At 52.5% G+C, this 230,686-nt stretch carries 174 protein-coding genes, 1 tRNA gene, 3 rRNA genes, 1 other RNA gene, 5 pseudogenes and 1 other annotated feature (1 of these 185 only partly in view); of the genes and pseudogenes, 76 read left to right on the top strand and 108 right to left on the bottom strand.

The window, feature by feature from the left end; translation table 11 throughout:
* A protein-coding gene (ppk1, locus tag SK39_RS17930; RefSeq protein WP_003037917.1) for a polyphosphate kinase 1 crosses the window boundary here: on the top strand, nt 1-401 show its 3' portion. The gene continues 1,666 nt to the left of window position 1, outside the view; 401 of the gene's 2,067 nt are visible here — the last part of the coding sequence; its start codon lies beyond the left edge, outside the window; it ends in the stop codon at nt 399-401.
* Between the two features lie 4 nt (nt 402-405).
* Complete coding sequence (gene ppx / locus SK39_RS17925; protein WP_003037914.1) at nt 406-1,947, top strand: exopolyphosphatase; 1,542 nt, start codon at nt 406-408, stop codon at nt 1,945-1,947.
* Here the strand turns inward: ppx and SK39_RS17920 are convergent.
* Nucleotides 1,927-4,197 (bottom strand): sensor domain-containing phosphodiesterase, encoded by a 2,271-nt coding sequence (locus tag SK39_RS17920; protein ID WP_048217276.1) that lies wholly within the window; start codon nt 4,195-4,197, stop codon nt 1,927-1,929. The genes ppx and SK39_RS17920 overlap by 21 nt on opposite strands.
* Nucleotides 4,198-4,547: 350 nt before the next feature.
* Here SK39_RS17920 and SK39_RS26175 point away from each other — a divergent pair, with 350 nt between their 5' ends.
* Nucleotides 4,548-4,751: a YfgG family protein gene (locus tag SK39_RS26175; protein WP_071524479.1), complete on the top strand. Its 204-nt coding sequence runs from the start codon at nt 4,548-4,550 to the stop codon at nt 4,749-4,751.
* 364 nt (nt 4,752-5,115) lie between these two features.
* Entirely contained in the window at nt 5,116-5,994 is an 879-nt protein-coding gene (gene mscS, locus SK39_RS17910; protein WP_003838477.1) for a small-conductance mechanosensitive channel MscS, read from the top strand.
* A 99-nt stretch (nt 5,995-6,093) separates the two neighbouring features.
* On the opposite strand, the gene guaA is transcribed toward mscS, so the two are convergent.
* A complete protein-coding gene (gene guaA / locus SK39_RS17905) occupies nt 6,094-7,671 on the bottom strand; it encodes a glutamine-hydrolyzing GMP synthase (protein ID WP_003037760.1) in 1,578 nt (525 codons plus the stop codon).
* Nucleotides 7,672-7,734: 63 nt separating this feature from the next.
* Nucleotides 7,735-9,201, bottom strand: coding sequence for an IMP dehydrogenase (guaB, locus tag SK39_RS17900; RefSeq protein ID WP_048217275.1), 1,467 nt, complete (start codon nt 9,199-9,201; stop codon nt 7,735-7,737).
* 160 nt (nt 9,202-9,361) lie between these two features.
* Between guaB and xseA the strand changes: the two genes are divergently transcribed.
* Nucleotides 9,362-10,729, top strand: coding sequence for an exodeoxyribonuclease VII large subunit (gene xseA / locus SK39_RS17895; protein WP_048217274.1), 1,368 nt, complete (start codon nt 9,362-9,364; stop codon nt 10,727-10,729).
* 31 nt (nt 10,730-10,760) lie between these two features.
* Here xseA and SK39_RS17890 read toward each other — a convergent pair whose 3' ends face one another.
* From SK39_RS17890 to SK39_RS17815, 16 genes are all read right to left on the bottom strand, one after another.
* Entirely contained in the window at nt 10,761-17,111 is a 6,351-nt protein-coding gene (locus SK39_RS17890) for an adhesion domain-containing protein (RefSeq protein ID WP_048217425.1), read from the bottom strand.
* A 133-nt stretch (nt 17,112-17,244) separates the two neighbouring features.
* Complete coding sequence (locus SK39_RS17885; protein ID WP_003838469.1) at nt 17,245-18,201, bottom strand: SinI family autotransporter-associated protein; 957 nt, start codon at nt 18,199-18,201, stop codon at nt 17,245-17,247.
* Nucleotides 18,202-18,259: 58 nt separating this feature from the next.
* Nucleotides 18,260-20,458 (bottom strand): intimin-like inverse autotransporter SinH, encoded by a 2,199-nt coding sequence (gene sinH / locus SK39_RS17880; protein WP_048217273.1) that lies wholly within the window; start codon nt 20,456-20,458, stop codon nt 18,260-18,262.
* A 205-nt stretch (nt 20,459-20,663) separates the two neighbouring features.
* A complete protein-coding gene (locus SK39_RS17875) occupies nt 20,664-20,882 on the bottom strand; it encodes a zinc ribbon domain-containing protein (RefSeq protein WP_003838464.1) in 219 nt (72 codons plus the stop codon).
* Nucleotides 20,883-20,935: 53 nt separating this feature from the next.
* Entirely contained in the window at nt 20,936-21,970 is a 1,035-nt protein-coding gene (locus SK39_RS17870) for a Gfo/Idh/MocA family oxidoreductase (RefSeq protein ID WP_016150754.1), read from the bottom strand.
* 63 nt (nt 21,971-22,033) lie between these two features.
* Complete coding sequence (locus SK39_RS17865) at nt 22,034-23,575, bottom strand: peptide MFS transporter (RefSeq protein WP_003037736.1); 1,542 nt, start codon at nt 23,573-23,575, stop codon at nt 22,034-22,036.
* A gap of 300 nt (nt 23,576-23,875) precedes the next feature.
* Nucleotides 23,876-25,348 carry a ribosome biogenesis GTPase Der gene (gene der / locus SK39_RS17860; protein WP_003037733.1) on the bottom strand — a complete coding sequence of 491 codons (1,473 nt, stop codon included), beginning with the start codon at nt 25,346-25,348 and terminating at the stop codon, nt 23,876-23,878.
* A gap of 117 nt (nt 25,349-25,465) precedes the next feature.
* Nucleotides 25,466-26,644 carry an outer membrane protein assembly factor BamB gene (gene bamB, locus SK39_RS17855; RefSeq protein ID WP_003037730.1) on the bottom strand — a complete coding sequence of 393 codons (1,179 nt, stop codon included), beginning with the start codon at nt 26,642-26,644 and terminating at the stop codon, nt 25,466-25,468.
* Between the two features lie 10 nt (nt 26,645-26,654).
* Nucleotides 26,655-27,275: a YfgM family protein gene (locus SK39_RS17850; RefSeq protein ID WP_003037727.1), complete on the bottom strand. Its 621-nt coding sequence runs from the start codon at nt 27,273-27,275 to the stop codon at nt 26,655-26,657.
* 13 nt (nt 27,276-27,288) lie between these two features.
* Nucleotides 27,289-28,563 carry a histidine--tRNA ligase gene (gene hisS / locus SK39_RS17845; protein ID WP_003835173.1) on the bottom strand — a complete coding sequence of 425 codons (1,275 nt, stop codon included), beginning with the start codon at nt 28,561-28,563 and terminating at the stop codon, nt 27,289-27,291.
* A 110-nt stretch (nt 28,564-28,673) separates the two neighbouring features.
* Nucleotides 28,674-29,792 (bottom strand): flavodoxin-dependent (E)-4-hydroxy-3-methylbut-2-enyl-diphosphate synthase, encoded by a 1,119-nt coding sequence (ispG, locus tag SK39_RS17840; protein WP_003838451.1) that lies wholly within the window; start codon nt 29,790-29,792, stop codon nt 28,674-28,676.
* Nucleotides 29,793-29,818: 26 nt separating this feature from the next.
* Nucleotides 29,819-30,811 carry a cytoskeleton protein RodZ gene (rodZ, locus tag SK39_RS17835; RefSeq protein WP_003847106.1) on the bottom strand — a complete coding sequence of 331 codons (993 nt, stop codon included), beginning with the start codon at nt 30,809-30,811 and terminating at the stop codon, nt 29,819-29,821.
* Between the two features lie 284 nt (nt 30,812-31,095).
* The gene (gene rlmN / locus SK39_RS17830; RefSeq protein WP_003037713.1) at nt 31,096-32,262 is read right to left on the bottom strand and encodes a dual-specificity RNA methyltransferase RlmN; all 1,167 of its coding nucleotides are present in this window, start codon (nt 32,260-32,262) and stop codon (nt 31,096-31,098) included.
* Nucleotides 32,263-32,552: 290 nt separating this feature from the next.
* Entirely contained in the window at nt 32,553-32,984 is a 432-nt protein-coding gene (gene ndk, locus SK39_RS17825; RefSeq protein ID WP_003037710.1) for a nucleoside-diphosphate kinase, read from the bottom strand.
* A 148-nt stretch (nt 32,985-33,132) separates the two neighbouring features.
* Nucleotides 33,133-35,445, bottom strand: a complete 2,313-nt coding sequence (pbpC, locus tag SK39_RS17820; RefSeq protein ID WP_048217272.1) for a peptidoglycan glycosyltransferase PbpC — start codon at nt 35,443-35,445, stop codon at nt 33,133-33,135.
* On the bottom strand, nt 35,446-40,380 hold the full coding sequence (locus SK39_RS17815; RefSeq protein WP_048217271.1) for an alpha-2-macroglobulin family protein: 4,935 nt from the start codon (nt 40,378-40,380) through the stop codon (nt 35,446-35,448). It lies immediately after the preceding gene.
* Between the two features lie 206 nt (nt 40,381-40,586).
* Here SK39_RS17815 and sseA point away from each other — a divergent pair, with 206 nt between their 5' ends.
* On the top strand, nt 40,587-41,432 hold the full coding sequence (sseA, locus tag SK39_RS17810) for a 3-mercaptopyruvate sulfurtransferase (RefSeq protein ID WP_032937887.1): 846 nt from the start codon (nt 40,587-40,589) through the stop codon (nt 41,430-41,432).
* 43 nt (nt 41,433-41,475) lie between these two features.
* Here the strand turns inward: sseA and sseB are convergent, their stop codons facing one another.
* The 11 genes from sseB to trmJ all read right to left on the bottom strand — a co-directional run bounded on the left by sseB (nt 41,476) and on the right by trmJ (nt 50,225).
* On the bottom strand, nt 41,476-42,252 hold the full coding sequence (gene sseB, locus SK39_RS17805) for an enhanced serine sensitivity protein SseB (protein ID WP_048217270.1): 777 nt from the start codon (nt 42,250-42,252) through the stop codon (nt 41,476-41,478).
* A 109-nt stretch (nt 42,253-42,361) separates the two neighbouring features.
* On the bottom strand, nt 42,362-43,645 hold the full coding sequence (gene pepB / locus SK39_RS17800; RefSeq protein ID WP_048217269.1) for an aminopeptidase PepB: 1,284 nt from the start codon (nt 43,643-43,645) through the stop codon (nt 42,362-42,364).
* 61 nt (nt 43,646-43,706) lie between these two features.
* The gene (iscX, locus tag SK39_RS17795; RefSeq protein ID WP_003037694.1) at nt 43,707-43,907 is read right to left on the bottom strand and encodes a Fe-S cluster assembly protein IscX; all 201 of its coding nucleotides are present in this window, start codon (nt 43,905-43,907) and stop codon (nt 43,707-43,709) included.
* An 11-nt stretch (nt 43,908-43,918) separates the two neighbouring features.
* Entirely contained in the window at nt 43,919-44,254 is a 336-nt protein-coding gene (fdx, locus tag SK39_RS17790) for an ISC system 2Fe-2S type ferredoxin (RefSeq protein WP_003037690.1), read from the bottom strand.
* A 1-nt stretch (nt 44,255) separates the two neighbouring features.
* Nucleotides 44,256-46,106 carry a Fe-S protein assembly chaperone HscA gene (gene hscA, locus SK39_RS17785; RefSeq protein ID WP_003838439.1) on the bottom strand — a complete coding sequence of 617 codons (1,851 nt, stop codon included), beginning with the start codon at nt 46,104-46,106 and terminating at the stop codon, nt 44,256-44,258.
* Between the two features lie 15 nt (nt 46,107-46,121).
* A complete protein-coding gene (gene hscB / locus SK39_RS17780; protein WP_003838436.1) occupies nt 46,122-46,637 on the bottom strand; it encodes a co-chaperone HscB in 516 nt (171 codons plus the stop codon).
* A 108-nt stretch (nt 46,638-46,745) separates the two neighbouring features.
* Nucleotides 46,746-47,069: an iron-sulfur cluster assembly protein IscA gene (gene iscA, locus SK39_RS17775; RefSeq protein WP_003037681.1), complete on the bottom strand. Its 324-nt coding sequence runs from the start codon at nt 47,067-47,069 to the stop codon at nt 46,746-46,748.
* 20 nt (nt 47,070-47,089) lie between these two features.
* A complete protein-coding gene (gene iscU, locus SK39_RS17770) occupies nt 47,090-47,476 on the bottom strand; it encodes a Fe-S cluster assembly scaffold IscU (RefSeq protein ID WP_002913991.1) in 387 nt (128 codons plus the stop codon).
* Between the two features lie 25 nt (nt 47,477-47,501).
* The gene (iscS, locus tag SK39_RS17765) at nt 47,502-48,716 is read right to left on the bottom strand and encodes a cysteine desulfurase (RefSeq protein WP_003838433.1); all 1,215 of its coding nucleotides are present in this window, start codon (nt 48,714-48,716) and stop codon (nt 47,502-47,504) included.
* 112 nt (nt 48,717-48,828) lie between these two features.
* Entirely contained in the window at nt 48,829-49,320 is a 492-nt protein-coding gene (gene iscR / locus SK39_RS17760; protein WP_003037674.1) for a Fe-S cluster assembly transcriptional regulator IscR, read from the bottom strand.
* A 173-nt stretch (nt 49,321-49,493) separates the two neighbouring features.
* Nucleotides 49,494-50,225: a tRNA (cytosine(32)/uridine(32)-2'-O)-methyltransferase TrmJ gene (gene trmJ, locus SK39_RS17755; RefSeq protein WP_003838431.1), complete on the bottom strand. Its 732-nt coding sequence runs from the start codon at nt 50,223-50,225 to the stop codon at nt 49,494-49,496.
* 118 nt (nt 50,226-50,343) lie between these two features.
* Between trmJ and suhB the strand changes: the two genes are divergently transcribed.
* Complete coding sequence (gene suhB / locus SK39_RS17750) at nt 50,344-51,147, top strand: inositol-1-monophosphatase (RefSeq protein ID WP_003037670.1); 804 nt, start codon at nt 50,344-50,346, stop codon at nt 51,145-51,147.
* 159 nt (nt 51,148-51,306) lie between these two features.
* Nucleotides 51,307-52,182, top strand: a complete 876-nt coding sequence (locus tag SK39_RS17745) for an alpha/beta hydrolase (RefSeq protein WP_032937895.1) — start codon at nt 51,307-51,309, stop codon at nt 52,180-52,182.
* Between the two features lie 22 nt (nt 52,183-52,204).
* Here the strand turns inward: SK39_RS17745 and SK39_RS17740 are convergent, their stop codons facing one another.
* Both SK39_RS17740 and SK39_RS17735 read right to left on the bottom strand, forming a co-directional pair.
* Complete coding sequence (locus tag SK39_RS17740) at nt 52,205-53,185, bottom strand: nickel/cobalt transporter (protein ID WP_003838430.1); 981 nt, start codon at nt 53,183-53,185, stop codon at nt 52,205-52,207.
* Entirely contained in the window at nt 53,176-53,814 is a 639-nt protein-coding gene (locus SK39_RS17735) for a DUF1007 family protein (RefSeq protein ID WP_048217268.1), read from the bottom strand. Before SK39_RS17735 ends, SK39_RS17740 begins: the two co-directional genes overlap by 10 nt.
* Before the next feature lie 420 nt (nt 53,815-54,234).
* Here SK39_RS17735 and SK39_RS17730 point away from each other — a divergent pair, with 420 nt between their 5' ends.
* The 7 genes from SK39_RS17730 to csiE all read left to right on the top strand — a co-directional run bounded on the left by SK39_RS17730 (nt 54,235) and on the right by csiE (nt 62,620).
* On the top strand, nt 54,235-55,218 hold the full coding sequence (locus tag SK39_RS17730) for an autoinducer 2 ABC transporter substrate-binding protein (protein WP_003037665.1): 984 nt from the start codon (nt 54,235-54,237) through the stop codon (nt 55,216-55,218).
* Between the two features lie 103 nt (nt 55,219-55,321).
* Nucleotides 55,322-56,830 (top strand): sugar ABC transporter ATP-binding protein, encoded by a 1,509-nt coding sequence (locus SK39_RS17725; protein ID WP_048217267.1) that lies wholly within the window; start codon nt 55,322-55,324, stop codon nt 56,828-56,830.
* Nucleotides 56,823-57,812: an ABC transporter permease gene (locus tag SK39_RS17720; RefSeq protein ID WP_003037661.1), complete on the top strand. Its 990-nt coding sequence runs from the start codon at nt 56,823-56,825 to the stop codon at nt 57,810-57,812. Before SK39_RS17725 ends, SK39_RS17720 begins: the two co-directional genes overlap by 8 nt.
* Before the next feature lies 1 nt (nt 57,813).
* Nucleotides 57,814-58,767 carry an ABC transporter permease gene (locus SK39_RS17715; protein ID WP_003037658.1) on the top strand — a complete coding sequence of 318 codons (954 nt, stop codon included), beginning with the start codon at nt 57,814-57,816 and terminating at the stop codon, nt 58,765-58,767.
* Between the two features lie 17 nt (nt 58,768-58,784).
* Nucleotides 58,785-60,422, top strand: coding sequence for an FGGY-family carbohydrate kinase (locus SK39_RS17710; RefSeq protein ID WP_003847100.1), 1,638 nt, complete (start codon nt 58,785-58,787; stop codon nt 60,420-60,422).
* Entirely contained in the window at nt 60,419-61,018 is a 600-nt protein-coding gene (locus tag SK39_RS17705; protein WP_003838425.1) for a KpsF/GutQ family sugar-phosphate isomerase, read from the top strand. Before SK39_RS17710 ends, SK39_RS17705 begins: the two co-directional genes overlap by 4 nt.
* Before the next feature lie 324 nt (nt 61,019-61,342).
* Nucleotides 61,343-62,620: a stationary phase inducible protein CsiE gene (gene csiE, locus SK39_RS17700; protein ID WP_003037652.1), complete on the top strand. Its 1,278-nt coding sequence runs from the start codon at nt 61,343-61,345 to the stop codon at nt 62,618-62,620.
* On the opposite strand, the gene SK39_RS17695 is transcribed toward csiE, so the two are convergent.
* The 4 genes from SK39_RS17695 to SK39_RS17680 form a co-directional block, all read right to left on the bottom strand.
* Nucleotides 62,615-63,763, bottom strand: coding sequence for a 3-phenylpropionate MFS transporter (locus SK39_RS17695; RefSeq protein WP_003037650.1), 1,149 nt, complete (start codon nt 63,761-63,763; stop codon nt 62,615-62,617). The genes csiE and SK39_RS17695 overlap by 6 nt on opposite strands.
* A gap of 88 nt (nt 63,764-63,851) precedes the next feature.
* A complete protein-coding gene (locus SK39_RS17690) occupies nt 63,852-64,694 on the bottom strand; it encodes an aldose 1-epimerase (RefSeq protein ID WP_048217266.1) in 843 nt (280 codons plus the stop codon).
* Complete coding sequence (locus tag SK39_RS17685) at nt 64,694-66,133, bottom strand: sugar porter family MFS transporter (protein WP_003838420.1); 1,440 nt, start codon at nt 66,131-66,133, stop codon at nt 64,694-64,696. The genes SK39_RS17690 and SK39_RS17685 overlap by 1 nt, the downstream gene beginning before the upstream one ends.
* Before the next feature lie 73 nt (nt 66,134-66,206).
* Nucleotides 66,207-69,473 carry a DUF5107 domain-containing protein gene (locus tag SK39_RS17680; protein ID WP_048217265.1) on the bottom strand — a complete coding sequence of 1,089 codons (3,267 nt, stop codon included), beginning with the start codon at nt 69,471-69,473 and terminating at the stop codon, nt 66,207-66,209.
* A 114-nt stretch (nt 69,474-69,587) separates the two neighbouring features.
* Here SK39_RS17680 and SK39_RS17675 point away from each other — a divergent pair, with 114 nt between their 5' ends.
* Nucleotides 69,588-70,781, top strand: a complete 1,194-nt coding sequence (locus SK39_RS17675) for an ROK family transcriptional regulator (protein WP_003037640.1) — start codon at nt 69,588-69,590, stop codon at nt 70,779-70,781.
* A gap of 3 nt (nt 70,782-70,784) precedes the next feature.
* Here SK39_RS17675 and hcaR read toward each other — a convergent pair whose 3' ends face one another.
* Nucleotides 70,785-71,678, bottom strand: coding sequence for a DNA-binding transcriptional regulator HcaR (gene hcaR, locus SK39_RS17670; RefSeq protein WP_048217264.1), 894 nt, complete (start codon nt 71,676-71,678; stop codon nt 70,785-70,787).
* A 135-nt stretch (nt 71,679-71,813) separates the two neighbouring features.
* On the opposite strand from hcaR, the gene hcaE reads away from it, so the two are divergent.
* From hcaE to hcaD, 5 genes are read left to right on the top strand one after another with little or no spacing between them, the layout of a single operon-like run.
* Complete coding sequence (gene hcaE / locus SK39_RS17665) at nt 71,814-73,175, top strand: 3-phenylpropionate/cinnamic acid dioxygenase subunit alpha (RefSeq protein WP_003847087.1); 1,362 nt, start codon at nt 71,814-71,816, stop codon at nt 73,173-73,175.
* Nucleotides 73,172-73,690: a 3-phenylpropionate/cinnamic acid dioxygenase subunit beta gene (gene hcaF / locus SK39_RS17660; RefSeq protein ID WP_048217263.1), complete on the top strand. Its 519-nt coding sequence runs from the start codon at nt 73,172-73,174 to the stop codon at nt 73,688-73,690. The genes hcaE and hcaF overlap by 4 nt, the downstream gene beginning before the upstream one ends.
* A complete protein-coding gene (gene hcaC / locus SK39_RS17655) occupies nt 73,690-74,010 on the top strand; it encodes a 3-phenylpropionate/cinnamic acid dioxygenase ferredoxin subunit (protein WP_003847084.1) in 321 nt (106 codons plus the stop codon). The genes hcaF and hcaC overlap by 1 nt, the downstream gene beginning before the upstream one ends.
* Nucleotides 74,007-74,819 carry a 3-phenylpropionate-dihydrodiol/cinnamic acid-dihydrodiol dehydrogenase gene (hcaB, locus tag SK39_RS17650; protein WP_048217262.1) on the top strand — a complete coding sequence of 271 codons (813 nt, stop codon included), beginning with the start codon at nt 74,007-74,009 and terminating at the stop codon, nt 74,817-74,819. The genes hcaC and hcaB overlap by 4 nt, the downstream gene beginning before the upstream one ends.
* A 9-nt stretch (nt 74,820-74,828) precedes the next feature.
* On the top strand, nt 74,829-76,031 hold the full coding sequence (gene hcaD / locus SK39_RS17645; protein WP_048217261.1) for a phenylpropionate dioxygenase ferredoxin reductase subunit: 1,203 nt from the start codon (nt 74,829-74,831) through the stop codon (nt 76,029-76,031).
* A gap of 92 nt (nt 76,032-76,123) precedes the next feature.
* Here hcaD and glyA read toward each other — a convergent pair whose 3' ends face one another.
* Nucleotides 76,124-77,377 (bottom strand): serine hydroxymethyltransferase, encoded by a 1,254-nt coding sequence (gene glyA, locus SK39_RS17640; RefSeq protein WP_003037627.1) that lies wholly within the window; start codon nt 77,375-77,377, stop codon nt 76,124-76,126.
* A 326-nt stretch (nt 77,378-77,703) separates the two neighbouring features.
* On the opposite strand from glyA, the gene hmpA reads away from it, so the two are divergent.
* Nucleotides 77,704-78,894 (top strand): NO-inducible flavohemoprotein, encoded by a 1,191-nt coding sequence (hmpA, locus tag SK39_RS17635; protein ID WP_048217260.1) that lies wholly within the window; start codon nt 77,704-77,706, stop codon nt 78,892-78,894.
* Between the two features lie 101 nt (nt 78,895-78,995).
* Here the strand turns inward: hmpA and glnB are convergent, their stop codons facing one another.
* The 5 genes from glnB to purL all read right to left on the bottom strand — a co-directional run bounded on the left by glnB (nt 78,996) and on the right by purL (nt 87,448).
* Complete coding sequence (glnB, locus tag SK39_RS17630; RefSeq protein WP_002914032.1) at nt 78,996-79,334, bottom strand: nitrogen regulatory protein P-II; 339 nt, start codon at nt 79,332-79,334, stop codon at nt 78,996-78,998.
* Between the two features lie 60 nt (nt 79,335-79,394).
* Complete coding sequence (glrR, locus tag SK39_RS17625) at nt 79,395-80,729, bottom strand: two-component system response regulator GlrR (protein WP_305764162.1); 1,335 nt, start codon at nt 80,727-80,729, stop codon at nt 79,395-79,397.
* The gene (gene qseG / locus SK39_RS17620) at nt 80,729-81,472 is read right to left on the bottom strand and encodes a two-component system QseEF-associated lipoprotein QseG (RefSeq protein ID WP_044714650.1); all 744 of its coding nucleotides are present in this window, start codon (nt 81,470-81,472) and stop codon (nt 80,729-80,731) included. The genes glrR and qseG overlap by 1 nt, the downstream gene beginning before the upstream one ends.
* A gap of 22 nt (nt 81,473-81,494) precedes the next feature.
* Nucleotides 81,495-82,925 carry a two component system sensor histidine kinase QseE/GlrK gene (qseE, locus tag SK39_RS17615; protein WP_129622255.1) on the bottom strand — a complete coding sequence of 477 codons (1,431 nt, stop codon included), beginning with the start codon at nt 82,923-82,925 and terminating at the stop codon, nt 81,495-81,497.
* Between the two features lie 635 nt (nt 82,926-83,560).
* Entirely contained in the window at nt 83,561-87,448 is a 3,888-nt protein-coding gene (purL, locus tag SK39_RS17610; protein WP_048217258.1) for a phosphoribosylformylglycinamidine synthase, read from the bottom strand.
* Between the two features lie 256 nt (nt 87,449-87,704).
* On the opposite strand from purL, the gene mltF reads away from it, so the two are divergent.
* Nucleotides 87,705-89,255: a membrane-bound lytic murein transglycosylase MltF gene (gene mltF / locus SK39_RS17605; protein WP_003838390.1), complete on the top strand. Its 1,551-nt coding sequence runs from the start codon at nt 87,705-87,707 to the stop codon at nt 89,253-89,255.
* Nucleotides 89,256-89,267: 12 nt separating this feature from the next.
* Here mltF and tadA read toward each other — a convergent pair whose 3' ends face one another.
* From tadA to murQ, 4 genes are read right to left on the bottom strand one after another with little or no spacing between them, the layout of a single operon-like run.
* Complete coding sequence (gene tadA / locus SK39_RS17600) at nt 89,268-89,804, bottom strand: tRNA adenosine(34) deaminase TadA (protein WP_071593187.1); 537 nt, start codon at nt 89,802-89,804, stop codon at nt 89,268-89,270.
* Between the two features lie 17 nt (nt 89,805-89,821).
* On the bottom strand, nt 89,822-90,457 hold the full coding sequence (gene yfhb, locus SK39_RS17595; protein WP_048217257.1) for a phosphatidylglycerophosphatase C: 636 nt from the start codon (nt 90,455-90,457) through the stop codon (nt 89,822-89,824).
* A gap of 3 nt (nt 90,458-90,460) precedes the next feature.
* Nucleotides 90,461-91,825: a PTS transporter subunit EIIC gene (locus SK39_RS17590; protein WP_048217256.1), complete on the bottom strand. Its 1,365-nt coding sequence runs from the start codon at nt 91,823-91,825 to the stop codon at nt 90,461-90,463.
* Nucleotides 91,826-91,834: 9 nt separating this feature from the next.
* Complete coding sequence (gene murQ, locus SK39_RS17585; RefSeq protein ID WP_032937935.1) at nt 91,835-92,728, bottom strand: N-acetylmuramic acid 6-phosphate etherase; 894 nt, start codon at nt 92,726-92,728, stop codon at nt 91,835-91,837.
* Nucleotides 92,729-92,845: 117 nt separating this feature from the next.
* On the opposite strand from murQ, the gene SK39_RS17580 reads away from it, so the two are divergent.
* Together SK39_RS17580 and SK39_RS17575 are read left to right on the top strand one after the other, a co-directional pair.
* Complete coding sequence (locus SK39_RS17580) at nt 92,846-93,694, top strand: MurR/RpiR family transcriptional regulator (RefSeq protein ID WP_003037593.1); 849 nt, start codon at nt 92,846-92,848, stop codon at nt 93,692-93,694.
* Between the two features lie 55 nt (nt 93,695-93,749).
* Entirely contained in the window at nt 93,750-94,010 is a 261-nt protein-coding gene (locus SK39_RS17575) for a YfhL family 4Fe-4S dicluster ferredoxin (protein ID WP_003037590.1), read from the top strand.
* A 128-nt stretch (nt 94,011-94,138) separates the two neighbouring features.
* On the opposite strand, the gene acpS is transcribed toward SK39_RS17575, so the two are convergent.
* The 12 genes from acpS to rseD form a co-directional block, all read right to left on the bottom strand.
* A complete protein-coding gene (gene acpS, locus SK39_RS17570; protein ID WP_003037588.1) occupies nt 94,139-94,519 on the bottom strand; it encodes a holo-ACP synthase in 381 nt (126 codons plus the stop codon).
* The gene (pdxJ, locus tag SK39_RS17565; RefSeq protein ID WP_016150781.1) at nt 94,519-95,250 is read right to left on the bottom strand and encodes a pyridoxine 5'-phosphate synthase; all 732 of its coding nucleotides are present in this window, start codon (nt 95,248-95,250) and stop codon (nt 94,519-94,521) included. The genes acpS and pdxJ overlap by 1 nt, the downstream gene beginning before the upstream one ends.
* Nucleotides 95,251-95,261: 11 nt before the next feature.
* The gene (gene recO / locus SK39_RS17560; RefSeq protein WP_003037583.1) at nt 95,262-95,990 is read right to left on the bottom strand and encodes a DNA repair protein RecO; all 729 of its coding nucleotides are present in this window, start codon (nt 95,988-95,990) and stop codon (nt 95,262-95,264) included.
* A gap of 27 nt (nt 95,991-96,017) precedes the next feature.
* Nucleotides 96,018-96,923, bottom strand: a complete 906-nt coding sequence (era, locus tag SK39_RS17555) for a GTPase Era (RefSeq protein WP_003037581.1) — start codon at nt 96,921-96,923, stop codon at nt 96,018-96,020.
* The gene (rnc, locus tag SK39_RS17550; RefSeq protein ID WP_003037579.1) at nt 96,920-97,600 is read right to left on the bottom strand and encodes a ribonuclease III; all 681 of its coding nucleotides are present in this window, start codon (nt 97,598-97,600) and stop codon (nt 96,920-96,922) included. The genes era and rnc overlap by 4 nt, the downstream gene beginning before the upstream one ends.
* Before the next feature lie 269 nt (nt 97,601-97,869).
* On the bottom strand, nt 97,870-98,844 hold the full coding sequence (gene lepB, locus SK39_RS17545) for a signal peptidase I (protein WP_048217255.1): 975 nt from the start codon (nt 98,842-98,844) through the stop codon (nt 97,870-97,872).
* 15 nt (nt 98,845-98,859) lie between these two features.
* The gene (lepA, locus tag SK39_RS17540; protein WP_003037577.1) at nt 98,860-100,659 is read right to left on the bottom strand and encodes a translation elongation factor 4; all 1,800 of its coding nucleotides are present in this window, start codon (nt 100,657-100,659) and stop codon (nt 98,860-98,862) included.
* A 270-nt stretch (nt 100,660-100,929) separates the two neighbouring features.
* Nucleotides 100,930-101,394, bottom strand: a complete 465-nt coding sequence (gene rseC, locus SK39_RS17535; RefSeq protein WP_003037576.1) for a SoxR-reducing system protein RseC — start codon at nt 101,392-101,394, stop codon at nt 100,930-100,932.
* Nucleotides 101,391-102,347 (bottom strand): sigma-E factor regulatory protein RseB, encoded by a 957-nt coding sequence (gene rseB, locus SK39_RS17530; RefSeq protein WP_003847063.1) that lies wholly within the window; start codon nt 102,345-102,347, stop codon nt 101,391-101,393. The genes rseC and rseB overlap by 4 nt, the downstream gene beginning before the upstream one ends.
* Nucleotides 102,347-102,997, bottom strand: a complete 651-nt coding sequence (rseA, locus tag SK39_RS17525) for an anti-sigma-E factor RseA (RefSeq protein WP_003037574.1) — start codon at nt 102,995-102,997, stop codon at nt 102,347-102,349. The genes rseB and rseA overlap by 1 nt, the downstream gene beginning before the upstream one ends.
* Before the next feature lie 31 nt (nt 102,998-103,028).
* Nucleotides 103,029-103,604, bottom strand: coding sequence for an RNA polymerase sigma factor RpoE (gene rpoE / locus SK39_RS17520; RefSeq protein WP_003037573.1), 576 nt, complete (start codon nt 103,602-103,604; stop codon nt 103,029-103,031).
* Entirely contained in the window at nt 103,601-103,723 is a 123-nt protein-coding gene (gene rseD, locus SK39_RS27170) for a rpoE leader peptide RseD (protein WP_223306697.1), read from the bottom strand. The genes rpoE and rseD overlap by 4 nt, the downstream gene beginning before the upstream one ends.
* 305 nt (nt 103,724-104,028) lie before the next feature.
* Here rseD and nadB point away from each other — a divergent pair, with 305 nt between their 5' ends.
* Complete coding sequence (gene nadB / locus SK39_RS17515; protein WP_003037572.1) at nt 104,029-105,651, top strand: L-aspartate oxidase; 1,623 nt, start codon at nt 104,029-104,031, stop codon at nt 105,649-105,651.
* Here nadB and trmN read toward each other — a convergent pair.
* Nucleotides 105,636-106,373, bottom strand: a complete 738-nt coding sequence (gene trmN, locus SK39_RS17510; RefSeq protein ID WP_003847060.1) for a tRNA(1)(Val) (adenine(37)-N(6))-methyltransferase TrmN — start codon at nt 106,371-106,373, stop codon at nt 105,636-105,638. The genes nadB and trmN overlap by 16 nt on opposite strands.
* 131 nt (nt 106,374-106,504) lie before the next feature.
* Here trmN and srmB point away from each other — a divergent pair, with 131 nt between their 5' ends.
* Complete coding sequence (gene srmB / locus SK39_RS17505) at nt 106,505-107,833, top strand: ATP-dependent RNA helicase SrmB (protein ID WP_032937939.1); 1,329 nt, start codon at nt 106,505-106,507, stop codon at nt 107,831-107,833.
* Nucleotides 107,834-107,850: 17 nt separating this feature from the next.
* Here the strand turns inward: srmB and SK39_RS17500 are convergent.
* A pseudogene (locus SK39_RS17500) lies at nt 107,851-108,464 on the bottom strand (substrate-binding domain-containing protein); the annotation flags it as partial.
* Between SK39_RS17500 and eamB the strand changes: the two are divergent.
* Nucleotides 108,461-108,867: pseudogene (eamB, locus tag SK39_RS17495) on the top strand (cysteine/O-acetylserine transporter); the annotation flags it as partial. The pseudogenes SK39_RS17500 and eamB sit on opposite strands and share 4 nt — an antisense overlap.
* Before the next feature lie 79 nt (nt 108,868-108,946).
* Here eamB and grcA read toward each other — a convergent pair.
* Nucleotides 108,947-109,330, bottom strand: coding sequence for an autonomous glycyl radical cofactor GrcA (gene grcA / locus SK39_RS17490; protein ID WP_003037563.1), 384 nt, complete (start codon nt 109,328-109,330; stop codon nt 108,947-108,949).
* Nucleotides 109,331-109,647: 317 nt separating this feature from the next.
* On the opposite strand from grcA, the gene ung reads away from it, so the two are divergent.
* Complete coding sequence (ung, locus tag SK39_RS17485) at nt 109,648-110,337, top strand: uracil-DNA glycosylase (RefSeq protein WP_003037561.1); 690 nt, start codon at nt 109,648-109,650, stop codon at nt 110,335-110,337.
* A gap of 33 nt (nt 110,338-110,370) precedes the next feature.
* Here ung and SK39_RS17480 read toward each other — a convergent pair whose 3' ends face one another.
* Nucleotides 110,371-111,450: a tRNA/rRNA methyltransferase gene (locus SK39_RS17480; RefSeq protein ID WP_003037560.1), complete on the bottom strand. Its 1,080-nt coding sequence runs from the start codon at nt 111,448-111,450 to the stop codon at nt 110,371-110,373.
* A gap of 207 nt (nt 111,451-111,657) precedes the next feature.
* Between SK39_RS17480 and trxC the strand changes: the two genes are divergently transcribed.
* From trxC to SK39_RS17455, 5 genes are all read left to right on the top strand, one after another.
* On the top strand, nt 111,658-112,077 hold the full coding sequence (trxC, locus tag SK39_RS17475; RefSeq protein WP_032937941.1) for a thioredoxin TrxC: 420 nt from the start codon (nt 111,658-111,660) through the stop codon (nt 112,075-112,077).
* A gap of 69 nt (nt 112,078-112,146) precedes the next feature.
* Nucleotides 112,147-112,845 (top strand): tRNA-uridine aminocarboxypropyltransferase, encoded by a 699-nt coding sequence (gene tapT / locus SK39_RS17470; RefSeq protein ID WP_032937942.1) that lies wholly within the window; start codon nt 112,147-112,149, stop codon nt 112,843-112,845.
* Between the two features lie 36 nt (nt 112,846-112,881).
* Nucleotides 112,882-115,542 (top strand): bifunctional acetate--CoA ligase family protein/GNAT family N-acetyltransferase, encoded by a 2,661-nt coding sequence (locus SK39_RS17465; protein ID WP_032937943.1) that lies wholly within the window; start codon nt 112,882-112,884, stop codon nt 115,540-115,542.
* Nucleotides 115,543-115,656: 114 nt separating this feature from the next.
* Nucleotides 115,657-117,012 (top strand): CDP-diacylglycerol--serine O-phosphatidyltransferase, encoded by a 1,356-nt coding sequence (gene pssA / locus SK39_RS17460; RefSeq protein ID WP_008319601.1) that lies wholly within the window; start codon nt 115,657-115,659, stop codon nt 117,010-117,012.
* Between the two features lie 32 nt (nt 117,013-117,044).
* Complete coding sequence (locus SK39_RS17455) at nt 117,045-117,380, top strand: YfiM family lipoprotein (RefSeq protein WP_153687927.1); 336 nt, start codon at nt 117,045-117,047, stop codon at nt 117,378-117,380.
* On the opposite strand, the gene SK39_RS17450 is transcribed toward SK39_RS17455, so the two are convergent.
* From SK39_RS17450 to rluD, 8 genes are all read right to left on the bottom strand, one after another.
* Nucleotides 117,377-118,675, bottom strand: a complete 1,299-nt coding sequence (locus SK39_RS17450) for an MFS transporter (protein ID WP_003037551.1) — start codon at nt 118,673-118,675, stop codon at nt 117,377-117,379. The two genes, SK39_RS17455 and SK39_RS17450, sit on opposite strands and share 4 nt — an antisense overlap.
* 353 nt (nt 118,676-119,028) lie before the next feature.
* A 5S ribosomal RNA gene (gene rrf / locus SK39_RS17445) occupies nt 119,029-119,144 on the bottom strand.
* Between the two features lie 90 nt (nt 119,145-119,234).
* Nucleotides 119,235-122,141 (bottom strand): 23S ribosomal RNA (locus SK39_RS17440).
* A 221-nt stretch (nt 122,142-122,362) separates the two neighbouring features.
* Nucleotides 122,363-122,438 (bottom strand) — tRNA-Glu (locus SK39_RS17435).
* A gap of 85 nt (nt 122,439-122,523) precedes the next feature.
* Nucleotides 122,524-124,065 (bottom strand): 16S ribosomal RNA (locus SK39_RS17430).
* The 16S, 23S and 5S rRNA genes sit together here with 1 tRNA gene alongside, the layout of an rRNA operon.
* A gap of 440 nt (nt 124,066-124,505) precedes the next feature.
* On the bottom strand, nt 124,506-127,079 hold the full coding sequence (gene clpB, locus SK39_RS17420) for an ATP-dependent chaperone ClpB (RefSeq protein WP_003845841.1): 2,574 nt from the start codon (nt 127,077-127,079) through the stop codon (nt 124,506-124,508).
* Nucleotides 127,080-127,208: 129 nt separating this feature from the next.
* On the bottom strand, nt 127,209-127,940 hold the full coding sequence (yfiH, locus tag SK39_RS17415) for a purine nucleoside phosphorylase YfiH (protein ID WP_003845843.1): 732 nt from the start codon (nt 127,938-127,940) through the stop codon (nt 127,209-127,211).
* Nucleotides 127,937-128,917, bottom strand: coding sequence for a 23S rRNA pseudouridine(1911/1915/1917) synthase RluD (rluD, locus tag SK39_RS17410; RefSeq protein ID WP_003031246.1), 981 nt, complete (start codon nt 128,915-128,917; stop codon nt 127,937-127,939). Before rluD ends, yfiH begins: the two co-directional genes overlap by 4 nt.
* Nucleotides 128,918-129,048: 131 nt before the next feature.
* Here rluD and bamD point away from each other — a divergent pair, with 131 nt between their 5' ends.
* From bamD to pheA, 4 genes are all read left to right on the top strand, one after another.
* Complete coding sequence (bamD, locus tag SK39_RS17405) at nt 129,049-129,786, top strand: outer membrane protein assembly factor BamD (RefSeq protein ID WP_003031245.1); 738 nt, start codon at nt 129,049-129,051, stop codon at nt 129,784-129,786.
* 269 nt (nt 129,787-130,055) lie between these two features.
* On the top strand, nt 130,056-130,394 hold the full coding sequence (gene raiA, locus SK39_RS17400) for a ribosome-associated translation inhibitor RaiA (protein WP_003031244.1): 339 nt from the start codon (nt 130,056-130,058) through the stop codon (nt 130,392-130,394).
* A 102-nt stretch (nt 130,395-130,496) separates the two neighbouring features.
* Nucleotides 130,497-130,622, top strand: a sequence feature (Phe leader region).
* Complete coding sequence (gene pheL, locus SK39_RS27165) at nt 130,498-130,545, top strand: pheA operon leader peptide PheL (protein ID WP_100250063.1); 48 nt, start codon at nt 130,498-130,500, stop codon at nt 130,543-130,545. (Overlaps the previous feature by 48 nt.)
* Nucleotides 130,623-130,644: 22 nt before the next feature.
* Nucleotides 130,645-131,805: a bifunctional chorismate mutase/prephenate dehydratase gene (gene pheA, locus SK39_RS17395; protein ID WP_003839850.1), complete on the top strand. Its 1,161-nt coding sequence runs from the start codon at nt 130,645-130,647 to the stop codon at nt 131,803-131,805.
* A 96-nt stretch (nt 131,806-131,901) separates the two neighbouring features.
* Here pheA and tyrA read toward each other — a convergent pair whose 3' ends face one another.
* Nucleotides 131,902-133,023, bottom strand: coding sequence for a bifunctional chorismate mutase/prephenate dehydrogenase (gene tyrA, locus SK39_RS17390; protein WP_048217253.1), 1,122 nt, complete (start codon nt 133,021-133,023; stop codon nt 131,902-131,904).
* A gap of 10 nt (nt 133,024-133,033) precedes the next feature.
* Nucleotides 133,034-134,104, bottom strand: a complete 1,071-nt coding sequence (gene aroF / locus SK39_RS17385) for a 3-deoxy-7-phosphoheptulonate synthase AroF (protein WP_003031241.1) — start codon at nt 134,102-134,104, stop codon at nt 133,034-133,036.
* A gap of 215 nt (nt 134,105-134,319) precedes the next feature.
* Here aroF and SK39_RS17380 point away from each other — a divergent pair, with 215 nt between their 5' ends.
* From SK39_RS17380 to SK39_RS17365, 4 genes are all read left to right on the top strand, one after another.
* Nucleotides 134,320-134,694: a DUF2799 domain-containing protein gene (locus SK39_RS17380; protein ID WP_048217252.1), complete on the top strand. Its 375-nt coding sequence runs from the start codon at nt 134,320-134,322 to the stop codon at nt 134,692-134,694.
* Between the two features lie 158 nt (nt 134,695-134,852).
* Complete coding sequence (gene yfiR / locus SK39_RS17375) at nt 134,853-135,371, top strand: regulatory sequestration protein YfiR (RefSeq protein ID WP_048217251.1); 519 nt, start codon at nt 134,853-134,855, stop codon at nt 135,369-135,371.
* Nucleotides 135,364-136,590 (top strand): diguanylate cyclase DgcN/YfiN, encoded by a 1,227-nt coding sequence (gene dgcN, locus SK39_RS17370; RefSeq protein ID WP_003839838.1) that lies wholly within the window; start codon nt 135,364-135,366, stop codon nt 136,588-136,590. The genes yfiR and dgcN overlap by 8 nt, the downstream gene beginning before the upstream one ends.
* Before the next feature lie 12 nt (nt 136,591-136,602).
* Entirely contained in the window at nt 136,603-137,085 is a 483-nt protein-coding gene (locus SK39_RS17365; protein WP_003839836.1) for an OmpA family protein, read from the top strand.
* Between the two features lie 131 nt (nt 137,086-137,216).
* Here SK39_RS17365 and rplS read toward each other — a convergent pair whose 3' ends face one another.
* From rplS to ffh, 5 genes are all read right to left on the bottom strand, one after another.
* Entirely contained in the window at nt 137,217-137,564 is a 348-nt protein-coding gene (gene rplS, locus SK39_RS17360) for a 50S ribosomal protein L19 (protein ID WP_002914145.1), read from the bottom strand.
* Between the two features lie 39 nt (nt 137,565-137,603).
* Nucleotides 137,604-138,371: a tRNA (guanosine(37)-N1)-methyltransferase TrmD gene (gene trmD / locus SK39_RS17355; protein ID WP_003031232.1), complete on the bottom strand. Its 768-nt coding sequence runs from the start codon at nt 138,369-138,371 to the stop codon at nt 137,604-137,606.
* Nucleotides 138,372-138,415: 44 nt separating this feature from the next.
* The gene (gene rimM, locus SK39_RS17350) at nt 138,416-138,964 is read right to left on the bottom strand and encodes a ribosome maturation factor RimM (protein WP_003031230.1); all 549 of its coding nucleotides are present in this window, start codon (nt 138,962-138,964) and stop codon (nt 138,416-138,418) included.
* Between the two features lie 18 nt (nt 138,965-138,982).
* On the bottom strand, nt 138,983-139,231 hold the full coding sequence (gene rpsP / locus SK39_RS17345) for a 30S ribosomal protein S16 (RefSeq protein WP_003031228.1): 249 nt from the start codon (nt 139,229-139,231) through the stop codon (nt 138,983-138,985).
* 253 nt (nt 139,232-139,484) lie between these two features.
* Nucleotides 139,485-140,846 (bottom strand): signal recognition particle protein, encoded by a 1,362-nt coding sequence (gene ffh, locus SK39_RS17340; RefSeq protein ID WP_003031226.1) that lies wholly within the window; start codon nt 140,844-140,846, stop codon nt 139,485-139,487.
* Between the two features lie 165 nt (nt 140,847-141,011).
* On the opposite strand from ffh, the gene SK39_RS17335 reads away from it, so the two are divergent.
* Both SK39_RS17335 and SK39_RS17330 read left to right on the top strand, forming a co-directional pair.
* Nucleotides 141,012-141,803, top strand: a complete 792-nt coding sequence (locus SK39_RS17335; protein ID WP_003031224.1) for a cytochrome C assembly family protein — start codon at nt 141,012-141,014, stop codon at nt 141,801-141,803.
* Nucleotides 141,804-141,821: 18 nt separating this feature from the next.
* A complete protein-coding gene (locus SK39_RS17330; RefSeq protein WP_008324538.1) occupies nt 141,822-143,111 on the top strand; it encodes an HlyC/CorC family transporter in 1,290 nt (429 codons plus the stop codon).
* Nucleotides 143,112-143,160: 49 nt separating this feature from the next.
* On the opposite strand, the gene grpE is transcribed toward SK39_RS17330, so the two are convergent.
* Entirely contained in the window at nt 143,161-143,754 is a 594-nt protein-coding gene (gene grpE / locus SK39_RS17325) for a nucleotide exchange factor GrpE (protein WP_003031221.1), read from the bottom strand.
* Nucleotides 143,755-143,876: 122 nt separating this feature from the next.
* On the opposite strand from grpE, the gene nadK reads away from it, so the two are divergent.
* The 3 genes from nadK (at nt 143,877) to bamE (ending at nt 146,996) form a co-directional block, all read left to right on the top strand.
* Nucleotides 143,877-144,755 carry an NAD(+) kinase gene (gene nadK / locus SK39_RS17320; RefSeq protein ID WP_003031220.1) on the top strand — a complete coding sequence of 293 codons (879 nt, stop codon included), beginning with the start codon at nt 143,877-143,879 and terminating at the stop codon, nt 144,753-144,755.
* Between the two features lie 85 nt (nt 144,756-144,840).
* Nucleotides 144,841-146,502 (top strand): DNA repair protein RecN, encoded by a 1,662-nt coding sequence (gene recN, locus SK39_RS17315; RefSeq protein WP_048217250.1) that lies wholly within the window; start codon nt 144,841-144,843, stop codon nt 146,500-146,502.
* Between the two features lie 149 nt (nt 146,503-146,651).
* Nucleotides 146,652-146,996: an outer membrane protein assembly factor BamE gene (gene bamE, locus SK39_RS17310; protein WP_003826401.1), complete on the top strand. Its 345-nt coding sequence runs from the start codon at nt 146,652-146,654 to the stop codon at nt 146,994-146,996.
* Between the two features lie 50 nt (nt 146,997-147,046).
* Here bamE and SK39_RS17305 read toward each other — a convergent pair whose 3' ends face one another.
* Nucleotides 147,047-147,343 (bottom strand): RnfH family protein, encoded by a 297-nt coding sequence (locus SK39_RS17305; RefSeq protein ID WP_003839823.1) that lies wholly within the window; start codon nt 147,341-147,343, stop codon nt 147,047-147,049.
* A complete protein-coding gene (ratA, locus tag SK39_RS17300; protein WP_003031213.1) occupies nt 147,327-147,770 on the bottom strand; it encodes a type II toxin-antitoxin system toxin RatA in 444 nt (147 codons plus the stop codon). The genes SK39_RS17305 and ratA overlap by 17 nt, the downstream gene beginning before the upstream one ends.
* A 154-nt stretch (nt 147,771-147,924) precedes the next feature.
* Here ratA and smpB point away from each other — a divergent pair, with 154 nt between their 5' ends.
* From smpB to SK39_RS17265, 9 genes are all read left to right on the top strand, one after another.
* Nucleotides 147,925-148,407 carry an SsrA-binding protein SmpB gene (gene smpB / locus SK39_RS17295; RefSeq protein ID WP_003031211.1) on the top strand — a complete coding sequence of 161 codons (483 nt, stop codon included), beginning with the start codon at nt 147,925-147,927 and terminating at the stop codon, nt 148,405-148,407.
* A 584-nt stretch (nt 148,408-148,991) separates the two neighbouring features.
* On the top strand, nt 148,992-160,232 hold the full coding sequence (locus SK39_RS17290) for a BapA/Bap/LapF family large adhesin (RefSeq protein WP_048217249.1): 11,241 nt from the start codon (nt 148,992-148,994) through the stop codon (nt 160,230-160,232).
* A gap of 100 nt (nt 160,233-160,332) precedes the next feature.
* Nucleotides 160,333-161,742, top strand: a complete 1,410-nt coding sequence (locus SK39_RS17285) for a TolC family outer membrane protein (RefSeq protein ID WP_003845860.1) — start codon at nt 160,333-160,335, stop codon at nt 161,740-161,742.
* Nucleotides 161,739-163,925 (top strand): type I secretion system permease/ATPase, encoded by a 2,187-nt coding sequence (locus SK39_RS17280; RefSeq protein WP_048217248.1) that lies wholly within the window; start codon nt 161,739-161,741, stop codon nt 163,923-163,925. Before SK39_RS17285 ends, SK39_RS17280 begins: the two co-directional genes overlap by 4 nt.
* A 7-nt stretch (nt 163,926-163,932) precedes the next feature.
* Nucleotides 163,933-165,096: a beta-barrel domain-containing protein gene (locus tag SK39_RS17275; RefSeq protein WP_085951585.1), complete on the top strand. Its 1,164-nt coding sequence runs from the start codon at nt 163,933-163,935 to the stop codon at nt 165,094-165,096.
* Between the two features lie 72 nt (nt 165,097-165,168).
* Nucleotides 165,169-165,532: a transfer-messenger RNA gene (gene ssrA, locus SK39_RS26140) on the top strand.
* Nucleotides 165,533-165,736: 204 nt separating this feature from the next.
* Complete coding sequence (locus tag SK39_RS17270) at nt 165,737-166,978, top strand: integrase (RefSeq protein ID WP_048217247.1); 1,242 nt, start codon at nt 165,737-165,739, stop codon at nt 166,976-166,978.
* A 248-nt stretch (nt 166,979-167,226) separates the two neighbouring features.
* Nucleotides 167,227-167,496: a hypothetical protein gene (locus SK39_RS27160; RefSeq protein ID WP_129622424.1), complete on the top strand. Its 270-nt coding sequence runs from the start codon at nt 167,227-167,229 to the stop codon at nt 167,494-167,496.
* Nucleotides 167,497-167,508: 12 nt separating this feature from the next.
* Complete coding sequence (locus tag SK39_RS17265) at nt 167,509-169,863, top strand: type I restriction enzyme HsdR N-terminal domain-containing protein (RefSeq protein WP_048217246.1); 2,355 nt, start codon at nt 167,509-167,511, stop codon at nt 169,861-169,863.
* Nucleotides 169,864-170,180: 317 nt separating this feature from the next.
* Here the strand turns inward: SK39_RS17265 and SK39_RS17260 are convergent, their stop codons facing one another.
* The 7 genes and pseudogenes from SK39_RS17260 to SK39_RS26880 form a co-directional block, all read right to left on the bottom strand.
* Complete coding sequence (locus SK39_RS17260; RefSeq protein ID WP_048217245.1) at nt 170,181-172,175, bottom strand: DUF3732 domain-containing protein; 1,995 nt, start codon at nt 172,173-172,175, stop codon at nt 170,181-170,183.
* Nucleotides 172,172-172,588: a three component ABC system middle component gene (locus SK39_RS17255; protein WP_048217244.1), complete on the bottom strand. Its 417-nt coding sequence runs from the start codon at nt 172,586-172,588 to the stop codon at nt 172,172-172,174. Before SK39_RS17255 ends, SK39_RS17260 begins: the two co-directional genes overlap by 4 nt.
* Nucleotides 172,506-172,814, bottom strand: a pseudogene (locus SK39_RS26135) (integrase core domain-containing protein); the annotation flags it as partial. The pseudogene SK39_RS26135 and the gene SK39_RS17255, both read right to left, overlap by 83 nt.
* A gap of 16 nt (nt 172,815-172,830) precedes the next feature.
* Nucleotides 172,831-173,907 carry an IS110 family RNA-guided transposase gene (locus tag SK39_RS17250; RefSeq protein WP_000227969.1) on the bottom strand — a complete coding sequence of 359 codons (1,077 nt, stop codon included), beginning with the start codon at nt 173,905-173,907 and terminating at the stop codon, nt 172,831-172,833.
* 272 nt (nt 173,908-174,179) lie between these two features.
* Nucleotides 174,180-174,368: pseudogene (locus SK39_RS26125) on the bottom strand (DDE-type integrase/transposase/recombinase); the annotation flags it as partial.
* An 80-nt stretch (nt 174,369-174,448) separates the two neighbouring features.
* Nucleotides 174,449-175,957 carry a group II intron reverse transcriptase/maturase gene (gene ltrA, locus SK39_RS17245; protein WP_001189111.1) on the bottom strand — a complete coding sequence of 503 codons (1,509 nt, stop codon included), beginning with the start codon at nt 175,955-175,957 and terminating at the stop codon, nt 174,449-174,451.
* 672 nt (nt 175,958-176,629) lie between these two features.
* Nucleotides 176,630-177,318, bottom strand: a pseudogene (locus tag SK39_RS26880) (IS3 family transposase); the annotation flags it as partial.
* Between the two features lie 965 nt (nt 177,319-178,283).
* Here SK39_RS26880 and SK39_RS17235 point away from each other — a divergent pair.
* The 11 genes from SK39_RS17235 (at nt 178,284) to SK39_RS17180 (ending at nt 191,555) form a co-directional block, all read left to right on the top strand.
* Complete coding sequence (locus SK39_RS17235) at nt 178,284-178,607, top strand: hypothetical protein (RefSeq protein ID WP_231593821.1); 324 nt, start codon at nt 178,284-178,286, stop codon at nt 178,605-178,607.
* Nucleotides 178,608-178,626: 19 nt separating this feature from the next.
* Nucleotides 178,627-179,430 (top strand): hypothetical protein, encoded by an 804-nt coding sequence (locus tag SK39_RS17230; RefSeq protein WP_048217243.1) that lies wholly within the window; start codon nt 178,627-178,629, stop codon nt 179,428-179,430.
* 50 nt (nt 179,431-179,480) lie between these two features.
* A complete protein-coding gene (locus SK39_RS17225) occupies nt 179,481-179,660 on the top strand; it encodes a hypothetical protein (protein ID WP_048217242.1) in 180 nt (59 codons plus the stop codon).
* Nucleotides 179,661-179,695: 35 nt separating this feature from the next.
* Nucleotides 179,696-180,124 (top strand): hypothetical protein, encoded by a 429-nt coding sequence (locus tag SK39_RS17220; protein ID WP_048217241.1) that lies wholly within the window; start codon nt 179,696-179,698, stop codon nt 180,122-180,124.
* A gap of 74 nt (nt 180,125-180,198) precedes the next feature.
* On the top strand, nt 180,199-181,020 hold the full coding sequence (locus SK39_RS17215) for a DUF932 domain-containing protein (protein WP_048217240.1): 822 nt from the start codon (nt 180,199-180,201) through the stop codon (nt 181,018-181,020).
* 69 nt (nt 181,021-181,089) lie between these two features.
* Nucleotides 181,090-181,560, top strand: coding sequence for a RadC family protein (radC, locus tag SK39_RS17210; RefSeq protein ID WP_048217239.1), 471 nt, complete (start codon nt 181,090-181,092; stop codon nt 181,558-181,560).
* An 8-nt stretch (nt 181,561-181,568) separates the two neighbouring features.
* Nucleotides 181,569-181,790: a DUF987 domain-containing protein gene (locus SK39_RS17205; RefSeq protein ID WP_048217238.1), complete on the top strand. Its 222-nt coding sequence runs from the start codon at nt 181,569-181,571 to the stop codon at nt 181,788-181,790.
* A gap of 31 nt (nt 181,791-181,821) precedes the next feature.
* The gene (locus SK39_RS17200) at nt 181,822-182,187 is read left to right on the top strand and encodes a type IV toxin-antitoxin system YeeU family antitoxin (protein WP_048217237.1); all 366 of its coding nucleotides are present in this window, start codon (nt 181,822-181,824) and stop codon (nt 182,185-182,187) included.
* A 33-nt stretch (nt 182,188-182,220) separates the two neighbouring features.
* Nucleotides 182,221-182,541: a TA system toxin CbtA family protein gene (locus tag SK39_RS17195; protein WP_048217236.1), complete on the top strand. Its 321-nt coding sequence runs from the start codon at nt 182,221-182,223 to the stop codon at nt 182,539-182,541.
* A 682-nt stretch (nt 182,542-183,223) separates the two neighbouring features.
* Nucleotides 183,224-186,766: an inverse autotransporter beta domain-containing protein gene (locus tag SK39_RS17185; RefSeq protein WP_048217234.1), complete on the top strand. Its 3,543-nt coding sequence runs from the start codon at nt 183,224-183,226 to the stop codon at nt 186,764-186,766.
* A gap of 433 nt (nt 186,767-187,199) precedes the next feature.
* Nucleotides 187,200-191,555, top strand: a complete 4,356-nt coding sequence (locus SK39_RS17180; protein WP_048217233.1) for an autotransporter outer membrane beta-barrel domain-containing protein — start codon at nt 187,200-187,202, stop codon at nt 191,553-191,555.
* Nucleotides 191,556-191,770: 215 nt separating this feature from the next.
* On the opposite strand, the gene iolB is transcribed toward SK39_RS17180, so the two are convergent.
* From iolB to SK39_RS17130, 10 genes are all read right to left on the bottom strand, one after another.
* The gene (iolB, locus tag SK39_RS17175) at nt 191,771-192,589 is read right to left on the bottom strand and encodes a 5-deoxy-glucuronate isomerase (RefSeq protein WP_048217232.1); all 819 of its coding nucleotides are present in this window, start codon (nt 192,587-192,589) and stop codon (nt 191,771-191,773) included.
* Nucleotides 192,590-192,598: 9 nt separating this feature from the next.
* Nucleotides 192,599-193,489, bottom strand: coding sequence for a myo-inosose-2 dehydratase (iolE, locus tag SK39_RS17170; RefSeq protein ID WP_003845952.1), 891 nt, complete (start codon nt 193,487-193,489; stop codon nt 192,599-192,601).
* A 14-nt stretch (nt 193,490-193,503) separates the two neighbouring features.
* Nucleotides 193,504-195,408 carry a bifunctional 5-dehydro-2-deoxygluconokinase/5-dehydro-2-deoxyphosphogluconate aldolase gene (locus SK39_RS17165; RefSeq protein WP_016150834.1) on the bottom strand — a complete coding sequence of 635 codons (1,905 nt, stop codon included), beginning with the start codon at nt 195,406-195,408 and terminating at the stop codon, nt 193,504-193,506.
* A gap of 12 nt (nt 195,409-195,420) precedes the next feature.
* The gene (locus SK39_RS17160; protein ID WP_003845956.1) at nt 195,421-196,554 is read right to left on the bottom strand and encodes a Gfo/Idh/MocA family protein; all 1,134 of its coding nucleotides are present in this window, start codon (nt 196,552-196,554) and stop codon (nt 195,421-195,423) included.
* A gap of 8 nt (nt 196,555-196,562) precedes the next feature.
* Nucleotides 196,563-197,591 (bottom strand): ABC transporter permease, encoded by a 1,029-nt coding sequence (locus SK39_RS17155; protein ID WP_003839791.1) that lies wholly within the window; start codon nt 197,589-197,591, stop codon nt 196,563-196,565.
* A gap of 11 nt (nt 197,592-197,602) precedes the next feature.
* On the bottom strand, nt 197,603-199,150 hold the full coding sequence (locus SK39_RS17150) for a sugar ABC transporter ATP-binding protein (RefSeq protein WP_003839789.1): 1,548 nt from the start codon (nt 199,148-199,150) through the stop codon (nt 197,603-197,605).
* Nucleotides 199,151-199,203: 53 nt separating this feature from the next.
* Nucleotides 199,204-200,133 (bottom strand): sugar ABC transporter substrate-binding protein, encoded by a 930-nt coding sequence (locus SK39_RS17145; RefSeq protein ID WP_003839787.1) that lies wholly within the window; start codon nt 200,131-200,133, stop codon nt 199,204-199,206.
* A gap of 38 nt (nt 200,134-200,171) precedes the next feature.
* Nucleotides 200,172-201,158, bottom strand: a complete 987-nt coding sequence (iolG, locus tag SK39_RS17140) for an inositol 2-dehydrogenase (RefSeq protein WP_003845960.1) — start codon at nt 201,156-201,158, stop codon at nt 200,172-200,174.
* A gap of 344 nt (nt 201,159-201,502) precedes the next feature.
* On the bottom strand, nt 201,503-203,428 hold the full coding sequence (gene iolD, locus SK39_RS17135; RefSeq protein ID WP_032938055.1) for a 3D-(3,5/4)-trihydroxycyclohexane-1,2-dione acylhydrolase (decyclizing): 1,926 nt from the start codon (nt 203,426-203,428) through the stop codon (nt 201,503-201,505).
* Nucleotides 203,429-203,439: 11 nt separating this feature from the next.
* Nucleotides 203,440-204,945, bottom strand: coding sequence for a CoA-acylating methylmalonate-semialdehyde dehydrogenase (locus tag SK39_RS17130; protein WP_032938057.1), 1,506 nt, complete (start codon nt 204,943-204,945; stop codon nt 203,440-203,442).
* A gap of 293 nt (nt 204,946-205,238) precedes the next feature.
* Between SK39_RS17130 and SK39_RS17125 the strand changes: the two genes are divergently transcribed.
* The 4 genes from SK39_RS17125 (at nt 205,239) to SK39_RS17110 (ending at nt 211,484) form a co-directional block, all read left to right on the top strand.
* Nucleotides 205,239-206,093, top strand: a complete 855-nt coding sequence (locus tag SK39_RS17125; RefSeq protein ID WP_003839777.1) for a MurR/RpiR family transcriptional regulator — start codon at nt 205,239-205,241, stop codon at nt 206,091-206,093.
* A 244-nt stretch (nt 206,094-206,337) separates the two neighbouring features.
* Nucleotides 206,338-206,904 (top strand): Slp family lipoprotein, encoded by a 567-nt coding sequence (locus SK39_RS17120; protein ID WP_003839775.1) that lies wholly within the window; start codon nt 206,338-206,340, stop codon nt 206,902-206,904.
* A 280-nt stretch (nt 206,905-207,184) separates the two neighbouring features.
* Nucleotides 207,185-208,339 carry an efflux RND transporter periplasmic adaptor subunit gene (locus SK39_RS17115; RefSeq protein WP_016150839.1) on the top strand — a complete coding sequence of 385 codons (1,155 nt, stop codon included), beginning with the start codon at nt 207,185-207,187 and terminating at the stop codon, nt 208,337-208,339.
* A gap of 28 nt (nt 208,340-208,367) precedes the next feature.
* Nucleotides 208,368-211,484: an efflux RND transporter permease subunit gene (locus SK39_RS17110; protein WP_003839771.1), complete on the top strand. Its 3,117-nt coding sequence runs from the start codon at nt 208,368-208,370 to the stop codon at nt 211,482-211,484.
* Between the two features lie 207 nt (nt 211,485-211,691).
* Here the strand turns inward: SK39_RS17110 and SK39_RS17105 are convergent, their stop codons facing one another.
* Both SK39_RS17105 and SK39_RS17100 read right to left on the bottom strand, forming a co-directional pair.
* Complete coding sequence (locus tag SK39_RS17105) at nt 211,692-212,039, bottom strand: HdeA/HdeB family chaperone (protein ID WP_008321512.1); 348 nt, start codon at nt 212,037-212,039, stop codon at nt 211,692-211,694.
* Nucleotides 212,039-212,635 (bottom strand): DUF308 domain-containing protein, encoded by a 597-nt coding sequence (locus SK39_RS17100; protein ID WP_003845975.1) that lies wholly within the window; start codon nt 212,633-212,635, stop codon nt 212,039-212,041. The genes SK39_RS17105 and SK39_RS17100 overlap by 1 nt, the downstream gene beginning before the upstream one ends.
* 281 nt (nt 212,636-212,916) lie before the next feature.
* Between SK39_RS17100 and SK39_RS17095 the strand changes: the two genes are divergently transcribed.
* Nucleotides 212,917-213,549, top strand: a complete 633-nt coding sequence (locus SK39_RS17095; protein WP_048217231.1) for a YfdX family protein — start codon at nt 212,917-212,919, stop codon at nt 213,547-213,549.
* Nucleotides 213,550-213,623: 74 nt separating this feature from the next.
* Here the strand turns inward: SK39_RS17095 and SK39_RS17090 are convergent, their stop codons facing one another.
* The 6 genes from SK39_RS17090 to dpaL form a co-directional block, all read right to left on the bottom strand.
* On the bottom strand, nt 213,624-216,866 hold the full coding sequence (locus SK39_RS17090) for an ATP-binding protein (protein ID WP_048217230.1): 3,243 nt from the start codon (nt 216,864-216,866) through the stop codon (nt 213,624-213,626).
* A 4-nt stretch (nt 216,867-216,870) separates the two neighbouring features.
* Nucleotides 216,871-217,485, bottom strand: coding sequence for an acid-sensing system DNA-binding response regulator EvgA (gene evgA, locus SK39_RS17085; RefSeq protein ID WP_003839762.1), 615 nt, complete (start codon nt 217,483-217,485; stop codon nt 216,871-216,873).
* Between the two features lie 469 nt (nt 217,486-217,954).
* On the bottom strand, nt 217,955-219,241 hold the full coding sequence (locus SK39_RS17080; RefSeq protein WP_003839760.1) for an MFS transporter: 1,287 nt from the start codon (nt 219,239-219,241) through the stop codon (nt 217,955-217,957).
* 78 nt (nt 219,242-219,319) lie between these two features.
* The gene (locus SK39_RS17075; protein WP_003845981.1) at nt 219,320-220,912 is read right to left on the bottom strand and encodes an N-acyl-D-amino-acid deacylase family protein; all 1,593 of its coding nucleotides are present in this window, start codon (nt 220,910-220,912) and stop codon (nt 219,320-219,322) included.
* A 67-nt stretch (nt 220,913-220,979) separates the two neighbouring features.
* Complete coding sequence (locus tag SK39_RS17070; RefSeq protein WP_003845983.1) at nt 220,980-222,164, bottom strand: YgeY family selenium metabolism-linked hydrolase; 1,185 nt, start codon at nt 222,162-222,164, stop codon at nt 220,980-220,982.
* A gap of 32 nt (nt 222,165-222,196) precedes the next feature.
* Nucleotides 222,197-223,411: a diaminopropionate ammonia-lyase gene (dpaL, locus tag SK39_RS17065; protein WP_032938125.1), complete on the bottom strand. Its 1,215-nt coding sequence runs from the start codon at nt 223,409-223,411 to the stop codon at nt 222,197-222,199.
* A 381-nt stretch (nt 223,412-223,792) separates the two neighbouring features.
* Here dpaL and SK39_RS17060 point away from each other — a divergent pair, with 381 nt between their 5' ends.
* A complete protein-coding gene (locus tag SK39_RS17060) occupies nt 223,793-225,541 on the top strand; it encodes a sigma-54 interaction domain-containing protein (RefSeq protein WP_048217229.1) in 1,749 nt (582 codons plus the stop codon).
* A 78-nt stretch (nt 225,542-225,619) separates the two neighbouring features.
* On the opposite strand, the gene SK39_RS17055 is transcribed toward SK39_RS17060, so the two are convergent.
* The gene (locus SK39_RS17055) at nt 225,620-226,111 is read right to left on the bottom strand and encodes an anti-virulence regulator CigR family protein (RefSeq protein WP_032938064.1); all 492 of its coding nucleotides are present in this window, start codon (nt 226,109-226,111) and stop codon (nt 225,620-225,622) included.
* 259 nt (nt 226,112-226,370) lie between these two features.
* On the opposite strand from SK39_RS17055, the gene SK39_RS17050 reads away from it, so the two are divergent.
* The 3 genes from SK39_RS17050 to galE all read left to right on the top strand — a co-directional run bounded on the left by SK39_RS17050 (nt 226,371) and on the right by galE (nt 229,244).
* Nucleotides 226,371-227,006: a carbonic anhydrase gene (locus SK39_RS17050; RefSeq protein WP_003037157.1), complete on the top strand. Its 636-nt coding sequence runs from the start codon at nt 226,371-226,373 to the stop codon at nt 227,004-227,006.
* 215 nt (nt 227,007-227,221) lie between these two features.
* Nucleotides 227,222-228,160 (top strand): glucosamine inositolphosphorylceramide transferase family protein, encoded by a 939-nt coding sequence (locus tag SK39_RS17045; protein WP_048217228.1) that lies wholly within the window; start codon nt 227,222-227,224, stop codon nt 228,158-228,160.
* Between the two features lie 67 nt (nt 228,161-228,227).
* The gene (galE, locus tag SK39_RS17040) at nt 228,228-229,244 is read left to right on the top strand and encodes a UDP-glucose 4-epimerase GalE (RefSeq protein ID WP_032938069.1); all 1,017 of its coding nucleotides are present in this window, start codon (nt 228,228-228,230) and stop codon (nt 229,242-229,244) included.
* 46 nt (nt 229,245-229,290) lie between these two features.
* On the opposite strand, the gene SK39_RS17035 is transcribed toward galE, so the two are convergent.
* Nucleotides 229,291-230,682 carry a DUF4832 domain-containing protein gene (locus tag SK39_RS17035; RefSeq protein WP_048217227.1) on the bottom strand — a complete coding sequence of 464 codons (1,392 nt, stop codon included), beginning with the start codon at nt 230,680-230,682 and terminating at the stop codon, nt 229,291-229,293.
* Between the last annotated feature and the right edge of the window lie 4 nt (nt 230,683-230,686).

Below are 230,686 nucleotides of genomic sequence, written 5' to 3'. Positions count from 1 at the left end.
GCGTACCGGTTAATTTGTTGATTCGCGGTATGTGCTCTCTGATCCCGAACCTGGAAGGCATCAGCGATAATATTCGCGTGATAAGCATTGTCGACCGCTACCTTGAACACGACCGGGTTTATATTTTCGAAAACGGTGGCGATAAGCAGGTATACCTCTCCTCTGCAGACTGGATGACCCGCAATATCGACTATCGTATCGAGGTCGCCACTCCGCTGCTGGACCCGCGCCTTAAGCAGCGCGTGCTGGATATTATCGATATCCTGTTCAGCGACACGGTGAAGGCTCGCTTCATCGATAAAGAACTCAGTAATCGCTACGTACCACGCGGAAACCGCCGTAAAGTTCAGTCACAATTGGCGATTTACGACTACATCAAATCACTCGAGCAACCTGACTAACGCTATGCCAATACACGACAAGACTCCACGACCGCAGGAATTTGCTGCGGTCGACCTTGGTTCAAACAGTTTCCATATGGTCATTGCCCGCGTGGTAGATGGCGCAATGCAGATTATCGGGCGGCTGAAACAGCGCGTTCATCTGGCGGATGGTCTCGGCGAAGATAACAAGCTGAGCGAAGAGGCAATGGAACGCGGATTAAGCTGCCTGTCGCTGTTCGCCGAACGCCTGCAAGGCTTTCCCCCGTCAAGCGTATGCATCGTGGGAACCCATACTTTGCGTCAGGCGCTGAATGCGACCGATTTTCTCAAGCGAGCGGAAAAAGTCATCCCCTACCCGATTGAGATTATCTCCGGTAACGAAGAAGCCCGACTGATTTTTATGGGCGTGGAGCACACTCAGCCGGAAAAAGGCCGCAAGCTGGTTATCGATATCGGCGGTGGCTCAACAGAACTGGTGATCGGCGAAGATTTCGAACCCAAGCTGGTCGAAAGCCGCCGTATGGGCTGCGTCAGTTTTGCCCAGATGTATTTCCCGGGCGGTGTTATCAGCCGGGAAAACTTCCAGCGTGCCCGCATGGCGGCAGCGCAAAAGCTTGAAACCTTAACGTGGCAGTTTCGCATTCAGGGCTGGAACGTCGCAATGGGCGCGTCAGGCACGATTAAAGCGGCACACGAAGTGCTGCTGGAGATGGGTGAAAAAGACGGTTTTATCACCCCCGAACGCCTGGACAAACTGACATCTGAAGTGCTGAAGCATGCGTCATTTGATGCGCTCAGCTTGCCAGGATTGTCAGAAGAACGAAAAGCAGTGTTTGTACCCGGACTCGCGATTCTGTGCGGCGTTTTTGACGCGTTGGCTATCCGCGAACTTCGCCTTTCTGATGGCGCACTACGCGAAGGCGTACTGTACGAGATGGAAGGACGTTTTCGCCACCAGGACGTTCGCAGCCGTACCGCCAGCAGTCTGGCGAACCAGTACAACATTGACAGTGAACAGGCCCGGCGCGTACTGGAAACAACGATGCAAATGTACGACCAGTGGCATACGCAACAGCCCAAACTAGCCAATCCTCAACTGGAAGCATTACTGCGCTGGGCAGCGATGCTGCATGAGGTTGGGCTGAACATCAACCACAGCGGCTTACATCGCCACTCTGCTTATATCTTACAAAACAGCGATTTACCGGGGTTTAATCAGGAACAACAACTGATGATGGCAACATTAGTTCGTTATCATCGCAAAGCGGTGAAACTGGATGACTTGCCCCGCTTTACACTGTTCAAGAAAAAACAGTTTCTGCCGTTGATTCAACTGTTACGCCTCGGCGTGCTGCTGAATAATCAGCGTCAGGCGACCACCACGCCGCCAACCCTGACTCTGATAACCGACGACAACCACTGGACCTTACGTTTCCCGCATGACTGGTTTAGCCAAAATGCGCTGGTGCTGCTCGATCTGGAAAAAGAGCAGCAATACTGGGAGGGCGTAACCGGCTGGCGTCTCAAAATTGAAGAAGAAACCTCACCCGATATCGCCGCATAAACTCAGAACAGGTGCCAGCGCGTCTGGCGCCTGTTCTTCCAGCGTTTCATGCAATGGCTGTGGTTTACCAATCAAGTACCCCTGCATGTAGTCAATCCCCAGCGAAATTACCGCACTGCGTATTTCTTCACTTTCGACGTACTCTGCAACCACCAGCATTCTTTTCATCCGAGCCAGATGGCAAATAGAGGCCACGATTTGGTAGTCGAGGCTATTCGAAACGATACTGCGAATAAAGCTGCCATCAATTTTCAGGATATCGGCACTCACATTCTTCAGCCGCGCATAGCTGGCGTAACCCGTCCCAAAATCATCAATCGCAATCTGACAGCCCAGTGATTGCAGCTGCAGTAACGTTGCCTGTGCCTGTTCCGCATTGGTTAAGGCGTTGCTTTCCGTGACTTCAAAAATCAACTGCCACGCTTCAACCTTATACTTAACCAGTAGCTGCTTGATGTCATGCGGAAGTCGGGCGCGACATATCGACGTGGGTGACAAGTTAATGGCAAACCGACGGGCGGGCATTTTTTCCCGATTCTGTGCCATAAACTTCAGCGTATTTTCAATCACCCACATATCGATGCTGGACGACAAGCCAAACTCATGCGCGATCGGCAAGAAGCAATCAGGCGGGATGGTTTCACCGTCATCTCCCTCAAGGCGCAGCAGGATTTCATGATAAACGTCGCCGCGTACGCCAAAAATCGGCTGCGCCATCAGGAAAAAACGATTGTGCTCCAGCGCCAGCTGTAGACGATTCATCATCGCAACCTTATCTTTCAGGTCACGTTGCAAGTGCATGACGCCTCGGCGCTGCAAGTTCTCTGGTGAATTGGTCGCCAGAGAAAGCTCGGCAATGGTGCTTAACTCTCCCAGTAACAGATAGATATGGTTAACAGGAGAACGGACACAGCAAAAACTGATCCCCACCTGCGGCTGTAAAAGCATGCCATCCCAAATAAAACGGAACTGCTTGATATGCCTGTCCAGGGCTTCAATGCGCTCCTGATACGACTCAGTGTTAAAACGCAAAACTAAGTCATTACCCGATAACTGATAGACATGCTCATCCTGTGCCAACAGTGGCGTTATCCACTGTGAGAGTTTTTGCTTGTACTGGATACGCAGCATAATGCCGTAATTTTTTACCAGTAGCTCCATGCCCGGAACACGCAAAAAGCAGAGCACTGACCATGGCGTTTTTTTCAAATCCCGGTTCAATGCGCGCAAATTTGGCAGATGCACCATCGGATCAAAGAATGCCAGACGATGGTTGCGCCGGGTAACAAAGCGTTGGCGCGTTGCCAGTACGGCAATGAAGTTCACGATGAAGGAGAAAACAAGATAACTCGATGAGGTAATGGCAAGCTGGGTATCGTAGCCAGAATACCAGGGCATATAGCGCTGGTAATAATGAATTGCGGTAATAAGTACGACAGACCATATCAGCGAAATAAATCTGTAACCGTAACGCATTGCTCCCCAGAGCATGACAGGTAGCAACAACGACAGAGTATAATTTGTGCTGAATATTGAGCTTTGTTCATTTAACGGCATACACAGCAATGCCATAAGTACAGCCAATATAATCAGCCAGACCGCAAACTCAGTTTTGGTAACTTTGGTATCAAACTGCTGCTTTAATTGAGAAAAATAGCCTCTGACATGCAAAGGGTTGCGGATCGTGCGAATAATAAAGTAGCACAAAGGAACCCCAATCAGATTCCCGACCAGCATAGCCTGATAGTTGATCAACGTGCCAGTATTAAAGGGCATAACCCCCACCATGCCGGATTTACTCTCATAAACGCCCACAAATGCGGCAAACTGGAAGAGGATCAGAAACAGCGTCGCCGGGCAGAAGACCTGCCAAAACATGCGCTGAAACATCAGGTGGGAGTTACCGTGAGATACGTTGTTCCGCCGGGGTGCAAATACTTTATACCCTCCCCAACTCAGCACTATCGTTACAATAAAGTGCGAAATTATTGAGAGCGTTTCAAATAACCCAACCTGCGGATATTTGTAGCAGATAATGGAAATGATAATTCCCGGCAATGCCGCCCAGCCAAAAAATAGCATCAGGCTAATCATCAACGCCAAAGGCATGTAGAAAAGAATTACGGTCCCAGTACTAATATGGGCATAGGTATTGGCAGTGCTCAATATAGGCAACAGCAAAGATGGTATGATGAGAGGTAACGCCCACCATCTATCTCTCATACAAATATAATTTTTATTGAGTTTCATAGATGCTCAGTAGAATCCCGCACATCCTGCAGGGGGTATTCAGACAGGCATCCCACCTGACTCTAAAACGATGAAGTTAAATACATTACTATGTCTCATCGATTTTAGTTATCAGTAAAGGGTGACGTTTGATATATATCAAAAAAAAAGCCCCTCATTAATCAATTATTACTATTTTCATCGTTTCTTATCGTTAATTCATTATTAATGCAAATAATAATATTAATTTTCATAACATATGAGGATAAAACAACTGAAGCAATTTTACATAACGAAAAATTGACCATTGCCTCACAGTATGCCTTAATGTGAGTATCGCCCTCAGTTGGGTACACTACAAGGAACCTTTTGTGAGCCAGGTTACCAGCCTACGCAAACGACACCGATTTAATAGTCGCATGATCCGGATCGTACTGCTTATCAGCTTTCTCTTCTTCTTCGGACGCTTCGTCTACTCCGCTATAGGTGCGTGGCACCACCACCAGAACAAAAAAGACTCTCAGCAGATCACCCAGCCGCAACAGGCATCTCCTGCTCAAACCGACGTGCGCTGATCGCTCGCGCCTGTAATATCTCAGCATTAAGATTCCTTACCGGATGGCTAATCGCCTGAAATTTAACCATCCGGTAAGGGATTTGAGTGATGAAAAAATACGTTGCCTTACCCACCACACGCACGGAGTTATCCGATAACAGACCGTGTTTTTCGCACAAATTCACAATCTTTTAATCTCACTTCACTGCACCATTCGCGCTCATTTTTACGCTCCGATTTACTGGGTATAAAAAGACACACTGTGTTCAAATAGACGTCAATTAATATCACCAGAAAATATCACAGGTGAAAGCATTAATATTATGTATGAAATTAAATGCTTATTTGAATCATTACCATTTTAAATTCTACAGGGTAATACCATGAGTGGTTTTTCATTATTTCCGAAAATAAGCAGCGGTCTTGAATGGATCGCTGGACACAGCGATGCGGTTATTCAATTCGGCTGGAATATCGTTGCCGCCGTAATTTTACTGTTTGTCGGTAAATTTGTCTCTCGCCTGATCTCCAGTGGTCTGGAAAAATTACTTTTAAAACGTAAAGTTGACCGAACCATTATCCAGTTCTTCACCGCGCTGGTACGTTACATTACCCTCGCCTTTGCCGTTGTTGCCGCATTGGGTCGCGTCGGTATCGAAACATCCTCCATTATTGCCGTCATTGGTGCCGCCGGGTTGGCCATTGGACTCGCGCTACAAGGATCGCTTTCCAACTTTGCCGCTGGCGTACTATTGGTCTCCCTGCGTCCATTCCGCGCCGGAGAAGTGGTACAAATTGGGGCAGTCACCGGAACGGTGGAAAAGGTACATATTTTCTCCACCACCCTGCTCACCGCCGACAGCAAAGAAGTGGTCATTCCAAACGGTAAGATCATCGCTGACAATATCATTAACTATTCCCGCCACCCTTTCCGCCGTATCGATCTGGTGATTGGCGTCGGCTATCAGAGCCGGATAGCTGACGTTAAGCGCGTGATTAACCATATTATCGATCAGGATACCCGCATCGATAAGCAACGTGGGGTAACCGTTCGTCTGGGCGAACTGGGCGCTTCAGCATTGAATTTTTACGTCCGCGTATGGGTGCCCAACATCGAATACTGGAATACCTATTACGATTTGCTGGAAAACATTAAAGAAGCCCTGGACGCCAACCATATCTCCCTGCCGTATCCGCAGATGGATATTCGCGTTGAGAACGTAGCCCCCCAATCTCAACCCCAGCTACAGTTGGTTGATTAATTCACAGCGCTTCGGTATGAGCGCAATAAAAAACCCTCTATAAAAAGAGGGTTTTTTTTTACATATTACCGGTTCAGAAACCGCTAACAGAAAGGGCTATTATTCCCACTCAATGGTAGCCGGTGGCTTACCGCTGATATCATAAACGACGCGGGAAATGCCGTTCACTTCGTTAATGATACGGTTAGAGACGCGGCCTAAGAAATCATACGGCAGGTGTGCCCAGTGCGCGGTCATAAAGTCGATGGTTTCTACTGCACGCAGGGAAACAACCCAGTCGTACTTACGGCCATCGCCCATGACGCCAACGGAACGTACCGGCAGGAACACGGTGAACGCCTGGCTGACTTTGTTGTACAGGTCAGCTTTGTGCAGTTCTTCAATGAAGATAGCATCCGCGCGACGCAGCAGGTCGCAGTACTCTTTCTTCACTTCGCCAAGCACACGTACCCCCAGCCCCGGTCCCGGGAACGGGTGACGGTACAGCATGTCGTACGGCAGGCCCAGCTCCAGACCAATCTTACGCACTTCGTCTTTGAACAGCTCACGCAGCGGCTCAACCAGCCCCATCTTCATCTCTTTCGGCAAACCGCCCACGTTGTGGTGAGATTTGATAACGTGCGCTTTACCGGTGGCAGATGCCGCGGATTCGATCACGTCCGGGTAGATGGTGCCCTGTGCCAGCCACTTAACGTCTTCCAGCTTCAGCGCTTCTTCGTCGAACACTTCAACGAATACGCGGCCGATGATCTTACGTTTCGCTTCCGGGTCGTTCTCGCCTTTCAGCGCGTCGAGGAAACGCTGTTCGCCTTCAACGTGAACGATGTTCAGGCCGAAATGGTCACCAAACATATCCATTACCTGCTGGGCTTCGTTCAGGCGCAGCAGACCGTTGTCGACGAACACGCAGGTCAGGTTTTTTCCGATTGCACGGTGCAGCAGCATCGCAGTCACAGAGGAGTCAACGCCACCGGACAGACCGAGGATAACTTTGTCATTGCCAACCTGCTCACGAATGCGGGCAACGGCGTCATCGATAATTTTTGCCGGCGTCCACAGCGCTTCACACTGGCAGATATCGCGCACAAAACGCTCCAGCATGCGCATGCCCTGACGGGTGTGGGTAACTTCCGGGTGGAACTGCACGCCATAGAAGCGTTTTTCTTCGTGCGCCATGATAGCAAACGGGCAGCTGTCGGTGCTGGCAACGGTCACGAAACCTTCCGGAATGGCAGTCACTTTGTCGCCGTGGCTCATCCACACATCCAGCAACGGTTTGCCGTCTGCGGTCAGGGAGTCTTCAATACCGCGGACAAGCGCGCTGTCGGTCTGCACTTCAACCTGCGCATAGCCGAATTCACGTTCGTTAGAACCTTCAACATGACCACCGAGCTGCATTGCCATGGTCTGCATGCCGTAGCACACGCCGAACACCGGCACGCCCGCATTGAAAACGTATTCCGGCGCACGCGGGCTGTTTTCTTCAGTGGTACTTTCCGGGCCACCGGAAAGAATAATACCGCTTGGGTTGAATTCGCGAATTTGTGCTTCCGTAACATCCCATGCCCACAGTTCACAGTAGACGCCCAGTTCACGTACGCGACGTGCAACCAGCTGAGTGTACTGCGAGCCAAAATCGAGGATGAGAATGCGATGTTTATGAATATTGTCTGTCATTGACGCTAATTCCGAGGCAAGTGAAACAAATTCGCCCGGCATATAGCCGGGCGCGGAAACTTATCAGGAGCCCATGCGGTAGTTAGGGGACTCTTTGGTGATGGTCACATCGTGAACGTGACTTTCCTGAATACCCGCACCGCTGATGCGTACAAACTCTGCTTTCGTTCGCAGCGCGTCGATAGTACCACAGCCGGTCAGCCCCATACAGGAGCGCAGGCCGCCCATCTGCTGGTGAATGATCTCTTTCAGGCGGCCTTTATAGGCTACGCGGCCTTCGATACCTTCCGGGACCAGTTTGTCAGCGGCGTTATCGCTCTGGAAGTAACGGTCAGAAGACCCTTTGGACATCGCGCCCAGAGAACCCATACCGCGGTAAGATTTGTAAGAACGGCCCTGGTACAGTTCGATTTCGCCCGGGGATTCTTCAGTACCCGCCAGCATGGAACCAACCATCACTGCGGCAGCACCAGCAGCAATCGCTTTAGCGATGTCGCCGGAGAAACGAATACCGCCATCGGCGATAACCGGAATACCGGTGCCTTCCAGCGCTTCAACGGCATCAGAAACGGCGGTGATCTGCGGAACACCGACGCCGGTCACGATACGGGTAGTACAGATGGAGCCAGGGCCAATACCCACTTTAACAGCGCTGCAGCCAGCTTCAGCCAACGCGCGAGCACCTGCGCCCGTAGCAACGTTACCGCCGATAATCTGCAGATCAGGATATTTAGCGCGAGTTTCACGAATACGCTGCAGTACGCCTTCAGAGTGGCCGTGAGAGGAGTCAATCAGCAGTACGTCAACGCCCGCGGCAACCAGCGCGTCAACACGCTCTTCGTTACCTGCGCCCGCGCCAACCGCAGCGCCCACGCGCAGACGACCATGCTCGTCTTTACAGGCGTTAGGTTTACGTTCGGCTTTCTGGAAATCTTTAACGGTGATCATACCGAGCAGATGGAAGCTGTCATCAACAACCAGCGCTTTTTCCACGCGACGTTCGTGCATTTTAGCGAACACCACTTCACGTGATTCACCTTCACGAACGGTAACCAGGCGCTCTTTCGGCGTCATATATACGCTAACCGGCTGGTTCAGGTCAGTCACAAAACGCACGTCACGGCCGGTGATGATACCGACCAGTTCGTTATCTTCAGTCACCACCGGGTAGCCTGCAAAGCCGTTACGCTCGGTCAGTTCTTTCACTTCGCGCAGAGTAGTGGTTGGCAGTACGGTCTGTGGGTCAGTTACCACGCCAGATTCGTGTTTTTTCACGCGGCGAACTTCTTCAGCCTGGCGCTCGATGGACATGTTTTTGTGGATAAAACCGATGCCGCCTTCCTGGGCCAGGGCAATTGCCAGGCGCGCTTCCGTCACGGTGTCCATTGCTGCGGAGAGCATAGGAATGTTCAGGCGAATGGTTTTCGTCAACTGGGTGCTGAGGTCAGCAGTATTCGGCAGAACGGTAGAATGAGCGGGAACGAGGAGGACGTCGTCAAACGTCAGGGCTTCTTTTGCGATACGTAGCATGGGCAATATCTCACCTGGGAGGTTATTAAATATTGCCGCGGCATTATACAGAGCGTAACCGATTGCATCCACACTTTTTTGCAAAAAAACCTTGCGCTCCTCTGTGAGCATGTTACTTTCGACTGAATAACCTGCTGATTTAGAATTTGATCCCGCTCACATGTTATCCTCTCAGACCACCTCAATTTTTACCGTAAGCCGCCTGAATCAGACGGTTCGTTTGCTGCTTGAGCAGGAAATGGGGCAAGTGTGGATCAGCGGTGAAATCTCCAATTTCACTCAGCCGTCCTCCGGTCACTGGTACTTCACGCTCAAAGATGACACCGCTCAGGTTCGCTGCGCGATGTTTCGCAACAGCAACCGCCGGGTAACGTTCCGCCCGCAGCACGGGCAACAGGTGCTGGTGCGCGCCAACATTACATTGTATGAGCCGCGTGGGGACTACCAGATAATTGTTGAGAGCATGCAGCCTGCGGGTGAAGGTCTGTTGCAACAGAAGTATGAGCAACTGAAGGCCAAACTGCAGGATGAAGGGCTGTTCGATCAGCAGTTCAAAAAAACGCTGCCCTCACCGGCCCACTGCGTCGGGGTGATCACCTCGAAAACCGGAGCAGCGCTACACGATATTCTCCACGTATTGAAACGCCGCGACCCTTCCCTGCCCGTTATTATCTATCCAACCGCTGTCCAGGGCGACGATGCGCCGGGGCAGATTGTGCGCGCAATTGAGCTGGCAAACGCCCGTGGCGAGTGTGACGTATTAATCGTCGGGCGCGGCGGCGGCTCGCTGGAAGATTTGTGGAGCTTTAACGACGAGCGCGTAGCACGGGCGATATTTGCCAGCCGCATTCCGGTGGTGAGTGCCGTCGGCCATGAAACCGATGTGACCATTGCCGATTTTGTCGGCGACCTGCGCGCGCCAACGCCGTCGGCGGCCGCAGAAATTGTCAGCCGTAATCAGCTCGAACTGCTGCGTCAAATTCAGCATGGTCAACAACGTCTGGAAATGGCGATGGATTACTATCTCGCCAACCGAACTCGCCGATTTACCCAGCTTAATCACCGCTTGCAACAGCAGCATCCGCAGCTGCGTCTGGCCCGTCAGCAGACCGTGCTGGAACGACTGCGTCAGAGAATGAACTTCGCACTTGAGAATAAAATTAAACAGGCCAATCAGCGTCAGCAGCGCATGCTGCAGCGGCTGAACCAGCAGAGCCCACAGCCGCGCATTCATCGCGCGCAGTCACGGGTGCAGCAACTGGAATATCGACTGGCGGAAAATATCCGTGCGCGGCTAAGCGAGCAGCGCGAGCGTTTCGGCAACGCGGTCACCCATCTGGAAGCCGTCAGCCCACTGGCAACGTTAGCGCGCGGCTATAGCGTCTCCACCGCACAGAATGGAGAGGTGCTGAAAAAAGTAAAACAGGTGAAAGCGGGCGATCTACTGACCACCCGACTGGAGGACGGCTGGATTACCAGCGAAGTTCACAACATTACCCCAACTAAAAAGCCACGCCGGTCGCAATAACGTTCTTACTTGCCTCGTTCTATGTGAGCATTTACGGCACAATACAGGCCCCATAGCCTATCCCGCCCGAATTCGACCCCGTCGGGGTTGTTGGGCAATTTGTGATGCCCCCTTCATTTAACGAAACCTCGCAATAGTTATACGTCGAAGGTGTACGGCTCACATAACGCAGTACAGACACAGGCCATCCGTTAGCTGTTGCTATCTGTTCGTCTCTCATTTTCTCCAGTAAACTTTTTTCCGGGAAATAGGCCACCCCACCACAGTTATTGCTCATATCATAGCCAGTACCAGTATCTCGAGAATAGACACCGGCCCATGATTCATAATTATCCGTCCTCTGGTCCGTTGCTCCAGGGGATTCCCTATACAGCAGCGGCCGGTGTAGCGTTATGCTATCAACACTTAGAGTGTCCGGCATATGACCCCACATAGCGGCGCTGTTGCTGTCCGGGCTGGTTATTACGGTAAATATCACGTCAAGCGTTGAGGTGGTTGCTAGCAACACATCATTGGTCGCGGTAACCGTTAGCGCCGTTTTTAACCCCAGGCTCGCATCCTGGCGCACCGTAAAGGTTGCCGTACCGTCAGCCCCAGTTACACCGCTAAACACGACGCTGGTTGTCGTCATTGATGTCGTTGACAACGAAGGAGACAGCGCCTGCAATGTTAAATCGTCTGCGCCATTCACTGTGTATGCAGTACCGTTCCGACTTTCCGCATCAGATCGACTCAGGGTAAACGGCTCATTTGGCATTGGATTACCAGCGCGGTCTTTCACCGTCACCGTCAGCGGAATAACTTCGCCTTTCTTCACTACAGCTGCTGCTTTCGCCACATCCATCACCGTCGAGGTCAGCGTGATTAAGCCAGGGATATTACGCGCGTCAACCAGACAAGCCTGCATCTCTTTCGTTGAGGAATTCGTCTGCTTGGATACCTGACCAGTATTCAGGTTCAGAGTGTGATAGGCATTTCCTGACTTTAAATCAGCCGGCCACCAGAGCTGATCGGATTTCACCGGCCAGCCATACTGCGCTTCCAGCGTACCATGAGGATAACGCTGATACAGCGCCTGTTGGTCGCTCATCATCGGCGTAAACGCAATACCGCATACGGATTTATCCGTCGAAAGCACCTGCCCAGGCGTCGGCGCGGCCCATTTTTCGTTATTGTACAGGAGATAACCTACCCCCGACGGTGCTTCTGCCTGCAAGTGGGGACGCTGATAAACAACGTTATCCGGTCCCGGCACCGTCTCCGGCATATGCCCCCAGTAATCTGCTGACGCCACATCAGGGCTGGTAATGACGGTAAAGGTGGTGTCTTTGCTGGCCTTCACCAGGCTGTCACTTGCCAGGCTGGCGGTAATAGTCGTTTTCAGCCCGGTGGTATTGTCCTGATTTAATGTTAACTGCAACATACCATCCTCACCGGTCGCTTCATACAAGCTACTGTTGCCAGTGAAGTTGGTCAGTACCGTCCCCAATGGCGAAGTGGGGGTGAGCGTCATGGTTGCCGCACTGGTGGATACCGATGTATTGCTGCGGGAGGATGAAAAGCCGCGCATCACCCTCACAACCGTATTCGCCTGCGGCCTGCCGGCTGCGTCCGTCACGGTTACGGTTACCGGTATCGCCTCGCCTTTTTTCGCCACAAAAGCCTGTTTTTCTTCATTCCACGCGCTGGAGTCAAGGGAGATGAACGACTCATGCGCCGTGGTCAGACACAATTGTGCAACATTACTTACGGTCGATGCTGAGTTCGTGTTGATAACACCCGTCTTCAGACTCATATATTGATACGCCAGCGAGGTTTGACTTTTTATCGCCATATCACCCGCCCACCATGATTTCGACGTTATCATCGGGAGGCCTAAATCTGTCGCTAACGCGCCATTCGGATGACCTTGAGACAATGAGGTCAAATCAGCGGCTCGCGGCATCCGGTTCATTGCGCAGGCGCCACGTCCTTTCTCGATGTTTTTCACCGTATACCACTTTTCATTATTCTCTATAACGGCAGTCGTATCAGTGGCTGAATCCAGCTCATCCATAAGTCTGGGACGCATAAATTCAGTGCCGTTGCTGGCGGTGAAGGTTTCCGGCATATGGCCCCACATATTGGCTTTATTGCTGTCCGGGCTGGTGATTGTCGTAAACACCGCAGGCAGCGACGCAGTAACCGTTGTGCTGTTATATAGACCGGCGGTCAGCACGTTTTTGACGCCTGGCCCACTACTCTCAGCCAAATCGACAGCCAGCGTACCGTCTGCGCCCGTCACGCCGTAGTATGTTCCGTTGAAACTCCAGCTCTGCGACGCCTGCCCGCTCTGCGTCAGTTGCATCGTTGGCGTACTCCAGGTGGTATAAGTAGTGGTACGGGCTGTTCCTTTGTCACGTTTAAGGGTAAATGGGATATTCCCCACCGGGTTGCCAGCGGCATCGGTGGTGGTGATCAGCAGTGGAATGGTATCGCCCGTTTTTACCTTCACCGCCTGCGCAGTGGCATCCTGCGTCAGCGTTGACGTGAGCGTAATCAATACCGCCTGCGCCGTCTGCGTATCCGAACAAATCTGGTACTGTCTCCCGTTAGCGTCCGTCGCGGATAATGTCTGATGGCTGCCATCGTCCAGGTCAACTGCCGAATAACGTGAGAACGTTTCAGTCGAGAACGAGCTACTGTAGGTGCCGCTCCAGTAAGAACGGTCAATAGGCCAGCCCTGCACTGTTTTGATACTTCTGTCAGGATATTTACTGTACAGAGAATCCAGCGAACTGACCGTGGGATAGTAGCCTTTGGCGCAACTGTCCGGATTGCTCTTACCGCTATCAGGCCCATAGAACCCGGCCCACACCTCGTTATCTTCCGTATAGCTCGCCACATTGTTGGTGCTGCTTAACTCCCCGTACAGCTGCGGCCGGTGGTAGCTCGTACCGTCTGCCGCCGTCAGCGTGTCCGTCATATGCCCCCACAGCGTCGCCTTGTCCGAGTCGGGGCTGGTGACCACCGTAAAGATGGTGTCGAGGCTGGCACTCACGCTGGCATTGCCGTACAGCGCCGCCGTTATCGCCACTTTAGTGCCATGCGTATCCGGGCGGGTCACATTGATGATTTTGCTGCCGTCCACGCCCGTCAGGCCGCCGATTTTCGTCGCCGTGTCGTTAACAGATTCGCCGTCAATGACCACCGGCGACACAATACCATCACCGCTGCCAGCGGCATGTTTAACATTCTGTCGGGTAAAACCATCACCACGGCTCATGACAAAAGGCGCTTGCGGCACAGGGTTTCCATTGGCGTCTTTCACCGTGACCTTCAGTTGTAGCGTCTCGCCTTTCTTCACTCTTACCGCATGTACACTATTAACGTTGTTGTCATACCACTGCGACGCATCCACCGGTTCAATGGTGATGGACGCCGCCGCCGGGTTATCGCTGGTCAGGCAACTGACGTAATCCGAAACATCGCCCCCCGCCGTCACCTCTCCACCCGACAACGATATCTGTTGCCAGCTGGACTGGCTGGCGTACGTGACGGACCAGTAGTCCAGCCCCACAGGCCATCCGGCAACCGTATGTATCTCGCCGTCATTGTTGGCATTGTACAAAGTGGTAAGCTGGTCGATACGTGGCAGACGATTAAGCGCACATCCCCCGGCTGCGGTATTTCCCAGCGCATCGGCATGTGTGAGGCGAGCCCAGGTTTCATTCGCTTCATCCTGGGTTCGGGTTGCCCCTGACTCTGCCGCCAGTTTCGGGCGTTCAAACGTGAGATTATCCACTGTTATGACGTCCGCCATATGCCCCCACATATGGGCTTTTGGCGTATCCGGGCTTGTCGGAACGGTAAACTTCACGCTACGCGAGATAGGCGAGTTCAGCAGTGAATCAATCGGTACTACGCTTAGCGGTGTGATTAACCCCACGCCGCGTGGCTGCGCAAGAATAATTTGCGCGTCACCGTTCGCATCCGTCATCCCCTCATACGTCATTGAAGATGTACCCGCGCCATAGGCAACGCTGTCAAATAGCAATTCCCCCTGACTTGGGTCAGTAAAGCCGGTGGTCATCCCGCTGCGATTTTTGCCGAGCCCAATGGTGACTGAAAACTTCACATTCGCTATCGTTGCTCCGTTCAACGCATTTTGTGAATGGACGTTCATTTTGATTTGCTCGCCTGTTTTGGCGACGGGCAGGCGTAACGAGACATCGTCATTGAAATAGACACTCAGTTGAGCCACCATTTCATTGGCTGAACAGGTCAGATAGTGGGCTGAGCCACCGACCCCCTTGCTACCATCGTCCAGATTAAAGTACGCCATCTGCGTGGCATCATCGGCCATATAAGCATCAGACGCCGTCGGCCAGCCGTGTTCTGTCAGGATTTTATTATCAGGATGTGCGCTGTAGAGCGTTTCAAGAGAACCCGTGTCGGGGACTTGACCTGCGCCGCACTGATTCGTGGCAGAGATCAGAGAATCGAAGGTGGCCCATTCTTCGCTATTTTCACTTTGCTGACCGGTTTTATGACTTGTTTCGAACGCCAATAGCGGACGCTTGTAGAGATTACCCTTCTCCACAATACCCCGTTGCATATGGCCATACATATTCGCCCCGTCAACGTCCGGGCTGGTTATCACCGTAAAAATCACATTAAAGGAGAACGTGATGCTTGCGCCTTCATCATCCGCCATCACAATGCGGATCGGCGTTTCTACCCCTACCCCACTGTCATGACTTAACGACAAATGTACCTGACCGTTCGCGTCCGTTACCCCGGTATAGTGTTCCGGGGACGATGCACGCATATCATCACTACGGACAACGACCCGCAGATTATCCCACTCATCTTTATGCTCCCCTTTACGGTTAGAGGCGGGGTCGACAAACAGTTCAAGATAGCGATAAGGCAACGGTTTATTGGTATTCCGGTCAACCACGCTGGCTATCACATCAATCGTCTCGCCGACTTCCGCCTTGTATGGCGCATCGGGAGAAAGTGTGATTTGTGGATACGCTAAAGGCAGCGCTTTATCCACGCAGCTCACAAGTAAAGCCGTACTGTTGCTTTCTCGTATCACCGCCCCGCTCCCCATACTGGTAGCGTAGTGATAAATATCGAGCTGATCTTTCGTGGACGACCAGTAGGTATCAATTGGCCAACCGGGATAGGCCGCCGCGGTGCTGTGGGCGGCCCGCAGCGCTACCAGCTGTTCGGCATCCGGCAAAATGGCACAGTGGTTATCCGCGCTATCCCAGGTAAACTGCGCCCAGCTTTCATTGCTGACAGCAAAAGTAGCACTAGTGCCACTGGTTTCCGCTGTCAGTTTTGGACGCGTGAAGGTATAGGTGACGCCATCGACGTTTGCCGTAGCGCTTTCTTCCATATGCCCCCACATCGCCGCTTTGTCGCTGTCCGGGCTGGTCAGGGTGGTGAAAATGACATCGACGCTGTCTTTTAGCGCCGTATTGTTTGCCGGCATCACCGTCAGGGTAGTTTTTACGCCGGGACCGTTTGCCTGGGTGACGGTCACTGTCGCTTTGCCGTCAGCGCCCGTAACACCGTGGTATTCCGTCGCCGTGGTGGTCAGTTCCGTATCACCAACGTGTACCGGTGCATTATTGTTGACGATGTTCTGGCGGTTAAGCGCATCGCTGCGGGTAATAATAAATGCGGTATTGCCCACCACGTTACCGGCGCAATCGCGGGTGGTAACGGTCAGCGTGATACTTTCCCCTGCTTTGACCTTGGCTGCTTTTAACGTGTCGTCCATCGGCACGGCGCTGAGTGACAGTGGCTCGCCCACGGCGGTAGCTACGTCAATCGCCACTTTTTGTTCGGTTAAAGCAACCGTATTGCTGTGCGGTGTTCCCGTCGACGTAATGAGGTAAAGCGCGGGTAGCGCACTGCTATCTTCCAGCTGCGGCCAGACCACGTAATGCCCGCCGGCCATATTCTGCGCACAGAACGTTTTATTGGCGACCGGCTGCGGGTTAAGCGGTTCATCCGGTGTGGCGGCATCTGCCCAGACTAAACTGATAGCGGGCGTCTGTTCGCTTTCCCAGCGCAGCGGCGGTATGGCGAACAGATCGCCCTCGGTATCGAGCGGATTAGCCAACTGCAGTGCGCTGGCTGAATCGTCAACGCTGAAGTCGCGGGGCATCGCGCTGAAGGCCACAGCGTGCGCTTCACCGGGAGAGAGCACAACGCTGCCCTGATAAACCGGAACGAACGCGCTGTCCGCCGTCGGCGGGGTGCCGTTTATCGCATCCGTAGCTGTGCGCAACTCCTGCCATGCCCCACTTTTTAGTGCAGAAAGTACCGGCACTGCACCCATTAACAGAGCTAACGCCAGTAAAGAGCGATAAACTTTATTCACCTGCCAGATCCCCCATCCTTGAGCAGTCACTACCCATTTATTCTGTGTTCGCGTTTCAACACACTTTGCTTAACCCCGAGCTAAACAAAGGGCGCGGAAAAACCGCTCCCTAAGGAAGCGGTCTTGCACGGTTTTATTTACGTTGGTAGTCGATAGACAAGCCATATCCCTGGACGCCATCGTTGCCGAGGGTAACGCCATCGGCATAATCGAAGGCAGCCTTCGCTTCGGCGTTGGTAAGCGGAATAACCAGATCGCTATTGTTGTAGGTAGCGTTGACAATCCCACCCACAGTACCCAACTGCAGACTGTTACCGGTGAATTTCCAGCGGTAGTTGTAATCACTGGTAACTTCTTCACCTGCATCGTAAGAGCGACTGGCGTTTTTATCTTTCCACAGCAGCACTTTATAGGTGGTGTTGGTTTTAAGTTTGGTGCTCGTGCCCAACAGATTGGTTGTTGTACCCGCCTCGTAGATGACGACGTGGACATTTTCATCGACCACCGGACCTTCCGGAATGTCATCATCGTCAGAACCACCGCCAGCGTTGGTCGACAGATCGTTTAGCAGCAATTCTGTGGCAACATTCGGATCGCCGGTAGTTGTGGTAGGCGTAATTTTAATACCGATGTAGCGATCGGCATCCGCAGCCTGAATTTCATAGGTGTCGCTGCCTTTTGTACCTATCTCTTGTGCATCGCCGCCATTCTGATCGCTATAGCTCATCCACTGCACAGTCGCTTTGGTCGCCGTGTTATCCGCATCCAGGTCACCTTCCGTATCGCCGATAGCCCAGTTGACCTTCACTTTGTCGCCAGCGTGAAACTGCCGGTCACCTTCAGTTGCCACGGTTCGACTACCACGGTCAATCGTCACCGTGACATGTGCTTTATCCGTTTCCGCCGTTTTATCTGCAGCCCGTGTAATCCACGGGATAGTCCCTTGAATAGTACCGGTACTTTCTGTCGCGCTTTGCCACTGACCGGCTTTCAGATTCCCATTAGCCGCGACTGCAGGCACAGCACAATACCCTGCCACAGCCAACGCCAGTGCGACCTTCGTCAGCCGCCGTTTTAATACTAATTGCATCAAGACTCTCCTTTTTCTTCAACATTCAGCGACTGGCTGGTCAGCCACTACGCTGACACTATTTCTGGCTATACACCACGCGTATGCCATAGCCCTGAATACCATCCTGCTCATGAGCAGCGAATTTTTGCGCAGCCTCTCTATTTGTTGCTGGCAACACCAGATCTTCATTGCGGGTATTGGCTTGTGCTCCGGTATTTCCCGTCACGCTTTGCCCGGTAAATTCCCATTGATAGTCATAAAGCGCCATTTCATCTTCTGCCAGTTGTTCTGACATCTGGAAAACGCCGTCTTTATTGGCATCACGCCACAGTACAAATCGATAGGTATTATTGACGACAGGATGCCTATCTTGTTTGCCGCTCAAATTAACGGGAGAAGATGTTTTCATTTGATAAATGAGCGCATTCAACGCATCAAACGCATCACCGGTAAACGTCACGTCAACATAGTTACTGTCGCCGTAGACGTCTTCCTTCGCTTTCCAGCGAAACGTACCAGGAAGCGTACTGGAGAGCGTGACGGTTCCCGCCTTTTTGTCACGGCTGGCAATGAAGACGCAGGGCAATTCGGCGGTACAAGCGGTGGAAGAAAGCGACACCTTTTTGTCATTGCTGTCATAGAGTTCAGGCGCCATAGCCTCATCCACCAGCACTTTACCGTTACGATCGGTCGTATCCCCAAATGAATCGGTCAGCACCAGGTCCATCACAACACCATCGACGCCATCCGCCAAAGCGCTGGCCTCATGGCTATGATCGGTACGATCGGCGTCAGCGACGTTATCGACAATCAATTCGATTTTACGATCCTGCTGGACGGTAATTTCCACAGCACCCGAGTTTTGCTTATTCCCCTTTTCATCTTCCAGGGTCATGCGCACTTTCCAGGTATTTAACTCTGTACGCTGTGCTTCTGTATCCGCGTTGACCCACGCAGGGAGGACCAGATTCCAGCGATTATTATTCCCTTCAGTGAGGGCATCAGCTTTTACCACTGGCATCACTAATGTGCGATTGGCATTATTTTTTGCCTGCCAGGAGGCGGAGATGATTTTGTAGTGATGAGAGACAAGCGCATTGATCGTCCACTTACATTTCTCCAGTCCCACCGCAGACTCAGGCGTGTCTTCAATTACGCATTCAGGATGGACATTGGTCGCATCGGCTTTGAGCCATAATGCAACATCAAGGGGATCCTTTTCACGGTATTCAAGAACGATAAAATTATTACGCTCGACAAAATCGGTACGACTGCCCATTAAAGAGCGCTGAATTTTTACGTTTTCCGGATCAAGCTGAGCCGCCAGGGGCGTACCTAACTGATAAGTGACGGTTGCGTTGATGCTAAGGTCGGCATTATCTCCGGTACCGGCTTTGTAATCTGCACCTAACGTGACCATCGGCACAGGCATGTAATTGAGACCAACGGTTACCGCATGGGGATTTTTTTGTAAATTGTCGGTACCAAATAATGCCACTTCATCGCCATAGTACTTCTCGTAGACTAATTTCCCACCGATCTGTGGATAAAATGACAGCCAGCTTTCAGCCCGAATATCCCATCCCCGAGCAGGGCGCTCTTCATAAAACTCGAAATCCTCAGACTCTTTCCAGTCAGAAAGTGGATGGTAATAGTTGCCAGAGAGTTTCAGATAATCTGTCCATGCCTCAGTGCCCAAACCTAAGCGACGGTGCCCACGGCTAAAATCGTAGTCATAAAAAGCGTTGCCGCCGAGTAACCAATCCCCCACATTTTGACGCAAGCCAAAACCGATATTTCCAATGGTCCGGTCCTCTTTACGCTGCGCGGAGACTTGGCTAAAAATCAATGTATATTGGTTATCGTATAAGGGAACAAAATAGTCGAGAGAGCTACCATCAAGATCGCCACCTTCGCCAACAGATAAACTTGTCCGTACTTTTCCGTACGGTGACATTAACCCTTCTATATACGATTGCGTGGAGGAGGTAATTTGATTTTGCAAATAGCTTTGCGCCTGTGATTTCAACGCGTCAGGCGTCAGGTTTTCAAAGCCTTGTGTCGCAGAGTTAATAAAATAGTCGGCACCTTTCTCTTTAATGGATTGATCTTCGTTATTATGCTGTTCTTTTAGTACCGACTCACTGCCGAGATCGGGCAACGTAGACTCACTTATGTTATTGGTTGCTGCAGGCGCAACAATATTGTCCCCGGCAATAACTGCACCAGAAACGAATAGAACAAGCAAGATAACAAAGCGCGCCCTTCGGGCCATAACATGTTCCTGTATTAACAAAGTTGCTGTACAACAGGAACATTATATTTATGATTCAACCTAATGAATGCCTTTATAACCTAAATATAATCCTAAAAAATCAGCCAGATTATCAAAGCAAGATAAAATATTTGTAATAATAATGATTAAAGCTGATTAGCATTCATAATAAATATTAATCAGCAAAAATTATTCATAATATAATTTATATTATGACATTATATTCCACGCGTTTCTTCGAAATAAGGCCATGGCCGTTCTGACAGAAATAATCCACCGCTCCGCAGGCTTTTAATACTTGCAGTGGCAGATGGCATTCCGGACAACGCGCTTCCAGTTGAATATCTTTGTGACAATGCTCGCAGTGCGCCACACCATTTTGCGGCTCCAGCTCTGCATGACAATCCGGGCAGGTAATCGACATATCGTGTCCTTATACAGAAAATGTATTGCTGCTTTTATTTTAACACCATGCGCTTAATGTGGCCCACGTAACTGCTGCTGCAATGTTAACAGGCACTCCACTTCTTCCAGCCTGCGCAGTGTCGTTTGGCTCACCTCCTGCGGACAACGTTCAAACAAACTTTGCGCTCCCAGAATTTGCTCAGCGAGACAATGGGCGTAAATCGTACCAGTAATGCTCCAGCGTTGTACCACCTCGCCGTCAATCACTTCCAGTACATCTTCTGTACCGCGTCGGTCATGGCTGATAATACGTCCGTCACGCAGATAAAGCCGCAGACCTTTTTGCCCACCAGCTGGCCCCGCATATTTGTTGAGCCAGATATCCAGTGGAATGCCGCTAATCTGCCCCTGAAGATGCGCCTCGCCTTCTGCCGTGGTCAGGTCACTCTGGGGGATATCACGTCCCAGACGGTCTTTAGCACTCACTAACCGCAGCACCATCTCATTATTCCCTCCCAGATACCGTACCGTTTCCCGCAGCATTGCTAACACGTGCGTACCGATATCCAGAATCACGCCATCCGGGTGGCGAAGTTCACGCGTGTCCGGTTCACCGGTGGCAAAGTTAAGCGCTATCGGCTCCCCTGCAGCGTTAAATCCACTTGGCTCCTGCAAAAAACCTTCGATTTTCACAATCTCGGCAAAAGTGCTGACCAACCCTCGTTTCACCGTTTCGATGCGCGCCATCCAGTGGTCGAGTGCCAGTACACGGTCGGCGGCTCCTGGTTGAGCCAGCAGCATTTTCAGTTTTTCAATTTGGGAGAGCGTGGCGACAATAGGTTTTTCAACCACGATACGTGCGATGGGAGAGGCCAGGGCCTGTTCAAGCACCTCAAGGTGATGCAAGGATGCGGTCGTGATGAACAGGGTATCAAGAGGCTGAGTAAGCAGCTCTTCGAGCGACGTACAACGCGTCACGCCTGCTGGCTGTTTTGTGGGTTGAACATCAAACCCCACACAGCGTAATGAATCACCGAAGAGGCTACGTAATGCGGGCAAGTATGCCGTTTCAACGACTGCGCCCAGCCCAACAAACCCTAACAGCATGTTCTCACCTCAAAAGTTGAATTACCGGGGCATAACGTCTGCCCCGGCATCATCGAGGTGCTATCAGGCGCTAGTTGCCGGTTTAGTCTGTGTATTCTCCAGCATGCGACGAATCGGAACAATGAGAACGATCAGTACCGCGGCGCAGATAAGCAGCGCAATCGAGCAGCGCGCGAAGAGATCTGGCAGCATATCAAGCTGGTCGGCCTTCACATGACCACCAATCAGACCCGCGGCCAGGTTACCCAGCGCACTGGCGCAGAACCACAGACCCATCATCTGTCCACGCATTCTTTCCGGTGCCAACAGCGTCATGGTCGCCAGACCAATTGGGCTCAGACACAGCTCGCCGAGCGTAAGCATCAGGATACTGCCTACCAGCCAGAATGGAGAAACACCCGCGCCGCCATTTGCCAGCACGTCTTGCGCCGCCAGCATCATCACGCCAAAGCCCGCCGCTGCGCAGAGAATGCCGATGACAAACTTGGTGATACTGCTTGGGCGAATATTCATGCTCGCCAGTTTTGGCCACGCCCAGCTGAATACCGGGGCCAGCAGAATGATGAACAAAGCGTTAATCGACTGGAACCATACTGCCGGGATTTCAAAATCGCCGATCATACGGTTAGTGTAGTCGTTGGCGAACAGGTTGAACGAGGTAGGTTTCTGCTCAAAGGCAGACCAGAAGAACGCAGCGGAAACCAGCAGGATAAAGCAAACCAGCAGCCTGGCGCGTTCTTTACGGTTCAGCCCCGCAAAGACGAACAGATAGATAAAGTAAAGCGCAACTGACGCGGCAATCACGTACACCAGCATGCTGGCAACCGCGACCGGGTTAATCACAATCACTCCCTGCGCAATCAGGGTAACAACAATTGCTACACCAACTGCCAGCGCCAGCAGCCACGCGCCCACACCATTACGTTTCACAACCGGGCTGTTCCAGGTCGAGTCCAGGCCCACTTCGCTATCGTAGCGTTTCATCGCCGGAACGGCAAAGATACGGAAGATGAGCAATGCCACCAACATTCCGATACCACCGATACCAAAACCCCAGTGCCAGCCGTGAGTTTTAATCAGCCAGCCGGAGATCAATGGCGCGATGAAGGAACCCAGGTTGATACCCATGTAGAACAGCGAGAAACCGCCGTCACGGCGCGCATCGCCTTTTTTATACAGCGTACCCACCATCACCGAGATACAGGTTTTGAACAGGCCAGAACCGAGCACAATGAACATCAGGCCAATAAAAAACAGGTTGTCACCCATGATGGCCGAGAGTGCAATCGACAGGTGACCAAGTGCTATCAGGATGGAGCCATACCACACCGCTTTTTGCTGACCAAGCCAGTTATCCGCCAGCCAGCCACCTGGCAGCGCAGCAAGATACATGGTACCGGCAAAGATACCGACAATCGCCGAGGCATTTTCACGCGCCAGTCCCATGCCACCGTCATAAACGGTAGCCGCCATAAACAGGATCAGTAACGGACGAATGCCATAAAACGAAAAACGCTCCCACATCTCAGTAAAGAACAATGAGCCGAGCGGATAAGGATGACCGAAGAAAGTTCGGCTTTCTTTTTGATTAACAGAGGATTGCATAATTCTCCCGAAAGTTATGTCGTCGTGCGTGTAAACACCGCGATGTACGCCGACCAGTTACGTAGCTGGTCGATTTTTTACATGCGGCGAAGATTTATTTAACCATTTGATAACCTGGCAGTAGTTTTGTCTAGTACCAACCGGGGGACTTTAAGATGAAAACTCGACAATTGTCTACTTTCTTAGATTTAAACTTGGTAAAAAACGAATAGTGATTGACATTGCGCGGGCTGAGGTTGACGTTGGAATAACGAAAAAAAACCCGCGACAAGCGCGGGTTTTCATCTGCATCAGCAACGATTACTTGCTTTTTTTAATGTGTTTAATCAAACGCTTACGTTTACGCATCTGAGTCGGAGTCAGCGTATTGCGTTTGTTGGCAAACGGGTTTTCCCCTTCTTTGAACTGAATACGGATCGGCGTGCCCATTACGTCCAGAGATTTGCGGAAATAGTTCATCAGATAACGCTTGTAGGAATCCGGCAGGTCTTTGACCTGGTTGCCGTGAATCACCACGATTGGCGGGTTATAACCGCCCGCGTGGGCGTATTTCAGCTTCACACGACGACCACGCACCAGTGGCGGCTGATGATCTTCTACTGCCATGGTCATGATGCGCGTCAGCATCGCGGTGCTCACGCGACGGGTGGAGCTGTCATACGCTTCACGGACCGATTCAAACAGATTACCCACACCGCTGCCGTGCAGCGCAGAGATAAAGTGTACGCGTGCAAAATCAATAAAGCCCAGACGGAAGTCCAGCGTCTCTTTGACCTGCTCTTTTACTTCCTGCGTCAGACCATCCCACTTGTTCACAACGATAACAAGTGAGCGCCCACTGTTGAGGATAAAGCCCAGCAGCGACAGGTCCTGATCGGAAATCCCTTCGCGCGCGTCAATCACCAGCATCACCACGTTGGCATCTTCAATCGCCTGCAGCGTTTTGATAACTGAGAATTTTTCTACCGCTTCGGTAATTTTGCCGCGCTTACGCACGCCCGCGGTATCGATAAGCACATATTCGCGCTCATCGCGCTGCATCGGAATATAAATACTGTCACGCGTGGTCCCCGGCATGTCGTAAACCACCACACGATCTTCGCCAAGAATACGGTTAGTAAGTGTGGACTTACCTACGTTCGGGCGACCCACGATCGCCAGTTTGATCGGCAAATCCTGCGGATTGAAATCATCTTCAGGCTCTTCTTCGCCATTTTCTTTGGCTTCCAGCTGCGCCCAGTATTCCGCGTCTTCGTCGACTTCTTCCTGCGGAGCAACGTCATCCATCCACGGCAGCAGAACATGCTCCAGCAGGCTGAGAACGCCACGACCATGGGACGCCGCGATCGGATAAATTTCACCCAGACCCAGAGAGTAGAAATCAACAACCGCCTGGTCAGGATCGAGTCCGTCAGTTTTGTTGGCTACCAGGAACGTCGGTTTCTGGCGCGAGCGCAGATGTTTCGCAATAGCTGCATCCGCTGGCATCAGGCCAGCACGCGCATCCACCATGAACAGCACAACGTCCGCTTCTTCGATAGCCAACAGCGACTGTTCCGCCATACGGGTTTCAACACCGTCTTCGGTGCCATCAATACCGCCGGTATCAATACAGATAAACTCGCGGCCTTCAATTTCCGCACGACCGTACTTACGGTCACGAGTCAGACCCGGGAAATCCGCAACCAGCGCATCTCGGGTGCGAGTTAGACGGTTAAATAACGTGGATTTGCCAACGTTAGGGCGCCCGACAAGCGCGACCACAGGTACCATGTTTAAAGCCTCATTTAAAAAATCATCAGACAACGGGCACATTTTTGCTCCGTTGTTAAAAACAGTAAAACGGCCCCTGCACCAGGAGCCGTTTTTCAAAGCGAGCGGCCGCGACGATTAACGCGTAATAGAGTACAGCGTACCGTCTTTCGCCTGGATCAGCAGTTTACCATCAGCAGAGACCGGCTCGGTCAGGAAACCTGAGCTGTCAACTTTCTGCTGGGCAACAAAACGGCCATCGTCAACGTTAATCCAGTGCAGGTAGCCTTCGCTATCACCGACGACCAGATTGCCGTTATACAATACCGGGGACGTCAGCAGACGGTGCAGCAGATCGCTTTGCGTCCACAGCGTCACGCCGCCATCGGTGGTCAGTGCCAGCACGCGATCGTTCTGGTCAACCAGGTAGATACGGTTACCGTCGACGATGAAATCATTCACCGAGCCCAGTTCGCGTTTCCACATGATCTGACCACTGCGCAGATCCAACGCCGTCAGGTTACCATTATAAGCCAGCGCGTAAACAACGCCATTGACGATAACCGGCGTGGTATCAACGTCGCTCAGACGATCGATTTCCGTTGGGCCTGTCGCCTGAGAGATACGCTGCTGCCAAATCATCTGGCCCTGCTGCATCAGCACGGCGCTTACGCGACCGTTATCACCGCCAACAATAGCTGCGCCAAAGGCGGTTGCCGGAGCGGATTCACCACGCAGAGACAGAGAAGGCATGTCGAGGTTAACGGTCCATTTGATGGCGCCGTCGGCTTCGTTTAAGGCCTGCAACTGACCGTTGCTGGTGTGGATCAATACCACGCCATCGCTCACAACAGGACGAGACAGCGCTTCACCAGCGACTTTCGTCTGCCATGCGGTAGTACCGTCACTGGTGTTCAGCGCATAAACCTGTGCTTTTTCACTGCCGATATAAACATGACCGCCGGACACGGTTACACCGCCAGAAAGCTGTGCAGATGCACGGGAGAACCAGCCATCTTTCTCACCCAGATTCACAGACCAGACTTCTTTGCCGTCGCCTGCGTTCAACGCTTTAACTACACCAGCGCGAGAGGCAGCATAGACAACGTTATCCGCCAGCGCAGGATGAAGATTGGAATAGAAATCACCAATACCGTTTCCTACAGAGGTGCTCCATTCCGTAGACGGAGTAAACTGGTTTTCAACCACCGGTAATGGGGACATCTTAACGACATCTTCTTCGCCACTAAACAGTGAACAGCCGCTCAATAGGGTAACGGAAAGCAGCCCTGGCAGAAGTAATTTACGCAATTGCATCGGGTCCCTCTCAGATGGACAAATTATTGATTTTCATCTGCATCATTTCGCTCAGAGCAGGAGAGGCATCGCTTTTCACACCCGCTTCCCATGCGCTACGCGCACCTTGTTTGTCGCCTTTACTCAACAACGCTTCACCACGCAGATCGGCAACAATGGCCGCCCACCCTTCACCTTTAATGGTTTCGAGTGTTTTCAGCGCGGTATCAGCCTGTTTAAGCTGAACCTGAACACGAGCCAGACGCAGGTTTATCACTGCTTTGAGATTTTCATCGCTGGTCGCAGCCAAGCCTTGTTGCAGTTGGCTTGCGGCTTTCTCAAGTTCATTTTGGTCAACAAACTGCTGCGCCAGTTCCAGTGAAGCCAGCGCGCCATAGGTATTTTTATTCTCTGCAGCAAATTTCTCAGCGGCAGGAATGCTGTCCGGTTTACCCGCGCTAACCGCAGTTACCGTATTTTGATACGCCAGAGAAGCAGAGCGTGCGGACTCCGTCTGATGGCTGGTCCAGTAACGCCAACCAACCAGCGCGCCAACCCCTAAAATGATCCCAACAGCCAGCGCCTTGCCGTTTTCAGCAAAGAAGCGTTTTACCGCATCAACCTGGTCGTGTTCGTTCTCGTAAATTTCCACGCTGTCCTTCTCCTTAGCCCAGTAAAGTGCGCAAATGCGCGGCAACGCTATCCTGCGCTACTGCCGTTTGCTCACCAGAGCGCAAATCCTTCACTACAACAGTACCGTCAGCCACTTCGGACTCGCCCAGTACCAGTGCAACGCGGGCGCCCCACTTATCGGCACGGGCAAACTGTTTCTTAAAGTTGCCGCCACCGTGGTTTGTCATCAGTTTCACACCAGGAACTTCATCGCGCAGACGTTCTGCAAGCGTCATTGCTGCCGACTGCGTGTCCGCCCCTGAAGCGACCAGGTATATATCGACAACAGGATCTGCGTTAAATTCCGGATTAACTGCCTGAACTAACAAAACAAGTCGTTCCAGACCCATAGCAAAGCCCACGGCAGGCGTTGCACGACCGCCAAGTTGCTCTACCAGACCGTCGTAACGACCACCGGCACACACGGTACCCTGAGAGCCCAGGCTGCTGGTGACCCACTCAAATACGGTGCGGTTGTAGTAATCAAGACCACGAACCAGACGCTGATTGACGGTGTAAGCAATGCCTGCGGACTCCAGCAGTTTGCACAAGCCCGCGAAGTGCTCGCGCGAGTCGTCATCCAGATAGTCGCCCAGTGCAGGCGCGTCGTTGAGCAGCGCCTGCACTTCCGGGTTTTTGGAGTCGAGAACGCGCAGCGGGTTGGTGTACATACGGCGCTTGCAGTCTTCGTCCAGTTTCTCTTTGTGCAGTTCCAGGTAGGCAACCAGCGCATCACGGTAGTTAGCGCGGGCTTCAAGCGAACCGATCGAGTTCAGCTCCAGGCTGACATGCTGAGAAATACCCAGCGCGCGCCACCAGCGAGCGGTCAGCATAATCAGTTCTGCATCGATGTCCGGGCCTTGCAGGCCAAACACTTCGACACCCAGCTGATGGAATTGACGATAGCGTCCTTTCTGCGGACGTTCGTGGCGGAACATCGGCCCGATATACCACAGACGCTGTTCCTGATTGTACAGGAGACCATGTTCGATGCCGGCGCGTACGCAGCCCGCAGTCCCTTCAGGACGCAACGTCAGGCTGTCGCCATTACGGTCCTCAAAGGTATACATCTCTTTTTCAACCACGTCGGTGACTTCACCGATCGCGCGTTTGAATAACGGGGTCTGCTCTACAATCGGCAAGCGGATTTCACTGTAACCGTAGCTGCCGAGCACGTTTTTAAGAGTGCCTTCAATGCGCTGCCAGATGGCGGTTTCGCCAGGCAGATAATCGTTCATGCCGCGAATGGCTTGAATGTTTTTTGCCACGTTTATTCTCTTTATGAATATAAAAATGAACCCTCAGCGCTAACCCGAACAATGCGGGCGCCATGCGGGTTCAATCATACACGGGAAGCATGCCGCTTCCCATCACGTTGTTATTTTTCAAGCTGCTGCACGTCGATACGACGCGCTTCGTCCAGAATACTTGCTTTGGCACGAATGCGGGCTTCAAGCTGCGTAATCATGTCGTCGTTATCGAGTCTGTCCTTACGCACGCCGTCTTCATACAGGCCGCTTTTCTTGTTACCGCCCGTCACGCCCAGCGTAGAAACCAGCGCTTCACCAGGGCCGTTTACTACGCAGCCGATGATCGAAACGTCCATTGGCGTAATGATATCCTCCAGGCGTTGCTCCAGCGCGTTAACCGTACCGATAACGTCAAACTCCTGACGCGAACAGGTTGGGCAAGCGATGAAGTTGATCCCGCGCGCGCGAATGCGCAGCGATTTCAGGATATCGAAACCAACTTTGATCTCTTCCACCGGATCGGCCGCCAGAGAAACACGCAGCGTATCGCCGATCCCTTCAGATAACAGCAGGCCAAGGCCGATCGCGGACTTCACCGAACCACTACGCAGGCCACCAGCTTCGGTGATCCCCAGATGCAACGGTTGATCGATCTGTTTCGCCAGCAGGCGATAGGATTCTACGGCGAGGAAAACGTCAGACGCTTTAACACTAACTTTGAATTGATCGAAGTTCAGACGATCGAGGTGATCCACGTGGCGCATCGCGGATTCCAGCAGCGCCTGAGGCGTCGGTTCACCGTATTTTTCCTGCAGATCTTTTTCCAGCGATCCGGCGTTGACGCCGATACGGATAGGAATATTTTTATCACGAGCGCAATCCACCACCATGCGAATACGCTCTTCACTGCCGATATTACCTGGGTTAATACGCAGGCAATCAACGCCGTATTCCGCCACCTTCAGTGCGATACGATAGTCGAAGTGTATATCGGCAACCAGCGGGACGTTAACCTGCTGTTTGATAAGCCTGAACGCTTCTGCGGCATCCATTGTCGGTACAGAGACACGAACAATGTCTGCGCCTACGCGTTCCAGCGCTTTAATCTGATTAACCGTCGCTTCCACGTCCGTGGTACGCGTATTAGTCATAGACTGTACGGCGATGGGCGCACCATCGCCGATCGGCACGTTCCCAACGTAAATGCGTGTCGATTTTCTACGTTGAATTGGAGCCTGGTTATGCATTAAAAAATCTCCCGCATTGCCGTCTGTTACTGAGCCGGTGATTGTTCGGCATTAACGGTCAGACGCGCAACCTGGTTAGTTCTGATAAAACGACTCAGATCGACAGGTTTACCCTGGAACTGAATCTGCACTGCCGCCGGAGCACCAATCTTCAGTTTGTACGGTGCCTGACCGGTCAAATTCAGATTGCCATCTTTACGCTGCATCCCGCTGAACAGTTTTTTACCGGTCGCATCGGTGACTTCCAGCCAGCAATCGGCGGTAAAGTTCATCACCAGCGCGTTAGGATCGGCTGCAGGTGTAGTCACACCTGCCTGATCGGTCGGCAGCGGTGCCGCGGTAGCTGGCGCTGTGGTTGCAGTATCGACGTTAGCCTGAGAAGGGGCAACGACGGCGTTTTGTTGCGCATCAGCAGCCGGGGCCTGAGCCGCTGCGGTATCTTGTTGCGCTGGCGCTGAATCCGTTACCGCGCCATTTTCAACAGCCGACGTGGTATCCGGGCTTGCTGCAGCGCTGGTATCTAACGGTACATTCTGCGCACCCTCTTTACCGGCATTCAACTCAGCGGAGGATTGATCGGCCATGGTGGTGATCTCTTCCTGCTGCGCTTTATGGTTCTGCCACCACCAGGCGCCAGTCAGTCCGACAACGACAAACAGTACCAGCCAGGTAAAGGTCATTAACCAGCCGTCGCGTTTCTTACGACGCTTACCGAGCGAGAAGCTCTGCATCGGTGCGACTTTGGCAGGACGAATCGGAGCCTGTTTTTCCAGCCCTGGCAACAGTTCTTCTTCAGGAATATGCACCAGACGCGCATAAGAACGGATATACCCGCGCAGGAATGTTGAAGCAAGATCGGCTGGCGCCTTATCTTCTTCAATATCGCGTACCGTGGAGACCTTCAGGCAAAGTCGCTCCGCGACTGCCTGCTGGCTGAATCCGAGTTGTTCACGGGCATTGCGCAGACGAATGCCGGTGGATAGTGTTTCATTTTTGTCGTGCGTGGCTTCAGTATTCATTCGCTACAGCTGCGTAATATTTGGGTTCTGATGCCGGCGAGCCACAATGCTCACCCACACCGCGAAACATCTGGTCAGTTAACCTTCGTCAGACAGTATAAAACGGTCAGACTATCAATGACAAAACGGCGTAAACCTGAGGGCTAAACACTTGTTACGCCGTTACATACTGCCTTAAAGTCGACAAAAACGCACCGTTATTATTGACCTGACGACGACAACAAAAAACCTCATATGGCTTACGTTGCACTACGGTACAAGAATTATACCGTAGTGCGCCAACATCAAACGGTCTTAATGTCGATAGCGTCGCCCTGCATACGCTTACGCAAAGTACGCTTGGTACGGTCGATAACGTCGCCCGCCAACTGACCACAGGCTGCATCGATGTCATCGCCACGTGTTTTACGCACAATGGTGGTGAAACCATAGCTCATCAACACTTTAGAGAAACGATCGATACGGCTGTTAGAACTACGGCCATACGGCGCGCCCGGGAACGGGTTCCACGGGATCAGGTTGATCTTACACGGCGTATCTTTCAGCAGTTCTGCCAGCTGATGCGCGTGTTCAGTGCCATCATTGATGTGATCTAACATCACATACTCAATGGTCACACGGCCCTGGTTAGCGTTGGATTTCTCCAGATAACGACGAACCGCGCCAAGGAATGTTTCGATATTGTACTTTTTGTTGATCGGTACAATTTCGTCACGAATTTCATCGTTCGGCGCATGCAGAGAAATCGCCAGCGCGACGTCAATCATATCACCCAGCTTATCCAGCGCAGGGACAACGCCCGAGGTGGAGAGCGTGACGCGACGCTTGGACAACCCAAAACCGAAGTCATCCAGCATGATTTCCATCGCCGGCACTACGTTGGTCAGGTTGAGCAGCGGCTCACCCATCCCCATCATCACCACGTTGGTGATAGGACGCACGCCCGTTGCTTTGACCGCGCCGACGATTTTCGCCGCGCGCCAGACCTGGCCAATGATCTCCGATACCCGCAGGTTACGGTTAAAGCCCTGTTGCGCCGTAGAGCAGAATTTACACTCTAATGCGCAACCGACCTGTGAAGAAACACACAGGGTCGCACGATCGTCTTCCGGGATATACACCGTTTCAACGCGCTGATCGCCAACAGCGATAGCCCATTTGATCGTACCGTCAGAAGAACGCTGCTCTTCCACCACTTCCGGGGCGCGAATTTCAGCCACTTCTTTCAGCTTGTTACGCAGCACCTTATTGATGTCAGTCATGTCATCAAAGTTGTCGCTGCAATAGTGGTACATCCACTTCATGACCTGATCGGCACGAAACGGTTTTTCGCCCATCTCTTTGAAGAATTCTCGCATTTGCTGACGGTTCAGATCCAGCAGGTTAATTTTTCCATTTTTATTTGGAACCGCAGGAATGACGACTTCAGAGGTGTTAACTAATTCAGACATAATTTTTTCCGGCCTCGTTGTTACACGTTGTGGCCCGTGGAGGGTTAAAAAGAAACGCCCCGGCAAGCGATCTGCTCTTCCGGGGCGTTGCATTGTACAAAGTCTGGCGCAGGGATGCCACGTTTGCACGAAGCATTAGCGAAAATAATATGTAAATCGCTAATTCATCTCCAAAGGATTTCGCGTCGCAGGAAGGCGGCAAGTTCGAGCATCCCCGGGAGCATAGAAAACTATGTGACCGGGGTAAACGAATGCAGCCAACGCATCTGCGACGTGAAAGACGCAGGAGATTAGCGAGTGCGCGGGCAAACCTCACCTTCACCAAAGAAATAGGCGATTTCGCGCGCCGCTGACTCAACGGAGTCGGAACCGTGAGTACCGTTCTCGGTGAAGCTGTCAGCATAGTCTGCACGCAGAGTACCGGCCAGCGCATTCGCTGGGTTGGTTGCGCCCAGCAGATCGCGATGACGCTGTACGGCATTTTCGCTTTCCAGAACAGAAACAACGATCGGACCAGAGGTCATGAATTCAACCAGACCGTCAAAGAACGGTTTGCCATCGTGCTCAGCATAGAAACCACGCGCCTGCTCAACGGTCAGGTGCAGCATTTTAGTCCCGACGATTTTGAACCCTGCTGCTTCAAAGCGCGCAAAGATGCTCCCAATAACGTTTTTTGCCACCGCGTTTGGTTTGATGATGGAAAAAGTACGTTCAATAGCCATGATAACCTCTGTAATGTGTTCTGTTGTTGTCTATATAGATGTACGACCTGGCGCGGATTATAAAGAGCATCCCGGCAATTGACTATTGATGAAGGTAACATTTCTTTAAAATAAGATGAATTTTAGCAACAAACAGTCACTAACTGGTCTACTGCATCGAAAATCTCACCGTCGCTACCTGGCCTGCATCATCCATCACCAGCAGTTGATAATCCCCTTTAGTCGCCAGCCGTAACGTAAGACGACGTCCGCGTTCATCCAGCCTTTCACCGTTAAGAAACCACCAGCGTTCACCGCTCCCACCGCTGGTTTGCACCGGCAATGAGGCTTGAGCAGAACCGGGTAAACGCTTCACAATCGCGCCATCACGAATGCCTGTCAACTGCAACGGCTGCGAAGCGTCTTGTCCCAGCGGCGGACATGTGGCAGAAACTGGCGGTAATCTCGCCCCACGACGTTCTGATTCCGGTAGCCATGGCTCCAGCGGCAACGGCCAAACGATTAACGTTTGCTCGTGCGCCTGCGGGCAATCCGCCGCCACACGTTTGCCTTCATCATCCAGCCAGACAGGAAAACGAATGCCATTAACCCCTTCCTGCTCGGGCAATAATAACGTTGGCGGCTGACTGCCATCCAGTAACCAGGTTGCCAGACGGCGACGGCAGTTGCTGTCACCGGAGGCAAGAGATTGCCCGCCCGGCCAGCACACCACACCACGACTCACGGATTCAGGGCGTGGATCTTCCGGCTGATTTGTCCCGCGAGAGAGCAAAAGATTGTTGACCTGATTGAGCAACGGCACGGCACTGGCGAAACCAAACTGCCCCACAACTGGCGTACCGTCGGGCCTGCCGGTCCAGATACCGATCACATAACGCGCATTAACGCCAATCGCCCAGGCATCGCGATAGCCATAGCTGGTACCCGTTTTCCACGCCAGAGGGACCACTCTGCTCAGCGCGTTATCCGGCAGCGGTTGCGCTTCGTCAGCCATAATGCGGCGAATAATCCACGCCGCGCCCGCCGACATCAACGGACGTTCCAGTAGTGGATCACCCAGCTGCAGACGCAGTTTTCCCGCTTTTCCCTGGCGGGCAAAGGCGCTGTACGCTGCGGCCATATCTTCCAACCTTGCCCCCGCGCCACCTAAAATCAGCGACAGATTCGGCGCAGCCCCTGCGGGCAGATACAGCGGTAAGCCGACGTTACGTAACGATGCGGCAAAACGCTTCGGGCCATAGGCTTCGAGTACCTGCACGGCGGGTAAATTCAGCGAGCGCACCAGCGCTTCGCTCATGCTCACCGGGCCATGAAAACCGCTGTCAAAATTCCCCGGTCGATAGTCCCCGGTTCGCCGCGGGACATCCTGCAATAACGAAGCGGGATGAATGAGTCCGTCATCCAGCGCCAGGCCATAAACAAACGGCTTCAGCACCGAGCCAGGCGAACGGATCGCATTCACCATATCCACATGACCAAAACGGGAGTCGTCATTCATATCTATCGACCCCACCCAGCCACGCACGCTCATATCGGTGTGATCGACCACGATCATCGCCAGCGAACTGCGCGCAGGTAAGCGCCCCTTCCAATTTTGCGCCAGCTCTTCCAGTTGACGCTGCAATCCGGCATCAAGGGTAGTCACGATTTTATCGCTTCGGCTTTTTCCCAACATCATGCGCGAGAATAACGGTGCTAACTGCGGCATTTGCCGGGGCGCCAGCCAGACCGGTTCTTCACGCGACTCCTGCACCTGTCTGGCAGGCCAAATGCCCTGGGTCGCCATACGTTCGAGCACTTTATTACGCGCCGCTTCAGCACGGTCCGGCCAGCGGTCCGGACGCAGACGGCTCGGCGCCTGTGGCAAAACAGCCAGCAGCGCGGCATCGGAGTAACTCAATTGCGCGGGTGATTTACCAAGATAAGCCCAGCTTGCCGCCCCCACGCCCTGCAGCGTACCGCCAAACGGCGCGCGGTTAAGATACAGTGTCAGGATGTCGCGTTTGGAGAGATGCCATTCCAGCTGCAATGCGCGCCAGAGTTGGCGAAACTTGCCGCCAAAGGTTCGCGGATGGGGATCGAGTAATCGTGCGACCTGCATGGTGAGCGTACTGCCGCCAGAAACCACACGCCCAGAGGAGAGGTCTTGCCATGCCGCGCGCAGTACTGAAAACGGATTGACGCCGGGATGCTTCCAGAACCAGCGGTCTTCGTAGTTAATTAACGCCTCAAGGTAGCGGGGCGACACCTCATCAATCGTTACCGGATACCGCCAGATACCATCCGCATCGGCGAAGCGCCACAGCGGCGTACCATCATGCGCCACCACGACCCGCGCCGGATCGACTTCGTGCAGCGGCAGCGGCCAGATTTTATCTGCCGCCCAAACCGCCGCCACAAACAATAGTGCAACGGCTGCCAGCCAGAGCCAGCAGCCGCGTTTACCCAACCCGCGTATCATTTACGGTCTGACAATCAAAAGTCCCTCTGTCGCACCGGTCGCGCGCCACTGCGGAATATACATTGATTCCACCTGCGGGACAGGAACCCGGTAGGTCCCCGGCGTTACCGCCCGCGCCAGATACACCAGCGTAACCGGTTGTCCTTCGTTGACCGCCACCGCGGCGACAAAGCGATCGTCACGGAACTCAACGTGCTGGATATCTGCCTGCTGCATCTGATTGAGCAGATTCGCCACTTCGCTGCCGCTATCCTGCAGGCTGGCACTGCCGTTGGCCAGATTCTGGTTTTCCAGTTCCAGTCCTGCTGGCAGTAAATCGACCACCAGCGCATCCGGCACGTTCTGGCTGGCTTTTACCTCCAGCCAGACCAGCACCAGTTCGCCGCTACGCAGCGAATCCAGCGATTTGCTATTTCCGTCAATTCCCAGGATTTGCCGCTCAATACGCAAAACGTTGCTGGCAGGCGTCGGTGCGGTTTGTGGATAACCACTCACATCCAGACGCAACCACAGCGGTAGATTACCGGTATTGGTGACGCTCAGCGTAGACAGCGCATCGGCATCCAGATTGCGGGTTAGCGATTTATCCCCTGCTAATGGTTGTTCCGAGAGTGACGTTTGCGCCTGCCACGTACCAGGCAAATCCTGTAACGTACGCGCGGCAAGGAACAACGCATTATTTTCCTGCGTCGAGAGCCAGCGCTGTCCAAAGGCCTGTTCTGACAACGTGTTCAGCAGCGTATTCTGCACGTCAGGTTTGATCTTGTTCTCTTCGAGCAAGGCCAGCATCAACGCGTTATCCCGTAACGCACTGCCGTAGTCCGCCATCCACTGTTGCGTATCGCGGCGCGGTGTATTCAGGGCCAGCGTCAACGCCTGTTCACTGCGGTTGGCATCGCCCATATTTTTCAGCGCGATCCCCAGTTGTAACAGCGGTAAACCAGAGGCTGCTTGCGCACGACGCTCCCAGATCTCACGCAATGCGCCGAGCGGAGCTTTTTGCTGATGTGCCAGAACCAACGCGGCGTAGGCTTGTACGGCAAACCGGCTTGCTGAAGAGTCGTCGGTATAGCGAATCGACATCATGCCCGGATCCTGCAAATAGCGCAGTAGCCGCTCGTTGCCCCGGTTAATCACCTCTACCGGGACACTGTAGCCCTGTTCATTTGCCCGGACGAGGAAATCCATGACATACGCGGTCAGCCAGTACTCTTCCGACCCGTTTTTATCCCACAGCGCAAAACCGCCGTTATCACGCTGCATCTGCACTAAACGGGAAATCCCAATATCAACTGCCGCGCGACGTTTTTCATCGCTGTCGCCCACAATACCTAACGCCTTCAATTGCGCTGCGTTGGTGTATAAGGATGGGAACAACCCGCTCGCCGTTTGCTCCAGACAACCGTAAGGGTACGCTTTCAGTTCGCGGATATAGCGCGCCAGGTTTAGCGGCGGCTTACCGCTGAACAGCAGTTGCCCCTGCATCGTCACAGGGGAGAAATTGGTCAGTTCTTCGCCCGGAAGCTGCCAGGTCGCGCCCGGCTGAAGTGCGACACCGTTATTAACGGTTTGCGCCGGGAACGCCGGACGCACGCCAATCTTCCACTGTTTATGCTGAACAGGCAGCGTTTCACCCGGTAAAGTCAGACCGCTAATTTCTGCCTGAATTTCGCCATCGCCAAACCCTTCCCGCGCGCGCACCGGAATAAACAGCGTAGTCCTTACGCCTGGCGCCAGATTTACCGGTGCGGGATCTTGCCCCATCAGCTCCAGTAAACCATTGGCCGCGAGCTTAATATTCAGCGTTTGCGGTTTGTCAGTCAGGTTAGTCACGTCCAGCGTCAGGCGCGACGTATCTCCCCCCGCCAGAAAGCGCGGCATATTCAGCTCAGCAATTACTGGCGCGGCGACAATCACTTTGCTTTCGCTGCTGCCAAAGTCATCCGTCGTCCAGGCCTGCGCCATTACCCGCAGCTCGCCGTTGAAATCACCGATAGGTAACGTCACCGTACCTTCGCCCTGATCGTTAAGCGTGACCGGCAGCGCCTGTTGCGCCACAATATTGACGTGATTAACCGGTGGCTTACCGCCGCGTTTTAATTCATCGCCATCACCACCAAAGCGCAGCGCCGCCAGGCGTCCTTGCCCTTCGATCACCTGGCCGTAAATATCATAAATATCCGCGCCATAGCGTTTTTGCCCGAAAAACGCCTGCCACGGATCCGGCGTGGCGTAATCGGTAATGTTTAGCACCCCGCTATCAACGGCAGAGACCAGCACGTTAACCTGTTTTGGTACGTCGCCATTTTTGACGCTGGCTTTAATCTTGACGGTCAACGGCTGGTTTGGACGTATTTTCGCCGGGTTTTCCAGCGCCAGCGCAAGACGACGGTTTTCGTCACCTAACGGCAAATGCAGTAAACCGACCGCCCGTTTTGGCGTTGCCGAACGGGACTTGTCGCCAGGACGAACCACCAGCGCACTAAGATACAAATCGTGGCGATTCCAGGTTTTATCGATTGGGATGGAGATATCGAGACCATCCGCCGGTACGTCTATTTCTTGCCACCACAGCGGGCCTTCGCTGGATTCCACCATCGCATAACCTTTGCCAGCAGCGGGAGCGGCAACGTGCAGCTTCATGGTATCACCGGGACGATAGCTGGGTTTGTCCAGTTTCAGCGTCACGCGATCGGGACGCACAGCCCCACTGCCGTCGCTGTTATCCTGCCAGCTATAACCGGCCCAGAAGCGTACGCTGCTCACCGCATCATTCGGAGCTTTCACTTCCAGACGATAGGCGCCCCACTCAACCGGGAAGCTGACTTTACCGGTTTCATCGGCCTTAAGATCCAGAGTCTGCTCACCTTCAACCAGATCCTTTTGATCGAACTGTGATTGCCAGCCCTCGCCTTCAGACCAGTTCCAGTAATAATCTCGTCGCTCGCGGATCAAACGCACCTGCAAACCGGACACCGCTTTTTTCTCGCCTTGCGCATCGGCATACACAATGTCGAAAGCGGCGTTGCTGTTTTCATCAACGATAGGCTGATTCACGGTGGTATCGGTGCGGTAGTCATAGACGGCTTTTGCTGCAAACTGCGGACGAATGCCCGGCAGCGTATCCGCAGGCCAGATGGCTTGCTCAACCCGACGCGTCACCGGACGGCCCCCTGACTCCAGCAGACTGGCTTGCAAAACCACCTGTAACGGGGAATGCGTCTCCTGCCACTGGCTGTTGGTGGTCACTTCGCCGCGTCCGTGGTCATCCAGCGTGAGCTGAACTTCATCGAGGCTGCGGGAAAGATTTTCTTCGGCAATATTACCAAACTGGAACCCCGGCAATGCCTGCACCGCTTCGCGCAGCGGGCGCAGGAAAAGCTGCCCTTGCAGAGCATTGCCGTTAGCGGGCGCACCGTACAGGTAGTAGCCCACTACCGAAAACTTCACGTCATCAGTTGGTGCCACCGGGATCTTATTGGCGGTGAGATTGAGCGCCATCCGCTCAGGCATAAAATCTTCGACGTGGAAATCCCACATCCGCGACTGGTTATCACCGGTATTAGCCCGAATATGCCACATGCCGGTTGGCGCGTTGGTGTCCAGCGGCCAGCTAAAGCGGTACAAGCCGTTTTCCGGTTGGCTAACCACCGAGCGTAACACTTGTCCGTCGGGCTTCACGACCTCCAGCTTCACCGGTTGGTCGGGCAACGTTTTGCCATCGCTGTCACGCAGTAATCCGTTGAGGATCACCGTTTCGCCGGGACGATAGAGATCGCGTGGGCCGAACATAAAGAACTGCTTGCTGTATCCCGGCGCACCGGCAATATCAAATTCAGCCAGATCCAACGCCGGGAGCTTCAGATCCAGCAGCGTGGTTTGCCCGTCTTTGCGGGCCAGCAATAAAGCCGCGTCTTTATCAGTCTCCAGTTTGACATGACCCTGAGCGTCACTGGCAGCCTGCGCCAACGTCTGTCCTTTTTCATTGAGTAACGTGACCTCAATCCCCTGCTGCGCGGCGCCGTTTTCCAGACTCTGCGTAAAGACATCCAGTTGATTATGGTAACGGTGTACAGACACACCAATATCGCTGAGCGTGAACAGCGTAGCGGCATTACTGTAGTTGTATTGTCCAGCCTGATTCATCACCGCGATGTAAACACCTGCTTGCTGCAACGGCTTGATATCGCTCAGCGGCAACAGCAGCTTCTCACGGGTGTTGCGCGCAGGATTGAGGTCAAAGCGTCCGGTATACACCAGTTCCGCCATTTTCAGCAGATTGTCAGATTCCCAGTTAGTCAACGAATTGCGGTATTCCCACTGGCTGACAAACGCACCGAGCGACTCAGGCTTCACGCGGAAGAAGTTCACATCTACGCTATTAACGTTAAGGGCCATCACCGGCAGCCCTTCAATCACTTTTCCCGGCAGCAGCGAGCCGCGACTGGCAAACCCTACGCTTGGCTGGACGTCGCGAGTAGTAATGTTTTTTTCATAATCAATAGCGAACGTCGCTTTATTCAGCGCCAGCAAATCACGCTCAATGGTAACGACCAGTTCCCGGTTAGGTTCCAGATGGCGTAAGCGTAGCTCTTTCAGATTTGACGCCAGCTCCCAGGCACCATCCACTTTGCCGCTTTTTTTATCAACAACGTGCACGACGCGGGAAAAATCTTGTTCCGGATCGAGGGGAATGGAGAAGGTCAACACGAGCGTTGCCGCACCGTCGAGCTGGACCTCTGAGGCATCCAGCAGCGTCAGCGACTTGCCCTGGCTTTGCTGCATCAGTTTTTGTAATTGAGCCTTATCTTTTGCTGGCGCTGTCTGTGGCGCAGGCGCATCAGGCTTCGCAGCCGTCGGTGATTTTTCGTTATTATCATCGCACCCGACCAGTGCCAGCATCAGCATGCAGGCCGCTACGCGTAAATGTTTCATTTTTCATCCCTGGCCGTAGTGGCCCGTTAGCTACGTAGAACAACTATTATGCGTCAGATTTCCGGCGGTGGAAGTCAGTAACTGAACAACGTTGTCTTAATTTTAGTGATTAATGTGGATTCACCTGACAAATCAGCCTGTTTTACTTGTCGCTTTACGGTAAACATCCGACAATTTGCCAAAACCTGGTAAAAATGGAGATGCCTATGACCACCGCCTTCTTTGTCGCTGCCGACTGGCTTGCCGAACACATTGACGACCCGGAAATACAAATTCTTGATGCCCGGATGGCACCTCCAGGACAGGAAGATCGCGATGTTGGCGAGGAGTATCGTGCGGGCCATATTCCTGGCGCAGTCTTTTTTGATATTGAAGCGCTTTCAGATCATACCTCACCGCTACCGCATATGATGCCGCGCCCGGAAGCTTTTGCCGTTGCGATGCGTGAGCTGGGCGTTGATCAGGATAAGCATCTGGTTATCTACGATGACGGTAATCTGTTTTCCGCGCCACGCGCATGGTGGATGCTGCGGACATTTGGCGTCGAAAATGTCTCCATTCTGGCGGGCGGTCTGGCAGGCTGGAAGCGCGATGATCTAATGCTCAAAGAAGGCGATGAGGATTTACCTGAAGGTGAATTTAACGTGGCCTTTACGCCTGGCGCTGTTGTGCGTGTTACCGATGTACTGCTGGCCAGTCATGAAAAAACCGCACAGATCGTCGATGCCCGTCCGGCTGCGCGTTTTAACGCAGAAGTTGACGAACCTCGTCCTGGCCTGAAGCGTGGTCATGTGCCCGGTGCGCTTAATGTACCGTGGACAGAATTGGTTCGTGACGGCGAGCTGAAAACTACCGACGAACTGGATGCTATTTTCTTCAGTCACGGCGTGAGCTTTGACCGCCCGATTATCGCCAGCTGTGGCTCCGGCGTAACGGCTGCCGTGGTGGTGCTGGCACTTGCCACGCTGGGCGTTTCTAACGTCGCATTGTATGACGGCGCATGGAGCGAGTGGGGTGCTCGCAACGATTTACCGGTAGAACCGGTATTATAAAGCTGGAAATGCCGGATAGCGCTTCGCTTATCCGGCTTACAATTTAGATAATCCGATTCTGTTTAAAGTCGCGCAGGAAACCGCCCCAGCGACGTTCGTAGAACGGTGCGATGTGCTCAGTGATAAAGTGGCTCACGCCCTTCTCACCTTTCCTCACCTGGCAGATGTCAATGGGTTCATCACCCGGCAGTGTATCGGTCGCGACGCTGCCCGCAGCGTGGATGATCTCTTCAATATCCCCTTCCGCTTCAATACCAATCAGCAGATTCGGCTGGGCTTCCGCGCTTTCTTTGATCGAGCAGAGAAACGCGCGTTTTACCGGCTTAATGGTTTTAAACAGCGTAGTCAGCGAGTCAATCATCTGCGCCGGAGGTTCAGCGACTTCAGAGAGGAGCAGCGATTCACCGCCTTCCAGTACTTCCTGGGTGCTGAGCGGATTCCCTTCTTCCCCCATCAGCAGGCTGATTTCACGCGGCATAAATTCTTTGCCGGTCGGCAGTTTCGCGTTGAGAAACAGCGTTTCGCCGAGCGTCATTTCAAACAATGTACGCACCGGCATGACGACAAATGCCTGCTCATCTTCAACCACCTGCTGCAGAGCTTCCAGGGAGGTGAAGAACGGGATCACGGTCGTGCCGTCTTCTTTTTCCCAGTGCTGAAGATCGAGGGCGCTGTCTTCAACCACCGCCTCGCCTTCTGCGGCTGTACCCGGCACCCAGACGGTAGACTCCAGTAAAGTACGGAAAAATGCCGGACGATGCGCAGGCTCTGTCGCCGCTTGCTCCAGCAGGGTTTCTAATTCGTTTTTCGTTTCGGACATAGAGATCACAAATTATGTATATGGGTTGTAGGCCTGATAAGACGCACGGCGTCGCCATCAGGCAAAATGCCGGGTGGCACTTCGCTTACCCGGCCTACAAAAACACCGTTCAGGCAATCAGCAGATTTGCAATCGTGCGCACACCCAGACCAGTTGCGCCCGCAGACCACTGTTCAACTGGCGCTTTGCGATAGGTTGCAGAGCAGTCGATGTGCAGCCAGCCTTGCTGATAGTTTTCCACGAAATGGGACAGGAAACCCGCCGCGGTGCTAGCACCCGCTGGATAGGCCGCACTGCCGGTATTATTCAGCTCGGCAAAGTTAGACGGCAGCTGGCTACGGTGGAACTCTGCCAACGGCAGACGCCAGAACGGCTCGTTTTCTTGCGCCGCACTTGCCAGTAGACGGGCAGCCAGTTGATCGTCAAAGCTAAACAGCGCATGGTAATCGTTGCCCAGCGCAGTTTTCGCCGCGCCGGTCAGCGTCGCAGCATCAATGATCAATTCTGGTTTTTGCGCGCTGGCGTCAATCAGTCCATCGGCCAGTACCAGACGCCCTTCGGCATCGGTATTCATCACTTCAACTTTTTTACCGTTGCGATAGTGAATAATATCGCCGAGCTTAAAGGCGTTGCCGCTGATCAGGTTATCCGCGCAGCACAGATACAGCTTCACGCGCTTGTTCAGACCACGGGTGATGGCGAACGCCAGCGCGCCGGTCACCGTTGCCGCGCCGCCCATATCAGACTTCATCGAGTCCATAAATGCGCTTTGCTTGATGCTGTATCCGCCGGAGTCAAAGGTAATTCCCTTACCCACCAGGCAGGCATAAACCGGGGCTTCTTTATCGCCAGTTGGATTGTAATCCAGCGCCAGCAGCACCGGAGGACGTTCGGAGCCACGACCTACGGTATGCAATCCCATGTAGTTCTGCTCGCGCAGATCTTCGCCTTTAGTGATGCGGTAAGAGACGTTATCGCAGGCAACAGAGCACAGCAGGTCTACTGCGCGTTGCGCCAGCTGTTCCGGGCCCAGCTCTTCTGCCGGGGCGTTAATGGTATCGCGCACCCAGTCAATAATTTTCAGGCGGTTATCCAGCTCTTTGCGCTGCGCCTCATCCAGAGCGGCCCACTCAACTTTGCGGGTGCCTTTTGGCCCTTTGTAGCCCTGCCAGAACGCCCAGCTACGTTCGGTATCCCAGCCTTCACCGCCCAGTTGGACATGTTTAATACCCAGGCCGTCAATTTTACGGGCGGCGCGCTGGATAAGGCCGAGGTCATCTTTTCCGTTCAGGTGCAGGGTAATGCCATCATTATTAATGCTGTATGTCGCCTTTTCACCCCAGCGGGCATCAGCGGGTTGCGTGGAAAGCGTAATTTTCATGGCTTCTGTCATTTTATTTATCCTTATTTTCGCGCATACAGGAAAACGGGCCACCCGTGGGCAGCCCGTTGACTTATTCGGCTTCGTCCAGCCAGACCAGCAAAATGGCCTCAAGGATTTTTTCGTTCGATGCCTGTGGATCATCATCGAACTCTTCCAGGTCACAGATCCACTGGTGCAGATCGGTGAAACGAACGGTCTTGGGATCGAGATCGGGGAACGCGTCGTACAGCGCCTCGCCGATTTCACGGCTATCGGTCCACTTCAGTCCCATACTACCCTCTGTTAATGCTCACGTGCATGATTGATTGTGTAACGTGGGATTTCGACCACTAAATCGTCCTCGGTGACACGTGCCTGACAGCTTAAACGGCTCTCCGGCTCCAGTCCCCAGGCTTTATCCAGCATGTCGTCTTCTTCTTCTGTGCTTTCCGGCAAAGAATCAAAACCTTCACGTACGATGCAGTGGCAGGTTGTGCAGGCACAGGATTTTTCACAGGCGTGTTCAATCTCGATACCGTTACGCAGGGCAACGTCAAGAATGGTTTCGCCGGTCTCAGCTTCCAGAACTGCGCCATCGGGACAGAGATCCTGATGAGGCAAAATAACAATCTTTGGCATATTAAACCTCGTCCACGGAATGGCCTTTCAGCGCGCTACGGACGGACTTGTCCATGCGGCGAGCGGCGAATTCCTGGGTTTGTTTGTCTACGTTTTTAATGGCTTGTTCTATCGCGTCAACATCGTCACCCTGTGCAACCTCGCTCAAATGCGCGGCGGCGGTGTCGATAGCCTGACGTTCTGCGGCGCTTAACAGCGCGGCATCAGCGTTCAACGCACCGGATAAACTTTCCAGTACGCGTGCCGCTTCGACTTTCTGTTCTGCCAGCATACGGGCTTTAACGTCCTGCTCGGCAAAACTCATCGAATCCTGAATCATGGAGGCGATTTCACTGTCGGTCAGACCGTAGGACGGTTTGACCTGAATTGAGGACTCAACGCCGGTGGATTTTTCCATAGCGGTGACGCTCAGCAGGCCATCGGCGTCCACCTGGAAGGTCACGCGGATGTGTGCACCGCCAGCTGGCAATGCCGGGATGCCGCGCAGCGCAAAACGCGCCAGTGAACGGCAGTCCTGCACCAGCTCACGCTCGCCTTGCATTACGTGAATGGACATCGCGGTTTGGCCATCTTTAAAGGTGGTAAAGTCCTGCGCGCGCGCCACCGGAATCGTGGTGTTACGTGGGATCACTTTCTCCACCAGACCGCCCATGGTTTCCAGTCCCAGGGACAGCGGGATAACGTCCAGCAGCAGCATTTCGCTGTCCGGTTTATTTCCGACCAGAATATCTGCCTGGATTGCCGCACCAATAGCGACCACTTTGTCCGGGTCAATAGAAGTCAGCGGCGTACGGCCAAAAAATTCACCGACGCGTTCACGCACCAATGGCACGCGAGTTGAACCACCGACCATCACCACTTCCAGCACATCCTGCGGCTCCACGCCCGCATCTTTCAGCGCGCGACGGCAGGCCAGCAGCGTACGCTTGACCAGTGCGGAAATGAGTTCATTAAAGGTTTCACGGGTGATTTCACCCTGCCATCCCGCCACGTTAACCGTTACAGAATCAGCGTCGCTAAGCGCGATTTTCGCTGCAATAGCAGCATCCAGCAGTTCGCGCTGTACGCGGTTATCGCTACGGTCGGCCACGCCAGCCTGCTCGCGAATATAATCGGCCAGCAGATGGTCAAAATCGTCGCCGCCGAGCGCGGAATCACCGCCGGTCGCCAGCACTTCAAACACGCCGCGGCTCAGGCGCAGAATAGAAATATCAAAAGTACCGCCGCCAAGATCGTAGACCGCAATCACGCCTTCCTGACCGGAGTCCAGACCATAGGCAATCGCAGCTGCGGTCGGTTCGTTCAACAGACGCAATACGTGAAGGCCCGCCAGACGCGCGGCGTCTTTGGTCCCCTGACGCTGTGCATCGTCAAAGTAAGCCGGAACGGTGATTACCACGCCGTCCAGTTCGCCGGACAGTGATTCGGTTGCCCGCGCGGCCAGCGCTTTCAGAATATCCGCGGAGACGCGCACCGGATTAAGCAATCCGGCAGCGGTTTCAATCATCGGCAAGCCGTTTTCGCTTGCCTGGAACGTATATGGCAGATGCGGGTAACGCGCCTGGATATCCGCCAGAGAGCGGCCCATCATGCGTTTTACCGAACTGACGGTGTTTGCCGTATCCAGCGCAGCATTGGCGCGGGCATCGTAACCGACAGAATAACCCTGCTGCTGATAGTGAACCACTGACGGCAACAGGTGGCGACCTTCATGGTCTGCCAACGTTTCGGCCTGGCCGCTGCGTACGGTCGCAACCAGGGAGTTGGTGGTGCCTAAATCGATACCTACCGCCAGACGACGCTGGTGCGGCGCGGCGCTCAGACCAGGCTCACTAATTTGTAATAAGGCCATTTTCGCTTCCGGAAATTAAAAATCGAGCAGTTTTTCTTCGAGTTGTTCTGCACTGCTTCGCAGTTTATCGAGAAAACGCAGCTTACGCACGGTATCTGCCGCTGCGTCCCACGTCTCGCTATCCAGCTGTTCCACCATCAGTTGATGACGAACGTTATACATTTCGCTGACGCGTTGCATAAACGCATCTAAACGTTGACTGTCTTTTGCCTGTTCAATTTCGTCCAGCTCTTCCCGCAGCTCCAGTTGTTCCATCAGAAACGCAGTATCGCGCACCGTGTGCTGCTCACTACGGATGTCAAAGCCGTGTAAAGACAATAAGTATTCGGCGCGCATCAAAGGATGACGCAGCGTTTGCCAGGCCTGGTTGATCGTGGCGGACTGCGAAACCGCAGCAAGTTGTTCCGCCTGAGAACCGCTGGCAAATTTATCAGGATGATACTGACGTTGTAGATCCTGAAAACGTAGGCTCAGCGCCTGAGTATCGAGCTGATAACGGGCCGGCAAGCCAAAGAGGGTGAAGTAGTCCATAACATTCTCAGGGCATCGATTCTCTGTTGTTCACGGGAGCAAAACCAGAGAGTCAGGTAAAACAAACCCCACGCGCAGGCGACCACGGTGGGGTTATCGGTAAGCGCGTTACACGTGGAAGCTTTCGCCGCATCCACATTCGTCTTTCACGTTCGGGTTAGTAAACTTAAACCCTTCGTTCAGACCTTCTTTGACGAAGTCTAACTGCGTACCGTCGAGGAATTGCAGGCTCTTACCGTCGACCACAACTTTAACGCCTTTGTCTTCAAACACGGTATCTTCAGCCGCCGGCTCGTCAACAAATTCCAGTACATAGGCCATACCTGAGCAGCCGGAGGTTCTCACGCCCAGACGCAGACCAAACCCTTTACCGCGGTTTGCCAGGAAGGTATTTACACGCGCTGCTGCACTGTCGCTTAAGGTAATCGACATAATAAAACCTCAACTCTTAATTATTTTGCTTCACGTTTGCTTTTGTAATCCGCAATCGCGGCTTTAATCGCGTCTTCAGCCAGAATAGAGCAGTGAATTTTCACCGGTGGCAGTTCAAGCTCGTCGGCGATATCGGTGTTTTTAATCGCCTGTGCTTCGTCCAGAGATTTCCCTTTTACCCATTCGGTAACCAGAGAGCTGGAAGCAATAGCGGAACCGCAGCCGTAAGTCTTGAAACGCGCGTCTTCAATGATACCTTCATTGTTGACTTTAATCTGCAACTTCATCACGTCGCCACAGGCTGGTGCACCCACCATGCCGCTGCCCACGTTCTCGTCGCTGTTGTCAAAAGAACCCACGTTACGTGGATTCTCATAATGATCGATTACTTTTTCGCTGTAAGCCATGCTGAATTCTCCTTATCGGTACCGATTAGTGATGTGACCATTCAATGCTGTTCAGATCCACGCCCTGTTTGTACATTTCCCACAGCGGAGAAAGGTCACGCAGGCGGCCGATGGAGTTGCGAACCAGATTAATGGCGTAGTCAATCTCTTCTTCGGTAGTGAAACGACCTAAAGAGAAACGAATTGAGCTGTGTGCCAGCTCGTCGGTCATCCCCAGCGCGCGCAGCACGTAGGATGGCTCCAGGCTTGCAGAAGTACATGCAGAACCGGAGGATACAGCCAGATCTTTCAGCGCCATAATCAGCGATTCGCCTTCAACATAGTTGAAGCTAACGTTGAGAATGTTCGGTGCGCCCTGCTCGAGATCGCCGTTAAGATACACTTCTTCCATATCTTTCACGCCGTCCCACAGACGGTTACGCAGACTGCGCAGGCGCGCCATCTCGGTTTCCATCTCTTCTTTAGCGATACGGTAAGCTTCACCCATGCCGACGATCTGGTGCACAGGCAGCGTACCGGAACGCATACCGCGCTCGTGACCGCCGCCGTGCATCTGCGCTTCAATACGAATACGCGGTTTACGACGCACGTACAGCGCACCGATACCTTTAGGACCATAGATTTTGTGGCCGGAGAAGGACATCAGATCAACTTTCAGTTGGCTCAGATCGATAGGCAGTTTGCCCACGCTCTGGGTCGCATCAACGTGATAGATGATGCCGCGCGCACGGCACATTTCGCCGATAGTCGCGATATCCTGCACCACGCCGATTTCGTTATTCACGTGCATGATGGACACGAGGATGGTGTCGTCACGCATTGCCGCTTCAAGTTCTTTCAGGTCAATAATGCCGTTACGCTGCGGGGCGAGGTAGGTGACTTCAAATCCTTCGCGCTCCAGCTGACGACAGGTGTCCAGCACGGCTTTGTGTTCGGTTTTGCTGGTGATGATGTGCTTGCCTTTTTTCTGATAAAAGTTGGCTGCACCTTTAATCGCCAGGTTATCGGATTCAGTCGCACCGGAAGTAAAGACGATTTCACGCGGGTCAGCGCCCACGAGGTCAGCAATCTGGTTACGGGCGATATCTACCGCCTCTTCAGCCTGCCAGCCGAAACGGTGTGAACGAGACGCTGGGTTACCAAAGTTTCCGTCCAGGGTCAGACACTGCATCATTTTCTCGGCAACACGCGGGTCCACCGGCGTGGTTGCGGAGTAGTCGAGATAGATCGGTAATTTCATTGCTCTATAAACTCCGTACATCGCTTCAATGCAAGGAATCAGGCAACCGGCTGGATGTACGACCGAGTTAACGGGGTGTGTAACACCCCGGCCTGATTCTAAAATACTTTTATTATGCGCGTAACTTAACGTCGATCGCGTCTTGTGCACGATTAGTGCGTGGAGCGTCATGGGTGTGCTGGCGACCAGACACATCCAGGACTTCCTGATTATTCACCAGTTCGCCCAACGTAATGTTGTTGAGGAAACCGGTCAGACGATCGCTCAGATCGCGCCACAGCGCGTGGGTCAGGCATTTATCGCCGCCCTGGCAACCGCCTTTGCCCTGGCAACGGGTCGCATCTACAGACTCGTCCACAGCGCTGATTACTTCACCTACTGCGATGCTGCCGGCATCTTTACCCAGCAGATACCCGCCGCCTGGTCCACGTACGCTGGAAACCAGACCGTTTTTACGCAAACGGGAAAACAGCTGCTCCAGATATGACAGGGAAATTCCCTGACGTTCAGAAATATCAGCCAACGGTACCGGGCCCGTTTCGGAGTTGAGCGCAACGTCCAACATTGCGGTCACGGCATAACGCCCTTTTGATGTCAGTCTCATGTCTTACTTAGCCTCAAACTCGCCCCTGCCCGGGGTTTTTTATTGTAAAATGGGGGTATTGCATAGCAGGGGCAAGTCTGACATTCCCGACTAAATCAGTCAACTATTTACTTGACTAATTTAGTCAGGTATTTAACCTTCAGTGCCATTTTTACTTGCCGGAGGCGTTACGTTTACTTGCCTTTATTCTGTTGCTCAATTGAAGCTAAAATTCCGCGCAAAATGTTCAGCTCCTGGCTCTCAGGACGCGCACGCGTAAACAGACGGCGCAGCTTGTTCATCACCTGTCCCGGATGCCCTTCACGGATAAACCCGGTCGACAGCAGCGTTTGTTCCAGATGACCGTAAAAACGCTCTAAATCATCGACCAGCGGATACTCAGCTTCTTCGTATTCTGCGGTCTTCTCGCTTTCCTGCGTTGCCAGCCAGGCCATGCGCACTTCATAAGAGATGACCTGCACCGCCATCGCCAGGTTCAGCGAACTGTATTCCGGGTTCGCGGCAATAGCGACGTGGTAATGGCACTTCTGCAGTTCTTCATTCGTCAGGCCAACACGTTCACGACCAAACACCAGCGCTACGGGCGAATTCGTCGCTTCAGAGACGCTTTTTAAACCGCATTCACGCGGATCCAACATCGGCCACGGTAGCGTACGGGAGCGCGCACTGGTGCCTACTACCAGGCTGCAACCTGCCAGCGCTTCATCAAGAGTATCGACGATCTGCGCGCTGCCGATTACATCACTGGCACCTGCCGCCAGAGCGATGGCCTGAGAGTCCGGTTTAACCAGTGGATTTACCAGCCACAGATTGGTTAAACCCATGGTTTTCATTGCGCGGGCTACAGAGCCCATGTTGCCAGTGTGAGAGGTTTCCACCAGCACGATTCGAATATTTTGCAGCATTGTATTTCTTCGGCTAAAGATTATTCGGGCATATTATCATAAAACGAAGACATATTCCGAACTCGCTGCTATACTCTGCGCCGTTTTCCCGTTCTTTAACATCCAGTGAGAGAGACCGATGCATCCGATGCTGACCATCGCCGTGCGCGCAGCGCGCAAGGCGGGTAATGTAATTGCCAAACACTACGAAACCCCAGACTCTGTAGAAACCAGCCAGAAAGGCAGCAATGATTTCGTGACTAACGTCGATAAAGCCGCCGAAGCGATTATTATCGAAACTATTCGCAAATCTTACCCACAGCACACCATCATCACCGAAGAAAGCGGTGAGCACGCAGGTGAAGATCAGGATGTTCAATGGGTTATCGATCCACTGGATGGCACTACCAACTTCGTAAAACGTCTGCCGCACTTCGCGGTATCTATCGCAGTACGCATTAAAGGCCGTACTGAAGTCGCCGTTGTTTACGATCCAATGCGTAACGAACTGTTCACCGCCACTCGCGGCCAGGGCGCACAGCTGAACGGCTATCGTCTGCGTGGCAGCACCGCCCGCGATCTGGACGGCACCATCATCGCCACCGGTTTCCCGTTCAAAGCGAAGCAGCACGCCGCTTCTTACATGAAAATTCTTGGCAAAATGTTTACCGAGTGCGCTGACTTCCGCCGCACAGGTTCTGCTGCGCTGGATCTGGCTTACGTTGCCGCTGCGCGCGTTGACGGTTACTTCGAAATCGGTCTGAAACCATGGGATTTCGCAGCAGGTGAGCTGATTGCTCGTGAAGCTGGCGCACTGGTTTGCGACTTCACAGGTGGTCATAACTACCTGGCAACCGGCAACATCGTTGCAGGTAACCCGCGCGTTGTTAAAGCCATGTTGGCTAACATGCGTGACGAACTGAGCGATGCGCTGAAGCGCTAAGTCTCTTCGGCGGATGAGACCTCTCATTCGCCGTGCTTTTCCTCGAGCGTTTTTCCTAAATAACGTCCTCTTGCTTTACTTTCCCCTCACGCTTTAACACGATATTTCTTTGTACCCAATGGCAGAACTACCACTGTCTGAAAGCAACAAGGAAGTCACATGACCATCCCGGGCATCCGTCGCAGCGCCAAATATCTCTTTATGTTGTTTATCGTCCTGGCCTGCATTTATTTACTCCCCCGCGTGGCGATCAATACCTTTTATTATCCCGATAATGAAATATACGGCCCAACTCCCACCACTGCTGAATCCGTTTTCTTTACCGCCAAAGACGGTACCCGTTTACACGGCTGGTTTATTCCTTCCGCTACGGGGCCGGCAGAAAACGCCATCGCCACCGTCGTCCATGCCCATGGAAACGTCGGCAATATGTCAGCGCACTGGCCGTTAGTCAGTTGGTTGCCAGAACGCAACGTTAACGTGTTTATGTTTGATTACCGCAGCTTCGGCGAATCAGAGGGCACGCCATCACAAAAAGGCCTGCAGGACGATACGCAAAGCGCAATGGACTATGTGCGGCATCGCGCCGATGTCGACTCTGAGCGACTGGTGCTGCTGGGGCAAAGTCTTGGGGGCAATAATGTATTAGCCGCCGTGGGCAATTGCATGGATTGTGCAAATCAACAACACGGCGATCGCGCGGGCGTGCGAGCCATTATCCTCGATTCAACGTTTTCATCGTACTCTGCCATTGCCAACCACATGATCCCAGGGAGCGGATTTTTACTCGACGATCGCTATAGTGCAGATCGTAATATCAGCAGCATTGCGCCGATCCCGTTACTGCTGATCCACGGTACGGCAGATCACGTCATTCCATGGCAACAGAGTGAAAAACTGTTTTCCCAGGCGCGTGAACCCAAACAGCTAATCATTATTCCCGAAGGAGAACATATTGATGCGTTCTCTGGCCGCCACGGCGATGATTATCGTGACGCAGCGATAGATTTTATTCGTAAAGCAGTGACGCAATAACAATTACGCTACGGATGGGGATTTAAAACGGTCTTATCCCTCGCCCTACCGGCACCGCGCTCATCCACATCACTACCGCAGCAACAATAAGCACCGCACCACCGGCTAACGCCAGCGTCGTCCAGCCAATCTGTCGCCACAGCACCGGCGCTTTATGCCCGCTAATTTTCACCGCCAATGAGCGAAAGCTATGTACCAGCAAAGCCAGTGACGTAATCGTCAAAGAGGTTCCTGCCGCCATCGCCAACGCCGACGCCATACCCCAGCTAAAGACGCCAACCACTTTACTGAACAGCAGCACCATAATTGCGCCAGAGCAGGGACGCATGCCCATAGAGAGAATAATCATCAACCGGGCGCGCCAGTCATCGCCGCTTTGCAGTTGTTCCGGGTTGGGCAAATGCTGATGCCCGCAGCCGCAGCCCTCGTGATGCACATGGTGCGGCGTAAAGGCGGTGAATTTCGGGCGCATCAGCAGCTGGCGCAATTTCTTCAGCGCACGGACACACAATAAAACGCCCAACATGCCAACCAGCGCATAACTTCCTTTCTCCAGCCAGAAACTGCTCATATGCAGCTGTCGGGCAGGCAGTTGCAGCACCGTGAGGACTACAACCACCAGTCCTATTGCCACCAGCCCCTGCAATAGGGAAGACGCCAGCGTCAGCCCAATGCTCGACTTGAGCTTCGACGGATGCGTCGCAAGCCAGGTCGTGATGACGATTTTGCCGTGCCCCGGCCCCAATGCGTGCAATACCCCATATATAAAGCTAAACAACAGCAGAGATCCGCCCGCACGTGTGGGGTTCGCGGCAACCGCTTTCAGCAACCCGCTCATCTGCTGGTTAACGTCGCGCTGCCAGACGACACTGTGCATCATTACCTGAGGCCAGGCTTGCCACAACCACAGCCCCCCGCCTGTCGCCAGCAACAAAAAGACCGCCAGCGGCCATAGCGTGAGCCAACGGCGTCTGGCTGCGCGTTGTTGATAAACTACTGACATTGCAGCGTCACCGTCTGTGCAAACTGTTTACCCAACTCCATATCCTCCGGCGGTGCGTCTTCTTTATCCAGCGACTGCGCAAAACTCAACATGTGTTCATTCGGCGTCGGCGTATGCATTGAAATATGGCATTCCTGGCTTATGGTCTGCGAAAGCCGGGCGTCGCTGTCTTTGTCATAGCTCATATCGACGTAGTAGGTCGGATCGAAGGTTGAAATAGTATATTTTTGACCGCTCAGTGGTTGAGCTTCGGCCAGCGGCAGAACGAACGTCAGCACCGCCTGGTGTTCTTCACGCGCCATGCCATATTCCGTCGGTCTGTTTTTAAACTTTACCTTTTTCCCATCGTGCCACACTTCGGTGAAATAGTGCTGCCCGAGAACGTTGGCCATCACTTCCGCCGCCAGTTTTTTCCAAATTTCATCACCAGGTTTAGCATCCCCCGCGTCGTAAAGCAGATCCGCCGACGTGATTTCATCCATCGTCCAGCGCATTTTTAGCGCGACGAACCGATCATTTTCGCTCACAACTTCGGTTTTCAGATGAATAAAGCTGTGGGGATGCGCACCTGCGCCAAAAGACAGGACAGCGAGAAACAACGTCATAATGATACGTTTAACGCCTTGCATGAGTTCTCCACGATAAAAATCAACACCGCCACAAATAATGATGCCGTATTTGGCGCAAGTGTGCCGAGGATACCATTGAACGAAAAAAAGTTGAGCACCCTTTTCCGGTATCGATTCAGTTCTCAATTTCGCTAATTTCTTCTTCGGGAAATTCCACCCAAACACCTTTTCGGCGTCAAATCTTAAGTTAAATGATAACAAAATGTTAATTAAAAGTTTCATTTTAATGTTTTATTAACACTTAATTTGAATGCCTGAATCTAAAATCATGTAAATTTAACCAATTATTAACCACTTTATTTCCATAAAATAACAATAATGGGCATATATCACATTCTCCAAACTTATGATTCATTCCCTCTTCCATTCGTTGTTAACTTCACGCCGTGACATGTCCTGCCCCCTACGAAAGGTACAACTATGAAATTCAAACTCGCATTACTCAGTGCAACCCTGGTTTCTGCATGCATGTTGTCCGGCACGTCCTTTGCGGCGGAAAAATATGAAATTGCTGTGGTTGCAAAGGTCACCGGTATTCCCTGGTTTAACCGCATGGAAACCGGCGTTAACGAAGCAGCAAAAAAACTGGATGTGAACGCTTACCAGACCGGTCCATCTACGCCGGATCCGGCACAGCAGGTCAAAGTGATTGAGGATCTGATCGCCAAAAACGTCAACGCAATCATCGTGGTACCGAACGATGCCAAGGTTCTTGAGCCAGTACTGAAAAAAGCGCGCGATAAAGGCATTGTGGTCCTGACGCACGAATCCCCGGACGAGCAAATCGGTCAGTGGGATATCGAAACCATCGATAGTGAAAAATACGCACAAGCCAACGTCGATGAGTTAGCGAAAAATATGGGCGGCAAAGGCGGGTATGCAATCTATGTTGGTTCGCTGACGGTCCCACTGCATAACGCGTGGGCGGATTATGCAATTAAGTACCAGAAAGAAAAATATCCGGAAATGTTCGAGGTCACTTCACGCCTGCCGGTCGCGGAAAGCATTGATAAATCCTACGCCACAACGCTGGATCTGATGAAAACCTATCCGCAGATGAAGGGCATTATCGGCTTCGGCTCACTGGGTCCAATTGGTGCGGGTCAGGCTGTGCAGAAAAAACGCGCCAAAGATAAGATCGCCGTTGTCGGGATCGCCATGCCAGCGCAGGCTGCGCCTTACCTGATGCGTGGAGATATCAAAAAAGCGCTGCTGTGGGATCCAAAAGATGCGGGCTATGCGCTGGTAACGGTTGCCGATCAGCTGTTGCAGGGCAAAGAAGTCAATGCAGATCTGAGTATCGACGGTTTAGGGAAAGCCGATATCGACACGGAGAAGAAAGTGATCCGCTTTAACAAGATCCTCGAAGTCACCAAAGACAACGCACAATCACTTGGTTTCTAAGGCTTTAGCCAACACCAGGGAACCTTAACGCCGACCGTCTGGTCGGCGCTATCAACCAAACTAACACTCAGCGTCCGTCAGGGCGCTCGCAGGGGTATTGTCCATGGCAGACACCACCGCATTTATCACTCTTGAGAATATCAGCAAACAATTCCCGGGCGTGCTGGCGCTGGATAACGTGAATCTGACGCTGAGAAAAGGCGAAGTTCACTGTCTGGCGGGTCAAAACGGCTGTGGTAAAAGTACCATTATTAAAGTGATCTCCGGGGTTTATCACCCGGAAAAAGGCGCGCAGATTTTACTCGACGGAAAATTGTTCCATCACCTGACGCCGCAGCTCTCTTCCCATTATGGCATTCAGGTTATTTATCAGGACCTGTCGCTGTTCCCCAACTTTAGCGTCGCAGAAAATATCGCGGTCAACCGCTATCTGCCGGGCGGTGATATCTGGGTGCGTCGTGGTGCTATGAAACAGCAGGCGCTGGCAGCCATGAAACGTATCGGGGTGAATATCGATCCCGATAAAAAAGTAGAAAAACTCTCGATTGCCGACCGACAGCTGGTCGCTATTTGCCGGGCAATTGCCGCAGATGCGCGTCTGGTGATTATGGACGAGCCCACCGCCTCGCTAACCCGCCAGGAGGTCAATGGACTGCTGAAGGTGGTTAACGAACTTAAAGCGGCCGGCATTTGCGTGGTGTTTGTCAGCCATCGTCTGGATGAAGTAATGGAAGTGGCAGACCGTATCAGCGTCATGCGCGACGGCAAACTGGTGGGCACATATCCTGCCAGCGAACTCGACAGCCACGAGCTGGCTTTCCTGATGACCGGACAACGCTTCCACTACAGCCCGCTGCCGGAGAAATCATTCGACGATCGAGAACCCCTGCTGGAGCTGCGCAATCTCAGCCGCAGAGGCAAATACCAGAACATTAATCTGTCGCTGCATGGCGGCGAGATTGTCTCGATTGTCGGCCTGTTGGGCGCCGGGCGTACCGAGCTTTGTTTGAGCCTGTTTGGCATGACGCACCCGGAAAGCGGCGAGATGCGTATTAACGGTCAGCCGGTCACGCTTCATAATAACCACGACGCCATTAAGCACGGGATCGGCTACGTCTCAGAAGATCGCCTGACGCAGGGGCTGATCATGGAGCAGTCGATTTACGACAACACCATCGTCACGGTGTTTGATCAACTGCACACCGGTAGCGGCTTGCTCGATCATCGTAAAGCGCAAAAGCTGGTCGCCGATTTAATCCGCGAACTGAATATCAAAGTGTCCGATCCGCACCTGCCGGTCAAAACCCTTTCCGGCGGCAATGCCCAGCGTATCGCCATTGCCAAATGGGTGGCGACCAATCCCCGCATCCTGATCCTCGACTCGCCTACCGTCGGCGTGGATATCGCCAACAAAGAGGGCATTTACCAGATAGCCCGCGATTTGGCGGAACAAGGTATGGCGGTGCTGATGATTTGCGATGAAATTCCGGAAGCATATTACAACAGCCACCGCGTGCTGGTGATGCGTCGCGGCAGACTGGTGGCGGAATTTAATCCTCATCACTGCCGTGAAGAGGAGATTGCTGAAGTGGTCGAGGTAATCAATGAATAAGATGCATCTGTCCCGTTTAATCGGACAACATGAATTCTGGCTGGGCCTGCTGGTCGTAGCGCTCGCGGTTGGGCTAAGTGTCAGCACCGATGAGTTCCTCTCGCTCGGCAATCTGACAGATGTGGCCACCAGCTACGCGATTCTCGGCATTCTTGCCTGCGGGTTGTTTGTGGTGCTGATTTCCGGTGGGATCGATATCTCCTTTCCGGCGATGACCGCGATTGCCCAGTATGCGATGGCCAGTTGGGTGATCGGCCACGGCGGTAACTTCGCTCTGGCGTTAACCATTGCGATTGCGGTGGGCCTGCTGCTTGGGCTCATTAATGGCTTCCTGGTCTACTGGCTGCGCGTTCCGGCAATCATCATTACCATCGCCACGCTGAACGTCTACTACGGCCTTCTGGTTTACGCCACCAAAGGCACCTGGCTGTACGGTTTCCCTGACTGGTTTATGAACGGCATTAACTGGTTCTCCTTCACCGCGGCAGATGGCTACGACTACGGCCTCACCCTGCCCCTGCTGTGCCTGGCGGCGGTGATCGTCTTTACCGCAGTGCTGATGAACTATACCCGTCTTGGCCGTCAGGTTTACGCCATGGGCGGCAACCGCGACGCGGCCTCACGCCTGGGGCTGAATCTGCTGAAGCTGCATTTCTACGTCTATGGCTATATGGGCATTCTGGCAGGTGTTGCCGCCGTGGTTCAGGCGCAAATCACCCAGTCAGTTGCACCCAATTCGCTGCTCGGCTTTGAGCTGACGGTGCTGGCGGCGGTCGTACTCGGCGGAACCAGCATGAGCGGCGGGCGCGGTACGTTGACCGGAACCCTGCTCGGCGTTGTCTTGCTCGCCTTCTTACAAAATGGTCTGACGCTACTCAGCGTCTCCTCTTACTGGCACACCGTATTCAGCGGCGCCATTATCCTGGTCAGCATCAGTGCCACGGCCTGGAACGAAAAACGCAAACTGGCAAGGGAGCTTTGAGATGAAAACAATCGCCAGATTTTTACCCGGTGATGCCATCATTCGTCTGCAATGCGTCATTATTGTGGTCGTCGCCCTGGTTTTCTCAGCCCTGCTCGGCAGCCGTTTTTTTAGCGTCGCTAACTTCCAGTCGATAGGCTCACAGTTACCGATCCTCGGTATGCTGGCCCTCGGGATGGGTATGACCATGCTGACCGGCGGCATTAACCTGTCAATTATTGCCGGGGCGAACGCCTGCTCGCTGGTAATGGCAGCGATTATCGTTACCCATCCGGATAACCCGCTGTTTCTGGTGCTGGCGCTGCTGGCAGGCGCAGCCGTGGCGGTGGCTATCGGTACGCTCAACGGCGCGCTGATTGCCTGGGTCGGCGTCTCACCGATTCTCGCCACCCTCGGCACGATGACACTTATCTCCGGGCTGAATATTCTGCTCTCCAACGGGACGGTGATTTCGGGTTTCCCGACCGCCATTCAGTACCTTGGCAACGCCACGATTGCGGGTATTCCGGTGGCGCTGTTGCTCTTTTTCCTGGTGGCAATCCTGCTATGGGTACTGCTGGAGCACACCACGCTGGGGCGCAGTCTTTATCTCGTCGGCTCCAATGAACAGGCTACCCGCTACAGTGGTGTGAATACCGTACGGGTACAAATTTCCGTGTACGTGATTTCAGCCCTGCTCGGCTGGGTCGCCGCCATTCTGATGATGGCGAAATTCAACTCGGCAAAAGCCGGATACGGTGAGTCCTACCTGCTGGTCACCATCCTTGCCTCCGTACTCGGTGGCATCAATCCGGATGGCGGCTTCGGACGCATTATCGGCCTGGTACTGGCGCTGATTGTGCTGCAAATGCTGGAAAGCGGCCTTAACTTGCTGGGGGTCAGCAGCTATCTGACGATGGCGCTGTGGGGCGCGGTGCTGATCCTCTTTATCGCATTACAGAATCGTAAAGCCTGATTTCAGGAGAAAAAATTATGGCAAGTTACTTTATTGGTGTGGATGTCGGAACCGGAAGCGCCCGTGCTGGCGTGTTTGATCTCAACGGCAGAATGGTCGGCCAGGCCAGTCGGGCCATCGAGATTTACCGTCCGCAGGCCGATTTTGTTGAGCAGTCTTCCGATAACATCTGGCAGGCGGTGTGTAACGCGGTTCGCGATGCGATTAACCAGTCGGATATCAACCCTATCCAGGTGAAAGGTCTGGGCTTTGACGCGACCTGTTCACTGGTGGTGTTGGACAAAGAAGGTAAACCACTGACCATTAGTCCGTCCGGGCGCAGCGAACAGAATATCATTGTGTGGATGGATCACCGCGCCATTACTCAGGCTGAGCGCATTAACGCCCTGCATCATCGGGTGCTGGACTACGTTGGCGGTATTATCTCCCCGGAAATGCAAACGCCCAAACTGCTGTGGTTGAAGCAACATATGCCCAACACCTGGGCCAATGCGGGATACTACTTTGACCTGCCCGATTTCCTGACCTGGCGCGCAACGGGCGATGACACGCGCTCACTGTGCTCGACGGTGTGTAAATGGACCTATATGGGCCATGAAGACAAATGGGATGCCAGTTATTTCCGCCAGATTGGGCTGGAAGACTTGCTGGAACATGATGCCGCCAAAATTGGTCGCTACGTGAAAACCATGGGCGAACCGCTTGGTCATGGTCTTTCTGCGCGCGCCGCCAGCGAAATGGGGCTGATTCCGGGGACCGCTGTCAGCGTCTCGATCATCGATGCCCACGCCGGTACGCTCGGTACGCTCGGCGCGAGCGGTGTTTCCGGCGAGGTAGCGGATTTCGATCGCCGCGTCGCGCTGATTGGCGGCACCTCTACCGGACACATGGCGATTTCCAAAGAGCCGCGTTTTATCGGCGGTGTTTGGGGGCCTTACTACTCAGCAGTGCTGCCAGAATACTGGCTTAACGAAGGTGGACAGTCGGCAACCGGGGCGTTAATCGACCACGTTATTCAGTCGCATCCTTGTTACGAAACCTTGTTGACCCAGGCGAAATCTCAAGGGCAGACCATTTATGAAGTGTTGAATGCGCTGCTGCGTAAAATGGCCGGTGAGCCGGAAGATATCGCATTTTTAACCCGCGATATGCACATCCTGCCCTATTTCCACGGCAACCGTTCACCGCGCGCCAACCCAACGCTCACAGGCGCTATCACTGGACTGAAGCTGTCGCGCACGCCGGAAGATATGGCGTTACAGTACCTCGCGACCATTCAGGCCATTGCGCTGGGAACCCGTCATATCATTGAAACGATGAATCAAAGCGGCTACACGATCGATACCATTATGGCCAGCGGCGGCGGGACGAAAAACCCGATCTTCGTTCAGGAGCATGCCAACGCCACCGGCTGTGCGATGCTGCTGCCTGAAGAGAGCGAAGCCATGCTGCTGGGTGGCGCCATGATGGGAACTATCGCCGCGGGCGTGTTCGATACCTTCCCGGAAGCAATGTCAGCGATGAGCCGGATTGGTAAAACGGTTACCCCGCAGACTAATCGCATTAAGCAGTACTACGATCGCAAATATCGGGTATTCCACGAGATGTATCAGGATCATATGAAATACCGCCAGTTGATGCAGGAGGACGCATGAGTAACTCCTGGTCTCAGGCCAGCGGCGTATTCCAGCTCTATAGCGATGCCCTGGCGGGTCTGGGGCAGCATCTGACTGAACCTGTCTGGCAGTCGCTGATGGCGGAGCTGCGCGGTTGTCAGGGCAAAATCGTCGTCACCGGCGTCGGTACCTCTGGCATTGCAGCGCGTAAAGTCGCACATATGCTTGCCTGCGTGGAACGTCCGGCGATTTACCTCAACGCGACGGACGCAGCACATGGCGATCTCGGTTTTTTACGCGCCGACGACCTGGTGATTATGCTGTCACGCGGGGGGAATTCGGACGAGCTCACCCGGCTGCTGCCCGGACTGGCTGCGAGGAATGTGCCCATCCTGAGCGTGACTGAAAACGCCGATTCGGCCATCGCTAAAGCATCGAAGCTAGTGATTTCCACTGGCGTTCAGCGAGAGGCCGACCCGCTGAACATGTTAGCCACCACCTCCATTTTACTGGTGCTTGCTATCTTTGACGCCGCCTGTGCCTGTCTGATGAGCGAGAGCGGCTACTCAAAGGAAACGCTGCTGGCGGTACATCCGGGCGGCGATGTGGGATTAACGTTGAGTCGTGAGAAGTAACGCCAGACAGCTGTTACGGAGGTAATGAATCTGTTGCCTCCGTCGTATTGCTACGTTCACTTTAGGTTTTTCACTTCTCTGAGATAGCATTTTCATACCTCCCTCCGCCAGCATTCCCCCCCTCTGGCATTTTTTATATCTCAACAAAAAGATAAAGCAGTGAAAAAGCGGATTAACGCGCTGCGTTCCACTACCGCTATCTGTTCCGCACGTTAAAAATTCTGTGACGCTCTCCAGCATTCCTGGTGGAAAGCATTCCATTCCTCAAATCTATGAGCAAACTTTAGCTATTCTTATCAAACATACTTACGGGAGACCCTACAGATGATGTCAACGCTTGCTCCGCCATCTGTACTTTCCGCTCCCCAGCGCCGTTGCCAGGTTCTGCTGACGCTTTTCCTGCCGGGGCAAATCGCGACTACACAAACCTTCAGCAGCCTCAATGGTGTCGATGATGCCACGGTTCAGGAAGATATTATTGGCGCAGGGCTCGAAATCCAGCGCTATCACCGGCTCACGATAGCCACAGCGCAGAATGGTGGCTATGCGATCGAAGGAACCCCGCTAAATCAGCGTCTGTGTCTGTTGCAGTGGCTGCGCCGTGGCCTGCGGATTTGCCCTACTTTTATCGCTCAGCATTTCACGCCCACTTTAAAAATTGCTCTTAAACAACAAGGTATCGCACGTACTCTGTATGACGACACCAATCTGCATGCGCTCATCAATCTGTGCTCCCGGCGCTTACAGAAGCCGTTTGAGTGTCGTGACATCCAGTTCCTGCGCTTGTATTTACAATATTGTCTGCTACAGCACCACGCGGGGATCACCCCGGAGTTTAATCCACTCCAGCAACGGTGGGCGCAATCCTGCGCTGAGTATCCGCTCGCCGAGGAAATTGGCCGCCACTGGCAGCGCCACGTCATGCAAAGTGCGCCGCTGGGCGAATCGCTGTTTATGGCGTTGTTATTCTCAATGATCCGCATCCCCGACCCGATCCGCGATAATCACCAGCAGGATCGCCGCCTGCGCCTTGCTATTGCGCGGCTGGTGCTGCGTTTTCGCGAGTATGGCAACGTGCGCTTCAGCGACGAGCAAGGGCTGAATGACCAGTTGTATATCCACCTGGCCCAGGCACTGAACCGCAGCGTGTTTGCCATCGGCATTGATAACACGCTACCGGAGGAGTTCAGCCGACTTTATCCCCGGCTGGTTCGAACTACCCGCGAGGCGATTCACGGCTTTGAAGCGGAATACGATGTCCAGTTTTCAGAAGAAGAGATCGGCCTGGTCGCCGTTATTTTCGGCGCCTGGCTGATGCAGGAGAAGGATTTGCACGAAAAGCAGATTATCCTGCTGACCGGTAGTAACGAACAACTTGAAGCGCATATAGAACAACAGCTGCGCGAACTGACGTTGCTGCCGCTCAACGTAAAGCATATGCCGATGCAGGACTTTCAAAAAGAGGGAGCGCCGCGTGGCGTAACGCTGATTATTACACCGTACACCACGCCGCTACCGCTGTTTTCTCCCCCGCTGATTCATGCGGATCTGGCGCTTACGTCTCACCAGCAGCAGCAAATCCGCAAAATCCTTGAATCATAACGTCGCAGGCTGCGCCACCACTTTCGGGCGCAGAACAATTGCCGGGAGCGCCACCAGCGCCATCACCCAGAATACGCCGCTGCCCAGGTTCTGGTACAGATAGCCGGCGAAAACGGTCATGATGGCGATACTGCCGCCCATCGCCACCGCAGAATATACCGCCTGCAGACGAATCACTTCACTGCCCTGGCGTGCCGCAATGTAACGCATCGCCGCCAGGTGGCAGACGGTAAACGTTCCGCAATGCAGGATTTGCACCACAATCAGCCATGGCAGCTCTGTGCTCCAGCCCATCAGACCCCAACGCGCCACGCCGCAAACGGCGGAAAGTAGCAGAAGATCGCGAGCGCTAAAGCGGCGGAACAGCTTGTGGCTGAGCGCAAAAATAATCACTTCCGCCACCACGCCTAATGACCATAAATAGCCCACCGCCGAAGCGGAATAACCGGCAGACTGCCAGTAAATGGCGCTGAAACCGTAATAAGCTGCATGTGCGCCCTGCAGCAGACTCACGCAGGCCAGAAAACGCCAGCTTTGGGTTATTAGCGCGCGCCAGGCGGGCCATCCTGCGCTCTCCTGCTGACGGTTTTCACCCGCTGGTTGCACGCTCGGGCGAATCATCATGCCCAGCAGCATTGAGGCGGCGCCAAGCGATAACAGGACCAGGATCACCCGATAGTCGAACAGGCTCACCAGTTTGCCGGTCAACGCAGAGCCGATCACAAAGGCCACGGATCCCCACAGTCGCACCCGACCGTAATCCATGGTTATCTGTTTTTGCCAGGTGTTGGCCAGTGCATCGGTCAGCGGCACCAGCGGCGAGAAAAACAGGTTAAAGCCGACCATCACCACCATCAGCCACGCCACGTTGGTCCCCGCCCAGAAGGCCAGCGCAAACACCAACGTCAACAAGGCCAGAATACGTAACGCTGAGATCAGCCGAGAGGGATCGCTCACACGCGGTGCAATCAGCAAGCTACCGAGAAAACGGGCAATCAGCCCCGCGCCCAGCAGTAAGCCGATGGTTTCCGGCGTCAGCCCTAACCCTTCGAGCCAGACGCTCCAGAAAGGCAGAAAGATACCGTAGCTAAAGAAGTAGGTGAAATAACCGAGCGCCAGCCAGCGCGTGGAATGCAAAGCCATGAATCCCTCCCGTTTGGAGGTGATAGTCTGGCGACAAACGCAGGCTGGCGCAAGAGAGCATTAACAGGCAGATAACATGATTTTTGCCCTATTCGACGCTAATTTGCATCGCAAAATGGCAGCGTTCTCCCTGCGCTAAAACCTGCAATCCCGGCTGCCCCTGCATGTTGTGGGCATTCACCGGATGCGTTTGCGGCTCCAGGCACAGGAACTCCTCACCCGACATTCTGAACAGCATCAACCACGGAGTTTGCGCTAAAATCGTGACTTTCATTACATCTCGCTGAATAACGGCCCGCCCGCTCCAGCCAGAATATCCGACATTCAGCCAGCTATCCTCACCGTATTGCGCATGCTTGAAATCCGCCACTGCAGGGATATCGCGTTGCCATTCCAGCGGCAGATGCTGTTCCCCCTCCGGCCAGTAACCGCCGGCGGTGAACTGCGCCGTGCTGCGCTTATCAAAGGCGAAAAATGGATGGAACCCACAGCCGTAAATCATTGACTGTTCACCGCAATGAGTGAGCGTCAACGAGGCGTGCAGGCTTGAGGTTTCCAGTTGATAGCAAAGCTGCGCCGTATAGTCGTAGCCGCAGGGGTGCCAACTGCGCAACTGCAGCAAACAGCCGCTTTGGGTAGCGGTAATAATCTGCCAGCGTTGCAGCCAGCCGTCACCGTGCAGGAAGAAAGTATCGTCTGCGCCATGTTGAGGTAAAACCACCTCTTCACCGCGCAGCATAAAACGATTTCCCGCCACCCGATTCGCGACCGGCAGCATCGGGAACAGGCCGCAATCACCAGGCTGCTGACCATGACCTTCGCGTAAAATGGCCTGTTGATGTTGTAACGAAACCAGGCTTAATAGAGAACCGCCCTGCGGATCGACGCACATCCGCAGATGTGCGTTTTGTAGCGTCAGCAGACCATCCATTAGCGGGCGCTTCGCGGTTGGGTTGATGCACCAACTTTTGTATGCTGCGCCGCCAGCTGTTCTTCCAGCGCTTCCAGCGTCACGCCTTTGGTTTCCGGTACATTACGCAAAACATAGATGAAGCCCATCGCGCAAATCACACCGTACAGCAGGAAGCTTCCCGACGCGCCCAGACTCGCATTGAGCAGCGGGAAGGTATAGGTCAGCAGGAAACAAGCAATCCACAGCGCCAGCGTCCCCAGCGACATTGCCAGCCCGCGCACGCGGTTGGGAAAAATTTCTGATAGCAGCACCCAGGTCACCGGCGCCAGCGTCAGAGCATAAATCGCGATTGCCGCCAGCACCAGAACCAGAACCGGCCAGCCCATAATGCCCAACCCGTACGCCCCGGCAATCAGTACGTAGATAACCGTCAATCCTGACGCGCCGAACAGCATCAGTTTACGACGGCCAATTTTGTCCACTAACGGCAGAGCGGCAAGGGTAAAGACCAGATTGATGATCCCTGTCGCCACGATCGATTTTAACGTACCGTTGATGTCGAATCCGGCAGAGGCGAAGATCTCCTGCGCATAGTTGAAAATAACGTTGATCCCACACCACTGCTGGAACACTGCCAGCACCATGCCAATAATCACGATCGGTTTGATCTGCGGTTGTAACAGCGTTGACCACGCGACCTTGTGATTATCTTTTTGCAGCGTATGTTCAATCTCTTTCAGCGTTTGCCCGGCATATTCCGCCGAACCAATGCGCTGCAGCATGGCACGCGCACGATCGGCTTTGCCCGCTTTCACCAGCCAGCGCGGCGATTCAGGTACAAAGAACATCAGCACCAGGAAAATTACCGCAGGCACTAATTCAGCACCAAACATCCAGCGCCAGCCTGTCTGACCGTTCCAGCTTTCAACAATTGCCTGCTGCGTAGCGCCTGTGGCAACAGGTTCGGCAATCATCAGGTTGATAAGCTGCGCCGCCAGCACGCCAATGACGATGGTGAGCTGGTTAACGGCAACAAAGCGACCTCGCTTTTCAGCGGGGCTGACCTCGGCGATATACAGCGGACTTAGCGCAGACGCCAGACCAATCCCCACGCCGCCCACAATGCGATAGACAATAAACATGTCGAAATTGCTGGCGACGGCAGTTCCCCAGGCAGAAGCGCTAAACAGGATAGCTGAGAGAATCAGCGGCATTTTTCGGCCAAATTTATCGGCGCACCAGCCGGAAATCAGTGCGCCAAAGATACAACCAACCAGCGCGGAACTCATCGCCCAGCCGGATTGCGCCGGATCGGTAATCGAGAAATATGCTTCATAGAAGGGTTTTGCCCCGCCGATCACCACCCAGTCATAGCCAAACAGTAAACCTCCGCAGGCCGCAACCAGGCAGATAGTCCAGACATAACCAATCTTTAAATGTGTCTGCGCGTTATTCATTATGATTCCTCTTTCAGGGAAACGCAGGGTACAGTAGGTTTCGGGTGAGGTTATCCCCCACCCGTTTCGGGTATTACTGGAAAAGCCTTACGTTAATGGCGTGACGCAGCAGTAATGCCTTGTCATGTGCCGGATTGAGTTGCAGGAGTTCATCAAGTTCACGCTGACAGGCGGCGCTATTTCCTAGCCCCAGATGCCCGAGCGCATTGATAAACAGGCAGTGTTGCTGGTGTTTTGCTTCTGCTGAGGTATCCAGCACCACCAGGTCGGGTAGCGATACGGCAAAGAAATCAACATCCGGCACGTTGTCGTGATGCGACTCAACCCATTGCAGGAAGCTATTGAACAGAGCGTCCGCCTCTGCATCATCGCCAAGTTTTCTCTGCGCCATACCCTGCCAGAAGAGATAGTCCACTGGCTGGTCGTTGTAGTAACGTCCGGCATCCAGTGAGCTTCCGCCGCGCGTCGCACGGGAGAAGTAGCGATGAGACTCTTCGAAATGGCCTTGCAGCTGCGCGCAATACCCCAGCAAATACCAGATGTCGTTATCCGTTTGCCCTGGCAAACGGCCTTCCCCGAGGTTTTGCGGATAGTGCAGCGCCTGTTGCAGTTGCGTAATAGCAGTTTGCGGGTCGCCGGACTGCACGGCAGCCAGCGCACGATGTAATTGATTAAGCAGATATTGCCCGGTGGCTTTACCTTCACCGCCTTCCCACGGATGGAACACCCGCTCACGTAATACTGCGGCGGCATCGTCATAGCGCCCCAACCCATTCCACAAGCTGAGCAGTTCCACCGTCAGATCATCACGCTGGAAGACAATCTCTTTGCTGGCTTCCAGCCGCTGCAGACGCTGTTCAGCCGGTTGTGCCATCAGCTTGTTGAGATAGTCGAGTTCAAACAGGAAGCGGGCATTTTGCGGCTCCAGCGCCACGGCTTGCGACAGATACTGTTTCGCCTGCTGCGCATCGTGCAGTTTGTTCCAGGCGTAAATCCCCAGTAAACGATGCGCCGGAGCGAAATCCGCTTCCTGCGCAAGCGTGAACTGCCAGCAGGAAACCGCCTCGGCATAACGCCGTTTGCTGTACCAGAAACAGCCGAGTAAATAGCGGGCAAAAGCGCTTTGCTCAAGAGTTTGCAGCATCTGCACTTCATCCAGCGTATTGGGGAAACGCACGCGGTTTTGCAGACACTCACGAGCACGTTCAATGAAGGGTTGTGGATTATCGCTCAGCGAGGCGCGCCACAGCATCGGCAGCGTTTCCTGGCTGTCGAGCAGTTCCAGCACGCCACGGGCAGCATCCTTTTGCCCCAAAGAGGTCAGCCAGCCTGCCAGTTCACACGCGTTGGTCCCGCGACGCCCGGTAATCGAGATCAGCGCAAGCGCTGTCGCCTCGTCCTGGCAGATAGCCCAGCGCGCATAGTGCAGGGTATAGCTCAGCGGATAATCCACCAGCTGTTGGCGAATGTAGTCCAGCGCTTGCGCATTGCGATCAAGCTTTGCCAGCGCCAGCGCTTTCAATCCCATCGCCAGGTTATTACTGCCGTTAAAGCGCAGGCTCTGCTCCACCTTTTCCAATGCGCCAGCGTAGTCCTGACGCTTCATCGCCAGACGCGCTAACGACCAGAAAGCCGCATCCCGGCAGTTGCCGCTCCAGCTGGCCTTATAATAATTATCCCACGCGCTGTCATCATCGCCCTGACGTTCCTGTGCGGCGGCCAGCAGCATACTCGCCTCGCCATCACGCGGATTTTTATTGAGCTTATGCGCCCGCTCCAGCGCCTTGCCAGCACATTGTGCCGCCAGCGCCCAGTCGGCGCGGTTTAGCGCCAGCGTCCCCAGGGCCACATTATTGCGGTAGTCCAGCGGATCAACGTCCAGCGCGCGGCGATAATAATCTTCGGCATAGCGGCTGGCATGGTTGTACTGCTCCAGATGCTGACCAATAAAATAGAGTTCATCGGTATTAGAAAGCGCTTCTGGCAGCGCTGGCGCGACGGCCGCCGATGGCAGTGGTAACTCTTGCGCGATGTGCTCTTCGTACTGCAAAAGCGTAGTGCCATCGGCGCCAGTGACAGTCATCGTTACCCGCGCATGGTTATCGTCAGACACATCAGCCAGCCAGCTTTGTCCGGGCTCCAGGGTCAGCGTATGCTCATAGAACGGTTGTCCATCGGCAGAAAGCGTAATCTGCACGTCGTGCAGCGGCGCAATCGCATAAACGCCCACAGAAAGCTGGTTACTCTCACGTACCAGACGAAGCGCCAACTGCGTACTGGCGTTTTGCACCATGCCCAGTTCGCTGTAGGGCAGGAAGTTTTGTACGAAGACTTTCTCTTCGTACGGCGCAAGCCAGGTGAAATCCGGCTGGTTGTCGGTAAAGACCCCGGTCATCAGTTCAATATAAGGACCGTTGTCATCGGTAAGGTTACGATCCCAGGCAACGCCAAAGTCGCCATAGCCCCAGGTCCACTGTTTTTTCCCTGGCGAAACGTGGTGGTCAGCCACATGTAGCAGCCCGCCTCGCTCACCGTGATGCCATGCACCAACAAAATCATAATCTGATTTTTCAGCCATGTAGGAGGTCGGTACCGGCACGTTTTTGTAGCGCGAGATATCCACGCCAGCCGAGTAGTCCACTTTATAGTATGTGCCGGTGGCGATAGGAAACGCAGAAACATCACGCTTACCGTGGTCAAATACTGCGGTCACATCCGGCGGAAACACGCTCTGGTGATCGTCGCCGCCCTTCACCGCTGGATTCGCCCACCATAAAAAATGGCGCGGCGTAGCGTTACCGTTAAACACCTTCCCGGTTATCTCGATCAGGGCGCGATCCGGATACAGCGTAAATCCGGTCATCACCTGTAAACCGCGCATAGGTTCTACCTCACCCATCCATACGGTATATTCGCCATGCTCACCCTGCTGCTGCGTAAAATCGACTGGCATAAAAGTGGTTGGGCGATGATGCTGCGGCCAGTTAAATTCAATGCCACCAGAGATCCACGGCCCAAGCAAACCAACCAGAGCGGGCTTCACCACTTCGTTGTAGTAGACAAAATCGCGTTGCTGTACTTTGTCATACGCTCGATGAATACGCCCGCCTAACTCCGGCAACAGCATGACGCGAATGAAGTCATTCTCCATCCACACCGCCTGATAGTCGCGCATTTCACGTTTGCCGGTCAGCGTATCAATCACGCCATACGGATACACCGCGCCAGAAGATCCCTGGTAAACCCGCTTTTCCAGAAACATTGGGTTGGCATCTTCTTCACCCGCCGTCCACGTTGGGAGGGTGATCGTTTCTTGCCAGACTTTAACTGAACCGTACATGCCGCTCTCCACTCAATAAGAAAAAGTAAAAATTTAACTTGATGCTATTCTGCGGCAGTTAAGTGGCGCTAAAATGCGCAATGCTCACGCAATATAGTTAAGGGAGTTAAGTGAATGCAGCGTTCGGGGTTCAACAACGCCAGGGTTCGTCAGGCGAATAAGCAGATCTTTTTGTCGCACCTGTGGCGGGAAAAGCAGCTCAGCAAGTCACAGCTGGCGCAGCTCACCAGCCTGTCGATCCCGGCGGTCAGCAATATCCTCGAAGAGCTAATGGATGAGGGGAGGATCAGTCATTCGCGAAAAACCTTAAGCCAGCGCGGTTTGAGCAGCGGCAGCTATCATTTGCCAGAAAAAGGCGCATGGACGCTATGTATCAACGTCACCCCTACCAGTATCACCAGCCAACTGGCGGACGCACGGCTGGTTGCCATCGGCGACTGGCGTCATGAGGTCATTAAGCCGGAAACCCCCAAAGCGCTGCTGTCAGCCCTGGCTGCACACTGGCGGGAATACCGTCGACAATTTCCCGAGGTCACGATTAATCTGGCACTCGGCGTTCACGGCCAGGTTGATCCGATCACCGGCGCATCAAAAACCATGCCCCAGGCCCCGTGGAAAACACCGGTGGAAATAAAATATCTGCTGGAAGAGATGCTTGGCGTACAGGTCCGCCTGGACAATGACTGTGTGATGCTGGCGCTGGCCGAAAAATGGCAAAACCCAGCGGCTAACGGTGATTTTTGCGTGATTAACGTTGATTACGGTATCGGCTCATCGTTTGTGATTAACGACAATATCTGGCGCGGTAGTCTGTATGGCAGCGGCCAGATTGGACACACCATCGTTCATCCCGATGGAATTGCCTGTGACTGCGGTCGCTATGGCTGTCTGGAAACGGTGGCATCATTGAGCGCGTTGAAAAAACAGGCCCGCGTGTGGATGAAATCGCAGCCGACGTCCCTTTACGATCCGGAAACACTCACCACCGACCAGCTTATTACTGCCTGGCAGAACGGTGATGTTCGTATTCAGGCCTGGGCCGAGCATGCCGCCAGCGCCATTGGGCTTAGTTTATATAACTTTCTGAATATACTGAATATTAATCAGATATGGTTGTACGGTCGTAGCTGTGCTTTTGGCGATAGCTGGCTCAATACCTTGGTGCAGCAAACTGGGTTTAACCCGTTTGATCACGGTGATAACCCGCGCGCCAGAGCGACTCAGATAAGCTTCGGCCAGCTCAATCGTGCCCAGCAACTCATGGGAATTGGCTATCTGTATGTCGAGTCACAGCTCAGCGAGTTGTAACCATTACACCGTCAGACTCACGGCCAAACGTTCATGTACCGTGGCGATAAAATCGGTCAGTGCCGGTTTGAGCGATCCTTTTTTCCACGCCATCAGCAACGCGATGGTTGGGACATCACCAATAATTGGCCGAAAAACCACCTGTCCGGTATTAAAATTATTCATATAACCGGGTATCAAAGTCACCCCCAACCCCATGCCGACCAGGTTCATGGTCACCAGAATGTTGGTTGCCACTTGCACAATGTTAGGCTGGCTTTTTTGCTGCTGAAACCAGTTTTTGACAATCATCGCTAACGCGCCGGAATAGGCCGGATCGGTGCTGACAAAATTCACGCCGTGTAGTTGTTCTGCGGAGATTGCCTGCTCATTAGCTAACGGATGATTCACCGGTAACACAACGACCAACGGCTCATGAATCAGCTCCAGATAATCGAGATCCGGGCTGTACACCGGGTGGCGCATTAAGCCAACGTCCAGCTCTCCGCTGAGGATCTTCTCTTCCTGCTCGGTGGTGATCAGACTCACCAGTTCAATGTGCGTATCCGGTTGTTTTAAACGAAACAAAGGCAGCACTTTCGGCAACAGATTGACCTCTGCAGAAGGGACAAAGCCAATGGAGAAATGATTATCTTCCTGCACCGTTCTACGGGCACGAACTTTGGCGTTTTCCGCCTGTTCGAGGATCGCCAGCGCATCTTGTAAAAAGCACTCACCGGCCGCCGTCAGCGCAACTTTTCGTTTATCCCGCACCAGCAACGAAACGCCCACGCAGGTTTCAAGATCGCGGATCTGGCTGCTTAATGACGGCTGAGAGGTATGCAGCTTTTCTGCCGCCCGGGTGAAATTCAGCGCCTGCGCCACTGCTACGAAATAGCGTAAGTGCCTCAGTTCCATGCCCTGCTCCTTGTTATCGAAAAAATGTCTCAACTGGTAGAAATTTACTATTTCACAGATTGATAACTAACCAGCAACATCCTTAGGGTACAAAAAAAGAAGGTCAATACATCTTAGCTTTCAGGATTAAAAAATATGACCACACCCTCAAATTTAGACATCTACCAACTGATCGACACGCAAAACGGTCGCGTAACCCCACGAATTTATACCGACCCTGAAATTTACCAACTGGAGCTGGAACGCATCTTCGGACGCTGCTGGCTATTTCTCGCCCACGAAAGCCAAATCCCCAAACCCGGTGATTTTTTTAACACCTACATGGGCGAGGATGCGGTGGTGGTGGTTCGCCAGAAAGACGGCAGCATCAAAGCGTTTCTCAACCAGTGTCGCCACCGTGCGATGCGCGTCAGCTACGCCGACTGCGGCAATACCCGCGCCTTCACCTGCCCGTATCACGGCTGGTCTTACGGTATTAACGGCGAGCTGATCGACGTCCCGCTGGAGCCGCGCGCTTATCCGCAAGGTTTATGCAAATCGCACTGGGGGCTGAACGAAGTGCCTGGCGTAGAGAGCTACAAGGGACTGATTTTCGGTAACTGGGATACCTCCGCGCCTGCGCTTGGCGATTATCTCGGCGACATCGCCTGGTATCTCGACGGCGTACTCGATCGTCGTGAAGGCGGCACCGAAATCGTCGGTGGCGTACAAAAGTGGACCATCGATTGTAACTGGAAATTCCCCGCCGAACAGTTTGCCAGCGACCAGTATCACGCGCTGTTCAGCCATGCCTCTGCGGTGCAGGTGCTGGGAGCGAAAGACGACGGTAGCGATAAGCGCCTCGGCGATGGTCAGACCGCCCGCCCGGTGTGGGAAACCGCCAAAGACGCGCTACAGTTCGGTCAGGATGGGCACGGCAGCGGATTTTTCTTTACTGAGAATCCCGATGCCAACGTCTGGGTCGACGGTGAGGTCTCCAGCTACTACCGCGACACCTACGCGGAAGCCGAGCAGCGTCTGGGTAAAGTGCGCGCCCTGCGTCTGGCCGGTCACAACAACATTTTCCCAACGCTTTCCTGGCTCAACGGTACCGCCACGCTGCGCGTCTGGCACCCGCGTGGGCCGGACCAGGTTGAGGTGTGGGCGTTCTGTATTACCGATAAAGCCGCCTCTGATGAAGTGAAAGCCGCGTTTGAAAACAGCGCCACGCGGGCTTTTGGCCCCGCCGGGTTCCTGGAGCAGGACGACTCGGAAAACTGGTGTGAAATTCAAAAACTGCTGAAAGGTCATCGCGCACGCAACACGAAATTGTGTCTGGAAATGGGGCTTGGCCAGGAGAAACGTCGTGAAGACGGCATTCCGGGGATCACCAACTACATCTTTTCTGAAACCGCCGCGCGTGGCATGTACCAACGCTGGGCCGATTTGCTCAGCAGCGAAAGCTGGCAGGAAGTGCACGAGAAAACCGCCGCCTACCAGCAGGAGGTGATGAAATGAGCACTTTAGTTTCTCTCGAACTGCATCATCGCATCAGCCAGTTTCTGTATGAAGAAGCGCGTATGCTCGACGACTGGCAGTTTCGCGACTGGCTGGCGCAACTGGATGACGACATTCGCTACACCATGCGTACCACGGTGAACGCCCAGACGCGCGACCGTCGAAAAGGCGTGCAGCCGCCGACCACCTGGATTTTCAACGACAACAAAGACCAGCTTGAGCGCCGCATCGCGCGGCTGGAAACCGGCATGGCCTGGGCGGAAGAACCGCCGTCGCGTACCCGTCATCTGATTAGTAACTTACAAATCAGCGAAACCGACGTGCCCGACGTGTTCGCCGTGCGCCTCAACTATCTGCTGTATCGCGCGCAAAAAGAGCGGGACGAGACGTTTTACGTCGGCACGCGCGTGGACAAAGTCCCTCGTTTGCCCGGCGATGAGTGGCACTTACTGGCGCGTGAGATCGTGCTGGATCAAGCGGTGATCACCTCCCATAACCTGAGTGTACTGTTCTGATGAGCCGTGTATTTGCCTGCCCTGTAGGGGATTTGCCGGAGGGTGAAGCGCTCCGGCTTGATACCTCGCCCGTCATCGCGCTGTTCAACGTTGGCGGCGAGTTCTATGCCATTAACGATCGCTGTAGCCACGGTAACGCCTCGATGTCGGAAGGTTATCTGGAAGACGACGCTACGGTGGAATGCCCACTGCATGCCGCCAGCTTCTGCCTGAAAACCGGCAAGGCGTTATGTTTACCCGCCACCGATCCGCTAACCACCTACGCAGTATATGTGGACGGTAGCGATGTGTTTGTTGATATTCCGGAGGACGCCAGATGAGCGATTTACGCGATAACGTGGTCTTTATCACTGGCGGCGGCTCCGGCCTTGGCCTGGCGCTGGTCGAGCGTTTCATCGAAGAAGGTGCGCAGGTCGCCACGCTGGAACTGTCGCCAGCTAAAGTTGCCAGTCTGCGTCAGCGCTTTGGCGAACATGTACTGGCAATCGAAGGCAACGTCACCTGCTACGCCGACTATCAGCGCGCGGTGGATCAAATCCTCACAGCGTTTGGCAAGCTGGACTGTTTTATCGGTAATGCGGGCATATGGGATCACAACGCCTCGCTGGTCAATACGCCTGCAGACGTACTGGAGAGCGGCTTTCATGAGCTGTTTAACATCAACGTGCTGGGCTATCTGCTGGGGGCGAAAGCCTGTTCCCCCGCACTTATCGCCAGCGAAGGCAGCATCATCTTTACCTTGTCCAATGCGTCATGGTATCCCGGCGGCGGCGGCCCTCTGTATACCGCCTCTAAACATGCGGCTACCGGGCTGATTCGCCAGTTGGCCTACGAGCTGGCGCCAAAGGTACGTGTTAACGGTGTCGGTCCGTGCGGTATGGCGACAGATCTACGCGGCCCGCAAGCGTTGGGACAAAACGATACATCGATTATGCAGTCGCTGACGCCAGAAAAAATCGCCGCTATTTTGCCGCTACAGTTTTTCCCTGAGCCTGCGGATTTTACCGGTCCGTATGTGATGCTGGCGTCAAAACGCAACAACCGCACATTAAGTGGCGTAATGATCAATGCCGACGCCGGTCTGGGTATTCGCGGTATTCGTCACGTTGCCGCCGGACTGGATCTCTGAGGAGGCGTTATGAACCAAAAAACTATCGCTATCGTCGGCGGCGGCCAGGCTGCTGCTATGGCTGCTGCCGCACTGCGCCAGCAGGGATTTGACGGCGAATTACACCTGTTTTCCGATGAGCAGCATCAGCCCTATGAACGCCCACCGCTCTCCAAAGCGATGCTGCTGGACGACAATCCGCAACTTCAGCCGATACTCCCCGCTGGCTGGTGGCGGGAACACAACGTACAGCTGCATCTGGGTGTTACTGTGCAGACGCTCGGCCGCCAAACGCATCAGTTGATGCTGGCTGATGGGCAGAGTTATCCGTGGGATCGGCTACTGATTGCGACGGGCGCTGCGGCACGCCCCCTTCCGCTGTTAGATAAGCTGGGCGATCGATGCTTTACTCTGCGTCATGCCGCTGATGCCGAGCGCCTGCGCGGCACTTTGTTGCCGGGTAAGTCGATTGTCATTGTCGGTGCGGGCACCATTGGTCTGGAACTGGCGGCCAGCGCGACTCAACGAGGCTGTCAGGTGACAGTGGTGGAGCTGGCACCAACGGTCATGGGCCGTAACGCACCTGCTCCGGTGCGCGACTACCTGCTTGCCCGCCACCAGCAGGCGGGCGTGCGGGTGTTACTCAACAGCGCCATTGAACACGCCGAAGCGAGAGAGTGTCTCTCGCTCACCCTGCAAAACGGCGAGACGCTGCTGGCCGATGCGATGGTTTACGGCATCGGTATCGTGGCGAATGATGCGCTGGCCCGCGAAGCGGGGCTGGAGACGGCGAACGGCATTATCGTTGATAGCGCCTGCACCACCGCCGACCCGGACATTTTCGCCGCCGGTGACGTAGCGATAACGCGCAAGCCCGACGGTTCGTTAGTACGCATGGAAAGCTGGGAAAACGCCAATTTTCAGGCACAGATTGCCGCCGCCGCAATGCTAAATCTGCCGTTGCCGGAGAAGACACCTGGCTGGTTCTGGACCGACCAATTTAATGACAACCTACAATTTGTTGGCGAAATGCAGGGAGAAAGCTGGTTCATACGCGGCAATTCAGATGCGCATAAAGCAATATGGTTTAACCTGCAGGATGGCGTGATTGTCGGCGCAGTAACGTTGAATCAGGGCCGAGAAATACGTTTATTGAGAAAATGGATTCAGGCAAAGAAAAAGCCACCAATGGCGGCTTTAGTCGATGAAACAATCTTGCTTAAGTCAATATAACTGCCGGATGGCACTTCGTTTATCCGGCCTACATGTGAGTTACCCGTAGGCCGGATAAGGTGTTTACACCGCCATCCAGCAATCAGTATGGCTTATGCGTAAACCGGGAAGCGTGCGCAGATATCCAGAACTTTACCTTTGACGCGCTCGATTACGGCTTCGTCATTGATGTTGTCCAGCACGTCACACATCCAGCCAGCCAGCTCTTTCGCTTCCGCTTCTTTGAAGCCACGGCGAGTGATTGCCGGAGAACCGATACGGATACCGGAAGTCACAAACGGGCTCTTCGGATCGTTCGGTACGCTGTTTTTGTTAACGGTGATGTTAGCGCGGCCCAGCGCGGCATCAGCTTCTTTACCGGTCAGGTTTTTATCAACCAGATCCAGCAGGAACAGGTGGTTTTCAGTACCGCCAGAAACCACTTTGTAACCACGGTTCAGGAACACTTCCACCATCGCTTTGGCGTTTTTAGCAACCTGCTGCTGGTAAACCTTGAACTCAGGCTCCATCGCTTCTTTCAGCGCCACGGCTTTCGCTGCGATCACGTGCATCAGCGGGCCGCCCTGCGCGCTTGGGAACACAGCAGAGTTCAGTTTTTTGTACAGCTCTTCGTCACCGCCTTTCGCCAGGATCAGGCCACCGCGTGGACCCGCCAGGGTTTTGTGGGTGGTGGTGGTCACAACGTGTGCGTGTGGAACCGGGTTCGGATAAACGCCTGCGGCAATCAGCCCCGCAACGTGCGCCATATCGACGAACAGGTATGCACCGATGCTGTCAGCGATTTCACGCATTTTTGCCCAGTCAACAACGCCGGAGTAAGCAGAGAAGCCACCGATGATCATCTTCGGTTTGTGCTCTTTGGCCTGCTTCGCCATGTCTTCGTAGTCAATTTTGCCGGACTCATCAATACCGTAAGGGATGATGTTGTACAGTTTGCCGGAGAAGTTAACCGGGGAGCCGTGAGTCAGGTGGCCGCCTTGTGCCAGGTTCATACCCAGAACGGTATCGCCCGGTTGCAGCAGAGCGGTGTAAACAGCGAAGTTAGCCTGAGAACCAGAGTGCGGCTGTACGTTAGCGTAGTCAGCGCCAAACAGCTCTTTTGCACGATCGATAGCCAGTTGCTCAACGATATCAACGTACTCGCAACCGCCGTAGTAGCGCTTACCCGGATAACCTTCAGCATATTTGTTGGTCAGCTGAGAACCTTGCGCCTGCATAACACGCGGGCTGGTGTAGTTTTCGGAGGCGATCAGTTCGATGTGCTCTTCCTGACGTACTTTTTCCTGCTCCATAGCCTGCCACAGTTCGGCATCATAATCGGCAATGTTCATTTCACGCTTTAACATCCGCATCTCCTGACTCAGCTAACAATAGAATTTCGGCCTAAAAAGGCAGTCCCGTTGGACGACGGCCAACAGTATAACCGAATCATTCTTCGATAACAGGTCTTGACAAAGGATTTTACGCAAACGATTACCTTCACGGCACGCAAGGCTTTGGAGAACAAAGGTCTGCTGAATTTCAACGGATTTCTTTTCAGGTTTGTGATGCAGATTTTTCACGATGTAACCTTTACAACGCAAAGTTACAAAGAACCATTTACAATGCAGGGGTATTTTTTATAAGATGTATTTGACATACATCATTAAAGTCTCAGATAAAGGAAGACCGTATGCTTGACGCACAAACCATCGCTACAGTGAAAGCCACCATTCCCCTGCTGGTTGAAACAGGTCCGAAGCTGACCGCACATTTCTATGATCGCATGTTTACGCATAACCCAGAGCTGAAAGAAATTTTCAACATGAGTAACCAGCGTAATGGCGATCAGCGCGAGGCGCTGTTTAACGCGATTGCCGCGTATGCCAGCAATATCGAAAACCTGGCGGCGCTGTTGCCAGCGGTTGAGAAAATCGCGCAAAAGCATACCAGTTTCCAGATTAAACCAGAGCAGTACAACATCGTGGGCGGTCATTTGCTGGCAACGCTGGACGAAATGTTCAGCCCAGGCCAGGAAGTTCTGGATGCGTGGGGTAAAGCGTATGGCGTACTGGCGAACGTTTTCATCAACCGTGAAGCGCAAATCTATAGCGAAAATGCCAATAAAAATGGCGGCTGGGAAGGTACCCGTCCTTTCCGCATCGTGGCAAAAACCCCACGCAGTGCACTGATCACCAGCTTTGAGTTTGAACCTGTCGATGGTGGCGCAGTAGCTGAATATCATCCGGGACAATACCTGGGCGTCTGGCTGAAGCCGGAAGGTTTCCCGCATCAGGAAATTCGTCAGTACTCACTGACCCGTAAGCCTGATGGCAAAGGCTATCGTATTGCCGTTAAGCGTGAAGACGGTGGTCAGGTTTCCACCTGGCTGCACAACCATGCGAATGTTGGCGACGTTGTTCACCTGGCCGCACCTGCGGGCGATTTCTTTATGGACGTCGCGACCGACACCCCGGTATCTCTGATCTCCGCGGGCGTGGGACAAACCCCAATGCTGGCGATGCTGGACACGTTGGCAAAAGCGAAGCATACGGCGCAGGTTAACTGGTTCCACGCGGCAGAAAATGGCGATGTACATGCCTTCGCTGATGAAGTAAATGAACTCGGCAAAACGCTGCCACGCTTTAGTGCGCACACCTGGTATCGTGAGCCAACCGAAGCCGATCGCGCGAAAGGTGCGTTTGATAGCGTAGGTCTGATGGATTTGAACAAGCTGGAAAGCGCAATCAGCGATCCGGCGATGCAGTTTTATCTGTGCGGTCCGGTTGGTTTCATGCAGTTCGCCGCGAAGCAGCAGGTCGGCCTGGGCGTGAAAAACGAGAACATTCATTACGAATGCTTCGGTCCGCATAAAGTCTTGTAATGTATTACGCGAGTAGGCCGGATAAGGCGTTTACGCCGCCATCCGGCAATCACTCAGCCTGATGCGCTACGCTTATCAGGCTTACAAATTAACGGCGTGGCTTAGATTGCCGCGTCGTCTTCTTCACCGGTACGAATACGAATAACGCGAGCCACGTCGAAGACAAAAATCTTACCGTCGCCGATCTTACCGGTCTGGGCAGTACGGATAATGGTGTCGACGCAGGTATCGACGATGTCGTCGGTAACCACAATTTCAATTTTTACCTTCGGCAGAAAATCCACCATATATTCCGCGCCACGGTACAGCTCGGTATGGCCTTTCTGACGGCCAAAGCCTTTCACTTCCGTTACCGTCATCCCGGTGATACCGACTTCTGCCAGCGCTTCGCGGACGTCGTCCAGCTTGAAGGGTTTAATAATCGCATCAATCTTTTTCATGCTATTCCTTGAAAAGGTCGCCTGTCTTTTGATCGAATAAAGCTAACATAATCCGCAGATTTATTCTTTGAAATCGTTTGCATCCAGCTCGTGTCGAGAAAGCAACTTATAGAATTCGGTGCGATTGCGCCCCGCCATTCTTGCCGCGTGAGTCACATTGCCCTTGGTGATTTGCAGCAGCTTACGCAGATAGTTGAGCTCAAACTGGTTACGCGCCTCAACAAATGTCGGCAGCGCGGTGTTTTCCCCTTCCAGCGCCTGCTCCACCAGCGCGTCGCTGATCACTGGCGAAGAGGTCAACGCCACGCACTGCTCAATTACGTTGACCAGCTGACGCACATTGCCCGGCCAGCTGGCGGTCATTAACCGCTTCATGGCATCGGTTGAAAAGGCGCGTACGAACGGTTTGTGCCGTTCAGCAGACTGGCGCAGCAGATGGTTCGCCAGCAGCGGAATATCTTCCGTACGCTCGGCCAGCGCAGGGATCTTCAGGCTCACCACGTTGAGGCGATAGTACAAATCCTCGCGAAATTCGCCCCGAGCCATCGCTTTGGGTAAATCGCGGTGGGTCGCAGAAACGATCCGCACATCGATGTCGATATCGCGGTTACTGCCCAACGGTCTGACTTTTCGTTCCTGCAATACGCGCAGCAGTTTCACCTGTAACGGCGCAGGCATATCGCCAATCTCATCGAGAAAAAGCGTGCCGCCTTCCGCGGCTTGAAACAACCCTTCACGATTACTCACCGCGCCGGTAAAAGCGCCGCGCGCATGACCAAACAGTTCAGACTCCAGCAGTTGTTCCGGCAACGCGCCACAGTTAATGGCAATAAAGGGCTTGTGGTTGCGCGGGCTGGCGTTGTGAATAGCCTGGGCGAAAACTTCTTTCCCGGTTCCGCTTTGGCCGTTGATCAAGACACTAACATCCGATTGCGCCACCATTCGCGCCTGTTCCAGCAGACGTAGCATCAGCGGGCTACGGGTGACAATGGACTCACGCCAACTGTCATCAGTAGCTGGCGCAGACTGTTCCAGCGCCCCGTCAATCGCGTGATATAACGCATCCTTGTCGACTGGCTTAGTGAGAAAACTGAACACCCCTTGCTGGGTCGCCGCAACGGCGTCCGGGATGGAGCCGTGAGCGGTCAGGATAATCACCGGCATGCCCGGCTGCACTTTCTGGATTTCAGTAAACAGCTGCATGCCGTCCATTTCATCCATGCGCAGATCGCTGATAACCAGATCCACTTTTTCACGGTTCAGTACCCGTAACCCTTCCTGCCCACTTTCCGCGGTCACGACGCTGTAGCCTTCGCTGGTTAGTCGCATTCCAAGTAATTTCAACAGGCCCGGATCGTCATCCACCAACAGCAGATGCGCGGGCTTACGGCTTATCATGGCGTGACCTCATCGGCAGACGGCGCTGCGCCTTCTTCGTTATCAGGCGTAGTGAGTTTATCGTTCCCGTGCGGCGCATCAGGATTGTAGTTACCGGCGGGTTTGCGCGTTGAAAGCTGGCGCTCAATATCGGTCAGATTCTCCAGCTTGCGGGTCGTGAGATCGAGCTGGGACTGCAAATGCTGTTGCTGTTGCCGCAGCGTATCGAGATCGCTGTCTGACGACTGCTGGAGCTTACTGTAGCGCAGGCGCTCTTCGGCAAGCTGTAACTGCAACATTTGATTACGGAACCAGGCCTGATAAAGCGGTCGAACCTGACTCGGAATTTGTGGGCTTAACGCGTCGAGACGCGTAACTGCCTCTCGCCGTTCAGGCGGGGTAATGCGGGCATTATCAAGCAGGATCCCGCGTTTGAAAGCGCCCTGCCAGGTATCCGTGAGCTGAGCACTGGCTTCACTGCGCGCCTGTACCGGCATCATGCGATCGGCACAGTCCATCGCCCGCAGCCAGTACAACGGGTTGGTTTCTGTGGACTGGCCAGATAGCGACCAGATATCCGTACAGTCGGTTGCAAGGTAGTCCGCCAGTTGATTAGGCGGAATTTTCTCCTGCGAAGGATCGCCGATAATATGATTCACCGCGTTCGGGACGCAACCAACCAGTGCCAGGCACGGCAGGCTTGCGAGGATGACGCGATGAAGAAAATGTCGTTTAAGCATTCGGGCAACAACGTATGGCATACTCACCAGACTTAGGTTTATTTTAGTGATTTTTCGCAGCAGCTAGCGGCAGTTCTATGCGAAAACAAACGTTTTGCGTATGGTCATCAACCAGATACAGTTTGCCCCGCATACGGCGAATGCAATCTCTGGCAATGCTTAGCCCCAACCCGCTTCCTTTTACCGCCCCTTTTCGCTGATGGCTACCCTGGAAAAAAGGCTCGAAGATCATGGTCTGTTCTGCTTCTGGGATCGGTGTGCCGGTATTCATTACATCGATGTATACCGTTGATCCATGCAAACTGCTGCGGATCCAAATGTTACCGGATTCAGCGCCGTAGTGCACCGCATTGGAATAAAGATTGTCCAGCACGCTCATCAACAGCATCGGTTCTGCCAGGCAGGCGTTCACCGCAAGCGCAACATCAGTATGTATCATTTTGGCGCGAGCGGGCAGGCTATGCGCAGAAACAACGCTTTCCACCAGCGGCGCGATTTCCACACTTTCAAGCTCAGCCTCGTCATCCGCCAGCTTGCGGTTGTAATCGAGAAGCTGCTCAATCAGTTTTTGCAAGTTGCGGCTGCTGTCATCGAGGATGCCGACCACCTCTTTTTGCTCCGGTGTTAACGGGCCCACTACCTGATCGGCCAGCAATTCGGTACCTTCACGCATACTCGCCAGCGGTGTTTTCAGCTCATGAGAAAGATGGCGTAAAAACTGATGCCGTTGCGACTCAAGCCAGGAGAGGCGTTCGCTTAACCAGATAATACGCTGCCCCACGGATCGCAGCTCACGGGGCCCAGTTAATAATACGCTATCGCCCAGCGAGCGCCCTTCTCCCAGACGGTTGATCATCCGTTCGATGCCCTTCACCGGACCGATAATCATACGGGTAAACAACAGCACCATCGCCAGGCTAAGGAGAAACAGCACCAGTGCCTGCCAGCCAAAAAACTGCCCGCGTTCGGCTATTTCCTGCTGTAACTGCTGGCCACGAGAAAAGACGACGGTACGCGTCGCTTGCACCATCTCGGTATTGGCATTGGCGAACGCTTCCAGCCGTGCAGCCGACACACTGTCAGGACCGCTGTTTTTACACTGCAACTGCGCGAGATCGTTAAGATCCTGACGCAACGCCTGGTAGAGCTTGGTATCTGGCAACACCCCCGCATGCGCATCCAGCATATCGCTGTAGCGTTTACGCTGACTTTGGTAGACCTTGGCCAACGTTGAGTCATCAAGCACACAGTATTGCCGATAGCTGCGCTCCATCTCCAGCGCAGCATTGGTCATCGCTTCACTGCGTCTGGCGTCAATCAGCGTGGTGCGGTTCGTCAGCGCAGCCTGTGCGCTCAGGGCATTCAGACTTTGCCACGCCTGCCAGGCCAAAACTAACAACGGCAACAGGATCAGCAAAAATGCCAACATCACCAATTGACGTAAAGATCGGGGGAAAACTGACCAGCGCTTCAAGGCGTTACTCTCAATGGACAGGAATAGGTTGATGCTAACTGAGGGGAACGCCAGATACAACAAAGCCGGGATTAACCCGGCTTTGTTGTGGAATAAGGCGGTGCCTAACTCGACGTTTCGCCCGGAGGTTGATATGAGCTTCGCTAATATCAGATGTTGGACGGCAGGCACCTTGTTGTGCGTCATTCGAAGTTTATGTAGCACGTCCCGAAGGGGCTGACATAAGAAGGTGAATGAGCCACTGGTTAATATTATGCAGCATCTGTGCCAATATTCAAAACACTTTGTTAACACAATGATAAATATAGAAAATATGATTATTTATATGAGAAATGATATTGACCATTTTTCACTCATACCGTCGCCAATCAGCAACACCTGTAACACTTAAAAACAAATTCGTTTTAAATCAAATAATTAAATGTCTCTTTTTGGCGACAATGTAACCTTACCTATGTCGGCATTTCCCGACACTTTACTTTTAGGTGCAAGCGCTGAGTTTATTGCCGGATAGCGGCGTGAACGCCTTATCCGGCCTACAACCGCATTTCCCCGTAAGCCTGATAAGCGTAGCGTCATCAGGCGGCAGACAAAAAAAGCCCCTCACGAAGAGGGGCTTGATGATCATAGGCTAATTATCCAAGCTGTTTACGCGCGTTGCGGAAGATACGCATCCACGGGCTGTCCTCGCCCCAGTTTTCCGGGTGCCAGGAGTTGCTCACGGTACGGAACACGCGTTCCGGGTGCGGCATCATAATGGTGACGCGACCATTTTCAGTGGTCACAGCAGTAATACCGTTCGGCGAACCGTTCGGGTTAGCCGGGTAAGCCTCGGTCACCTTACCGAAGTTATCGACGTAGCGCAGTGCCACCAGACCTTTGCTCTCAAGCTGAGCCAGATGCGCACCGTCACGCACTTCCACACGACCTTCACCGTGAGAAACGGCAATCGGCATCATCGACCCCACCATATCGGCAAGCAGTAAAGACGGGCTTTGCGTCACTTCGACCAGGCTGAAGCGGGCTTCAAAGCGGTCGGAGTGGTTACGCACAAAGCGCGGCCACAGGTCGCTTCCGGGGATTAGCTCACGCAGGTTAGACATCATCTGGCAACCGTTACACACCCCGAGCGCCAGGGTTTGCGGGCGATGGAAGAAGGTTTCGAACTCATCACGCACGCGGTTGTTGAACAAAATTGACTTCGCCCAACCTTCCCCTGCGCCGAGTACATCGCCGTAAGAGAAGCCGCCGCAGGCTACCAGCGCCTGGAAGTTACCCAGGCCGATGCGTCCCCCCAGCAGATCGCTCATGTGTACATCGATGGCGTCAAAGCCCGCACGGTGGAAAGCTGCCGCCATTTCGACGTGGGAGTTCACGCCCTGCTCGCGCAGCACGGCCACTTTCGGACGCGCACCGGTGGCGATATACGGCGCGGCAACATCGTCGTTAATATCGAACGTCAGTTTGACGTTGAGACCCGGATCGGCATCGTTGGTTTTAGCGTCGTGTTCCTGATCGGCGCATTCCGGGTTATCGCGCAGACGCTGCATCTGCCAGGTGGTTTCTGCCCACCACATACGCATCGTGGTGCGACTTTCGCTGAACACCGAATGTCCATCGGCTTCGACCACGAAGCGGTCGCCCTGCACGGCTTTCCCCAGATAGTGCACGCAATCGGCAAGGCCATGTTGAGCCAGCAACGCCTCAACCGCTTCACGATCACCTGCGCGAACCTGAATCACCGCGCCCAGCTCTTCGTTAAACAGCGCCGCCAGACGATCTTCACCCAAAGAGTGGATATCAGCTTCAATACCGCAGTGACCAGTGAAGGCCATTTCCGCCAGCGTCACCAGCAAGCCACCGTCGGAGCGATCGTGGTAGGCCAGCAGCTTACGCTGTGCGACCAGCGCCTGAATGGCGTCGTAGAAGCCTTTCAGTTGCGCTACGTTACGCACATCGGCAGGCTTATCCCCCAGTTGACGGTAAACCTGCGCCAGCGCCGTCGCACCAAGCGCGTTGTGACCCAGACCAAGGTCAATCAGCAACAGGGCGTTGTCTTCAGTAGAAAGCTGCGGGGTAATGGTGTGGCGCGCATCTTCCACGCGGGCAAAGGCGGTGATCACCAACGACAGCGGCGAGGTCATTTCACGCTGTTCGTTGCCTTCCTGCCAGCGGGTTTTCATCGACATAGAGTCTTTGCCCACCGGAATGGTCAGGCCAAGCGCCGGACATAATTCTTCCCCAACGGCTTTTACCGCTTCGTACAGTCCGGCGTCTTCGCCAGGGTGACCCGCAGCCGCCATCCAGTTGGCCGACAGTTTAATGCGTTTGATATCGCCAATCTGCGTTGCCGCAATGTTGGTCAGCGCCTCACCTACAGCCAGACGCGCAGAGGCTGAGAAGTCGAGCAATGCGACTGGCGCGCGCTCGCCGAGAGACATCGCTTCGCCGTAGTAGCTATCGAGGCTTGCGGTAGTGACCGCGCAGTTGGCGACCGGGATCTGCCATGGACCAACCATCTGGTCACGCGCCACCATACCGGTAACGGTACGGTCACCGATAGTCACGAGGAACGTTTTCTCCGCGACAGTCGGCAGATGCAGCACGCGGTTAACCGCATCTGCAATCGAGATTTCACTACGATTCAGTGCATCGCCTTTGGCTTTCAGCGTCTGCACATCGCGGGTCATTTTCGGTGTTTTACCCAGCAGCACATCGAGTGGCATGTCGATCGGCTGGTTGTCGAAGTGGCTGTCGCTCAAGGTCAGATGCTGTTCTTCGGTTGCTTCACCGATGACCGCGTACGGCGCGCGCTCGCGCTTACACAGTTCGTCAAACAGCGGCAATTGATCGGCAGCAACCGCCAGCACGTAGCGCTCCTGGGACTCGTTACACCAGATTTCCAGCGGGCTCATACCCGGCTCATCGCTGAGGATATCGCGCAGCTGGAACTTACCACCGCGACCGCCATCGCTTACCAGCTCCGGCATGGCGTTAGACAGACCACCCGCGCCAACGTCATGGATAAACAGAATTGGGTTCGCATCACCCATCTGCCAGCAACGGTCGATAACTTCCTGGCAACGACGTTCCATTTCCGGGTTATCACGCTGTACAGAAGCGAAATCAAGATCGGCATCAGACTGACCGGAAGCCATAGAGGAGGCTGCCCCGCCGCCAAGGCCAATGTTCATCGCCGGGCCGCCGAGGACGATCAGCTTGGCGCCAACGACGATCTCGCCTTTCTGCACGTGATCGGCACGGATGTTACCGATCCCGCCTGCCAGCATGATCGGTTTATGGTAACCGCGCAGCTCTTCGCCGTTATGGCTGTTGACCTTTTCTTCATAGGTACGGAAGTAGCCGGTCAGCGCCGGGCGACCAAATTCGTTGTTAAACGCCGCGCCGCCCAGCGGGCCTTCGGTCATGATGTCGAGCGCGGTGACAATACGATCCGGCTTACCAAAGTCCTCTTCCCAAGGCTGTTCAAAGCCAGGAATACGCAGGTTGGAGACGGAGAAGCCTACCAGCCCGGCTTTCGGTTTTGCACCACGACCGGTTGCACCCTCATCGCGGATTTCTCCGCCGGAGCCGGTTGCCGCACCTGGCCACGGAGAGATAGCCGTCGGGTGGTTATGAGTTTCTACCTTCATCAGGATGTGGGCTGGTTCCTGATGGAAATCGTAGCGGCCGGTTTTGTGATCGGCAAAATAGCGGCCCACTTCAGAACCTTCCATTACCGCGGCGTTGTCTTTATAGGCAGACAGCACGTGGTCCGGCGTGGTTTCGAAGGTATTCTTGATCATCTTGAACAGCGACTTAGGCTGTTGTTTACCGTCGATAACCCAGTCGGCGTTAAAAATCTTGTGGCGGCAGTGCTCGGAGTTGGCCTGCGCAAACATGTACAGTTCAATGTCGTTCGGGTTGCGCCCCAGTTTGGTGAACGCATCCTGCAGATAGTCAATTTCGTCTTCCGCCAGCGCCAGACCCAGACGCAGGTTAGCGTCGATCAGCGCCTGACGTCCCTCACCCAGTAGATCAACGCTGGAGACCGGCGCCGGTTGGTGATGGACAAACAGTTTTTCGGCATCGTTCAGCGCAGAGAAAACCGTTTCCATCATGCGGTCGTGCAGTTCGTCGGCCACCATCTGCCATTGCTCAGCGGTCAGCGTAGAGGCTTCTACATACCAGGCAATGCCACGTTCCAGGCGGCTAATCTGATGCAGACCGCAGTTGTGGGCAATATCAGTCGCTTTAGAAGACCACGGGGAGATGGTGCCAGGGCGAGGCGTAACCAGCAGCAGTTTTCCTTCCGGGGCGTGGCTTTGCAGAGCAGGACCATATTTCAGCAGGCGTGCAAGCTGCGCGTGCTCATCTTCATTTAACGGTGCATTCAGATCGGCAAAATGGACGTACTCGGCGTAAATATTGTGGACCTGGAGGTTGGCAGCCTGAAAACGTGCCAGCAGTTTGTTAATACGGAATGCAGACAGTGCAGGTGAACCACGCAGAATATCCATCATAAGTCTCTCGTCTTCTAAGCTTTCGGTGTGCCCAAGTGGGTAAACGGGCGTCATTATAAAGAATCTACCGCGCCGACGAAACCGTTTGCGTCGAAATAAAATCACGACCGTCACTTATCATCAAATGCGGTCAGATTTCTGAATAAGTTGCCAACTGACGCAAGTTTAAGCAAAATGCCGTTCATTAATGACGACTTCACTTCTTAATCAGCACCACAGCAGGCAGAGAAAACGTACGGTTCAGAGAATTAACTAATTGAAAAAATTAAAGATTAATTATCTGTTCATCGGCATATTGACGCTGTTGTTGGCAGCGGCCCTTTGGCCATCTATTCCCTGGTTCGGTAAAGCCGAAAATCGTATCGCCGCCATTCAGTCGCGGGGAGAGCTGCGCGTCAGTACCATCGACTCGCCGTTAACTTACGCGACCCTCAACGGCAAAAAATTCGGCCTGGATTATGAACTGGCCCAGGAATTTGCCGACTACTTAGGCGTGAAGTTAAAAGTTACCGTACGCCAGAACATCAGCCAGCTTTTTGACGACCTGGATAACGGCAATGCCGACCTGTTAGCCGCAGGCCTGGTCTATAACAGCGAGCGGGTGAAAAATTACCAGCCAGGCCCGACCTATTATTCGGTTTCACAACAGCTGGTGTACCGGGTTGGGCAATATCGCCCGCGCACGCTTGCCACCGTGAACGAAAGCCAACTGACTATCGCCCCGGGGCATGTGGTGGTTAACGACCTCCAGCAGCTAAAAGAGAAAAAATTTCCCGATCTGAGCTGGAAAGTTGATGACAAAAAGGGCACCACCGAATTGCTCGATGATGTAATCGCCGGAAAGCTGGATTACACCATTGCAGATTCTGTCGCCATCAGCTTATACCAACGCGTGCATCCTGAGCTGGCCGTGGCGCTGGACGTCTCTGACGAACAGCCGGTGACCTGGTTTAGTCGTCTGGACGATGACAACACGCTGTCTGCCGCCTTGTTGGATTTCTTTAACACCATGAATGAAGACGGTTCTCTGGCACGGCTGGAAGAGAAATATCTCGGGCATGGCGATGATTTTGACTATGTCGATACCCGCACCTTTTTGCGCGCCGTAGACAGCGTGTTGCCGGACCTTAAGCCGCTGTTTGAGAAGTATGCGCAGGAGATAGACTGGCGACTGCTGGCTGCTATCTCATATCAGGAATCACACTGGGACGCGCAGGCCACCTCTCCAACCGGCGTACGCGGACTGATGATGCTGACCAAAAATACTGCTCAGAGTCTCGGGCTGACTGACCGTACCGATGCCGAACAGAGCATCAGCGGCGGCGCGCGATACTTGCAGGATATGATGAGTAAAGTACCGGATACCGTCCCCGAAGGAGAACGCATCTGGTTTGCCCTTGCAGCCTATAACATGGGTTATGCGCACATGCTTGATGCGCGGGCGCTAACGGTGAAAACCAAAGGCAATCCGAACAGTTGGTCCGACGTAAAACAGCGGCTACCGCTGCTCAGCCAAAAGCCGTATTACAACAAGCTGACCTATGGCTATGCGCGTGGCCACGAAGCTTACGCCTATGTGGAAAATATCCGTAAGTACCAGATTAGCCTGGTGGGGTATCTGCAGGAGAAAGAAAAACAGGCGCAGGAAACGCAGCAACTGGCTCAGGATTACCCGGCGGTGTCGCCGGCTGAGCTGTTGGGTAAAGATAAATTTCCGCTTTCAGCCTTTCTGACTCAGACGTCGTCAAACTACCTGTCGCACTCCCCTTCCCTGCTATTTTCGGCACAGAAGAAAGAGGACCAGTAGTCTGATTGGTATTTACTGATTAGCGGATTTTTTCAGGGCCTTGATTTCCTGCCGACGCATGCGAAAGAAATCACTGAGCAACGTGGCACATTCATCCCGCAGTATCCCCTCTGTCACTTCAACCCGATGATTCATCCCGGGGTGATGCAGCACATCCATTAATGACCCGGCAGCGCCCGTTTTCGCATCGCGTGCACCAAAAACGACCCGACCGATACGGCTGTGCACCATCGCGCCTGCGCACATCACGCACGGCTCCAGAGTGACGTACAGCGTGGCATCTAACAGACGGTAGTTTTGCAGCACCAGGCCGCCCTGACGCAGCGCCATAATCTCAGCGTGGGCAGTCGGATCATGATGACCTATCGGGCGGTTCCAGCCTTCGCCAATCACTCGGTTGTTATGTACCAATACCGCACCCACCGGGACTTCACGCTCATCCCAGGCGCGCTTAGCCAGCGTTAAAGCATGACGCATCCAGTATTCGTGGCTAAATTCAACATCTGACAAAGGGGTTACTCCACCAATAAAAGCGGGCGCATTATACACAGACGCTATCGTTTACTCTATTCGAGTTGTTGCAGCTCTCCGCGCGGCGTGACGCGCCAGCGATGCTGGCAAAAAGAGAGTAACGGATTATCCTGCTTACTGTCGCTGTAGCCGCTGTAGAGAGACAACGGTGCGCCAATCTGCCGCTCCAGTTGCGTCACTTTCTCATGGCCCAGACAGCGCAGAGTCAGCACCCAGCCGCCGTATCCCCGCGCCATTTTGCTGGCGATCAGATTGACTCGCGGTAGCCACGGAGTATCAAAGTAAACCTGCTCGACCAACGACTGCGGAGAGCCGGTGATAAGCCAGATGTCAGCGTCAGAGCTTAACAGGTAGGTTGTCAGGCGCTGCTGAACGAGCGGAAACGCCGTCACGTTACTGCGAAACCAGCGCACAAAGTCGGCCTGATGCGCTTTCAGACGCGCCTCGCTGCGACCAAAAGTGCATCCCCATAACAGCAGGCTCATTGGCCAGCGGGCGGCGCGCCCTTGTATTAGCAATGCCAGCGCCATCACCGGTAGCAGAGGCAGCACCAGCAACGCGTTCAGCGGCTGGCGACGCAGCAGATAACGAATAAAACTACCGAACATATCCTGCTGGTGTAACGTGCCATCCAAATCAAAAAAGACAACGCGGCGCTGGTGATTGGTCAAACCTTATTCCTCTGGATCAGTGAATCCCAATAGCCAGGTAAACAGGAACCCGGCGATAACTGCTACCAGATAGCCTAACAGATAGAACATCACTTTTCCGGCAACAATCGTCAGTGCCAGCGGTAATCCGGAGATGCCAAACGTGATGACCGTCGCCACCTTCCAGTAGCTAATCAGCGCTCCACCTACCGCGCCGCCAAGACATGCACCGATAAACGGCTTACCCAACGGCAGCGTTACGCCAAAAATCAGCGGCTCGCCTATACCCAGCAGTCCGACAGGCAGTGCACCTTTGATTACTTTTTTTAACCGCGCATTTCGGGTTTTCATCAGAACCGCGATCGCAGCACCTATTTGCCCAACGCCCGCCATCGCCAGGATCGGAAAGAGCGCGTTATAACCGTGTGCCTGAACCAGCTCAACATGGATGGGCACCAATCCCTGATGAAGTCCAGTGAGCACCAACGGCAGGAAGGTTCCTGCCAGCACGGCACCGACCAGAAAACCGCCGCGATCGATAGCCCAGGATGCGCCGTGAGCAATAGACTCAGAAATCCAGCCGCCAAGCGGTTGCAGCGCCACAATCGCGATTACGCCGGTAATGATGGTAGTCAGCAGCGGATTAAGGATAAGCTCCAGTGATTCTGGCAACAGCTCGCGGAATTTGCGTTCGATCCAACACATCAACGCCACCACCAGCAGTACCGCGATCACTCCGCCGCGCCCCGGCTGCAACGCTTCGCCAAACAGCGTGATTTGTGCCAGTTGCGGGCTGGAGAGGATCCCCGCCATCACCCCGCCCATCGCCAGGGAACCACCGAAAACTTTGGCGGTATTCACCCCGACCAGAATATTCATAATGGCAAACACGGCGCTGCCAAATATGCCCATCAACCCCAGCATATTCGGATAGTGGGTCGCAAAATCCCCCACGATGTCCGGGCGCTTAAGGATGTTAATAATGCCGGTAATCAAACCAGAGGCGATAAACGCCGGAATAAGAGGGATAAAGACGTTCGCCAGCTTGCGCAGCGCATCGCTCATCGGCGCTTTGTACTTCGCTTTGGCATCTGACTTTGTGCGCTCGATATTATTGGCACCTGCTCGCTCGCCGCCATCGGCAATCAGGGAACGCATGGCATCCACCACTTTGGCCGCTTTACCGGGGCCAACAATAATCTGGTGCTGCGCGCCCTGCTTCACGTAGCCGCTGACACCGGGCAGTTGCTTGAGACGAGGGATATCGAGCTGTCCATCATCCTGAACTTCAACCCTGACGCGGGTCATACAGTTTTCCAGGCGCAGAATATTTTTCTCTCCGCCAACACCCAGTAGAATATCGCTGGCCAGCACCGCCGTCTTATCCATATACACCTCTTAGTGTTCTAACGCCGCGCGTAAAAAACCCTGGTGAGCGGCAAGCTTTTCGCGGGCGGCAGCGGCGTCAAGGCCGGTGAGCGCCATTAAAATAGCTGGCTTAACGTCAAAATCAGTCTGCTTTAGCAGCGCTTGCGCCTGTTCACGCGCAATGCCCGTGGCTTCAACCACCATACGGCACGCCCGATCGATCAGTTTGACGTTAGTTGCCTGCATATCCACCATCAGGTTCTGGTACACCTTGCCAAATTTCACCATCGCACCGGTGGAGATCATATTGAGCACCAGCTTTTGCGCGGTGCCGGATTTCAGTCGTGTTGACCCGGTCAGCGCCTCTGGCCCCACTACCGGAGAAATGGCGATATCCGCTTCATGCGCGATAGGGGAATCCGGATTGCAAGAAATAGCCACCGTCGTACAGCCCACCGAACGCGCATATTTCAGCCCACCAATTACATACGGCGTGCGACCAGATGCTGCCAGCCCCACCACCAGATCCTGCGCGGTAAGATTGAGCGCACGTAGATCGTCTTCACCTAACTGTGGGTTATCTTCCGCACCCTCAACCGCCTTCAGCAGCGCGCCCGGTCCCCCGGCAATCAATCCAACCACCAGACCGTGTGGAACGCCGAAGGTCGGTGGGCATTCAGATGCATCCAGTACCCCGAGACGCCCGCTGGTCCCCGCTCCCATGTAAATAATGCGACCACCTGCTTTTAGCGCGTTAGCTGCCGCATCGACCGCACACGCAACTTGAGGCAGAGTTGCTTTTACTGCTTCGGCTACCAGCGTATCCTGTTGATTAAAACGATGAACCAACTCCAGCGTGGAGAGCGCATCCAGGTCCATGGTCTGTGGATTGCGGGTTTCTGAAACTAATGCACCGAGATTCATTTTTTGTTCCTTAGGAATTTTTAATTCATAATAATCTGCCATAATGGAATATTATATTCATCCAGGCGAATGAAATTTTGTTTTGTAATCGCCATCACGTTTTCGCCAGGAGACAGCATGAACTGTTTAATTCGCATTCGTCAGCGTTACCCGGACCTCGCGCAAAGCGATAAAAAATTGGCGGATTATCTCCTTTCCCAGCCGGATACTGCGCGTCATCTCAGTTCGCAGCAGTTGGCCGCGGAGGCGGGCGTCAGCCAGTCCAGCGTGGTGAAGTTCGCGCAAAAGATGGGTTTTAAAGGATTTCCTGCACTCAAACTGGCGATCAGCGAAGCGCTGGCCAGCAATCCCAACCCCCATTCCATTCCGGTACATAATCAGATTCGCGGTGACGATCCTATGCGTCTGGTGGGGGAAAAGTTGATTCAGGAGAACGTGGCGGCGATGCATGCGACGCTGGACGTCAACAGCGAAGAGAAACTGATGGAGAGCGTCACAATGTTGCGCTCAGCCCGGCGCATTATCGTGACCGGGATTGGCGCATCGGGTCTGGTGGCACAGAATTTTGCCTGGAAGTTGCTGAAGATTGGTTTTAACGCGGTGGTGGAACGCGATATGCACGCCCTGCTGGCGACGGTGCAAGCCCTTTCGCCCAACGATCTGCTGCTGGCCATTTCGTATACCGGAGAGCGCCGCGAGCTCAACCTGGCTGCAGATGAAACGTTGCGCACCGGCGCGAAAATCCTCGCCATCACTGGATTTACACCCAATGCCCTGCAGCAACGGGCAAGTCATTGTCTGTACACGATTGCCGAGGAGCAGGCCACGCGCAGCGCAGCGATTTCTTCCACTCATGCGCAAATGATGCTCACTGATTTACTGTTTATGGCTCTGGTGCAGCAGGATCTGGAGCATGCTCCGGAACGTATTCGCCACAGCGAAGCTCTGGTAAAAAAACTGGTCTGAGCAAAGAATGCGCGTATAATGCCCGCCCGGTTTGTGATGTTTTGAGAGTTTCCTGATGGCCTTGTTAATCACTAAAAAGTGTATCAATTGCGATATGTGCGAGCCCGAATGCCCGAATGAGGCGATTTCGATGGGTGATAGCATTTACGAGATTAACAGCGACAAATGTACGGAATGCGTAGGCCATTACGACACGCCAACCTGCCAGAAGGTGTGCCCGATCCCCAATACTATTTTGAAAGATCCGGCACATGTCGAAACAGAAGAGCAGTTGTGGGATAAGTTTGTGCTGATGCACCACGCCGATAAACTTTAACCGCGTCGCCATTCGGCGATGAAGCCTGATGGCGCTAATGCTTATCAGGCCTACCCAGCCCTGCAATAATCGTATAACCCGTAGGCCGGATAAGACGCCACGCGTCGCCATCCGGCAACGTGCAGAATCTAACTCTCGATAATCACCGTGGCGCAGGCGTAGTGACGCTCATCGGCCAGCGTCACATGCATATGCGCGACACCGAGTTTTTCCGCCAGTTTTAACGCCTCTCCCCATAATCGCAGACGCGGCTTACCGAGTTCGTCGTTAAAGACTTCAAACTGATTAAACGCCAGCCCATTGCGAATACCCGTGCCAAAGGCTTTTGCTGCCGCTTCTTTGACTGCAAAACGCTTCGCCAGAAAACGCACCGGCTGCTGATGCGTTTCCCAGATTGCCCATTCGTTGTCGCTGAGCACACGTCTTGCCAGGCGGTCGCCGGAACGGGAGATTACCGCTTCGATGCGGGCAATCTCCACGATATCCGTACCTAATCCCAAAATCGCCATTAGCCACGCGCTTCCAGCATCAGGCGCTTCATTTCGACTACGGCATCTTTCAGACCGCTCATCACCGCGCGCCCGATAATGGCATGGCCAATGTTCAGCTCGTGCATTTCCGGGATCCGTGCGATAGCTTTAACGTTGTGATACGTCAGACCGTGACCCGCATTCACCTTCAGGCCAAGGCTTGCAGCATAGGTCGCCGCTTTGGCGATACGCGCCAGTTCGCTGGCCTGCTCTGCGTCAGTTTTCGCATCGGCGTAACAGCCGGTGTGAATTTCAATAAACGGCGCGCCAACTTCCGCAGCGGCCTTAATCTGTTCTTCGTCGGCATCGATAAACAGCGAAACCAGAATGCCTGCGTCCGCCAGGCGTTTGCAGGCATCGCGCATCTTGTCACGCTGACCGGCGACGTCCAGACCACCTTCAGTGGTAACTTCCTGACGTTTTTCCGGCACCAGACAGCAAAAATGCGGCTTAGTCTCAACAGCAATCGCCAGCATCTCTTCGGTGACTGCCATTTCCAGATTCATGCGCGTATCCAGCGTCTGCCGCAAAATGCGCACGTCACGGTCGGTGATATGGCGACGGTCTTCACGCAGATGTACGGTAATACCGTCCGCGCCCGCCTGTTCAACGATAAACGCTGCCTGAACCGGGTCCGGATATGCGGTACCGCGTGCATTACGTAACGTGGCAATGTGGTCAATATTGACGCCTAACAGTAATTCAGCCATGACAATCCTCGTTAATCATTATTTGTTTTTACTGCGCGTTTTGGCATAAATTGCCGGAACAGTTCCCGGCTTTTTAACGGCTTACCACCAAGATACGGCTTTAACGCCATGCGGGTAAAGCGTTTCGCGGCGCGTAACGTATCGACATCAGGAAATTCACGCGACTCAAGTGCTTTGAGATGGCGTCCGGTAAAGGTGTTGTTATCAATAACGACGCTGGCAATAAACCCTTTTTCTTCCCGGTAACGATAGGTCATGGTGTCGTCTACCGGCTCGCCGCTGCCCGCACAGTGGGTAAAATCGACGCCGTACCCCAGATGTCCAAGTAAGGCCAGCTCAAAGCGACGCAATGCAGGTTCTGGCGAACCCGTCGCGCCAGCCAGCGCCTGAATACAGTTCAGGTAATCGAAAAAGAGTTCAGAAAAGCGGGTTTCGTACTCGAGTACGCGCGAGACAAGCTCGTTGATATACAAGCCGCTGTACAGCGTGATACCGCTAAGAGGGAGTGCCAGAGAAACAGCTTCAGCACTACGTAGGGTTTTGACCTCTCCACGCCCACCAAAGCGAAGCAACAACGGGGTAAAAGGCTGGAGCGCGCCTTTGAGATTAGAACGTTTGGAACGTGCGCCTTTAGCCACCAGACGCACGCGACCCGACTCTTCCGTGAAGACGTCCAGCACGAGACTGGTTTCGCTCCAGGGGCGACTATGCAAGACAAAGGCTCGTTGCCAACCTTCCATATACTCGCCGTGTTTCAGAAGATGGGTTTAGACGTCGTCGCCGTAACCGAGGCTACGCAGCGCGCGTTCGTCATCGGCCCAGCCAGATTTCACCTTCACCCACAGTTCGAGGTGGACCGGCGCTTCGAACATCTCCTGCATGTCTTTACGCGCCTCGATGCCGATGGTTTTAATTTTGGCCCCTTTGTTGCCAATAACCATCTTCTTCTGCCCTTCACGTTCAACGAGGATCAGACCGTTAATATCGTAACCACCGCGCTCGTTGGAGATAAAACGCTCAATTTCCACGGTAACGGAATACGGCAGCTCAGCCCCCAGAAAACGCATCAGCTTTTCACGGATGATTTCAGAGGCCATAAAGCGCTGAGAACGGTCGGTGATGTAATCTTCCGGGAAGTGATGAATAGCTTCCGGCAAATGCTTACGCACGATGCCCGCAACGGTATCGACATTCAAGCCGGTTTCGGCAGAAATCGGCACGATATCAAGGAAGTTCATCTGGCTTGCCAGGAACTGCAGGTGCGGCAGCAGATCGGCTTTTTCCTGAACGTTGTCTACTTTGTTCACAGCCAGAATAACCGGGGCTTTGCCATCACGCAGCTTGTTGAGCACCATTTCGTCGTCCGGCGTCCAGCGGGTGCCTTCCACAACGAAAATAACCAGTTCAACATCACCGATCGAGCTGCTCGCCGCTTTATTCATCAGGCGGTTGATCGCTCGTTTTTCTTCCATATGCAGGCCCGGAGTATCAACATAAATCGCCTGATACGCGCCTTCAGTATGGATGCCAACAATACGGTGACGTGTTGTCTGAGCCTTACGTGAGGTAATAGAAATCTTCTGCCCAAGCAGATTATTCAACAGGGTGGATTTGCCGACGTTCGGGCGACCGACGATGGCAATAAATCCGCAGTAAGTTTTCTCTTCGCTCATTCCAGCTCCAGTTTTTTTAACGCCTGTTCGGCGGCAGCCTGCTCAGCCTTACGACGGCTCGAACCTGTGCCAACCACCGGTTCACTCAGGCCGCTGACCTGGCAGTGGATAGTAAATTCTTGATCGTGTGCTTCACCACGGACCTGTACCACCAAATAAGACGGCAGAGGCAGGTGGCGACCCTGCAAATATTCCTGCAGGCGCGTTTTCGGATCTTTTTGTTTGTCGCCTGGGCTAATTTCATCCAGACGAGTTTGATACCAGTTCAGGATTAATTGCTCAACGGTTTGAATATCGCTGTCGAGGAAGACGCCACCGATCAACGCTTCAACGGTATCGGCCAGGATCGATTCACGACGGAAGCCGCCGCTTTTCAGCTCACCAGGCCCCAAACGTAAACATTCACCGAGGTCAAACTCACGGGCTAATTCAGCCAGCGTATTGCCGCGAACCAGCGTTGCGCGCATGCGGCTCATGTCACCTTCGTCCACTCGTGGGAAACGGTGATACAGCGCATTAGCGATAACAAAGCTCAAAATAGAGTCGCCCAGAAATTCTAAACGCTCGTTATGTTTGCTGCTGGCGCTCCGGTGAGTTAATGCCTGCTGCAACAGCTCCTGATGATTAAAAGTGTAGCCCAGCTTCCGTTGAAGCCGATTAATTACGATGGGGTTCATGCGATACCAATAAATGAATGCGTCAACAATTCAGCACACGAAACAGACCTGATATACGCACTTTGCGGAGCCATCTGGCTTCGACTGCATGCTTTTATATACAAACCAACGCTGTTTCGTGTGCCGTGGCAACCTATCGGAGCCAACCTAAAACTTCGGGGGAATATTCTATACACAACGACAAGGGATGTCGTTAGTCTGCGGGAATTTATCCGAGAAATAATTCACGCTGCCGCCGTAATGACGACAACGTGAACGATTATCGGCGATTAGTGAATGCCACCAATACGGCTTAAACGCACACCGGTCGGCCATTCACCTTCTTGCTTATCGAAACTCATCCAGATAGCGGTCGCTTTACCCACCAGATTCGCTTCCGGCACAAATCCCCAGTAACGGCTGTCCGCGCTGTTGTCACGGTTATCACCCATCATGAAGTAGTGCCCTGGCGGGACGATCCAGGTTGCCAGTTGCTGACCAGGCTGGCGGTAATACATTCCCACCTGATCCTGTGCGATTGGCACGGTCAGAATGCGGTGCGTAACCTCACCCAGCGTTTCTTTACGCTCAGAGAGACGAATACCGTTCTCTTTTGTTTCGTTCGGCGGAACTTCAAAGAAGCCACTGGTCGCTTCCCCACCGTTACGGCGCGCAAAGGTCTGTACGAAATCACTTGGCTGAACATCCGAATACGTTACCGGCAGCGCGTTTTCACACGCCTGACCGGAACGGCATCCTGGCTGAATAGTCACTTCTTTCGCCACTGGATCGTACGTTGCTTTGTCTCCCGGTAAACCGACAGCACGTTTAATGTAGTCCAGACGCGGATCTTCCGGGTATTTAAACACCACGATATCACCGCGTTTCGGATGACCGGTTTCGATCAGCGTTTTCTGGTAAATCGGATCTTTAATCCCGTAGGCGAATTTCTCCACCAGGATAAAGTCACCGATAAGCAGCGTCGGCATCATCGAACCTGACGGGATCTGGAACGGCTCATAAATAAATGAACGTACCACTAGCACAATCGCCAGTACCGGGAAAACGGATGCCCCGGTTTCCAGCCAGCCCGGCTTAGGGGATACTTTTTTCAGCGTTGCTTTATCCAGTGAATCACCTGCAGCAGCTTGCGCTGCTGCCTGACGCTCCCGGCGTTTTGGTGCGAAGATGAATTTATCTACGCACCATAAAATGCCCGTCACCAGTGTGGCAATCACCAGAATCAGGGCAAACATGTTCGCCATGCCAACTCCTTAAGATTATTTGCTGTCTTTACCGACATGCAGAATGGCGAGGAACGCTTCCTGCGGCAGTTCGACGTTACCGATCTGCTTCATGCGCTTTTTACCCTCTTTCTGTTTTTGCAGCAGCTTTTTCTTACGGCTGATATCACCGCCGTAGCATTTCGCCAGAACGTTTTTACGCAGCTGCTTCACGGTTGAACGCGCGATGATGTGCGTACCAATGGCCGCCTGGATCGCGATATCAAACTGCTGGCGAGGGATTAGATCTTTCATCTTCTCAACCAGTTCACGGCCACGGCTCTGGGAGTTGTCGCGGTGAGTAATCAGCGCCAGCGCATCGACACGTTCGTTGTTGATAAGGACATCAACGCGCACCATGTCAGACGCCTGGAAGCGTTTGAAGTTATAGTCCAGCGACGCATAGCCGCGAGAGGTCGACTTCAGACGGTCGAAGAAATCGAGTACTACTTCCGCCATCGGGATTTCATAGGTCAGCGCCACCTGGTTACCGTGGTAAACCATGTTGGTCTGGACGCCACGCTTCTCGATACACAGGGTGATGACGTTGCCAAGGTAAGCCTGCGGCAGCAGCATGTGACACTCAGCGATCGGCTCACGCAGTTCGTAGATGTTGTTCAGCGGCGGCAGCTTGGACGGACTATCGACGTAGATAGTCTCTTTCGCCGTGGTTTCGACTTCGTAGACTACGGTCGGCGCGGTAGTGATCAGATCCAGATCATATTCACGCTCCAGACGTTCCTGAATGATCTCCATGTGCAACAGACCAAGGAAGCCACAACGGAAGCCGAAGCCCAGCGCGGTAGAGCTTTCCGGTTCGTAGAACAGGGAGGCGTCGTTCAGGCTCAGCTTGCCAAGCGCGTCACGGAAGTTTTCATAGTCGTCAGAGCTGACCGGGAACAGACCGGCGTAAACCTGTGGCTTCACTTTTTTAAAGCCTGGCAGCGGTTTGTCTGCCGGGTTACGCGCCTGCGTCAGGGTATCGCCAACCGGCGCGCCGAGGATGTCTTTAATCGCACAAACCAACCAACCTACCTCGCCGCATTTCAGCTCGGTACGGTCAACCTGTTTTGGCGTGAAGATCCCCAGGCGGTCGGCGTTATAGACCTGACCGGTGCTCATTACTTTAATTTTGTCGCCTTTACGCATGGTGCCGTTTTTAATACGTACCAGCGACACCACGCCAAGGTAGTTGTCGAACCATGAGTCGATGATCAGCGCCTGTAATGGGCCTTCCGGATCACCTTCCGGCGGCGGAATGTCGCGTACCAGACGTTCAAGAACGTCAGTGACGCCAACGCCGGTTTTCGCCGAGCAGCGAACGGCATCTGTCGCATCGATACCGACGATATCTTCGATCTCTTCCGCTACGCGTTCAGGATCGGCGGCCGGTAGGTCGATTTTGTTCAGAACCGGCACCACTTCCAGATCCATTTCCATGGCGGTATAGCAGTTAGCAAGGGTCTGCGCTTCTACGCCCTGCCCGGCATCAACCACCAGCAGTGCACCTTCACAGGCGGCAAGCGAGCGGGAAACTTCATACGAGAAGTCAACGTGGCCCGGGGTGTCGATAAAGTTAAGCTGATAGGTTTCACCATCAGATGCTTTGAAATCGAGCGTCACGCTCTGCGCTTTGATAGTAATACCGCGCTCACGCTCAAGATCCATCGAGTCGAGAACCTGCGCTTCCATTTCACGGTCAGACAGGCCACCGCAGATCTGGATAATACGGTCAGACAGCGTCGATTTACCGTGGTCGATGTGAGCTATGATTGAAAAGTTACGTATGTTCTTCATATAGTGTAATTATTGTGCCTTACGCCCGCCTGAGCAGGCTCTGAGAAGTCGCTGTTCTGAGCTTAACGTCTGTTTAAGTGAAACGCCGCATTCTACACTACAACGCTGAGGCGAGGAAATGTTCATAGAGCAAGGATAGCGGGAACTGGAAACAACTTTGCAAAGTCGATGAAACTTTTGTCGGATGGCGGCATAAACGCCTTATCCGGCCTACGCCTGCATCTGAGGACGCTGTAGGCCTGATAAGCGCAGTGCCATCAGGCAAAGATATCACTGCTGGGTTTCGACGCGAATAAGATCGGGTGGGAGAGCAACGTTCAGAATGACCGGCTGCCAGGCTTCGCGTTCAGCAAGCTTACGAGAGTATCCACGAGCAATCAGGAATCCGCCCACGCCCCCCAACACTGCTCCGCTTAATGCCGCAAGATCGGAACCAAACAGTACCTGGAATAGCGCCGCGAAAAGAAACAGTCCCGCCAACGGAGACATGTAGACCAGCATCGCCGAACCGAGCAGGCTACCTTCGGCAATGCCCAGTTCAACTTTTTGACCAGGGGTCAAGGGTTCGTCGCAGGGCACCACGATGGTGTGTGTGGTCTGTGGTCCCAGTTTGTTCAGCACGCGGCTCCCGCATCCGGCCCGGGAAGCACAGCTGCTACATGATGCTTTAACATCACAGCTGACCGTCGCCAGACCATTTTGCCAGGAGACGACCGTCGCCCACTCTTTAATCATTGTGCAGCCCTGAACTTAATATTGTCCGCGATACGCTTCGCCGTTTGCGGCGGAAGCTCACCGACAATAGTGATTTCGGCGTTATCTCGCACGCTGGTGCTAACCGTGCGGCGTCCAGTGCGCAGCAGTTGATCGGCACTGTTTTGCATCGCGCGGTTTACGTTCACGGAGAAACTGAACAGACCATCGGAATAAAGCCGTGATTCGATCGGCATGTTATCCATCGTCGGCAGCGGACGTCGACTGCTGGACACCTCGCTGAAGCCTTGCGGCAACCACGACGGACTCCAGTTGAAGTTGGTTTTCTCACCCGCAGGAACTGACAACAACGGCGGCAGATTGGCTTTCGCCAGCGTCTGCATGCTGTCGCTGACACCGTTGTTAACAGTAAACGCGATGACGCGGAACTGTTCCAGCGTTTCGCCATCACGGTCAAGAAGATCAACACGCATTGGCAGCTTGGTCTCAGTGTCCATCCAAACGATATAGCTGTAACGGGTGCCGTCACGCGCCACAACGCGGATCACTTCACAGAGCCTATCGGCAATACGGGTGCGGCCTACTGAGATAAAATCATAGTAGGGAGCAAGACGTTTGAAGTCGGTGTAAATCAGGGAGGGCAGTGAGTCAACGATATAGTCGCCGTTCAGCGTGAACGGTTCGAGACCTGGCTCAAAATAACTGATTTCGTTGCCACGTTGCACCACTTCCCGGCGCGGACCATCCATTTGCAACAGTTGCGCGAGCGGACGGTTATCCAGGCGGGCATGGCGATAACGTAGGGATTCAACACCCTGCTTATTGATGCTGACAAATGACAGCTCATAGGTGAGCGACTGGCTGGCCAGATTCATCTGCTGCAACAACGCCCCGGACGCAGGATTGGCCGAGGCGTTGACAGAGAAGAACAGGCTACCAGCCACAAGTGACATGGCAAACCAAAGTTGCTTCATTACTGCGATTGCGTTCCTAAAGTTTGAATTCCTGGCACCTGCACAGCGGCTTGCTGTGTCTGGGCCTGCTCAAACTGAAGCTGTTCAGAGTGCAGTCGACGTTGCAGTTCGTAATCCTGCAACATGGCATTAATACGACGACGCTGCTCCTGTACCTGCTGTTGCTGACCGCCGCTGGCCGTCGCGTCAGAAGGTACACCCAGGCTTACCGGACTGGCTTTACCCATCATCGGTAATGTATTAAATACCGGCGTTTCGGGCTGCTGGGACGTTTCAGATTGCCCATTATAGTGCTGGACGCCAACAATAACTGCAAGTGATACACACGCGGCCACACCCATTTGAGTAAGCTGCGCGGCCCACGGACGCATTTTCTTCCAGAACGGCATTTTCTGCCACTGGTGCGGTGCTGGCTGGGCCTCAGGAATCAATGGCGCCGTCTGACGTACCGGCTCATCCTGGATGGCGGCCATTACGCGGGCGGAAATATCGAAATGGAGAACGTCGGCAGTATCACCTCGCATGGAATCGCGAATCAGGTGATAACTCTCCCAGGTTTTTTGCATTTCCGGGTCGTGAGCCAGCTCTTTGAGCAACTCAGTATCCAGCGTTTCGCCATCCATTAAAGCGGAAAGTTTTTCTTTCTGCATGCCTAATACCTTTTCCAGTATCCCGCTATCGTCAACGCCTGATAAGCGGTTGAACTTTATTATCAATAGCTTCCCTCGCTCGGAAGATACGTGAACGCACCGTACCCACCGGACAATCCATGATAGCGGCTATCTCTTCATAGCTCAGGCCATCCAGCTCCCGCAAGGTTATTGCCATGCGTAAATCTTCCGGGAGGGACTCAATAGTTCGGAAAACTATCTGTCTCAGTTCTTCTGACAACATTAAGTTCTCAGGGTTCGAAATTTCTTTCAGCGCACCGCCACTTTCGTAATTTTCTGCTTCAATCGCATCTATATCACTGGAAGGTGGACGACGCCCCTGAGCGACCAGGTAATTCTTCGCTGTATTGACCGCAATACGATACAGCCAGGTATAAAAAGCACTATCCCCCCGGAACGAGTCCAGCGCACGATAGGCTTTGATAAATGCTTCTTGTACTACATCGGGTACATCACCCGATGGTACATAGCGAGAAACCAGACTCGCCACCTTATGCTGATAGCGCACTACCAGTAGGTTAAAGGCTTTCTGATCTCCCTTCTGGACCCGTTCTACCAGGACCTGGTCCGTTAACTGCTCGCTCATCCGAGGTAAAGTCTCCCCAAACCAAATTTCCACGCGCCTTCGAAACGCCACTCCATCAGCTTCACTATGAGCAAGCAAATGCTTAGAGTGCTCAAGTTTCGTAAAGTTCCGTTACGCATTGTTTTTTGTTTGTCATGTTGTAGACAGGTCTTATCTCTCATTATAAGTCTACATAACCCGATCAACGCACTATCTGTACAGAAATGCCCATTTCACCGCTTGCAGAGTAACCCAACGGGCACTTTATTTCATCACATAATCTGATGCTAACGGCCTGCTTCACAAAATATTTTTGCCTATTTCACCCTCATCATGTTTTTCTTTCATGTTTAGTCATTGCAACACGTTTAAAAATAAAACGTGCAGTATCGCGCAATGTGGTGCTATGGTGACCAAACACTGTTTAGTAAATTAAACAAAAATCATGAATACGACTCCTGAATTATCCTGTGACGTGCTGATCATTGGCAGCGGGGCTGCCGGACTCTCACTGGCGCTGCGCCTGGCTGAAAAGCATCAGGTTATTGTCCTGAGCAAAGGGCCGGTCAGCGAAGGCTCGACATTTTATGCCCAGGGCGGTATTGCCGCGGTTTTCGATGAAACCGACAGTATCGACTCCCACGTTGAAGATACGCTGATTGCCGGGGCCGGGCTGTGCGATCGCCATGCGGTGGAATTTGTCGCCAGCAATGCCCGTACCTGCGTTCAATGGCTTATCGATCAGGGCGTCTTATTTGATACGCAGGTTCAGCCTAACGGTGAAGAGAGCTATCACCTGACCCGTGAAGGCGGTCACAGCCATCGACGCATCCTGCACGCTGCGGATGCTACCGGCAAAGAAGTCGAAACCACCCTCGTCAGCCAGGCACAAAATCATCCCAACATCCGGGTTCTCGAGCGCAGTAATGCTGTCGACCTGATTGTCTCCGATAAAATCGGTCTGCCGGGAACGCGTCGGGTTGTCGGTGCCTGGATCTGGAATCGTAATAAAGAAGCCGTAGAAACCTGCCATGCGAAGTCGGTAGTGCTGGCCACCGGCGGCGCGTCAAAGGTATATCAATACACCACCAATCCGGATATTTCCTCGGGTGACGGAATTGCAATGGCCTGGCGTGCGGGATGCCGCGTCGCCAACCTGGAGTTTAACCAGTTTCACCCAACAGCGCTGTATCATCCGCAGGCGCGCAATTTTCTGCTGACCGAAGCGCTGCGCGGCGAAGGCGCGCACCTGAAACGCCCGGACGGTTCACGCTTTATGCCCGATTTTGACGAGCGTGGCGAACTGGCTCCCCGCGATATTGTCGCCCGCGCCATTGATCATGAAATGAAGCGCCTGGGTGCAGATTGCATGTTCCTCGATATCAGTCATAAACCGGAAGAATTTGTTCGTCAGCATTTCCCGATGATTTATGAAAAGTTGCTGGGACTGGGCATTGATCTAACCAAAGAACCTGTTCCCATCGTGCCTGCCGCGCACTATACCTGCGGCGGCGTGATGGTTGATGACTTTGGCCGTACCGATGTCGATGGGTTGTATGCGATCGGCGAAGTGAGTTACACCGGCCTGCATGGCGCCAACCGGATGGCATCGAACTCATTGCTGGAGTGTCTGGTTTACGGTTGGTCCGCGGCTGAAGATATCGACAGGCGTATGCCTTATGCACGCGGCGTCAGCACGCTCCCGGGCTGGGATGAAAGCCGGGTAGAAAATCCAGATGAATTGGTTGTTATCCAGCATAACTGGCATGAGCTGCGGCTGTTCATGTGGGATTACGTCGGTATTGTGCGCACCACTAAACGTCTGGAACGCGCCCTGCGCCGTATCACCATGCTGCAACAGGAAATCGACGAGTATTACGCCCATTTCCGTGTGTCGAACAACCTACTGGAGCTGCGCAATCTGGTGCAGGTTGCCGAGCTGATTGTCCGCTGCGCGATGATGCGCAAAGAGAGTCGGGGCCTGCACTACACGCTGGATTACCCAGAACAGCTTCCAGAGGCGGGCCCGTCAATTCTCTCGCCGCTCAGTCATCACATAAACAGATAGAACGCCTGGGTCAGCGCCGTATAACCTTCAGAGTAACGTTGGTCTGGCCCACGGATCACCAGCCTGTCGCTAAAGCACTCCCCGGCCTGCGGGGAGAATGCCAGCAATACCCGATGCGGTAGACGGGCCTCGGTTTCTGCTACATCCGTGCGCAATCGCAGATGCCAGCCTATGCTAAGCGCCTGCTGAGTAAATGCGTTACCAATCTGCTCCGGTAGCACCACACAAAAAAAACCGTCTTCCGTAATGCTGTCCGCCGCCAACGTAAGCAACGCCTGGTGATCGAGCGAGGTGGTATAGCGGGCCTGCTCGCGCTGCGGTGTAGCGCATTCCACGCCCTGTTCATAATAGGGAGGATTGCTGATTATCAAATCAAAACGCACGGTCTGACGCGGTATCCACTGTTGCGCATCTTCTGTATGAACACTCACGCGATGCATCCACGGAGATTGCGCGATGTTCTCCTGCGCCTGCTGCGCGGCGTCGACATCAAGCTCCACGGCGTCAATGATGACGTTTTCATCAGTGCGCTGGGCCAGCATCAGTGCCAACAGGCCGCTCCCGGTACCAATATCCAGGATCCGCTTTACGCCCGCAACGGGGGCCCAGGCCCCCAATAAAATGCCGTCCGTTCCGACTTTCATTGCACAGCGATCGTGTGCCACAAAAAACTGCTTAAAAGTAAATCCATTACGTTTCAGTACGGATGTAGACTGGGGCATGAAGAACAACCTTCCTGGAAAAAAAAACGATAACATAGGATAAAAACAATACCTGAGAAGGTATATCCATACAAACAGATGAAGATTGCAGCCGTAACGTCTATAATCAGCGCCCCACTCAGAGGTAGAACATGACTGTAACGACTTTTTCCGAACTTGAACTCGATGAAAGCCTTCTGGATGCCCTCCAGGAAAAAGGTTTCACTCGCCCGACCGCCATTCAGGCTGCCGCCATTCCGCCTGCGCTCGATGGCCGTGATGTACTCGGTTCTGCGCCGACAGGCACCGGTAAAACGGCGGCATATTTGCTGCCAGCGTTGCAGCACCTGCTCGACTTCCCACGCAAGAAATCCGGTCCGCCGCGCATTTTAATCCTGACGCCAACGCGCGAACTGGCGATGCAGGTTGCTGAACACGCCCGTGAGCTGGCGAAAAATACGCATCTGGATATCGCGACCATTACCGGCGGCGTGGCTTACATGAACCACATGGAAGTCTTTAGCGAAAACCAGGACATCGTGGTTGCCACCACGGGTCGTCTGCTGCAATACATTAAAGAAGAAAACTTCGACTGCCATGCGGTTGAGACGCTAATTCTCGATGAAGCAGATCGTATGCTGGACATGGGTTTTGCCCAGGACATCGAACATATCGCCGGTGAAACCCGCTGGCGTAAGCAAACCATGCTGTTCTCCGCCACGCTGGAAGGCGATGCGATTAAAGATTTTGCCGAGCGTCTGTTGGAAGATCCGGTCGAAGTCTCAGCGGATCCGTCCACCCGCGAACGCAAGAAGATCCATCAGTTTTACTACCGTGCCGATGACATCGAGCACAAAACTGCGCTGTTGATCCATCTGTTAAAACAGCCGGAAGCGACCCGCTCGATTGTCTTCGTACGTAAACGCGAGCGTGTGCACGAGCTGGCAGGCTGGCTGCGCCAGGCGGGCATTAACAACTGCTATCTCGAAGGCGAGATGGTGCAGAACAAACGCAATGAAGCGATCAAACGCCTGACCGATGGCCGCGTGAACGTGCTGGTAGCCACCGACGTTGCCGCTCGCGGGATCGATATTCCTGATGTCAGCCATGTGTTTAACTTCGACATGCCGCGCAGTGGCGATGCCTATCTGCACCGCATTGGCCGTACCGGTCGCGCAGGTCGTAAAGGTACTGCGATCTCTTTGGTTGAAGCGCACGACCATCTGCTTCTCGGCAAAGCGAGCCGCTATATTGACGAGCCGCTGAAAGCACGCGTCATCGACGAACTGCGTCCAACCACGCGCGCGCCAAGTGAGAAATCCAACGGTAAACCATCCAAGAAAGTGCTGACGAAGCGCGCCGAGAAAAAAGCGAAAGAGAAAGAGAAGCCGCGGGTGAAAAAACGTCACCGCGATGCAAAAAATATCGGCAAACGTCGTAAGCCGAGCGGAGCTGCTACCCAGCAGTCCGACAAAGAGTAAACCGAATGCCGGGCCGTTTAGCCCGGCATTTTTTCACGTGATGCAAAACTCTCTTCAATACACTCAAGAAACACACGCATCGCCGGACTAACGACTTTTCCGGCATGATAACCACACAATGCCGTAATTAACTCAGGTTGTTCACTGTACGGTAATTCAATCAATTCCCCTGAACGTAGCTCCCTCTCAACGGCAAAACGCGGCAAAAAGCTGACCCAAAGATTTGCCGATACGCACTGCTTAATGCTTTCAATGCTCCATAACTCAATGGTATTTTCCAGCGTAATCTGTCGTTTGCGCAGTAGCCCCTCGAAGCGCTGTCTGAAAATACATTGCGGCTCATTAATGATAAAACTGCAGGGAATGTGCTGGTTATACTGAGTAAAATTAACGTGCTGGAGCAGCGGCGAAGCAACTAATGCCAGTGACTGATCACCTAGCGGCATCAACTCAAGGGCATCGTCATTACCCACCCGATAACCCCCCCCAGATCGACCTCATCACTGAGCAACGCATCGCGAATGACATAACAATTGAGTGACTGTAAAGACAACCGCACATGGGGCGCACGTTGTTTAACTCGCTGTAAAACCTGCGGCATTTTATACGCCAGCAGCGTTTCGCCCGTCATTTTCACTGGCGGTTATGGATCCTGCCATCATCCATTAGCTCAGTTGGGCTGGGGCAGCTTATATCCTGTGGCTGGCGCTGAAGATCGCCACCAGCCCGGCTACAAACGATGATTTGCGGTCAGAGCCGATTAGCTTCTGGGCGAGTTTTGGCTTGCAGTTTGTTAACGTGAAATCATTTTGTACGGCATTACCGCGTTATCCACGTTTGTATTACCGTACACTCAGGACGCACACTGGCTGATTGGAGTGAGTATTCTGTTGGCGCTGATCGGCACCTTCGGAAATGCCTGCTGGGCGCTGGCGGGCCATCTTTTTCAGCGCGTTTTTCGCCGTTACGGCCGGCAGTTGAATATCATTCTGGCGCTGCTGTTGGTGTATTGCGCGGTAAGGATCTTTTACTAACGGATGCAAAAAAGCGGAAGACACACTGGCATCTTCCGCTTTTTGATTCTTTGCTAAACGGGGCTATTCCCCGTGAGCCTTACAGGCTCTCAGTAAAGGTACGAGCGATAACGTCGCGCTGCTGTTCTGGGGTCAGAGAGTTGAAACGCACTGCATAACCAGAAACACGGATGGTCAGCTGCGGATATTTTTCCGGATGCTTAACTGCATCTTCCAGCGTTTCGCGACGCAGAACGTTCACGTTCAGGTGCTGACCACCTTCCACGCGGACTTCCGGCTGTACGTCTACCGGTACTTCACGGTATTCGATTTCGCCCAGTTTGCTGACAGCAACGACTTCATCAGCATTGAAACCTGCTTTCGCAACGATGCAGCGTGCTTCGCCTTTTTCGCTGTCCAGCAGCCAGAAAGAGTTCAGCAGGTCGTCGTTTGCAGCTTTAGTAATCTGGATACCTGTAATCATTTGATGCCTCCCCGGCAAAATTATTTGATCTCGGTTGGCCGTCATCCGGCCAATTGGTAAAACCATTGTTGCTTGAGTGTATATATACCCCTCACACACCCTTGAATCTTTGATTTAAATCAATAAAAACCACACATGAAAAGTGGTGATAGGTGGATTTTATTGTTTTACATCAACTTACGCCGTATGCACAGCTAAACTTTTTACATAAATTTTCAACTATCTTTAAGGGGTAGACCATTGAGAAACGTACAGAATTTTGCGACGTCGAAAGAAGCAGTTAAGCTAGGGGGATTGAAAATTCGCAGGAGAGCGAGATGGCCACCGAATTAACTTGGCACGATGTGCTGGCTGAAGAAAAACAGCAGCCTTATTTTGTTAACACACTGCATACTGTTGCCGGCGAGCGTCAGTCAGGAATGACAATTTATCCGCCGCAAAAAGATGTGTTTAACGCGTTTCGTTTTACCGAGCTTGGTGACGTGAAAGTTGTCATCCTGGGTCAGGATCCTTACCACGGCCCAGGCCAGGCACACGGTCTCGCGTTCTCTGTTCGTCCGGGGATTGCCACTCCGCCTTCGTTGCTGAACATGTACAAAGAGCTGGAAGCAACAATTCCCGGCTTCACCCGCCCCACGCACGGATATCTGGAAAGCTGGGCACGCCAGGGGGTACTGTTACTCAACACCGTACTCACCGTTCGCGCCGGTCAGGCACATTCTCACGCCAGCCTTGGATGGGAAACATTTACCGATAAAGTCATCAGCCTGATTAACCAACATCGGGAAGGCGTGGTTTTCCTGCTCTGGGGTTCTCACGCACAGAAGAAAGGCGCGATTATTGATGCGCAGCGTCACCATGTGTTGAAAGCGCCCCACCCATCACCACTCTCTGCGCATCGCGGTTTCTTTGGTTGCAATCACTTTGTACTGGCGAATGAATGGCTGGAACAACGAGGTGAAAAACCGATTGACTGGATGCCGGTATTACCCGCAGAAAGCGAGTAAAAAAATGCCAGCGATTCGCTGGCATTTTTATTATCAGGCTTTGTTCTGACGCCACCACTCCGCGAGCAAAACGCCGGTCGCGACAGAAACATTGAGCGTTTCTACCTTGCCGGTACCGTCAATCGCCACGCACAGGTCGTCGGCTGAACATGCTGCTTCTGGCAGAGCTTCACGCTCACGCCCTAATACCAGCACCATTTTTTCCGGCAGCGTGGTAGTAAACAGCGGTTTACCTTTCACGCTTGAGGTCATCACTACCGTGTAACCCGCGTTACGGAAATCGTCCAACACATCGACAATGCTGTCACCGGTAATCGGCTGAACATGCTCTGCTCCACCTTCAGCAGTACGGATAGCCGCCCCCGATTCCAGCAGCGCCGCATCCTGAACCACCACGCCTTTCACACCGAAGTGCGCGCAGCTACGCATCATACCGCCCAGGTTATGCGGGTTAGCGATATCTTCCAGTGCCAGCACGCAATCCTGCGCCCCTGCCTGACCGACCCACTGCTTAACGGTAGTACCGTTACGTTTTTTGATCAGGAAACAGACGCCACCGTGGTGTTCGGTGCCTGAGGCTTTCGCCAGCTCGGCTTCGTCAACCACGTGATAGGCTTTGCGGTTTGCCGCCATCCAGCGTAATGCTTCTTTAAAACGCGGGGTTACGCTCTGAACAAACCAGGCGCGGACGATAGCGTCCGGACGACTCTGGAACAGAGCCTGACAGGCATTCTCACCGTAAACGCGGGTTTCTTCCGCGCGCTGACGGCGTAATACTTCAGGATCGATAAAGCTCTTACCGCTAATACCGCCGTGATCGGCTTTATCCGCTGCGTCATCATTCGGTGCGCGGGAAACGGTACGCCACGGTGAATCTTCACGTCTGCGGTCGCGTTCTACATCGCGGTCACGCCCGCGTTCACGACCACGTTCGCTGTTCGGACCCTTTCGTTCATCACGGGCAGGGCGACGACCGCCTTCGGCTCGGGAAGTACCGGGGCGACCGCCGCCTTTGCCAGTACGTGGATTTTGGGTGCGTTTATCCGAGTCATCGTCACTGCGGACGTACATCACTTTGACCTTGCCGTTTTTGTTCTTCAGTTCGTCGCTCATGTTTTTCTCCACCTGCTCTGCGCGAAGCGCGCAGATTACCCGATGTGCACGTCGTTAGCCATTATTTCATTTAAAAGCTAAGGACTATTGTACTCATTGAATAAAACGCATTGTTGTTTAGAACAGACTCTCCGATAATATGTAACATAATAGAAACATACTGGCGTTTATGCCGTGAAGTCCACTCCACTCATCCAGAGGTTAGTTATGAATACCGTTTGTACCAGCTGCCAGGCTATCAACCGCATCCCTGACGATCGTGTCCAGGAAGCGGCTAAATGCGGACGCTGTGGTCACGACCTGTTTGATGGGGAGGTGATCAATGCGACCGGTGAGACACTGGATAAACTGTTAAAAGACGATCTCCCGGTGGTCGTTGACTTTTGGGCCCCCTGGTGTGGTCCATGTCGTAACTTCGCCCCGATTTTTGAAGATGTCGCGGAAGAGCGTAGCGGCAAAGTGCGTTTTGTTAAAGTGAATACGGAAGCCGAGCGTGAACTCAGCGCCCGTTTCGGTATCCGCAGCATTCCGACCATCATGATCTTCAGAAAAGGTGAAATCGTCGACATGCTTAACGGCGCTGTACCAAAAGCCCCGTTTGATAACTGGCTTAACGAATCATTATAATCTCTACGGGGCGCATCTTGTGCCCCGTTTTCACCTCTGCGACAATAGCGTTTTTCAACGTGTTTCCCCATGACCGATAACGCTGTTCTTCAGTTACGCGCTGAGCGCCTCGCGCGCGCCACGCGTCCTTTCCTTGCCCGAGGTAATCGCGTTCGCCGCTGTCAACGCTGCCTGCTGCCGCAGAAGCTCTGCTTGTGCGCAACTCTGGCGCCCTCTGAGGCAAAAAGTCGCTTTTGTCTGGTGATGTTTGATACCGAGCCGATGAAGCCCAGCAACACGGGGCGTTTAATTGCCGATATTCTGCCCGATACCACGGCTTTTCAGTGGTCGCGTACCGAGCCGCCGCAGGCGCTGCTGGAACTGGTGAAAAATCCGGATTACCAGCCGATGGTTGTATTCCCGGCCTCCTATGCAGGTGAAAAGCGTGAGGTGATTTTCACGCCACCAGCCGGTAAGCCCCCATTGTTTATCATGCTCGACGGCACCTGGCCTGAGGCGCGTAAAATGTTCCGCAAAAGCCCGTACCTCGATAACCTGCCGGTGATCTCTGTTGATTTATCACGCCTTTCTGCTTACCACCTGCGTGGCGTTCACGCCGAAGGGCAATATTGCACAGCCGAGGTGGCCATCGCCTTGTTGGATCTGGCGGGAGATACGCAAGCCGCAGAAGGGTTAAGCGATCATTTTACTCGCTTTAAAACCCGCTACCTGGCAGGAAAAACTCAACATCAGGGAAACGTCACAGCAGATTCATCAGAAAACGTTTAAAATCATTCGGTCACTGGTGTCATTAAGGAAGCCGATATGAGTCAGCGTGGTCTGGAAGCACTATTGCGACCGAAATCCATTGCGGTGATTGGGGCGTCAATGAAGCCTAATCGCGCGGGTTACCTGATGATGCGTAACCTGCTTGCTGGCGGTTTCAATGGACCTGTTTTACCGGTGACGCCCGCATGGAAAGCGGTGTTGGGCGTACTGGCGTGGCCCAATATCAACAGCCTGCCTTTTAGCCCCGATCTCGCCGTGTTGTGCACCAATGCCAGCCGTAACCTGGCATTACTCGAAGCACTTGGCGAGAAAGGTTGTAAAACCTGCATTATTCTCTCAGCACCCTCGGCGCAGCACGCGGAGCTGCTGGCCTGCGCATCACGCTACAACATACGTCTTCTGGGTCCCAACAGCCTGGGACTTCTCGCACCCTGGCAAGGACTTAACGCCAGCTTTTCCCCCGTCCCGATTAAGCGCGGCAAGCTGGCTTTCATCTCTCAATCCGCCGCCGTATCCAATACCATACTCGACTGGGCACAGCAGAGAGAAATGGGCTTTTCTTACTTTATCGCACTGGGTGATAGCCTGGATATCGACGTTGATGAGCTACTGGATTACCTGGCACGCGACAGTAAAACCAGCGCGATATTGCTGTATCTCGAACATTTAAGTGATGCCCGGCGCTTTGTTTCCGCCGCCCGTAGCGCCTCGCGCAATAAACCTATTCTGGTGATTAAGAGTGGTCGCAGCCCTGCAGCGCAGCGTTTACTGCATACCAGCGCCGGGATGGACCCTGCGTGGGATGCAGCTATTCAGCGCGCCGGTTTACTGCGCGTACAAGACACTCACGAGCTGTTCTCAGCAGTCGAAACCTTGAGCCACATGCGTCCACTACGTGGCGACAGGCTGATGATCATCAGCAATGGGGCCGCGCCTGCCGCACTGGCATTAGATGAACTGTGGTCAAAAAATGGCAAGTTGGCGACGTTGAGTGAAGACACCTGCCAGAAATTACGCGATTCATTGCCTGAACATGTTGATATCGCCAACCCACTGGATCTGCGTGATGACGCCAGCAGCGAACACTACGTTAAGACGCTGGATATTTTGCTCGCCAGCCAGGATTTCGACGCGTTGATGGTGATTCATTCACCCAGCGCAGCCGCTCCCGGAACCGAAAGCGCACAGGCATTGATTGAAGCGGTAAAGCATCATCCCCGAGGAAAATTCGTCTCGTTGCTGACCAACTGGTGCGGAGAGTTTTCCTCTCAGGAAGCCCGCAGACTGTTTAGCGAAGCCGGATTACCAACCTACCGCACGCCTGAAGGCACTATCACTGCATTTATGCATATGGTGGAGTACCGGCGTAACCAGAAGCAACTGCGTGAAACGCCAGCGCTACCCGACAATCTGACCACCAACACCGCCGAAGCGCATAATCTGTTACAACAGGCGATTGCAGAAGGCGCAACGTCACTGGATACTCATGAAGTTCAGCCTATTTTACAGGCCTATGGCTTACATACACTGCCGACATGGATCGCCAGCGACAGCGCAGAGGCCGTACATATCGCGGAGCAAATCGGCTACCCGGTGGCGCTCAAGCTGCGTTCTCCTGATATCCCGCATAAGTCGGAAGTTCAGGGGGTAATGCTCTACCTGCGTACAGCAACAGAAGTGCAGCAGGCTGCCAATGCAATTTTCGATCGGGTAAAAATGGCCTGGCCGCAGGCACGCATTCACGGTTTATTAGTACAAAGTATGGCGAATCGCGCTGGTGCTCAAGAACTTCGCGTCGTCGTTGAACATGACCCGGTATTTGGTCCATTGATTATGCTGGGTGAAGGTGGTGTTGAGTGGCGACCGGAAGAGCAAGCCGTGGTGGCCTTGCCGCCATTGAACATGAATCTGGCGCGTTATCTGGTGATCCAGGGGATCAAAAATAAAAAGATCCGCGCTCGCAGCGCACTACGTCCGCTGGATATCGCCGGGTTGAGCCAACTTCTGGTGCAGGTCTCCAACTTGATCGTCGACTGCCCGGAAATTCAGCGTCTGGATATTCATCCTCTGCTGGCCTCCGCCGAAGAATTTACCGCGCTGGACGTTACGCTGGATATTGCCCCTTTCGCGGGAGATAACGAAAGCAGGCTGGCTGTACGTCCCTACCCCCATCAGCTTGAAGAGTGGGTGGAGTTGAAGAACGGCGAGCGCTGTCTGTTCCGCCCCATTTTACCGGAGGATGAACCTCATCTACAGCAGTTCATTTCTCAAGTGACAAAAGAAGATCTTTATTATCGCTATTTCAGTGAGATCAATGAATTTACCCACGAAGATTTAGCCAATATGACGCAGATCGACTACGATCGGGAAATGGCTTTTGTTGCGGTGCGTTGTAAAGATAATCACGAAGAGATCCTCGGCGTAACGCGAGCAATCTCGGATCCTGATAACGTAGATGCTGAGTTTGCCGTACTGGTTCGTTCCGATCTCAAAGGGCTTGGACTGGGTCGCCGATTGATGGAAAAATTAATTGCATATACCCGAGATCACGGACTTATACGTTTGAATGGTATTACGATGCCAAACAATCGTGGGATGGTCGCCCTGGCCCGAAAACTCGGGTTTGTTGTTGACGTCCAGCTCGAAGAGGGAATTGTTGGGCTAACGCTTAATCTGGCCCAATGTGAGGAATCGTGAGTAAGGTACTGGAAATGTTGACCACATTAATGGGTACTGGTGGTATCATTGCCCGCTTATGTCGTCTGCATAGCACAGAGGACCCTTCAATGAACAGAGAAGAAATGCACTGTGATGTTGTCAAAATTTAAGCGTAATAAACATCAACAACACCTTGCCCAACTACCCAAGATTTCTCAGTCAGTTGATGATGTAGATTTCTTTTATGCTCCCGCTAATTTCAGGGAGACTCTGCTGGAAAAAATAGCCAGCGCGACGCGACGGATCTGCATTATTGCGCTGTACCTGGAACAGGATGACGGTGGTAAAGGCATACTTGACGCTCTCTATGCGGCAAAACGGCAGCGTCCTGAACTGGATGTCCGGGTACTTGTCGACTGGCACAGAGCTCAGCGCGGTCGTATTGGGGCTGCGGCATCCAATACTAATGCTGACTGGTATTGCCGAATGGCGCAAGAAAACCCTGGTATCGATATTCCTGTTTATGGCGTTCCGATTAACACCCGTGAAGCGCTTGGCGTCCTGCATTTCAAAGGCTTTATTATCGATGACAGCGTCCTGTACAGCGGGGCCAGTCTGAACGATGTTTACCTGCATCAGCATGATAAATATCGCTATGACCGTTATCAGTTGATTCGCAATGCGCAAATGGCCGATATCATGTTCGATTGGGTTACGCAGAACCTGATAAAGGGTCGCGGCGTTAACCGCCTTGATGATATCAACCGACCTAAAAGCCCGGAAATTAAAAACGATATCCGCCTGTACCGCCAAGAACTGCGTGATGCGTCATTCCATTTTCAGGGTGATGCTGATAACGAACAGCTTTCGGTTACGCCTCTGGTGGGCCTTGGGAAATCCAGTCTGTTAAATAAGACCATTTTCCATCTTATGCCCTGCGCGGAGCACAAACTCACAATCTGTACCCCTTATTTCAACCTGCCCGCCATACTGGTGCGCAATATCATTCAACTGCTGCGTGAAGGGAAAAAGGTTGAAATCATTGTCGGTGATAAAACCGCCAACGACTTTTTCATTCCAGAAGATGAGCCATTCAAGATCATCGGCGCGCTGCCTTATCTGTATGAAATAAATCTGCGCCGTTTCCTGAGCAGATTGCAGTATTACGTGAATACCGACCAGCTGGTCGTACGCCTATGGAAAGATGATGACAACACCTATCATCTGAAAGGTATGTGGGTTGATGATAAATGGATGCTGCTCACCGGCAACAACCTTAACCCTCGCGCCTGGCGTCTGGATCTGGAAAACGCCATCCTTATCCACGATCCTAAGCAAGAGCTGACTCCCCAGCGCGATAAAGAGCTGGAGCTTATCCGTACGCATACTACCGTCGTTAAGCACTATCGCGACCTGCAAAGTATTGCTGACTATCCAGTCAAAGTGCGTAAGCTCATTCGTCGACTACGCCGTATTCGTATCGACAGATTAATTAGCCGTATTCTGTAATCAAGACCCCGTCCAGTGACGGGGTTTTTCATATGGAGGCAACGGTGCGCCTGTTCATTCTTACCAGCATCCTGGCCATTTCTGGCTGCAGCCACATGGCTAACGACCAGTGGAGTGGGCAAGACAAAGCTCAACACTTCATCGCCTCCGCCATGCTTGCCGCAGCCGGCAATGAATATGCCCAACATCAGGGCAACAGCCGCGATCGCAGTGCGGCTATCGGCCTGATGTTCTCAGTCAGCCTGGGCGCGTCAAAAGAACTGTGGGACAGCCGTCCCGCAGGGAGCGGCTGGAGCTGGAAGGACTTCGCCTGGGATGTTGCAGGCGCGTCTACCGGCTATGCGGTCTGGCAACTGGCACATTACTAGAGGCGCAGACCTTTCCCCTTCCCATGCAGCATCAGCGATACTAAAAACGCGACAACTGCCAGCGCGGTGACGTACCAGAAGAATGTCGTTTCCATACCGACAGACTTCAGGGATAACGCCACATATTCAGCTGAGCCACCAAACAGGGCATTAGCCACCGCATAAGATAAGCCAACTCCCAGAGCGCGCACCTGCGCCGGGAACATCTCAGCCTTCAAAATACCGCTGATTGACGTATAGAAACTCACGATTAACAGGGCACACATCACCAGAGCAAACGCCATATACGGGGATGTTACGCTTTGCAATGCTGTCAGAATGGGAACAGTGAAAATCGCGGCCAACGCGCCAAAACACAGCATTGAAGTACGCCGACCAATCTTATCTGACAAAGCGCCGAACAGCGGTTGAACCAGCATGAACACACACAGTGCCGCCGTCATAATCCCGCTGGCTACGTTGGCATGCATACCAGCTGTATTGACCAGGTATTTCTGCATGTAGGTTGTGAACGTGTAAAAACACAACGAACCCGCGGCGGTAAAGCCAAGCACCATGACAAAGGCTTTGCGATTACGCCACAGACCTTTCAGGGAACCCGCTTCTTTCAGCGCGCGAACGTCCTGTTTCGAGGTTTCATCCAGTTGGCGACGCAGCCATAGCGCAACAATAGCCAGCACGGCGCCCAACGCAAATGGAATACGCCACCCCCACGCTCTGAGCGCAGAGTCTTCTAACGTGTGCTGTAATATGACCACAACCAACAATGCCAGTAACTGTCCGCCGATTAACGTCACGTACTGGAATGAAGCATAAAAACCTTTCTTACCTTCAACGGCAACTTCACTCATATAGGTCGCGCTGGTTCCGTATTCACCACCTACAGATAACCCCTGGAATAGTCTGGCCAGCAGTAATAACGCAGGGGCCCAGGTACCGATAGTTTCATATCCCGGTAGACAAGCGATCACCAACGATCCCATACACATCATACAAACGGACAGCAACATGGACTTTTTACGCCCGTGCTTATCCGCAATACGGCCAAACAACCAGCCTCCAATTGGTCGCATCAAGAAGCCTGCGGCAAACACGCCGGCGGTTTGTAAGAGTTGTGTGGTGGTATTTCCTGATGGGAAAAAGATATGAGCAAAATAAAGAGAACAGAAAGAGTAGATATAGAAATCAAACCATTCGACCAGATTCCCTGATGATGCTCCGACAATCGCCCATATACGACGGCGGGTATCGCCGTCTGCCAGCGCCCCGTTCTCAGTTACACTACTATCAGCCATTAGAATTGTACCCCTGCCAACGATCGCATGAATTTATCAATGATGGTTGTGTGTTTTTTGGTGAATTAAATGTTATATAATTGTTATATATTATTATGCAGGAAAGATCACGATTTTAATTAGCAGAGAAAGGATTCAGATATGTTCGAGGGAGAGATCCGTGTAGTAGATCGAGACAGTGTGCTTTTGTTAGTCGATTAAGGCGGTTACGTCGAATCCAGCAATCTGCCGCCGGAATTGCGTGATGCGCTGCGCTTATCAGGCCTGCACAATACGTTCAGCCCGGCGGTTTTTACCCCGCACACACGCAAAAAAGCCCATCCGTCAGGATGGGCTTCTTCACTTTATTTGATGCCTGGCAGTTCCCTACTCTCGCATGGGGAGACCCCACACTACCATCGGCGCTACGGCGTTTCACTTCTGAGTTCGGCATGGGGTCAGGTGGGACCACCGCGCTACAGCCGCCAGGCAAATTCTGTTATTAACCCGCTTTTCGCCGGTTAATCTTATCTGTATCAAGCTGAATGTCGTCTCTTCGCCAAAACATCTTCGGCGTTGTAAGGTTAAGCCTCACGGTTCATTAGTATCGGTTAGCTCAATGTATCGCTACACTTACACACCCGACCTATCAACGTCATCGTCTTTAACGTTCCTTCAGGAGACTTATAGTCTCAGGGAGAACTCATCTCGGGGCAAGTTTCGTGCTTAGATGCTTTCAGCACTTATCTCTTCCGCATTTAGCTACCGGGCAATGCCATTGGCATGACAACCCGAACACCAGTGATGCGTCCACTCCGGTCCTCTCGTACTAGGAGCAGCCCCCCTCAATTCTCCAGCGCCCACGGCAGATAGGGACCGAACTGTCTCACGACGTTCTAAACCCAGCTCGCGTACCACTTTAAATGGCGAACAGCCATACCCTTGGGACCTACTTCAGCCCCAGGATGTGATGAGCCGACATCGAGGTGCCAAACACCGCCGTCGATATGAACTCTTGGGCGGTATCAGCCTGTTATCCCCGGAGTACCTTTTATCCGTTGAGCGATGGCCCTTCCATTCAGAACCACCGGATCACTAAGACCTGCTTTCGCACCTGCTCGAGCCGTCACTCTCGCAGTCAAGCTAGCTTATGCCTTTGCACTAACCTCCTGATGTCCGACCAGGATTAGCTAACCTTCGTGCTCCTCCGTTACTCTTTAGGAGGAGACCGCCCCAGTCAAACTACCCACCAGACACTGTCCGCAACCCGGATTACGGGTCCACGTTAGAACACCAGCCATTAAAGGGTGGTATTTCAAGGATGGCTCCATGCAGACTGGCGTCCACACTTCAAAGCCTCCCACCTATCCTACACATCAAGGACCAGTGTTCAGTGTCAAGCTATAGTAAAGGTTCACGGGGTCTTTCCGTCTTGCCGCGGGTACACTGCATCTTCACAGCGAGTTCAATTTCACTGAGTCTCGGGTGGAGACAGCCTGGCCATCATTACGCCATTCGTGCAGGTCGGAACTTACCCGACAAGGAATTTCGCTACCTTAGGACCGTTATAGTTACGGCCGCCGTTTACCGGGGCTTCGATCAAGAGCTTCTCCTTACGGATAACCCCATCAATTAACCTTCCGGCACCGGGCAGGCGTCACACCGTATACGTCCACTTTCGTGTTTGCACAGTGCTGTGTTTTTAATAAACAGTTGCAGCCAGCTGGTATCTTCGACTGATTTCAGCTCCATGAGTAAATCACTTCACCTACATATCAGCGTGCCTTCTCCCGAAGTTACGGCACCATTTTGCCTAGTTCCTTCACCCGAGTTCTCTCAAGCGCCTTGGTATTCTCTACCTGACCACCTGTGTCGGTTTGGGGTACGATTTCGTGTTACCTGATGCTTAGAGGCTTTTCCTGGAAGCAGGGCATTTGTTACTTCAGCACCGTAGTGCCTCGTCATCACACCTCAGCGTTAAAAAGGTACCGGATTTACCTGGAACCTCCGCCTACATGCTTAAACCGGGACAACCGTCGCCCGGCTAACATAGCCTTCTCCGTCCCCCCTTCGCAGTAACACCAAGTACAGGAATATTAACCTGTTTCCCATCGACTACGCCTTTCGGCCTCGCCTTAGGGGTCGACTCACCCTGCCCCGATTAACGTTGGACAGGAACCCTTGGTCTTCCGGCGTGCGGGTTTTTCACCCGCATTATCGTTACTTATGTCAGCATTCGCACTTCTGATACCTCCAGCAACCCTCACAGGCCACCTTCAACGGCTTACAGAACGCTCCCCTACCCAACAACACATAGTGTCGCTGCCGCAGCTTCGGTGCATGGTTTAGCCCCGTTACATCTTCCGCGCAGGCCGACTCGACCAGTGAGCTATTACGCTTTCTTTAAATGATGGCTGCTTCTAAGCCAACATCCTGGCTGTCTGTGCCTTCCCACATCGTTTCCCACTTAACCATGACTTTGGGACCTTAGCTGGCGGTCTGGGTTGTTTCCCTCTTCACGACGGACGTTAGCACCCGCCGTGTGTCTCCCGTGATAACATTCTTCGGTATTCGCAGTTTGCATCGGGTTGGTAAGTCGGGATGACCCCCTAGCCGAAACAGTGCTCTACCCCCGAAGATGAATTCACGAGGCGCTACCTAAATAGCTTTCGGGGAGAACCAGCTATCTCCCGGTTTGATTGGCCTTTCACCCCCAGCCACAAGTCATCCGCTAATTTTTCAACATTAGTCGGTTCGGTCCTCCAGTTAGTGTTACCCAACCTTCAACCTGCCCATGGCTAGATCACCGGGTTTCGGGTCTATACCCTGCAACTTAACGCCCAGTTAAGACTCGGTTTCCCTTCGGCTCCCCTATACGGTTAACCTTGCTACAGAATATAAGTCGCTGACCCATTATACAAAAGGTACGCAGTCACCCCATAAAGAGGCTCCCACTGCTTGTACGTACACGGTTTCAGGTTCTTTTTCACTCCCCTCGCCGGGGTTCTTTTCGCCTTTCCCTCACGGTACTGGTTCACTATCGGTCAGTCAGGAGTATTTAGCCTTGGAGGATGGTCCCCCCATATTCAGACAGGATACCACGTGTCCCGCCCTACTCTTCGAGTTCACAACCTGTGCATTTTGGTGTACGGGACTATCACCCTGTACCGTCGGACTTTCCAGACCGTTCCACTAACACACAAGCTGATTCAGACTCTGGGCTGCTCCCCGTTCGCTCGCCGCTACTGGGGGAATCTCGGTTGATTTCTTTTCCTCGGGGTACTTAGATGTTTCAGTTCCCCCGGTTCGCTTCATTACGCTATGTATTCACGTAATGATAGTGTGACGAATCACACTGGGTTTCCCCATTCGGAAATCGCCGGTTATAACGGTTCATATCACCTTACCGACGCTTATCGCAGATTAGCACGTCCTTCATCGCCTCTGACTGCCAGGGCATCCACCGTGTACGCTTAGTCGCTTAACCTCACAACCCGAAGATGTTTCTTTCGATTCATCATCGACTTGCAAAAATTTGAGAGACTCGAACACACCGCTTTTCATTTCTTATTACGGAGAAATGAAACAGTGTGTCGTTTCAATTTTCAGCTTGATCCAGATTTTTAAAGAGCAAATATCTCAAACGTCACCCGAAGGTAAGTTTTGAGATATTAAGGTCGGCGACTTTCACTCACACATACCAGCAAGTGGCGTCCCCTAGGGGATTCGAACCCCTGTTACCGCCGTGAAAGGGCGGTGTCCTGGGCCTCTAGACGAAGGGGACGTATAAGTCTCAATCGCAAGACGCCTTGCTATTTACTTTTCATCAGACAATCTGTGTGAGCACTACAAAGGCAGGTTCTTTAAGGTAAGGAGGTGATCCAACCGCAGGTTCCCCTACGGTTACCTTGTTACGACTTCACCCCAGTCATGAATCACAAAGTGGTAAGCGCCCTCCCGAAGGTTAAGCTACCTACTTCTTTTGCAACCCACTCCCATGGTGTGACGGGCGGTGTGTACAAGGCCCGGGAACGTATTCACCGTGGCATTCTGATCCACGATTACTAGCGATTCCGACTTCATGGAGTCGAGTTGCAGACTCCAATCCGGACTACGACATACTTTATGAGGTCCGCTTGCTCTCGCGAGGTCGCTTCTCTTTGTATATGCCATTGTAGCACGTGTGTAGCCCTACTCGTAAGGGCCATGATGACTTGACGTCATCCCCACCTTCCTCCAGTTTATCACTGGCAGTCTCCTTTGAGTTCCCGGCCGAACCGCTGGCAACAAAGGATAAGGGTTGCGCTCGTTGCGGGACTTAACCCAACATTTCACAACACGAGCTGACGACAGCCATGCAGCACCTGTCTCAGAGTTCCCGAAGGCACCAAAGCATCTCTGCTAAGTTCTCTGGATGTCAAGAGTAGGTAAGGTTCTTCGCGTTGCATCGAATTAAACCACATGCTCCACCGCTTGTGCGGGCCCCCGTCAATTCATTTGAGTTTTAACCTTGCGGCCGTACTCCCCAGGCGGTCGACTTAACGCGTTAGCTCCGGAAGCCACGCCTCAAGGGCACAACCTCCAAGTCGACATCGTTTACGGCGTGGACTACCAGGGTATCTAATCCTGTTTGCTCCCCACGCTTTCGCACCTGAGCGTCAGTCTTTGTCCAGGGGGCCGCCTTCGCCACCGGTATTCCTCCAGATCTCTACGCATTTCACCGCTACACCTGGAATTCTACCCCCCTCTACAAGACTCTAGCCTGCCAGTTTCGGATGCAGTTCCCAGGTTGAGCCCGGGGATTTCACATCCGACTTGACAGACCGCCTGCGTGCGCTTTACGCCCAGTAATTCCGATTAACGCTTGCACCCTCCGTATTACCGCGGCTGCTGGCACGGAGTTAGCCGGTGCTTCTTCTGCGAGTAACGTCAATCGTTGCGGTTATTAACCACAACGCCTTCCTCCTCGCTGAAAGTACTTTACAACCCGAAGGCCTTCTTCATACACGCGGCATGGCTGCATCAGGCTTGCGCCCATTGTGCAATATTCCCCACTGCTGCCTCCCGTAGGAGTCTGGACCGTGTCTCAGTTCCAGTGTGGCTGGTCATCCTCTCAGACCAGCTAGGGATCGTCGCCTAGGTGAGCCGTTACCCCACCTACTAGCTAATCCCATCTGGGCACATCCGATGGCAAGAGGCCCGAAGGTCCCCCTCTTTGGTCTTGCGACGTTATGCGGTATTAGCTACCGTTTCCAGTAGTTATCCCCCTCCATCGGGCAGTTTCCCAGACATTACTCACCCGTCCGCCACTCGTCACCCAAGGAGCAAGCTCCTCTGTGCTACCGTTCGACTTGCATGTGTTAGGCCTGCCGCCAGCGTTCAATCTGAGCCATGATCAAACTCTTCAATTTAAGTTTGATGCTCGTGAATTAAACTTCGTAATGAATTACGTATGTTCACTCAGAGACTTGGTATTCATTTTTCGTCTTGCGACGTTAAGAATCCGTATCTTCGAGTGCCCACACAGATTGTCTGATAAATTGTTAAAGAGCAGTGCCGCTTCGCTTTTTCTCAGCGGCGCGGGGTGTGCATATTACGCCATCCCGCTACGAAGTCAAGCATTCAATTTCGCTTTCTTCGCCGGAGTTCTCAGTGGAACCCCGCTGACCCGGCGGTTTGTAATCCGTTGTTCCGTGTCAGTGGTGGCGCATTATAGGGAGTTATTTCGGGCTGACAAGTTAAAAATATAAAAAACTTATCAAGCGATTACTTTTCAATCAATACGTCTATTTTCGCCTGAATTTTAAACAAAAACGAGCCCCGCAGGGCTCGTTTATTGTTGTTTTGTGACTTACTGCACTGCCACGATGCGATCGTCATTCACTTCCAGACGAATCGTTTTGCCCGGAATCAGTTCACCAGACAGAATTTGCTGCGCCAGCGGGTTTTCGATCTGCTGCTGGATAGCACGTTTCAATGGACGTGCGCCATACACCGGATCGTAACCATTCGCACTCAGCAGTTTAAGCGCCTCGTCAGAAATATGGATTTCATAGCCACGCTCTTCCAGACGTTTGTACAGACGCTGCAGCTGGATCTGAGCAATAGAAGCAATGTGCTGCTCACCCAACGGATGGAATACAACAACCTCATCTATACGGTTGATGAATTCCGGGCGGAAGTTATGGCTCACGACGCCCAGCACCATATCTTTCATGTGGCCGTAATCCAGCTCACCAAAGCGTTCCTGGATTAGATCAGACCCCAGGTTTGAGGTCATGATGACAACCGTATTACGGAAGTCGACCGTTCTTCCCTGTCCGTCAGTCAGACGACCATCGTCAAGCACCTGCAGCAGAATGTTGAACACATCCGGGTGCGCTTTTTCCACTTCATCCAGCAGGATGACAGAGTAAGGACGACGACGTACTGCTTCCGTCAGATACCCACCTTCTTCATAACCGACATATCCCGGAGGTGCCCCAACCAAGCGAGACACCGAGTGTTTCTCCATAAACTCGGACATATCGATACGCACCATTGCGTCGTCACTGTCGAACATAAAGTTTGCCAGCGCTTTGCACAGTTCGGTTTTACCGACCCCGGTTGGACCAAGGAACAAGAATGAACCAATCGGACGATTCGGATCGGACAAGCCCGCGCGGCTACGACGGATGGCGTTAGAAACGGCTTCCACCGCTTCGTTCTGACCAATCACACGGCTGTGCAGCTCCTGTTCCATACGCAACAGTTTTTCCCGTTCGCCTTCCAGCATGCGAGCAACCGGGATCCCGGTCCAGCGCGCCAGCACCTCAGCAATTTCTGCATCCGTGACTTTATTACGCAGCAGACGCATGGTTTTGCCTTCAGACTGGGTGGCTGCTTCCAGCTGTTTTTCCAGTTCAGGAATTTTGCCGTACTGCAGTTCAGACATCCGCGCCAGGTCGCCAACGCGGCGCGCCTGTTCGATGGCGATTTTTGCCTGCTCCAGCTCAGCCTTGATAGTTTGCGTTCCCGAGAGGGAGGCTTTTTCAGCTTTCCACTCTTCCTCTAACTCAGAATACTGGCGCTCTTTGTCGTCCAGCTCTTCGTTGAGCATATCGAGACGTTTTTTACTTGCCTCATCAGACTCTTTCATTAATGCCTGCTGTTCCAGTTTGAGCTGGATAATACGGCGGTCGAGTCTGTCGAGTTCCTCCGGCTTGGAGTCAATCTGCATACGAATGCTGGATGCCGCTTCGTCAATAAGGTCGATAGCTTTATCCGGTAACTGACGATCGGCAATATAACGATGAGACAACGTAGCTGCCGCAACAATCGCCGGGTCAGTAATCTGCACATGATGGTGCAGCTCATAACGTTCTTTCAGGCCACGCAAGATTGCGATGGTGTCTTCCACTGAAGGTTCAGCCACAAACACTTTCTGGAAACGACGTTCCAGCGCCGCATCTTTTTCGATGTACTGGCGATATTCATCAAGCGTTGTGGCACCTACGCAGTGCAGTTCCCCGCGAGCCAGCGCTGGTTTCAGCATGTTCCCGGCGTCCATCGCGCCATCGGCTTTACCCGCCCCAACCATGGTATGCAATTCGTCGATAAACAGAATGACGTTGCCTTCCTGTTTCGAGAGATCGTTCAGCACACCTTTTAAGCGCTCTTCAAACTCACCGCGATATTTGGCCCCAGCCACCAGCGCGCCCATATCCAGCGCCAGTACACGACGGCCTTTTAAGCCCTCCGGCACTTCACCATTGATGATGCGTTGGGCCAGCCCTTCAACAATGGCTGTTTTACCGACACCGGGTTCACCGATTAACACTGGGTTATTTTTAGTACGACGTTGCAGCACCTGAATGGTACGGCGAATTTCTTCATCACGGCCGATAACTGGATCGAGTTTGCCCTGTTCAGCACGTTCAGTCAGATCGACGGTATATTTTTTCAAGGCCTGACGTTGGTCTTCAGCCCCCTGGTCATTCACGCTTTCACCTCCACGCATTTGTTCAATTGCCTGAGTGATATTGGCGGTCGTCGCCCCAGCTGATTTTAATAAGTCGGTCAGCGTACCGCGTGACTCAAGCACCGCCAGAACGAACAGTTCTGACGAAATAAAGTTGTCCCCACGTTTTTGCGCCAGCTTGTCGCAAAGATTCAGTACACGCACCAGTTCCTGAGAAGGCTGCACATCACCGCCGGTACCTTCTACCTGCGGCAAACGGCTCAACGCCTGGTCAATGGTTGTACGTAACTGGCCAGCATTAATGCCAGCAGACGTTAATAAAGGACGTACCGATCCCCCTTCCTGATTCAGCAAGGCGCTCATTAGATGAAGTGGTTCGATGAATTGATTGTCGTGCCCCAATGCGAGTGACTGGGCATCGGCAAGAGCAAGCTGGAATTTATTGGTAAGACGATCCAGACGCATAACTCCTCCCATAACAGGTCAAAATTGCTACTGGAGATTAAATGAGGTCATCCCTCAATTATTCAAGGTGAATGACCTGAATTATGTGAAAAGAAAATTACACGTACCGGATCGTCTTGATTCTTTAGGTTATATCAGCCAAATAAAACTTGCCATACGACCCGTGGTATTGTCGCGACGATAAGAGAAGAACGTCTCACTTTCACTAAAGGTGCAACGGTCGCCGCCGTGGATGTTCTCCACGCCGACATTTGCCAGCCGCTGACGGGCAAGCTGGTAGATATCCGCCAGATACTTGTCGCCGCGCGGTACAAATGCGAGGTCCGCTTGCGGATCTTTCGTCATGAATGCCTCGCGAACTTCTGCTCCCACTTCAAAGGCGTTTGGGCCTATCGCCGGGCCTAGCCAGGCAATAATGTTTTCAGGTTCGTCGGCAAAACACGCCACCGTCTCTTCCAGCACGCCAGCGCATAATCCTCGCCAACCCGCATGGGCCGCAGCCACTTCCGTCCCGGCGCGATTGCAAAACAGCACCGGCAGACAATCAGCGGTCATTACCGCACACACTGTGCCCGGCGTGTTGCTATACGACGCATCTGCGCGTTTGGAGGCGTAAGGCCCGCCTGTCAGTTTCAGGACATCCTTACCGTGGACCTGCTCCAGCCAGACCGGCTTTGACGGCAGATTGCCCGCAGCAAACAGTCGTTTGCGGTTCTCTTCAACATGCTCCGGGTTATCGCCGCAATGGGCGCCCAGATTCAGCGAATCGTAAGGCGGCATACTGACTCCGCCAATACGGGTAGAACTACACGCCGCGACACCTTGAGGTATCGGCCACTGCGGAACAATTAGCTTACTCATAGCCAGGCAATATCATCCTTATGTTCTTCGAAATCAGCGCGCATCACTTCAATCAATTGCACCATATCTTGTGGGATCGGCGCATGCCATTCCATTTCGATACCGGAAATCGGGTGATACAAACGCAGCATGGTCGCATGTAGCGCCTGGCGGTCGAACTTACGCAGTACGGAGATAAATTCGTCAGAAGCGCCTTTCGGTGGACGTGGACGACCGCCGTAGACCTGATCGCCCACCAGCGGATGAGTGATATGTGCCATGTGCACGCGGATCTGGTGCGTACGTCCGGTTTCCAGACGCAACCGCAGACGCGTGTGCACACGGAAGTGTTCCATAATGCGATAGTGCGTTACCGCCGGTTTCCCCATTGGGTGTACCGCCATGTGCGTACGCTTGGTCGGGTGACGGCTAATCGGTTCCTCAACGGTTCCGCCAGCAGTCATGTGACCAATTGCTACGGCTTCGTACTCACGGGTAATTTCGCGCAGCTGCAATGACTCAACCAGACGTGTTTGTGCCGGAACCGTTTTTGCCACCACCATTAATCCGGTCGTGTCTTTATCCAGACGGTGTACGATACCGGCACGAGGAACATCCGCGATTGGCGGGTAGTAATGCAGTAACGCATTCAATACCGTACCATCAGGATTTCCGGCGCCCGGATGCACTACAAGGTCACGGGGTTTGTTGATGACAAGAATATCATCATCTTCATAAACGATATCCAGTGGGATATCCTGAGGTTCAAAACGAACCTCTTCATCAATTTCTGCATTGATGGAGACACGCTCTCCACCCAACACTTTTTCTTTCGGTTTATCGCAAAGATTGCCATTTACCAGCACGCGCTGGTCGAGGATCCATTCTTTTATGCGCGATCGCGAATAATCAGGGAACAATTCGGCCAAAGCCTGATCTAAGCGTTGACCGAGCTGATTTTCGGAGACTGTTGCGGTGAGTTCTACTCGTTGTGCCATAAACTGCTTCTTCGTTTAACGTTGGGTTTTACGGCTTTGCCGTTTAATATAGTGTGCTATTGTAGCTGGTCTTAACCGGGAGCAGGAACAGAGAATCTCCCGTATTACATTTTGAGGAAAGTCAAAACGTCATGACGCGCATGAAATATCTGGTGGCAGCAGCCACGTTGAGCCTGTTTTTGGCGGGTTGCTCTGGTTCAAAGGAAGAGGTGCCCGATAATCCGCCAAATGAAATCTACGCGACTGCTCAGCAAAAGCTGCAGGACGGTAACTGGAAACAGGCAATAACGCAATTGGAAGCGTTGGATAACCGTTATCCATTTGGACCGTATTCTCAGCAGGTGCAATTAGATCTCATCTACGCCTACTACAAAAACGCCGATCTGCCACTTGCTCAGGCTGCTATCGATCGTTTTATCCGTCTTAACCCGACACACCCTAACATTGATTATGTCATGTATATGCGTGGCCTGACCAATATGGCGTTGGATGATAGCGCACTGCAAGGATTCTTTGGTGTTGATCGCAGCGATCGCGATCCCCAACACGCCCGAGCTGCGTTTAATGACTTTTCCAAACTGGTACGTGGCTATCCGAACAGCCAGTACACCACTGATGCCACCAAACGTCTGGTGTTCCTGAAAGATCGTCTGGCGAAGTATGAATATTCTGTTGCGGAATACTACACTGCCCGCGGTGCATGGGTTGCCGTGGTAAACCGTGTGGAAGGCATGCTGCGCGACTACCCTGATACTCAGGCAACACGTGATGCTCTGCCGTTAATGGAAAAAGCTTATCGCCAGATGCAGATGAATGCGCAGGCAGAAAAAGTAGCGAAAATCATTGCCGCTAACAGCAGCAATACCTGATTTGCCTCAGAATGCAAAACGGCAGCCCAAGGGCTGCCGTTTTTTTATCCGTTAACGCTACAACTGAAGCGGTTTAGCTCCGACACATCCCATCAAATATGGCCTGCTTTCAGGTATTCCTCAAGTAAAAAATCGCCTGTTCCTGCGGTGCCTCACAAAAAGGTTTTCTTGACAAAAAGCGACAAAAAAATGTGATTTACATCACGCATTTTGACATTGGGAACGGTATGCTGGAATCACCAAGACGGGAAAGACAAGAGGTAAAATTTATGACAATGAACATTACCAGTAAACAAATGGAAATTACTCCGGCAATTCGCCAGCATGTCGCAGACCGTCTCGCCAAACTTGAAAAATGGCAAACTCATCTGATTAATCCACATATCATTCTGTCTAAGGAGCCACAGGGTTTCATTGCTGATGCCACCATCAATACACCGAACGGACATCTGGTCGCCAGCGCAAAACACGAGGATATGTACACCGCAATTAACGATTTGATCAACAAGCTGGAACGGCAGCTCAATAAAGTGCAGCACAAAGGCGAAGCCCGTCGTGCAACAACTTCAGTCAAAGACGCCAACTTCGTCGAAGCAGAAGAAGAGTAGTCCCTTACATTGAGTGTATCGCCAACGCGCCTTCGGGCGCGTTTTTTGTTGACAGGGTGAAAACAGTACGGGTACTTTACTGACGTAGCCAAAGGAAAATTACATGAAACTTGTTCCGTTCTTCTTCGCATTCTTTTTTACCTTCCCCTGAATGGGAGGCGTTTCGTCGTGTGATAAAGAATGCGAAGACGAACAATAAGGCCTCCCACAACGGGGGGCCTTTTTTATTGATAACAAGAAAGGCAACACTATGACATCGGAAAACCCATTGCTGGCGCTGCGCGATAAGATCAGCACGCTGGATGAAAAATTACTGGCCCTGCTGGCTGAGCGACGTGGACTGGCCGTAGAAGTTGGTAAAGCCAAACTGCTTTCACATCGTCCGGTACGAGATATCGACCGTGAACGTGACCTGTTGGACCGTCTGATTCAGTTGGGCAAAGCACATCATCTCGATGCTCACTACATTACCCGCCTGTTCCAGCTCATAATCGAAGACTCCGTCCTGACTCAACAGGCTCTGCTCCAGCAGCACCTGAACAAAATTAACCCACATTCCGCGCGCGTAGCCTTCCTGGGGCCAAAAGGATCATATTCCCATTTGGCAGCACGTCAGTACGCCGCCCGCCATTTTGAACAATTTATTGAAAGCGGCTGCGCAAAATTTGCCGATATCTTTAATCAGGTCGAAACCGGACAGGCTGACTATGCTGTGGTTCCGATTGAAAACACCAGCTCCGGTGGGATTAACGACGTTTACGACCTACTGCAGCACACCAGCCTGTCTATTGTTGGCGAGATGACCATTACGATAGACCACTGTGTACTGGTGTCCGGCACTACGGATCTTGAGACCATTGAAACGGTATACAGCCATCCGCAGCCGTTCCAGCAGTGCAGCAAGTTCCTGAATCGCTACCCGCACTGGAAGATTGAGTACACTGAAAGCACCTCTGCGGCAATGGAAAAAGTTGCGCAGGCTAACTCACCGCATGTGGCAGCCCTGGGGAGCGAAGCCGGAGGCGTACTGTATGGTTTGCAGGTTCTCGAGCATATTGAGGCTAACCAGTCGCAAAACATCACCCGCTTCGTGGTGCTGGCACGTAAAGCAATCAATGTATCCGACCAGGTTCCGGCAAAAACCACGTTGCTGATGGCAACAGGACAACAGGCCGGTGCGCTGGTAGAAGCATTGCTGGTGCTGCGTAACCATAATCTGATTATGACTAAACTGGAGTCACGCCCGATTCACGGCAATCCGTGGGAAGAGATGTTTTATCTTGATATCCAGGCCAACCTGGAATCGCCCCAAATGCAAAAAGCATTGAAAGAGCTGGGTGAGATTACACGTTCGATGAAAGTACTGGGATGCTATCCGAGTGAGAACGTGGTGCCGGTCGATCCGAGCTAACGTTTGACAATGCCGGATGGCACTACGCTTATCCGGCCTACAATTCATGCGATTTTTGTAGGCCGGATAAGTCGAAGCCGCCATCCTGCGTCTTAATTAAGGACGGCTGTCATTCGCCTGGCGTAACAAAGTACGGCTTTCACTCTGGAAGCGTTTCGCATAATCACCAAACCAATGCTCCACCTTACGGAAACTGTCGATAAACGCTTGCTTATCGCCCTGCTCCAGTAAACCGATCGCCTCACCAAAACGTTGGTAGTAGCGTTTGATCAGCGCAAGGTTGCTCTCAGACGACATAATAATATCGGCATAGAGCTGCGGATCCTGGGCAAACAGACGGCCAACCATCGCCAGTTCAAGACGGTAAATCGGCGAAGAGAGCGCCAGCAACTGCTCCAGTTGAACATTCTCTTCCGCTAAATGCAGACCGTAAGCAAAGGTCGCAAAGTGACGCAATGCCTGAATAAACGCCATGTTCTGATCGTGTTCAACGGCGCTGATCCGATGTAGTCGTGCACCCCATACCTGAATCTGTTCCAGAAACCACTGATAGGCTTCCGGCTGACGTCCATCACACCAGACGACGACCTGCTTTGCCAGGCTGCCGCTGTCCGGACCAAACATTGGGTGTAACCCCACCACCGGACCATCATGTGCAGCCAGCATCGCCTGCAAAGGACCATTTTTCACTGAAGCCAGATCCACCAGGATGCAGTCAGACGGCAGACGCGGTAGTTTGGCGATCACCTGCTCGGTGACGTGGATCGGCACACTGACGATCACCATCCCAGCATCAGAGACGATCTCCGGCGCGCGATCCCAATCCTGCTGTTCCAGGATCCGCACCTGGTAACCTGACAGGGTGAGCATTTTTTCAAACATACGCCCCATCTGACCGCCGCCGCCGACGATCACCACCGGCCGCAGAGAAGGACAAAGCGTTTTAAACCCTTTGTCGTTCTCACTGGAATAGGACTCACGCATAACGCGGCGTAGCACATCTTCAATCAGGTCCGGCGGCACGCCAAGGGCTTCCGCTTCCGCCCGGCGAGAGGCAAGCATAGAGGCTTCCCGTTCCGGCACGTAAATCGGCAACCCAAAACGGCTTTTTACTTCACCAACTTCGGCAACCAGCTCCAGGCGGCGTGCCAGTAAATCCAGCAGCGCCTTGTCGACTTCATCAATTTGATCGCGTAATGCGGTCAATTCAGCAACCATAACCAACCTCTTATGCTACACGCGCCGACAGCTGACCGTTTAAATCTTGACTAATTTCACGCAGCAGCGCATCCGTCATTTCCCAGCTAATGCAGGCATCGGTTACGGACACGCCGTATTTCATTTCGCTGCGCGGCTGTTCAGAAGACTGGTTGCCTTCGTGAATATTACTTTCAATCATCAAACCAATGATCGAGCGATTGCCATCTTTGATTTGTGCAATTACGGATTCAGCCACGGCAGGCTGACGGCGGTAATCTTTATTGGAATTACCATGACTGCAATCTACCATCAGAGAAGGTCGTAGTCCCGCCTGCTCCATCTCTTTTTCGCACTGGGCGACATCTGCCGGGCTGTAGTTCGGCGCTTTACCCCCGCGCAGGATCACGTGGCCGTCCGGATTCCCTTGTGTTTGCAACAGTGCAACCTGCCCGGCCTGGTTAATACCGACAAATCGGTGCGACTGCGCAGCCGCTCGCATGGCGTTAATAGCGGTCGCCAGGCTACCGTCGGTACCATTCTTAAAGCCAACCGGCATCGAAAGACCAGAAGCCATTTCGCGGTGTGTCTGCGATTCCGTGGTACGGGCTCCGATTGCGGACCAGCTAAACAGATCGCCCAGGTATTGCGGGCTATTTGGATCCAGCGCTTCAGTTGCCAGCGGCAGTCCCATATTTACCAGTTCAAGCAGCAGCTGACGCGCAATTTTCAGACCTGCTTCAACATCAAAAGAGCCATCCATATGAGGATCGTTAATTAACCCTTTCCAGCCGACGGTGGTACGGGGTTTTTCAAAATAGACGCGCATCACCAGGTAGAGGCTATCGCTGACCTCTGCGGCAAGGGCTTTAAATCGACGAGCATACTCAATAGCCATTTCAGGATCGTGAATGGAGCATGGGCCACATACGACCAGCAGGCGCGGATCGCGACCGGAGATAATATCGGAGATGGTTTTACGCGACTGGGCGATTTGCGCCTCTTGCTCCTGGCTCAGCGGAAATTCAGCTTTCAGCTGCTCCGGGGTCATCAGAACCTGTTCGTCGGTAATATGTACGTTGTTCAGCGCGTCTTTTTGCATGATGGTGATCCTGTTTAGCTCGTTTGCGATAGTTGATCCTCAGCGAGGAGGAAATAACGATACCACAACAGGTAAAGATTTCAATCCACAATCCGTAAATTTTAATTTACACTATGTTATTTTATGGCAATAACGACCCTTATAATCGTACATTTAAATTTACACCTCCGAATTTTCAGATCCGCTATGCTTAAAAAAACAAGGGAGCACAGGCAATGAAGCAACTCATCAGCATCTTATTTCTACTTCTTCTTAGCGGATGTCAGATAGATCCCTACACCCATGCACCTACCTGGACTGGTACCGACTGGTATGACGCCGGGATACAAGATGCCATTTCGGGGTATGCCGTTAAAGATAATGAAACTCTTGCCGACAACTTCAATGATCCCGAAGTCGATCGTACGAAATATCTTAAGGGTTACGCCGAAGGGCAACGCAAAATCTGCCAGCAAGATTTTGTTTACGCCAGAGGCCTGGCCGGGAAAACCTTTCCTGCAAGTTGTGATACGGTCGAAAATATTGACCAGTTACACGATGCCTGGAAAAAAGGAGCAAACGAAGGTGCTGCCTCAATAAGATTAAACTAAACAATGGCTTAAATTTTATAGCAAACTAGGATTTAACTTAAATCATCATCAGCTTTACCCCTGGAATAATGACGACTTAGGAAAATAATGTTATTTTGTCCTAAACAATCTTGAATGTATTTCGACGCTTTACGGCAAACGCTGGTAGGTAACTATTCATGAGCTATTCTTACCGACTCATACTTCTACTGGCACTGTTCCTGACCGGGTTACCACTGTACGCCCAAAGCGTTACAGAAGAAGCAAAATCTGTACGTGCTATGGTTTCCGGCATCGTCAGTTATACACGCTGGCCTGCACTTTCCGGGCCACCCAAACTGTGTATTTTCTCTTCATCGCGTTTTTCCAGTGTTCTGGAAGATACCAGTACTGGGGCATTACCCTATCTTCCCGTCATCATTCGTTCGGAACAAGAAATATTAGTTTCGCAATGTGACGGTTTTTATTTTGGAAAAGAATCACCTACTTATCAGGTGGAATTAAAGAATAAATATCCGACTAAGGCATTGCTATTAATTGCAGAACAAAATCCCGAATGCGTTATTGGCAGCGCCTTTTGCCTCATAATTAAAGATGAAGATGTGAGATTTTCCGTAAATATGGATTCCCTTTCACGCAGCGGCGTAAGGGTCAGTCCTGACGTATTGATGCTTGCACGGAATAATAAGCATGGATAAGGGCCATTCTCCTGTAACACGCCCGACGTTTAAACGGACATTACGGCGTATCAGCATAATCAGTGTCCTGGTGACGATGACGTTGATCTGGCTGCTGCTCAGCATTTCTTCCGTGCTGGCCTTAAGACAGTATGCGCAAAAGAATCTGGATCTGACTGCCGCGACCATGACCCGCACGCTTGAAGCTGCATTAGTCTTTTCTGATAGTGTTGCAGCAACTGAAACACTGGCGGCACTGGGCCAGCAAGGGCAATTTTCCGTTGCGGAAGTTCGTAATAAACACCAGAAGGTGATCGCCACCTGGCGCTATAACGCGCAAGACACCACGGAGAAGATCAGCGGACTGATCAGCCACTGGCTATTCCCACAACCGGTCACTCAGCCTATTTTGCATAATGGCAACGTCATCGGCGAAGTACGATTGACTGCACGCGATAGCGTTATCAGCCGTTTCATCTATTTGTCGCTGGCCGTTCTTACCGGGTGCATTTTGTTGGCATCAGGCATAGCATTAATGCTCACCCGCTATTTACACAATGGCGTCGTGGAAGCCCTGCAAAATATAACCGAGGTGGTACATGATGTACGTACCAACCGTAACTTTTCGCGACGCGTTTCCGAGGAACGCATTGAAGAGTTTCATCTTTTTGCCCAGGACTTTAATAGTCTGCTGGACGAGATGGAGGAGTGGCAACTTCGGCTGCAGGCAAAGAACGCTCAACTTTTGCGTACCGCGCTACATGATCCTCTGACAGGCCTGGCAAATCGCGCCGCTTTTCGTAGCAGTATTAACGCGCTGATGAATGACGATGCCGCCCACAGCAGCTCCGCTTTGTTATTCCTTGATGGTGATAATTTTAAATTTATCAATGATACCTGGGGCCACGCTGCGGGGGATCGGGTTCTGATTGAAGTCGCTAAAAGGCTGTCCGAGTTTGGTGGTAATCGACATTCGCCATACAGACTTGGCGGCGACGAGTTCGCGATGGTGCTGTATAGCGTTCATTCTGAATATGAGGTTCAGCGGATCTGCGCGGCACTGTCACAAGAGTTTGACCGACCTTTTGACCTGCATAATGGTCATTTAGCAAGCATGACACTCAGCATCGGTTTTGCGCTGACGTGGGAACATGCCTCTGCCGAGAAATTACAAGAACTTGCCGATCAAAATATGTATCAGGCCAAAAATTTGCGTTCTGAACGCACTATTATTAAATAAGGAATTACACATATGCTAAAACGTTTATTATCCCCGTTTCTTCTGCTTTTACTGATTCTGGCAGGCTGTCAGGCACCTCAGGGAAAATTTACCCCAGAGCAAATTGCAGCCATGAAATCATACGGATTTACTGAAGCATCAGGAGACTGGTCTCTGGGCCTGTCTGATAACATCCTGTTTGATAAAAATGACTATAAACTCCGTCCTGAAAGTGAAAAACAGATCAAGGAAATGGCATCCAAACTGGCAGCTACCGGGCTAAATCATGCTCGCCTGGACGGTCATACTGATAACTACGGTGAAGACAGCTATAACGAAGCTCTATCACTCAAACGCGCGAATGTGGTTGCCGATGCCTGGGCACAGGGTGCCAACATTCCCCGCACCAACCTGACGACTCAGGGACTCGGGAAGAAATATCCCATTGCCAGCAACCAGACATCAAAAGGTCGTGCTGAAAATCGTCGCGTTGCAGTCGTGATCACGACGCCATAATCATCCCCCAACTGGCTGCGCGCCGCGCAGTCATTCCATTGCCATAAAGAACAACAGAGCAAACGTCGGGATAAAAAAAGGGCCAGCCTTTCGGCCAGCCCTTTTCTAACAGGATGTCGCTTGCGCGAATCTTAGTTAAGACGCTCTTTGATACGAGCAGACTTACCAGTGCGCTCACGCAGGTAGTACAGTTTAGCTTTACGAACAGCACCACGACGTTTAACAGCAATGCTGTCAACTACCGGAGAGTGAGTCTGGAAGACACGCTCAACGCCTTCGCCGTTGGAAATTTTACGAACAGTGAATGCAGAGTGCAGACCGCGGTTACGAATAGCGATAACCACGCCCTCGAATGCCTGCAGACGTTTTTTGGAACCTTCAACAACCCATACTTTCACTTCCACGGTATCACCCGGACGGAAGGAAGGTACGTCCTGCTTCATCTGTTCTTGTTCAAGTTGCTTAATAATGTTGCTCATAATTTAATCTCTTATCCTGGGTAAACTGATATTGGGGGCTTACGCCTGCCCATCATGTTTATGTTGCTGTTGTGCGTGTTCCTTTTTGAACTCCGCCAGCAACCTTGCTTGCTCTTCAGTCAGAGCCAGGTTTTCCAGAAGTTCAGGTCTTCTAAGCCAGGTCCGGCCCAGCGACTGTTTCAAACGCCAGCGACGTATCTCAGCGTGGTTTCCTGACAGTAACACTGCCGGTACTTCCATCTGCTCTAACACTTCAGGTCGGGTATAGTGCGGGCAATCCAGCAATCCATCAGCAAACGAATCTTCGATTGCTGAAGCTTCATGACCCAGAACTCCCGGAATAAACCGGGAAACGGAGTCGATCAGCGTCATTGCCGGTAACTCACCACCGCTGAGTACGTAATCGCCGATTGACCATTCTTCGTCAATTTCGGTTTGAATCACGCGCTCATCTATTCCTTCATAGCGACCACATACCAGAATCAGCTTTTGATTCGTGGCCAGTTCGCTAACGCCAGCTTGATCAAGCTTGCGTCCCTGAGGTGACAGATAAATCACCTTTGCGCCTTCACCAGCCGCAGCTTTTGCTGCATGAATGGCGTCCCGTAAAGGTTGCACCATCATTAACATCCCCGGTCCGCCGCCGTACGGACGATCGTCCACGGTACGGTGCCGGTCATGAGTAAAGTCACGAGGACTCCAACTCTGGATGTTCAGCAGGCCATTTTTTACTGCCCGGCCAGTTACCCCGTAATCGGTAATTGCGCGGAACATTTCTGGAAACAGGCTAACGATACCTATAAACACAAGCCAATCCCCATAACGCCGACTTTTACCGTTTATCCGGTGGTTTAAAAACCAGGATCCCAATCTACTTCGATAGTACGAGTAGCGAGATCGACTTTCTTGATAACCTGCCCATCGAGGAACGGCACAAGACGTTCCTTGATACCAAACGCATCTTTCAGGTTTGCCTTGATGACGATGACGTCATTCGAACCGGTTTCCATCATATCGACGACTTTACCGAGATCGTAGCCTTCAGTGGTCACTACCTGGCAGCCCATAAGGTCTTTCCAGTAGTAGGAACCATCTTCCAGCGCTGGCAACTGCGAGGAATCCACGACAATTTCGCAATTAGTCAGTAGATTCGCCGAATCACGATCGTCAACGCCTTTCAGCTTGATGATCAGATCCTGATTGTGGTGCTTCCAGCTTTCCAGCTGTACTTGCTGCCACTGACCCGCCTTCTGGATAAACCAGGGCTGATAGTCAAAAATGCTTTCGGCGTCTTCAGTGGAAGAAAACACTCTGAGCCAACCACGGATACCGTAAGAAGACCCCATTTTCCCCAAAACGATGGGTTCTACAGGAGCCTGTGCGGCGAGTTGCTTGCTCATCATGACCACCGTGACAGATTAAGCTGCTTTGTTTGCTGCTTTGATCAGCGTAGCTACGCGATCAGAAATAGTCGCTCCCTGGCCAACCCAGTGAGCGATGCGATCCAGATCCAGGCGAGTGCCTTCTTCTTTTTCGCTAGCGATTGGGTTAAAGAAGCCAACGCGCTCGATGAAGCGACCGTTGCGTGCATTACGGCTGTCGGTAACAACAACCTGGTAGAACGGACGCTTTTTAGCGCCGTGACGAGCTAAACGAATAGTAACCATAACATCCTCTTGTGTGAATAAAACACCCAGGCCCCATCGAGGAACGGAGCCCGGGTGTCATATTAAAAGCCCGAAAATTTTACTGATTTCTGGGAAAAAAGCAATCAACATGTGATGAAGCTTTATACCAGGGCGTTACCGTTGCAGCCAGTTTGGCGTCGGCGTGCGCGCAGAAAGCGGAGCGTACACGCAGTACGTGAGCATTTCGAGCACACTCCGGCGTCAAAATGGCAAATAAGGTAGCCCGATATATTTATCTACCGGGGAAGCCGGGCGGCATCATCCCCTTCATACCACGCATCATCTTCGCCATACCGCCCTTCTTCATTTTCTTCATCATGCGCTGCATGTCGTCGAACTGTTTCAGAAGGCGGTTTACGTCCTGTACCTGCATACCGCAACCGGCAGCGATACGGCGTTTACGGGAACCTTTGATAATTTCCGGCTTTGCGCGTTCTTTCATCGTCATCGAATTGATGATGGCTTCCATACGCACCAGAACTTTATCGTCCATCTGCGATTTCACATTGTCAGGGATCTGACCCATGCCCGGCAGCTTGCCCATCAGGCTTGCCATACCGCCCATGTTTTTCATCTGATTAAGCTGTTCAAGGAAATCGTTGAGATCGAAGCCATCGCCTTTTTTCAGCTTGCTGGCTAATTTTTCTGCCTGCGCGCGGTCAACCTTGCTTTCGATATCTTCGATCAGCGACAGCACGTCGCCCATGCCGAGAATACGCGAAGCAATCCTGTCCGGGTGGAACGGCTCCAGCGCTTCGGTTTTCTCGCCGACGCCGAGGAATTTAATCGGCTTACCGGTAATATGACGAATAGAAAGTGCCGCACCGCCACGGGCATCACCATCAACTTTTGTCAGTACTACGCCGGTTAACGGTAGCGCTTCGTTAAAGGCTTTTGCGGTATTCGCGGCATCCTGACCGGTCATGGCGTCGACCACAAACAGCGTTTCTACCGGTTTGATAGAAGCGTGGACCTGTTTGATTTCGTCCATCATCGCTTCGTCAACGTGCAGACGACCGGCGGTATCCACCAGCAGCACGTCGTAGAATTTGAGTTTGGCTTCTTTCAGCGCGGCGTTAACGATATCGACCGGCTTCTGGCCAACATCCGACGGGAAGAAGTCCACGCCGACCTGCTCGGCCAGAGTTTCCAGCTGTTTGATCGCCGCCGGGCGATAAACGTCCGCGGAGACCACCAGCACTTTCTTCTTGTGCTTCTCGCGCAGGAATTTACCCAGCTTACCGACGCTGGTCGTTTTACCCGCACCCTGCAGGCCCGCCATAAGCACCACGGCTGGCGGCTGTGCAGCCAGATTCAGGGTCTGGTTTTCTTCGCCCATTGCCGCAACCAGTTCGTTACGGACAATCTTGACGAATTCCTGACCCGGCGTCAGGCTTTTGTTAACTTCATGACCAACCGCTTTCTCTTTTACGCGATTGATAAACTCACGCACTACCGGCAGCGCTACGTCAGCCTCCAGCAGCGCCATGCGCACTTCGCGCAGCGTCTCTTTAACGTTGTCTTCAGTAAGGCGTCCACGGCCACTGATATTGCGCAGCGTGCGCGACAAACGATCGGTTAAATTATCAAACATTGTCTCTCGCCTGGGGTGGAAACGGTCGGTCGCGACAGCGACACATCAACATAAATTTGTCGCAGTATAACATGAAGCCGCCTTTGTTGTTATGCAACGGTTGGAGCAGCGGTCACGTAACGCTATACTGCTTTTCTTTATCACTGGCCAATTGTCGACACCTATATGCCCGTTTTTGCTCTGCTTGCTCTTGTCGCCTACTCAGTCAGCCTCGCGCTGATTATTCCCGCTCTGCTGCAAAAAAACAGCGGCTGGCGGCGTATGGCTATTCTCTCTGCGGTTGTCGCGCTGGTAAGCCATGCTATCGCCCTGGAAGCGCGTATTCTGCCCGGCGGTGAAAGCGGACAAAACCTGAGTCTGTTGAACGTCGGCTCGCTGGTGAGCCTGATGATCTGTACGGTAATGACCATTGTCGCTTCCCGCAATCGAGGCTGGCTATTGCTGCCCATTGTCTACGCCTTTGCGCTGATAAACCTGGCCTTCGCCACGTTTATGCCTAACGAGTTCATCACCCATCTGGAAGCTACGCCGGGCATGATGATCCATATCGGGCTTTCGCTTTTCGCTTACGCCACGCTGATTATCGCCGCACTCTATGCGCTACAGCTTGCGTGGATTGACTACCAGCTGAAAAACAAAAAACTGGCTTTCAGCAATGAGATGCCGCCGCTGATGAGTATTGAGCGGAAAATGTTTCATATCACCCAAATTGGCGTGGTTCTGCTGACACTCACCCTGTGCACAGGCCTGTTTTACATGCATAACCTGTTCAGTACCGAGAACATTGATAAAGCCGTTCTCTCTATCGTGGCATGGTTTGTCTATATCGTTCTGTTATGGGGGCATTACCATGAAGGTTGGCGCGGACGTCGCGTCGTATGGTTTAACGTCGCAGGCGCAGGAATTCTGACACTGGCCTATTTCGGCAGTCGTATCCTGCAGCAGTTCGTGAGTTAAATCTTTAAGGAATCCTACGTGGAACACATCTCCACCACCACGCTCATTGTCACGCTCCTCATCATGGTGGTCATTTCCGCCTATTTTTCCGGTTCTGAAACCGGAATGATGACCCTGAATCGCTATCGTCTACGTCATCGGGCCAAGCAGGGAAATCGACAGGCAAAACGCGTTGAAAAGTTACTTCGCAAGCCGGATCGTCTGATAAGCCTGGTGCTCATCGGCAATAATCTGGTGAATATTCTGGCCTCCGCGCTCGGTACTATTGTCGGTATGCGCCTGTATGGCGATGCGGGCGTCGCCATTGCCACTGGGGTACTGACGTTTGTGGTACTGGTTTTTGCCGAAGTACTGCCAAAGACGATTGCCGCACTATATCCGGAAAAAGTCGCCTATCCGAGCAGTGTCCTGCTGGCTCCCCTGCAGATTCTGATGATGCCGTTGGTATGGTTACTCAACACCATCACGCGGCTGCTGATGCGCATGATGGGCATCAAAACGGATATCGTAGTGAGCGGTTCGCTGAGTAAAGATGAACTGCGAACGCTGGTGAATGAATCGCGATCGCAAATCTCACGCCGTAACCAGGATATGCTGCTGTCAGTGCTGGATCTGGAAAAAGTCAGCGTAGATGACATCATGATCCCGCGTAATGAAATTATCGGCATTGATATTAACGATGACTGGAAATCAATCGTGCGTCAGCTTTCGCACTCTCCGCACGGTCGTATTGTGCTGTATCGTGACTCGCTGGACGACGCTATCAGTATGCTACGCGTACGTGAAGCCTGGCGATTGATGGCCGAGAAAAAAGAGTTCACCAAAGAGACCATGTTACGCGCCGCCGACGAAATTTATTACGTTCCGGAAGGCACACCACTCAGCACCCAGCTCATTAAATTTCAGCGCAATAAGAAGAAAGTGGGCCTGGTCGTCAATGAATATGGTGATATTCAGGGACTGGTTACGGTCGAGGATATCCTGGAAGAGATTGTTGGTGACTTCACGACCTCAATGTCACCGACGCTTGCCGAAGAAGTCACACCGCAGAATGACGGTTCGGTGATCATTGACGGTAGCGCCAACGTTCGTGAAATCAATAAGGCGTTTAACTGGCACCTGCCGGAGGATGATGCACGTACCGTGAACGGTATTATTCTTGAAGCGCTGGAAGAAATCCCGGTTGCCGGCACACGTGTGCGTATTGGGCAGTACGATATCGATATTCTCGACGTGCAGGACAATATGATTAAACAGGTGCAGGTGTTGCCCGTCAAACCGCTGCGGGAAAGCGTATCGGACCAGTGAGAGTAATCCAGACCGGGTAGCGCATCAGCATTACCCGGTCTGAGGCTGATTAGCCTTTAGCTTTCGCCACAGAGACCATCGCCGCACGGATGGTACGTCCGTTCAGGGTATAGCCTTTCTGCATAACCATCAGCACATTACCGGCAGCAACGTCGTCAGACTCTACCATGGCAATCGCCTGATGCACGTTCGGGTCCATCGGCACGTCGATATCCGCAACCACTTGTACGCCAAACTTCGCCACAACATCCAGCATTGACTTACGGGTCAGCTCAATACCTTCAACCATAGCCGCCATCGCGTCATTATCTTTGTCCGCAACTTCCAGCGCACGGTCCAGGCTATCCAGCACCGGCAGCAGCTCGTTGACGAATTTTTCCAGTGCAAACTTATGCGCTTTTTCTACGTCCAGTTCGGTACGACGACGCAGGTTTTCCATTTCCGCTTTGATACGCAACACGCTGTCGCGCTCGCGAGTTTCGGCTTCAGCAAGCTGAGCTTCCAGATTCGCAATTTTTTCATCGCGCGGATCCACCTGCTCAGCAGAAGCGTCTGATTCAACCGCCTCAACTTCTTCGTGCTGATCCATGATAATTTCTTCCGGGGCTTGCCCCTCAGGCGTTTTCTGTTCTTTACTACTCATGAATTTCTCCGCGTTTTTTTCGCATTCATCTCGCTAACCTGGATTATTATGGGGATAAGATTCAGGGTTTCAAGGGAAGTACTCACATTGTCACTAATCTTCGTTACAAGGACCTCGAGAAAATGAACAAACATTTCAAGTGTATTGGCATTGTGGGGCATCCACGTCACCCCACTGCACTGACCACACATGAAATGCTCTACCGTTGGCTGTGCGCCAAAGGTTATGAGGTAATCGTTGAGCAACAAATCGCCCACGAGCTGCAGCTGAAAAATGTGAAAACCGGTACGCTCGCAGAGATTGGCCAGCAGGCAGACCTCGCCGTGGTTGTCGGTGGCGACGGCAATATGCTGGGCGCCGCACGCACCCTGGCACGTTATGACATCAAGGTTATTGGCATTAACCGCGGCAACCTCGGTTTCCTGACCGACCTTGACCCAGACAATGCGCAACAACAGTTAGCTGACGTGCTGGAAGGCCACTACATCAGCGAAAAGCGCTTTTTACTCGAAGCCCAGGTGTGCCAACTGGACTGCCAGAAGCGTATTAGCACTGCGATCAATGAAGTTGTGTTGCACCCCGGAAAAGTGGCGCACATGATTGAATTTGAAGTCTATATCGATGAAATTTTTGCCTTCTCCCAGCGTTCGGACGGCTTGATTATTTCCACACCGACCGGCTCTACCGCCTACTCACTCTCTGCCGGAGGCCCGATCCTGACGCCTTCGCTGGATGCTATTACGCTGGTCCCGATGTTCCCACATACGCTTTCCGCACGACCGCTGGTGATCAACAGTAGCAGCACCATTCGCCTGCGCTTCTCTCATCGCCGTAACGATCTGGAAATCAGCTGTGACAGCCAGATCGCCCTGCCTATACAGGAAGGTGAAGACGTATTAATTCGCCGCTGTGATTATCATCTGAACCTGATACATCCAAAAGATTACAGCTATTTCAACACATTAAGCACTAAGCTAGGCTGGTCAAAAAAATTATTCTAATTTAACGCCAACCTCTTTACTGTATAAAAAACCAGTTTATACTGTATGTAATTACAGTCATGGTTTTTCATACAGGAAAACAGCTATGTTGGCACAACTGACCATCAGCAATTTTGCTATCGTTCGTGAACTTGAGATCGATTTCCAGAACGGAATGACCGTTATTACCGGTGAAACCGGTGCGGGTAAGTCCATTGCCATTGATGCTCTCGGTTTGTGCCTGGGCGGACGCGCAGACGCCGACATGGTACGTGCAGGCGCCACGCGAGCCGACCTCTGCGCCCGCTTCACCTTAAAAGACACCCCCGCGGCCCTGCGCTGGCTGGAAGAAAACCAGCTTGAGGAAGGCCGTGAGTGTTTGCTACGTCGCGTTATCAGCAGCGACGGACGTTCACGTGGCTTCATTAACGGCACTGCCGTACCGCTGTCACAGCTGCGCGAGTTGGGCCAGTTGCTTATTCAAATCCACGGTCAGCATGCGCATCAGCTCCTGACAAAATCAGAACACCAAAAATCCCTGCTTGATGGCTACGCCAATGAAGCGTCTCTGACTCAGGAAATGGCTGTGCGCTACCAACTGTGGCACCAAAGCTGCCGTGACCTGGCACATCATCAACAACAGAGTCAGGAACGCGCAGCCCGGGCAGAGCTATTGCAATACCAGTTAAAAGAACTGAACGAATTCAACCCGCAGCCAGGTGAATTTGAGCAAATTGATGAAGAGTACAAGCGTCTGGCTAACAGCGGGCAATTGCTCACCACCAGCCAACAGGCACTGGCTATCATGGCAGACGGCGAAGACGTTAATCTGCAAAGCCAGCTGTACACGGCAAAACAGTTGGTTAGTGAACTGGCAGGAATGGACGGTAAGCTCTCCGGTATTCTGGACATGCTGGAAGAGGCTACTATCCAGCTCAGCGAAGCCAGCGACGAACTGCGCCACTATTGCGATCGTCTGGATTTAGACCCTAACCGTTTGTTCGAACTTGAGCAGCGTATTTCCAAACAAATCTCATTGGCGCGAAAGCATCATGTTGCCCCTGAAGCGCTGCCACAGTTCTATCAGTCATTGCTGGATGAACAACAGCAGTTAGACGATCAGGCCGACTCTCTCGAAACCTTAACCCTGGCGGTGAACAATCACCACCAGCAGGCACTGGAAACGGCAAAAGTGCTGCACCAACAGCGCCAGCATTATGCTCAGGAGCTGGGACAACTTATTACAGAGAGCATGCATACTCTCTCAATGCCGCACGGTGTCTTTTGCATTGATGTGAAATTTGAGGAACATCATTTGAGCTCAGACGGTGCCGATCGCGTAGAGTTTAAAGTGACCACTAACCCAGGCCAGCCGTTGCAGCCGATTGCGAAAGTCGCTTCCGGTGGGGAATTGTCGCGCATTGCGCTGGCTATTCAGGTTATTACCGCACGTAAAATGGAAACACCGGCGCTGATTTTCGATGAAGTGGATGTCGGTATCAGCGGCCCGACTGCTGCGGTGGTGGGAAAAATGCTGCGTCAGTTGGGCGAGTCAACCCAGGTAATGTGTGTTACTCACCTGCCGCAGGTTGCTGGCTGCGGTCATCAACATTTCTATGTCAGCAAAGAAACTGACGGCGCGATGACCGAAACACACATGCAGCCACTTGATAAACGCGCTCGTCTGCAGGAATTAGCCCGCTTACTCGGAGGTAGCGAAGTAACGCGCAATACCCTCGCAAATGCAAAAGAACTGCTGGCGGCATAAACTTTTTTACCTTGTTAAGGTCTGAGTTCAACATAAAATCGCCGACCGACCCGACAGCAAAAGGTTTTAAAGTGGTGAAAGGTCTATTATCATCGGCATATTACATATGAGCCGCGTACTGCTCGGGCCCGAAAAGGAATCAAATCACTATGCGCTGTAAAACGCTGACTGCTGCTGCAGCAGTACTACTGATGTTGACTGCAGGCTGTTCCACTCTGGAGCGAGTGGTTTACCGCCCTGACATCAACCAGGGAAATTATCTGACACCTACCGATGTCGCCAAAGTGCGCACGGGTATGACGCAACAGCAGGTTGCTTATGCTCTGGGTACACCAATGATGTCCGATCCTTTTGGCACTAACACCTGGTTTTATGTGTTCCGTCAGCAACCTGGTCATGAAGGCGTAACCCAGCAAACACTGACGCTGACTTTTAACAGCAGCGGCGTTTTGACGAACATTGATAACAAACCTGCGTTGACCGACAACAAGTAGGATTAACAGATCAAAAAAAGGTGCTCAATGAGCACCTTTTTTATTGTCTGCTATTTTTTTGCGGATTTCTCTGCTCGCTGTCGGCGCAGCTCTTTCGGATCAGCAATCAGTGGCCGGTATATTTCCACCCGATCGCCGTCATGCAGAACATCAGCAAGCTTAACCGGACGGCTGTATATCCCGACTTTATTTTTGCTGAGATCGATATCGGTACGTAATTCCAGTAGACCGGAAGCGCGGATTGCCTCTTCCACCGTAGCACCCTGTTGCAGTGTTACACGCTGTAGATACTGTTTCTCGGGCAGCGCATACGCCACTTCAACGACAATTTTAGCCGACGCTGACACTGTAAACCTCTTTCGCGCGAACCGTGAAGGCCTGCACCATGTTTGAAGCCAGCTCTTTAAAGATACGACCAAACGCCAGCTCGATTAACTTATTGGTAAACTCAAAATCGAGATGAAATTCAATACGACATGCTTCATGACTCAGTGGCGTAAACTTCCATCCGCCAATGAGTTTCTTGAACGGGCCGTCGACCAGATGCATCAGGATGCTCTGGTTACTGGTCAATTGATTGCGCGTGGTGAACGTTTTGCTAATCCCTGCTTTCGAGACATCCACAGCCGCGGTCATCTGTCCCGGAGTTGACTCCAGCACACGGCTACCGGTGCAACCCGGTAAAAACTGGGGATAGGATTTAACATCATTCACTAGCTGATACATCTGTTCCGCACTGTAAGGTACTAAAGCGGTCCGGCTAATCTGAGGCATAACAATTTCCATCAATATCAATCACACAAATAATACCATTTATCCCCCGCTAAAAAAAACGCTATAGCCTAACTCGTGCTAAGATAGCGCCTTGCGCCCCGCTGGATGAAATGGGGTGTTTTTCGATTCCAGATTACCTATACTGAGCGGCATTATGACGAAGAAAAAAGCACACAAACCTGGCTCAGCCACAATCGCGCTTAACAAGCGCGCACGACACGAATACTTTATTGAAGAAGAGTTCGAAGCAGGACTCGCTCTGCAAGGTTGGGAAGTCAAATCTCTACGCGCAGGTAAAGCTAACATCGGCGATAGCTATGTCATCCTTAAAGACGGCGAAGCGTTCCTGTTTGGCGCCAACTTCACGCCAATGGCTGTTGCCTCAACGCATGTGGTATGTGATCCCACCCGTACCCGTAAGCTGTTGTTAAACCAGCGTGAACTCGACTCCCTGTATGGTCGTATGAATCGTGACGGTTATACCGTCGTTGCGCTTTCACTGTACTGGAAAAATGCCTGGTGCAAAGTGAAAATTGGCGTCGCAAAAGGTAAGAAACAGCACGACAAGCGCTCCGATGTGAAAGAACGCGAATGGCAGTTAGATAAAGCGCGTATTATGAAAAATGCTGGTCGCTAAACGCTACTCCTCTGTGACCAGTCTCTCCCCCTGAGACTGGTTCTTATTTTTTAGTTATTGAAACCCACCCAATACATTCATCAAATTTATGGTTTATTTGTGCTGAATCGTTCAGGTATGAAATAAACTGCCATGGCATTACCGTAGCGACCCATAGTCTAATAAAATAAAACTTCAAGACCATATCACCTATATTTAGGCTTATTTTATAACACTATTATTACTGTTGTTTATTATATCTCCCCCTCATTTCAATTTAAATAAAAAACATTAAAATACAACAAGTTAACCAAAAACAAATCATTAAATACGCACCGGAAAGTATCCTTTTCAATTAGCCAAATATATTTTTAATATGGATAAGTTGCAGAATACTTTCTTTCTGACTATATCATCTAATACGAAAGAACTATTCTGCCGGCAGGTCCCGAACGTATTTACTAAGTAAACGAACATCTGCATGACCTAATCAATGTAATTACATGTGTAAATTCATCTTTATGATGAACGGGGCCCCTGTCTGCTCATTTTCCCAGCGCGCTGTTGCGGATTAATACTCCCGACATGCCATCAGGAGTGAACATATGCGTCTACTCGCCGTTGTATCAAAATTAACTGGCGTTTCCACAAATGTTGAATCCTCTGAAGTTACGCTCAGTTCGCCTTCTATCGTGAAACTGTCGGTGTCGCGTGAGGAGGTAAGTCAACTAACACGCGTTAATCAGGATCTGGTTGTCACACTCCGCTCGGGTGAAACCATCACCATTAAAAACTTCTACGTCGGAAAAGGTGATGCGCAAAACCAGCTTGTTCTGGAAGACAGCAATGGCGCGCTGTGGTGGGTTCAGGATACTGATGAAGCGTTCCACTTCCAGCATTTAGACGATCTCACTCCGCTAATGACTGCCGAGGGAAGCCATGAAGGCGGCGCCGTCTGGCCGTGGGTTCTTGGCGGGATCGCGGTTGCTGGCGGAATTGGCCTTGCCGCAGGTGGCGGCGGCGGAGGTGGCGGCGGCGGCGGTGGCGGTGGCGGTGGCGGTGGCGGTGGCGGTGGGAGCGATAACAACGCCGGAAGCGGTAATGGCAACGGTAACGGTAACGGCGATGGTGGTGGAAACGGTAATGGCGATGGCGATGGTGGCGATCCGCCAACGACAACACCTAACGCACCAGATGTGCCGGTTATTACCAGTGTAATCGATGACCAGGAGCTAATTACTGGTCCTGTTAATCAGCAGGAATCCACCAACGATAATACGCCCACTCTCCAGGGTACCGGCCCCGCAAATGCTACATTGCATATTTTTGATAACGGCGTAGAAATCGGCCAGGTCGCTATCGATGCCAACGGCAACTGGTCGTTTACGCCATCCTCTCCACTCGCAGACGGTACCCACAAGTTTACCGTCAGTGCATCAGACGGTACAGGCAGCAGCGGCATGTCAGACAGTTGGGAGATTATTGTCGATACGCTTGTCCCCGACGCCCCTGTGGTCACAGAAGTAACTGACGATTCCGGTTCCATTAAAGGCTTGATCGGTAATAACGGCGTAACCGACGATGCCACGCCAACGCTCACAGGCACTGGCGAAGCCGGTTCTTACATCAGCATTTCTGATAACGGCATTCTGATTGGTATGGTCCAGGTGGATGACAATGGCAACTGGACATTTACACCGGACACACCGCTTAGCGACGGTGTTCACAATCTGACGCTGACGCAAACTGACGATGCGGGTAACGTGAGCGCGGAAACGAGCGTACCTACATTCACCGTCGATACTACCCCGCCTGAAGGCGCGGTCATTTCCTCCGTTAATCCGGAAGGCACCGAGGTAACCGGTAGTGCAGAGGTAGGAAGCCAGGTCATTATCATCGGTAGTAATAATCAGATTTTGGGTTCAACCACGGTCGGCCAAACCGGCAATTTCGTCATCGCGATTTCACCTTCACAGACGCACGGTGAAGCGCTAATCGCGAAGATTCAGGACCAGGCTGGTAACATCGGGCCAGATACCCCATTCAATGCGACGAACTCGGGCTATCCTGGCGTACCGGTTATCGTCAGCGTGATGGATGACTTCTCCCCATCAACCGGGCCATTGAGCAACAATCAGGCCACCAACGATAATACCCCCACGCTCTCTGGCACTGCCGATGCCAACAGCACGGTGACTATTTACGACAACGGCACAATTATCGACAGCGTACTGGCTGACGGTAACGGTAACTGGACATGGACTTCCAGCTCCCCGTTATCAGATGAGCTACACGCCTTCACCGCCACCGCGACAAACCAGTCAGGTACAGGAGGCATGTCACCAGCGTTCAATATCAACATCGACACCCAGCCACCGTTGCCACCTGATGATCTCAACGTATCTGCGGATGGGACTGTCGTCACCGGAACGACCGAGCCAGGCAATACCGTAGTTATCACCGGCAGTGGCGGAACTCAGATCGGCAGCGGCGTCGCCGGGCCGGATGGCACATTTACCATCACCATTAACCCACCACAGACCAATGGCGAAACCATTACCGCTATCGCCACCGATCCAGCTGGGAACCTAAGCCCACCAGAAACTGCGCTTGCACCAGACATTACCGCGCCACAACCCCCAACAAACCTGCTAGTTAATGGCACTGGCGACCAGGTCACCGGCAAGGCCGAACCCAACAGTACGGTCAATATTCTGGATCCAGATGGCAATATCATTGGTACGGTAACTGCCGATACGGATGGGGATTTCACCGCAACTCTGGTTCCGCCACAAACCAACGGCGAGACCCTTACGGCAAATGCGACCGACACCGCAGGCAACAAGGGCGACGACGCCTCTGTCAACGCACCGGACACCACCGCACCTGATGCGCCGACAGGCGTCACAGTTGCAGGAAATGGTGGCGCGGTTAGCGGTCACGCCGAAGCCGGAAGTACCGTCACCGTCAAAGACAGCAACGGGGCTCCTATTGGCGTGGGTCAGGCTGACAGCGGCGGCAATTTCACCGTCCAGATCACCCCGTCGAAAATCAACAATGAAACAGTAAACGTCACCGCAACGGACAGCACTGGTAACGAAAGCCTGCCAACTTCGGCTGTTGCCCCGGATCTCACCGCGCCAAACCAACCCGTTATCATTGCCGTTACTGATGACGTCGCCGATATCACAGGCTCCATCAATAACAATGGTTTAACCAACGACGATAAACCGAAAATTGAGGGCAAAGCTGAGGCCGGCTCTCAGGTCAAAATTTACGATAACGGAACTCTGCTTACGACCATTACCGCTGATATCAACGGTAACTGGAACTATACGCCCACCTCGGCATTGGGCCAGGGGGCACACGTATTTACAGTGACGGCAACCGATGCCGCTAATAACACCAGCACTGCCGCCAGTTGGAAAATCATTGTCGATAGCATCGCGCCGACAGTGCCAGTCATAACGCTGGTTAACGCTGATGTTGGCAGCAGCGCCGGTAACGTCACGAGCAATGCCTGGATTACCAACGACAACACGCCAACCCTCTCAGGTACCGGTGAGCCGGGCTCGCTCGTGAGCCTGTACGATGGCAGTCTGCTGATGACGGTGATGCTTATCGACAGCTCGGGGACCTGGAGCTATACCGTTCCAACCAATCTGGCGCTCAACGATCGCATCCACCAGTTTACGGTATCAGCAACAGATGCAGCCGGTAACGTCATTACCTCGCCCATCGTAGTCAGTGTTACCGTGGATACCCAAGCACCTGGGACCCCCGTGATTTTGACCGCAACCGACGACGTCGGGAATGCACCAACCGATCTGCCCACCGGTAGCCGTTCAAACGATACCTTGCCGCTGCTGAAGGGGACCGGGACCGTCGACTCCACCATCACTATCTATGATGGCGCCACACTTATTGGAACCGCAACGGTCGTGTCCGGGGGCGCCTGGAGTTTCCAGGTCACTCAACCGCTGAGTGAAGGTCCACATGCGCTGTCGGCTATCGCAACAGATGCAGCGGGTAACGCCAGCAATGCCGGAAATTTCACGCTGACCATTGATACCACCCCACCCGCCGCCCCTGTCATCTCATCGGCGGAAGGCCTGGTTGGCAGCAGCACACAAACGCTGATTAACGGTGGCAGCACGAAAAGCGCCGAACCCACACTGTCGGGAACCGGTGAACCGGGTGCGACTATTACTATTTATGATAACAGCGCCCCGATTGGCAGCGCCCTCGTACAGCCAAATGGGACCTGGACATTTATCCCAGACACTCCGCTTCTGGATGGCCCGCACAAATTCACCGCCACGGCGACTGACGTAGCAGGCAACGTGGGGATCCCATCCGCTGGCTTTACGCTGACGGTGGATAATCTACCACCAGTGAAACCCGAACCACCAACCATCACTGACGACGCCAATCCGATCACGGGGATCGTCACTAACGGTATCACCAATGACACCACGCCAACCTTTAGCGGTACAGGGAACGTTGGGGATTTGATTACCGTTTATCTGAACAGCACTCCCCCTTTGCAGGGAACAGCAACAGTAGGTGCAGACGGAACCTGGAGCTTTACTCCATCAGCACCGGTTTCCCCTGGTACTTACCAGATAACCCTTACCGCAACCGATCCGGCTGGCAACGTCAGCCAGCCGTCGAATGCCATAACACTGAACATCGACACGACGCCGTCTGCACCTCCGGTGATTATCGCCGCCAATGATAACGTCGGTGGCTCGGTAGGCGATCTCTTGCCCAATGCCGTGACCGATGACGCCACGCCAACCATTCGCGGTACTGGCACTGACGGGGATATCATCACCCTGTATAACAGCGGTGTAGTGATCGGTACGGCAACGGTGGCTGGCGGCACCTGGAGTATTACGCCCGGGACTGCGCTGGCAAACGGCAACTACACGCTGACCGCTACCGCAACCGATGCGGCAGGTAACATCAGCGGCAGCTCAAACAGCATTTCGTTTACGGTGAACACCACCCCGCTCACAGCGCCACTCGTGACGAATATCGAAGATAACGTCGGCGTGATTACCGGCTCGCTCACCAGCGGTAGCGTCACGGACGATACCACCCCAACCATTAGCGGGACGGGTACGCCGGGCAGTACGGTGTTAATTTATGACGGTGGCATTCCCATCGCGATAACCACCGTGGGCGCGAATGGCTCCTGGAGCATAGATGTTCCCCTCACGCCCAACATGATTCATACGCTGACTTTCGGCGCACAAGATGCTGCCGGTAATGTGCTGCCGGCAGGAAATCCTGTCACGTTGATTGTTGATACGCTACCTCCTGCAATGCCTATCGTTACCAGCGTTGATCCGAACGGTACGCTGGTTAGCGGTACAGCCGATGCTGGTAGTACCGTGATTATTCGCAGCGGTAGCACCATTCTCGGCCAGGGGGTGGCAGACGGTTCAGGTATCTTCTCTGTCACCATTTCACCAGCGCAGACGGCGGGTGAATCATTGAATGCGATCGCTCAGGATCCAGCGGGTAACCAAAGCGGAGAAACACCGTTTACCGCTGCTACCTCCAGCGTTCCACACCCGCCAACTCTTGAGATCGTGGATGACGTAGCCCCCGGCATGGGCGAAATCGGCAGCGGAAAAACCACCAACGACACTTTACCGCGGTTGCAAGGAACCGCCACGGCTGGGGCTACAGTGACTATCTATCAAAATGGCGCGTCTATCGCCACGGTCACCGCCGATGCGGTTTCCGGCGCCTGGAGTTATCAGTTGCTCACCCCGCTAACTAACGGCACAACCTATAACTTCGCAGTGTCACAAACCGTCAACTTAATACCCAGCGGGCAGTCACCCAATTATGCCATTACCATCGACACCACCGCGCCGCTGGCACCGCTCATCACCAGCATTATCGATGACGTTTCACCCGGCAGTGGACCGCTGGATAAAGGACAAATTACCAATGACTCACGCCCGACCTTAAACGGAACCGGCGAAGCAGGAGCAACCATCACCCTCTACGATAACGGTATCGCTTATGCCACAACCACGGTAAACAGCAACGGATTCTGGAGCTTTACCCCGACAGACGCGCTGGGAGAAGGCAATCACCTCTTTACCGCTCGCGCAACCGATGCTGCTGGCAACCAAGGCGATGCCTCCGCTGATTTTCTGATCATTGTTGATACTTTAATTCCGAATGCCCCCTCCATTGTCACAGTCACAGACAACGTTGGCACCATTCAAAACCTGACGTCCGGACAGTCAACTAACGATAATACCCCAACGCTCACGGGCGTTACCGAGGCAGATTCAATTGTCACCATCCGTGATGGCAAGACAGTGATTGGCACAACCACCAGCGACGCCAGCGGTAACTGGAGCTTTACGCCAGCCCCTGCGCTCAGTGAAGGCAGCCACTCGCTGACAGCCACCGTCACGGATGGTGCGGGCAACATCAGCCCGGCAGCGCCACCGTTCGTCGTAGTTGTCGATACGCTGGCGCCCGCCGCGCCAAGTATTACCTCGGTCATCGACGATCAGCCGGGAAGCACGCTGTTGACCAACGGCCAACTGACCAATGATGCCCAACCAACACTAAGTGGCACGACCGAAGCTAATGCTATTGTCACCATTCGTAGTAACGGAACGATCATTGGCACCGCAAATGCCGATGGCTCCGGTAGCTGGAGCTTCACCCCAACAAACGCGCTGGCGCAGGGGGAAAATATCTTTACGGTGACCGCAACGGATGCGGCGGGCAACACCAGCGGAGCTTCTGCCTCGTTCACCGTTTTGGTCGATTCAGTTGCCCCGTCTGCACCAGTAATTCTGACCGTTCAGGACAATACCGCGCCGACAACCGGGCCAATCTCCAACGGGCAAATCAGTAACGAAAGTCGCCCGGCGCTCAGCGGTACCGGTGAAGTTGGCGCGACCATTACCGTCCTGAACGATGGTCAGCCCATTGGCACCACCATCGTCGGCGCAGGCGGAACCTGGAATTTTACGCCCTCAACGGCATTGGGTAACGGCCTGCATACTCTGACCGTCACGGCGACAGATAGCGCAGGCAATACCAGTCTGCCTTCAGGCGGCTTTACCTACACCGTCGACACACAAGCACCGGCAGCACCAGTGATTACTCAGGTTGCAGATGATGTCGGCCCGCTGACCGGAAATCTGAACAACGGCCAGGCGACAAACGATGCGCGCCCTACCCTCAGCGGCACGGCAGAGGCCAATTCAACGGTTAAAATTTACGACAACGGCACGCTGATCGATACCGTTTCGGCAGACGGGGGCGGTGCATGGATTTTCACGCCGGGAACAGCGCTGAGCAACGGTAACCACGCGCTGACGGTGACAGCAACCGACGCAGCCGGAAACGTTAGCCCAACGTCCGCTGGGTTTAACATCGTTGTTGATACTGTTGCCCCGCTTGCGCCAACGATTATCCAGGCTTTTGATGACGTGGTGCCGGGATCCGGAACGCTGTCGAACGGCGCTTACACCAATGATACTCGTCCCGTACTGAACGGTTCGGCGGAAGCCGGTGCCCGGGTAGCCATCTACGATAATGGCACGCTGCTGGCGACGGTGACAGCGGCAATAGATGGCACCTGGGAATATCTGCCTGCCACACTGGGCAACGGCCAGCATGTCTTTACCGCCATTGCCACGGATGCCGCCGGGAACGTTAGCCCCACCTCAAGCGAATTTATTATCAACGTTGACACGATCGCGCCGTCAGCGCCGCTCCTGACCTCGGTGGTGGATGACGTCGCAGGCGGTGTGTTCAACGCGGGGCTTAGCAACGGGCAACTGACTAACGATGCCCGACCAACGCTCAACGGTACCGCCGAAGCGGGCAGCACTGTCAGCATCTATGACGACAGCACCCTGCTGGGCACGGCGCTGGTACAAAGTAATAACAGCTGGACGTTTACCCCAACCACACCGCTGGCGAATGGATCGCACACCTTCACCGTCACCGCTACCGATGCGGCGGGCAACACCAGCGGCGCAACGGCAGGCTTTAGCGTAGTGGTCGACACCACGGCACCAACGCAGCCTTCAATCAGCAGCATTATTGACGATGTTGGGCCAAACATAGGGGCGATTGGCAATAATCAGCCAACCAACGACGCACGCCCAACGTTAAACGGCACCACGGAAGCCAACGCTCGGGTCGATATTTATGATAACGGCACCTTTGTAACCAGCGTAACGGCGGACGGCAGCGGCAGTTGGAATTACACGCCACCTACGGCGTTGGGTCAGGGGACGCATTCCTTCACCATCACAGCAACAGACACCGCAGGTAATACCAGCGGGCTATCATCTGCCTCCGCAATTGTGGTCGATACCGTCGCACCGGGTACTCCAACCGGTCTGGCGGTCAACGCCAACGGCACCATGCTGACCGGCGTTGCCGAAGCGAACAGTACGATAATCATCACCTCCAGCAGCGGAACCGTACTTGGTACCGCAACCGCCAACACCTCCGGTAATTTCACCTTCACGCTGAGCCCACCGCAAATCAGTGGGCAAACGCTGCTGGTCAGCGCACAGGATGCCGCAGGCAACATCGGCACAGCGGGTAACGTGCTGGCACCGTTTACTGGTGTACCGCCTGCGCCGGTTATTGCCAGCGTATTTGACGACGTGGGCACAATTACAGGTCTGGTCGCGGCAGGTAAAACCACCAATGATACCCGTCCAGCCCTTAGCGGAACGGCGCAGGCTAACGCCATCATCAATCTGTACAACAACGGCGTACTCATGGGTAGTACGACCGCAGATAGTAACGGCCTCTGGAACTTTACCCCATCCGGCGCGCTCAGCGAAGGTAACCACGCGTTTACCGCCACGGCAACAAACGCCAACGGCGTAAGCGGGGTGTCCGGTTCGTTCAGCGTGATTGTGGATACCACGCCGCCGACCGCGCCAACGATACTGATCAGCGCCGATGGCGGTACCATCAGCGGCGTCGCCGAAGCGGGAAGCACGGTTACCATCTCTCTTCCGGGCGGCACCAGCGTGACGGCAATCGCCAACAGCAGCGGTGTCTACAGCGTCAACCTGCCGGTTCGCCAGATTGAGGGTCAGTCGCTGTCCGCCACGGCGACCGATGCGGCGGGAAATACCTCATTGCCAACAAGCGCTATCGCGCCGGTATTGCCGCTGCTGGCTGAAGACAATGTCACCAGTCTGCCTCTACAAACCGATGTCACCGTCAGCACCGAGCATCAAAGCGATTATGGTTTCCTGTTGGTCAATGCGCTGGGAAATGTCGCCAACGTGCTGGGGAACGATACAGCAAGCGTCAATTTCAGCATCGCTTCTGGCGGCAGCGGATCCATTACAATCAATGCCGCAGCGACCGGCGTGGTGCTGTCGCTATTAAACACGCTTGAAGTCGTCATCCAGCGCTTCGACACCGCGCTGAATGCCTGGGTAACGGTGGTGGATACCGGGAAACCAGACTTTGCCAGCCTGCTCACCCTGGGCGCCTCGGGCGTAACGCTCAATTACAGCGGACTGACTGGCGGGGATTACCGCGTAGTCAGCTACAACACCAACCTACTGGCGACAGGGGCATACACCAGCCTTGATGTCTCGGTGGTAAAAGCCAGCGCAGGGACCATCACCGGTGGTACTACCGAGTCTGGCAATATCATCACCGATACCGATCCCGCCAACGGGCAGGATAACGCCCCTTCCGGCACGCTGGTCACCACCATCACTGACGGTAACGGCAACGTGGTGAACATCCCGGTGAGCGGCATTGATGTGCAGGGAAAATACGGCACCCTGCATATCAATCAGAATGGTAGCTACACCTATACTCTGACCAATACGTCAATCTCAGTGTATGGACGTTCCGAAAGCTTTACCTACACGCTAACGCATGGCAGCGATCACTCCTCGGCAAAACTGGTGGTCACGCTGGGTCAGGCCCCAACCACCAGCACGGTAACGGCGGCAGACGATGTGGCTGCGCTGACTTACGGGACGCAGGTCATCGCAGTCGACAACCATCCATCACAACAAACCGGCTTCACGCTCGCCAGCGTTGGTTTGGGACAATTGTTGGATGTCAGCCTGGTCAACGGTTTGACCAACCCGATTAAATTCAACGTTGATGACGGCGCGACACGAACGATCACGGTTCAGGCCAACGTACTTGGCGTAACGCTGGGCGGCTTTGATCTCTATGTCTACCGCTTCAACGAGTCTATTCAGCAGTATGAGCAGTACCGGGTACAGCCGAACTGGGTCACCGCCCTGCTGGGCGGCAGCTCACCGGCGTATACCATTACACTGCCGGGCGGTGACTATCTGTTCCTGCTTAACGCTTCCGGCGGCCTGACGCTGCTGACCAGCTATACCCTGAATATTCAGGCCGATCACACCTACGCAGTCGACAGTCTGAGTGCAGCTACCAATGGAAATCTGCTGGCCAACGACTCGGCTCCGGCTAATACCGTTATCACCGAAGTTAACGGTGTCACCGTTAACACAACAGGCACTACCACCATTAACGGACAGTACGGCACACTGACTATTGATGCGAAAGGGAACTATACCTACACGCTGAGAAGCGGACTGGGCGCAGACGGTATCAATACGCCGGACAGCTTTGTGTATAAGGTCAAAGCACCAAACGGCGATACCGGCAGCGCGTCGCTGAACATTACGGCAACCCCACAGGCGCTGGATGCCGTAAACGACATCAGCAGCCAGATGGCGGTCACCACCCAGGCCGATACATCCAGGTCGTTTACCGACAACAGCGTTGGGAACGCCAGTTGGAGCGCCCAACTCCTTTCACCCACCTCACAAAATGGTACTGGCGTCATTGAAGTCGCGACGGGAACGGCGGTGCAAAACGCCATACTGCATTTTAACGTCGCTTCAGGTCTGACGCTGGGCGGACTGACCGTCACCTGGGCGCTGTATGACAGCAACAACGTCAAGATTGCCGGTAACTCATTCAATGGCGGATTGCTGATTGGCGGCAATATTGATATTGTCCTCAGCGGGGTAGTACTGCACCCCGGCAACTATCGCCTCGACTATACCGGCAGCGTCGGGGCTCTGGGGCTGGGGAATATCACCATCACCCCCAGCGTGAAAGGCACGATAATCGACCTGCAAAACTTCGAGACTTCCACAGCGAATAGCGTCACCGGCAATATTTATGACGGAGACCATATTGCCAGCGTGCATACCTTGCTAACGGTGAATGGCACGGGCGGCAGCGCCGCCACGCTGGATCCGCTGAGCAGCACGACCAGCGCCATCATTAACGGGTTGTACGGCAAACTGACCATTGGCATTGATGGTCATTACACCTATGCCCTCAACAGCGATGTCTCGCTCTCCACCATCGTCACCAAAGAGACATTTACCTACACCCTTAACGACCTGAATGGCCATACCGATACCGCTACGCTGACCATCAATATGAATCCGCAAGTGGTGAGTACCGTCGATGCCGATCGCCTGACTGGCAGCGCCTACGGCGATACGCTGATTTATCACCTGCTCAATGCCAACGACGCTACCGGCGGTAACGGAACAGCGGACACCTGGACCAACTTCTCGCTGGCCCAGGGTGACAAAATCGATATCGGTGACCTGCTGGTGGGCTGGAACGGGCAGAACGCGACGCTCGGTAACTACCTCACCGTTACCACCAGCGGTAACAACACGGTTATTGCCATCGACCGTGACGGTACGGGCAACACTTATCACTCAACCAATCTCATCACGCTGGAGAACGTACACACCACGCTCGACGAGCTGGTGCAACAAAATCACATTGTGCCCTGAAGTGAACATATAGCGTTAAAGCGCCATAACTACAGCCCCGGATGCGATGACATCCGGGGCAATAACAGTCGTCGCTGCCGTATTTTGTAAGGGATAATCTATGAGAAATGTCGCGCCTGTTGCCTTACTGCTGGCATTAACGCTCTGTACCCTGCGGGTGAATGCCGAAGATGAACCGCAAATTATTACGCCGGAAGGACTGGCCACTAGCCAGATGCTTCCCTCGCTGGACGGCGCGGTTGCCGATCTGCCGCTAAGTGCCGCCGCTCCCGGTAGCCTGACGCTCAACGACGCGGTGAGTCGTGCCGTGAGCTGGCATCCTTCTATTCGTGAATCCATCGGCAAACTGCTCTCGCAAAACGAGCAAATCGACGTGGCGAAGTCAAAATATTACCCGCAGGTTTCTGCCGGAATGAACAACGGTTACAGCAATACCTACACCGACCACGGTTTTAGCCCGGCGCTGGTGATTTCGGTATCGCAAATGCTGTACGACTTCGGCAAAGTGGCAAGCCAGGTCCGCGCCGAGACCGCCGGAGCCGCGCAACAGCAGGCGAATGTGTTACTCAGTATTGATACCATCGCCCACGCCACCGCCAACGCGATAGTCCAGGTGCAGACGTGGCAGCAAATGGTGGACGCCGCCGAAGAGCAGCTCACCGCCTTAAACGGCATTGGTCGACTGACCCGTCAACGCAATGATGAAGGGGCAACCTCGCTGTCAGACGTGGTGCAAACCGATGCGCGTATTGAGTCTGCTCGTTCTCAGTTGGCGCAATATCAGGCCAATCTCGACAGCAGCAAGGCCACATTGATGAGCTTCCTCGGCTGGAACTCGCTTAACGGCATCAGCAATGAATTCCCGGTCAAACTGGACAGCAGCTGTGATGTAGTCAAACCGGACGATAAACTGGTTCCCGCGGTCCTGGCGGCCTGGGCACAAGCGAATGTAGCGCAGGCAAACCTCGACTACGCTAACGCGCAGATGACGCCCACCATCTCTCTGGAGCCGTCGGTTCAGCACTATCTCAACGACAAATACCCCAGCCATGAGGTACTCGACAAAACCCAGTATTCTGCATGGGTAAAAGTTGAAATGCCGCTGTATCAGGGCGGCGGACTCACCGCCAGACGCAACGCCGCCAGCCATGCGGTAGAATCTGCACAATACTCCATCCAGCGCACCCGACTCGAAGTACGGCAGAAATTACTGGAGTCCCGCAGCCAGGCGATGAGCCTCGCCACCGCCCTGCAGATTCTACGTCGCCAACAGCGGCTGAGCGAACAAACGCGCGAGCTTTATCAACAGCAATATCTGGACCTTGGCTCGCGCCCGCTGCTCGACGTGCTTAACGCCGAGCAAGAGGTGTATCAGGCCCGTTTTGCTGAACTCCAGACTCAAAACCAGCTGCGCCAGCTCCAGTTGAACTGTCTCTATAACACCGGCTCGCTTCGCCAGGCGTTCGCCTTAAATAATCGCAGCATTCAATCGGTGGAGATCAAGCTATGAGCAACCTCGATTCACATGCGGATGATGTAATTGGCGAACACGCCCTGAGCCAGTGGGCGCAGGCGATGACGCATATTGCCAATCACTATCGCGTGGCCTGTTCTCCCGGCGCAATCCAGGCCAACGCCCCATGGTTTGCGGGAAAAAGCCGGGCCACGGCCCTGTCGCAACTGGCGCGTCAGGCGGGACTGTCATTTCATGCGCTGAATACCGCCGCGCAGGCGTTCGGTCAATGGCACCTGCCAGTGGTGGCGGAACTGCGCGACGGCCAACTGATGGTAATAGAACATTTCAACGGCGAGGATACGTTAGATGTTTTCATCATCGCCGAAGAGGGCCAGCGTAACAGGTTAACGATTGCAGAACTTCTGCCGGAGATCGTGAGCATTACCGCGCTGCGCCCGCTGTCGGCGCTGAAGGACAGTCGGGTAGACCGCTATATTTCGCGCTTCAAGCCCGACTGGATGCGCGAACTGGTGTTAAAGGACATCCGCCCTTACCTGCCGGTCATGATTGCCGCCTTTCTGATTAACGTCCTGTCGCTCGCCGGGATTATCTTTTCCATGCAGGTCTATGACCGGGTGATCCCCGCCCAGTCTTATCCAACGCTGTATGTTCTCTCTACCGGTGTTCTGGTGGCGGTGCTGTTTGGCTTTTTGCTGCGCGAAGCGCGTACCCACATAATGGACCTGCTCGGCAAACGCGCCGATATGCGCATTTCCGATCGCGTGTTTAGCCACGCATTGCGGCTGCGCAACAGCGCCGTCCCCCGCTCGACGGGGAGCTTTATTTCTCAACTGCGCGAGCTGGAACAAGTTCGCGAGATGATCACCTCTTCGACCATGTCGACCATTGTCGATCTGCCGTTTTTCTTTCTGTTTATCGTGGTGCTGGCATTTATCGCCCCGCCGCTGGCGTGGATTGCACCCGTCGCGGCCCTGCTGATGATCCTGCCTGGCTTGCTGTTACAGAAGAAGCTGGCTGTGCTTGCCAACCAGGCTGCCCATGAATCCACCCTGCGCAACGCAGTGCTGGTCGAAAGCGTTCAGGGGCTGGAAGACATCAAGCTGATGCAGGCGGAAAACCGCTTTTTACAGCAGTGGAACAGCTATATCCGTATTACCGGAGAGTCAGGGCTACGCACGCGTAAGCTGACTCAAGGGCTGATTGGCTGGGGCATGTCGGTACAAAGCCTGGTCTACGCCGCCATCATTATGTTCGGTGCGCCGATGGTCATTGAAGGCACGATGACCACCGGCGCCGTGGTGGCGGCTTCAATGCTCGGTTCCAGAATGATTGCCCCGATGGCTAATCTGTGCGGCGTGCTGGCCCGCTGGCAACAGGTTAAGGCGGCGAAGATGGGATTAGACAGCATCATGCAGCTTCCCACCGAAACGCAGTACGACGAAGACCGGGTGCATCAGGAGATTTTTCACGGCCATTATCAGTTTGAGAACGCACACTTTCGCTACCACAGTGACGATCAGCGCGTTCCACTGCGGATCTCGCGCCTGGAGGTCATGCCCGGCGAACGGGTGGCGATCCTCGGGCGTAACGGTGCCGGAAAATCAACGCTGCTACAGGCCATGGCCGGCGGCGTGGAGATTATCCAGGGCGATGTACGGCTCGATAACCTGAGTCTGGCGCAAATTGATATGGCCGATTTACGCCGCAACATCGGTTTTCTCAGCCAGAATGCGCGACTGTTTTTCGGCACCCTACGCGAGAACCTGACCCTCGGTGCGCCGCACGCCAGCGACGCGCAGATCTTCGAAGCGCTGGAGGTCAGCGGCGCGGCTGCTTTCGTTAAACAGCTCGCCAAAGGGCTGGCGCATCCCATTATGGAAGGCGGCAACGGTTTGTCCGGTGGACAACGGCAGTCGATCCTGCTGGCTAGAATGCTGCTGCGATCGCCCAATATCGTGCTGCTCGACGAACCCAGCGCCTCGCTGGATGAACATACCGAGCGGGAATTTATTCAGCGCCTCAACCAGTGGTTGGGTAACCGCACATTGATTGTCGCCACCCATCGCGTACCGGTTCTGGAACTGGTCGAACGCGTGGTGGTGTTGAAAGAAGGTCAACTGGTCATGGATGCCCCGAAAGCGCAGGCGTTGAATGCGAGCCGGGCACCTGCCCCTACCCACGGTCGGGAGTGGAAAAATGAAAACCAATCCGCATGATGCCGCCATGGACGACCTCGATATCCGCCGCGAGCACCGTTTTTCCGGGGCCAGCCGCATTATTCTGCTCAGCACGCTGTTGTTTGCCGTCCTGGGTATCTGGGCATATTTCGGTAAGCTGGATGAAGTCTCAACCGGCAGCGGGAAAGTGATCCCCAGCTCGCGTGAACAAGTCTTGCAATCACTGGATGGCGGTATTCTCGCCGAACTGACGGTCCGCGAGGGAGATAAAGTCCAGGCTAATCAAATTGTTGCTCGTCTCGACCCCACCCGTTCAGAGTCCAACGTTGGGGAGAGCGCCGCCCGTTATCGCGCCTCACTGGCCTCCAGCGCAAGGCTCAATGCCGAAGTTAACGATCTGCCGCTGGTCTTTCCCGATTCACTGCGCGCCTGGCCGGATCTCATCGCCTCCGAAACTCGCCTGTATAAAAGCCGCCGCGCGCAGCTTGCGGATTCAATGGCGGAACTGCAGGATGCGCTGGTCTCGGTAAATAAAGAATTGGCCATTACTCAGCGACTGGAGAAAAGCGGTGCCGCCAGCCACGTAGAAGTGCTGCGCCTGCAACGCCAAAAAAGCGATCTGGGATTAAAAATCACCGACCTGCGCTCACAATATTTCGTGCAGGCGCGGGAAGCGCTGTCAAAAGCTAACGCCGAAGTGGATATGCTGGCGGCTATTTTAAAAGGACGCGAGGATTCCGTGACCCGCCTGACCGTACGCGCGCCGATGCGCGGTATTGTGAAAAATATCCAGGTCACCACCATTGGCGGCGTTATCCCGCCCAACGGCGAGATGATGGAGATTGTACCGCTGGACGATCATCTGCTGATAGAAACCCGCCTGTCGCCGCGTGATATCGCGTTCATCCATCCCGGCCAGCGGGCGCTGGTGAAGATAACCGCCTATGACTACGCCATTTACGGCGGTCTGGAAGGCGTAGTCGAAACCATCTCACCGGACACCATTCAGGATAAAGTGAAACCGGAAATCTTCTATTACCGCGTGTTTATCCGCACCCATCAGGACTTCTTACAGAACAAACTGGGACGCCATTTCTCCATCGTACCGGGCATGATTGCCACAGTGGATATAAAAACAGGTGAAAAAACCATCGTCGACTATTTAATCAAACCGTTTAATCGCGCAAAAGAAGCGCTGCGCGAGCGCTAAATCCTTGAGGATTAGGGGTTGCGGGGGCTGGTCACGCGTGTCACAAGTCTGTTATACTTGTCCTAACACATTGGGGCTGATTCTGGATTCGACGGGATTCGCGAAACCCAAGGTGCATGCCGAGGGGCGGTTGGCCTCGTAAAAAGCCGCAAAAAAATAGTCGCAAACGACGAAAACTACGCTTTAGCAGCTTAATAACCTGCTCTGAGCCCTCTCTCCCTAGCTTCCGCTCTTAAGACGGGGATCAAAGAGAGGTCAAACCCAAAAGAGATCGCGTGGAGGCCCTGCCTGGGGTTGAAGCGTTAAATCTAATCAGGCTAGTCTGGTAGTGGCGTGTCTGTCCGCAGGTGCCAGGCGAATGTAAAGACTGACTAAGCATGTAGTACCGAGGATGTAGGAATTTCGGACGCGGGTTCAACTCCCGCCAGCTCCACCAAAATTCTCCATCGGTGATTACCAGAGTCATCCGATGAAGTCCTAAGAGCCCGCATGGCACAAGCCCTGCGGGCTTTTTTGTGCCCTCAATTTGTCCCGCGAAGTCTGATGCCAACTAATTAAATCCGATCCTTTTAGGCACCTTGTTAGGCACCTCATAAAGCATTATTGTTTTTGAGGTGCCTAAAACTATGGAAACCCGGCAATGGCAAGACAAACTAAACCTCTATCCGTGAAGGAAATCGAATCCGCCAAACCCAAAGAAGCGGACTACGTTCTCTATGATGGTGATGGCCTTGAGCTACTCATCAAATCCAGCGGGAGTAAAATCTGGCAGTTTCGCTATATTCGCCCTGTCACCAAGAAACGTGCGAAGAAGAGCATAGGCCCCTACCCGTCAGTTACGCTTGCCGATGCCAGAAACTACCGGGCAGAGTCACGCTCTCTCCTGGCGAAACAAATCGATCCACAGGAACATCAGCAAGAACAACTTCGCAGTTCGCTTGAAGCTAAAACCAATACTTTCCAGCTCGTGGCTGAACGATGGTGGAATGTGAAGAAAGCCAGCGTGACAGAGGACTATGCCGACGATATCTGGCGCTCTCTTGAAAGAGATGTCTTTCCTGCTATTGGCGACGTTAGCGTTACAGATATTAAAGCTCACACACTGGTTCAGGCCGTCCAACCAGTTCAGGCCAGAGGAGCACTGGAAACCGTTCGTCGCCTGTGCCAACGCATTAATGAGGTCATGATCTACGCCCAAAACACAGGGCTTATTGATGCTGTTCCCAGCGTTAATATCGGTAAAGCCTTCGAGAAGCCTCAGAAAAAGAACATGCCCAGCATTCGACCGGATCAGCTACCTCAACTGATGCAGACAATGCGAACAGCCAGCATTAGCCTTTCCACACGCTGCCTGTTCATGTGGCAACTTCTTACTATTACCCGCCCTGCCGAAGCGGCTGAAGCTCTCTGGGAAGAGGTAGACATAGAAGCGCGAGAGTGGAAGATTCCTGCAGCACGCATGAAAATGAACCGCGACCATACTGTTCCATTGTCAAATGAAGCAATTGCGATACTGGAGATGATGAAGCCGTTAAGTGGAAATCGAGAATTTATCTTTCCCAGCCGCATCAAGCCAAACCAGCCGATGAACAGTCAGACCGTAAACGCATCGCTAAAACGCGCAGGTTTTGGTGGGGTGCTCGTTTCACACGGCCTGCGATCTATCGCCAGTACAGCCCTTAATGAACAAGGCTTTCCGCCTGATGTCATTGAGGCAGCACTTGCTCATGTGGAAAAGAATGAAGTGCGACGTGCCTATAACCGCAGTGATTATCTTGAACAGCGTCGTCCGATGATGCAGTGGTGGGCTGATTTTGTGATGGCAGCGGATCGTGGAAGCATGATTGAAGGTGGGATGAAAGGAATGCGGTTAGCAGGGTGACGGATAATTAATGAAGGTTTCCACTTTAGTACTGCGTCGAATGATACCTTATATTTCAGCCCGATAAGTGCCAGAAGCGGAAGTTAACAGTTTATGAAGGCAAGCTAATTAGCATAAAATCTCTCAGCGGATGGGATATGGAGCAGCAGAAATAAATGACGACAAGGCAGTATGCGAAAAAATCAATCTTCGATCTGGAAGCAATTTTCGAGCGGTCATGCAAAAAGCTTATGAACTTGCAATAGCTGTTGAACGAGCTGACTTTTCGCAACACTGCCAAGGCGGAAGCCAAGAAGGACAAGCAGAAAACGCAGCCTAAGTCGAATGGCCAGCGCAATTCGGTCGGCTACGTGCAGACCTTCGTCGGTCCGCAACACCGCCCGAAGAGACGGATGTCGATCGAGGCGCATGTTGAAGTCGGACGGCTGCTGAACCAGCACTATCCCGACTGCCCGCCGCTGCGTTCACTGTTACAAAAAATGGATGCTGCAGTCGAATCGCTGCGTAATTGGGCTTAAGGAGCCGTCACAATGCCTAGTACAAAACAAAATCAGCAAGTGTCACCCTCCATTCGTCCCGAGGCCGAGTTGGAGAGCCGAATGGCAGCAGCTTTGTCCACAGCCTTTCCCAATATTCCTCGCGAGCAACTGGTGGAACAACGGCGCTTCACTGTGCGTCTCGGTCACGAGACACATGAATTCGACAGCGCTGCCCAGTGGGAGAAGACTGGGCGAGCGGATGTACTCATCTTTCATGGTGAACGGCCGCTGGCCGTGGTGGAACTTAAACGAGAGCATCTTGCCCTGACTCATTCTGACTATGAGCAAGCGCAGAGCTACGCGAATCAGTTGACGCCACGACCTCCTCTTGTCGTTGTCACGAATGGGCGCGATACCCGCATCTACGACGCCAATACAGGGCAACTTTGGTCCGGCGAGCAAGACGCCGCCAATGCGGTAGCCCGTCTGCTTGAAAATGCCGCCAAGTTGGCCACGGCGGATATGCGGTGGGCAGCTGAAGCTTTGATGGGTCGGGAAACCGGGGTCTGGGTCCCCATTGTGCGATCTGCAACTGCAAAACTTCTGGCCGAGATGACAGACCCACCAGGCCAGTCTGTTCGCGCCTTTGCCGAGCTTCTGTTATTCCCTCGTCTCAGTACCTTTACCGCAATTAAATCAGCGCAAGCCGGGACGGCCTTCACGATCATCGAAGGTGCAGCTCAGAGCGGCAAGAGTAGTTGTTTGCGCGAAATCGCCTTGCGCACTCATGACAGTGAAGAATTGGCCATCCTGATGTTGCGAGGTTCAGGACCGGGACTGTTTCAGTCGCTAGCCAACCTGTTCGCCATTGAGCTTGAATGGAATCTCACCGCAAACGACGCTCGCCAGTGGCTGCGGCGGATGTCCACCGGACCAGCGGGGCCAGCCCTTTTACTTGCTATTGACGATGTTGAGCCAGGCACAGCAATGGCGGCCGACCTAGAGGAACTAGCGAGCCTTCGGCCTGGGAATAAGCTCAATGTCATCCTGACCACCGATCGCGCGGAACGGTTGGTCAAAGCTCCAAACGGTCGAACGCAGACAGCAGTGGGAGATCGAGCAAAGGTCATAGAGATCGGTCCATTGATGTTGGAAGAATTTCAAAATGCGCAGCGCATTCTCTACAAGCACAAGATTTACTTCCAGCAGGGTGCGGAATATGCAGAAGACTACCGTGCGCCGTGGGTACTTCGCACAATTTACGACGATGCCGCCCGTAACCCACGACACAAAGACCCGGACAGCGCCTTGCTTCTTCCGCCGTCGCTTGGCTTGGAACTGGTGCAAGCTTCACGCCGGAGCTACGCCCATCAGGCGGACCTACTTCGCGGCTATCGAGTGCTCGCTCGCTGCACTCTTGCCGATGAGGGTGCCCGTTCAGCAGAACTGACTTTGGCAGCGTCGAATGAGTTCGTGGTACGACAAGATGCACTTTCCGACGAAGCTCGCCATGCGTTGGCCGAACTCAAATCCAAAGGTGCAATACGCACCTATCGTCACGCAGGCAGCGAGGATGTCGTGGTGCCGACCATCCCTGCAGCTTTCCTCTCAGAGCTTGCAGATGCCGCAGGCGACGAACTTGCGCGCCGCGCTGCAGTAGACCCGCAGAAAGCCGGCACTTGGCTTGGCAATCGCTTGGCAGCTGTCTATCTCGGGGACATGGTCGGTGCGCAGGCTATTCGTTGTATGGCGGAGAAAACAGGCCAATTCAGTTATGGAATTATCGACGGTCTTCTTTCTGTTGAGCCCATGGAGGAACCCATCGAAAACGCGCTGATCGCGATGGCAGCACCAGACGGTCGTTTGATTCATCTGAAGATAGAAGGCGAAAAAGCCTGGCTTTCCAATCATCACGGCGACGTCATAGGCAAATCTATTGATCTCGGAGAGGAGCGACCGCATATGCTTGGCAACACAGTGGCTTGGATGATCCTTGGTCAACTTGCCAGGCTTCCCGCAGCAGCGGTTGGCGATGACAGTCAACGCATAGACGCGTTTATTTTGCTGAACATCGGCCAATGCCCCTTCCCATTGTTGCGCACAAACGAAGAAGGACTGGGCCATCTTGTGCACGACCTCGGCAATCACGGTCGCGTCCTTTGCCACGATCAAGGCCCCATCGAGACAGCAACACAAGCGATGGCAGATTTATTTTCGCGTCCGTGGGCACATGCAGATGCGTGGGTGAATGCCGCGATCGAAACCGAATCTCTAGCACTTTTGCATCGTCTAACTATCGCTCTGCGCACGGTGAAAATACGCAACATACCTGCGATTTCCGAATGGGCCAATGTGACGCTCAAGGAGCGTGTTCTCCCCATACTCACTGCAACCCTTAAGGTATAAGTTGGCGGGTAATCCCCTCAAAAACCAGCGCATGCATAAGTGGAGTTTTATCCTAACCTGCATGCAGGGAGATTTCTATGAAGCTGTTACGTTTTACTGACGGTCAGATCATCGCCATTTTTCCAGATGCACCCTCCACGATACTTTACCGTGCGGGCTAATGTGCTTAATGCCGGGCTGCTTGCTGGGCGATGAGCAGTGCACACTTCCACTCTGAAGAAATTCAGACTGGCTTGGGACCTGAACGCACCGCTGTTCTCTTGATATGGAGCTTTCGGCTACCTTCCATAGCCACCGATTCACTCCATAGCGCTCAGTCAGTCCGCAATGAACCCACGGTGGCGCCATTTCGCCCGTACGAAATCCTTGAAGTTGTAGCCCTGTCCGAGATTGAGTCCATCGGCGTGATCGCAGACGATGATCTGTGGCATCACGCCCGTCTCACGCGCCGTATCATCACAGAAATGCGCCATCTGCGTGAACATGTTCGACACCGCATCGATGTCATCATGCAGTTCTACACCTTGGGTGTCCTCGGCCCGCAAATTCTCGGCTTCGAACTCCTCGCCCTCATCCTTGGAAGGGAAGTACACCTGAGTTGGTTGATCCAGAAATAGGATGGGAGGGATTGCACATTTGTCCCCCCTAGCAGCGAACTGGTAATGTAGCGCCATAAACAGGGTGAGGTGTGAGTACACCCAGTTGGCACCACTGCCCATAGAGCGTAGAAACACTTTCTTGTGCGCCTCTTTCTCGTGCCACAGGTCAAACGTATTAATATCAAATCGCAGGGAGCCCTTCCTGTAGGTCTCCTCGAAATGGAACCGCTGACCGATCTCCTTCATTTTTTTGTTGATATCCCGAGATAACCGATCCAGCTCGATATCAACGTCATACTTATCCAGAAGCTCCTGGTACTTCTTGACCTGCTCTGCCCAATACGCCTTCATCTTCTTGAGGTCAGATGGCGGATTCTCGATGAACTCATCGATAGCGATCTCAAGTAACAGCTTGGCCTTTTTCGGCGCATCTTCGAGCGAGCTTGCTTCTGCAACCCGCCTATCATGCTCCTCGAAAGGTTTGAGCGAGGTTTGAACGCTCTTCAGCTTCAGCCGAATTTCCTTGATCTCCTTTCTCAGATCACGACTCTCCTGCCCCAAGCTCTCTCGGGCGTAGGAGGAAAGCCTCAACTCGGTATTGAGCCACTCAATCGCCTGAGTGAGTTTGTTCGCCTGATCTTCGGGAATGTCGGAGTGCGACTCACAAACGGGGCAGAACGTGTGATCAAAGCTCGTGGAACGAGGGACTGTCAGTGACGCATACGAGGTGCCGATCCCCTTGACCTGCTCCACAGACCGTTCCAGCAGGTTCAGCCGGCCAATGGCTGAGCGTAGTTCGGCCACAAGCTTGGCTTTCTGGTCACGCAAGGAGTTGAGGGTTTTCTCGTAGTCGTCGGCTAGACCATCCACAAAAACTGGGGTCGCGAGCATAAGCCTGAGCGCTTCCTTTGGCTTGAGGAAAATTTCATCTGCCGTCATGTCGAAGAGGGGCTTTCCTGCAAGAGCTTGATACTGATTCAGCAGTCTGTTGAATTTCGCGATGGCCATCTCTCGCGCTTTGTCGTCTTTCGGTATTTTCAGCTCAACACGCCGAAGCTCATAGGACGCCTCGGTCAGATCTTTATACACATCAAAGTAATCTTCCTTCACGATCCCCATGAGAATCTTGAAGTGGTCGATCGCCTGGTCTCGTTTAACCTTCTCATCAAAACGGTAGAAAATCGCATGCTTATTCGCGACCAGATTCTGGTGCTGCAGCATAAATGACGGGAAGCTTCGCACGGACGGCGTCGCACCTTTGGCCCCCGTGACCTGCTTATACATTGGGTCTGTATCAATGTTCTCCATCGTGATACCGAAAAACTTGCCTAGGCTCTTCAAGAACTGATCTTTGTGAATATAGTGTCGTTCATCGAAGAAGTATTCGACGTGCCCCATGAGCTCAAGAATGTTGTCCGCCTCTGTCCCAGTGACTTCACGCAAGAAGCAGCGTTTGGAAGCTGCTGTACGCCCTGTTACCAAAGTCAGCGTAGGGAATTGCAGGACGGTGAAAAATGTCTTGCCACGCTCGGTCAGCTTGCCATCAGGGATAGTGTCTTCGCTGCTGCCTAGGCAATAGTCGAAGATCTCCAGGATCGCACTTTTACCTGTCGAAGACTTCCCGGTAATGATGTTCAGACCCCGAGTAAACTCCACAGCATGAATCCGGTCGTCTTTGTCAACGACGCCGATATACCTTACATAGCAGTTCATAGCGATTTCAACCCCAACGACCTGTAAACAGAAACAACATTTTCACCGTTAAACACAATAGCGAGCTTTCGTGCGTACTTGATGAGCTGGGCATTAGCATTTTCTTCCCTGATCTTACCTTGGGGTTCCACCGACATGTCGTCATTGACCTTGATGCTTTTCTCGGAGGTAAGGATGAGCAGGGAAGCATGGGTGATTGGCTTGTATTCCTCGATCCTGGCCTCCAAGCCAAGAACACGGCTTGGCTCCTGCATCAGCGTGCGCAATGAGCTGTTTTTCTTGGCATAGTTCAAGAACTTATGCATGGGCTTATATGTCACTATGTAGTGGTCAACTAAAACTGGCCACGGCTTTAGAGTTTTTCCAGTATCGGTTTTCCGATTCGTTTGGGGGCAACCCACCGTTATAGTCATGCGGCCTTAGCGAGCTGTAATACCCGACGATATAGTCTGTGATCGCATGAGCAGCATCGCTAAAGTTTATATAACCTGTCACTGGCACCCACTCGTTTTTCAGACTACGGAAGAAGCGTTCCATCGGGCTGTTGTCCCAACAGTTTCCACGTCGGCTCATACTCTGCCTGATCTGGCAACGCCACAGTAACTGCCGGAACTGCCTGCTTGTATAGTGGCTACCCTGGACGCCCTTCTAAGAGTCAAGCTGTTATCGGGATACTGTTGATCCGCCTGTTTTGATTGCGCAGTAACGTGTAAACTTCGCGGGAGATATATCGCTTTAGACAGCGTATCGCTTCCATTTTTGTATGTCCTTCGGCTACACGCCTGGCGACATATTCCTTTGTTTTTGCGTCAGTTCGTAAGCGTCCGATGGCGATGATGTGAAGTGCACTATTTGCAGCACGATCTCCACCACGATTAAGTCGGTAACGGTTCGTTTTTCCAGAAGAAACGGGGACCGGGCTGACACCACACAGTGCCGCAAATCCTGATTCTGATCTTAACCGTTGAGGATTGTCTCCGGCAGTGATCAGCAACTGTGAAGCGCTTTCGTATCCGATAGCATTACGTTTAATCAGCTCAGGTGCCAACTCGTCGACAATTGCCGCAATCATGACATCCAGATCAGCGATTTCGTCATGTAACTCGAGATAGCGTCGGGCAAGGGACTTTAATGAAATGCGATAAACGTTGGTTACATTGCGGTATTCACTGGCATCAGGTCTCCAGGAACCCAGGGTCCTGATGAGCTGCATGCGCGTCATATTTCTGAGCTGTTCACGTAATTCATCCGGGGCAGAGATAATATTTGAATGGATAATCTGGAGAGCGACTCTGCGGGCTGATATTGCTGTTTTTCGGCAAGTTTTTAATACCCGCAGGGACTCAATCATGCCATCACGCGTTTTGGGAGTAACTGTCCTGATGCCTGAGAATGCTGCATGAGCGGCACATTCAGCATCAATTGTGTCACTTTTACCCCGTTTGCGTCGCTCCATCCGGTCTGGAGCAGTCACCTCAAGAACTTCTAACCCGGCGTTCTGAAAATAACGAAGCAAACCGGAACCATAGGTACCTGTGCACTCAACACCAATTCGCTTTAATGTCCCAAACGAGGTCATCCATGCCAGCATCTGCCGGTAACCTTGTCGTGTTGTGGAGAAATACTGAGTCCCAAGGACTTTATTGTTCTGATCTACGACAGCGGCAACGTGCAAATCTTTATGTGTATCCACGCCACCCACAACGGCAGCTTCGGTAACTTTATCAACCATGACAGAGCTCCTGTGAGGAAACAGAGTTGAATCTCCAGACAGATAACCCGGACAGGACAGTAACGAGACAAGCCGTCAGGCCCTTCTTGAGTCACGCGCATCGGTGAGGAGATGCCTCGCATGAAGGCGCTTCCGGCAACCGACGGGTCCAGGGCAGGACACAAAAGGTCGATCGCTGTGTGAGTCAGGATGCGGGAAGGTCTTCACTGCATCAGTAATCACACCAATCTGGTTAAACGGCAAACTAAGTGGTGGTAAAGACTGACATCGGCATTATTACTGTCACTGTGGAACATCACTCCGGCTGGTTTACCGCGAGCTTCCCACGCCATTTCCAGCGCTCTGATGGTCAGCTTGCTATCCGGCGAGAATGACATTGCCCAGCCCACTGGTTTCCTTGCGAACAGATCGAGAACAACTGCAAGGTAAGCCCAACGCTTGCCTGTCCAGAGTAGAGTAAGAGGCAGGGCGTAGTCGGACTATTTCCCTGCCTCTCCTCCCCGAACCGGACGTGCACCTTTCAGCGCATCCGGCTCTCCATTTAAATGCTGGCGAACGCCATTGCCACTTCTGTAAAGCGCGATGTATACGTGTTTCTGGTCTCCGTCCTCAGATAGGGATTGCCTTCGGGTAGCCGCCAGCGGAACAGCTTCTTGCCTTGCCCCACCAACCGGTACAGTATTTCGCCGCTGAGCTTGCCGTGATTGGTTTTACCAAATAAAACCCACGTTTTGCTCTGACCCGGTTTCGGTGATTTACACCACCACCTCATCAGGGAAGCGATACCTGTACGGTATTTGCGGGCCAGCCAGTGAGCCAGCTTCCAGAACACGACACGGTCGATATAACTGAAGACTTTGGCCTTAAAATCAACGAACTGATAGAACATGGCCCAGCCTTTCAGTTTTCGGTTGAGTTGTTCAGCCATATCGACTTTGCTTTCACTGTAGTTGCCTGATAACAGTGCTGTCAGCGATGCGGCGAAGTTTCTGGCTTTCTCCTGCGGGATCGTTGAGACCACTCGCATCTCGCCATAACGACTGCGTTTGCGAATGATCCTGTGCCCCAGAAAGATAAAGCCGTCATTAACATGGGTGATTTTAGTCTTATCCATGTTCAGCCTGAGTTTCAGACTGCCTTCGAGCACACCCCGACACTCCTCCCTGATGGCTTCCGCCTGTGCTTTGGTGCCTTTGACGATGAGGACAAAATCATCGGCATAGCGGCAGTACGCCACCGCGGGTTTCCACTGCCAGTTTTCTCTGACCGCCGTACTTCGGCCCCGTTGGATACTGTTATTCCAGTACCACCGATCTTTTCTGGCTTTCCCGCTCAGGTAGCGCTCATGCAGGTATTGATCGAACTCATTCAGCATGATGTTCGATAATAGCGGCGATATAACACCGCCCTGTGGCACACCTTCACTGGCCGCCCGAAAGAGACCGACATCGATATGTCCCGCCTTGATGGTTTTCCACAGCAGAGTCATGAAACGTGCGTCACTGATCCTGCGGCGTACAGCCTTCATCAGCAGTCGATGATGTACGGTGTCGAAGTAACTGGACAGGTCGCCTTCAATCACCCAGCGTCCCCGGGTTTCACCGCAGTCTGTGAGCTGTAATTTCACCGTGCGGATCGCGTGGTGGACACTGCGCTCAGGCCGGAAGCCATATGAGAGCGTATGAAAATCACTCTCCCATATCGGCTCCATCGCCATCAGCATGGCCCGCTGAACAATACGATCCCGCAACGCGGGGATACCCAGTGGTCGCAGTTTGCCGTTGCTTTTAGGGATGTAAACCCGTCTGGCGGGCAAGGGCTGGTAGTGGCCTGAGAGTAATTCATCCCTGAGGATTTGCAGTTCAACAGCCAGTCTGGCCTGTAGCATTGTTTTGTTCACGCCATCAACGCCGGGGGTATGCGCCCCCTTTGATGAAAGCGTGATCCGCGCCGCTTCAGCCAGCCATTCTGGTTGTGTTATCAGACGCAGCAGCCGTTGAATCCGTAGGGACGGATCGGTGGCTGCCCATGTGGCAAGCTTGCGTTGCATTTCGCTGATTATCAAAGGTCTTCACCTCGTTAGGTCAGTTAATTCACGTCGCAAACACATTCAAACTGCTTCCCTTCGCCATGTAATGGGCTTTCCCCATCGCGGACTACTACGGAAGCTCCGCCAGCCAGCGCGTCATCGGAGCCATGCCCCCTTAACATCCGTCGCTGACCTTCCCCGGTTTACCTGCCTGGACTCAGGCATACTGAGGAGGCTGCCCGTCGCACTCTTTATCCTTGCTTGCCGCAAGTTGGCAGAAGTCAGCAACGCAAGCGTGATAGACGCTGCTGCCCCGGTGTTTCGCATACATGTCAAAACACCTTCGACCGGCAGTGCTTACGTATCACTGCCAGTTCCTCCTGCACGGCCTGTCAGATCACGTAGGCCGTGGTGACGTTTTCAACCCACAGAGGCGGATTAACGGGTTCATGTTCTTCAGCCTTTCAGTACTTAACCTTGAGGATCATCTCGGCTTAGTGATCTCGCCTCAATCCCCGTTGTCAGCGGGTTACATCACCCTGCGGGCATGCCGCAGGTCACTGCCGCTCAGGTTCTCCACCGTCACACCCGGTGGGATTGTTGGGTTTCTCATCGTGAGTTACCGGTTCAATATTCCAGACAGACTCGCGGTTCATTTAAGCATCCATGCCCGCCCTGAACTCCGGGCACACTGTACGTCACATCGCCGCACCACACCTGGTTAGGTTCTGTCACTGCGAACTGTCGCTCAAGGCGATTCGGGATAGCGATGTGTTCATGACCAACACGTTTATACCGGTGGGTAGGCTGCTGACAACTCACCAGCCCCAGTTCTTTCATGAGCCTGCCAGCAAGCCAGCGTCCCATTCTGAAGCCTCTCAGGGTTGCCATAATGGCGATACTTCTTGCGCCAGCAGAGCCATGGCTGATGTTATGCAGCTCCCGAACCTGGCTGCGTAACACAGCTCGCCAGCCGTCTGGCTTTTCGGCGCTTTTCTCCCAGTATTTGTAGCTACTGCGATGAACCCCGAACACGTGGCAGAGTGTGACCACAGGATACTGCGCTCTGAGTTTCCCGATTAACGAGAATTGTTCAGGGAGTCTGACATCAAGAGCGCGGTAGCCTTTTTTAATATGTCGTTTTCCATTTCAATGCGTTGTAGCTTTTTCTTCAGCTCACGTATTTCAATCTGTTCCGGGGTTATAGGGGAGGCTTTAGGTATTTTGCCCTGTCGTTCATCCCGCAACTGCTTTACCCATCGCGTCATGGTAGAAAGACCCACATCCATAGCACTGGCCGCAGCTGCAACGGTGTAGTTCTGATCAAGGACCAGTTGAGCGGATTCACGTTTAAACTCTGCGCTGAAATTTCTTTTTTTCATTGAGGCACCTGTAATGTTCTGAGGTGAGCATATCACCTCTGTTCAGGTGGCCAAATTCAGTAAACCACTACACCTTTAGTGATTCCATAAAACGCGTTATCAGTGTTGAGTCATCACGGTATTGTTCATATACCTCATCGGGTATTCTTAAATCTATTCTGCGAACGTATGTCCTTGGGTATTCACTAAGCGATTTATTCAACGTGTCATGGATACGGTTTATATGAAGTTGGTTACATGGTCCATGTAATCTGCTGATGTAGGGTTTCATGTTTTAGTCCTTGTAATAATCATCTCAATATAATAAACCTGACATGTAATTAATTACTCTTCAGGTACTAGTATTGATTTTTAAAGGTGAGTATTGTTAATGATCGTTATATTTACTCCATCTTTATTATTATAATACAGTATCAGACAGTAATTACTGCACTGATGTTACTTTTGCTATAGTAGAAGGAAACATGTAAAGCAGGCAATTAACTTACATAATATAACTCTGAAGTTAACGTCGCAGACGTAGCATCAAATTAATTCATAAACACGCACTATCCCCCGTCCAAATTGCAGATAATTTCAAACCTATATCACCCGGATGAATCAGTCTGACGAATGTCATTCGGTTGCTGAAACTTGTTGATCTATCGCACCGATCGATACTCAATACTTGATAGTTTAAATCTATTGATTGTCGTAAATTGATCGATATTGCAATAGATAATAACGATCAATTCCTGGAAACTGATCTGTATTAACGATTATCTGCTAGCTCATTTTATCAATACGATCAGCCTGCTCCCCTTAAAACGGAAGCGGGCTTTTTTGTATCTAAATCATCAGGAAAGGAAACCAAAATGCTCAGAAACTATTATGCAACTCTGGCTGGATTACTGCTGCTTAGCCACAGTGCCAGCGCCGTACAGGCTGACCAGCAATAGGGTGACTGGTACGGGAACATCAGTGCCATGGAGTTTGAACTCAATACTCAAAATGCTTCAGGCGAAGTGCTCACACTGACCTGCGCAAGCGGAAAGCTAGCTGCTGCTTACAGCGTACCTGCGGAGGATTACCGCGTCTCGTCACAAACAGGGCTTTCTGATCCTGGAGTCAGTATCAATGGTACAAACCATCCTCTGGATGAAACGACCTTTACTGCGCTAAAAGCGACAAGTCAAAAAGACGTAATAAAAATGACCTCTATGAATGCCGCTATATCTAAAAAATTCAGCGCCAAAGGGCTGAATGAGGCACTGGTTGATGCCACATGGCAGGACTGTATTAATCATTAATTAACTGAAAGGAAACCTTATGCGTAAACTCGTTGTTTTATCTCTCAGCTCTGCAGCACTGTTTATTCCATTGATCTCGTCTGCAATGACAATTCACGGCGACATACATCCCGAACGCTATACCTTCTTTCTGACTCAGGAAGGCAGTACTCAACTGAAACAGGCAAATGACCGGATAGCGAAGAACCCGCAGGCTTACACACTTGATGTGAATCATACCGGCATTCAACCGTTTGACGCTGTTCGCTGGGACGGGAAGCCTGTAAAAGCCGTCACCTGCGTCATGGTAGACGGCGTGATGATGGGACAAAAAGCCACGTGGTCACAATGTAAAGACGAGAGCGGTGCTGAGTATTTCGGCAATAAAGGCTGGCTAGTACGTGATTACGTCGCAAAAGCCTGTGAAGTCGGAAAATCAGATTGTCCTGTTTATCTTGTGCTTCAGACAGATCCGCCAACACTGCGCAGCGATATGGTGAATTACGTTCCCGCTCCTAAAAATTTTAATGCTTCGACAAGCCTGACGGATGAAATTAAATCTGAAGGTTGCCAGATGGCGGATAACTCATTTGAACATGCCAAAAGTAGTCTGCGTTGTCGTGCCATTAATACCGTGCGTTTCATCCGTAAACAAAATACCGAAGCGGCATATGAAGCTGATCTCACTACTACAACGGGTGAAGCACTAACCATGTCAGTGGGATACACCTACGGTAATGCCTCCAGCAAAGAGCCGGGCTGGCGCACAATTTCGCTCAAACAGGGAGACATCATTACTGATATCCGTAAGCAGGGCCAGTGGGTTCCCAATGGTTATAAATAACCTTATCAGCGAGATAACTTTTTATTCGGCATTCAGCTAACGGAGGTTCAGTGGGAAAAATATTACAGCAGGAAACGCTACCAACCGTGGACTGTACCTGGCAACTTGTTTTGAGTGTTGCCGGTGTGACATTGATGCGCAGCAATTCTGTTGCAGTTAAAGCACTAGGTGCCAGCATCACCACACTGAGTCTGATACGCATCATCAAAAAACTCGCCACACTTGCCTGATCTCGCTTGCTGCAAGCTCAGAGGATAAAAGCAATATGTCTGAAAATACCCAGGGGAAACTCAAGGGACTGAAAGAGAAATTAAATCTGCGACGAAATGTCTCCGCCACTGATAACAAGGATGAGCAGGTAGAAGAAAATGTCAGTGAGCCAGCTACAGAAGGGCCAGAATCCCGTACTACCCGATATAAGCGATTGCTCGACAGTATCGTTATCAGCGGTTTGCTGAACATTGCCGAGGATAAACTCAGTGACGATGTGTTTATCGAGTCGATGTTCAGTAAGGCTTATGAGCTTCTGCCTGTGCCGGTCAGACTGGTTGTCCGAAGGGAATGGTGCCTGAATTATCTCCAGTCACGGAAAGCCCCGTTACTGGCGCAACTCCAGCTCTACCGGGCCGAAAGACACGGTTCAGCAGAAACTATGCCGCCTGCCCCGGAACCCACGTTACCAGCAGCGACTTAATCAGACTCATTAATAACAGACAGGGCCATCCTTCGGGGTGGCCTTTTTTATGTCCATTTTCTACAGGAGTTTTTATGACCCGTTTAACCAGCCGCTTCGGCTCAGTCAATCTTGTTCGCCGCGACCGCCCGTTAACCCGTGACGAACTGGCGCACTATGTGCCGAGTGTCTTCAGCGAAGACAAACATGAATCCCGCAGTGACAGGTACACCTATATCCCGACTATTTCCCTGCTCGATAACCTGCAACGTGAAGGCTTCCAGCCATTCTTTGCCTGCCAGACCCGAGTTCGGGACCTGAGCAAGCGAGAGCACACCAAACACATGCTGCGCCTGCGTCGCGAAGGCCAGATCACTGGCAAACAGGTGCCAGAAATCATCCTGCTTAACAGCCATGACGGCTCAAGCTCATACCAGATGTTGCCGGGGTTATTCAGATCGGTTTGCCAGAATGGGCTGATTTGCGGTGAGTCGTTCGGAGAGGTGCGCGTGCCGCATAAAGGCAATGTGGTGGAGAAAGTCATAGAAGGGGCTTACGAAGTACTGGGGATATTTGATCAAGTGGAAGAGAAGCGTAATGCCATGCAGTCGCTGATATTACCGCCACCGGCACAGCAGGCGATGGCGAAAGCGGCATTAATCTACCGCTTTGGTGAAGAGCATCAGCCGGTGTCGGAATCACAGGTTCTTTCCCCGCGCCGCTGGCAGGATGAGAGCAACGACCTGTGGACCACATACCAGCGCATTCAGGAAAACCTGATTAAAGGAGGGCTGTCGGGGCGAACAACCAAAGGCAAACGTGCCCACACGCGTGCTGTAAAAGGTATCGACGGTGATGTGAAGCTTAATCGCGCCCTCTGGGTGATGGCCGAGAATATGCTGCAGCTTGCGTCATGAATCCTTCCTCTATTTTCTCTTCACGCCTTTCCGAAGATTAGGAAGAGCTTTTTCTTTAAAGGAGCAGTCATGCCTGCGATCAATTTATCCCCCGTATTTCCAGCAAACGAGCAGCGAGTCATCCGGCGAGCATTACGTCTGTTGGAGAAATACCAGCGTCAGCCGAGTGAGTCATTTACCTCCACCAGCCTCACAAAAACCTGGTTGCAACTGCAGATGGCTCACCTGGAGCGGGAAGTCTTCATCGTGATGTATCTCGACAATCAGCATTGTTTGCTGGAGCGAGAAACGCTGTTTTCCGGCACGCTTAGCCATACCGAAGTACATCCCCGCGAGGTGGTTAAATCAGCCCTGAAACATAACGCCGCAGCGGTCATTCTGGCGCATAACCATCCGTCCGGCACGACAGAAATTAGCCAGCAGGATAAACATGTCACTCAGCTGATTGCTAAAGCTTTGGCTCTTGTGGAAGTGCGTGTGCTGGATCATCTTGTGGTCGGGAACGAAGTGGTGTCTTTTGCTGAATGTGGCTGGTTGTGAGGTACAGAATGAAAATCATCAGTAAGCGCCAGGCGATGCATATTTATCGTCAGCATCCCGAATCCCGGTTATCTGTCTTCTGTACAGGTCACTACCAGTGGCATGGCCGTGTCTGCCATTACTACGGACGTGAAGTTCAGGATATCAGTGGTGTACTCGCTGTTTTTGTTGAGCGTCGTCAGGATCGGGCAGGCCCATATGCCATCCTTCGCAGCGTGACGATGAATTAATCACTTCTCTCAGTCATTAAGGAATATGTTAATGCAATCGACCACCTTATCCGGCTCATCAGCGAAGAACGCAACCTGCCTTCAGTGGGGATTAAAACGTAATATCACGCCGTGCTTCGGCGCTCGCCTGGTACAGGAAGGCAACCACCTATACTTTCTGGCTGACCGGGCAGGGTTTAATGGCTCATTCAGTGATGATGAAGCATTGAGTCTGGACCAAGCGTTTCCACTAATGACGAAACAGCTTGAGCGGATGCTGACCACTGGCGAGCTTGATACTCGCAGCCAGCACTGCGTCACACTGCATCACAACGGACTTACTTGTGAAGCTGACACTCTCGGCTCTTATGGTTATGTTTACATCGCTATTTATCCCCAGTCAGTTGTAACCAGGTAACACCTTCCTCTTCCTTTATCAGGGACTCAACTCATGCATATTTCAACTGTACCGGCCACGCTGCCAGCTTCGTCACGCCTGTCGCCCGAGCAGGTCTGGCAGCAACTATTAACTTATCTGCTGGAGCATCATTACGGTCTAACGCTAAACGACACACCATTCCATGATGATTCCACCATCCAAGAACATATCGAAGCAGGAATAACACTGGCTGATGCGGTGAACTTTCTGGTGGAGCGCTATGAACTGATACGCACCGACCGTAAAGGAATCACCTGGCAGGAGCAAACACCATTCCTGACCGCCACCGATATTCTCAGAGCCAAGAAAGCTACCGGATTAGTGCACACATAAACAGCGCAAGTCTTTCCCCCTATCTCGCTTTATTTTTCTTATCAAAAAGGAGTGAAAAAATTTTTAGGCACCCATATAGGCACCTAAGGAAAGTTGAATCAGACATTAGATGAAATATTTCAAACAATTACATCACCAATCCAGACTCCGCCAGCCCACCAATCATGATTGGATAGTGCCAGGACAGCACTAGCAAAAACAGGAAGTTAGCAGTCTCAGCAGGACACCGACCAGACGGTGAGGGGACAAAAAAAGATACGCAAAGGAGCCGCGGCTCCGGAGTGACATAAAAGCCCGCTTAAGCGGGCTTTTTTATGCTCTTTGACCCGTCCTGAATAGCGTTGGCACGTTCCAGACTTAAATCCGGAGAATGTGATGATAGCTGAATACGAACAAGCAGATTAATTTCCTGATACCCCTTTTTATTTAACAGTGAACGACCATGGTTAAATAACATCCCTAAAAGCTTAAAATCGTCACGATAAAAAGAAACATATTTTTTAAATACATTCGTCATTTAAACGTTCGACATAGTTAGCCCCCCCACGCCACATAGTGTAAAAACATCCAGTTAACTTCTCCATAAACAACTCTTGAAATTTCCTACTAAATACATATATTATGCATCCCGTTCAGTACATAGAATAACCTTTGATTTTTTTAATTGATATTGGAGTTACGAATGTCAAATAAGAAAATTTCGCGGAGCAATGGGGCAACAGGCCCCGTTAATAAGGTTGTCGCATGGTCAACAATCGCTTTGCAGGCCCTGTATCCTGCCCTTCTTAGCTTCACGCCAACCATTAGCCATGCGTCAGCCGTTAAGGCATCGCAGACCGCCGCAGAACAGCAAGAACTGCGCGGCCTGTCTTCTCTCGCCGCGCAAGCTGGCAGAAGTATTGAAAACGGCCATGCGGGCAGTTTTGCTGCCAATACCGTCTCAGCACAGGCAACGAAGGAGGTGGTAGAGTGGCTACAGAAGTACGGTAATGCGCGTCTTCAACTCAACGTCGATGACGCTTTCTCGTTGAAAGATTCGTCGTTCGATTTCCTTTATCCGTGGATTGATACAAAGCAGCATGTTTTATTTAGCCAGACATCGCTTCACCGTACCGATGACAGAACCCAAACTAATATCGGTATGGGTTATCGCTACTTCACGGCGGATAATTCAATGCTGGGCGCAAACTTATTTTATGACTACGATTTAAGTCGTCATCACGCACGTATGGGTGCAGGCGTTGAGTATTGGCGAGATTATTTACATGCAGGCGCAAATGCTTATTTAAGATTATCAAAATGGAAGGATTCCCACGATCTGGATGATTATCAGGAACGTCCGGCGGATGGATGGGATATCTATACCCAAGGTTGGTTGCCATCGTATCCGCAACTGGGCGCATCGCTTAAATATGAAAAGTATTACGGCAAGAATGTCGGCCTCTTTGGCAGCGATCATCTTCAGGAAAATCCGTACGCCTTTACAGGCGGGATCAGCTATACGCCGGTTCCGCTAGTTACGCTTTCCGCTGAACACAAGCAGGGGCAGAGCAATACTCATGATTCACGCTTCGGCGTAGAGATTAACTATCGCCCCGGCATCCCGCTGGCGAAGCAGTTGGACAGCGACAATGTTGCGTTGATGCGCGAAGTTCAGCACGGACGCTACGATTTTGTCGAACGAAATAACAATATTGTTCTGGAATACCGCAAAAAATCGGTTCTGAAAATCCGCCTGCCTGAAAGCGTACAGGGGGAAGGTGGCGCCGTTGTTCCGGTGACTATTTCACTGGATAAATCCCACTGGGGCATTCAGTCGGTAGAGTGGAACGATAGCGCATTTGCCGCCGCTGGCGGGCGCATTTCCGGTAGCGGCACGTCATGGCAACTGACGTTACCCGCTTATACACCAGGCGGCACCAATCAGTGGCAGATCGGCGCAACGGCGCGAGATGTTAAAGGAAACGTCTCTAACTATGCAGTGATGAGCGTAACGGTGACGGGGAATTCAGCCTCTGTCGGCACAATGGATTTTACATTGAACGACGAGCAGCAACCGATCATCGCGGCTGATGGGAAGTCACAGCATCCGGTTAAGCTGGTGCTTAAAGATACCAATGGCAATCCGTTAACAGGGCTTGCACATGACATTGAATTGTCTTTGGCATTTACGCCTGACGCACAGAGAAATCGTGAGCGTTCGGCACAGGCTCCAAAGCTTGGTGAAGTGCAGGAAACCCGTTCAGGGGTGTATACCGCTATGCTGACGCCGGGTTTAACGGCGGGGACGGCACGCATAACCGCTAAAGTGCTGGGTAAAACAGAAACCCTGACAGTGACACTTAAAGCGGTTTCCGCCGAGTCGGCAAAATCGACATTCACGGTAATGCCTATGGAGCAGGTCGTTGGGCACCCGATTAACCTGGCGTTAGAAGCAAAAGATAAAGACGGGAATGCCATCACCGGCGACGACAGCTTACGTTTTTATGCTGTTTCAGCCAGCGGCGAGATCCGTTTTACTGCAGTAGAAGAGAAAGACGGCGTGTACAGCGCTAAGGCAACGTCTGAACTGGCTCAGGCGACACGCATTGGTGTGACGTCACAAAAACATGATTTCTCCGGGCTGGAAAAACAAGCCAACTGGATTGCAGACAAAACGCAGCCGGTGGTGCAGGCTTTTAACCTGACCAGGGACAATGCGCTGGCGGATGGCAAACAGAGTAATGTCGCGGTCGTTACCCTGACCGACCCTTATGGTAACGCGCTATCCGGATACACGGTCACCCTGGCGTTACCGTCACAGGTCAAGGTTGCGAATGGCGAGAACGTTGCCACCACCGATGCCAAAGGTGAAGCAAGATTCTCACTGACCAGTTCAACGCCGGGAACCTATGAGGTTACGCTGAACGTGGGGAACATCAGCTCATCCCTAAGCGTCACATTTGCCTCTGCAATGGAGGGGGCAACATTGTCTCTGACAGCCAAAGACAATGGCGCAATTACCGATATTGCAGCAAACGGTCGCGATGGTGCCACGCTTGAGATCATGCTCAACAATACCAACGCGTCGGTTGAAGGACAGAAAGTGGAGCTTATCGTAACGCCACAAGGTCTCGTGTACCCGGACAAAATCACCACCAATAAAGAGGGTTACGCGACGGTAACGTTCACAACGGTTAAGGCGGGTCATTACACCGTTAATGCCAGGGTTACAGATGGGCAGCACAGCGTTGAGTCCTCAAGCGTTGACCTGGAATTCGTACCTGATATTAACAGCGCAGTGCTGAATTTGGCGGCACCTGCTGAGAGCATCGTGGCAAACGCATCAGCTACGCATGAAATTCAGGTACAGGTTGTCGACGGTGAGAACAACCCATTTAGTGGCGACGTGCACCTGACCAGTACCCCTGCCAATGGATTAAAACTGGGCCAGTCAGAACTGACATTGGATGAGAAAGGAATGGCATCAACAACCTTTGTTGCCACAGAAGCCGGGCACTATCAATTGCAGGCAACCTTCATCAAAGAGGGTAAACGCGTTACGGCGGGTAAGGCGATTGAGGTGGTATCAGATCTGCAAAATGCAGCGTTGACGATCGAACCGTCAACCACATCCGCCGTAGTGAGTGATGTGGATAACGTGGCGTTTACCCTGCATCTGAGCGATACATCGGGGAACAGCGTCAGCAACCGTAAGCTGAAGATTACGGCCACAGGCCCATCGCCACGCGATCCTCTGGTGATTGATAATACGCTTGTCACCACCAATGCTTCCGGTACTGCGATCGTAAATGTCCACGGTCAAAAGGCGGGTCGTTACACGCTGACCGCCACATTGGCTGAACACGGTAGCAACGTCTCGGCAAATGCTTCGCTGATGCTGAATGCTGATGCCCAGAATCCAGTACTCACTCTGGAGCAGGATTTTGGCTACGTCGTTGCCGATCTTGAACCGGTGGGCTTTATGGCCCGGTTGCGGGATAAATTCGGTAACCCATTAAACTGCAGTGTCGAATTTAGCGCAGGCAGCAGAGCCAAACCCGACAGCGGAACCTTTACGATGACGCCGGATAAAACCAACTTTAAGTTAGGAAATGCCTACTCTGAACTGAGAACGGATACTGCTGGTGAAAGTTGGGTGAAGGTGAAGGCAACGACGGGAGATAAAACGTTGGAAAAAGAACTCACCGTCTGGGTAGTTGAGAATCATCGACCGAATTCCTGATCAGGATATAAACAGGAGATAGCCGCAGCATGGCGGCTATCTCCCTTTCTATATATTGTCCACACGTCTTCTACCCACTAAGACTCAGAACTGTAATAGGTATAGCAAAGCTAAGTTCACTCTCGACGATTCCCCCTCCCCCGTTGATTTGAAAACAAGCAGCAATATAATAAAGGGGCTGGAAATATCAGCAAAGCCTCAGGTAAAATATTTTCAGACTGATGGCTATATTATCAAAATTAATTTATCACGTGACAAACTACGCAGGGAGACTTGAATCGAGTATCCAGTACCAATGCTTACATCACATTAATGACACATGACATATATCATCAATTCGGAGATCTGCATTTTCACTCTCAAAAATGTAGCCCGATAAATACCTTACCCCAAAAGTGTTAAATTTTTATTATGATTATTTTGCGGAGAGTTTATGAACAAAATATATCAAATAAAATGGAGTAAAGTCCGTAATTGCTGGTGTGTGTGCTCCGAACTGGGAAGGAAGAACACGAAAAAAAAGTCCAGGGCGTTATTAGCCGGTGCTGTAGCGCTATGTTCATCAATGGCCTTTGCTAATGATATTGATGTCAGCACAGATAGCACCGTTGATTTTGGCGAAAAAAACCAGTCTATTAATTACCATATCAATGTAAAAGATAATGCTAACCTGGTAATCAATGCGCCGGACTCTCGCCCCCGCCTGACCTTCACATCAGGTGGTGGACTGGATATTACCCAAGGAACAGTGCGTATCAATGGCGAGCTAAACGTTCTGCTGAGAGGTACGGGTTACCTTAACGTGTCCAATGCAGGCAGCGAACTCTATGCTGACGACTTATATGACAGTGCATCAGACAACTGGCGAACTGGCGGTTATTTTAACGTGTCTGATGGCGGTAAGATTCATGTTAAAGGGACCAGTCGTCTTACCTATGAAAGGGGAAACATTAGCGGCGAAGGTAGCCAGGTAAATACACAAACATTCTTTATGGGTGTTTTCAAGAGCTACGGTGGCGATCAATTCCTGTCGGTTAATAACAAGGGTGAAATTAACGCCAGTGAGAAATTAAGCCTGGGGTATTACAATCAAGATTCAAATACCACGCTGGTGGTATCTGACATGGGGAAAATATCTGCCCCAGAAATTAGCTTGAGTACGAACTCAGAATTAGCATTAGGCGCTCAAGAAGGTGAGAAAGCTAAATCTGCTGGGGTTATTGACGCCAAGAAAATAGAGTTTGTCTGGGCTAGCACAGACAATAAAAAAATCACACTGAACCACACCAGTGATAACGCAAATATAAAAGCTGATATATCAAGCGGCAGTGAGGGGCTGGGTAATATCAATGCGCTAAATGGTACAACGTTTTTATCTGGTGATAACTCAAAATTTAGCGGCAACGTAAAAATTGCCAGGAATGCCACCCTTGGGGTTACGCAGAACCTGGGAACCGCTGATATTAGCAATAGCGGCAAACTCTTACTGAACGCCCAGGACAACATGGCGTTTACCAATAAGGTTTCGGGGAACGGCATTATCTCCGTCGGCGCCGGAAATGTGGCGTTATTAGGTGATAACACCGCCTTTAAAGGAAAGATCAATGTTGAATCGGGTGCCGTTGCAACCGTGTCCGATCAGAAAAACCTGGGCTCTGCCGGGTTATCCGTTGACGGGAAACTGCAGCTCAATAGCACCAGCGACTGGTTGTTTAGCCACCAGATTTCTGGGTCTGGCATCCTGGGGGTCGATACGGGAAATCACGCTTTCTCTTTTAAAAATAGCACAGCGACCTCTGGGTTCACTGGTGATCTGGCATTACAAAATACGACATTCAACCTGCAGGGAACCAACACCGATGCTCTTGCAAAAGCAGGGCTGATTGCAGGAAAAGGGAGTGAAATTTCACTGGGCACAGGCACACAGTCCATCGGAAGTCTGGCCTTTTCTGGCGGTACCATTGAGTTTGGTAACATTACTCCCGGCATACACCAAACCGACAAAATGGTGAATGTTAAAGACCGGTTAGACCTGACGGGGTCTGGTGCTGTGCAGGTGAATCCTGTGGGCGTAGTGGACGCCATATCTCAAGGTATTGATACCGGTCTCTCCTTAATGGAGCAGGAAGACGCCAATGCGGAAATTAAACTGGTTTCCACCAATTCAGCAACCGTTGTAAAAGGAGATGCCGGAAACCTGCAACTGCAGGATCTGAACGGTAACGCGATAACAGACGCTGTTCAGCATGACATCAGCCAGGACGGGCAGGTTGTAGCAAAGGGAACATACGACTATCGCCTGACCAGCGGGCAAAACCATGACGGCCTTTATGTGGGCTACGGTCTGACGCAGATTGAACTACAAGGACAGGGTCAGAATGCACTGATCCTGAACGCCAACGGAAAAATCGGGGCGGCTGCGGAATTGAGTTCCCGCCTGACCGGCTCCGGGGATCTGGCGCTCGACAGCCAGAAAGGCCACACAGTTTCACTATCTGGTTTGAATAATGATTACACCGGTCTGACCGATTTGCGCAGCGGTAATCTACTGATGCTCAATGATAATGTTCTGGGCCATACAGCAGGTCTGCAGATGGCAGAAGAGACCGTTTTGGATATGAATGGGCATAGCCAGACGATTGGGCAGCTAACCAGCGCAGCAGGATCAGTTCTGAATATTAATGGCGGTAGCCTGACGATTTCTAACGGCGGAACATCCGCGGGGGCATTGGTCGGCAGCGGTAATCTGAATATAGATAAGGGTGTCTTTAGCGTGAAGGGCTGTAATGCGTCCTTAAACGCAACAACGGCCATTGCCTCCGGCGCAGAGGTCACTCTGGATAATGCTCAGGGATTGGGAACCGGGAAGATTATTGCCGATGGTCATCTCAACCTCAATGCCGTTGAGGGACACTTGTCCAACAACCTTAGCGGTAAGGGTGAAGTTTCATTCAGCGAATCTAACGTCGCTCTTAAGGGGGATAACAGTGGATTTAGCGGCCAGTTAAACCTGGATAAAAACACACAATTAGTGGCGTCAGCCGCCGAACATCTGGGGGAGGCGACGATTCACAATCAGGGTGACATGATCCTTAACAGCATGGATGACTGGACCATGCAAAACCTGGTCGATGGCAGCGGTAATATCATCAAGCAAGGCCAGGGCACTGTCACTCTGACTGCGAATTCCACCTATACCGGCACCACGGATATTCAACAAGGGGGGCTGATGCTGGGTCAAGAGGATGCGCCTGTTACTTTAGCGAGCCAGCAGGTCAATATATCTTCGGCCGGTATGCTTTCAGGCGCGGGAACGGTACTAGGTAGTATCCATAATGCCGGACTGTTTGTTGCCGGAAATGGAGCATCAGGCCACTTTACTGTTGGCGGAGATCTCACCAATCAGGGTGCGATATCTTTGGGGAATATTGGACAGTCCGCCGGCAACCAGCTGATTGTTGAAGGAAATTACCACGGCAACAATGGTCATATTAATTTTGATACGGTTCTGGGGGACGATCGTTCGGCCACCGATAAGCTTATTGTAAAAGGTGATACTACTGGCAATACTCAAGTAAGTGTCACCAATGCAGGAGGCCAGGGCTCACAAACTCTGGAGGGGATTGAGCTTATTCATGTTGATGGCCGTTCTGATGGTGATTTTGCTCAGAGCGGACGTATCACTGCGGGTGCGTATGATTATTCATTGGTTCGAGGTCAGGGGGCTAACAATAATCACTGGTATCTGACCAGTCAGTTGATTAAGCCTGAAAATCCCGAAAAACCGGTTTCGCCCACAGAGCATATGCTTCGCCCGGAAGGAGGAACCTATACCGCGAACCATGCTGCAGTAAACACCATGTTCAACATGCAGCTACACGATCGCTCGGGCAAAGCGCAGTACACAGATGTGTCAACCGGAGAGATGAAAACCACCGGTATGTGGATGCGTCAGGCAGGTAGCCACCAAAGTTGGTATGACGGTAGCAGCCAGTTGCGTACTCAAAGTAATCGCTATGTGATGCAGCTCGGCAGCGATATCGCGCAGGGCTCAACCAACGGGCATGATAGCTGGCGTCTCGGGATCATGGCTGGGTATGGCCATGACAATAATCAGACCCGCTCATCAGCAACGGGTTACACCTCGCGAGGTAGCGTCAATGGCTATAGCACTGGCCTTTATGCCACATGGTTTGCCGATAACACTGACCATAAAGGCCTGTACTTCGACGGTTGGGCACAATATGGATGGTTTGATAACCATGTCAAAGGTGAAGGACTGGCTTCTGAGTCCTATAAATCCAAAGGTCTGACGGCATCTGTTGAAACAGGGTATACCTTTAAAGTTGGCGAATTCTCTGGCAGCAAAGGAACCGTTAATGAGTGGTATGTTCAACCGCAGGCGCAGGTTACCTGGATGGGGGTCAAATCTGATGACCATCAGGAAGCTAACGGAACGCGTATCGAGATGAATGGTAACGGTAATATTCAAACCCGTCTTGGAGCCAGAGCCTATCTGAAAAGCTTTAATAAAATGGATGAGGGCAAAGGCCGCGAATTCCAGCCATTTATTGAAGCTAACTGGCTCCATAATACACGCAGTTTTAGCACAAAAATGGACGACGTTAGCGTCAGCCAGGAAGGTGCACGCAATCTGGGAGAGATTAAACTGGGTGTCGAAGGCCAGATTACGCCAGATTTAAATCTGTGGGGTAATGTGGGCGTCCAGATGGGAGACAACGGTTACAACAACAGCGCGGCAACGTTAGGACTGAAATATCATATCTAATCAGCCCGCAACAAAAGATAGCCGGGGTGTTTTCGACAGCACCCTGGCTACTGCCATAATCCCAAATATATCGACGCTTGCATTATTCTCATAGCAAGGCGAGCTATGAGAATAATGAGCACTTAAATAGTACCAACCGTCATCCCATCCCTCCCATTTTACTGTTCAAAAGGAGGGGAAAAAACGACTCGCTTTTAACAAAGCCATTCAAAACCTTACTTATCAGCTGGATACTCGCGATTAATCCACGCATGTTCATCTTCCCAGGTGAACATCCATTTGCGTACCGGGCCCGCCATTACGTTGAGATAGTAGCTGTCATATCCTGCCAGGGTTGCCACCGGGTGATACCCTTTTGGCACCATCACCACATCGCGGTTATAGACTGCCATACACTCGTCAAGCGATCGGTCGTCGGTGTATACCCGTTGCAGACAGAATCCCTGCGGCGGGTTGAGGCGATGGTAGTAAGTCTCTTCCAGATAGGTCTCCTGCGGCGGATTGTCGGTATCATGCTTGTGACTTGGCCAGGAACTGGTACAGCCTTCGTTGGTCCACACTTCCACCACCAGCAGGCTATCAGCAGGTTTATCTTCCGGTAAAATGTTATGCACATAACGCTGGTTGTGACCTTTGCCGCGCGCTTCGCCGTCGATATCCTTAGGTGCGATCAGCCGTGTTGGGTGTGTGCCTTTCCCCGGCGCAGCGCAGACCGCCAGCTCCAGTCTGGTCACCGCCTGAACCTGTATGGTTTCACCAGCGGTGACATAGACCGCCCACGGTTTGATCCGTTCGAACGGGCTCATCCGCTCGCCGATATCCGTAAAGGTTGCACCCGGCGTGGTGACGGTCGCGCGTCCGGCGACCAATACCAGACAACGTTCTTCGCTGACGGCGGGCAGCGTAAGCTGCTGCCCCTCTTCCAGTTCGTACGCTTTAAAGCCAACATATTCCCAACCGGCGCTTTCCGGCGTCACTGACTGCGTACGCCCCTGCGCGTCCGGCTGCTGCCAGCGTGATAATAAACGTGACATATCACCTCCTCAGATAAGACCAGCGTCACGCGCCAGACGGCTAAGGTTGTTATAGCCCAGACGCGCATACGTTAGCGGATGCGCGATGGCCGGATCCTGCTCCGCCTCCACGACTAACCACCCCTGATACTGGTTCGCCTTCAGCAAGGCCATGATCGGCGGATAGTCAACGCAGCCATCGCCCGGCACGGTAAAGACCCCACTCAGTACCGCATCGAGAAAGCTGGTTTTGCGATTTTTGACATCCGCCAGCACGTCGGCACGCACGTCTTTACAGTGAACATGGTTGATACGCGATGCCCAACGCTGCGCCACCGCCAGCGGATCGGCCCCGGCGAAGGTCAAGTGTCCCGTGTCGAGCAACAATCCAACTTCATCACCGGTATTCGTCATCAGATTACCCACATCTTCAGCAGATTCAATCACCGTTCCCATGTGGTGGTGATAGGCAATCTGTACCCCCTGCTGCTGGGTGTAGCGCGCAAACTCGGTGAGCTTTTCACCGTATTCTTGCCAGCGCTCTTGCGGGAAGCGCGGACGCAGATGTACCGGCGTCTGCTGCTCGCCGTGAATGCAACCACTGACTTCGGCAAAGACCAGCACCTTGGCCCCCAGCTCGCGCAGTAACGTCAGATGTGACTGCACGGCGGCAATCTCCTCCTCCACGCTGCGTTCCAGCAGACGTCCGGAATACCAGCCGGAAACCAGTTGCAGGTCGTGACGCTGCAAAATGGGGCCGAGCAGTCGCGCCTCGCGCGGGAATTTATTACCCAGTTCGAAACCAGCAAATCCGGCCTCTTTACCCTCGCTCAGACAAGTATCAAGCGACGTCTCAGCGCCCAGTGAAGGAAGATCATCATTCGTCCATGTCAGTGGATTAATACCTAATTGTACCGTCATTATCTTCTCCTGAATTATGCTTGTCCGCGCTCGCGCCACCAGGCGATAAGCTGCAGGTAGTTATCTTTAATGCGCGCCACCAGTTGCGCATCGTCAATATCGTGTTTCAACCACGCGCGGGAAGCGTCGCCAAACAGCGTGCGTCCCACGGCAAATCCTTTCACCACCGCATGACCCGCAGCCGCTTTGAAATCCGCGCGCAGTTGCTCTGCCGGTGCGTCCAGACCAAGGATCACCACGCCACGGCAGTGCGGATCGCGCCGTTCAATAATGTCACTCAACGCCGTCCAGCCAGCAGAAGTCAGCGGTGGGAGTTTCCACCAGTCGGGGTAAATCCCTAAGTTGTAGAAGCGGGAAATAGCGCGCAAATACAGTTCATCACTGCGCGGCATACTGGCCGGCAAAATCACCTCCAGCAGCAGCTCATGACCTGACTGACAACAGGCGCGGTACACCTCGGCGATTTTCTGTTCTTGCTCCAGACGCAACGCGTGGGCATCTTCCGGATGGAAAAAAACCAGACACTTCACCACATGTTCCTGCGGCCAACTGATGAGCTGCGAGCCAATATTGCCGTGTTCCATCTCCAGCGGGCGAGATCCCGGCAGTTCGATAGGGCGACCTATCCACCAGCCCTCTCCGGTTATCGAATTCAGCGCATCCTGACCAAACGTACCGTCGCAAAGCAGCCCGGCCTTGCCCTCCAGCCCGGCGCTGTTGGCTGCTTCACGGCTGGCCTGCAAAATAAGCTGTTTCAATGCCGGAATACGCTTCAAAGACGCGCCGCACTGTAGCGCCATCTCTTCAAGCTGACTGCGGTGATCGAAAGCCATCACGCACAGTTCCGGCCATTCGCGGCGACGGGTGGTGACGCGGTGCAGATGGTTTAGACGCGGGTCAAGATCCGGACGCGGAACCTCCGCAGCGCGGGAGAGATAATCATCCAGCTCGATTTTGCTCGGCATCGCCGGGGCACAGCCGTGACGCGATACCACCAGCGCACCACAGGCATTAGCATAGCGGCACGCCTGCTCCCATCCCTCATCGTTGAGGTAGCCGCGCAGCAGGCCGGACATAAACGCATCCCCCGCCCCCAACACGTTCAGCACCTCCACGCGTACGCCGGTCACCGTCAGGCCATCGTCCAGCCGGGCCGGGATCGCGTCGGTATACACCGAGCTACCGAGCGCACCGCGCTTGCAGACCAGCGTCGCGTTACTCACGCCGCGAACCTGCGACAGCGCCTGCAGCGTATCGGTACTGCCGCCCGCGATATGAAACTCCTCCTCGGTGCCGACAATCACATCAAAAAGATGCAACACCTCCTGCAACTGACGGGTGACCTGATCGGCGGCGATAAAACGTGTTTCGCCGTCGCCTAAGGATGTAAGCCCCCACAGCACCGGGCGATAGTCGATATCCAGCGCCGTACGCACGCCGTGACGCCGGGCGTAAGCAAGCGCCGTCAACACCGCCTCGCGGGTTTGCGGATGAGAAAGATGCGTCCCGGTGATGGCAAGACAACGAGCAGAAGCGATGTACTGTTCATCAACATCGCTGGCGGTAATCGCCATATCCGCGCAGTTATCACGGTAAAAAATCAGTGGGAAGGTGTCCCGGTCTTTAATGCCGAGTAGCACCAGCGCTGTCAGGCGGTCTTTATCGGTAATCAGATGGCTGGTATCGCAGCCTACCTGATTTAATTCTTCACGCAGGAAACGCCCCATATGTTCGTCGCCAACCCGCGCCAGCATTGATGAACGCAGTCCCTGCCGCGCCGTTCCGTAGGCCACGTTGCCGGACGATCCGCCAAGATATTTGGCAAAGCTCGACACATCTTCCAGGCGTGCGCCAATCTGCTGACTGTAGAGGTCAACCGCCACGCGGCCCATGCATATCACATCAAACTGCTTTTCCACGTTGATACCTCTTCAGACAATATCGTTCACATTCAGCCAGCGGCCTTCCAGGTGCGAGAGTGCGATAGCGTCAAGCACACGCGACACCTTCCAGCCCTCTTCGAAGTCCGGCCACATCGGCGCATCGGCGGCAATGCCGTCCACCAGGTCGCGCACTTCCACAGTTTTCTGGTCGTTAAAACCGATACCATGCCCGGCTCCCATGCAAAACGCGCCGTAGTCCGGATGCGAAGGACCAACCAGTAAAGTGCGAAACCCCTGGCGGTTGACCGGATCGTCATGCAAATAGAGCTTCAGCTCAGCCATGCGCTCCTGGGTAAAACTGATGGTTCCTTTGGTCCCGGTAATCACATACGACAACCCCATCTTGCGGCCACAGGCGACGCGGGAGGTTTCAATCACCCCTTGCGCACCGCCTGCAAAGCGCACCATCGCGTGGGCCTGATCTTCGTTCTCTACCGTCACCATTTGCGAGGAACCGACTTGCGCCGGACGCTGTGGCACCACGATCTTCAGGTCGCCGCAGACCTGATGAATATCGCCAACCAGGTACTGCGCCATATTGACGATATGCGCCGCCAGATCGCCAAGTGCCCCCAGACCCGCCGTTTCTTTAAAACAGTGCCAGTGGATCGGCGCAAGCGGATCGGCCATGTAGTCTTCGTTGTGGGTGCCGTAGAAATGGATCACCTCGCCAATTTCTCCGCGCTCAATGATCTCTTTCGCCAGCTGCGCCGTTGGGTTCTTCATATAGTTGAACCCCACCAGGGTTTTCACTCCTGCCCGCTGTGCGGCCTCAACCATTTCACGCGCGTCGTGGGCGTTCAGCGCCAACGGTTTTTCCGAGTACACATGCTTGCCATGGCGAATCGCTTCCAGCGCCATCTCTTTATGCAGATGGTTGGGAGAGCAAATATCCACGACATCAATGGCCGGGTCGGCCACCAGCGCACGCCAGTCTCCGGTTGAACGATTGAAGCCAAACGCCTGTGCCCGCTCGGCCGCCAGCTCCGGAGAAACTTCCGCTACCATTTCACGCACCAGTTTGCCGCGCAGGTTAAACACCGTCGGGGCCTGGGCATAGGCGATAGCATGCGCCTTGCCGATATACCCGGTGCCAATCAATCCAATACGAACTTCTTTCATCATGATCCTCACAGTGCGCCGCGACGGCTCTTGGCGTAGGTATCGAACGCCACCGCCAGAACGATAATTAAGCCGGTAATAATTTGTTGGTAGTAAGCCGAGACGTTCATCAGCACCAGACCGTTAATCAGGATGCCCATGATGATCGAGCCGATAATGGTGCCGCCGATACGCCCGTATCCACCCATCAGCGACGTGCCGCCAATCACCACCGAAGCGATGACGCGCAGCTCAAAGGAGATCCCGGCGACCGCTTCCGCACTGCCCAACCGCGCACTGAGGATGAAGCCCGCCAGCCCCGCCAGACAGCCAATCAGCACGTAGACGCTCACCAGCACGCGCTTCACGTTGACCCCTGCCAGACGCGCCGCCTCCGGGTTGCCGCCGATGGCGTATACGAAGCGCCCCCAGCGGGTTTTATGCAGTGCCAGGTAACCGCCAATAGCGACCAGAGCAAAGATCCAGATTGGAATCGAAATGCCGAGCAGTTCGCCGCGTCCCCACCAGCGGTATCCCGCGTCGAAACCGGCAATCGGCGCGCCGTCGTTGATCACCAGCGTCAGGCCGCGCCAGATGGTCATCCCGCCGAGGGTGACGATAAACGGCGGCAGACGCAGGCGGGTCACGCCGAGGCCATGCAGAAAACCAATCGCGGTGCCCATCGCCATACAGATACCAAGACCAATCAGCCAGCTCATGCCGCCCCAGGCGTTCGGATCGACGGTGGTGAAGTTGTCGCCCTTGATCACATACGCGGCGGTCATAGCGCAGACCGCCAGGATAGAGCCCACCGACAGATCGATGCCGGCAGTCAGAATGACAAACGTCATCCCCACCGCCATGATCCCGTAGATGGAGACTTCGGTCAGAATGTTGAAAATGTTGCGTTCAGAAAGAAAATTGCTGTTCTGCAACTGAAAGAAAATCAGCAGCAGGATCATAAAAATCAGCACCCCAAAGCGCTCAAAAAAGGCAATGGGATCAAGACGTCCACCGCGTTTGGCTGGAACCTGCGTTTTAGAAATAATCTGCGTCATGAGTCACTCCGTTATGCCGCATTCAGGGCGTTATGGTTGATGGCCATCATCGTCATTAGCCGCTCTTCGTTGGCGTCATCGCCGTGGATCTCGCCAGTCACCCGACCTTCACTCAACGTGATGATCCGATCGGAAACCGCCATGACTTCCGGCAGATCGGAGGAGATCACAATCACCGCCACGCCCTTTTTCGCCATATCAAACAGCACCTGATGGACTTCTGATTTGGTGCCAACATCGATGCCGCGCGTCGGTTCATCCACAATCAACACCCGAGGGTTAAGCGCCATGCAGCGCGCGAGGATCACTTTTTGCTGGTTTCCGCCGGAGAGCTTGCGCACCTCCTGCGCACTGTTGACCATTTTGATCTGCAGCGCCTGGCGGTAAGACTCAATCAGGGCATCTTCTTTGCGGGTATTCACAAACCAGCGCCAGTGCAGCAGTGACGACAGGCTGGAGAGCGACAGGTTGTCGCGGATCGACAGTCCCAACACTGCGCCCTCTTTTTTACGATCTTCCGGTACCAGCGCCAGCCCCTGATCCAGCGCAAACAGCGGATCGCGCGGCTGATACGGCACACCATCAAGTTCAAAGCTGCCGGAGGTAAAACCGTCGGCGCCAAACAGGCAGCGGGCCACTTCGGTGCGCCCGGCACCCACCAGTCCGGCAATACCTAATACTTCGCCAGCATGCACGTGGAAGCTAATGTCGTGCAGCGCGATGCCATGCGGATCCAGCGGCGGTTTTTCGCGGCTAAGCCCCTTCACCGCCAGACGCACAGGTTTATCTTCATGGTGAGTTTCGCTGGCCGGGCGGCGATTAAAGGCCACATCGCGCCCCACCATCAGACGGATCAGCTGTTCTACGGTGGTCTGTGCAACCGCACCGTTTCCGGTGAATCGCCCATCCTGGAAAACGGTGAACTGGTCGCAGAGCTGAAAAACTTCATGCAGGCGATGGGTGACGTAGATAATGCTCACGCCACGCCCTTTAAGTTCCCGCACCACCCGGTGCAGACTTTCTACTTCGCTGTCGCTCAGCGCGGCGGAAGGTTCGTCCATGATGATCAGCTTCGCGTTCAACGTCAGCGCCCGCGCAATTTCCACCATTTGCTGCTGCGCCACGCTCAGTCGGGCCACGGCTGTGGTTGGCGCAACGTTCAGTTGCAGGTAATCCAGAATTACCTGCGCCTCCTGATTTACCGCCTTTTCGTCCACAATCAGATTGCGTTTACGCGGTTCGCGTCCGAGGAACATATTCTCGGCGACGGTCATATTGGGCAGCAGATTAAATTCCTGATAAATCGTGATAATGCCCTTGTTCTGCCGCTCAACCGGAGAGTCTTCTACCGGCAATGTTTCGCCGTTGAACCAAATATCCCCGCGTGTTTGCGGCTGTGCGCCCGCCAGCGCTTTCAGCAGGGTCGATTTTCCGGCACCGTTCTCACCTAACAGCGCATGAATTTCGCCTGCTCCGACAGTCAGTTGTGCGCTGCTCAGCGCCCAAACGCCGGAAAAGCTTTTCGCCAGGTCGGTCACTTTCAGTAAGGGTTGCGACATCGGTCTGCTCCTCCTCATAGAGAGCCGCCACTTGCGCGGCGGCTGCGGACATATCAGTTACCGGCCTCACTAATACGCTCGGCCTGCTGCAGGTTCTCTTTGGTGATAAGCGTTGGCGGGTAGTCAGCCCCGGTGATCGCAGTCTTCTCACGGACGTTATTCACCAACTGGCTCATGGCCGTTTTCACCGCAAAGCCAGGACGTTGATCCGCCGTCACTGCCAGCCAACCGTCGCGCACACGCGCCAGTGCTTCCGGCACGGCATCGAAGCCCGTGACCAGAACTTCACCCGGCTTCAGTCCTTGTCCCTGTAACGCTTCAATCGCGCCCAGCGCCATATCGTCGTTAGCGGAGAGGATCACCTGCGGGCGTTTCGGCAGCGAAGGCAGCACGCTTTCAACAATGCGCATCCCTTCAGAACGCATCCAGTTACCCGTCTGGTCTGCAACGATCTTGTACTTTTCACCGCCCGCCTTCAGGCTGTCGCGAATACCTTTAGTACGTTCAATGTTGGAGGAGGAGCCTGGCTGGCCGGTCAGCAGAATAATGTCTGCCCCGTCTGGGAATTTGGTTTTGACAAAGTCGCCAATCGCCTGGCCGCCTTTGTAGTTGTTCGCGCCGAAGTGCGGCACTTTTTTCTGGCTGTCAACGGAGCGGTCGAGCGTGACCACGGGCAGTTTCGCATCCTGAATTTCATCTACCGCGCTGGATACCGCGTTGACATCGTTCGGCGAAACAATAAAGCCCTGTGCGCCACGAGTTATGGCGTTTTCCAGGTCAGCGACCTGTTTTGGCGAGCTACCCTGCCCGTCCAGGACCTGTAAATTCACGCCCATCTCTTTTGCGGCTTTCACCGCCGTGCGCTGCATGTGAACTTCAAATGGCATCGCCAGGTTTGGCGTACTGAAAACAATTTGCTCGTTTTCAGCAATGGCTGCCCCGGATGTCATGGCGATGAGGACAGCTAAGATCAGTTTTTTCATTATTATGTCTCTCTGTGTAGGGTAGGTTGTGGTGACAATCAGAGGAGAACTTCACGCTGGCTATGCAGTGACTCCAGCGCTTTATCCGCCAGATACAGCGCACGCTCGCCATCGTCCCCGCTGCAATCAGGGACCGCTTCGCCGCGCAGTACCGCAACAAAGTGTTCCCATTCCGCGGCATAGGCCGATTTATAACGCTGCAGGAAGAAGTGTTCAGGTAACGCGCTGGTGCAGCCCTGTTTGCCGTAGTGCTGCACCTGGTTTTCGAGAATATTGCCCGCGCACAGCAGCCCTTCAGAGCCGTGCAGCTCAAGGCGCTGATCGTATCCGTAAGAAGAACGGCGGCTGTTGACGATGGTCGCCATCGCGCCGGAGGCATATTTCAGTACGATGAACGCGGTGTCGATATCGCCCGCTTCGCCAATCGCCGGATCCACCAGATTGCTGCCCTGGGCATACACCGAAACCGGCTCTTCGCCCATGATAAAGCGCGCCATATCAAAATCGTGGATGGTCATATCGCGGAACATACCGCCGGATACACGCACATATTCCGCAGGCGGCGGCGACGGATCGCGGGAGATGATCAGCAGCGATTCCGGCTTACCGATACGCCCGGCCAGTGCGTCAGTTTTCACTCGGCGAAATTGCGGATCGAAGCGGCGGTTGAAACCGATAAACAACGGTACGTCGTACTCTTTGACCACTTTCAGACAGTCGCGTACACGGGCCAGATCCAGGTGGACCGGCTTTTCACAGAAGATGGCTTTGCCGTGGCGTGCGGCCATTTCAATCAGATCCGCGTGGGTATCGGTCGCGGAGGCAATCAGCACGGCGTGAACGTTAGGGTCCGTCATCGCCTCATCCAGGCTTTGCAAACGAGCCTGGTACTGTGTGGCAAGACGAGTGGCAAATTCCTGATTCGGGTCGACGACCGACCAGAGGGTAGTAGCACTGTGACTGGCAATGTTAGCTGCATGTACCTGGCCAATTCGGCCAGCGCCCAGTAAAGCAATGTTAAACATAACGGCTCCCGGTGTTGGTGAATGCGATGAACTAACGACTCCTTAAATAAAACATTTATTTCATTTTTATAAATAGTGAAAATTATGTTTTTGGGTGCAAGTTAACACTTTTGAGATGATCGAGATAAAATTTGTTATCAATATCACAACATAAGGACAGGAAAGATGAAGGAATTGGCCCTCCTTCCGTTCAGGAAGGAGGTGATGGATGAAGAGAAAGGAAAAATGAAATGAAAATTTCGTTGTCGCAGGTTGCCGGATGACGACGCTAACGCCTTATCCGGCCAGGAGGTAGAATCCGCTGTAGGCCGGATAAGCGCAGCGCCATCCGGCATTAATCGCTTTTAGTACTGACGTGCGTTTTTCACCTGCTCAAACGTCTGCTCAGCCGCTTTTCGCACCGACGGAGAGTCTGCCACCTGCGCATCGCCAGTACGCCACCAGGAGGCATAGTCGTGGGTCATGGTTTTCGGCAGAACTTTGATATCCAGCAGCACAGGCCCCGAATGCACACGGGAGGCTTCCAGCGCCGCCAGCAGGCTTTGCTCGTCATGTACGCGCCATGCCCGACAGCCGTAGCTTTCCGCGTTTTTGGCAAAATCGACCTTCACCAACGGTCCATCTAACCGTCCGGTTTGCGGGTTGCGGTGGCGGTTTTCCGTACCGAAACTCCCCATCCCATGCCCCATCTGCAGGTTGTTAATGCACCCGAAGCTGGCGTTATCAAACAACAGGATAGTGACTTTTATCCCCTCCTGAACGGCGGTTTGTAGCTCGGAATGCAGCATCATGTATGAGCCATCCCCCACCATGGCATAAACCGGCTGCTGTGGCTTCGCCAGCCTGGCCCCAATAGCAGCCGCAATTTCATAGCCCATACAGGAGTAGCCGTATTCCAGGTGATAGCTGTCCGGGGTTTTGACCTGCCAGATACGCTGTAAATCGCCAGGCAGCGATCCAGCGGCCCCTACGACGATAGCGTTATCTTCAATGTGCTGATTGATAAGTCCCAGCACCTTCGTCTGGGTCAACCGGGTGTTTAGCGTGTCGCCATATTCCGCCAACTGAGCGTCAAGATGCCCTGCCACTTCGGGTTCGTCGTCGGGACGCCAGTCGCGATCCCATAAACGTTGGCACTCATCGCGCCAGGCCTCTTGCGCCTGCGTGACCTCCTTCCCCCAATCGCTGCGGTAGTCTTTCAGCGTTTCAGTTAACGCCGTAAGCCCGGTACGGGCGTCGGCGATAAGCGCGGTGGCATCAAGCTTCAGCGCGTCAAACTCCGCCACATTCAGCAGCAGGAACTCAACCTCCGGATGAGAAAACAGCGCTTTCGAACCGGTGGTAAAGTCGGTGAGGCGCGTACCGATGCCGATCACCAGATCGGTTTGCGGTGCGAGCTGATTCGCTGCCATCCCTCCAGTTACTCCAATGCCTCCGAGGTTAAGTGGGTGGTCACTAACCAGTGCGCCTTTTCCGGCCTGAGTTTCGGCAAACGGCAGTTGCAGCGTTTCAACAAACGTACGAAACGCCTCATGCGCGCCGGAATATCGTACCCCGCCGCCGCATACCACCAGCGGACGGCGTTTGCGGGCAATCAGCGCCCGCGCCATCGCCAGACGCTGTGGGTCGGGCGGTCGACGTTCAATCAGATGAACGCGGCGCGCAAAGAAACTCTGTGGATAGTCCCAGGCTTCTCCCTGTACATCCTGTGGCAGGCAGATGGTCACGGCACCAGTATCTGCGGGGTCAGTAAGCGTTCGCATCGCGTTTAGCATCGCACTCATTAACTGCTCCGGGCGGTTAATCCGGTCCCAGTAACGCGAGACCGGGCGGAAGCAGTCGTTGGTGCTGATGCCAAGGTCATGGTATTGCTCAATTTGCTGCAATACCGGGTCCGGCTGACGGCTGGCGTATACATCCCCGGGCAACAGCAACAGCGGAATACGGTTCGCCGTTGCGGTCGCCGCGGCAGTCACCATATTCGCCGCTCCCGGCCCAACCGATGACGTCACGGCAAAAATACGCTGGCGCCGATGCTGTTTGGCGAATCCGGTCGCCATGTGCGCAATTCCCTGCTCATTACATCCCTGCATCACCTGCAAATGACCGGGATCCTGCTCCAGCGCCTGGCCAATGCCAAGCACATTACCGTGACCAAAGATGGTGGCGACCCCCTCGACAAAGGGCGTTTCCACGCCATCGACAGAGATATATTGTTGATTAAGGAATTTGACCAGCGCCTGAGCCATGGTCATACGTTCGGTTTGCATAAACCCTCCTGTCAGCCCAGCGTTGGCATGGAGAACGCTGCCCCTGTGTCCTGCAGCATCTCCGGCCAGCGTGCGGTGACGGTTTTCATCCGGGTGTAGAAGCGCACGCCATCATTGCCGTGAACATTGAGCGCCCCAAAAATGGACCGCTTCCAGCCGCCAAAACTGTGGAACGCCATCGGCACCGGAATAGGCACGTTAACGCCCACCATGCCCGCCTGCACCTCTTCGCAGAAACGACGCGCACAGCCGCCATCACGTGTGAAAATTGCCGTGCCGTTACCATATTCATGACGGTTAATCAGTTCCACCGCGCTGCTGTAATCTGCTACGCGCACCACAGAAAGCACCGGTCCAAAAATCTCTTCTTTATAAATGGTCATCTCCGGCGTGACGTTATCAAACAGGGTCGGCCCAACAAAATAACCCTGCTCATGACCTTTGACGCTAAAACGCCGACCATCCACGCGCAGACTGGCTCCTTGAGATTCCCCACTGTCGATATACCCGAGCACTTTATTCTGATGTAACGAGGAGATAAGCGGTCCCATTTCGTTTTCCGGTGTCTGATCAAGCCCCGGCCCGACACGCAGCGCCGCAATCTGTTTTTCCAGTCTCGAGCACAGCTCATCTGCCGTTTTATCACCCACTGCCAGCACGACAGAAAGCGCCATGCAGCGTTCACCCGCCGCGCCGTAAGCGGCCCCCATAATGGCGTTGGTCGCCATATCCATGTCGGCATCCGGCATTAAAATGCAGTGATTTTTAGCACCACCTAACGCCTGGCAACGCTTACCGTGGGCTGACGCTGTCTGATAAATGTATTCCGCAATCGGCGTAGAGCCGACAAAGCTCACGGCTTGCACGCGCGGGTCAGTCAGCAGCACGTCGACGGACTCTTTATCTCCCTGTACGACGTTGAACACGCCGTCCGGCAGGCCCGCCTCTTGCAGCAGTCTCGCCAGAGCCAGGGCGAGAGAAGGATCTTTTTCCGAGGGTTTCAGCACAAAGGTATTCCCGGTTGCCAGCGCGATGGGGAACATCCACATCGGTACCATTGCCGGAAAGTTAAACGGCGTGATCCCGACGCAAACCCCGAGAGGTTGCATCAGCGAATGGCTATCGACGCCGGTGCCTACATTGGCTGAGTGTTCGCCCTTTTGCAGATGTGGGATGCCGCAGGCAAACTCCACCACTTCCAGGCCACGGGTCAGCTCACCAACTGCGTCAGAGAACACCTTGCCATGCTCTTCGCTGATGATGCGAGCCAGCCTCTCCATGTTTTCTTCCAACAGCGCCTTAAAGCGGAACATCACTCGCGCACGTTTTAACGGAGAATGGCGCGCCCACCCGGGGAATGCGTCGTGCGCTGCCGCAATGGCCTGCTCAGTTTCCTGTGTCGTACTCATCACCACCTGGCGGATCTGCTCGCCGGTGGCCGGGTTGAAGATTGCCTGAACGCGCTGGCCTGAACCGGTGACACATTCGCCGTGGATAAAATTCGCTACTGTCTCCATCCTTAACCTCTCGCTGTTGATACGTGACTGTTACCTGAACACTGTTATCTGTGTACTATATATGAAACAAACATTCCATTTTAAGTTGAAATAAAATAAATAATGATTAATGTGATCAAGGATGGGTTTTTATGTTAACAAGCGGAATCGCATGATTAGCGTGCACTGGCAAAACGTTTCAGAGAACGGCAAACCTGAAGCTTTTGTTTCGTTTTTACAGCCAGATGAATGAGTGACATTTCAAAGACGCGGTTTTGCGTTTAGAATCATAAAACTATGTACCAGGAGGTAAAATGACAACAGCAACCAGCCTGAACGAGCTGCAGCAGCAAATCCGCGATCGCTACGATAGCCTGAGTAAGCGGCTGCAGCAGGTGTCCCGCTATGTGCTGGATAATACCAATAGCGTGGCCTTTGATACGGTTGCCGTCATTGCTGAACGTGCCGGAGTGCCGCCCTCAACGCTGATCCGCTTCGCCAATGCCTTTGACTTCACCGGCTTCAACGAAATGAAACAGCTGTTTCGTATGAACCTGGTGGAGGAAACCGCCAGCTACAGCGACCGCGCGCGCATGTTCCGTGAGATGGAAAGCGAAGCCGTGCCGGAAACCCCGCTCGATATCCTGCAGGAGTTCGCCCGTTCGAATACTCAAGCGCTCCAGCAGCTGGCAGCCCGTGCCGAACCTGAAATGCTGGAACGCGCCGTACAATTGCTGGCAGAAGCCGACACCATTTACATCGCCGGTCTACGTCGTTCGTTTAGCGTCGCCGCCTATCTCACCTACGCCCTGAGCCATCTTGAGTGTCGCCCTATTTTGCTCGACGGAATGGGCGGAATGCTGCGCGAGCAAATTAACCGCATTAAAGCGCGCGATATCGTGGTGTCGATAAGCTTCTCGCCTTATGCGGAAGAAACGGTGATGGTCAGCGAAACTGCGGCCAATGCCGGCGCGCGCCAGATCGTGATTACCGACAGCCAGATAAGCCCGCTGGCAACATTCAGCGATCTCTGCTTTGTGGTGAAAGAGGCGCAGGTCGACGCGTTTCGTTCCCAGTCAGCGACGCTGTGCCTGGTACAGTCACTGGTCGTGGCGCTGGCTTACCGGCTAGGTGACGGGAGTAATGAACGCGGTCATTCTGTCGGTTGACGAGCGCCGCGAAAATTGATGATCCGCTTTATTACATTCCCGCCAGCGTGACGTGAAATCGTGATGTCTGCAGTTACTTTTATGGTCGTTGAAAATATCGCCATCATTCAGCGGCCAGATAAAATACAATCCGTTATTACCATGAGCTACAATTATATTAATTTTAGATAATCAACAATGCGTGTGCTGACAATAATACGCAAAGGTTTACTATAGCCCTGTCTTTTTTAAGCAGGAAAGTAAAATGAAAAATACAAAAGGGTTGATGATTATTGCCCTTGCTTTCACCCTGGCATCATGTGCCGCCATTCCTGAGAATATCAAAGGTAATAATCAACCCGATATCCAAAAAAACTTTATCTCCGTGCATAACCAGCCCGGTTTATATACCGGTCAGCAGGCCCGTTTTGGCGGTAAAGTCATCAATGTGATTAACACCAAAAAAGATACGTTGCTGGAAATCGCCGTTTTGCCACTGAACGACTCTGCTAAGCCACAAATTGACGCGAGCTATCAGGGACGTATTCTTGCCCAGCAGAAAGGTTTCCTCGATCCGGTAAATTACAGAAACCATTTCGTGACTATTTTGGGAACAATTCAAGGAGATGAGTCAGGTTTCATCAACAAAGTCCCGTACAACTTTGTTAAAGTTGATTTACAAGGTATCCAGGTTTGGCATTTAACCGAGTCTGTCAACACCACTTATAATATGTGGGATTATGGTTACGGTGCGTTCTGGCCAGAGCCGATGTGGGGAGCGCCTTACTACGCTAATACAGTAACTCAGGTAACTCCGGAGCTAGTGAAATAATCCCAGAGGTAAGATGGCGCGACTATATTCCGGAGTCAGGTGTTGGCAAACAACCCTTCTCATTACCCCGCGTTTATCTTATTGCGCCATCCTGCTTCATGAGATCCTTCGCTTAACATGCATTCTTCCTGTTACATATAATTTTTAACCGCTAATTCTTTAGCGAAGAAATGGGCTTTACCCTTCTCATGCCTGACCATCTTTTGTTATTTACCGACAACTCCCCCACCCTGCATGCAATAAAAGAACATTTGTGTTTACACATTATTCAGGGATTACTATGAACAGAAAATGCTTACTGTTGATACCATTATTCTTTAGTAGCGTCATCATCACCGCCTGCGATAATAAACCTGCAGTAAAAACCACCATGGAGCCCGAGGTCGGCGTTGTTACCTTAGCCCCCTCCTCAGTAAATATTAAAAGTGAACTTCCGGGTCGCGCGCTTGCGTTCGAGATCGCCGAAATCCGCCCTCAGGTTGGTGGGATCATCATAAAACGCAACTTTGTTGAAGGTGATAAAGTCAGCAAAGGAGAATCACTGTATCAAATTGATCCAGCCCCACTGCAGGCACGACTGGACTCAGCCAAAGGCGCGTTGGCAAAGGCACAGGCTACCGCCAATAATGTTCGTCTGACACTAAATCGGCAGTCAGCATTAATACAATCTAATTACGTCAGCCGCCAGGACTATGACACCACGCGTTCACAGCTTAATGAAGCGCAAGCCAATGTTGCCGTCGCTAAAGCGGATCTTGAACAAGCCACTATCAATCTTCGATACGCCAATGTTACCTCGCCCATTGATGGCATTAGCGGCAAATCTTCCGTGACCGTGGGTGCCCTGGTTACTGCTAATCAGGAAAACTCGCTGGTCACCGTTCAGAGATTAGATCCGATCTATGTTGATTTAACGCAGTCAGTACAGGACTTCTTACGCCTTAAAGAAGAGAAAGCCAACGGCAAAATTGCCCAGCAACAAGGCAAAATTCCGGTTGAGCTGATGCTGGAAAACGGCAAACCCTATCGCCATACCGGTACGCTTGAGTTTTCCGATCCCGCTGTTGATGAGACCACCGGTTCGGTAACCCTGCGCGCCATATTTCCCAATCCTGAAGGTGAAATTTTACCCGGCATGTATGTCACTGCGTTGCTGGACGAAGGCAGTCAACAAAACGTGTTGATGGTCCCCCAGCAAGGAATTACGCACAACGAGCAAGGAAAAGCCACCACGCTGATCCTTGACCAGGAAAACGTAGTGCAACTGCGTGAAATAAACGCAGTGAAGGCCGTTGGTAATCAATGGTTAGTGACCGCGGGATTACGCCCCGGCGATCGGGTCATTGTGTCCGGATTACAAAGAATTCGTCCGGGAAGCAAAGCCCGGGTCCTCCCTTCAAAACTGAACACACCTGACACGGTAGCTGAACAGTAATATTTCAGGTATTAAGGACACTTTCTTTATGGCCAACTTTTTTATTGAGCGCCCAGTTTTCGCCTGGGTGCTCGCTATTATCATGATGTTTACGGGCGGTATCGCGATAATGAACCTGCCAGTCGCCCAATATCCACAAATTGCGCCCCCAACCATTACCATCAGCGCGGCCTACCCCGGGGCAGATGCAAAGACCGTTGAAGACTCCGTCACCCAGGTGATTGAACAGAATATGAATGGTCTTGATGGCCTGATGTATATGTCATCCACCAGTGATGCGGCAGGTAATGCCTCGATTATCCTGACCTTCAAAACGGGTACATCACCCGATATTGCGCAGGTTCAGGTACAGAATAAACTGCAGCTGGCGATGCCTTCCTTGCCACAGGAAGTACAACAGCAAGGGATCAGCGTTGATAAATCCAGCAGCAATATCTTAATGGTCGCCGGTTTTATCTCTGATAATAACAGCCTGAGCCAATATGATATTGCCGACTATGTGGCCTCGAACATTAAAGATCCGCTAAGCCGCACTGCCGGGGTGGGGAGCGTGCAGTTATTCGGTTCGCAATACGCCATGCGCATCTGGTTGGATCCGCAAAAGCTCGACAAGTATAACCTCACTCCCGAGGACGTCATTACCCAGCTCAAAGTACAGAATAATCAGATATCTGGCGGGCAACTGGGGGGCATGCCTCAGTCAGCCGATCAGCAATTAAATGCGTCGATAATCGTCCAGACGCGTCTGCAAACAACCGATGAATTTGGCAAGATCTTCCTTAAAGTTCAGCAAGATGGTTCTCAGGTTCTGCTGCGTGATGTCGCACGCATTGAGCTGGGTGCGGAAAATTATGCCACGGTTGCACGTTACAACGGCAAACCCGCCGCCGGGATTGCGATTAAACTTGCCGCAGGCGCCAATGCCCTTGAAACGTCCCAAGCTGTTAAACAAGAGCTGAACAGATTATCAGCCTGGTTTCCGGCCAGCATGAAAACCGTTTATCCCTATGACACCACGCCGTTTATCGAAATTTCGATTCAGGGTGTTTTTCATACTTTGATCGAGGCAATCATTCTGGTATTCCTCGTCATGTACCTGTTTTTGCAAAGTTTTCGTGCGACGCTTATCCCCACTATCGCCGTTCCGGTGGTTATCCTCGGCACCTTTGCCATTCTCGACGTCGCCGGTTTTTCGATTAATACGCTCACGATGTTTGGCATGGTGCTGGCGATAGGGTTGTTAGTCGATGATGCTATCGTGGTGGTTGAGAACGTAGAACGTATTATTGCTGAAGAGCACTTGTCTCCAAAAGCGGCAACGCATAAAGCAATGGGCCAGCTCCAGAGGGCGCTGGTTGGTATTGCCGTCGTGTTATCCGCCGTATTTATGCCGATGGCATTTATGAGCGGCGCGACAGGAGAAATTTTCCGTCAGTTTTCCATCACCTTGATCTCCTCCATGCTGCTGTCGGTGTTTGTGGCGATGAGCCTGACGCCAGCACTCTGCGCCATGCTGTTAAAAGCACATGATGACGAGCAGGCAAATACGCATTTTCTGTTTACCCGATTCAATCATTTCATGGAGAAATGCACTCAGCACTACACGGACAGCACCCGAAAACTGTTACGTTGCACGGGCCGTTACATGGTCGTTTACTTAGTCATTGGCGCGGGCATGATGGTGCTGTTTTTACGTACGCCGACCTCCTTTTTGCCTGAAGAAGACCAGGGGGTATTCATGACCACGGCGCAATTGCCCTCAGGTTCAACGATGGTGAACACCAGCAAAGTGCTCGGGGAAATAACGGACTACTACCTGACGAAAGAACAGAAAAACGTTGCTTCTGTTTTCACCGTCGGCGGATTTGGTTTCAGCGGTCAGGGACAAAATAATGGCCTGGCGTTTATCAGCCTGAAGCCGTGGTCAGAACGCGTTGGCGAAGAAAACTCGGTTACCGCCATTATTCGACGAGCAATGATGGCCTTAAGTACCATCAATAATGCCGTCGTTTATCCGTTCAATTTACCCGCGGTCGCGGAATTAGGCACCGCATCAGGGTTTGATATGGAGTTGCTGGATAACGGTAATCTTGGGCATGAAAAAATGATGCAGGCCCGAAACGAGCTTTTGGCTCTGGCCAATCAGTCCTCAGGTGAGGTCGACGGGGTGCGCCCAAACGGCCTGGAAGATACGCCGATGTTCCGCATTCACGTCGATGCCAAAAAGGCTGAAGCTATGGGCGTTGCGTTATCGGATATTAATCAGACCATCTCCACCGCGTTCGGTAGTCGCTACGTCAATGATTTCCTGAACCAGGGGCGCGTAAAAAAAGTGTATGTCCAGGCCGATACGCCGTTCCGTATGTTGCCTGATAATATTAATCACTGGTATGTACGTAATGCCTCTGGCGCGATGACCCCGCTTTCCGCCTACTCATCAACCGAGTGGACCTACGGCTCTCCACGCCTTGAACGCTACAATGGTCAGCCAGCAATGGAAATTCTGGGTCAGCCGGTAGAAGGGAAAAGCAGCGGTGATGCGATGAAATTTATGGCATCGCTGATTAATAAACTGCCCGCAGGCGTCGGTTATGCCTGGACCGGTCTGTCTTATCAGGAGGCGCTATCCACAAACCAGGCACCAATGCTGTACGGCATTTCGCTGATCGTCGTATTTCTGGCGCTGGCGGCGCTGTATGAAAGCTGGTCGATCCCGTTCTCGGTGATGCTGGTTGTGCCAATCGGGGTGGTCGGCGCGTTGCTGGCCACCGATCTGCGCGGCCTGAGCAATGATGTTTATTTCCAGGTCGGCCTACTCACCACGATGGGGCTATCGGCTAAAAATGCTATTTTGATCGTCGAGTTTGCCGTCGAGATTATGCAGAAAGAAGGGAAAACGCCGCTTGAAGCCGCGGTGGAAGCCGCGCAAATGCGCTTACGTCCTATTCTGATGACCTCACTGGCCTTCATCCTAGGGGTAATTCCACTAGCAATAAGCAACGGCGCGGGCTCTGGCGCGCAAAATGCCGTCGGTACGGGGGTTATCGGTGGGATGCTGGCCGCGACGGTACTGGCGATCTATTTTGTTCCAGTATTCTTTGTACTCGTTGAAAATACGTTAGCGCGATTTAAAGCCCGACGTTGATCCCCTGCCCTATCCCTGGGTTTAGATTATTAAATCCAGGGATGGGACTTCATTTGTCAGGTCTACAGTTATTAGCGGGCACGGCTATCCAGCGAGTTTCTCGTGGATAGCGGGGTAAGCATTACGCAGATTTTCTTGTAGGGGAACAACTGGGGCAGGTACAGAGGTTGTCAATTCTAACTAAAGCCAGGCTATCAAAACGGTTAATCAATAGTGCAGACCGGAACCTTTCAGATTTACAGCCAGTTCACCCAGTTTTGTATTCGGATGCTGATGACACATTTTAACCATTTTCGGTACAGCTTCCGTTTCCACCTCATGCAGGGGAACATAATCATCGCCTTTAAAGTCCGAATTTTTATTAACAATCACAAAGGCAATTGCCGTCTTGTATTGCTGACTCATATCAACGAATTCTTTACAGGTCATATCTTGTGGCGCAGCTTCCGTTGCCTGAGTAGCAAAAGCACGGGTCATTGGCGCCATAACAGAGGTCACAAGAATAGCTGCAGAAACCATCATTTTAATATTCACTATGCGCTCCAGAGGTAGCATTATTTTTTATCGGCGAGCTTATCAGTTTTTACCAGCGTCGCATTTCTACGCAGACTGATAAAAGCTAAAGAACTAAAGATCATCTCGACACCAATAAAAATTGAGGTAAATACATACGATCTGTCGGGATCCATATTCAGCCAGACGCCGGCAATAAGCAGGTCAAAAATACCAATAAAAATGTTCCATCCATAACCCGGACTGTGGAACAGTTTGACCCCAGATGCGATACGAAAAATACCACCCAGAATAAACAGGCAGCAAAATACCATTGCCAATGAATTCATGCCTATCACAGGATTCACCAGGAAACAGTAACCCAGCAGTAACCACGCGATAGCAAAAAAGGCATAGGTAAATTTGGCTTTCAATTGCTTTTTACTTGAGCTAAACAGGCTATAAATAGAATAAAAACCACATACCAGGAACATAAAGCCAGTTGCATAGCTTAAATAAACACCTGCAGCAATCGGATAAATCAAGCAGCAGATGCCACAAACCAACATCAACACCGCCATAATCGTCGCATGCTTTTTATAATGAACGAGTGTTTTTTCATTAAACGCTCTCAGGCTACGCTGATTAAAAACAAACATACATCCTCCGTTATACATAAACGCAATGTAACCTGTTGACACAAGAATTATTACTCACTCAACATATGTTACTTACAATGGAATGATAAGACTTCCGCTAAGGAAGCGTATATAAGAACAAGAGAATGTCGCTATGCGTATATTCCTACACATGTCAGACATCTGACACTTGTAAGATTAAACGGTCATTATTCTATCGTGGTTCTGATTTCGCTCTTTAACATTATTTAATATGCTTATTGCGTTTGGTGACATATACCAAATTTATTCAGGAGAAAGTAATGAAAAAGATTATTCTTGCGGGTGTGCTTGCAACCATGATGGGTTCAGCACCAGTGATGGCTGCTACTGCTACCACACCCACTCCGGCGCAAGCTACTACCGCAAATGTTCAAAAAGAAGCTGCCGATATTATGCAGGTCGCAGTGCAAGGCGCAAATGCGATGCGTGATATTCAGCTTGCTCGTTTGGCCCTGTTTCATGGACAGCCTGACAGCGCTAAAAAATTAACCGATGACGCCGCTTCCCTGCTGGCAGGCGACAGCAAAGATTGGGCGAAATTTGTAAAAACTGCGCCTAAAGCCAAGATGATTGACGATCAGTACGTGGTTATTAACGCTACGATCGCGCTGTCAGAAGACTATATTGCCACTCCAGCCAAAGAATCCGCTATCAAAACAGCGAATGGCAAAATGGCCAAAGGCGACTGGAAAGGTGCAGTGGATACCCTGCAACTGGCTGGTATCAGCGTGCTTCAGACCCAATACCTGATGCCCCTGAATCAGACTCGTAAAGCCGTTACCAGCGCGCAAAAACTGCTGTCTTCCGGTAAATATTATGAAGCAAACCTTGTGTTAAAAGGTGCTGAAGAAGGTATTGTGATCGATAGCGAGATGATCGGCGCAGGCCAGTAATACTCAGCACTACGGAGTGTTGAACCAGGACTTTCTCTCCTGATCGGGCAGCTACGGCCACCCGATCAGGGGGATTAATGGCTAATCAGACTGTCTATCTCAATCTCAATTTCCCGCATAACAGCAATAATCTTCTGCAATGCCTCCTGGCGTACTGCCAGAGGAAGATCGTCAGGTCGTCTGGATTCGAAAGGTTCGCACAGGTTTTGTAGCGCAGTGATGCCCAGAATTTGCGCCGAGCCATGCAACCGGTGAAGAGCGCGCAAAAACAGCTGAGGTTCATCTTGCAGAACAGCTTTCTCAGCCGCTTGTATATCATTCAGCGTTGCCTCGCGAAATGTCTCGAGAATCTCGTTCATTAGTGCGCGATCGCCGCCGGTATTCTCCGTCAACACATTGAATTTCAAATGCCGGATTGAACAAGGAGACGAATAACCGGTTTCGATTTTACTCAACTCATGTGTCAGTGTCTGAATCGACACAGGCTTGAACAGGCACAAATTCATACCATTTTGCAGGCATCGATCGCGTGACTGTGGAAGTGCGCTGGCCGTCAGTCCCCATATTTGTAAATTCGGCTGTTGACGACGTAGCGAAGCCGCGAGATCAAACCCGTCTTTTTTCGGCATATTTACATCGGTTATCAGCAGATCGTACGATTTTTTCGCCAGTTTGGCTTCTGCCTCCTCCCCATCACACGCTTCATCCACGTTGTAGCCAATGGCATTCAACTGTCGCTTGAGCAGCAGGCGATTGGTTGGGTTATCGTCTGCAATCAAAATAGACAGACACGGAAGCGGTAACAGAGTACCAGGCGCATCGCCATCCGATACAATCGACTGTCGAGCCGTTTCAACCGGCAGCGTTATGGTAAACGTGGTTCCTTGCAACGGGACGCTCATCAACTCCAGCGTCCCACCCATCAGCGTCACCAGTTCTTTACAGATAAATAATCCCAGACCGGAACCGGTTTGTTGACGCCCGCAACGCCCCTGAGCGTAACGATGAAACAGCCCCGCCTGCTCCTCTTCACTAATCCCGCAACCGGTGTCGCTAATGGCAATGGTCAGGGTACCGTGATTCTCCCCGTCAGGCGTCAAACGGGCCGTCACATGAATACTGCCCTGCTCGGTAAACTTCAACGCATTACCTACCAGGTTGGTGAGAATTTGCCGCAAAGCCTGCTGATCGACAAATACCCGTTCGTTTGCTGGCAACTGGCTAACGCAAGCCAGCGTAATTCCTTTCTGTCTGGCTAAAGCATCGAAAGAGTGGCACTGCAATTCAATGAGCTGCGAGAGATCCGTCCATTGAGGAACAACCTGGTATTTACCAGACTCAATCTTATCCAGATCCAGAATCTTACCGATCAGCCCAAGCAATGACTGGGCTGTCGCCCCGGTAAGGGCAATCGCCTCTTTTCGCTGTGCCGGGCTGAGTTCTGAACTCGACAGTAATTCCACAAAGCCAACAATCGAGCTTACCGGGGTACGTAATTCATGGCTCATACTCGCCAGAAAGCGACTTTTGGCCTTGGTTGCTTCAATCGCTTTATTCTTTTCGTTTTCCAGTTCTTGAGATAATGCCTCTTTGAGATGAAGCTGCTCTTCCAGTAGCCGCTGAGATAGTTTCCTTTTTTTTACCTCACGGGAGAGTGAGATCCCCCAGATCAGGCTAATCGCTATCAGCAGCAGCGCGAATATCCCCAGTTGATAGAACTGTTTGCTATATCGACTCCATAAATCAACCTGCGTATTGGAAATTTTCGACCACTTCTCCGTCATCTGCAAAATCTCACGTGGCGGTATGGCCTGTAGCGCTTTATCTATAACAGACTTCAACATAGGCTCGTGAGAAGAAATCGCAAAACTTACAGAGGCACCAGGCATATCTGGAAGCCTAAAAAAGTGCATATTTTTCTGATAGTAATGATCGACCATAAACCTTGCTGACAATTCGGTAGCAATTGCCGCATCAGCGCTGCCCTCCTTGACCATGACCATCGCAACACTGCCAGTATCAGCATTAACCCAGGTGGCCTGCGGATAGCGTTGCTTCAGCTCGCTTTCCAGCACATGCCCGGCAGGTAGCGCAATACGAATCGGCTTCTCCAGTAGCGAGTCGGCGGTTTCCTCACGGGAAGTGATCATCACAAATGCCACATTCATCAGAGGATCGCTAAAGGTCGAATTGTGCGGGTTTTGATGAGTGAGCGTGATAGTGGGATACATATCCCACTGTTCGCCGCTTATTTGCTTTGTCTGCTCACTTTTAGAGTTAGCTAAAATGGGTTCAAAATCGAGCCCCGTTTGCAGATGAATAATATTCAGTAAATCGCCAAGAATACCGCGTAATTCACCGCTGCGATCGACCAGCGTATAGGGCGGGTAATCTGGGTTGATTAAAATGCGGATGACATGCTTTTTCTTCAACCACGCTTTTTCCTGAGCGGTGAAAGGTATAGGTGCATTCAGATAGGCCAGGTTGCCGCGGTTCAGCCAGTTCTGCATGACTTGCATATGAATTTCATTACTGATTGACGTAATGAAACCATCAAGAATATTTCTTAATACCGGCTGATCTTCGTTAACGACAAAATAATTATATTGTTCTTGCTTATCAAAGTAGTGCGTAATAACCAGTGATTGTGAGAAGTATCGAGAGATGCAATGGCTGCTGGTGATATTGTTACCAATATAATATTGGTTATCACCATTCACTACCGAGGCCATGGCCTGATACTCGTCGTCATAAAATGAGACTTTAGCCTCAGGAAAGGCCCCCTGGATAACATCGAGAAAAGGGCAATCCCGCACACACGCGACGCTAACCTGATGGTTCGTGGTCAGCGGCAGCATAGTGTTTTTTAGCGATGTTACAAGCGTCGGCCACGTCGTCAGCAATACCGAAGTACGCAACAAATTTCCGCCAACATCCTGGCGTCGGGACAGTTGGGTTATCAGCGTATCAACATCGTTATTGGCGAGCGCGGCCAGCGCCTCTTGCTCATTATCATACTGCTTTATAATGATTTTTAGATTGAGGTTCTTTTGCATTAACGCGAGGTAATCTGCGTTAACTCCCCGATAATATTCGCCGCTATTTTGATAAACAATGGGGGAGACTTCAGGTAACCAGGTACCAACAACCAAGGTTTTTTTATGCGCTAACCAGTTTGTTTCTTCCCTGTTCAAGCTGATATTTTGTACTGAAGTATTATAGTTACTTTTTAGCTCAACTTGCCGAGCTGAGCTTACACCCGTAGACAACCCGATGGTAAATATGACCATCAAAAAAATAAACAAGCGTTCCAGCATTACTCTATCCTATTTTATTTCTCTGCGCATAATCATAGATTTCCATTAATGATGAACAATCTAATTTTTCCATCAACCGGCTTTTATAGGTACTCACCGTTTTATTACTGATATTCATTTTGCTGGCAATTGAGCTGTAATCCATGCCATTAAGGATATAACGCAATACTCTCATTTCCTGATTCGACAACGTATCAAGCTTATCCTGCTCGCTGACGGATGAACCAGTAAAATGCTCAAGGGAAAAGGGAAAATAGCTATAGCCATTTTTTGCTGCTTCGATTGCGGCAAGAATATTATTCATACCTTCTTTTTTACTCACAAATCCGTTGGCACCGTATTCGGCGCTACGTTTGCCGTAAAAAAATTCATTTTTGGCTGAAATGATAATGATTACACCAGCATAGTGCCGCTTTCTCAGTTGCTCCAGCACTTCGATGCCACTGATACCGGGAATATCTACATCGATAATCAACAGCTCCGGCTTAGTTTTTTCAACGGTTTGAACCACTTGATCTCCGCTGTCGAGTTCGGTGGTCACAGCGATACCATTAGTATCGAGTAAGTTGCGGATGGCAATGCGTGCCAATGGGTGATCGTCAACGATTATCGCGTTCATTGCGTATAAGAATCCCGATAAATAAAGAGAGGCGATGGCTATAGAGCAGGCGAGCCTTCAACATTATAATTTCTGAAAATAAGGCTTTATCAGGTAAATCCTAACATAATCACGCGTATATTTTATTCATTTTTTATAAAAATGCAGAACAAAGTATAAACGCAACACTGTAATTTACAAATTTTAAACCTTGAGCCTATCTAAATATCAAACCATTAACACAACATAAAAGGAATATTCCTACACGCGTAGGACAAATCTCTCATTTATTATGATTTATTCTTAATGATTTGGGACATATAACCGGCATATAGTTCATCAGAACTGCGAGGGGGGATATGTGAATAGCTATCTAAAAATAAATTTCATACCAGGTCAAATATGGAGAACAAGAGTACAAACCTGCTGAATTTAGAGAGAAACTCCCCGCAGCTCTGGAGCAGCAGTGCCACAGGGAGGCAGCGATAAATCAGGCTTTACTGGGCAATGCCCCTACTGCATGCGAGCTTTTGACTGTCAGTGTAACGACAGCTGAGCACAACAGTGCGGCAATCATAAAGATAAAGGCGCTGTTATAGCTTCCGCCGCTGCTTTGGATCAACCAGCCGATGATGGGCGCTGATACAACCCCTGCCATCTGGCCGCCAAAGTTAACAATACCGGATGCCCGCCCCATGATGTTGCTGGGAATGGTATCCATCAAAATACCCCAGAACGTTGCCATAGCGAAGAACATGAACAAGGCTGAAATACACTGATAAACCACCGCCATATCTGCACTGCTCACGCTGAAGGTCAGATACAGGAAACCCGCGGCAATAACAGAGGTTACGACATACAGCGTTTTACGCTGGGGTTTGAATTTATCTGAGCAATAACCGCCTAATAATGTTCCACCGGCCCCGAACAGGAAGGGAATGGCCGCCATGACACCGGTCTTTGCCAGAGAAAACTCTCGTACGGTAATCAGGTAGCTTGGCAGCCAGGTTGAAAAACCCCAGAAGGTGATATCAAACAAAAACCAGATACTGGCCATTTGCCAGAGCACCGGCATTTTGAGTACGTCTTTAAACGCGATAGCACTGGTGTTTTGCAGGCTCCCCTGGTCGTCAGCAGCCAGCTCCGCCAGGTCTTGTTGCGTAATGGCAGGGTGATCTTTCGGGTTGTCACGCGTAAATAAGTAGATACCTGCGGCGATAAACAGACCGGGAATACCCAGCACGATAAAAACCATGTGCCAGCCAAATGCCCCGATGATGCTTGCCGCCACGACTACCGCCAGCGCTGGGCCTAAGGTGTTTACCGTTGACTGAATCGCCGTGGCGCGGCCACGTTCTTTCGACGGGAAATAGGTTGATATCATCTTCCATGAGGCCGACGGAAAACATCCCTCACCGATACCAAAGAAGAAACGTACTGCTAACATCAGCGGCAGCGTCAGCACAGCGCCGGTTAAGCTGGTGAACACAGACCACCATGCAATACCAATGGCCATGATTTTTCGCGAGCCAAACTTATCCGCCAGTAATCCACCGGGAATTTGAAACGCGGCATAACCAATAAAAAAGGCGCTAATAATTAAACCTTGTTGAGTCGTATCAAGATTTAAATCTTTGCCAATATAAGGGAGTGAAACGCTCATCACCATTCTGTCGAGAAAAGAGAGCAGCCACGCCAGCCAGATCAGTGTCAGGACGGTATATCTTGCTTTCCAGGTCTTGGGTTTACCTGAAGGTAAAGACGTTTGTAGGTTCATTGTGATGTCCTTAGGGTGTAGTGATCTACCGCGGCCATAAATAGTCGCGATAGATCCATGCGTGTTTAGCGTTATTTATTAATATTGTTTTCTAATAACCGTACCGCTACAGGCATAACTTTCCGTGCCATTGATTAAGGCAATGCGCCCATTAACCATGACAATTTCAATCCCTTCCGGGTACTGATTGGGTTCAACAAAAGTGCCTTTATCCGCAATTGTGTTCGGATCGAACATCACGATATCCGCTGCATAACCGACCTTCAGCAGTCCGCGATCCTGCAAACCCAATACTTCAGCAGGTTTCCCCGTCATCTTGCGGATTGCCGCTTCCCAGCTCAGACATCCCTCTTCACGAACATATTTACCGAGCACGCGAGGGAATGCGCCAAACACGCGCGGGTGCGGTTTGCCAGCCCCCATCAAGCCATCGGTACAGACGTTTTGTTCAGGTCGACAGAGAAACTTAATCACGTGCTCTTCGGTACCGTAGAAGTCGACCATCCCCACGGCGTTTTCCTCTTCAAAGAGCAGATCGAAGGTGGCGTTGTACGGATCTTTTCCACGCAGCTCGCCCAACTGGACGAGGTTCAAACCGACAGCATCCTGATTTTTTGCCGTTTTCACGCTGGTGACAAAAATCTGGTCCAAACCGGCAAAATCGATAAAGTTATCCCAGCCAGGAATGCCCTGCTGAATATCGTCAATCATTTTGGCGCGCAGTTCGGGCGAGGCGAGACGCTCAAGTAATTTGTCCGTACCGCCGGAGTGAACCCAGGGCGGCAGGATCACGCCGAGCATCGTGCTGCCCGCCACATACGGATACTGGTCGAAAGAGATACGAATCCCCTCTTTCTGCGCCTGTTCCAGCATGCCCAGCATTTGGTCGATCAGCCCCCAGTTTTTCTTGCCGCAAACCTTCATATGCGAAATATGCAGCCAGACGCCGGTGGCTGTGGCTATATCAATCAGTTCCTGGGTTGAGTTGATAATATCGTCAGCTTCACTGCGCTGATGCACCACAAAAATCCCGTCATATTTCGCCGTGACCTTACACAGTTCAATCATTTCGGCAGTATCACCAAAGGCGCAAGGCATATAGATAAGACCAGTGGAAAGTCCAAATGCCCCGGCTTTTAACTCCCGCTCAAGGACCTCACACATCTTCGCCACGTCTTCACGGGTCGAAGGACGCCCATCCAGGCCCATCGCTTCCATGCGCACATTGCCATGAGGAACTAAATACGCGAGGTTTGTCGCCGGCTGACGCGATGCCAGCAGATTGAGATAACCGTCTGTATTTTTATATTTCCAGTCAATTTTGTCGGTGTCACCGTCCAGTCCGGCGATATTTTTACGCCAGGCTGGAATATATTCTTCAGGTAGCGGCGCTAAGGCGACGCCATCCTGGCCCAACAGTTCGGTGGTGATACCCTGACGAATTTTTGCCGACAGCGCGGGGTTAATAATGGCTGACAGGTCAGAGTGCGTATGGGTATCAATAAAGCCAGGGCAAATTATTTTTCCGGTTGCATCAATAACCTGCTCATTGACGCCAACCTCAATTTGGCCGATTGCGACAATACGTCCTTCATCAACCATCACATCGGCAATTCTGCCTTCACTGCCCGTCCCATCGATTACATTTCCGTTTTTGAAAATGGTTTTCATCGTTATTCTCCATGGCGGTGCTGCTGAGCTACACCGCCTGTAAGGTAAGAGGTGGTTATCTTTATTTTTATTGGCGATAGAGTGTCTGGATAATGCTGTAATAGCCGCTGGCCGAGCCGGTTAATTGCTCGATCTCGATATACTCATCAATGGTGTGTGCCAGGTTTTCTCGTGAAGGACCGAAGCCGATGGTTTTGATTCCCGCTTCGCCCGCATAGTGGCTGCCGTTGGTACAAAATGAGTACTGCGTAATGGTTGGATTAAAGCCAGCCTCGCGAACGCCCGCCAACGCTGCCTGCACGAATTCGTCGGACTCGTCGAACACCCAGCCTGGGAAAAAACGCTCTCCCTCAATCGTGGCGCCGGTATAGCAAGACTCCTGACCCACCGCGTAGGATACTCGGGCCTTAAACTGCGGATCCTGAGCAATAAGTTCCGCAAGCGCATTTTCCAGCGGAGCAATCACACTTTCTTTGGTTTCACCCACCAGCAAACGGCGATCGTAGGTTGCGCGACAGTAATCCGGTACCACCGAGGCCCCCGGGTACGGCGAAGATTTAATGTCGGTCAGTTCCAGAATGCCAGGCCCCAGAACCGGATGCGTTGGCGGAGTGATCGTGCGAATTTTGTCGATCAATTGCGCCATTTTGTACACCGCGTTAATCCCCGCCTGCGGGTTAGCGGAGTGCGCGGGTTTACCAAAGGTTTCGACCACAATTTCAGCGCGGCCACGTTGACCAATTTTCAGGTTTAACTCGGAAGCTTCACCGATGATCACGTAGTCTGGCTTATAGCGCTCGCTGACCAGGCGAGCGGCAATACCTTCAAAACACTCTTCATGCACGATGCACGCAACGTAGATTTTCCCGGCAAAATTTCGCTGATTGTCCTGACCGAAAAAGCCCACGGCGGAGATCATCGCCGCCACAGCACCTTTCATGTCAGTTGTGCCGCGACCATAAATTTTGCCATCTTCAATATCGCCGCCGTATGGGTTGCGGGACCACTTCTCTTCGTTCACCGGCACGGTATCGATATGACCATCGAGAACCAACGTTTTCCCTGGCTGGTTGCCGACAATACCGCCAACAATGTTGCCGTACTTATCAACGTGGATGTCATCGAATTGGTAATGCTGCATCATTGTTTTTATGGCATTAACCACTTCCCCTTCCTGACCGGAATAACTTTTTTGTTGGATCAGCGCCTGACAGTTTTTAATGACTTCTTCAATGCGGTTTGCAGATAACATGGGTTTCTCCGTTATATCTCTTAATCAGGGAATTATTTGTTGATGCCCGGGTACTGTCCGCCCCAGACAATATCCAGATATTGTTGCGGGTCGGTATCCCCTTCGGTGCTGACTAACAGCACACGAGAGTGCGCATCCAGCCCCAGTTGCTCACGCGTTTGCGCCAGTTCAGGTGAGGTCATCAACAGCGCCAGCAGACCGGTAGTAACCGCACCTGACTCACCCGAAATAATCTGTGGATCGCCTGCCAGCGGGTTGCCCAACATGCGCATGCCTAACGCTGCAACTTCATCAGGGCAGGAAGCAAATGCGTTGGCATAGTCGCGCAGCAGTTTCCAGCCGATACTGTTCGCCTCACCGCAGGCGAGACCGGCCATCACGGTTTGTAAATCACCGCCCACCGCAATGGCATCCCCCTCTTTCGAACGGGCTGAGCGGTAGAGGCAATCGGCAATTAACGCTTCGGCGACGATCACTTTCGGGCGATTCTCCCCCCAGGCTGCCGTCACCATTCCCTGAACCATGCCGGCAAACGAGCCGACGCCTGCCTGCACAAAAATGTGAGTCGGCGCAACCTGATGCAGCTGATCTATCGCCTCCAGCATCAGCGTGCCGTAGCCCTGCATAATCCACTGCGGGATCTTTTCGTATCCTTCCCAGGCGGTATCCTGCACGACAATCCAGCCATACTTTTCGGCCTGCTCCGCGGTCATACGAACCGCATCGTCATAGTTCATATCGACGATCTCAGCGATAGCACCTTCGTTACGGATAGAAGTCAGACGTTGCTGCGAAGAGCCCTTCGGCATATAAACCACGGCGTTTTGCTTCAGTTGGCGCGCCATCCATGCCACGCCGCGACCGTGGTTGCCATCAGTGGTGGTGGCAAACGTGACGGTTTGCAGATCGTGACGAACCTCTTCGCTGGTCATCACGTCAAACGGCAGTTCACTGATATCCTTACCAACTAATTCAGCGATATGGCACGCCATCGCATAGGAGCCACCCAGCGCTTTGAAGGCTTTCAGGCCAAAACGCTGAGATTCATCTTTGAGGTAGATATTTTTTACGCCCAGTTTTTGTGCAAGCGCCGGTAGCGTATATAGCGGCGTCGGCGCGTAGCCCGGAATAGACCGATGAAAATTCAACGCTTTTACCAGTTCCTGGCGGCTAAACGGTGCCAGCGGCGCGTTCGGATGTTCGGTAAACGGTGTCTGGTTGATAAAAAATGATAAGTTTTCCTGCATCATAAAACCTCATTGTCCTGGTATTTCATTCCCTGTAATCGGTGCAATACAGAGATATTTCCGTTATCGGTATTGGCAATAGAGCAAAATACTTACCAGCTTTTTATGAATTGAGTAAATTCTTATAAATATTTTAATAAAGGCTTTAATTTCAACAAATTAAATGAAATTTAAAATTGACAACCGAAAATATCAATGCATCAGTTTATCGCCTCACTTTGATAAATTCTCATCATTGATAAATAGTGTGATCGCGGAAGATAAAATAAGAAAAACATTCAAAAACAGCGTGGTAGATTGATTTTTCGCAAATCATTTTTGCATTGTTTCGCCTATTTATCATTTTCCTTGAGAAATGTGACACACCGCCGGAGAAGTACCATGATTTCAGTACTAAGCAATATTCAGGATGATATATGCAATTACGCCGACGCTATTTCTGGCATAACGGGCACGGACGTTGAAATCATTGATGAATCTTTAATGCGCATCGCGGGTACCGGGAAATACCGGCATATGCTCAATGAGAACGTGGCCAAAAATGGCTACATTTATCATCACGTATTGCAGGTGCGAGAAACGGTACTGATCAAAAACCCCGGCGAGCATCCGCTGTGTCAGTTATGTGAAAAACACCACTACTGTTCTGAAATGCTGGATTTGAACGCACCTATTTTTCTCAATAATCGCGTGATTGGCGTGATCGGGATTATTTGCTCAACCCAGGCACAGCGTGACACGTTACTGAGCCAGATTGATAAATTTGTCACCTTTATTGAGCAAATCGCCGTAATGATCTCCAGTAAGGTCTTTGAATGCCTGGAACGTTTACGCGCACAGGAAACGCTTGGCGCATTTCGGCGTCTGATCGATGCCATGGACCGCGGCGTGGTAGCGATTGATGGCAAGGGTCTTATCTGGCATGCCAATCATTCAGCCGATCGCATCCTCAACCGTGAGGTTCAGGGATTACCTCTGACCATTGAAACAACCGGGGACAGCCTGTATGGCGATGAAGAAGCGTGGCTGACGCTTGAAGGTCAGAAACATCATGTACTGTGCAAACAAATTTCGCTCTCCTCACAGGATAACGATCGCTTAACCATGGTTATCTTTCGTGATGCACACGACTACCTGAGTAACCTTACTCCATCCCCTTATGAGTCCGACATACAGGTACGACTAATTGGTCACTCTCCCTCAATGGAACAGCTCAGAAGTACCATAGGTAAAATCGCCAACAGTTACGCCAGCGTGCTCATCACCGGGGAAAGTGGCTCGGGGAAAGAGGTCGTGGCATTTGCCATTCACCAGAGCAGTCCCCGTAAAGCCGCGCCTTTCGTAACAATCAACTGCGCGGCTATCCCAGAACAACTGCTGGAAAGCGAACTGTTTGGTTATGTTCGCGGCGCATTCAGCGGGGCTGATCCTAAAGGGCGAATGGGGAAATTTGAACTGGCCAACGGCGGCAGCCTGTTTCTGGATGAGATTGGCGATATGCCACTACACCTGCAGGCCAAGCTGCTCAGAGTATTGCAGGAAAAGGCGATCACCCGCGTTGGCTCTAATAACACCATCAATATTGATGTGCGCATTATTGCCGCAACTAACAAAAACATTAACGCGATGGTGGAAAATAATCAGTTTCGTGAAGATCTTTTCTATCGCCTGAACGTGGTCCCTCTGGTACTTCCTTCCCTGCGTGAACGCCGGGCTGATATTGCGGTCCTCGCACAGTATTTTGCCGATGAGTTTTCGGTCAGTTACCAGCGACCACCGCAAAAGCTGCCTGATGACGTTATTAATCGCCTTTATGCCTGGCACTGGCCGGGCAACATTCGTGAATTACGCAACGTGATCGAATACATTTTTGTGATGCGCGGAGAAGCCGCTGGGATCAACGCCAGCCATCTTCCCCCTTACCTGCTTACCGCCGCTGACGGTAGAAAAACGACGATGACCACGCAACCCCGACAGCTTGCCAGCAAAGGAAAACAGGCGGAAAGGGAGGCTATCGAAAACGTCATCCAGCGATTCGGCTCAAGCGTTGAGGGAAAAAAGCAAGCCGCGACAGAACTGAGGATCAGCATTGCCACGCTCTATAGAAAAATAAAACTGTACGGACTGTAAGCTTTCCTTATTAACTGAGAAGCCCGCACAACGCGGGCTTCTCATCGGTAGAACAGAGCACATTAAGCCCGAAAATACTTAATCAAACACACCATTAATTACCGCGGTGACAATCGCCGTACTCAGTGCAACCAACACCAGATTGTCGCCCACAACCTGCCATTCATAACCTGGATAATACGGCAATTGATTCAGCATAGAGGATGGAACACTTTTCTTAGCGATCCCCGGAGGAAGCGGCTTTCCTCGCGCCAGATTTTTGGCGATACCCGGAGGCAGTGACTTATAACCCGTCAAACCATATCTGACGGCATACTGTCTGGCCACGTTATAGCTGATGTCACTATCAACATGGTCCGGCTTACCATAATTTTTACGTTGTTCTGCCTGCGAATTGCCTTTCTGGCTATTGCCCTTATTCCCGCTATTACCATGATTGCTACTATTTCCATGGTTGCCACTATTACCATTGCCGTTGCCATTACCGGGGTTGGCCAATACTGGGGTGGCGCACATCGTCATCGCGGCAACGGCGACTAAAGCTGTTGCTAAAGCACGAAGTCTGGACATGATGATTCCTTAAAATGTGGATACATATAAAAATGTACGGTATCGCGTGAATGCTGGCTATCGCTACAACTCCGATTTATTGGCAAAAAAGGGGAAAGCACGTAGCGCACATCACGCTATTCGCCTCGCCGCGGTGGAGAAAAGTTAGCCAAAGATGTTGCAGAACTGCTATAAAGTCTTTCTCTTCTGTCGGCTGGTGTTAAACTGGAAAGTGTGATCTTCATCATAACCTGCTTAAACAGAGAAAAGAGACACTGCTATGCAACATATCATTGAGGGCTTCCTCAACTTCCAAAAAGAGATTTTCCCTCAACGCAAGGAACTCTTTCGCAGCCTGGCATCCAGCCAAAATCCTAAAGCGCTTTTCATCTCCTGTTCCGATAGCCGCCTGGTGCCAGAACTCGTTACTCAGCAAGACCCCGGACAGCTTTTCGTTATCCGCAACGCCGGTAATATCGTCCCCTCTTTCGGCCCGGAACCGGGTGGCGTATCCGCGACTATTGAATACGCGGTTGTGGCACTTGGCGTGACGGATATCGTCATCTGCGGACACTCCAACTGCGGCGCGATGAAAGCCATCGCCGATAGCCAGCCTCTGGATCCGATGCCTGCTGTGGCTCACTGGCTGCACTATGCCGATGCCGCGAAAGCCGTGGTCGAGAAAAAAACCTGGGCTAACCCAATCGATAAAGTTAACGCCATGGTGGAAGAGAACGTTATCGCGCAGCTCAACAACATTAAAACGCATCCTTGTGTCGCGGTTGGACTGAGAAATAATGCTCTTCGTCTGCACGGCTGGGTATATGACATCGAAAGCGGTGAAATCCGTACCCTGGATAAAAACAGCAAAACCTACGTTTCCCTTGCTGAAAACCCGCAGGTGCATTTCGAGTAATTCTTCCACTGGAGCAAGGATGCTCTGGATAATTTTTACCTACTTTGGTGCTATGGACAAAAAACATCCTTGTCACTAACATTAAAATAACCGCAGGTGTTACCACGCGGTTTTCGCACATTCATACAACATTGCGACATTGCGACAAGTCTCATGAGCTGCCCCGCAAGTAGCTGTTCATACATGGTGCAAGCGATAAAAAGGAGCCGGTACGAATGCAAGCGAAAATGAAAAGAATAATAAACATGTTATTCTATCATGAGTCGTGGGATATCATGATTATTAAGGATCATGGTACACACTTATTCCCTGATAACACCCTGGAAATATTGAATAAATCTGCTGCGCAGCAGTTAAAAAAGAAATATACGTTTCAGGCCGATCCTTTTCTTATTGAAAAAGACGACAAACTGTATGTTTTTTATGAAGCTTTTAGCTTCCGCAACTCGAAAGGCACGCTCCGATGCCGCATTCTTGATCGTGAACTAACTGAAATTGATGATGTGAAACTTGAAGGATTTGACGACCTGAGGTGTCATTTGTCATTCCCTTTCCTGATTAATATCAACAATCAACTCTTCATGATCCCGGAATCATCAGAAAGAAAAGAAGTGCTCCTGTTCCAGTCGGTAGAGTTTCCTGCGCGCTGGAAGAAAATTAAAGTTCTACTCTCTGACACCGAAGTCACAGATAACATTTTTCTTTCAATAAATGAGACTTGCTATCTTTTGTCGACCACCATGGATAATAAAATAATTATTCATTCCGCAGAGCATCTTCACGGTCAGTGGCAGCGGATCACCCCTACATTAAAGGTGAGTAATCATCATCATCGAGGAGCTGGTACCCCTTATCTTGTCGATAATAAAATGTACTTTCTCACCCAGGAATGCACGCCCGAAACTTATGGAAAATCTATCTATATCAAAGAACTAGTTACACTTAACGATATTAACTTTGATGAGAATCTGATCGAACAAATCAATTCATCGATCAACCACAGTGACGGTGTTCATACGCTGAATTTCTCAAATAATTACATTGCTTATGATACAAAAATCAATAAGTTCAGTCTGTTGGCTATCTTAAAAAAACTATCATATAAATTTATGGTAAAATACAGAAACATCTACCTTTCCCGGCAACACAACTGATTCACTGGATTCTCAGGTGACATTGGTAGAAAATTGGTCGGGTTTCTAGCATTTTTCTGGAGTCTGTATGGCAATTCTTGTCACAGGTGGTGCAGGTTATATTGGTTCACATACTGTTTTATCACTACTGGAAAGAGGCGATGATGTCGTTGTCATCGATAATCTGGCAAATGCGAGTCGGATATCGCTGGACAGGGTCGCGGAACTTACCGGAAAGGAACCCATTGTCTATATCGCCGATGTTCTCGACAGACAGGCCTTAAAAAACATTTTTACCAACCATCACATCACCGATGTCATTCATTTTGCAGGGCTCAAATCGGTTTCCGAGTCGATAAAAGAACCTCTTGCCTACTATGAAAACAACGTCACCGGAACGCTGGTTTTACTGGATGAGATGCTGGCCGCAGGCGTTAATCGTTTCATTTTTAGCTCATCAGCTACGGTATACGGTAATCCGGAAAGCGTGCCGTTGAGCGAGCAATCACGCACGGGCGGTACCACCAATCCCTACGGCACCTCTAAATTAATGGTCGAACAGATTCTGGCCGATTTCTCACGTGCGCAACCTGATTTCCGCATTACCTGCCTGCGCTATTTCAACCCGGTCGGCGCTCATCCATCGGGTCGCATTGGTGAAGATCCTAACGGTATCCCAAACAACCTGGTGCCATACATCTCCCAGGTCGCAATTGGTAAGCTTAAAACCGTATCGGTGTATGGTAATGACTATCCAACCCCTGACGGAACCGGCGTGCGTGATTATATCCACGTCATGGATCTGGCGACTGGTCATTTAGCCGCGCTTGATTGCCAGAACAAAGGCGCTGCCTACAAGGTGATTAATCTCGGTACCGGGGTCGGTTATTCCGTGATTGATCTGATTAAGGCGTTTGAGAAAGCGGCCCAGACCAAAATTCATTATCAGTTTGTCGCCAGAAGACCAGGAGACATTGCCGAATGTTGGTCTGACCCATCGCTGGCATATAAGGAGTTAGGCTGGAAGGCCATCTACAGCCTTGATGAAATGATGCGTGACACCTGGAACTGGCAAAAAAACAACCCGAATGGGTATCAAATTTAATGTTCACAACAGCGAGCCTGACCGTCAGGCTCGTTGCTGTGTCTTACTATTGTACTGTTATTGTTGATACCCGGTACCAGCCGCTGTTCTGCTTCCCTTCATTGGCAAAGTTAATTCTCGCCGCACCCGACTTATCCAACATCGCAACCTCAATCGCGTACTGCCCTTTTGCCAGTCGGCCTGGCATAGATAACGCATAACTGACCTGATACTTTCCGGGGAGCCAGCGGCGAATATCCTCCGCGGAATTCCCCTGTGCCACCACCTTATTAGCATTGTCCACAACACGGAATGCCAACATATAAGGCAGATAAATCGGAGCGACACCCTCATTGTACCAGGTACTGTTCAATGTCAGCGTTTGTCCGCTGTCCCACACAGACTCATGGCTCAGGGAGGCCAGGCGAAATCGATAGCCTAATTTGGTCAGCGCATCGTCGACAATCGGTCGATAGTCGCTGGGTATCGCTCTCGATTTCAGGTTAATGGTACTGGCGTGCTGTTTGACCGCCCAGTCAAAAATACCCTGCACTTCGGCACGCGTATAATGAAAAGTATTCTTCCAGTCTTGCATATATGAACAGATTTCCAGACTGACCGGCGCACGTTTCCAGGCGTCGTTGAACCCTGAATAACTCTGCTGCGCAGCCAGCAATCGCTGCGGGTAATCATCAGTCATATGGTTCCAGGATTCCGAAAATACGCGCAGGTCCCCCCAACAGTCCGCACGCCATCCTGCCCCACGCTCCACCGCATTCGCCAGACTTTGTCCGCCGCTTATCAGCATGTTTTTTGGCGTCACCGGAAAAGCAGAAAAGTGCATCGCGACGTAGCGATCCAGTTGCGCCGTGGTGTATCGCTCCAGTAATGGCTTCAGGTTCGGGAAGTTGCTGTTATGCCATTCTCCCCATGATCCCACCATGCCAATATCAACAAACGCGAGATTCTCATTACCATCGTAGCGCTTACCAAATGCGTTCAACAGACGCTGGCTGTATTGAATGAACAGAGGATCGTCTAAATCCGGGGCAAATGTCTTTTTATCCGGCGTCCAGGTACCTTTCACGCCTTTTTTAATCAGCCAGTCAGGAATTTGCGAGCCGCTTTCCGGCTCTGCCAGTACCATAAATCGTAGCCCGACATTCATTGCTGGACGATGTGCCGCCGCGTATTTGAAGGCATCATCCACCAACGCAAAATTATACTGGCCTTCGACTGGCTCCAGGTCCCGCCAGTAAAAACGGTCGTATTCAAATCCGGTATTGGGATAGTCCGCCAGCCCCAGCGTTTCACCGTATCCCTGATGAAAACTTGCCACGCCAATCCCCGGATTGGTCAGCGGGCCAGTTAATGCTTTGGGGGTTACGGTCGTTAATGCGGAGATGACCGTTAACGGAAAGGACATTAACAACAGCGCAGAAACCCATTTACACTTCATCGCA

The organism is Citrobacter sp. BIDMC107, from assembly GCF_001037575.1.
Taxonomy (GTDB): Bacteria; Pseudomonadota; Gammaproteobacteria; order Enterobacterales; family Enterobacteriaceae; genus Citrobacter; species Citrobacter freundii.
Note: the sequence above shows the minus strand (reverse complement) of the source record. Positions and strands in the feature narration are given on the sequence as shown.

Coding starts and splice junctions, on each gene's coding strand:
- SK39_RS17690 (WP_048217266.1), bottom strand. CDS start 64,694: ATGGATGGTCTGCTGACGCTACAAAACGCACATCTGCGGATGTGCGTC.
- SK39_RS17450 (WP_003037551.1), bottom strand. CDS start 118,675: ATGGCTGATAGTAGTGTAACTGAGAACGGGGCGCTGGCAGACGGCGAT.
- SK39_RS17230 (WP_048217243.1), top strand. CDS start 178,627: ATGCGTAAACTCGTTGTTTTATCTCTCAGCTCTGCAGCACTGTTTATT.
- rimM (WP_003031230.1), bottom strand. CDS start 138,964: ATGAGCAAGCAACTCGCCGCACAGGCTCCTGTAGAACCCATCGTTTTG.
- yfiH (WP_003845843.1), bottom strand. CDS start 127,940: ATGAGTAAGCTAATTGTTCCGCAGTGGCCGATACCTCAAGGTGTCGCG.
- SK39_RS17680 (WP_048217265.1), bottom strand. CDS start 69,473: ATGTACGGTTCAGTTAAAGTCTGGCAAGAAACGATCACCCTCCCAACG.
- suhB (WP_003037670.1), top strand. CDS start 50,344: ATGCATCCGATGCTGACCATCGCCGTGCGCGCAGCGCGCAAGGCGGGT.
- pepB (WP_048217269.1), bottom strand. CDS start 43,645: ATGACAGAAGCCATGAAAATTACGCTTTCCACGCAACCCGCTGATGCC.
- SK39_RS17150 (WP_003839789.1), bottom strand. CDS start 199,150: ATGTCGCAACCCTTACTGAAAGTGACCGACCTGGCGAAAAGCTTTTCC.
- SK39_RS17200 (WP_048217237.1), top strand. CDS start 181,822: ATGCAATCGACCACCTTATCCGGCTCATCAGCGAAGAACGCAACCTGC.
- SK39_RS17335 (WP_003031224.1), top strand. CDS start 141,012: ATGCCCGTTTTTGCTCTGCTTGCTCTTGTCGCCTACTCAGTCAGCCTC.
- SK39_RS17060 (WP_048217229.1), top strand. CDS start 223,793: ATGATTTCAGTACTAAGCAATATTCAGGATGATATATGCAATTACGCC.
- SK39_RS17695 (WP_003037650.1), bottom strand. CDS start 63,763: ATGGCTTTGCATTCCACGCGCTGGCTGGCGCTCGGTTATTTCACCTAC.
- iscX (WP_003037694.1), bottom strand. CDS start 43,907: ATGGGACTGAAGTGGACCGATAGCCGTGAAATCGGCGAGGCGCTGTAC.
- SK39_RS17255 (WP_048217244.1), bottom strand. CDS start 172,588: ATGACTATAACGGTGGGTTGCCCCCAAACGAATCGGAAAACCGATACT.
- SK39_RS17120 (WP_003839775.1), top strand. CDS start 206,338: ATGAAAAATACAAAAGGGTTGATGATTATTGCCCTTGCTTTCACCCTG.
- murQ (WP_032937935.1), bottom strand. CDS start 92,728: ATGAATCTCGGTGCATTAGTTTCAGAAACCCGCAATCCACAGACCATG.
- rnc (WP_003037579.1), bottom strand. CDS start 97,600: ATGAACCCCATCGTAATTAATCGGCTTCAACGGAAGCTGGGCTACACT.
- rseD (WP_223306697.1), bottom strand. CDS start 103,723: ATGCGTAACGGAACTTTACGAAACTTGAGCACTCTAAGCATTTGCTTG.
- rluD (WP_003031246.1), bottom strand. CDS start 128,917: ATGGCACAACGAGTAGAACTCACCGCAACAGTCTCCGAAAATCAGCTC.
- rseC (WP_003037576.1), bottom strand. CDS start 101,394: ATGATTAAAGAGTGGGCGACGGTCGTCTCCTGGCAAAATGGTCTGGCG.
- SK39_RS17090 (WP_048217230.1), bottom strand. CDS start 216,866: ATGCTGGAACGCTTGTTTATTTTTTTGATGGTCATATTTACCATCGGG.
- recO (WP_003037583.1), bottom strand. CDS start 95,990: ATGGAAGGTTGGCAACGAGCCTTTGTCTTGCATAGTCGCCCCTGGAGC.
- pdxJ (WP_016150781.1), bottom strand. CDS start 95,250: ATGGCTGAATTACTGTTAGGCGTCAATATTGACCACATTGCCACGTTA.
- iolE (WP_003845952.1), bottom strand. CDS start 193,489: ATGACGGTACAATTAGGTATTAATCCACTGACATGGACGAATGATGAT.
- csiE (WP_003037652.1), top strand. CDS start 61,343: ATGATGTCAACGCTTGCTCCGCCATCTGTACTTTCCGCTCCCCAGCGC.
- SK39_RS17050 (WP_003037157.1), top strand. CDS start 226,371: ATGCAACATATCATTGAGGGCTTCCTCAACTTCCAAAAAGAGATTTTC.
- hcaE (WP_003847087.1), top strand. CDS start 71,814: ATGACCACACCCTCAAATTTAGACATCTACCAACTGATCGACACGCAA.
- radC (WP_048217239.1), top strand. CDS start 181,090: ATGCCTGCGATCAATTTATCCCCCGTATTTCCAGCAAACGAGCAGCGA.
- trmJ (WP_003838431.1), bottom strand. CDS start 50,225: ATGCTGCAAAATATTCGAATCGTGCTGGTGGAAACCTCTCACACTGGC.
- SK39_RS17235 (WP_231593821.1), top strand. CDS start 178,284: ATGGAGTTTGAACTCAATACTCAAAATGCTTCAGGCGAAGTGCTCACA.
- raiA (WP_003031244.1), top strand. CDS start 130,056: ATGACAATGAACATTACCAGTAAACAAATGGAAATTACTCCGGCAATT.
- iolD (WP_032938055.1), bottom strand. CDS start 203,428: ATGCAAACCGAACGTATGACCATGGCTCAGGCGCTGGTCAAATTCCTT.
- ung (WP_003037561.1), top strand. CDS start 109,648: ATGGCCACCGAATTAACTTGGCACGATGTGCTGGCTGAAGAAAAACAG.
- SK39_RS17250 (WP_000227969.1), bottom strand. CDS start 173,907: ATGGTTGATAAAGTTACCGAAGCTGCCGTTGTGGGTGGCGTGGATACA.
- yfiR (WP_048217251.1), top strand. CDS start 134,853: ATGAGCTATTCTTACCGACTCATACTTCTACTGGCACTGTTCCTGACC.
- tapT (WP_032937942.1), top strand. CDS start 112,147: ATGACCGATAACGCTGTTCTTCAGTTACGCGCTGAGCGCCTCGCGCGC.
- mscS (WP_003838477.1), top strand. CDS start 5,116: ATGAGTGGTTTTTCATTATTTCCGAAAATAAGCAGCGGTCTTGAATGG.
- smpB (WP_003031211.1), top strand. CDS start 147,925: ATGACGAAGAAAAAAGCACACAAACCTGGCTCAGCCACAATCGCGCTT.
- SK39_RS17885 (WP_003838469.1), bottom strand. CDS start 18,201: ATGCAATTAGTATTAAAACGGCGGCTGACGAAGGTCGCACTGGCGTTG.
- SK39_RS17870 (WP_016150754.1), bottom strand. CDS start 21,970: ATGCTGTTAGGGTTTGTTGGGCTGGGCGCAGTCGTTGAAACGGCATAC.
- hcaF (WP_048217263.1), top strand. CDS start 73,172: ATGAGCACTTTAGTTTCTCTCGAACTGCATCATCGCATCAGCCAGTTT.
- sseA (WP_032937887.1), top strand. CDS start 40,587: ATGACCACCGCCTTCTTTGTCGCTGCCGACTGGCTTGCCGAACACATT.
- SK39_RS17195 (WP_048217236.1), top strand. CDS start 182,221: ATGCATATTTCAACTGTACCGGCCACGCTGCCAGCTTCGTCACGCCTG.
- SK39_RS17275 (WP_085951585.1), top strand. CDS start 163,933: ATGGACGACCTCGATATCCGCCGCGAGCACCGTTTTTCCGGGGCCAGC.
- SK39_RS17100 (WP_003845975.1), bottom strand. CDS start 212,635: ATGTTTGTTTTTAATCAGCGTAGCCTGAGAGCGTTTAATGAAAAAACA.
- hcaD (WP_048217261.1), top strand. CDS start 74,829: ATGAACCAAAAAACTATCGCTATCGTCGGCGGCGGCCAGGCTGCTGCT.
- lepA (WP_003037577.1), bottom strand. CDS start 100,659: ATGAAGAACATACGTAACTTTTCAATCATAGCTCACATCGACCACGGT.
- iscA (WP_003037681.1), bottom strand. CDS start 47,069: ATGTCGATTACCTTAAGCGACAGTGCAGCAGCGCGTGTAAATACCTTC.
- SK39_RS17075 (WP_003845981.1), bottom strand. CDS start 220,912: ATGAAAACCATTTTCAAAAACGGAAATGTAATCGATGGGACGGGCAGT.
- SK39_RS17285 (WP_003845860.1), top strand. CDS start 160,333: ATGAGAAATGTCGCGCCTGTTGCCTTACTGCTGGCATTAACGCTCTGT.
- SK39_RS17290 (WP_048217249.1), top strand. CDS start 148,992: ATGCGTCTACTCGCCGTTGTATCAAAATTAACTGGCGTTTCCACAAAT.
- guaB (WP_048217275.1), bottom strand. CDS start 9,201: ATGCTACGTATCGCAAAAGAAGCCCTGACGTTTGACGACGTCCTCCTC.
- trmN (WP_003847060.1), bottom strand. CDS start 106,373: ATGCCCCAGTCTACATCCGTACTGAAACGTAATGGATTTACTTTTAAG.
- SK39_RS17575 (WP_003037590.1), top strand. CDS start 93,750: ATGGCCTTGTTAATCACTAAAAAGTGTATCAATTGCGATATGTGCGAG.
- SK39_RS17465 (WP_032937943.1), top strand. CDS start 112,882: ATGAGTCAGCGTGGTCTGGAAGCACTATTGCGACCGAAATCCATTGCG.
- SK39_RS17080 (WP_003839760.1), bottom strand. CDS start 219,241: ATGAACCTACAAACGTCTTTACCTTCAGGTAAACCCAAGACCTGGAAA.
- dgcN (WP_003839838.1), top strand. CDS start 135,364: ATGGATAAGGGCCATTCTCCTGTAACACGCCCGACGTTTAAACGGACA.
- SK39_RS17265 (WP_048217246.1), top strand. CDS start 167,509: ATGCCTAGTACAAAACAAAATCAGCAAGTGTCACCCTCCATTCGTCCC.
- ffh (WP_003031226.1), bottom strand. CDS start 140,846: ATGTTTGATAATTTAACCGATCGTTTGTCGCGCACGCTGCGCAATATC.
- sseB (WP_048217270.1), bottom strand. CDS start 42,252: ATGTCCGAAACGAAAAACGAATTAGAAACCCTGCTGGAGCAAGCGGCG.
- SK39_RS17365 (WP_003839836.1), top strand. CDS start 136,603: ATGCTAAAACGTTTATTATCCCCGTTTCTTCTGCTTTTACTGATTCTG.
- trxC (WP_032937941.1), top strand. CDS start 111,658: ATGAATACCGTTTGTACCAGCTGCCAGGCTATCAACCGCATCCCTGAC.
- SK39_RS17145 (WP_003839787.1), bottom strand. CDS start 200,133: ATGAAAAAACTGATCTTAGCTGTCCTCATCGCCATGACATCCGGGGCA.
- SK39_RS17035 (WP_048217227.1), bottom strand. CDS start 230,682: ATGAAGTGTAAATGGGTTTCTGCGCTGTTGTTAATGTCCTTTCCGTTA.
- hcaB (WP_048217262.1), top strand. CDS start 74,007: ATGAGCGATTTACGCGATAACGTGGTCTTTATCACTGGCGGCGGCTCC.
- SK39_RS17480 (WP_003037560.1), bottom strand. CDS start 111,450: ATGAGCGACGAACTGAAGAACAAAAACGGCAAGGTCAAAGTGATGTAC.
- purL (WP_048217258.1), bottom strand. CDS start 87,448: ATGATGGATATTCTGCGTGGTTCACCTGCACTGTCTGCATTCCGTATT.
- guaA (WP_003037760.1), bottom strand. CDS start 7,671: ATGACAGACAATATTCATAAACATCGCATTCTCATCCTCGATTTTGGC.
- rlmN (WP_003037713.1), bottom strand. CDS start 32,262: ATGTCTGAATTAGTTAACACCTCTGAAGTCGTCATTCCTGCGGTTCCA.
- evgA (WP_003839762.1), bottom strand. CDS start 217,485: ATGAACGCGATAATCGTTGACGATCACCCATTGGCACGCATTGCCATC.
- SK39_RS17720 (WP_003037661.1), top strand. CDS start 56,823: ATGAATAAGATGCATCTGTCCCGTTTAATCGGACAACATGAATTCTGG.
- SK39_RS17070 (WP_003845983.1), bottom strand. CDS start 222,164: ATGTTATCTGCAAACCGCATTGAAGAAGTCATTAAAAACTGTCAGGCG.
- grcA (WP_003037563.1), bottom strand. CDS start 109,330: ATGATTACAGGTATCCAGATTACTAAAGCTGCAAACGACGACCTGCTG.
- SK39_RS17205 (WP_048217238.1), top strand. CDS start 181,569: ATGAAAATCATCAGTAAGCGCCAGGCGATGCATATTTATCGTCAGCAT.
- SK39_RS17740 (WP_003838430.1), bottom strand. CDS start 53,185: ATGTCAGTAGTTTATCAACAACGCGCAGCCAGACGCCGTTGGCTCACG.
- SK39_RS17380 (WP_048217252.1), top strand. CDS start 134,320: ATGAAGCAACTCATCAGCATCTTATTTCTACTTCTTCTTAGCGGATGT.
- dpaL (WP_032938125.1), bottom strand. CDS start 223,411: ATGCAGGAAAACTTATCATTTTTTATCAACCAGACACCGTTTACCGAA.
- clpB (WP_003845841.1), bottom strand. CDS start 127,079: ATGCGTCTGGATCGTCTTACCAATAAATTCCAGCTTGCTCTTGCCGAT.
- bamB (WP_003037730.1), bottom strand. CDS start 26,644: ATGCAATTGCGTAAATTACTTCTGCCAGGGCTGCTTTCCGTTACCCTA.
- qseG (WP_044714650.1), bottom strand. CDS start 81,472: ATGCCATACGTTGTTGCCCGAATGCTTAAACGACATTTTCTTCATCGC.
- iolB (WP_048217232.1), bottom strand. CDS start 192,589: ATGTCACGTTTATTATCACGCTGGCAGCAGCCGGACGCGCAGGGGCGT.
- SK39_RS17735 (WP_048217268.1), bottom strand. CDS start 53,814: ATGCAAGGCGTTAAACGTATCATTATGACGTTGTTTCTCGCTGTCCTG.
- nadK (WP_003031220.1), top strand. CDS start 143,877: ATGAACAAACATTTCAAGTGTATTGGCATTGTGGGGCATCCACGTCAC.
- galE (WP_032938069.1), top strand. CDS start 228,228: ATGGCAATTCTTGTCACAGGTGGTGCAGGTTATATTGGTTCACATACT.
- SK39_RS17875 (WP_003838464.1), bottom strand. CDS start 20,882: ATGTCGATTACCTGCCCGGATTGTCATGCAGAGCTGGAGCCGCAAAAT.
- hcaR (WP_048217264.1), bottom strand. CDS start 71,678: ATGGAACTGAGGCACTTACGCTATTTCGTAGCAGTGGCGCAGGCGCTG.
- SK39_RS17685 (WP_003838420.1), bottom strand. CDS start 66,133: ATGAATAACGCGCAGACACATTTAAAGATTGGTTATGTCTGGACTATC.
- bamE (WP_003826401.1), top strand. CDS start 146,652: ATGCGCTGTAAAACGCTGACTGCTGCTGCAGCAGTACTACTGATGTTG.
- der (WP_003037733.1), bottom strand. CDS start 25,348: ATGGTACCTGTGGTCGCGCTTGTCGGGCGCCCTAACGTTGGCAAATCC.
- SK39_RS17725 (WP_048217267.1), top strand. CDS start 55,322: ATGGCAGACACCACCGCATTTATCACTCTTGAGAATATCAGCAAACAA.
- lepB (WP_048217255.1), bottom strand. CDS start 98,844: ATGGCGAACATGTTTGCCCTGATTCTGGTGATTGCCACACTGGTGACG.
- SK39_RS17110 (WP_003839771.1), top strand. CDS start 208,368: ATGGCCAACTTTTTTATTGAGCGCCCAGTTTTCGCCTGGGTGCTCGCT.
- tyrA (WP_048217253.1), bottom strand. CDS start 133,023: ATGGTTGCTGAATTGACCGCATTACGCGATCAAATTGATGAAGTCGAC.
- SK39_RS17095 (WP_048217231.1), top strand. CDS start 212,917: ATGAAAAAGATTATTCTTGCGGGTGTGCTTGCAACCATGATGGGTTCA.
- glnB (WP_002914032.1), bottom strand. CDS start 79,334: ATGAAAAAGATTGATGCGATTATTAAACCCTTCAAGCTGGACGACGTC.
- pssA (WP_008319601.1), top strand. CDS start 115,657: ATGTTGTCAAAATTTAAGCGTAATAAACATCAACAACACCTTGCCCAA.
- ppx (WP_003037914.1), top strand. CDS start 406: ATGCCAATACACGACAAGACTCCACGACCGCAGGAATTTGCTGCGGTC.
- ratA (WP_003031213.1), bottom strand. CDS start 147,770: ATGCCTCAGATTAGCCGGACCGCTTTAGTACCTTACAGTGCGGAACAG.
- rpsP (WP_003031228.1), bottom strand. CDS start 139,231: ATGGTTACTATTCGTTTAGCTCGTCACGGCGCTAAAAAGCGTCCGTTC.
- iscS (WP_003838433.1), bottom strand. CDS start 48,716: ATGAAATTACCGATCTATCTCGACTACTCCGCAACCACGCCGGTGGAC.
- fdx (WP_003037690.1), bottom strand. CDS start 44,254: ATGCCAAAGATTGTTATTTTGCCTCATCAGGATCTCTGTCCCGATGGC.
- SK39_RS17105 (WP_008321512.1), bottom strand. CDS start 212,039: ATGCTACCTCTGGAGCGCATAGTGAATATTAAAATGATGGTTTCTGCA.
- SK39_RS17155 (WP_003839791.1), bottom strand. CDS start 197,591: ATGACGCAGATTATTTCTAAAACGCAGGTTCCAGCCAAACGCGGTGGA.
- hscA (WP_003838439.1), bottom strand. CDS start 46,106: ATGGCCTTATTACAAATTAGTGAGCCTGGTCTGAGCGCCGCGCCGCAC.
- SK39_RS17730 (WP_003037665.1), top strand. CDS start 54,235: ATGAAATTCAAACTCGCATTACTCAGTGCAACCCTGGTTTCTGCATGC.
- SK39_RS17920 (WP_048217276.1), bottom strand. CDS start 4,197: ATGAAACTCAATAAAAATTATATTTGTATGAGAGATAGATGGTGGGCG.
- SK39_RS17815 (WP_048217271.1), bottom strand. CDS start 40,380: ATGAAACATTTACGCGTAGCGGCCTGCATGCTGATGCTGGCACTGGTC.
- SK39_RS17865 (WP_003037736.1), bottom strand. CDS start 23,575: ATGCAATCCTCTGTTAATCAAAAAGAAAGCCGAACTTTCTTCGGTCAT.
- SK39_RS17455 (WP_153687927.1), top strand. CDS start 117,045: ATGGAGGCAACGGTGCGCCTGTTCATTCTTACCAGCATCCTGGCCATT.
- rseB (WP_003847063.1), bottom strand. CDS start 102,347: ATGAAGCAACTTTGGTTTGCCATGTCACTTGTGGCTGGTAGCCTGTTC.
- SK39_RS17260 (WP_048217245.1), bottom strand. CDS start 172,175: ATGAACTGCTATGTAAGGTATATCGGCGTCGTTGACAAAGACGACCGG.
- srmB (WP_032937939.1), top strand. CDS start 106,505: ATGACTGTAACGACTTTTTCCGAACTTGAACTCGATGAAAGCCTTCTG.
- aroF (WP_003031241.1), bottom strand. CDS start 134,104: ATGCAAAAAGACGCGCTGAACAACGTACATATTACCGACGAACAGGTT.
- SK39_RS17215 (WP_048217240.1), top strand. CDS start 180,199: ATGACCCGTTTAACCAGCCGCTTCGGCTCAGTCAATCTTGTTCGCCGC.
- SK39_RS17745 (WP_032937895.1), top strand. CDS start 51,307: ATGACCATCCCGGGCATCCGTCGCAGCGCCAAATATCTCTTTATGTTG.
- rodZ (WP_003847106.1), bottom strand. CDS start 30,811: ATGAATACTGAAGCCACGCACGACAAAAATGAAACACTATCCACCGGC.
- SK39_RS17055 (WP_032938064.1), bottom strand. CDS start 226,111: ATGTCCAGACTTCGTGCTTTAGCAACAGCTTTAGTCGCCGTTGCCGCG.
- nadB (WP_003037572.1), top strand. CDS start 104,029: ATGAATACGACTCCTGAATTATCCTGTGACGTGCTGATCATTGGCAGC.
- iolG (WP_003845960.1), bottom strand. CDS start 201,158: ATGTTTAACATTGCTTTACTGGGCGCTGGCCGAATTGGCCAGGTACAT.
- SK39_RS17130 (WP_032938057.1), bottom strand. CDS start 204,945: ATGGAGACAGTAGCGAATTTTATCCACGGCGAATGTGTCACCGGTTCA.
- acpS (WP_003037588.1), bottom strand. CDS start 94,519: ATGGCGATTTTGGGATTAGGTACGGATATCGTGGAGATTGCCCGCATC.
- rpoE (WP_003037573.1), bottom strand. CDS start 103,604: ATGAGCGAGCAGTTAACGGACCAGGTCCTGGTAGAACGGGTCCAGAAG.
- pheA (WP_003839850.1), top strand. CDS start 130,645: ATGACATCGGAAAACCCATTGCTGGCGCTGCGCGATAAGATCAGCACG.
- SK39_RS17180 (WP_048217233.1), top strand. CDS start 187,200: ATGAACAAAATATATCAAATAAAATGGAGTAAAGTCCGTAATTGCTGG.
- recN (WP_048217250.1), top strand. CDS start 144,841: ATGTTGGCACAACTGACCATCAGCAATTTTGCTATCGTTCGTGAACTT.
- hcaC (WP_003847084.1), top strand. CDS start 73,690: ATGAGCCGTGTATTTGCCTGCCCTGTAGGGGATTTGCCGGAGGGTGAA.
- glyA (WP_003037627.1), bottom strand. CDS start 77,377: ATGTTAAAGCGTGAAATGAACATTGCCGATTATGATGCCGAACTGTGG.
- SK39_RS17185 (WP_048217234.1), top strand. CDS start 183,224: ATGTCAAATAAGAAAATTTCGCGGAGCAATGGGGCAACAGGCCCCGTT.
- SK39_RS17280 (WP_048217248.1), top strand. CDS start 161,739: ATGAGCAACCTCGATTCACATGCGGATGATGTAATTGGCGAACACGCC.
- hscB (WP_003838436.1), bottom strand. CDS start 46,637: ATGGACTACTTCACCCTCTTTGGCTTGCCGGCCCGTTATCAGCTCGAT.
- rplS (WP_002914145.1), bottom strand. CDS start 137,564: ATGAGCAACATTATTAAGCAACTTGAACAAGAACAGATGAAGCAGGAC.
- SK39_RS17270 (WP_048217247.1), top strand. CDS start 165,737: ATGGCAAGACAAACTAAACCTCTATCCGTGAAGGAAATCGAATCCGCC.
- SK39_RS17675 (WP_003037640.1), top strand. CDS start 69,588: ATGCAGCGTTCGGGGTTCAACAACGCCAGGGTTCGTCAGGCGAATAAG.
- SK39_RS17220 (WP_048217241.1), top strand. CDS start 179,696: ATGTCTGAAAATACCCAGGGGAAACTCAAGGGACTGAAAGAGAAATTA.
- iscR (WP_003037674.1), bottom strand. CDS start 49,320: ATGAGACTGACATCAAAAGGGCGTTATGCCGTGACCGCAATGTTGGAC.
- SK39_RS17160 (WP_003845956.1), bottom strand. CDS start 196,554: ATGAAAGAAGTTCGTATTGGATTGATTGGCACCGGGTATATCGGCAAG.
- SK39_RS17710 (WP_003847100.1), top strand. CDS start 58,785: ATGGCAAGTTACTTTATTGGTGTGGATGTCGGAACCGGAAGCGCCCGT.
- bamD (WP_003031245.1), top strand. CDS start 129,049: ATGACGCGCATGAAATATCTGGTGGCAGCAGCCACGTTGAGCCTGTTT.
- ispG (WP_003838451.1), bottom strand. CDS start 29,792: ATGCATAACCAGGCTCCAATTCAACGTAGAAAATCGACACGCATTTAC.
- ltrA (WP_001189111.1), bottom strand. CDS start 175,957: ATGCAACGCAAGCTTGCCACATGGGCAGCCACCGATCCGTCCCTACGG.
- ndk (WP_003037710.1), bottom strand. CDS start 32,984: ATGGCTATTGAACGTACTTTTTCCATCATCAAACCAAACGCGGTGGCA.
- sinH (WP_048217273.1), bottom strand. CDS start 20,458: ATGGCCCGAAGGGCGCGCTTTGTTATCTTGCTTGTTCTATTCGTTTCT.
- rseA (WP_003037574.1), bottom strand. CDS start 102,997: ATGCAGAAAGAAAAACTTTCCGCTTTAATGGATGGCGAAACGCTGGAT.
- SK39_RS17125 (WP_003839777.1), top strand. CDS start 205,239: ATGACAACAGCAACCAGCCTGAACGAGCTGCAGCAGCAAATCCGCGAT.
- iscU (WP_002913991.1), bottom strand. CDS start 47,476: ATGGCTTACAGCGAAAAAGTAATCGATCATTATGAGAATCCACGTAAC.
- SK39_RS17705 (WP_003838425.1), top strand. CDS start 60,419: ATGAGTAACTCCTGGTCTCAGGCCAGCGGCGTATTCCAGCTCTATAGC.
- SK39_RS17045 (WP_048217228.1), top strand. CDS start 227,222: ATGCAAGCGAAAATGAAAAGAATAATAAACATGTTATTCTATCATGAG.
- SK39_RS17590 (WP_048217256.1), bottom strand. CDS start 91,825: ATGGATAAGACGGCGGTGCTGGCCAGCGATATTCTACTGGGTGTTGGC.
- grpE (WP_003031221.1), bottom strand. CDS start 143,754: ATGAGTAGTAAAGAACAGAAAACGCCTGAGGGGCAAGCCCCGGAAGAA.
- pbpC (WP_048217272.1), bottom strand. CDS start 35,445: ATGATACGCGGGTTGGGTAAACGCGGCTGCTGGCTCTGGCTGGCAGCC.
- era (WP_003037581.1), bottom strand. CDS start 96,923: ATGAGCGAAGAGAAAACTTACTGCGGATTTATTGCCATCGTCGGTCGC.
- SK39_RS17115 (WP_016150839.1), top strand. CDS start 207,185: ATGAACAGAAAATGCTTACTGTTGATACCATTATTCTTTAGTAGCGTC.
- SK39_RS17715 (WP_003037658.1), top strand. CDS start 57,814: ATGAAAACAATCGCCAGATTTTTACCCGGTGATGCCATCATTCGTCTG.
- hmpA (WP_048217260.1), top strand. CDS start 77,704: ATGCTTGACGCACAAACCATCGCTACAGTGAAAGCCACCATTCCCCTG.
- SK39_RS17580 (WP_003037593.1), top strand. CDS start 92,846: ATGAACTGTTTAATTCGCATTCGTCAGCGTTACCCGGACCTCGCGCAA.
- xseA (WP_048217274.1), top strand. CDS start 9,362: ATGTTATCCTCTCAGACCACCTCAATTTTTACCGTAAGCCGCCTGAAT.